213 protein-coding genes, 8 tRNA genes, 1 pseudogene and 1 riboswitch (2 of these 223 cut by a window edge) are annotated in these 229,959 nt (G+C 59.7%); of the genes and pseudogenes, 71 read left to right on the forward strand and 151 right to left on the reverse strand.

Going from position 1 to position 229,959, the window contains the following annotated elements:
* The 5 genes from ACA075_RS21725 to ACA075_RS21745 all read left to right on the forward strand — a co-directional run.
* Positions 1-431, forward strand: the 3' end of a protein-coding gene (locus ACA075_RS21725; RefSeq protein WP_497295277.1) for a TRZ/ATZ family hydrolase. The gene continues 904 nt to the left of window position 1, outside the view; only the last 431 of its 1,335 coding nucleotides appear in the window; its start codon lies beyond the left edge, outside the window; it ends in the stop codon at positions 429-431.
* 58 nt (positions 432-489) lie between these two features.
* Positions 490-1,188 carry a bifunctional 2-polyprenyl-6-hydroxyphenol methylase/3-demethylubiquinol 3-O-methyltransferase UbiG gene (gene ubiG / locus ACA075_RS21730; protein ID WP_010461694.1) on the forward strand — a complete coding sequence of 233 codons (699 nt, stop codon included), beginning with the start codon at positions 490-492 and terminating at the stop codon, positions 1,186-1,188.
* 4 nt (positions 1,189-1,192) lie between these two features.
* Entirely contained in the window at positions 1,193-1,864 is a 672-nt protein-coding gene (gene mupP / locus ACA075_RS21735; protein ID WP_219095357.1) for an N-acetylmuramic acid 6-phosphate phosphatase MupP, read from the forward strand.
* A 177-nt stretch (positions 1,865-2,041) separates the two neighbouring features.
* Entirely contained in the window at positions 2,042-2,782 is a 741-nt protein-coding gene (locus tag ACA075_RS21740; protein ID WP_497295279.1) for a YciK family oxidoreductase, read from the forward strand.
* Between the two features lie 374 nt (positions 2,783-3,156).
* Positions 3,157-4,083 carry a GGDEF domain-containing protein gene (locus ACA075_RS21745; RefSeq protein WP_497295281.1) on the forward strand — a complete coding sequence of 309 codons (927 nt, stop codon included), beginning with the start codon at positions 3,157-3,159 and terminating at the stop codon, positions 4,081-4,083.
* 156 nt (positions 4,084-4,239) lie between these two features.
* Here the strand turns inward: ACA075_RS21745 and ACA075_RS21750 are convergent, their stop codons facing one another.
* The 7 genes from ACA075_RS21750 to ACA075_RS21780 form a co-directional block, all read right to left on the reverse strand.
* Complete coding sequence (locus ACA075_RS21750; protein WP_497295283.1) at positions 4,240-5,001, reverse strand: iron-containing redox enzyme family protein; 762 nt, start codon at positions 4,999-5,001, stop codon at positions 4,240-4,242.
* A gap of 78 nt (positions 5,002-5,079) precedes the next feature.
* Positions 5,080-7,539: an EAL domain-containing protein gene (locus ACA075_RS21755; protein WP_497295284.1), complete on the reverse strand. Its 2,460-nt coding sequence runs from the start codon at positions 7,537-7,539 to the stop codon at positions 5,080-5,082.
* A 135-nt stretch (positions 7,540-7,674) separates the two neighbouring features.
* Positions 7,675-9,492: an ABC transporter ATP-binding protein gene (locus ACA075_RS21760; protein ID WP_497295286.1), complete on the reverse strand. Its 1,818-nt coding sequence runs from the start codon at positions 9,490-9,492 to the stop codon at positions 7,675-7,677.
* Entirely contained in the window at positions 9,485-10,123 is a 639-nt protein-coding gene (locus ACA075_RS21765) for a DsbA family protein (RefSeq protein WP_497295288.1), read from the reverse strand. The genes ACA075_RS21760 and ACA075_RS21765 overlap by 8 nt, the downstream gene beginning before the upstream one ends.
* 3 nt (positions 10,124-10,126) lie before the next feature.
* Positions 10,127-11,068 carry an oxygen-dependent tRNA uridine(34) hydroxylase TrhO gene (gene trhO / locus ACA075_RS21770; protein ID WP_109633750.1) on the reverse strand — a complete coding sequence of 314 codons (942 nt, stop codon included), beginning with the start codon at positions 11,066-11,068 and terminating at the stop codon, positions 10,127-10,129.
* A 294-nt stretch (positions 11,069-11,362) separates the two neighbouring features.
* Entirely contained in the window at positions 11,363-11,662 is a 300-nt protein-coding gene (locus ACA075_RS21775; RefSeq protein WP_052964137.1) for a BolA family protein, read from the reverse strand.
* 12 nt (positions 11,663-11,674) lie between these two features.
* Positions 11,675-12,205 (reverse strand): DUF2059 domain-containing protein, encoded by a 531-nt coding sequence (locus ACA075_RS21780; protein ID WP_219095362.1) that lies wholly within the window; start codon positions 12,203-12,205, stop codon positions 11,675-11,677.
* Between the two features lie 192 nt (positions 12,206-12,397).
* Here ACA075_RS21780 and ACA075_RS21785 point away from each other — a divergent pair, with 192 nt between their 5' ends.
* Positions 12,398-13,792: a class II fumarate hydratase gene (locus tag ACA075_RS21785; protein ID WP_497295291.1), complete on the forward strand. Its 1,395-nt coding sequence runs from the start codon at positions 12,398-12,400 to the stop codon at positions 13,790-13,792.
* A 131-nt stretch (positions 13,793-13,923) separates the two neighbouring features.
* Here the strand turns inward: ACA075_RS21785 and ACA075_RS21790 are convergent, their stop codons facing one another.
* Complete coding sequence (locus ACA075_RS21790; protein WP_497295293.1) at positions 13,924-14,883, reverse strand: DMT family transporter; 960 nt, start codon at positions 14,881-14,883, stop codon at positions 13,924-13,926.
* A 211-nt stretch (positions 14,884-15,094) separates the two neighbouring features.
* Between ACA075_RS21790 and ACA075_RS21795 the strand changes: the two genes are divergently transcribed.
* Positions 15,095-15,289 (forward strand): DUF6316 family protein, encoded by a 195-nt coding sequence (locus tag ACA075_RS21795; protein WP_497295294.1) that lies wholly within the window; start codon positions 15,095-15,097, stop codon positions 15,287-15,289.
* A gap of 122 nt (positions 15,290-15,411) precedes the next feature.
* Here ACA075_RS21795 and ACA075_RS21800 read toward each other — a convergent pair whose 3' ends face one another.
* Positions 15,412-16,596, reverse strand: a complete 1,185-nt coding sequence (locus ACA075_RS21800) for a thiolase family protein (protein ID WP_497295296.1) — start codon at positions 16,594-16,596, stop codon at positions 15,412-15,414.
* Between the two features lie 102 nt (positions 16,597-16,698).
* Positions 16,699-18,222: a polyphosphate:AMP phosphotransferase gene (gene pap, locus ACA075_RS21805; protein WP_497295298.1), complete on the reverse strand. Its 1,524-nt coding sequence runs from the start codon at positions 18,220-18,222 to the stop codon at positions 16,699-16,701.
* 281 nt (positions 18,223-18,503) lie between these two features.
* Here pap and mnmC point away from each other — a divergent pair, with 281 nt between their 5' ends.
* The 5 genes from mnmC (at position 18,504) to ACA075_RS21830 (ending at position 25,925) form a co-directional block, all read left to right on the forward strand.
* The gene (mnmC, locus tag ACA075_RS21810) at positions 18,504-20,483 is read left to right on the forward strand and encodes a bifunctional tRNA (5-methylaminomethyl-2-thiouridine)(34)-methyltransferase MnmC2/FAD-dependent 5-carboxymethylaminomethyl-2-thiouridine(34) oxidoreductase MnmC1 (protein WP_497295299.1); all 1,980 of its coding nucleotides are present in this window, start codon (positions 18,504-18,506) and stop codon (positions 20,481-20,483) included.
* Between the two features lie 199 nt (positions 20,484-20,682).
* Positions 20,683-22,455, forward strand: a complete 1,773-nt coding sequence (locus ACA075_RS21815; protein ID WP_497295301.1) for an N-acetylglutaminylglutamine amidotransferase — start codon at positions 20,683-20,685, stop codon at positions 22,453-22,455.
* Positions 22,456-22,458: 3 nt separating this feature from the next.
* Positions 22,459-24,207, forward strand: a complete 1,749-nt coding sequence (ngg, locus tag ACA075_RS21820; RefSeq protein WP_497295303.1) for an N-acetylglutaminylglutamine synthetase — start codon at positions 22,459-22,461, stop codon at positions 24,205-24,207.
* A 161-nt stretch (positions 24,208-24,368) separates the two neighbouring features.
* Positions 24,369-25,559 (forward strand): osmoprotectant NAGGN system M42 family peptidase, encoded by a 1,191-nt coding sequence (locus tag ACA075_RS21825; RefSeq protein ID WP_497295304.1) that lies wholly within the window; start codon positions 24,369-24,371, stop codon positions 25,557-25,559.
* Between the two features lie 138 nt (positions 25,560-25,697).
* On the forward strand, positions 25,698-25,925 hold the full coding sequence (locus ACA075_RS21830; protein WP_010461751.1) for a YheU family protein: 228 nt from the start codon (positions 25,698-25,700) through the stop codon (positions 25,923-25,925).
* Between the two features lie 5 nt (positions 25,926-25,930).
* On the opposite strand, the gene csrA (ACA075_RS21835) is transcribed toward ACA075_RS21830, so the two are convergent.
* From csrA (ACA075_RS21835) to ACA075_RS21845, 3 genes are all read right to left on the reverse strand, one after another.
* A complete protein-coding gene (csrA, locus tag ACA075_RS21835) occupies positions 25,931-26,116 on the reverse strand; it encodes a carbon storage regulator CsrA (RefSeq protein ID WP_010461752.1) in 186 nt (61 codons plus the stop codon).
* Between the two features lie 145 nt (positions 26,117-26,261).
* Positions 26,262-26,594, reverse strand: coding sequence for a YnfA family protein (locus ACA075_RS21840; RefSeq protein ID WP_403107395.1), 333 nt, complete (start codon positions 26,592-26,594; stop codon positions 26,262-26,264).
* A 64-nt stretch (positions 26,595-26,658) separates the two neighbouring features.
* Positions 26,659-27,474, reverse strand: a complete 816-nt coding sequence (locus ACA075_RS21845; RefSeq protein WP_497295306.1) for an SDR family oxidoreductase — start codon at positions 27,472-27,474, stop codon at positions 26,659-26,661.
* Positions 27,475-27,755: 281 nt separating this feature from the next.
* Between ACA075_RS21845 and ACA075_RS21850 the strand changes: the two genes are divergently transcribed.
* On the forward strand, positions 27,756-27,914 hold the full coding sequence (locus ACA075_RS21850; RefSeq protein ID WP_169858239.1) for a DUF3309 family protein: 159 nt from the start codon (positions 27,756-27,758) through the stop codon (positions 27,912-27,914).
* Between the two features lie 59 nt (positions 27,915-27,973).
* On the opposite strand, the gene ACA075_RS21855 is transcribed toward ACA075_RS21850, so the two are convergent.
* The 10 genes from ACA075_RS21855 to ACA075_RS21900 all read right to left on the reverse strand — a co-directional run bounded on the left by ACA075_RS21855 (position 27,974) and on the right by ACA075_RS21900 (position 37,505).
* The gene (locus tag ACA075_RS21855; RefSeq protein WP_497295308.1) at positions 27,974-30,067 is read right to left on the reverse strand and encodes an LTA synthase family protein; all 2,094 of its coding nucleotides are present in this window, start codon (positions 30,065-30,067) and stop codon (positions 27,974-27,976) included.
* A 377-nt stretch (positions 30,068-30,444) separates the two neighbouring features.
* Positions 30,445-31,050, reverse strand: a complete 606-nt coding sequence (locus ACA075_RS21860; RefSeq protein WP_497295310.1) for an START domain-containing protein — start codon at positions 31,048-31,050, stop codon at positions 30,445-30,447.
* Positions 31,051-31,091: 41 nt separating this feature from the next.
* Entirely contained in the window at positions 31,092-31,346 is a 255-nt protein-coding gene (locus tag ACA075_RS21865) for a YkgJ family cysteine cluster protein (protein ID WP_497295312.1), read from the reverse strand.
* Positions 31,347-31,512: 166 nt separating this feature from the next.
* The gene (locus tag ACA075_RS21870) at positions 31,513-32,004 is read right to left on the reverse strand and encodes a translation initiation factor 2 (protein ID WP_497295313.1); all 492 of its coding nucleotides are present in this window, start codon (positions 32,002-32,004) and stop codon (positions 31,513-31,515) included.
* 89 nt (positions 32,005-32,093) lie between these two features.
* Positions 32,094-33,533, reverse strand: coding sequence for an aminotransferase-like domain-containing protein (locus ACA075_RS21875; protein ID WP_109633782.1), 1,440 nt, complete (start codon positions 33,531-33,533; stop codon positions 32,094-32,096).
* A 201-nt stretch (positions 33,534-33,734) separates the two neighbouring features.
* Positions 33,735-34,547, reverse strand: a complete 813-nt coding sequence (locus ACA075_RS21880) for an OmpA family protein (RefSeq protein ID WP_219095374.1) — start codon at positions 34,545-34,547, stop codon at positions 33,735-33,737.
* Positions 34,544-34,900 carry a DUF4398 domain-containing protein gene (locus ACA075_RS21885; RefSeq protein ID WP_219095375.1) on the reverse strand — a complete coding sequence of 119 codons (357 nt, stop codon included), beginning with the start codon at positions 34,898-34,900 and terminating at the stop codon, positions 34,544-34,546. The genes ACA075_RS21880 and ACA075_RS21885 overlap by 4 nt, the downstream gene beginning before the upstream one ends.
* 9 nt (positions 34,901-34,909) lie before the next feature.
* A complete protein-coding gene (locus tag ACA075_RS21890; protein ID WP_497295314.1) occupies positions 34,910-35,746 on the reverse strand; it encodes a substrate-binding periplasmic protein in 837 nt (278 codons plus the stop codon).
* Positions 35,747-35,825: 79 nt separating this feature from the next.
* Positions 35,826-36,755, reverse strand: a complete 930-nt coding sequence (locus tag ACA075_RS21895) for an electron transfer flavoprotein subunit alpha/FixB family protein (protein ID WP_010461774.1) — start codon at positions 36,753-36,755, stop codon at positions 35,826-35,828.
* The gene (locus tag ACA075_RS21900) at positions 36,756-37,505 is read right to left on the reverse strand and encodes an electron transfer flavoprotein subunit beta/FixA family protein (RefSeq protein WP_010461775.1); all 750 of its coding nucleotides are present in this window, start codon (positions 37,503-37,505) and stop codon (positions 36,756-36,758) included. It abuts the gene before it with no gap.
* Between the two features lie 547 nt (positions 37,506-38,052).
* On the opposite strand from ACA075_RS21900, the gene ACA075_RS21905 reads away from it, so the two are divergent.
* Complete coding sequence (locus tag ACA075_RS21905) at positions 38,053-39,717, forward strand: electron transfer flavoprotein-ubiquinone oxidoreductase (protein WP_219095377.1); 1,665 nt, start codon at positions 38,053-38,055, stop codon at positions 39,715-39,717.
* A 186-nt stretch (positions 39,718-39,903) separates the two neighbouring features.
* Here the strand turns inward: ACA075_RS21905 and ACA075_RS21910 are convergent, their stop codons facing one another.
* Positions 39,904-40,794: an AraC family transcriptional regulator gene (locus tag ACA075_RS21910; protein ID WP_497295315.1), complete on the reverse strand. Its 891-nt coding sequence runs from the start codon at positions 40,792-40,794 to the stop codon at positions 39,904-39,906.
* Positions 40,795-40,984: 190 nt separating this feature from the next.
* On the opposite strand from ACA075_RS21910, the gene ACA075_RS21915 reads away from it, so the two are divergent.
* Positions 40,985-42,037 (forward strand): NAD(P)-dependent alcohol dehydrogenase, encoded by a 1,053-nt coding sequence (locus ACA075_RS21915; protein ID WP_497295317.1) that lies wholly within the window; start codon positions 40,985-40,987, stop codon positions 42,035-42,037.
* Here the strand turns inward: ACA075_RS21915 and ACA075_RS21920 are convergent.
* The 6 genes from ACA075_RS21920 to ACA075_RS21945 form a co-directional block, all read right to left on the reverse strand.
* Positions 42,034-42,837, reverse strand: a complete 804-nt coding sequence (locus tag ACA075_RS21920; protein WP_497295318.1) for an IclR family transcriptional regulator — start codon at positions 42,835-42,837, stop codon at positions 42,034-42,036. The two genes, ACA075_RS21915 and ACA075_RS21920, sit on opposite strands and share 4 nt — an antisense overlap.
* Before the next feature lie 60 nt (positions 42,838-42,897).
* A complete protein-coding gene (locus ACA075_RS21925; protein WP_497295320.1) occupies positions 42,898-44,208 on the reverse strand; it encodes an MFS transporter in 1,311 nt (436 codons plus the stop codon).
* A 197-nt stretch (positions 44,209-44,405) separates the two neighbouring features.
* On the reverse strand, positions 44,406-45,554 hold the full coding sequence (gene dgoD, locus ACA075_RS21930; protein ID WP_008152275.1) for a galactonate dehydratase: 1,149 nt from the start codon (positions 45,552-45,554) through the stop codon (positions 44,406-44,408).
* Between the two features lie 62 nt (positions 45,555-45,616).
* Complete coding sequence (locus tag ACA075_RS21935; protein ID WP_497295321.1) at positions 45,617-46,237, reverse strand: 2-dehydro-3-deoxy-6-phosphogalactonate aldolase; 621 nt, start codon at positions 46,235-46,237, stop codon at positions 45,617-45,619.
* 19 nt (positions 46,238-46,256) lie between these two features.
* Positions 46,257-47,249, reverse strand: a complete 993-nt coding sequence (locus ACA075_RS21940; RefSeq protein ID WP_497295323.1) for a 2-dehydro-3-deoxygalactonokinase — start codon at positions 47,247-47,249, stop codon at positions 46,257-46,259.
* 193 nt (positions 47,250-47,442) lie between these two features.
* Positions 47,443-47,925 (reverse strand): GNAT family N-acetyltransferase, encoded by a 483-nt coding sequence (locus tag ACA075_RS21945; RefSeq protein ID WP_219095383.1) that lies wholly within the window; start codon positions 47,923-47,925, stop codon positions 47,443-47,445.
* A 269-nt stretch (positions 47,926-48,194) separates the two neighbouring features.
* Here ACA075_RS21945 and ACA075_RS21950 point away from each other — a divergent pair, with 269 nt between their 5' ends.
* The 4 genes from ACA075_RS21950 to ACA075_RS21965 all read left to right on the forward strand — a co-directional run bounded on the left by ACA075_RS21950 (position 48,195) and on the right by ACA075_RS21965 (position 50,891).
* Positions 48,195-48,848: an HD domain-containing protein gene (locus tag ACA075_RS21950; RefSeq protein ID WP_497295325.1), complete on the forward strand. Its 654-nt coding sequence runs from the start codon at positions 48,195-48,197 to the stop codon at positions 48,846-48,848.
* Positions 48,849-48,961: 113 nt separating this feature from the next.
* Positions 48,962-50,167, forward strand: a complete 1,206-nt coding sequence (locus ACA075_RS21955; protein WP_497295327.1) for an MFS transporter — start codon at positions 48,962-48,964, stop codon at positions 50,165-50,167.
* Positions 50,168-50,251: 84 nt separating this feature from the next.
* A complete protein-coding gene (locus ACA075_RS21960) occupies positions 50,252-50,590 on the forward strand; it encodes a hypothetical protein (protein WP_497295328.1) in 339 nt (112 codons plus the stop codon).
* Between the two features lie 46 nt (positions 50,591-50,636).
* Positions 50,637-50,891 carry a hypothetical protein gene (locus ACA075_RS21965; protein ID WP_497295330.1) on the forward strand — a complete coding sequence of 85 codons (255 nt, stop codon included), beginning with the start codon at positions 50,637-50,639 and terminating at the stop codon, positions 50,889-50,891.
* Between the two features lie 245 nt (positions 50,892-51,136).
* On the opposite strand, the gene ACA075_RS21970 is transcribed toward ACA075_RS21965, so the two are convergent.
* The 27 genes from ACA075_RS21970 to ACA075_RS22100 form a co-directional block, all read right to left on the reverse strand.
* Positions 51,137-52,066: a PfkB family carbohydrate kinase gene (locus tag ACA075_RS21970; protein WP_497295331.1), complete on the reverse strand. Its 930-nt coding sequence runs from the start codon at positions 52,064-52,066 to the stop codon at positions 51,137-51,139.
* Entirely contained in the window at positions 52,059-53,525 is a 1,467-nt protein-coding gene (locus ACA075_RS21975; protein WP_497295333.1) for a purine-cytosine permease family protein, read from the reverse strand. Before ACA075_RS21975 ends, ACA075_RS21970 begins: the two co-directional genes overlap by 8 nt.
* Positions 53,526-53,748: 223 nt before the next feature.
* A complete protein-coding gene (locus tag ACA075_RS21980) occupies positions 53,749-54,747 on the reverse strand; it encodes an ADP-ribosylglycohydrolase family protein (RefSeq protein ID WP_497295334.1) in 999 nt (332 codons plus the stop codon).
* Positions 54,744-55,457 carry a GntR family transcriptional regulator gene (locus tag ACA075_RS21985; RefSeq protein WP_219095386.1) on the reverse strand — a complete coding sequence of 238 codons (714 nt, stop codon included), beginning with the start codon at positions 55,455-55,457 and terminating at the stop codon, positions 54,744-54,746. Before ACA075_RS21985 ends, ACA075_RS21980 begins: the two co-directional genes overlap by 4 nt.
* 222 nt (positions 55,458-55,679) lie before the next feature.
* Complete coding sequence (araH, locus tag ACA075_RS21990; RefSeq protein ID WP_010461824.1) at positions 55,680-56,648, reverse strand: L-arabinose ABC transporter permease AraH; 969 nt, start codon at positions 56,646-56,648, stop codon at positions 55,680-55,682.
* 9 nt (positions 56,649-56,657) lie between these two features.
* Positions 56,658-58,202, reverse strand: a complete 1,545-nt coding sequence (gene araG, locus ACA075_RS21995) for an L-arabinose ABC transporter ATP-binding protein AraG (protein ID WP_497295336.1) — start codon at positions 58,200-58,202, stop codon at positions 56,658-56,660.
* Between the two features lie 66 nt (positions 58,203-58,268).
* Positions 58,269-59,273 carry a substrate-binding domain-containing protein gene (locus ACA075_RS22000; protein ID WP_219095388.1) on the reverse strand — a complete coding sequence of 335 codons (1,005 nt, stop codon included), beginning with the start codon at positions 59,271-59,273 and terminating at the stop codon, positions 58,269-58,271.
* Between the two features lie 115 nt (positions 59,274-59,388).
* Complete coding sequence (locus ACA075_RS22005) at positions 59,389-60,207, reverse strand: SDR family oxidoreductase (RefSeq protein WP_497295338.1); 819 nt, start codon at positions 60,205-60,207, stop codon at positions 59,389-59,391.
* 197 nt (positions 60,208-60,404) lie between these two features.
* On the reverse strand, positions 60,405-61,280 hold the full coding sequence (locus ACA075_RS22010; RefSeq protein ID WP_497295340.1) for an SMP-30/gluconolactonase/LRE family protein: 876 nt from the start codon (positions 61,278-61,280) through the stop codon (positions 60,405-60,407).
* A gap of 128 nt (positions 61,281-61,408) precedes the next feature.
* Positions 61,409-62,125, reverse strand: coding sequence for a FadR/GntR family transcriptional regulator (locus ACA075_RS22015; RefSeq protein WP_094468493.1), 717 nt, complete (start codon positions 62,123-62,125; stop codon positions 61,409-61,411).
* 209 nt (positions 62,126-62,334) lie between these two features.
* Positions 62,335-62,895, reverse strand: coding sequence for a DUF1285 domain-containing protein (locus tag ACA075_RS22020; RefSeq protein ID WP_497295342.1), 561 nt, complete (start codon positions 62,893-62,895; stop codon positions 62,335-62,337).
* Positions 62,896-62,910: 15 nt separating this feature from the next.
* A complete protein-coding gene (locus tag ACA075_RS22025) occupies positions 62,911-63,516 on the reverse strand; it encodes a DUF4823 domain-containing protein (protein WP_219095392.1) in 606 nt (201 codons plus the stop codon).
* Between the two features lie 168 nt (positions 63,517-63,684).
* A complete protein-coding gene (locus ACA075_RS22030) occupies positions 63,685-64,653 on the reverse strand; it encodes a GTP 3',8-cyclase MoaA (RefSeq protein WP_208669403.1) in 969 nt (322 codons plus the stop codon).
* A 138-nt stretch (positions 64,654-64,791) separates the two neighbouring features.
* Positions 64,792-65,430, reverse strand: a complete 639-nt coding sequence (locus ACA075_RS22035; RefSeq protein ID WP_008152317.1) for a TetR/AcrR family transcriptional regulator — start codon at positions 65,428-65,430, stop codon at positions 64,792-64,794.
* 342 nt (positions 65,431-65,772) lie between these two features.
* Positions 65,773-66,558 carry a TatD family hydrolase gene (locus ACA075_RS22040; protein WP_497295344.1) on the reverse strand — a complete coding sequence of 262 codons (786 nt, stop codon included), beginning with the start codon at positions 66,556-66,558 and terminating at the stop codon, positions 65,773-65,775.
* Positions 66,559-66,572: 14 nt separating this feature from the next.
* Positions 66,573-66,929: a PilZ domain-containing protein gene (locus tag ACA075_RS22045; RefSeq protein ID WP_497295346.1), complete on the reverse strand. Its 357-nt coding sequence runs from the start codon at positions 66,927-66,929 to the stop codon at positions 66,573-66,575.
* 42 nt (positions 66,930-66,971) lie between these two features.
* On the reverse strand, positions 66,972-67,958 hold the full coding sequence (locus tag ACA075_RS22050) for a DNA polymerase III subunit delta' (RefSeq protein WP_497295348.1): 987 nt from the start codon (positions 67,956-67,958) through the stop codon (positions 66,972-66,974).
* A complete protein-coding gene (tmk, locus tag ACA075_RS22055; protein ID WP_497295349.1) occupies positions 67,951-68,583 on the reverse strand; it encodes a dTMP kinase in 633 nt (210 codons plus the stop codon). The genes ACA075_RS22050 and tmk overlap by 8 nt, the downstream gene beginning before the upstream one ends.
* A gap of 19 nt (positions 68,584-68,602) precedes the next feature.
* A complete protein-coding gene (mltG, locus tag ACA075_RS22060) occupies positions 68,603-69,826 on the reverse strand; it encodes an endolytic transglycosylase MltG (RefSeq protein WP_497295351.1) in 1,224 nt (407 codons plus the stop codon).
* A 3-nt stretch (positions 69,827-69,829) separates the two neighbouring features.
* Positions 69,830-70,645, reverse strand: coding sequence for an aminodeoxychorismate lyase (gene pabC, locus ACA075_RS22065; RefSeq protein ID WP_497295352.1), 816 nt, complete (start codon positions 70,643-70,645; stop codon positions 69,830-69,832).
* Positions 70,645-71,889 carry a beta-ketoacyl-ACP synthase II gene (fabF, locus tag ACA075_RS22070; protein ID WP_010461853.1) on the reverse strand — a complete coding sequence of 415 codons (1,245 nt, stop codon included), beginning with the start codon at positions 71,887-71,889 and terminating at the stop codon, positions 70,645-70,647. The genes pabC and fabF overlap by 1 nt, the downstream gene beginning before the upstream one ends.
* A gap of 108 nt (positions 71,890-71,997) precedes the next feature.
* Positions 71,998-72,234, reverse strand: coding sequence for an acyl carrier protein (gene acpP / locus ACA075_RS22075; RefSeq protein WP_003442511.1), 237 nt, complete (start codon positions 72,232-72,234; stop codon positions 71,998-72,000).
* A gap of 191 nt (positions 72,235-72,425) precedes the next feature.
* Positions 72,426-73,169, reverse strand: coding sequence for a 3-oxoacyl-ACP reductase FabG (gene fabG / locus ACA075_RS22080; RefSeq protein WP_109633847.1), 744 nt, complete (start codon positions 73,167-73,169; stop codon positions 72,426-72,428).
* A gap of 16 nt (positions 73,170-73,185) precedes the next feature.
* Entirely contained in the window at positions 73,186-74,124 is a 939-nt protein-coding gene (gene fabD, locus ACA075_RS22085; RefSeq protein WP_497295354.1) for an ACP S-malonyltransferase, read from the reverse strand.
* A gap of 126 nt (positions 74,125-74,250) precedes the next feature.
* On the reverse strand, positions 74,251-75,261 hold the full coding sequence (gene plsX, locus ACA075_RS22090) for a phosphate acyltransferase PlsX (protein ID WP_497295356.1): 1,011 nt from the start codon (positions 75,259-75,261) through the stop codon (positions 74,251-74,253).
* A 4-nt stretch (positions 75,262-75,265) separates the two neighbouring features.
* Entirely contained in the window at positions 75,266-75,448 is a 183-nt protein-coding gene (rpmF, locus tag ACA075_RS22095; protein ID WP_008152339.1) for a 50S ribosomal protein L32, read from the reverse strand.
* Between the two features lie 13 nt (positions 75,449-75,461).
* On the reverse strand, positions 75,462-75,989 hold the full coding sequence (locus ACA075_RS22100; protein WP_004371317.1) for a YceD family protein: 528 nt from the start codon (positions 75,987-75,989) through the stop codon (positions 75,462-75,464).
* Between the two features lie 105 nt (positions 75,990-76,094).
* Here ACA075_RS22100 and ACA075_RS22105 point away from each other — a divergent pair, with 105 nt between their 5' ends.
* On the forward strand, positions 76,095-76,673 hold the full coding sequence (locus ACA075_RS22105; protein WP_497295358.1) for a Maf family protein: 579 nt from the start codon (positions 76,095-76,097) through the stop codon (positions 76,671-76,673).
* A gap of 48 nt (positions 76,674-76,721) precedes the next feature.
* Here the strand turns inward: ACA075_RS22105 and ACA075_RS22110 are convergent, their stop codons facing one another.
* Genes ACA075_RS22110 through rluC form a run of 3 tightly spaced genes read right to left on the reverse strand, consistent with a single transcriptional unit; the run spans position 76,722 to position 79,347 of the window.
* The gene (locus ACA075_RS22110) at positions 76,722-77,711 is read right to left on the reverse strand and encodes a S49 family peptidase (RefSeq protein ID WP_497295359.1); all 990 of its coding nucleotides are present in this window, start codon (positions 77,709-77,711) and stop codon (positions 76,722-76,724) included.
* Between the two features lie 24 nt (positions 77,712-77,735).
* Positions 77,736-78,398, reverse strand: a complete 663-nt coding sequence (locus ACA075_RS22115; protein ID WP_497295361.1) for an HAD-IA family hydrolase — start codon at positions 78,396-78,398, stop codon at positions 77,736-77,738.
* A complete protein-coding gene (gene rluC, locus ACA075_RS22120; RefSeq protein WP_131062732.1) occupies positions 78,385-79,347 on the reverse strand; it encodes a 23S rRNA pseudouridine(955/2504/2580) synthase RluC in 963 nt (320 codons plus the stop codon). The genes ACA075_RS22115 and rluC overlap by 14 nt, the downstream gene beginning before the upstream one ends.
* A 699-nt stretch (positions 79,348-80,046) precedes the next feature.
* On the opposite strand from rluC, the gene rne reads away from it, so the two are divergent.
* Positions 80,047-83,280, forward strand: a complete 3,234-nt coding sequence (rne, locus tag ACA075_RS22125) for a ribonuclease E (protein ID WP_497295363.1) — start codon at positions 80,047-80,049, stop codon at positions 83,278-83,280.
* 183 nt (positions 83,281-83,463) lie between these two features.
* On the opposite strand, the gene ACA075_RS22130 is transcribed toward rne, so the two are convergent.
* The 12 genes from ACA075_RS22130 to ACA075_RS22185 form a co-directional block, all read right to left on the reverse strand.
* On the reverse strand, positions 83,464-84,054 hold the full coding sequence (locus tag ACA075_RS22130; protein ID WP_497295365.1) for a nucleotidyltransferase family protein: 591 nt from the start codon (positions 84,052-84,054) through the stop codon (positions 83,464-83,466).
* Entirely contained in the window at positions 84,051-85,034 is a 984-nt protein-coding gene (locus ACA075_RS22135) for an XdhC family protein (protein WP_497295367.1), read from the reverse strand. Before ACA075_RS22135 ends, ACA075_RS22130 begins: the two co-directional genes overlap by 4 nt.
* Positions 85,034-87,355 (reverse strand): xanthine dehydrogenase family protein molybdopterin-binding subunit, encoded by a 2,322-nt coding sequence (locus tag ACA075_RS22140; protein WP_497295369.1) that lies wholly within the window; start codon positions 87,353-87,355, stop codon positions 85,034-85,036. Before ACA075_RS22140 ends, ACA075_RS22135 begins: the two co-directional genes overlap by 1 nt.
* Entirely contained in the window at positions 87,352-87,822 is a 471-nt protein-coding gene (locus ACA075_RS22145; protein ID WP_497295371.1) for a (2Fe-2S)-binding protein, read from the reverse strand. Before ACA075_RS22145 ends, ACA075_RS22140 begins: the two co-directional genes overlap by 4 nt.
* Before the next feature lie 246 nt (positions 87,823-88,068).
* A complete protein-coding gene (murB, locus tag ACA075_RS22150; RefSeq protein WP_497295373.1) occupies positions 88,069-89,088 on the reverse strand; it encodes a UDP-N-acetylmuramate dehydrogenase in 1,020 nt (339 codons plus the stop codon).
* Positions 89,085-89,549 (reverse strand): low molecular weight protein-tyrosine-phosphatase, encoded by a 465-nt coding sequence (locus tag ACA075_RS22155; protein ID WP_497295375.1) that lies wholly within the window; start codon positions 89,547-89,549, stop codon positions 89,085-89,087. The genes murB and ACA075_RS22155 overlap by 4 nt, the downstream gene beginning before the upstream one ends.
* Positions 89,549-90,313: a 3-deoxy-manno-octulosonate cytidylyltransferase gene (gene kdsB, locus ACA075_RS22160; protein WP_497295377.1), complete on the reverse strand. Its 765-nt coding sequence runs from the start codon at positions 90,311-90,313 to the stop codon at positions 89,549-89,551. The genes ACA075_RS22155 and kdsB overlap by 1 nt, the downstream gene beginning before the upstream one ends.
* Entirely contained in the window at positions 90,310-90,495 is a 186-nt protein-coding gene (locus ACA075_RS22165) for a Trm112 family protein (protein WP_010461887.1), read from the reverse strand. Before ACA075_RS22165 ends, kdsB begins: the two co-directional genes overlap by 4 nt.
* 25 nt (positions 90,496-90,520) lie before the next feature.
* Positions 90,521-91,531 (reverse strand): tetraacyldisaccharide 4'-kinase, encoded by a 1,011-nt coding sequence (gene lpxK, locus ACA075_RS22170; RefSeq protein WP_497295379.1) that lies wholly within the window; start codon positions 91,529-91,531, stop codon positions 90,521-90,523.
* The gene (gene pocB / locus ACA075_RS22175; protein WP_497295381.1) at positions 91,531-91,962 is read right to left on the reverse strand and encodes a flagellar polar localization protein PocB; all 432 of its coding nucleotides are present in this window, start codon (positions 91,960-91,962) and stop codon (positions 91,531-91,533) included. Before pocB ends, lpxK begins: the two co-directional genes overlap by 1 nt.
* Positions 91,959-92,594, reverse strand: coding sequence for a flagellar polar localization protein PocA (gene pocA, locus ACA075_RS22180; RefSeq protein ID WP_162556235.1), 636 nt, complete (start codon positions 92,592-92,594; stop codon positions 91,959-91,961). Before pocA ends, pocB begins: the two co-directional genes overlap by 4 nt.
* 98 nt (positions 92,595-92,692) lie before the next feature.
* Positions 92,693-94,927 carry a DNA internalization-related competence protein ComEC/Rec2 gene (locus ACA075_RS22185; protein WP_497295382.1) on the reverse strand — a complete coding sequence of 745 codons (2,235 nt, stop codon included), beginning with the start codon at positions 94,925-94,927 and terminating at the stop codon, positions 92,693-92,695.
* A 135-nt stretch (positions 94,928-95,062) separates the two neighbouring features.
* Here ACA075_RS22185 and ACA075_RS22190 point away from each other — a divergent pair, with 135 nt between their 5' ends.
* Complete coding sequence (locus ACA075_RS22190) at positions 95,063-95,581, forward strand: DUF2062 domain-containing protein (RefSeq protein ID WP_497295384.1); 519 nt, start codon at positions 95,063-95,065, stop codon at positions 95,579-95,581.
* Between the two features lie 80 nt (positions 95,582-95,661).
* On the opposite strand, the gene ACA075_RS22195 is transcribed toward ACA075_RS22190, so the two are convergent.
* The 4 genes from ACA075_RS22195 to ACA075_RS22210 all read right to left on the reverse strand — a co-directional run bounded on the left by ACA075_RS22195 (position 95,662) and on the right by ACA075_RS22210 (position 98,830).
* Entirely contained in the window at positions 95,662-96,441 is a 780-nt protein-coding gene (locus ACA075_RS22195; RefSeq protein WP_219097124.1) for an ABC transporter permease, read from the reverse strand.
* On the reverse strand, positions 96,438-97,370 hold the full coding sequence (locus ACA075_RS22200; protein WP_497295386.1) for an ABC transporter ATP-binding protein: 933 nt from the start codon (positions 97,368-97,370) through the stop codon (positions 96,438-96,440). Before ACA075_RS22200 ends, ACA075_RS22195 begins: the two co-directional genes overlap by 4 nt.
* 133 nt (positions 97,371-97,503) lie before the next feature.
* Positions 97,504-98,127: a glutathione S-transferase family protein gene (locus tag ACA075_RS22205; protein ID WP_497295387.1), complete on the reverse strand. Its 624-nt coding sequence runs from the start codon at positions 98,125-98,127 to the stop codon at positions 97,504-97,506.
* Between the two features lie 43 nt (positions 98,128-98,170).
* Entirely contained in the window at positions 98,171-98,830 is a 660-nt protein-coding gene (locus ACA075_RS22210; RefSeq protein ID WP_497295388.1) for a transglutaminase-like domain-containing protein, read from the reverse strand.
* Between the two features lie 248 nt (positions 98,831-99,078).
* Here ACA075_RS22210 and ACA075_RS22215 point away from each other — a divergent pair, with 248 nt between their 5' ends.
* On the forward strand, positions 99,079-101,526 hold the full coding sequence (locus ACA075_RS22215; protein WP_497295390.1) for an acyl-CoA dehydrogenase: 2,448 nt from the start codon (positions 99,079-99,081) through the stop codon (positions 101,524-101,526).
* A 65-nt stretch (positions 101,527-101,591) separates the two neighbouring features.
* Positions 101,592-101,999: a PA2817 family protein gene (locus ACA075_RS22220; RefSeq protein ID WP_219097128.1), complete on the forward strand. Its 408-nt coding sequence runs from the start codon at positions 101,592-101,594 to the stop codon at positions 101,997-101,999.
* 86 nt (positions 102,000-102,085) lie between these two features.
* On the opposite strand, the gene ACA075_RS22225 is transcribed toward ACA075_RS22220, so the two are convergent.
* Positions 102,086-103,075 carry a LysR family transcriptional regulator gene (locus ACA075_RS22225; protein ID WP_497295392.1) on the reverse strand — a complete coding sequence of 330 codons (990 nt, stop codon included), beginning with the start codon at positions 103,073-103,075 and terminating at the stop codon, positions 102,086-102,088.
* 90 nt (positions 103,076-103,165) lie between these two features.
* Between ACA075_RS22225 and ACA075_RS22230 the strand changes: the two genes are divergently transcribed.
* The 4 genes from ACA075_RS22230 to ACA075_RS22245 all read left to right on the forward strand — a co-directional run bounded on the left by ACA075_RS22230 (position 103,166) and on the right by ACA075_RS22245 (position 107,233).
* Positions 103,166-103,792, forward strand: coding sequence for an alanyl-tRNA editing protein (locus tag ACA075_RS22230; protein WP_497295394.1), 627 nt, complete (start codon positions 103,166-103,168; stop codon positions 103,790-103,792).
* A gap of 93 nt (positions 103,793-103,885) precedes the next feature.
* The gene (locus tag ACA075_RS22235; RefSeq protein ID WP_497295395.1) at positions 103,886-104,656 is read left to right on the forward strand and encodes a 2OG-Fe(II) oxygenase; all 771 of its coding nucleotides are present in this window, start codon (positions 103,886-103,888) and stop codon (positions 104,654-104,656) included.
* Position 104,657: 1 nt separating this feature from the next.
* A complete protein-coding gene (locus ACA075_RS22240; protein WP_497295396.1) occupies positions 104,658-105,296 on the forward strand; it encodes a LysE family translocator in 639 nt (212 codons plus the stop codon).
* Positions 105,297-105,493: 197 nt separating this feature from the next.
* Positions 105,494-107,233, forward strand: a complete 1,740-nt coding sequence (locus tag ACA075_RS22245) for a dipeptidase (RefSeq protein ID WP_497295398.1) — start codon at positions 105,494-105,496, stop codon at positions 107,231-107,233.
* A 149-nt stretch (positions 107,234-107,382) separates the two neighbouring features.
* Here the strand turns inward: ACA075_RS22245 and ACA075_RS22250 are convergent.
* The 4 genes from ACA075_RS22250 to ACA075_RS22265 all read right to left on the reverse strand — a co-directional run bounded on the left by ACA075_RS22250 (position 107,383) and on the right by ACA075_RS22265 (position 107,796).
* Positions 107,383-107,458 (reverse strand) — tRNA-Gly (locus tag ACA075_RS22250).
* 3 nt (positions 107,459-107,461) lie between these two features.
* Positions 107,462-107,537, reverse strand: a tRNA-Glu gene (locus ACA075_RS22255).
* A 105-nt stretch (positions 107,538-107,642) separates the two neighbouring features.
* Positions 107,643-107,718 (reverse strand) — tRNA-Gly (locus ACA075_RS22260).
* Between the two features lie 2 nt (positions 107,719-107,720).
* Positions 107,721-107,796, reverse strand: a tRNA-Glu gene (locus ACA075_RS22265).
* Positions 107,797-108,174: 378 nt separating this feature from the next.
* Here ACA075_RS22265 and ACA075_RS22270 point away from each other — a divergent pair.
* Positions 108,175-108,945, forward strand: a complete 771-nt coding sequence (locus ACA075_RS22270; protein WP_497295400.1) for a hypothetical protein — start codon at positions 108,175-108,177, stop codon at positions 108,943-108,945.
* A 634-nt stretch (positions 108,946-109,579) separates the two neighbouring features.
* Here the strand turns inward: ACA075_RS22270 and ACA075_RS22275 are convergent.
* The 4 genes and pseudogenes from ACA075_RS22275 to ACA075_RS22290 form a co-directional block, all read right to left on the reverse strand.
* Positions 109,580-110,461 (reverse strand): methyl-accepting chemotaxis protein, encoded by an 882-nt coding sequence (locus ACA075_RS22275; protein WP_370655173.1) that lies wholly within the window; start codon positions 110,459-110,461, stop codon positions 109,580-109,582.
* A pseudogene (locus ACA075_RS22280) lies at positions 110,441-111,544 on the reverse strand (HAMP domain-containing protein); the annotation flags it as partial. The gene ACA075_RS22275 and the pseudogene ACA075_RS22280, both read right to left, overlap by 21 nt.
* Before the next feature lie 108 nt (positions 111,545-111,652).
* On the reverse strand, positions 111,653-113,044 hold the full coding sequence (locus ACA075_RS22285) for an aminotransferase-like domain-containing protein (protein ID WP_497295402.1): 1,392 nt from the start codon (positions 113,042-113,044) through the stop codon (positions 111,653-111,655).
* A 186-nt stretch (positions 113,045-113,230) separates the two neighbouring features.
* Positions 113,231-113,992, reverse strand: a complete 762-nt coding sequence (locus tag ACA075_RS22290; protein ID WP_497295403.1) for an SDR family oxidoreductase — start codon at positions 113,990-113,992, stop codon at positions 113,231-113,233.
* A 236-nt stretch (positions 113,993-114,228) separates the two neighbouring features.
* Here ACA075_RS22290 and ACA075_RS22295 point away from each other — a divergent pair, with 236 nt between their 5' ends.
* Positions 114,229-115,233 (forward strand): NADP-dependent oxidoreductase, encoded by a 1,005-nt coding sequence (locus ACA075_RS22295; protein ID WP_497295404.1) that lies wholly within the window; start codon positions 114,229-114,231, stop codon positions 115,231-115,233.
* Positions 115,234-115,370: 137 nt separating this feature from the next.
* On the opposite strand, the gene pyrF is transcribed toward ACA075_RS22295, so the two are convergent.
* On the reverse strand, positions 115,371-116,069 hold the full coding sequence (gene pyrF / locus ACA075_RS22300) for an orotidine-5'-phosphate decarboxylase (RefSeq protein ID WP_497299311.1): 699 nt from the start codon (positions 116,067-116,069) through the stop codon (positions 115,371-115,373).
* Positions 116,070-116,362: 293 nt separating this feature from the next.
* Between pyrF and ACA075_RS22305 the strand changes: the two genes are divergently transcribed.
* The 3 genes from ACA075_RS22305 (at position 116,363) to xopAW (ending at position 119,168) form a co-directional block, all read left to right on the forward strand.
* Entirely contained in the window at positions 116,363-117,121 is a 759-nt protein-coding gene (locus ACA075_RS22305; RefSeq protein ID WP_497295406.1) for a response regulator, read from the forward strand.
* Positions 117,121-118,170, forward strand: coding sequence for a sensor histidine kinase (locus tag ACA075_RS22310; protein WP_497295408.1), 1,050 nt, complete (start codon positions 117,121-117,123; stop codon positions 118,168-118,170). The genes ACA075_RS22305 and ACA075_RS22310 overlap by 1 nt, the downstream gene beginning before the upstream one ends.
* A 146-nt stretch (positions 118,171-118,316) precedes the next feature.
* Positions 118,317-119,168, forward strand: coding sequence for a XopAW family type III secretion system calcium-binding effector (xopAW, locus tag ACA075_RS22315; RefSeq protein ID WP_497295410.1), 852 nt, complete (start codon positions 118,317-118,319; stop codon positions 119,166-119,168).
* 124 nt (positions 119,169-119,292) lie between these two features.
* Here xopAW and ACA075_RS22320 read toward each other — a convergent pair whose 3' ends face one another.
* The 10 genes from ACA075_RS22320 to ACA075_RS22365 all read right to left on the reverse strand — a co-directional run bounded on the left by ACA075_RS22320 (position 119,293) and on the right by ACA075_RS22365 (position 128,111).
* Positions 119,293-120,348: an AI-2E family transporter gene (locus ACA075_RS22320; RefSeq protein ID WP_497295412.1), complete on the reverse strand. Its 1,056-nt coding sequence runs from the start codon at positions 120,346-120,348 to the stop codon at positions 119,293-119,295.
* A 68-nt stretch (positions 120,349-120,416) separates the two neighbouring features.
* Positions 120,417-121,223: a DUF4892 domain-containing protein gene (locus ACA075_RS22325; protein WP_497295414.1), complete on the reverse strand. Its 807-nt coding sequence runs from the start codon at positions 121,221-121,223 to the stop codon at positions 120,417-120,419.
* Between the two features lie 8 nt (positions 121,224-121,231).
* On the reverse strand, positions 121,232-121,891 hold the full coding sequence (locus ACA075_RS22330; RefSeq protein WP_497295416.1) for a glutathione S-transferase family protein: 660 nt from the start codon (positions 121,889-121,891) through the stop codon (positions 121,232-121,234).
* Between the two features lie 50 nt (positions 121,892-121,941).
* Entirely contained in the window at positions 121,942-122,796 is an 855-nt protein-coding gene (locus tag ACA075_RS22335; RefSeq protein ID WP_010457064.1) for an alpha/beta hydrolase, read from the reverse strand.
* Entirely contained in the window at positions 122,793-123,683 is an 891-nt protein-coding gene (locus ACA075_RS22340) for an alpha/beta fold hydrolase (protein WP_497299312.1), read from the reverse strand. Before ACA075_RS22340 ends, ACA075_RS22335 begins: the two co-directional genes overlap by 4 nt.
* Before the next feature lie 206 nt (positions 123,684-123,889).
* Positions 123,890-124,333, reverse strand: a complete 444-nt coding sequence (locus ACA075_RS22345; RefSeq protein ID WP_094471174.1) for a hotdog fold thioesterase — start codon at positions 124,331-124,333, stop codon at positions 123,890-123,892.
* Between the two features lie 31 nt (positions 124,334-124,364).
* A complete protein-coding gene (locus ACA075_RS22350; protein ID WP_497295417.1) occupies positions 124,365-126,032 on the reverse strand; it encodes an AMP-binding protein in 1,668 nt (555 codons plus the stop codon).
* 224 nt (positions 126,033-126,256) lie between these two features.
* On the reverse strand, positions 126,257-126,709 hold the full coding sequence (gene sixA, locus ACA075_RS22355) for a phosphohistidine phosphatase SixA (RefSeq protein ID WP_497295419.1): 453 nt from the start codon (positions 126,707-126,709) through the stop codon (positions 126,257-126,259).
* The gene (locus ACA075_RS22360; RefSeq protein WP_497295420.1) at positions 126,706-127,053 is read right to left on the reverse strand and encodes a DUF4389 domain-containing protein; all 348 of its coding nucleotides are present in this window, start codon (positions 127,051-127,053) and stop codon (positions 126,706-126,708) included. Before ACA075_RS22360 ends, sixA begins: the two co-directional genes overlap by 4 nt.
* 32 nt (positions 127,054-127,085) lie before the next feature.
* Entirely contained in the window at positions 127,086-128,111 is a 1,026-nt protein-coding gene (locus tag ACA075_RS22365) for an NAD(P)H-dependent glycerol-3-phosphate dehydrogenase (RefSeq protein ID WP_219097142.1), read from the reverse strand.
* A gap of 196 nt (positions 128,112-128,307) precedes the next feature.
* Here ACA075_RS22365 and ACA075_RS22370 point away from each other — a divergent pair, with 196 nt between their 5' ends.
* The 6 genes from ACA075_RS22370 to ACA075_RS22395 all read left to right on the forward strand — a co-directional run bounded on the left by ACA075_RS22370 (position 128,308) and on the right by ACA075_RS22395 (position 135,892).
* Complete coding sequence (locus ACA075_RS22370) at positions 128,308-130,431, forward strand: TonB-dependent receptor plug domain-containing protein (RefSeq protein WP_497295421.1); 2,124 nt, start codon at positions 128,308-128,310, stop codon at positions 130,429-130,431.
* Positions 130,432-131,364, forward strand: a complete 933-nt coding sequence (locus ACA075_RS22375; protein WP_497295423.1) for an ABC transporter substrate-binding protein — start codon at positions 130,432-130,434, stop codon at positions 131,362-131,364.
* Entirely contained in the window at positions 131,361-133,262 is a 1,902-nt protein-coding gene (locus ACA075_RS22380) for an ATP-binding protein (RefSeq protein WP_497295424.1), read from the forward strand. Before ACA075_RS22375 ends, ACA075_RS22380 begins: the two co-directional genes overlap by 4 nt.
* A 248-nt stretch (positions 133,263-133,510) precedes the next feature.
* Complete coding sequence (fabA, locus tag ACA075_RS22385; protein WP_140667384.1) at positions 133,511-134,026, forward strand: 3-hydroxyacyl-[acyl-carrier-protein] dehydratase FabA; 516 nt, start codon at positions 133,511-133,513, stop codon at positions 134,024-134,026.
* An 11-nt stretch (positions 134,027-134,037) separates the two neighbouring features.
* Entirely contained in the window at positions 134,038-135,258 is a 1,221-nt protein-coding gene (gene fabB / locus ACA075_RS22390) for a beta-ketoacyl-ACP synthase I (protein ID WP_497295425.1), read from the forward strand.
* Positions 135,259-135,703: 445 nt separating this feature from the next.
* On the forward strand, positions 135,704-135,892 hold the full coding sequence (locus ACA075_RS22395; protein WP_497295426.1) for a hypothetical protein: 189 nt from the start codon (positions 135,704-135,706) through the stop codon (positions 135,890-135,892).
* A 70-nt stretch (positions 135,893-135,962) separates the two neighbouring features.
* On the opposite strand, the gene ACA075_RS22400 is transcribed toward ACA075_RS22395, so the two are convergent.
* From ACA075_RS22400 to ACA075_RS22430, 7 genes are all read right to left on the reverse strand, one after another.
* On the reverse strand, positions 135,963-136,505 hold the full coding sequence (locus tag ACA075_RS22400; RefSeq protein WP_219097148.1) for a DUF2058 domain-containing protein: 543 nt from the start codon (positions 136,503-136,505) through the stop codon (positions 135,963-135,965).
* A 28-nt stretch (positions 136,506-136,533) separates the two neighbouring features.
* A complete protein-coding gene (gene mazG, locus ACA075_RS22405; protein ID WP_497299313.1) occupies positions 136,534-137,367 on the reverse strand; it encodes a nucleoside triphosphate pyrophosphohydrolase in 834 nt (277 codons plus the stop codon).
* A gap of 121 nt (positions 137,368-137,488) precedes the next feature.
* Positions 137,489-139,732, reverse strand: a complete 2,244-nt coding sequence (relA, locus tag ACA075_RS22410; protein WP_497295428.1) for a GTP diphosphokinase — start codon at positions 139,730-139,732, stop codon at positions 137,489-137,491.
* Between the two features lie 122 nt (positions 139,733-139,854).
* Positions 139,855-141,207 carry a 23S rRNA (uracil(1939)-C(5))-methyltransferase RlmD gene (gene rlmD / locus ACA075_RS22415; protein ID WP_497295430.1) on the reverse strand — a complete coding sequence of 451 codons (1,353 nt, stop codon included), beginning with the start codon at positions 141,205-141,207 and terminating at the stop codon, positions 139,855-139,857.
* Positions 141,207-142,109: a cysteine synthase CysM gene (cysM, locus tag ACA075_RS22420; protein WP_497295432.1), complete on the reverse strand. Its 903-nt coding sequence runs from the start codon at positions 142,107-142,109 to the stop codon at positions 141,207-141,209. The genes rlmD and cysM overlap by 1 nt, the downstream gene beginning before the upstream one ends.
* 454 nt (positions 142,110-142,563) lie before the next feature.
* Positions 142,564-143,988, reverse strand: a complete 1,425-nt coding sequence (locus ACA075_RS22425; protein ID WP_497295434.1) for a sensor histidine kinase — start codon at positions 143,986-143,988, stop codon at positions 142,564-142,566.
* Positions 143,975-144,697 (reverse strand): response regulator transcription factor, encoded by a 723-nt coding sequence (locus tag ACA075_RS22430; protein WP_497295436.1) that lies wholly within the window; start codon positions 144,695-144,697, stop codon positions 143,975-143,977. Before ACA075_RS22430 ends, ACA075_RS22425 begins: the two co-directional genes overlap by 14 nt.
* A gap of 214 nt (positions 144,698-144,911) precedes the next feature.
* On the opposite strand from ACA075_RS22430, the gene ACA075_RS22435 reads away from it, so the two are divergent.
* Positions 144,912-147,665, forward strand: coding sequence for a response regulator (locus ACA075_RS22435; protein WP_497295437.1), 2,754 nt, complete (start codon positions 144,912-144,914; stop codon positions 147,663-147,665).
* Positions 147,666-147,922: 257 nt separating this feature from the next.
* The gene (locus ACA075_RS22440; RefSeq protein ID WP_497295439.1) at positions 147,923-148,912 is read left to right on the forward strand and encodes a 2-hydroxyacid dehydrogenase; all 990 of its coding nucleotides are present in this window, start codon (positions 147,923-147,925) and stop codon (positions 148,910-148,912) included.
* Positions 148,913-148,917: 5 nt separating this feature from the next.
* Here the strand turns inward: ACA075_RS22440 and ACA075_RS22445 are convergent, their stop codons facing one another.
* Positions 148,918-149,319, reverse strand: a complete 402-nt coding sequence (locus ACA075_RS22445; RefSeq protein ID WP_497295440.1) for a hypothetical protein — start codon at positions 149,317-149,319, stop codon at positions 148,918-148,920.
* Positions 149,320-149,453: 134 nt separating this feature from the next.
* Between ACA075_RS22445 and ACA075_RS22450 the strand changes: the two genes are divergently transcribed.
* Both ACA075_RS22450 and ACA075_RS22455 read left to right on the forward strand, forming a co-directional pair.
* Positions 149,454-149,888 carry a hypothetical protein gene (locus ACA075_RS22450; RefSeq protein ID WP_497295442.1) on the forward strand — a complete coding sequence of 145 codons (435 nt, stop codon included), beginning with the start codon at positions 149,454-149,456 and terminating at the stop codon, positions 149,886-149,888.
* A complete protein-coding gene (locus tag ACA075_RS22455; RefSeq protein WP_010457111.1) occupies positions 149,888-150,292 on the forward strand; it encodes an META domain-containing protein in 405 nt (134 codons plus the stop codon). The genes ACA075_RS22450 and ACA075_RS22455 overlap by 1 nt, the downstream gene beginning before the upstream one ends.
* Positions 150,293-150,492: 200 nt before the next feature.
* On the opposite strand, the gene ACA075_RS22460 is transcribed toward ACA075_RS22455, so the two are convergent.
* Complete coding sequence (locus tag ACA075_RS22460; protein ID WP_219097162.1) at positions 150,493-150,960, reverse strand: TlpA disulfide reductase family protein; 468 nt, start codon at positions 150,958-150,960, stop codon at positions 150,493-150,495.
* 114 nt (positions 150,961-151,074) lie between these two features.
* On the opposite strand from ACA075_RS22460, the gene arsC reads away from it, so the two are divergent.
* From arsC to ACA075_RS22475, 3 genes are read left to right on the forward strand one after another with little or no spacing between them, the layout of a single operon-like run.
* Complete coding sequence (gene arsC / locus ACA075_RS22465) at positions 151,075-151,428, forward strand: arsenate reductase (glutaredoxin) (protein WP_497295444.1); 354 nt, start codon at positions 151,075-151,077, stop codon at positions 151,426-151,428.
* Positions 151,425-152,021, forward strand: a complete 597-nt coding sequence (gene wrbA / locus ACA075_RS22470) for an NAD(P)H:quinone oxidoreductase (protein WP_497295446.1) — start codon at positions 151,425-151,427, stop codon at positions 152,019-152,021. Before arsC ends, wrbA begins: the two co-directional genes overlap by 4 nt.
* A gap of 1 nt (position 152,022) precedes the next feature.
* Positions 152,023-152,448, forward strand: a complete 426-nt coding sequence (locus ACA075_RS22475) for a DUF2069 domain-containing protein (RefSeq protein ID WP_497295448.1) — start codon at positions 152,023-152,025, stop codon at positions 152,446-152,448.
* Between the two features lie 116 nt (positions 152,449-152,564).
* Here the strand turns inward: ACA075_RS22475 and ACA075_RS22480 are convergent, their stop codons facing one another.
* A complete protein-coding gene (locus ACA075_RS22480; protein WP_497295449.1) occupies positions 152,565-153,239 on the reverse strand; it encodes a DNA-3-methyladenine glycosylase I in 675 nt (224 codons plus the stop codon).
* A 131-nt stretch (positions 153,240-153,370) separates the two neighbouring features.
* Complete coding sequence (gene ttcA, locus ACA075_RS22485; RefSeq protein ID WP_497295451.1) at positions 153,371-154,195, reverse strand: tRNA 2-thiocytidine(32) synthetase TtcA; 825 nt, start codon at positions 154,193-154,195, stop codon at positions 153,371-153,373.
* 439 nt (positions 154,196-154,634) lie between these two features.
* On the opposite strand from ttcA, the gene ACA075_RS22490 reads away from it, so the two are divergent.
* Together ACA075_RS22490 and ACA075_RS22495 are read left to right on the forward strand one after the other, a co-directional pair.
* Positions 154,635-155,237, forward strand: a complete 603-nt coding sequence (locus ACA075_RS22490; RefSeq protein WP_010457124.1) for a Yip1 family protein — start codon at positions 154,635-154,637, stop codon at positions 155,235-155,237.
* Between the two features lie 149 nt (positions 155,238-155,386).
* The gene (locus ACA075_RS22495; protein ID WP_010457127.1) at positions 155,387-155,881 is read left to right on the forward strand and encodes a SprT family zinc-dependent metalloprotease; all 495 of its coding nucleotides are present in this window, start codon (positions 155,387-155,389) and stop codon (positions 155,879-155,881) included.
* A gap of 120 nt (positions 155,882-156,001) precedes the next feature.
* Here the strand turns inward: ACA075_RS22495 and ACA075_RS22500 are convergent, their stop codons facing one another.
* Complete coding sequence (locus ACA075_RS22500; RefSeq protein ID WP_497295453.1) at positions 156,002-157,183, reverse strand: CaiB/BaiF CoA transferase family protein; 1,182 nt, start codon at positions 157,181-157,183, stop codon at positions 156,002-156,004.
* Between the two features lie 144 nt (positions 157,184-157,327).
* A complete protein-coding gene (locus tag ACA075_RS22505; protein WP_497295455.1) occupies positions 157,328-158,662 on the reverse strand; it encodes a dicarboxylate/amino acid:cation symporter in 1,335 nt (444 codons plus the stop codon).
* Positions 158,663-158,686: 24 nt separating this feature from the next.
* Here ACA075_RS22505 and ACA075_RS22510 point away from each other — a divergent pair, with 24 nt between their 5' ends.
* Together ACA075_RS22510 and ACA075_RS22515 are read left to right on the forward strand one after the other, a co-directional pair.
* Positions 158,687-159,010: a hypothetical protein gene (locus ACA075_RS22510; RefSeq protein WP_497295456.1), complete on the forward strand. Its 324-nt coding sequence runs from the start codon at positions 158,687-158,689 to the stop codon at positions 159,008-159,010.
* On the forward strand, positions 159,003-160,001 hold the full coding sequence (locus ACA075_RS22515; protein WP_219097171.1) for an AraC family transcriptional regulator: 999 nt from the start codon (positions 159,003-159,005) through the stop codon (positions 159,999-160,001). Before ACA075_RS22510 ends, ACA075_RS22515 begins: the two co-directional genes overlap by 8 nt.
* 149 nt (positions 160,002-160,150) lie before the next feature.
* Here ACA075_RS22515 and ACA075_RS22520 read toward each other — a convergent pair whose 3' ends face one another.
* The 4 genes from ACA075_RS22520 to ACA075_RS22535 form a co-directional block, all read right to left on the reverse strand.
* Complete coding sequence (locus ACA075_RS22520) at positions 160,151-160,507, reverse strand: DUF6124 family protein (RefSeq protein WP_497295457.1); 357 nt, start codon at positions 160,505-160,507, stop codon at positions 160,151-160,153.
* Positions 160,508-161,031: 524 nt separating this feature from the next.
* The gene (locus ACA075_RS22525; protein ID WP_497295458.1) at positions 161,032-162,378 is read right to left on the reverse strand and encodes an ATP-binding protein; all 1,347 of its coding nucleotides are present in this window, start codon (positions 162,376-162,378) and stop codon (positions 161,032-161,034) included.
* On the reverse strand, positions 162,375-163,052 hold the full coding sequence (locus ACA075_RS22530) for a response regulator (protein WP_497295459.1): 678 nt from the start codon (positions 163,050-163,052) through the stop codon (positions 162,375-162,377). The genes ACA075_RS22525 and ACA075_RS22530 overlap by 4 nt, the downstream gene beginning before the upstream one ends.
* A gap of 220 nt (positions 163,053-163,272) precedes the next feature.
* On the reverse strand, positions 163,273-163,875 hold the full coding sequence (locus ACA075_RS22535; RefSeq protein ID WP_497295460.1) for a hypothetical protein: 603 nt from the start codon (positions 163,873-163,875) through the stop codon (positions 163,273-163,275).
* Positions 163,876-164,022: 147 nt separating this feature from the next.
* On the opposite strand from ACA075_RS22535, the gene ACA075_RS22540 reads away from it, so the two are divergent.
* Positions 164,023-164,814, forward strand: coding sequence for a dienelactone hydrolase family protein (locus ACA075_RS22540; RefSeq protein WP_497295461.1), 792 nt, complete (start codon positions 164,023-164,025; stop codon positions 164,812-164,814).
* A 188-nt stretch (positions 164,815-165,002) separates the two neighbouring features.
* Positions 165,003-165,728: a 4'-phosphopantetheinyl transferase family protein gene (locus ACA075_RS22545; RefSeq protein WP_497295462.1), complete on the forward strand. Its 726-nt coding sequence runs from the start codon at positions 165,003-165,005 to the stop codon at positions 165,726-165,728.
* A gap of 132 nt (positions 165,729-165,860) precedes the next feature.
* Here the strand turns inward: ACA075_RS22545 and ACA075_RS22550 are convergent, their stop codons facing one another.
* Entirely contained in the window at positions 165,861-167,471 is a 1,611-nt protein-coding gene (locus tag ACA075_RS22550) for an ATP-binding protein (protein WP_497295463.1), read from the reverse strand.
* On the reverse strand, positions 167,468-168,181 hold the full coding sequence (locus ACA075_RS22555; RefSeq protein WP_497295464.1) for a response regulator: 714 nt from the start codon (positions 168,179-168,181) through the stop codon (positions 167,468-167,470). The genes ACA075_RS22550 and ACA075_RS22555 overlap by 4 nt, the downstream gene beginning before the upstream one ends.
* A 733-nt stretch (positions 168,182-168,914) precedes the next feature.
* Here ACA075_RS22555 and ACA075_RS22560 point away from each other — a divergent pair.
* On the forward strand, positions 168,915-171,809 hold the full coding sequence (locus ACA075_RS22560; RefSeq protein WP_497295465.1) for a ribonucleoside-diphosphate reductase subunit alpha: 2,895 nt from the start codon (positions 168,915-168,917) through the stop codon (positions 171,807-171,809).
* Positions 171,810-172,095: 286 nt separating this feature from the next.
* Here ACA075_RS22560 and flgE read toward each other — a convergent pair whose 3' ends face one another.
* From flgE to ACA075_RS22590, 6 genes are all read right to left on the reverse strand, one after another.
* Positions 172,096-173,412: a flagellar hook protein FlgE gene (gene flgE / locus ACA075_RS22565; protein ID WP_219097178.1), complete on the reverse strand. Its 1,317-nt coding sequence runs from the start codon at positions 173,410-173,412 to the stop codon at positions 172,096-172,098.
* A gap of 31 nt (positions 173,413-173,443) precedes the next feature.
* Positions 173,444-174,166 carry a flagellar hook assembly protein FlgD gene (flgD, locus tag ACA075_RS22570; RefSeq protein ID WP_497295466.1) on the reverse strand — a complete coding sequence of 241 codons (723 nt, stop codon included), beginning with the start codon at positions 174,164-174,166 and terminating at the stop codon, positions 173,444-173,446.
* A gap of 15 nt (positions 174,167-174,181) precedes the next feature.
* Positions 174,182-174,625, reverse strand: a complete 444-nt coding sequence (flgC, locus tag ACA075_RS22575) for a flagellar basal body rod protein FlgC (RefSeq protein WP_010457154.1) — start codon at positions 174,623-174,625, stop codon at positions 174,182-174,184.
* A gap of 3 nt (positions 174,626-174,628) precedes the next feature.
* Positions 174,629-175,036 (reverse strand): flagellar basal body rod protein FlgB, encoded by a 408-nt coding sequence (gene flgB / locus ACA075_RS22580; protein WP_010457156.1) that lies wholly within the window; start codon positions 175,034-175,036, stop codon positions 174,629-174,631.
* Positions 175,037-175,455: 419 nt separating this feature from the next.
* Positions 175,456-176,283: a protein-glutamate O-methyltransferase CheR gene (cheR, locus tag ACA075_RS22585; protein WP_010457158.1), complete on the reverse strand. Its 828-nt coding sequence runs from the start codon at positions 176,281-176,283 to the stop codon at positions 175,456-175,458.
* Between the two features lie 46 nt (positions 176,284-176,329).
* Positions 176,330-177,262, reverse strand: coding sequence for a chemotaxis protein CheV (locus ACA075_RS22590; protein ID WP_219097179.1), 933 nt, complete (start codon positions 177,260-177,262; stop codon positions 176,330-176,332).
* 82 nt (positions 177,263-177,344) lie between these two features.
* Here ACA075_RS22590 and flgA point away from each other — a divergent pair, with 82 nt between their 5' ends.
* The 4 genes from flgA to ACA075_RS22610 all read left to right on the forward strand — a co-directional run bounded on the left by flgA (position 177,345) and on the right by ACA075_RS22610 (position 179,953).
* Positions 177,345-178,106, forward strand: coding sequence for a flagellar basal body P-ring formation chaperone FlgA (gene flgA, locus ACA075_RS22595; protein ID WP_497295467.1), 762 nt, complete (start codon positions 177,345-177,347; stop codon positions 178,104-178,106).
* 165 nt (positions 178,107-178,271) lie between these two features.
* Positions 178,272-178,598 carry a flagellar biosynthesis anti-sigma factor FlgM gene (flgM, locus tag ACA075_RS22600; protein WP_109633993.1) on the forward strand — a complete coding sequence of 109 codons (327 nt, stop codon included), beginning with the start codon at positions 178,272-178,274 and terminating at the stop codon, positions 178,596-178,598.
* A 48-nt stretch (positions 178,599-178,646) separates the two neighbouring features.
* Positions 178,647-179,114, forward strand: a complete 468-nt coding sequence (locus ACA075_RS22605) for a flagella synthesis protein FlgN (RefSeq protein WP_094471126.1) — start codon at positions 178,647-178,649, stop codon at positions 179,112-179,114.
* A gap of 92 nt (positions 179,115-179,206) precedes the next feature.
* Positions 179,207-179,953 carry a flagellar brake protein gene (locus ACA075_RS22610; protein WP_497295468.1) on the forward strand — a complete coding sequence of 249 codons (747 nt, stop codon included), beginning with the start codon at positions 179,207-179,209 and terminating at the stop codon, positions 179,951-179,953.
* A 64-nt stretch (positions 179,954-180,017) separates the two neighbouring features.
* Here ACA075_RS22610 and ACA075_RS22615 read toward each other — a convergent pair whose 3' ends face one another.
* From ACA075_RS22615 to ACA075_RS22630, 4 genes are all read right to left on the reverse strand, one after another.
* Positions 180,018-181,388: an MFS transporter gene (locus tag ACA075_RS22615; RefSeq protein WP_497295469.1), complete on the reverse strand. Its 1,371-nt coding sequence runs from the start codon at positions 181,386-181,388 to the stop codon at positions 180,018-180,020.
* Between the two features lie 69 nt (positions 181,389-181,457).
* A complete protein-coding gene (locus ACA075_RS22620) occupies positions 181,458-182,699 on the reverse strand; it encodes a glutamine synthetase family protein (protein WP_497299314.1) in 1,242 nt (413 codons plus the stop codon).
* A gap of 201 nt (positions 182,700-182,900) precedes the next feature.
* On the reverse strand, positions 182,901-183,593 hold the full coding sequence (locus ACA075_RS22625; protein ID WP_094471122.1) for a sensor histidine kinase: 693 nt from the start codon (positions 183,591-183,593) through the stop codon (positions 182,901-182,903).
* The gene (locus ACA075_RS22630; protein WP_403106475.1) at positions 183,590-185,194 is read right to left on the reverse strand and encodes a response regulator; all 1,605 of its coding nucleotides are present in this window, start codon (positions 185,192-185,194) and stop codon (positions 183,590-183,592) included. Before ACA075_RS22630 ends, ACA075_RS22625 begins: the two co-directional genes overlap by 4 nt.
* A 203-nt stretch (positions 185,195-185,397) precedes the next feature.
* Between ACA075_RS22630 and ACA075_RS22635 the strand changes: the two genes are divergently transcribed.
* The gene (locus tag ACA075_RS22635; RefSeq protein ID WP_497295470.1) at positions 185,398-189,546 is read left to right on the forward strand and encodes a CheR family methyltransferase; all 4,149 of its coding nucleotides are present in this window, start codon (positions 185,398-185,400) and stop codon (positions 189,544-189,546) included.
* A gap of 1 nt (position 189,547) precedes the next feature.
* On the opposite strand, the gene ACA075_RS22640 is transcribed toward ACA075_RS22635, so the two are convergent.
* Positions 189,548-190,087, reverse strand: a complete 540-nt coding sequence (locus tag ACA075_RS22640; RefSeq protein ID WP_497295471.1) for a hypothetical protein — start codon at positions 190,085-190,087, stop codon at positions 189,548-189,550.
* A 145-nt stretch (positions 190,088-190,232) separates the two neighbouring features.
* Positions 190,233-190,309, reverse strand: a tRNA-Arg gene (locus tag ACA075_RS22645).
* Between the two features lie 290 nt (positions 190,310-190,599).
* Here ACA075_RS22645 and ACA075_RS22650 point away from each other — a divergent pair.
* Together ACA075_RS22650 and ACA075_RS22655 are read left to right on the forward strand one after the other, a co-directional pair.
* The gene (locus ACA075_RS22650; RefSeq protein ID WP_497295472.1) at positions 190,600-190,836 is read left to right on the forward strand and encodes a hypothetical protein; all 237 of its coding nucleotides are present in this window, start codon (positions 190,600-190,602) and stop codon (positions 190,834-190,836) included.
* A 22-nt stretch (positions 190,837-190,858) separates the two neighbouring features.
* Positions 190,859-191,038 (forward strand): PA3371 family protein, encoded by a 180-nt coding sequence (locus tag ACA075_RS22655; RefSeq protein WP_497295473.1) that lies wholly within the window; start codon positions 190,859-190,861, stop codon positions 191,036-191,038.
* Here the strand turns inward: ACA075_RS22655 and phnN are convergent.
* Positions 191,013-191,585, reverse strand: coding sequence for a phosphonate metabolism protein/1,5-bisphosphokinase (PRPP-forming) PhnN (phnN, locus tag ACA075_RS22660; protein WP_497295474.1), 573 nt, complete (start codon positions 191,583-191,585; stop codon positions 191,013-191,015). The genes ACA075_RS22655 and phnN overlap by 26 nt on opposite strands.
* Before the next feature lie 386 nt (positions 191,586-191,971).
* On the opposite strand from phnN, the gene ACA075_RS22665 reads away from it, so the two are divergent.
* Positions 191,972-192,298, forward strand: coding sequence for an Arc family DNA-binding protein (locus ACA075_RS22665; protein WP_003178899.1), 327 nt, complete (start codon positions 191,972-191,974; stop codon positions 192,296-192,298).
* 102 nt (positions 192,299-192,400) lie between these two features.
* Here the strand turns inward: ACA075_RS22665 and mgtE are convergent, their stop codons facing one another.
* Positions 192,401-193,843 carry a magnesium transporter gene (gene mgtE / locus ACA075_RS22670; RefSeq protein WP_010457218.1) on the reverse strand — a complete coding sequence of 481 codons (1,443 nt, stop codon included), beginning with the start codon at positions 193,841-193,843 and terminating at the stop codon, positions 192,401-192,403.
* 319 nt (positions 193,844-194,162) lie between these two features.
* On the opposite strand from mgtE, the gene ACA075_RS22675 reads away from it, so the two are divergent.
* Positions 194,163-194,681: a cell envelope protein SmpA gene (locus tag ACA075_RS22675; protein ID WP_497295475.1), complete on the forward strand. Its 519-nt coding sequence runs from the start codon at positions 194,163-194,165 to the stop codon at positions 194,679-194,681.
* 19 nt (positions 194,682-194,700) lie between these two features.
* Here the strand turns inward: ACA075_RS22675 and ACA075_RS22680 are convergent.
* The 7 genes from ACA075_RS22680 to ltaE all read right to left on the reverse strand — a co-directional run bounded on the left by ACA075_RS22680 (position 194,701) and on the right by ltaE (position 200,672).
* A tRNA-Arg gene (locus ACA075_RS22680) sits at positions 194,701-194,777 on the reverse strand.
* A gap of 71 nt (positions 194,778-194,848) precedes the next feature.
* Positions 194,849-194,925 (reverse strand) — tRNA-Arg (locus ACA075_RS22685).
* Positions 194,926-195,032: 107 nt separating this feature from the next.
* Positions 195,033-195,123 (reverse strand) — tRNA-Ser (locus tag ACA075_RS22690).
* Between the two features lie 62 nt (positions 195,124-195,185).
* Positions 195,186-195,374, reverse strand: coding sequence for a carbon storage regulator CsrA (gene csrA, locus ACA075_RS22695; protein ID WP_003178872.1), 189 nt, complete (start codon positions 195,372-195,374; stop codon positions 195,186-195,188).
* A 189-nt stretch (positions 195,375-195,563) separates the two neighbouring features.
* The gene (locus ACA075_RS22700) at positions 195,564-196,805 is read right to left on the reverse strand and encodes an aspartate kinase (protein WP_008033100.1); all 1,242 of its coding nucleotides are present in this window, start codon (positions 196,803-196,805) and stop codon (positions 195,564-195,566) included.
* 91 nt (positions 196,806-196,896) lie between these two features.
* Positions 196,897-199,521, reverse strand: a complete 2,625-nt coding sequence (gene alaS / locus ACA075_RS22705; protein WP_497295476.1) for an alanine--tRNA ligase — start codon at positions 199,519-199,521, stop codon at positions 196,897-196,899.
* A gap of 146 nt (positions 199,522-199,667) precedes the next feature.
* Entirely contained in the window at positions 199,668-200,672 is a 1,005-nt protein-coding gene (gene ltaE, locus ACA075_RS22710) for a low-specificity L-threonine aldolase (RefSeq protein WP_497295477.1), read from the reverse strand.
* 197 nt (positions 200,673-200,869) lie between these two features.
* A riboswitch (FMN riboswitch) is annotated at positions 200,870-201,041 on the forward strand.
* 102 nt (positions 201,042-201,143) lie between these two features.
* Between ltaE and ACA075_RS22715 the strand changes: the two genes are divergently transcribed.
* Positions 201,144-201,653 (forward strand): 6,7-dimethyl-8-ribityllumazine synthase, encoded by a 510-nt coding sequence (locus ACA075_RS22715; protein WP_007943897.1) that lies wholly within the window; start codon positions 201,144-201,146, stop codon positions 201,651-201,653.
* 121 nt (positions 201,654-201,774) lie between these two features.
* Here ACA075_RS22715 and astE read toward each other — a convergent pair whose 3' ends face one another.
* The 7 genes from astE to ACA075_RS22750 all read right to left on the reverse strand — a co-directional run bounded on the left by astE (position 201,775) and on the right by ACA075_RS22750 (position 209,643).
* Complete coding sequence (gene astE, locus ACA075_RS22720) at positions 201,775-202,785, reverse strand: succinylglutamate desuccinylase (protein WP_497295478.1); 1,011 nt, start codon at positions 202,783-202,785, stop codon at positions 201,775-201,777.
* A 12-nt stretch (positions 202,786-202,797) separates the two neighbouring features.
* Positions 202,798-203,085: a hypothetical protein gene (locus ACA075_RS22725; protein ID WP_010457234.1), complete on the reverse strand. Its 288-nt coding sequence runs from the start codon at positions 203,083-203,085 to the stop codon at positions 202,798-202,800.
* A gap of 20 nt (positions 203,086-203,105) precedes the next feature.
* The gene (astB, locus tag ACA075_RS22730) at positions 203,106-204,452 is read right to left on the reverse strand and encodes an N-succinylarginine dihydrolase (RefSeq protein ID WP_010457236.1); all 1,347 of its coding nucleotides are present in this window, start codon (positions 204,450-204,452) and stop codon (positions 203,106-203,108) included.
* Positions 204,453-204,613: 161 nt separating this feature from the next.
* Positions 204,614-206,083, reverse strand: a complete 1,470-nt coding sequence (gene astD / locus ACA075_RS22735; RefSeq protein WP_219097192.1) for a succinylglutamate-semialdehyde dehydrogenase — start codon at positions 206,081-206,083, stop codon at positions 204,614-204,616.
* Complete coding sequence (astA, locus tag ACA075_RS22740) at positions 206,080-207,105, reverse strand: arginine N-succinyltransferase (RefSeq protein ID WP_219097186.1); 1,026 nt, start codon at positions 207,103-207,105, stop codon at positions 206,080-206,082. Before astA ends, astD begins: the two co-directional genes overlap by 4 nt.
* A 70-nt stretch (positions 207,106-207,175) precedes the next feature.
* Positions 207,176-208,195: an arginine/ornithine succinyltransferase subunit alpha gene (aruF, locus tag ACA075_RS22745; protein ID WP_497295479.1), complete on the reverse strand. Its 1,020-nt coding sequence runs from the start codon at positions 208,193-208,195 to the stop codon at positions 207,176-207,178.
* 227 nt (positions 208,196-208,422) lie between these two features.
* Complete coding sequence (locus ACA075_RS22750; protein ID WP_497295480.1) at positions 208,423-209,643, reverse strand: aspartate aminotransferase family protein; 1,221 nt, start codon at positions 209,641-209,643, stop codon at positions 208,423-208,425.
* A gap of 286 nt (positions 209,644-209,929) precedes the next feature.
* Between ACA075_RS22750 and ACA075_RS22755 the strand changes: the two genes are divergently transcribed.
* On the forward strand, positions 209,930-214,795 hold the full coding sequence (locus tag ACA075_RS22755; RefSeq protein WP_497295482.1) for a dermonecrotic toxin domain-containing protein: 4,866 nt from the start codon (positions 209,930-209,932) through the stop codon (positions 214,793-214,795).
* 1 nt (position 214,796) lies between these two features.
* On the opposite strand, the gene ACA075_RS22760 is transcribed toward ACA075_RS22755, so the two are convergent.
* The 7 genes from ACA075_RS22760 to acs form a co-directional block, all read right to left on the reverse strand.
* Entirely contained in the window at positions 214,797-215,777 is a 981-nt protein-coding gene (locus tag ACA075_RS22760; RefSeq protein WP_010457247.1) for a GlxA family transcriptional regulator, read from the reverse strand.
* Positions 215,778-216,022: 245 nt separating this feature from the next.
* Positions 216,023-216,787, reverse strand: coding sequence for an ABC transporter ATP-binding protein (locus tag ACA075_RS22765; protein WP_008154324.1), 765 nt, complete (start codon positions 216,785-216,787; stop codon positions 216,023-216,025).
* A gap of 27 nt (positions 216,788-216,814) precedes the next feature.
* A complete protein-coding gene (locus ACA075_RS22770) occupies positions 216,815-217,927 on the reverse strand; it encodes a M14 family metallopeptidase (protein WP_497295484.1) in 1,113 nt (370 codons plus the stop codon).
* Position 217,928: 1 nt separating this feature from the next.
* Complete coding sequence (locus ACA075_RS22775) at positions 217,929-218,627, reverse strand: ABC transporter permease (protein ID WP_219097189.1); 699 nt, start codon at positions 218,625-218,627, stop codon at positions 217,929-217,931.
* On the reverse strand, positions 218,624-219,313 hold the full coding sequence (locus tag ACA075_RS22780; protein WP_010457254.1) for an ABC transporter permease: 690 nt from the start codon (positions 219,311-219,313) through the stop codon (positions 218,624-218,626). The genes ACA075_RS22775 and ACA075_RS22780 overlap by 4 nt, the downstream gene beginning before the upstream one ends.
* A gap of 91 nt (positions 219,314-219,404) precedes the next feature.
* Entirely contained in the window at positions 219,405-220,178 is a 774-nt protein-coding gene (locus ACA075_RS22785; protein ID WP_010457256.1) for an ABC transporter substrate-binding protein, read from the reverse strand.
* A 700-nt stretch (positions 220,179-220,878) separates the two neighbouring features.
* Positions 220,879-222,834: an acetate--CoA ligase gene (acs, locus tag ACA075_RS22790; protein WP_497295487.1), complete on the reverse strand. Its 1,956-nt coding sequence runs from the start codon at positions 222,832-222,834 to the stop codon at positions 220,879-220,881.
* Positions 222,835-223,386: 552 nt separating this feature from the next.
* On the opposite strand from acs, the gene ACA075_RS22795 reads away from it, so the two are divergent.
* The 7 genes from ACA075_RS22795 (at position 223,387) to ACA075_RS22825 (ending at position 229,781) form a co-directional block, all read left to right on the forward strand.
* Complete coding sequence (locus ACA075_RS22795) at positions 223,387-223,650, forward strand: DUF2790 domain-containing protein (protein ID WP_094471096.1); 264 nt, start codon at positions 223,387-223,389, stop codon at positions 223,648-223,650.
* A gap of 190 nt (positions 223,651-223,840) precedes the next feature.
* Entirely contained in the window at positions 223,841-224,155 is a 315-nt protein-coding gene (locus tag ACA075_RS22800; RefSeq protein ID WP_497295489.1) for a hypothetical protein, read from the forward strand.
* 518 nt (positions 224,156-224,673) lie between these two features.
* A complete protein-coding gene (locus ACA075_RS22805; protein WP_084322765.1) occupies positions 224,674-225,924 on the forward strand; it encodes a ribonucleotide-diphosphate reductase subunit beta in 1,251 nt (416 codons plus the stop codon).
* 437 nt (positions 225,925-226,361) lie between these two features.
* Positions 226,362-226,652: a hypothetical protein gene (locus tag ACA075_RS22810; RefSeq protein ID WP_497295491.1), complete on the forward strand. Its 291-nt coding sequence runs from the start codon at positions 226,362-226,364 to the stop codon at positions 226,650-226,652.
* 463 nt (positions 226,653-227,115) lie between these two features.
* Positions 227,116-227,649: a BRO-N domain-containing protein gene (locus tag ACA075_RS22815; RefSeq protein WP_497295492.1), complete on the forward strand. Its 534-nt coding sequence runs from the start codon at positions 227,116-227,118 to the stop codon at positions 227,647-227,649.
* A 110-nt stretch (positions 227,650-227,759) separates the two neighbouring features.
* Positions 227,760-228,473, forward strand: coding sequence for an HNH endonuclease (locus tag ACA075_RS22820; protein ID WP_497295493.1), 714 nt, complete (start codon positions 227,760-227,762; stop codon positions 228,471-228,473).
* A gap of 318 nt (positions 228,474-228,791) precedes the next feature.
* A complete protein-coding gene (locus ACA075_RS22825; RefSeq protein WP_497295495.1) occupies positions 228,792-229,781 on the forward strand; it encodes a hypothetical protein in 990 nt (329 codons plus the stop codon).
* Between the two features lie 6 nt (positions 229,782-229,787).
* On the opposite strand, the gene ACA075_RS22830 is transcribed toward ACA075_RS22825, so the two are convergent.
* On the reverse strand, positions 229,788-229,959 hold the end of the coding sequence (locus ACA075_RS22830) for a sulfite exporter TauE/SafE family protein (protein ID WP_497295496.1). Its footprint extends 644 nt past the window's final position; the window shows 172 of its 816 coding nt (coding positions 645-816); the start codon falls outside the window, past its right edge — the gene reads right to left on this strand; its stop codon occupies positions 229,788-229,790.

Below are 229,959 nucleotides of genomic sequence, written 5' to 3' on the forward strand. Positions count from 1 at the left end.
TCAATGTCGCGATCGGTACCGATGGCGCGGCCAGCAACAACGACCTCGACTTGCTCGGCGAAACCCGTACCGCCGCACTGTTGGCCAAGGCTGTAGCCGGTTCGGCCACCGCGCTGGACGCCCATCGTGCGCTGCGCATGGCCACGCTCAATGGCGCCCGTGCGCTGGGGATCGAGGCTGAAGTCGGCTCGCTGGAAGTCGGCAAAGCCGCGGACATCGTCGCGTTCGACCTGTCGGGCCTGGCGCAGCAACCGGTCTACGATCCGGTCTCGCAGCTTATATATGCCACCGGCCGGGACTGCGTGAAACACCTGTGGGTCGCCGGCAAGCAACTGCTCGACGACCGTCGCCTGACCCGTCTGGACGAAGAACAGCTCTGCGCCACCGCCAAGGCCTGGGGCCAACGCATCAGCGGCCACACCGAACAGTAAGCCCCCCGGACTGAATTCCGGGGCAACAGGATTTTTCAAGTTTTAGAGGACTTAAACCATGAGCAACGTCGACTACGCCGAAATCGCCAAATTCGAAGCCCTGGCCCATCGCTGGTGGGACCGCGAAAGCGAGTTCAAACCGCTGCACGACATCAACCCGCTGCGGGTCAACTGGATTGACGAACGGGTCAACCTGGCCGGCAAGAAAGTCCTCGATGTGGGCTGCGGCGGCGGCATCCTCAGCGAAGCCATGGCTCAGCGCGGCGCCACCGTCATGGGCATCGACATGGGCGAAGCGCCGCTGGCGGTCGCGCAATTGCATCAGCTGGAATCCGGCGTGAGCGTCGAATACCGGCAGATCACCGCCGAAGCGCTGGCCGAGGAAATGCCCGAGCAGTTCGACGTGGTCACCTGCCTGGAAATGCTGGAGCACGTGCCGGATCCGTCCTCGGTGATCCGCGCCTGCTTCAAAATGGTCAAACCGGGCGGCCAGGTGTTCTTCTCCACCATCAACCGCAATCCGAAGGCGTATCTGTTCGCCATCATCGGTGCCGAATACATCATGAAGTTGCTGCCACGGGGCACTCACGACTTCAAGAAATTCATCCGCCCTTCCGAACTGGGTGCCTGGAGCCGCATGGCCGGCCTGACCGTCAAGGACATCATCGGGCTGACGTACAACCCGCTGACCAAGCACTACAAACTGGCGGCCGATGTGGACGTCAACTACATGATCCAGACCCTGCGCGAGGAGTAAGCCGATGCGTATCAGAGCAGTCCTTTTCGACATGGACGGCACGCTGCTCGACACCGCGCCGGACTTCATCGCCATCTGCCAGGCGATGCGCGCCGATCGCGGCTTGCCGCCGGTGAACGACAAGCACATCCGCGATGAGATTTCCGGCGGGGCCAAGGCGATGGTCGCCGTGACCTTCTCCATGGACCCGGAATCCCCGGGCTTTGAAGAGCTGCGCCTGGAGTTCCTCGAACGTTACCTCAAGGATTGCGCGGTTCACAGCAAGTTGTTCGACGGCATGGGCGAACTGCTGGCCGACATTGAGAAGGCCAACCTGATCTGGGGCGTGGTGACCAACAAGCCCGTGCGCTTCGCCGAGCCGATCATGCAACAACTGGGGCTTGCCGAGCGCTCGGCGCTGCTGATCTGCCCGGACCATGTCAAGAACAGCAAGCCGGACCCTGAGCCGTTGATCCTGGCGTGCAAGATGCTCGACCTGGACCCGGCCAGCGTGCTGTTTGTGGGCGATGACCTGCGCGATATCGAGTCCGGTCGCGATGCCGGCACCAAAACGGCTGCCGTGACCTACGGCTACATTCACCCGGACGACAACCCGCGGCATTGGGGGGCGGATGTGGTGGTGGATCATCCGCTGGAGTTGCGCAAGGTTTTGGATAGCGCCCTTTGTAGCTGTTGAGAGCTGGTTCCAGTCTCTGGGGATGTGGTGTGAATGCTGACGCCTTCGCGGGCACGCCCGCTCCCACAGGGTTTTGTTGGTGGATACGAAATGTGTGAACACCTTCAATCCTTGTGGGAGCGGGCTTGCCCGCGAAGGCCGCGCCGCGATCTGTTTTTGTTTTAGTCGAGGTTTTCTATGTTTGATTATTCCGCCCGCCCTGAATTGCTCAAGGACCGGGTCATCCTGGTCACCGGCGCAGGTCGCGGCATTGGCGCTGCAGCGGCGAAAACCTACGCCGCCCATGGTGCAACCGTATTGCTGCTGGGCAAGACCGAAGCCAATCTGACTCAGGTCTATGACGAGATCGAAGCCTCCGGGCACCCACAACCCGCGGTGATCCCGTTCAATCTGGAAACCGCGCTGCCTCATCAGTACGACGAGTTGGCCGCGATGATCGAAACCGAGTTCGGCCACCTCGACGGTTTGCTGCACAACGCATCGATCATTGGTCCGCGTACGCCGATCGAGCAGCTGTCCGGCGAGAACTTCATGCGCGTCATGCAAATCAACGTCAACGCCATGTTCATGCTCACCAGTACCCTACTGCCGCTGCTCAAGCTGTCCCAGGACGCGTCGGTGGTGTTCACCTCCAGCAGCGTCGGTCGCAAGGGCCGTGCGTACTGGGGCGCTTATGGCGTGTCCAAGTTCGCCACCGAAGGCCTGATGCAAACCCTGGCTGACGAAGTCGACACCGTGGCGCCGGTGCGCTCCAACAGCATCAATCCGGGCGCCACCCGCACCAGCATGCGCGCCCAGGCTTACCCGGGTGAAAATCCGCTGAACAACCCGACGCCCGAGGAGATCATGCCGGTCTACCTGTACCTGATGGGTCCGGACAGCACCGGCATCAATGGCCAGGCTTTCAACGCCCAGTAACGACCGCACGTCGCTTTTTGTGGCGCGCCGAATTCCCGGCGCGGCACTTAAAGTGCCTCGTAACTCCAGCGGTTTCAGTCAAATCGCCGTCGCCCTCTCAGCCAAAGATCCTTCAGAAATCTCTCAAAATATTGATTTTGAACGTTTTTTATTAAAAGGAACTCATTGGCATGACTTTCGCTCTAAATTTGCTCAGACACGCCGTGTGAAAGCAATCGGGCAGACGCCTCAGTCGATAGGTTACTAATATTCGGCAAAGCGGACTAAACTTGCGCCAAATGTCCTACGGGACTGATGGACCAGTATGACGCGCAGCCCAAAGCCGCTCTCACCCAGCCTGTAAGACAGCCTTACCGCTTAGGGGCTCACGCCATATGAAATCACCATCCCAGACCAACGCAATTGACTTCGACAGCGCCAAATTGCAACGCCTGGGCTTTGGTCAGCAACCTCCCATTCTGGAGCGGCCATTCAGCCTTGCACAATTGCGCCAGCAACTCGGCCAGCAGCTGCAAACCAGTCTTGAGCCACAACGCATTCTCGGACTTTTCTTCCGCGAGATTCAGCGCCTCGTGCCGCTGGATGCACTGAATTATCAGCACCCGGCCAGTGACTTACGGCTGGAGTTCGGTCAGCGCGGCCATCATTCAGTGTCCTATAGCCTCAGTCATGAAGGCGAGAACCTGGGTGAACTGGTGTTCCGCCGCAATCAGCGATTCAGCGAAAACGAACAAGGCAATCTGGAATCGTTGTTGTCCGCTTTGCTGTTCCCGATGCGTAACGCCCTGCTCTACCGCGCGGCGACGCAAAGTGCATTGCGCGATCCGTTGACCGATACCGGCAACCGCATCGCCATGGACCAGACCTTGCAGCGTGAAATCGAGATGTCGCGGCGCCACTTGATGCCGTTGTCACTGCTGATGCTGGATATCGATCACTTCAAAAACGTGAACGATAATTTCGGCCACAGTGCGGGCGATGACGTACTCAAGGGCGTCGCAGCCTCGATCAAGAACCAGCTGCGCAATGTGGACATGGTGTTCCGGTTTGGTGGCGAAGAGTTCCTGATCCTGCTGTCCAACACCAGCCGTGAAGCCGCCGCCATGGTCGGCGAACGACTGCGGTTTGCGGCGCAGGCGCAGAACTACAAGGCCGATGGCAATCTGGTCGAGCTGACGGTCAGCCTGGGCTGCTCGACCTTGCTGCCCGGCGAGTCTGCCGAGAGCTTGTTGCGCCGGGCCGACAGCGCGTTGTACGTCGCCAAGCGCGAAGGGCGTAACCGTTTGGCCATGGCGGGTTAAAACCCGCAGAAACACCGTAAAACACCTGTGGGAGCGAGCCGGCTCCGGGCGGCGCTCCGACGAAGGCGGGCTAACAGTCAACACCATCGTTGAATGTTAGTCCGCTATCGCGAGCAGGCTCGCTCCCACATTTTTTTGGCTTGTCTTGCCTATGGATCAGCTTTCGGCCAATGCCATGCGCTCACGCGCGACCGGCGCCTTTTCCGAGTGTTCCAACTGCATACAGCGCTCCAGAAACAGGTGCATGTAGTCGTAGCTCTTGCAGACGGCGTCGCGCAATTCCACTTGCAGGGATTTGCTCGGGTTCATGCCCGCCAGCGTGCAGATGATCTCCAGCGCTTCCCAGGGATGAGCATCGTCGTACTGGGCGTGCATCTTCAACCACTTCATGGCCCGCTTGCGATCTTCTTCCGGGAATGCTGCTGCATAGACCCCATTGGAACAGACCAGGGCCGACCACTCCCCGGTCGCGCCTTCAATGGCGTAGTTGGTCGCGGCGATGGCGACGATCAGCGAATCCGCCGAACTGGTGTGCCAGCACCAGTGGCTCAAGGCGTGAAGTTCAGGGGCAACATGTTGCGCCTGCAAGTCTTCCAGGCTGACACCATGGGCCCGACTCCAGTTTACCCAGTAATCGGCATGGTTCAGTTCGACACGAATGTTACGCATCAACCAACGACGCGCCATGTCTTCACCTGGATGGCGGGCAAATCGAGTCTTGGTGAGATTTTGTGCCATGTATAACGCGAACTGTTCAACGACGGGCCAGCCACCAATAAGGTACTGACGCATGGTTTTAGCGCTGAGTTTGTTGTCTCGCATGCGCTGATACAGTTCGTGTTCGACAACCCGGCGCTTACTCTCGCTGCAATCCTTGATGAGCTGTTGCGCCCATACCGGGTAACTTGCGGCTTCCATGAGTGGTCCGGTTCGGTTGAATGTGTCGATCACTGTCGGGCTCCTTTTGATTGTGATTGTTAGGATCAGCAAGAGATTTCAACGGAACGTGCCGGGCGCCTTGAATAACAAAGGTTGAGGCCTGGCAGGACGACTTTGCAAACTATCGCAGGTAAACAGATGCGGGCGTTCAATGACATACCCTTGAGCGAAGTCGACCCCGATCTCCAGCAATGCCTGCTCGATCTGGGGTGTTTCTACAAACTCGGCAATCGTGCGCTTACCCATGACATGGCCAATGTGATTGATCACTTCTACCATGGCGCGGTTAATCGGGTCGTCCAGCATATCCTTTACGAAACTCCCATCGATCTTCAAGAAGTCTACAGGTAAATGTTTCAAGTAGGCGAATGAGGACATCCCGGCGCAGAAGTCATCCAACGAAAAGTGGCAACCTAAACCTTTGAGTTCATTGATAAATCTAATTGCACTTCCCAAATTTGAAATTGCACTGGTTTCTGTAATTTCAAAACAAATCATTTCAGGTGGAATGGACCAAGTAACAAACTGTTCCCTCAGGAAGTCCAGAAACGCGTCATCTCCGATAGTAGTGCCTGACAGATTAATCGCACACATGGCCAAAGGACCTTTGCGCTCTTCGGCAATACATTGGGCAATGATCTTGAAGACGTTCTGCACCACCCAACGATCAAGTGCGGTCATCAGGCCGTAACGTTCGGCAGCCGGAATAAAACTGTCCGGCAATATCATGCGCCCGGCTTCATCATGTAGACGCAACAGGATTTCTATATGCCCACCGCCGCGTTCGGTATGGCCAAGGGGCGCGATTTCCTGGGAATACAGGCAGAAGCGGTCCTCCTCCAGCGCCATGTGCAGACGCTGCACCCATGCCATCTCACCGAAACGCAGGGACAGTTCCGAATCATCGGCGTTATACACCTGAACACGGTTACGGCCCTTTTCCTTGGCCATGTAGCAGGCCATATCAGCGGCACGCAGCGAAGCTTCGAGGGTGGTCGGCGTTTGCGCGATATGCACCATCCCGATGCTCACCGTCGTGACGAATGGCCGGCCTTTCCACACAAAGTGCAGGTTCTGCACGGTATGGCGCAGGCTCTCGGCAATTTTCTCGGCCGCTTCCGGCGGACAGTTTTCCAGCAAAATCCCGAACTCGTCGCCGCCCAGCCGGGCCAGGGTGTCACCTTCGCGCAGGCCCGATTGCAACAGCGCGCAGATATGCCGCAACAGCTCGTCACCCGCGGCATGGCCGCAGGTATCGTTGACCAGTTTGAACTGGTCCAGATCGAGGAACATCAAGGCGTGGCGCCCGGCGTATCGCGTCAGGTTGTGCAGCGCCTGCTCCAGGCGATACTCGAACTCGCGACGATTGGCCAGCCCGGTCAGGGCGTCATGGGTCGCCTGCCAGGACAGGTTGGCGATGTACTGCCGCTCCTGAGTCATGTCATGCAACACCAGCACCGCGCCACTGACCTTGTCGGCGTTGCGGATCGGCGCGCCGACCAGAGTGACCGAGACAGTGCTGCCGTCCAGGCGCTGGATCAGTTTGGAATGCTCGCTGCCGCCGCTGAGCTGACCGCTCAAGATGTGCTCGATCAAGGTAAAACCATCGGCCTGAGCGTTGTCATCCAGCAGATTGAACAAGGCCGCCAGCGGCAAGCCGATGGCCTGCTCGCCTTTCCAGTGAGTCAACGCTTCGGCCGCCGGGTTCATATAGGCGATTGCACCGTCGACATCCGTGGTGATCACCCCGTCGCCAATGGATTGCAGGGTGATCTGCGCCCGGTCTTTCTCCAGCTGCAGGGCCTCGGCAAAGGCATGGCGCTGCTTGAGCAGCTTGTGGGTGCGCATCAAGGCCAATGCAATCAAGCCCAGGGCCGTGGCCAGGTTCGTCACCAACAGCAGGCGCAGAATCAAGCGCGAGCCCTCGCCCAAGGCATCGCTGAAGGCTGTGGCGGCAGGCGTCACACCATCGTTGATTGCAAAAATCTGGTCTTTCCAGCGCTTGATGTCGGCGTCCGACGCCTGATTTTCGGTGATGCGCTGGTGCATCTCTTGCGCGACGTCATCGAGTTGCACCAGGTACGCGTCACCCACCGTCCAGCGGTCGATGGCTTTTTCAAGGTAACTGAAATGCCTGAAATTGAGGTAAAGCCAGATCACGCTGGAGACGTCGTCCGGGTGATTGCCACCCTTGAGGATCGCCACCCGAGCGGCTTCGATATTCGGTGGCTGGTGATCCAGCGCCACGCGCAGCTCATGACCACCCTGCGGCACGGCAATAGCGTTCTGGTACTTGAGAAAAATAGCCCCATCGCGACTGTCCGCGTAGAGATTGAGGTAATAGATGGCGTCTTTCTGGCCCTTCGACCACAGGCTCTCCCCGGCCACATAGCCGCGGACCGCCGAAAGCACATAGAGGCTGACCCCGCCCAACAGCGCTTGAAATAGCACTACGGCAATAAATGGCCAGACGATGCCCAACAACCTGGGGGTTCCGAGAGTCCGCTTTTGCTTCATGAGGTCCCTTGCATTAGCACTGCCAGATCATCATCCAAAGTGATCGCTACAGCTAGACTAGGGTGCGTATTCGATCCCGGCAAGCCAATGGCCATATTTTGCGTACTCTTGCCGTCAACCTGGCGCGAACTGTCACTAATGCTGCTGCAAATGGCCATAAAGCTTGGCGTATAAACCACCTTCGGCAATCAGCTGCTGATGGTCGCCATCCTCGGCAATTTGCCCACCGTCGAACACCAGCACCCGATCGGCCTGTTTCACCGCCGACAACCGATGCGCAATGATCAGCGTGGTGCGGTTGCTCAGGAACTGCGCCAGCGCCTGGTGCAGGTTGTATTCGGTGGCAGCGTCCAGCGCCGAGGTGGCCTCATCGAGGATCACAACCTTGGGTTCAGCCAGCACCATTCGCGCAATCGCCAGCCGTTGCCGCTGGCCACCGGACAACCGCACGCCTGAGCGTCCGACGATGCTGTCCAGACCATCAGGCAACTCTCGAACAGTTTGGTTCAGCTGGGCAATTTCCAGCGCCTGCCAGCAGGCCTCGTCGCTGCGTATACGGCCCATCGTCAGGTTGGCGCGCACGGTGTCGTTGAACAGCGCGGGGTGCTGCAGGACCACGGCGACGTTTTCGCGCACGGTCTCCAGGCCGATCTCTTGCTGTGTCGAGCCACCGAAGCGGATGGTCCCGGCCAGGGGCGTGTACAGCCCCAGCAGCAACTGCACCAGGGTGCTCTTGCCGCCACCGCTGGCACCGACGATCGCCACTTTTTCACCGGGGGCGATGGACAGGTCCATCTGGTTCAACACTAACTCGTCGCCGTATCCGAAACTCAAGCCCTGAACTTCGATGCCCACGGTGTCCCGCCCCTGAAACGGATCGACACCGCCGGGGTACTGCGGCTCATCGGCGCGAGCCAGCAACTCGTTGATCCGCGACAGCGCACCGCCGGCGGCGTAATAGGCGTATTGCAAATTGAGCAGCTGCTCCACCGGACCGATCATGAACCACAGGTAGCTGAACACCGCCAGCATCTGGCCGATGGACAAGTCGGAGAACAACACGGTGAGCATCGCCGCGGCGCGAAAAATGTCGATGCCGAACTGGAACAACAAACCACTGGCGCGGTTCGACGCATCGGTTTTCCACTGCGAGTTCACCGCGTAATCGCGCACTTCCCGGGCCCGCTGCCCCAGGCGCCCAAGGAAAAAGCCCTGACGGTTGCCGGCGCGCACTTCCTGAATCGAGTCGAGGGTTTCGGTCAGGGCCTGGGTGAAACGCGAGGTGCTGTCGTTCTCGAGCTTCTTCAGGTGCTTTACCCGCTTGCCCAGTTGCACCGTGGCGTAGATCACCAGCGGATTGAACAACATGATCAATAGCGCCAGCTTCCAGTGCATCCAGATCAGAATGCTTGCGGTGCCGACCAGCGTCAGCATCGCCACAAGGAATCGACTGAGTGTCTCGCCGACAAATTTGTCGAGCGTGTCCAGGTCCGTGACCAGGTGCGTGGTCACTGTGCCGCTGCCCAGGCTTTCGTATTCGCCCAGGGAAATGCGCTTGAGCCGTTCGATAAGCCGTATGCGGATGCGATACACGATGTCTTTGGCCAGCGCCGCGAACAACTTCGCCTGCACCACGTTGAACAACAAGGCACCGCAGCGCAGCGACAAGGTCACCAGCAGCATCAGGCCGATGTAGCCCGCTGCTTTCTGCCAGCCTTCCGGCAACGCGTGGTTCATGATTTTCAGCGCGGAATCGCCATGTCCCAGCAGCACTTCGTCTACCAGCAATGGCAGCAGCAGAGGAATCGGCACGCTGCACAGGGTGGCCAACACCGCCACGCCATTGGCGATCCACAGGGATTTTTTATGGTGAAGGGCCAAGCGACGGATTTCAGCCCAACTCAGCCGATCGACACGCTTGGGAGCTGGCGTGTCAACGGGCAGGTCATGCACAGGCAGCGCGCTCCAGCCAACGGCCAAGCAATGGCGACAATTCACTCAAGGGTTGATAGCCATTGGTCAGCAGCGCCAGTTGCCCACTACGTTCGGCCAACAGCGTTGGGAATCCGGCGATGCCGAGGTCTTGGACCCAGGTGAAATCGGCAGCGGTGGCGGCGTGCTGATCGGCACGGTCAAACGCGGACGCAAACTCGATGCGCGGCAGGCCGGCTTTCTCGGCCAATTCGACCAGGACACTGGCGTGGGTGACGTCTCGGCCTTCGGCATAGAACGCGTGTTGAATCAGCCCGAGCAGTTTCCACGCGCAATCCGGCGCCAGATATCGTGCAGTCACCAATGCCCGGCATGCAGGTTCGGTGTCGTAGACAAAACCGTCAGGCAACGCCCCTTCCAGCTTGAACGGTTGGCCCGTGGCTTCGGTGACGGCCTGCCAATGCTCAAGGATGTAGCGCCGGGTAGTCGGTTCCAATGCAGAGCCGCTGCCGGTGCGCAAGCCGCCCACCACCAGATGCACGTCCACCCCTGCGGCCTGCGCCTGCTCGACCAGCGCGTTGGCGACGGGCGCAAAGCCCCAGCACCAGGAACACATCGGGTCCATCACATAGAGCAGGCGTTGGGCAGACATGGTTCAAGCCTCTGAAGGAGTTTGCTTGTAGTTGTAGCCGATCGGGTGAGGCAGGTTGCGTGCCTTGGCCAGCTCGATCTGCTTCTGCCGATCAATGGCGCTGCGACGGGTTTTCTCGCTCAGCGTATCCCAGCAATGCGGGCAACTGATGCCGGCCACGTAATGCTCGGACGCACGGTCTTCCACGCTCACCGGGGTACGACAGGCATGACATTGATCGTAGTCGCCTTCGCTGAGGTCATGGCGCACGGTCACGCGGTTGTCGAACACGAAGCAGTCGCCCTGCCATTTGGTTTCTTCCTGCGGCACCTCTTCGAGGTACTTCAGAATGCCGCCCTTGAGGTGATAGACCTCGTCGAAACCCTGGCTGAGCATGTAGCTCGAGGCCTTTTCGCAACGAATGCCACCGGTGCAGAACATCGCGACTTTCTTGTGCACGGCCGGGTCGAAATGGGCTTTGATGTAGTCGGGGAATTCGCGAAAACTCGTGGTTTTCGGGTCGATGGCGCCTTCGAAAGTGCCGATCGAGACCTCGTAATCGTTGCGGGTGTCGATCAACAGCACTTCAGGGTCGCTGATCAGCGCATTCCAGTTCTGTGGATCGACATACGTGCCGACCTTTTTGTTCGGGTCCACGCCTTCGACGCCGAGGGTGACGATTTCTTTCTTGAGTTTGACCTTTGTGCGATAGAACGGCTGGTCGTCGCAGTACGACTCTTTGTGGTCGATGTCGTCCATGCGCGGGTCGTTCTTGAGCCAGGCCATCAGCCCGTCAATGCCTTCGCGGCTGCCGGACACGGTGCCGTTGATGCCTTCTTCGGCGATCAGCAGCGTGCCTTTGATGCCGTTGTCGACCATGGCTTGCAGCAGTGGCTCGCGCAGGGCAACGTAATCTTCCAGAGTGACGAACTTATACAGTGCCGCCACGACAATCTGTTGTGTCATGGGTGTTTCTCCAGGTGGCTACCCTCGCAAAGGGTGAACCGGATTCAAAAAAAAACGCGCCGGGTGAGCGGCGCGTTGCGGATTCTAGCAAAAATGGTGTGGTTTTAGGACTGCGAGTTGCCTTTTTGGCGAGGGAGCTTGCTCCCGCTCGGCTGCGAAGCAGTCGTAATGCTGGCGACTGCACTCTTTCAGACAGAACGCTGTTGCAGGTTTTGGGACTGCTTCGCAATCCAGCGGGAGCAAGCTCCCTCGCCACAACAGCCCATCAGTCCTTCAGCCCTTGAACCCGTCACATCAATGCTTGCTACCGCCAGCACAGGTCGGCGAGGCCGGGGCGGCGTCGATCTGTGCCCATTCTTCAGGCGTGTAGGTATGCAGCGCCAACGCATGGAACTCGCCCATCAGCTCGCCGAGCGTGCCGTAGACTTTCTGGTGACGCTTGACGCGGTTGAGCCCTTCAAACTGCTGGCTGACCACCACTGCCTTGAAGTGGGTCTGCAACCCACGGCTGTGCATGTGGCTTTCATCCAGCACTTGCAGATGCTCGGGCTGTAACAGGCCCAGCGTCGATTCGATGCGTTGTTGCATGGTCATACCGGGCTCCGCTTAAGGCTTTTTCTTGGCAGCAGGAGCAGCAGCGCCGGCTTTAGGATCCAGCTCGTTAGTCATGTCAGCCAGCAGTTTGTTGACCACAGGCACGGCGCTTTCCAGCTTGGCTTGAGTCATCTGGGCCGATTGCTGAGTCAGCTGCGGCATTTTTTCCAGGACTTTCTTGCCCAGTGGCGACTGGTAGAACGCGACCAGGTCTTTCAGCTCGGATTCGCTGAAGTTGGTGGTGTAGAGCTTGACCATGTCCGGCTTGAGCTTGTTCCAGCCAATGGCTTGGTCCAGCGCGGCGTTGGCTTTGGCCTGGTAGGTTTCCAGCAAGGCTTTTTTCGATTCAGGGGCTTTGGTCTGTTCAAAGCGCTGAGCGAACATTTGCTGCACTTGCATGTACACCGGAGTGCCCAATTTGTCAGCGTGCGCCAGGGTCAGGAAAGCTTCGGCACTGGCGTTGTGGCTGGCGGTATCGGCAAAAACAGGGCCGCTGGCGCAAACCAGTGCAACCGCGGTACAGATGGCACGAAGACGAGTCATCGAGTTTCCTTTTCTAGCAGGCGAGGTCATTACCCCAAGGGCGACCATTCTGCACCTAAAAAAGTGTGTCACTCAACCCCAAGCCTTGCAGGGCCTGAATTAGAGGGGTTGAACGGTCAAAATCCAGACTGATGGAACCACGGCCGGCGATCACGGCCTAAACTGCGCTATCGACCTACAGGAGTGTGCAAGATGAGCCGTATCGAAACCGACAGCCTTGGCCAGGTGGAAGTCCCGGATGAGGCCTACTGGGGCGCTCAGACGCAACGCTCGCTGATTAATTTCGCCATTGGCAACGAACGCATGCCGCTGGCCGTGTTGCACGCACTGGCCCAGATCAAGAAAGCCGCGGCGCGGGTCAATGACCGCAACGGCGACCTGCCCGCCGACATCGCCCGCCTGATCGAACAGGCCGCGGACGAAGTGCTCGACGGCAGCCACGACGACCAGTTCCCGCTGGTGGTCTGGCAGACCGGCAGCGGCACCCAGAGCAACATGAACGTCAACGAAGTGATCGCCGGCCGCGCCAACGAACTGGCCGGCAACCCCCGTGGCGGCAAGACCCCCGTTCACCCCAACGATCACGTCAACCGCTCGCAAAGCTCCAACGACTGCTTCCCGACCGCCATGCACATTGCCGCCGCCCAGGCGGTGCAGCAGCATTTGCTGCCGGCGATCAGTGAACTCTCCGGCGGCTTGGCCGAGTTGGCGGCGCGGCACATGAAACTGGTCAAGACCGGCCGTACCCACATGATGGACGCCACGCCGATCACCTTCGGCCAGGAACTCTCGGCGTTCATCGCGCAACTGGATTACGCCGAACGGGCCATCCGCAGCGCGCTGCCGGCGGTGTGTGAGCTGGCGCAGGGCGGCACTGCGGTCGGCACGGGGCTGAACTCGCCCCACGGTTTTGGTGAAGCGATCGCCGCAGAGTTGGCCGCCCTCTCCGGCCTGCCGTTCGTCACCGCGCCGAACAAGTTCGCCGCGCTGGCCGGCCATGAGCCGCTGACCACTCTGTCGGGCGCGCTGAAAACCCTCGCCGTGACCCTGATGAAAATCGCCAACGACTTGCGCCTGCTGGGCTCCGGGCCGCGCGCCGGTTTTGCTGAAGTGAAACTGCCGGCCAACGAACCGGGCAGCTCGATCATGCCGGGCAAGGTCAATCCAACCCAGTGCGAAGCGCTGTCGATGCTGGCTTGCCAGGTCTTGGGCAACGACGTCGCCATTGGTTTTGCGGCGAGTCAGGGGCACTTGCAGCTGAACGTGTTCAAACCGGTGATCATCCACAACCTGCTGCAATCGATCCGCCTATTGGGCGATGGCTGCAGCAACTTCCAGCAGCATTGCATCGCCGGCCTGGAACCGGACGCGGCGAAAATGGCTGAGCACCTGGAGCGTGGATTGATGCTGGTGACCGCGCTGAACCCGCATATCGGCTACGACAAATCGGCGGAGATTGCCAAGAAGGCTTACAGCGAGGGGCTGACCTTGCGAGAGGCGGCTTTGCAGCTGGGGTACCTGACGGATGAACAGTTTGATGCGTGGGTAAGGCCGGAGAATATGTTGGAAGCTGGCGCCAAGGGCTGAATTTTGTAGCGTCTGACAATCAGTCATCGCGAGCAGGCTCGCTCCCACAGGGTTATGTGTCGACCATGATTGTTGTGATCGACACAAAACCTGTGGGAGCGTGGCTTGCCCGCGAAGAACGATGACGCGGTTTAACTGGCCGCCACCCGCACCTTGCGAGCCCTGAGCCCGGCAATCAACGACGGCCCAAGGGCTACCAACGCCGACCCCACCACCACCAACACCGCCCCGCCATACCCTAGGCCATTGATCGTCTCGGCATGCACATATTCCGGCCATGCCCACGCCGCCACGGCCACCGCGCCAAACGTCACCAACGGCGTAATCGCCAACGTCGCACTGACCCGTGAAGCTTCCCAATGGGCCAGCGCTTCGGCAAAGGCGCCATAGGCGATCAAGGTGTTCATGCAGCACGCCAGCAGCAACCAGCCTTGCAACGGGCTCAACTGCAGCGCCTCCAGCGGATGCACCCAAGGCGTCAGCAACAGCGCGCAGAACAGGTAGATCACCATCATCACCTGCAACGAGTTCCACACCGTCAGCAATTGCTTCTGCCCCAGCGCGTAAAACGTCCAGACCGTCGAGGCCAGAAGCACCAGCAACACGCCGGCGGTGTAATCGGTCAGCGAGGTCAACAACTCGGCCAGGCGTTGATTAAAGAACAGCGCGAAACCGATCAGCAGCACCAGCAGACCAATCCCCTGCCCCACGCTGAACCGTTCCTTGAACACAAACAGGCTGGCGATCAGCAACATGATCGGGCCCATCTGCACCACCAGTTGCGCGGTGCCGGGGCTGAGCAGGTTCAGGCCCATCAGGTACAGCACGTAGTTGCCGACCAGGCCGAGCACCGCCATCAACACCAGCCAGCCGCCGCGCGGGCCGAGAACCTTGCGGCTGGGCAGGCGTCTGGTCGCCGCCAGATAGATGAACAGGCAGCCACCGGACACCGTCAGGCGAAACCAGGTCACCGTCACCGGGTCCATCACCAGCAGGACTTGTTTGAGTTTGATCGGCAGGATTCCCCACAGAACCGCGGTCAACAAGGCCAGGAACAGACCGTAAACCCAGCGACCGGATGAAATGTGCATGCGAACCCCAAAGCCAGATGGCAAGAAACACCATTCTAGGCGCAGACCCCGGCCCGACACAGGGACAGTTGGCGACGGGCCGCGAATGAAACTGTGCAGGTCGCATCATTAAATTGGCGATGTGCCGTCGATCAGTTGGTCAGGCGCCGCAAGTGGTTCATGCATAAGCTCATTGGATCCGCCAACCGGAACATCCTTCAGGAGACCCGCCATGTACGGCATGCGCGCCCAGGACACCGCCCCCGCCACGCACTTTCGCTGCGACCGGGTGTGTCGTGTGAATGGGGAACTGTATTTCAGCACCCGGGAAAATACGCTGGAGGGGCCGTTTGATAATCCGCAGGTGGCTGAGCGGGAGATTCAGGCTTATATCGCGCGGATGCAGGTTTTGGGAGCCAGGCGTTAGACCGAGGTGCTGCCATCGCGAGCAGGCTCGCTCCCTCAGGGATCTGGTGTGTGCCATAGATCCAATGTGGGAGCGAGCCTGCTCGCGATAGCGGTTAATCTGGCAACAGAAGTCTTGCGGCCTTAACGCACCGCCTCAAACAACCCCGTCGCACCCATCCCGCCGCCCACGCACATGGTAACCACGCCGTATCGCAAATTACGCCGCTGCAACTCACGCACGATGTGCCCAACCTGACGCGAGCCGGTCATGCCGAACGGGTGGCCGATGGAGATCGAGCCGCCATTGACGTTGTACTTGTCGTTATCGATCTCCAGGCGATTGCGGCTGTAAAGGCACTGCGAAGCAAACGCTTCGTTGAGTTCCCACAGATCAATGTCGGCCACCTGCAGCCCCTTGGCCTTGAGCAATTTCGGCACCGAAAACACCGGACCTATGCCCATCTCGTCAGGTTCGCACCCGGCCACCGCGAAACCGCGGAAGAACGCCTTGGGCTTGAGACCCAGCGCCAGGGCTTTTTCCAGACTCATGACCAGCGTCATCGAAGCGCCATCGGACAGTTGCGACGAGTTACCCGCCGTCACCGAACCGTCTTCGGCAAACACCGGTTTCAACCCGGCCAGGCTTTCCAGCGTGGTGTCCGGGCGGTTGCAATCGTCGCGGTCGACGATCCCGTCGAGGATCTGGATCTGACCGGTGGCCTTGTCTTCAACCCGATACTTCACCGCCATCGGCACGATTTCATCATCGAACAATCCACCAGCCTGAGCCTGAGCCGTGCGCTGCTGACTTTGCAGTGCGTACAGATCCTGCTCCTGTCGACTGACGCTGTAACGGCGCGCGACGATTTCGGCGGTCTGGCCCATCGGGAAATAGATGCCAGGCACCTGCTCTTTCAGCAGCGGGTTGATCAAGTTGTCGGTGTTGACGCTTTTCATGGTCAGACTGATGGATTCGACGCCACCAGCCACGATGATGTCGCTGCAACCCGATGCGATCTGGTTGGCGGCGATGGCGATGGCCTGCAAGCCCGACGAGCAGAAACGATTCAGGGTCATGCCCGCGGTGCCGATGCCCAGACGCGACAACACCGCGACGTTGCGACCGATGTTGAAACCCTGGGCACCTTCGTTGGAGCCCGCACCGACGATGCAATCCTCAACGCTGGCCGGGTCGATGCCGGTGCGCGCCAACAAGGCATCGACACAATGGGCCGCCATGTCGTCCGGGCGGGTCTGGTTGAATTTGCCGCGAAAGGATTTGGCCAGGCCGGTCCGCACGCTGTCGACGATCACCACTTCACGCATGGCATACCTCATTGTTGTTGTCGGTTGAGAGTGGACCGAGCATAAGTCCACCCCATAACCGACCGCGACAATCATTCACCCCGCGTATGCGTAACCATCGGCTCACGACTGGCGTTTTTTGGCCTTCTTGTCGTGCTTGTCGGACTTCTCGAACGCTTCTTCCAACGCCAGGTTGATCGTGCGCAGGACCTTGACCCGGGCCCAGCGCTTGTCATTGGCCTCCACCAGGGTCCACGGCGAGATTTCGGTGCTGGTGCGGTCAACCATGTCGCCGACGGCCGCGCGGTAGGCGTCCCACTTGTCCCGGTTGCGCCAGTCGTCTTCAGTGATCTTGAAACGCTTGAAGGGGATTTCTTCACGCGACTGGAAACGCTCCAACTGTGTTTCCTTGTCGATGGCCAGCCAGAACTTGACCACGATGACGCCCGACTCGGAAATCTGCTCTTCGAAATCATTGATCTCGCTGTAGGCCCGCAGCCAGTCCGCCGGTGGGCAGAAGTTTTCGACGCGCTCCACCAGCACGCGCCCGTACCAGGATCGATCGAACACCGTGAACTTGCCCTTGGCCGGCAGGTGTCGCCAGAAACGCCACAAATACGGTTGCGCCCGTTCTTCCTCGGTGGGCGCGGCAATCGGCACGATGCTGTACTGGCGAGGATCGAGCGCCGCGGCCACTCGCCGGATCGCCCCGCCCTTGCCCGCCGCGTCATTGCCTTCGAACACTGCGATCAAGGCGTGTTGACGCATGCGTTTGTCGCGCATCAGGCCCGAAAATCGTGCCTGCTCGGTAATCAGTTGTTCTTCGTAATCGTCCTTTTCCAGGCGTTGACTCAAGTCGAGGCTGTCGAGCAGGTTGAGCTGATCGACATGGATCGGCAACGGCGCCGCGTTGACCTTGTCGGGATGGACGGTAGGTCGCTTCAAGGCATTTTGCAGGCCTTCGAGCAGGATTTTGCCCACCGCCAGACTTCGATAATGCGCATCCACGCCTTCAATCACATGCCAGGGTGCGTAGTCGCGGCTGGTGCGACGCAACACGCGCTCGCCGTACTTCACGAACTTGTCGTAGGTCCGGGACTGTTGCCAGTCCAGCGGACTGATGCGCCAGCTGTGCAAGGGGTCGTCAGCAAGTGCCTTGAGGCGCGCCTTCATCTGCTTCTTGGAGAGGTGAAACCAGAATTTGAAAATCAGCGCGCCTTCGTCGCAGAGCATTTTTTCAAAGCGCTCGGACTGGTTGATCGCCTGGTCCAGCACCGCGTCCTTGAACACCCCATGGACCCGGCCCTGGAGCATCTGGCTGTACCAGTTGCCGAAGAAAATCCCCATGCGCCCCTTGGCCGGGAGCATCCGCCAGTACCGCCAGGCCGGTGGTCGCGCCAGTTCTTCATCGGTCTGTTGATCAAAAGTGCGGACTTCGATCAGTCGCGGGTCCATCCACTCGTTGAGCAACTTGACCGTCTCGCCCTTGCCCGCGCCTTCGATGCCGTTGATCAGGACGATCACCGGAAAGCGCTTTTGCTGTTGAAGTTCGAATTGAGCTTCGAGCAACGCTTCACGCAGTGCCGGTTCTTCAGCTTCGTAGGTTTCTTTGTCGATGGCGTGACCGATTTCAGCAGATTCGAACATGGACGGCTCCCTTTCCTGATTGCGCAAGACTAGCGGATTGAGTTGTTTTGCGTGGAAGAATCCATTTCTTCACCGCAACCACTGTTCCCTGTAGCAGCTGCCGAGGCACGAGGCTGCGTTGGGCTGCGCAGCGGCCCGCGGCCCTCTAGGGCGGTCCTGCGGACACGCAACGCAGCCTCGTGCCTCGGCAGCTGCTACAGGATTTTCTGCGAGTCGGCGGTCGTGCAAGCATCGCCACGTCGATCAGCTAGAATGGCCGCCTTGCCGTTGCCGAGCCTGCCATGAAACCTGTATTGCCTCACGCCCAACTCGACTGGGACGACCAGGGTCGCCCGTATTCACGGGTGTTCGACGACGTGTATTTTTCGGACAAGTCAGGCCTTGAAGAAACCCGCTATGTATTCCTCGAACAGAACGGTTTGCGTGAACGCTTCGCCGCGTTGCCGGACGGCGGTCGACTGGTCATTGGCGAAACCGGTTTCGGCACCGGACTTAATTTCCTCTGCGCCTGGCAGTTGTTCGAACAGCACGCCGTGGCCGGTGCGCGCCTGCACTTTGTCAGCGTCGAAAAATACCCGCTGAGCCAGCCAGACCTAGAGCGTGCCCTGGCCTTGTGGCCGGAGCTCAAGTCGTTTGCCGATCAATTACTGAAGCAATACGTGGCGATCCATCAAGGCTTCCAGCGCCTGCTTCTGGACAACGGTCGTGTGACCCTGACGTTGCTGATCGGCGATGCGCTGGAGCAATTGCCGCAACTGGACGCGCAGATCGATGCGTGGTTTCTCGACGGTTTTGCCCCGGCGAAAAATCCCGACATGTGGACCGCCGAACTGTTCGCCGAACTGGCGCGCCTGGCCGCGCCCGGCTCGACCCTCAGCACCTTCACCAGCACCGGTTGGGTTCGCCGACTATTGAACGCGGCGGGCTTCAAGATGAAGCGCACGCCCGGCATCGGCCACAAATGGGAAATCTTGCGCGGCGTGTTTCTGGGCTGGCCTGAAGAAGCCCCCGCGCCTGTCATGACGAAACCCTGGTTTGCCCGTCCAACGCCGTTGACCGGCGAACGTCACGCCCTGGTCATTGGCGCAGGCCTGGCCGGTTGCGCCACCGCCGCCAGCCTGGCGGCGCGGGGCTGGCAAGTCAGTTTGCTGGAGCGGCACGATGCGTTGGCACAGGAAGCGTCGGGCAATCCACAGGGCGTGTTGTACCTCAAGCTGTCGGCCCATGGCACGGCCTTGTCACAGTTGATTGTCAGTGGTTTCGGTCACACCCGGCGTTTGCTTGAGCACTTGCACCGAGGCCTCGACTGGGACGATTGCGGCGTGCTGCAACTGGCCTTCAACGCCAAGGAAGCCGAACGTCAGGCACAACTGGCAGCGGCGTTTCCCGAGGATTTGCTGCACACACTCGATCAGGAACACGCGCAGATCCGCGCGGGCATCGCGTTGCAATCGGGTGGCCTGTTTTACCCCGAAGGCGGTTGGGTGCATCCGCCCGCCCTGTGCGCATGGCAAGCGGCGCATCCGAATATCCGACTCCTGCCTCATCACGATGTACTGGAACTGCGCCGTGTGGAGGGGCAATGGCAAGCGTGGGAGGGTCACAAACAGCTGGCCAACGCGCCGGTGGTGGTGCTGGCCGGTGCTGCCGAGATCAAGCGTTTCGACTTCAGCAGCGACTTGCCGCTCAAACGGATTCGCGGACAGATCACCCGCCTGCCCCAAACACCTGCAAGCCAGAGCCTGAGCACCGTGGTGTGCGCCGAAGGGTATGTCGCACCGGCCCGCCTGGGTGAACACACCCTGGGCGCAAGTTTTGATTTCAACAACGACGACCTGACGCCCACCACAGCCGAGCATGCCGGCAACCTGCAAATGCTTGAGGAAATCTCGGTGGACCTGGTCGCCCGACTCGGCGCAGACGCCTTGCAACCCGAGGCACTTGAAGGTCGCGCGGCGTTCCGCTGCACCAGCCCCGATTACCTGCCGATTGTCGGCCCCTTGTCTGACAGCCAGGCCTTCGCCGACGCCTACATCGCCCTGAGCAAGGATGCCCGGCAAACGCCGGACATCCCTTGCCCATGGCTGGACGGCTTGTACGTCAACAGCGGCCACGGTTCACGAGGGCTGATCACCGCGCCGTTGTCAGGCGAGTTGCTGGCCGCCTGGCTCGACAACGAACCGCTGCCATTACCAAGAGCCGTGGCCGAGGCGTGTCATCCGAACCGCTTTGCCTTGCGGCGACTGATCCGGGGTAAATGAATCCGCCTTCTCACTGTTTAAACTATCCCTGTATCGCTTGTGGCCCGGCGTTTTCGGCAGAAGGCGCCTCCCTGCACATTCCCTCTTATTACTTATCGATCTAAAACTCCCACGATCCCACCGGGTCAGTTTCTGAGTACCCGGCATTTTGGCCGAGTATCGATTGACCCTCCCCAACGGAAAAACCGGTAAGGACTTTATGTGCGGATTAGCTGGCGAGTTACGCTTTGATCAACAACCTGCGGACCTTGCAGCCGTTGAACGAATCACCCATCACCTGGCCCCTCGCGGTCCTGACGCGTGGGGCTTTCACAGCCAAGGGCCGATTGCCCTGGGCCATCGTCGCCTGAAAATCATGGACCTGTCGGACGGCTCGGCGCAGCCGATGGTCGACAACCAGTTAGGCTTGTCCCTGGCCTTCAACGGCGCGATCTACAACTTCCCGGAACTGCGCACCGAGCTTGAAAGCCTTGGTTATGCCTTCTATTCCGGCGGTGACACCGAAGTGCTGCTCAAGGGCTATCACGCCTGGGGCGAAGCGCTGCTGCCGAAACTAAATGGCATGTTTGCCTTCGCCATCTGGGAGCGCGACGCCAAGCGCCTGTTTATCGCGCGTGACCGTCTCGGCGTGAAGCCGTTGTACCTGTCGCGTACCGGCCAGCGCCTGCGCTTTGCCTCGGCGTTGCCGGCGCTGCTCAAGGGCGGTGATATCAACCCGATCCTCGACCCGGTGGCGCTCAATCACTACCTGAATTTTCACGCGGTGGTTCCCGCCCCGCGCACCTTGCTGGCCGGTATCGAAAAACTGCCACCCGCGACCTGGATGCGCATCGAAGCAGACGGCACCACCGAGCAGAAAACCTGGTGGACCCTGCCCTACGGCCCACATGCCGACGAGATGAATCTGACGCTCGAAGACTGGCGCGACCGTGTGCTCGACAGCACTCGCGACGCGGTGGCGATCCGTCAACGTGCGGCCGTGGACGTCGGCGTACTGCTTTCGGGCGGTGTCGATTCAAGCATGCTCGTGGGCCTGTTGCGTGAAGTCGGCGTGGAAAACCTGTCGACCTTTTCCATCGGTTTCCAGGATGCCGGCGGCGAACGAGGTGATGAGTTCCAGTATTCGGACTTGATCGCCAAGCACTACAACACTCAGCACCACCAACTGCGCATCGACGAGAAAGAGATCATCGAGCAACTGCCCGCGGCGTTCCGCGCCATGAGCGAGCCGATGGTCAGCCATGACTGCATCGCCTTCTACCTGCTCTCCCGGGAAGTGGCCAAACATTGCAAAGTGGTGCAGAGCGGCCAAGGTGCGGATGAGTTGTTCGCCGGTTATCACTGGTATCCACAAGTTGATGGCGCCGCCGATCCGTATGCTGCCTATCGCGATGCGTTCTTCGACCGCAGCTACGAGGACTACGCCGCCACCGTGCAACCGAAATGGCTGACTGCCAATGACGCTGCCGGTGACTTCGTGAAGGAACATTTCGCACAGCCCGGCGCCGAGGCGGCGGTGGACAAAGCCCTGCGTCTGGACAGCACGGTGATGCTGGTGGACGACCCGGTCAAACGGGTCGACAACATGACCATGGCCTGGGGCCTGGAAGCGCGCACACCGTTTCTCGACTATCGCCTGGTGGAACTGTCGGCCCGGGTGCCGGGCAAATTCAAACTGCCGGACGGCGGCAAACAAGTCTTGAAAGAGGCCGCGCGGCTGGTGATTCCAAGCGAAGTGATTGACCGTAAGAAAGGTTACTTTCCGGTGCCGGGCCTCAAGCATTTGCAGGGCGATACGCTGAACTGGGTGCGCGAACTGCTGCTCGATCCAAGCCAGGATCGCGGCCTGTTCAACCCGGCCATGCTTGACCGTCTGCTGACCGATCCGCAAGGCCAGTTGACCCCGTTGCGCGGCTCCAAGCTGTGGCAATTGGCGGCCCTGAACCTGTGGCTCAGTGAACAAGGAATCTGATCGATGAAACCTCACGCCACGGCGTATAGCCAACGCTTGTTGCGCGGTCAGGCGCCCTCGTACGAACGCTTGCAGGCGCGCCTGGCCGAAGACGGCAGTGAACTGGGCGCGGCGCCGATCGTCGTGCATTGCGGCTGGGGCCGGTTGCTGATCGGCCATACCTTTCCAGATGCGGCGAGCCTGGCCCAGGAGCTGCTCAACGAGCAGACCGGTGAACGCGACATCGCCTTGTACGTCGCCGCGCCCCAGCAAGTATTGGGGCTGGAACCGGCGCAACTGTTCCTTGACCCCTCCGACACCTTGCGTCTGTGGTTCAGCGATTACCGTCAGTCAACCCGGGTATTTCGCGGCTTTCGCATTCGCCGGGCCCAAAGCGAAACAGACTGGCAGGCGATCAATCAGCTGTATCAGGCGCGCGGCATGTTACCGATTGATGCGAATTTGCTGACGCCGCGACATCAGGGCGGCCCGGTGTATTGGCTGGCCGAAGATGAAGACAGCGGCGCGATCATCGGCAGCGTCATGGGCCTCAACCATCACAAGGCGTTCAACGACCCGGAGAACGGCAGCAGCCTGTGGTGCCTGGCGGTCGATCCGCACTGCTCGCGGCCCGGCGTCGGTGAAGTGCTGGTGCGGCATTTGATCGAACACTTCATGAGCCGTGGGCTGAGTTACCTGGATCTCTCGGTGTTGCACAACAATCGACAGGCGAAAAGTCTTTACGCCAAGCTCGGCTTTCGCAACCTGTCGACCTTCGCCATCAAGCGCAAGAACGGCATCAATCAGCCGCTGTTCCTCGGCCCCGGGCCTGAAGCCGAGTTCAACCCGTATGCGCGGATCATTGTCGAGGAAGCCCATCGACGTGGCATCGATGTGCACGTCGATGATGCCGACGCCGGGATGTTCACCCTCAGCCATGGCGGGCGCCGGGTGCGTTGCCGCGAATCCCTGAGCGACCTGACCAGCGCCATCAGCATGAGCCTGTGCCAGGACAAAAGCCTGACGCACAAAGTGCTCAAGGCCGCCGGCTTGAACCTGCCCTCGCAGCAACTGGCCGGCAACGCCGACGACAACCTGGCGTTTCTCGATGAGCACGAGCGAGTGGTCGTGAAGCCTCTGGATGGCGAGCAAGGTCAAGGCGTCGCGGTGGATTTGCGGACGATTGAAGAGGTCCAGCAAGCAATCGAAGCCGCCCGACAGTTCGACAGCCGCGTGCTGCTGGAAAGTTTCCACGAAGGTCTCGATTTGCGGATTGTGGTGATCGGTTTCGAGGTGGTCGCCGCGGCGATTCGCCGGCCTGCCGAGGTGGTGGGCGATGGTCAGCATTCCATCGGTGCGTTGATCGAAGCGCAGAGTCGGCGTCGGCAGGCGGCCACCAGCGGTGAAAGCAAAATCCCGCTGGACCATGAGACCGAGCGCACGTTGCAGGCGGCGGGTTATGACTACAACAGTATTCTGCCGGCCGGTGAGCATCTGTTCGTAAGGCGTACCGCTAATCTCCATACCGGCGGCGTCCTGGAGGATGTCACAGCGATTTTGCATCCGACCCTGGTGGATGCGGCGGTGCGCGCAGCGCGGGCGCTGGATATTCCCATGGTCGGGCTTGACCTGATGGTGCCTGCTGCCGACCAACCGGCGTATGTGTTTATCGAAGCCAACGAACGCGCCGGACTGGCCAACCATGAACCGCAGCCGACGGCCGAGAGGTTTGTGGATTTGTTGTTTCCGCACAGTCAGCCGGCGGTTTCCTAGTCATGTGTCGTCTGGACTGACGCCTTCGCGGGCAAGCCTCGCTCCTACAAAGGAACGCGTATTACCTGTAGGAGCGAAGCTTGCTCGCGAAGGCGTCAGGTCAGGCACCCAACTTTTCCTTCATCGAAACCATCGATGTTCTTTACTCATCAGGAGTTTCCATGACCAGCAAAATCCCCGAACCGGATCTCAACTACCTGCAAAAAGTCCTGCTGGAAATGCTCGCCATTCCCAGCCCGACCGGCTTCACCGACACCATCGTGCGGTACGTTGCCGAACGCCTCGAAGAGCTGGGCATTCCCTTTGAAATGACCCGGCGCGGCACCATCCGCGCCACGCTCAAGGGCAAGAAAAACAGCCCGGACCGTGCGGTCTCCGCTCACCTCGACACCATCGGCGCCGCGGTTCGCGCGGTAAAAGACAATGGTCGCCTGACGCTCGCCCCGGTCGGTTGCTGGTCCAGCCGTTTTGCCGAGGGCAGCCGCGTCAGCCTGTTTACTGACAACGGGGTGATTCGCGGCAGCGTGTTACCGCTGATGGCGTCCGGGCACGCGTTCAACACCGCGGTGGATGAAATGCCGATCAGCTGGGATCACGTCGAATTGCGTCTGGACGCTTACTGCGCCACCCGTGCGGATTGCGATTCACTGGGGATCAGCGTGGGCGATTTCGTCGCCTTCGACCCGCTGCCGGAGTTTACTGAAAGCGGCCACATCAGCGCCCGTCACCTCGACGACAAGGCCGGCGTTGCGGCGCTACTGGCAGCGATGAAAGCGATCGTCGACAGCGGTGAGGAGTTGATGATCGATTGTCATCCGCTGTTCACCATCACCGAGGAAACCGGCAGCGGTGCGGCAGCCGCCTTGCCTTGGGACGTCAGCGAATTCGTCGGCATCGACATCGCACCGGTTGCGCCCGGCCAGCATTCCAGCGAGCACGCGGTGAGCGTGGCGATGCAGGATTCCGGCGGGCCTTACGACTATCACCTGTCGCGGCACTTGCTCAGGCTGGCCAGTGAAAACGAGTTGCCGGTGCGCCGCGACCTGTTTCGCTATTACTTCAGCGATGCGCATTCGGCGGTCACCGCCGGGCACGACATCCGCACCGCCCTGCTCGCCTTCGGCTGCGATGCCACTCACGGTTACGAGCGCACGCACATCGATAGCCTGGCGGCGCTGAGTCGTCTACTCGGCGCCTACATTCTGAGCCCGCCGGTGTTTGCCAGCGATGCGCAGCCGGCGAAGGGCTCGCTGGACCGGTTCAGTCATCAGATCGAGCACGACACGCAGATGGAAAGCGATACGCGGGTGCCGTCGGTGGATAGTCTGGTGGGACAGCGAACAGATAGCTGACCCACGTATTGCGTCGTTTGGGCCATCGCCATCGCGGGATTGCCCGCGATGGCATCAGATCAGGCAACCCATGAGCCCAAGGCTAGCCGCAACCGATCATTCGCCGTAGCATCGCGCCATTGTTTAGCCGAGGTGCCTATGCTGATTCCCTATGACCAACTTGAAGTCGACACCCTGACCCGCCTGATCGAGGACTTCGTGACCCGTGACGGTACGGACAACGGTGACGACACGCCGCTGGAAACCCGCGTATTGCGTGTTCGCCAGGCATTGACCAAGGGCCAGGCGCTGATCGTTTTTGATCCGGACAGCGAGCAATGCCAGTTGATGCTCAAGCACGATGTGCCCAAGCACCTGTTCGACTGAGGCGCTCAGCGTCTTTTGGTTTTCGCCAGTTTGACCTGGATGCGATCGTAGACCTCGGCCCGATGCACATTGACGTTCTGTGGCGCTTCGACACCGAAGCGCACACTGCCTCCGTTGACGGCGATGATGCGCACTGAAATGTTGTCACCGATGGAAATCATCTCGCCCACAACGCGACTGAGTACAAGCATGGCATTCATCCTTCAGGGTTACCGGCCCTTGAAGATGCCCGGCCCGCAGCCGCTCTTCAATGCAACAACGGCAAATCAGTCCCGCCCTACAGCGCAGGAAGATCCCGCCTTACGGAAACGTCTGACAAATCTTTTGAGTGCCGCTTCAGGAAGCAGAGAAACGCGGGCCGAACAGAATCACACTGGCCCCGATCACGCACAGCGCCACGCCCAGCCAGTCCGAGCCCAGGGGGCGAATCCGCTCGACCACCGCCAGCCAACCGATGGACGCGACGATGTAAATGCCTCCATAGGCGGCATAGGCCCGACCGGCGTAAGTCGCCTCGACACGGGTCAGTAACAGCGCGAACAACGTCAGGCTGAGCAGCGCCGGCACCACCCACCAAATGCTCTTACCTTGGCGCAGCCACATCCAGAAGGCGAAGCAGCCGGCGATTTCGAACAGCGCCGCGAGGAAAAACCACAGGTAATTGAGCATGCACGCGTCTCTCAAGGATGACCGGTTGCGGCCACCCTAACGACGGTGTTGCGCACGGGCAAGTTCAGCCTGCGTTTTGTTTGGCCTTGGCGCGCATTTTGTCGGCCATGACGGTCATTTCGTTGTAGAGCAGTTGCGGGTTTTTCTGCTTCAGCGCCCAGGCCATGCGTCCCTGTTCGTGGGGCAGGATCATGAATTCACCGGCGGCGACGTGCTCATAGATATAATCGGCAATGTCGGTCGCGGTGATCGGCGAACTTTCCAGCAATTTGCCGACCTGGGCTTTCATGGCCGGGGTCGGGCCACGGAAAGAATCCAGCAGGTTGGTCTGGAAGAACGACGGACAAACCACGTGCACGCCCACTTCCTGCTGCGCCAGTTCGACCAGCAGGCTTTCGGACAGGGCCACTACACCGGCCTTGGCCACGTTGTAGTTGCTCATGGCCGGACCTTGCATCAGGGCGGCCATGGACGCGATGTTGATGATTTTGCCTTTGCTTTTTTCCAGCAGCGGCAGGAAGGCCTTGCAGCCCTTGACCACGCCCATCAGGTTGATCGCGATCTGCCAGTCCCAATCTTCCAGGGACAGTTCACTGAAGAACCCGCCCGAGGCCACGCCGGCGTTGTTGACGATGACATCGATGCCGCCAAGCTTCTCTTCGCACGCCTGGGCGAATGCGGTCAGCTGGCTGTAATCGCGCACATCGCAACGCTGGATAAAACCGTCGCCACCCGCTTCGCGAACCAGTCTCAGGGTTTCCTGCAGACCGGGCTCGCTGACATCCGACAAGGCCAGCTGCCAGCCTTCACGCGCCCAGCGCAGCGCGATTTCGCGACCCAGGCCTGAGCCCGCGCCAGTGATCATCATGCGATTTTGCATAGCAAACAGCCTTGTTGTTCCGGGGAAGATGCGCTGAGTGTAGCGAAGGGCATTGCGCGACCCACGCTCCATCAGATTGCTGAATGGTCCGAGCAAACCGCGGGAGCGCCGGAATCAACTAACGCCGCCAAAAACGGAATAAGGTTTTCTTCGAAAAACATTAAAAAAACTTTGAATTTTCCGACACACGCGACAGTCGGATTTTGTAAGCAGCTCGGGTTTATTTCAGTCCAGCTGACAGTTAAAAGCTAAAGTCATTCCAGAACACTTCCAACAAGGAAATAGACATGGGCACAATTCTTATCGTAATTCTGATTCTCCTGCTGGTAGGTGGTTTGCCGGTCTTTCCACACTCCAGAAGTTGGGGTTATGGCCCGTCGGGTATCATCGGCGTGGTGTTGGTGGTGCTGTTGATTCTGCTGTTACTTGGCAAGATATAAAGAGTTAACAAGCAAAAAAAAGAGGCCCTCGAGGGCCTCTTTTTTATTGCGCCGAAAACTTAGTCCGGCTTGCCGTCAACCACACCGGCGGTGTTGTCGATCAGGCTCTTGGTCGCCGTTTGCAGGAAGGCTTCAAGCTTGAGCTTAAGCTCAGCGGTACGCGGTGCATCCGGAACGATCTCGGCGTGAGGTGTCGCGCCCAGTTCGTACTGATACATCTTCGGCGCCATTTCCTTTTCCTTCGGCAGCACCAGAATCTGATCAGCCGTGATGATGGCGGTGGTCTGCTCGCTACCCGACGGTTTGATCACGCCGAAACCGGTGTCGCCTTCAGGCAGGTTGAGCAAATCGCGGCCCCAGCACTGATGACGCACTTCGCCACCAATACGGCCCATGATGGTCGGCACGATGTCGATCTGCGTGCCCACGGTATGGTCACGCTCGCCGAACTTTTCCTGGATGCCCGGTGCAATCAGCAGCAGCGGTACGTTGAAGCGGCCAAGGTCCATTTCGGTGATCTGACGCTCGTTGCCAAAACCATGGTCGCCGACGATTACAAACAGGGTTTCCTTGAAATACGGCTCCTTGCGGGCCTTTTCAAAGAACTGGCCCAGCGCCCAGTCCGCGTAACGCATGGCGGTCAAATGCTCGTTCAGGCTACCGCGATCGGTCACGCGCTCAACCGGCAATGGGGTTGGCAACGCGTAAGGCGTGTGGTTGGACAGGGTTTGCAGCAGCGCATAGAACGGCTTGCCGTTTTCCCGCGCCTTGAGCTCTACCAGACCACGGTCGAACATGTCCTGGTCGGACACGCCCCAGGTCGGATCGGAGAACACCGGGTTCACGAAGTCGTTACGACCAATGAAGTTGGTCATGCCCTGGTTGCTGAAGAAACCCGACTGGTTATCCCAGGCAAAGTCGCCGTTGTAGACGTACACGTCGTCATAGTCACGGGCACTGAGCAATTGCGGCAGGCCGGACAACTTGTGGCTGCCTTCCGGCGTCTGCATCAGGTATTCAAAACCCGGCAGATTCGGGAAGCACGCCATGGTGGCGAACATACCCTGGTGGGTATGGGTGCCGTTGGAGAAGAAGCGGTCGAACAGCAGGCCTTCCTTCGACAGTTTGTCGAGGTACGGCGTGATGTTGCCCGGTGCACCCAAGGCGCCCACCGAGTGACCGGCCATGCTTTCCATCAGGATCACGACGACGTTCTTGATCGGCAGGGTCTTGTCGGCTGGTGGCGTGTAGTCGCGGCGCACGGCTGCGGTTTCGGTATCCACCAGTTTGTCGTCCGCCATCACCAGCATGTCACGCACGACTTTCTGCGCTTCAGGCTGTGGCAGGGTGGCCTTCCAGATGTTGTCGCGATCTTCGGACATCCGGCTCTTGGCCGCCGCAATCAGCGACAGCGTGCCGTTGAGGCCCAACTGGTTGGCGAAGTTCGAGTCGGTGGTGTAGACGTCCCCCCAACGCAGCGGCGGGCCTTGACGCAGGGTGCCACGAGCGGCGACCACGCAGACCAGCAGGCAAACCACGAATACGACGCCTCGCGCATACCACGGGGCGATCTGGCGCGTGCCGATGCTGCCGCCACTGAACGGACCGCGAGGACGGGTCGCCCGGTCGGCCCCCTTGAACGCGAGGGTCAGGATCAGCGTGCCGAAAGCCCAGGCCAGCAGGTAGCGAACCACAGGAAAACCGTACCAGAGCATACTCATCACGGTTTTCGGGTCTTCCTTCACGTACTGGAAGACCAGGCCGTTGAGGCGCTGGTGGAATTCACGGTAGAAATCCATCTCCATCAGGCCGAGGAACAGCGCGATGCTCGAGGCGATGGTCAGCCAGAAGCGGAAGAACCCCCGAGCGGCCATGGCCCGGGCGCTGAACAGCGCCAGAACCAGCGGAATGCAGAGGTAGACCACCAGGCGCAGGTCGAAACGCAGACCATTGGCGAACGCCTCGATAAAGGTCGAGGCAGGTGAATCCAGGATCATTTCGCGGTTATAGACCAGCAGCGCAACGCGCAGCAGGCTGAACATGACCATCATGACCAAGGCGCACAGCAGCGTGTAGGCCAGGTGCGATTTGACGGTCGGTTGCAGCAGGCGACTAGAAGCTCGCTGCTGACTCAGGGCGTCCGGGTTTGCCATGTCGTTTTAGGACCCATTGGAAGTTGAAGTTTCAAAAATGAAGCGGCGCCCTGCCCTCTGTTGGCCAGTTCTCGGCCCCGGGGCTTGCGCGGTGCGCAAATGTTGCACGATCAACCGCAGCATTGCCATTGATTAGTGCCCGGTATGCTGACGCGGGCGAATTGTCTTGGAGGCTTTGTGAAAATTTCGTGCAACGTATATCTGGAAACAAAATAAACCTGTGGAAGCGAGCCTGCTCGCGATAGCGGTGGATCAGTCGACACCTATGTCGGATGAGAAACCGCTATCGCGGGCAGGCTCGCTCCCACATGCATAACTGACTAATGCCAAATAAAAAACGCCCCGAAAGGTCGGGGCGTTCATGAAACAGCGCGCAATTACTTCTCTGCGCGTTCCTTCAGGGCTTTGAGCGTGTTGAACGGCGCATCGACCACGAACTTGTTGGCGACCATCGATGGGATGCTGCCGCCTGGCTCAGTGTGCACCTGGTAGGTCACTTCGATCTGGTCACCCTTGGGCACGAACTTCCAGAAGCCGTCGACCTTGGTGACCCGCACGAAACCCTTTTCCTCAGGAATGTACTTCGGCACGCCTTCGAGCTTGCGGGTCAGGCTGCCGTCGGCGCCTTCGGTGGTGGTGATATGCAGCACCGAATCACGCGGCGTCACCGGCCACGGGGTATTGAACTGGGTGTAGGTCCAGCTCTGATCGCCTTCGTGCTTGAGCAGTTTCTGCATTTTGCACTCGTGAATCCAGGCGCAGGCGCCTGCAACGTCTTCCTGCAGCGCGCGCAATTTGGCCATGGTGGTTTTCATCAGGGTCACGCCCTGGTAGGCCTTGTAATCGGAACCGACCACTTCACTCAGGGACACCTTGATGCCGTCTTCATTCTTGGCGACTTTCCAGTCTTCGGCCTGTGCGGCGGTGGTGGCCAGCACCACCGTCAAACCACACAGCACAGCCATACGATGCAGCGAACCCATAGTCTTATTCCTTGTTGTTGAAGTTCCGTTCGTAGAACACATCATGCAGCCGTCATTTGCTCCCACCATCCCAACAACTTGATCGCTTCGTCACTGCTGCTTCCGCAGACTTCGACGTCGGCTTCAAACGCCGAACACACGGCAGGACGTTGTGGATCGCCGAAAATATTGCACAGGTTATCGACAGACAGTTGTACGCAACGTTCGCCAGCGGCCTTGCCATTGGGCATGCCGGGAATCGGTGAACTGATGGAAGGGGCTATGCAACAGGCGCCACAGCCTTCACGGCATTTCATGACGACAAGCTCCTCGCGACGGGCGATGTGTTAATGGACGAGGCACAGAGTAACCGCTAAAACAGTTGTTTTAAATTACCTGGACCGGGGTTTTTGCGCTCAAACGAACGTGACTGACCAGTCTCCGACAAAGCGTCTGGGTCGCGGGTCACGAATTAGCACAGATTTACTGTTTGAACTCGAAATCCAGCGCTGCGCCTTCAACGTCGCGGCGCTCTTCATTGCGCAGTTGCAACTGCATTTCGTTGCTGAGCAGCCGGCCGTTGAGCTGAAATTGACTGTTCTTGTCACCGAACATCTGCGGCAATACGGCGTCGTGTCGTGGCATAGGGACCGTACCGATCGGTTTCAGCTCCTGGACCATGTCTTGAGGCAGGCTCAGATCGAGATTGGCGGAAGGCAACCGGGTTTTCACGACTTCACTGGCCGGTTTCGACTTGGAAGCAATCGGCGGACGCTTTTTCAGCACCGCCGGTTTCTTTTTGGTCGGCGCGGCATTCTTTTTGACCGAGTCGGCTTTCTTGACGGGCGCTGGTTTTTTCGACGCCGTTGCGCTGGCTGCCGGCTTTTCCTGAGTCGAAGCCGCCATGACGCCTTGGGCATTAACGGTCAAGAGGAGGCAGATCGATAGGCAGGCGGCAGGAAAAATCGGTTTCATGGACCCAACGACGCTAACGGCAGAGGGCCATATGCTCGCCTGTTGTACGCAACATGACAAGCACGTGTAGGAAACGACCGGCGTTCTTGTCAGAAACCGCTGGCCGTCTCCTGGCAAAGCTGCGTGGCCAACATCCCCAACGTCATCAATGCGCGCTCCGCTTCACGATTCCAGGGCGTTCCACAGTTCAGGCGAATGCAGTGATTGAACTGCTCGGTGTTACTGAAAATCAGCCCCGGCGCGATACTGATGCCCTGCTGCAACGCACGCACATGCAGCTCCTGAGTGTTGACCCGTCCTGGCAGGCTGACCCACAGAATGAAGCCGCCAGTGGGCCGGGTCATCTGCGTGCCTTCCGGGAAGTACTGCTGCACGGCCAACTGGAAGGCGCTGAGGTTCTTGCGATATTCCTGACGGATGTAGCGCAAGTGACGGTCGTAGCCGCCATTTTCCAGGTACGCGGCGATGCCCATTTGCGTGACGCTGCACGCCGAATGCGTACTGAACGTCTGCAAACGCTGAATCTCTTGCTGATATTTGCCGGCGATCATCCAGCCAATCCGCACGCCCGGAGACAGGGTCTTGGAGAAGCTCGAGCAATAGATCACTCGATCAAGCCGATCGTAGGCCTTGAGCGATTTGGTCCGGCCTTGTTCGAACATCAATTCGCCGTAGATGTCGTCTTCAACGATCTGGATATCGAAATCCGAGGCCAGGCGCAGCAGTTGTTTCTGCCGCTCTTCGGGCATGGTGCCACCCAGTGGATTACTCAGACGCGTGGTCAGCACCAGCGCCTTGATCGACCACTGGTTGGCCGCCAACTGCAGGGCTTCGAGGCTCATGCCGGTCGCCGGGTCGCTCGGGATCTCGATGACTTTGAGACCCAGCAGGTCGGCCAATTGCAGCAAACCATAATAAGTCGGCGATTCGGCGGCGATCAGGTCGCCCGGCCGAGTCAGCACGCGAAGAGACATCTGCAATGCATCGACACAGCCGTGGGTGATCACCACTTCGGACGGATCGACCACCACGCCGGCATCACGCATGCGGATCGCCACCTGTCGGCGCAACGGTTCAAAACCGGGGCTGAACATGTAGCTGAAGGCACGCGGGCTATGGAAACGGGTGACCTTGGCCAATTGCTGGTGCAAGGCGCGGACCGGTAGATAATCGACGCTCGGCACCGCCGCGCCCAAGGGGAAAACGCCCTCGCGGCGGGACTCGACGAGCACTTGCTGGATGATGCTGCTGCGGGTGACCAGACCAGGCCGCTCGACCCGGGCGATGTCCGGCGTGGGCGCCGTCAGGGCCGGCGTCTGGTGCACGTAGTAACCCGACTGCGGCCGGGCGCGGATCAGCCCTTGATCCTCGAGATTGGCATAAGCCTGCAAAACGGTTGCATGGCTGACGTTGAGCTGCGAGCTCATCTTGCGCACCGAAGGCACGCGCTCCCCCGGTTGATAGACGCCACGGCGGATGTCTTCGGCCAGTTGCTGAGCAATACGTTGGTAGAGCAAGAGATTGGTCATGACGCAGCACTCGATTTCACGGGCATTTTATTCTTGTGCGAAACAATACCGGAACAGTTTAGAAGTGTACTGGGACAGTTGCCACAATAGTCGACCGTACAGTGCAGTGTCAGTAAAAACTGTACTGTTTTGAGAGGCAATTGGCAGGCGCAAAAAAACCCGGCACTGTCGGGCAGGCCGGGTTTTCCAGAAACGCAGCCCTTAGCGGGCGGCGCCGAGCTGGCCTTTCTCGTCGGAGAACACAATTTCGACCCGACGGTTCTGCGCGCGACCACGCTCGGAAGCGTTCACATCCACAGGGTATTCATCGCCGTAGCCTTCGACTTTGATACGTTTGTCGTCGATACCAAGATCCATCAGCACGTCCGCCACCGATTGCGCACGGTCACGGGACAGTTTGAGGTTGTCCTGCTTACCGCCGGTGCTGTCGGTGTAGCCCTCGATGCGGACCACGCGTTTGGGATTGAGCTGAAGGAATTGCACGATCTTCAGCACCACGCGGTTCGCCGAATTCTTCAGCTCCGCTTCGCCGGTGTCGAACAGCACATCGCCCAGGGTCATCACCAGACCACGGTCGGTCTGTGTGGTTGCCAAGGCAACGATCTGTTCTTCGAGCCACTTGCCTTGCTGCTGCACGCTGAGCAATTTGGACTCGCGCAGAGCAAGTTGCAGACGCTGACGTTCCAGTTCGAGCTTTGCCGCGCGCTCTTCGTTGAGCACCTGATTAGTGTGCTCGCGGGCGATTTCGCTGTAGCGCTGGCTCAGGTAGGCGTAATGCACCACATCCGAGCCGCTGCCCCAATAACTGGAAAGACGATCAGCACGGGCCAGGGATTCGCCGGCACGAATCACATCCTTGGGCGCGATTCGCAGCACGTTGGAGTCTTCCTTGACCTTCTGGAAGTCAGTCCCGGCCTGCTGCAATGCAGTCTCGCTGTGTTGGCCGGCGCAGCCGTAAAGGCTTGCGCAACCTGCGAGGATCAAGCCGCCGAGTGCTTTGGACTTGAGGCTCATTGGGCATCTCCCAGTTGCTTGCGCAGGCGAGTGATGCGGGTATTGAGTACATTCAGCTGCTCCTCACTCTTGAGGGTCAGCACCTTGGCTTCGGCCAGACGCGCGTCCAGTTCGGCCTGCTCGGCCCGCATGCGCGCATGCCTGTAGGACTGATCGGTCATGTCGCCCTGGGCACGAGAAAACTTGCCTTCGGCCAGTTTGAGTTCCGGCACGTCGGCGGCGGTAGCGCCTACGGCTTTGGCTTGCTCGAGCGCCTGCTCGGTCAGGCGTATTTGTTCATTCGGCGCCGGATCGGCTGCACAACCCGCCAGAGCCAGAACGGCCAGGGCAGCGAAAAGAGGTCGAATACTCACTAAAAATCCCTACTGTTTTGGGGCACTGACGGGCTGTTGCTGCGGTTGTTGCTGCTGCGTTTTCCAACGCTCGATATTGCGTTGTAGCGCGATCTCCGTCAGTCCGGACGCGGGCAATTCTGTCATCTTTTTGGCCAGCTGTCCGCGCAACCACGGATCGTTGCACGCGGAGTTATGGGAAACCGCGAGGAACAGGCCGGGTTTGTCGACCGGTTGGGGACGGGCGATCAGGTCGTTGACCATGCTCAGGGTTTGCGCGGCGGCCATGCCCGAGTAGCGTCCCGCGAGGACAAATTCCACCTCGCCCAGCAGCAATTTCTGAAAGGCCTGGGTCAGGTTCGGAGTACGCACGAGGGTCAATTGCTGCTCGGCGAAAGTGCCGAATGCCTGGGTCATTCGAGACTTTTCCGACACGGCACCTGGATGGCCGTGAAGGTCTTGCGCCTGGTTGTAGACCAATGCCGAGTCTTTTCGGGTCCAGACCAGATAGTCGTTTTCCAGCAACGGCGGATGGATGTAATCCAGGGTGTCCAGCTCGCTGACTGTCAACGGCGCATCGGCCAGCATGTCCATGCGTCCGCTGCGCACTTCGTCCAGGGCCTGGGCGCGCTTGCCGGCATAAAGCAGTTCGATCTTGATGCCCAACTCCCCTGCCACGTGTTGCAACAGGTCAGCACTGGCGCCGATCAGGTGCTTGGGGTTTTGCGGGTCTTGCCACAAGTACGGCGGCGCGTCCGGGCTGCCGGTCACCACCAGGCGTTCGCACTTGCCTGCGGCCACGGCCAGCGCCGGCAGCACCGTCAGCCCCAGCAGTAATGACCAGCCACCCACGCGGCGCAAATCCATGGCGACACTCTCCACTCAAATCTGGAACAAAAAAAAGCCCGACCAAAAGGTCGGGCTCTTTATAAGTCAAGCGACTGGATTAGACCAGCTTCTCAAACTCGGGGATAGCTTCGAACAGGTCTGCCACCAGGCCATAATCGGCCACTTGGAAGATCGGCGCTTCTTCATCCTTGTTGATCGCAACGATCACTTTGGAGTCTTTCATGCCGGCCAGGTGCTGGATCGCGCCGGAGATACCGACGGCGATGTACAGCTGTGGAGCAACGATCTTGCCGGTCTGACCGACCTGCATGTCGTTGGGTACAAAACCTGCGTCGACCGCGGCGCGGGAAGCACCGACGGCAGCGCCAAGCTTGTCGGCCAGGGCGTACAGGTGTTTGAAGTTGTCGCCGTTCTGCATGCCGCGGCCGCCGGAAACGACGATCTTGGCAGCGGTCAGTTCCGGACGATCGGACTTGGCCAGTTCTTCGCCAACGAAGCTGGAAGTGCCAGCGTCGTGGGCAGCAGCAACGGCTTCAACCGACGCCGAACCACCTTCAGCGGCCACCGGGTCGAAACCGGTAGCACGCACGGTGATCACTTTGACCGCAGCGTTCGATTGAACGGTCGCGATAGCGTTACCGGCGTAGATCGGGCGCTTGAACGTGTCAGCGCTTTCGACCGAGATGATCTCGGAGATCTGGTCAACGTCCAGCTGAGCGGCAACGCGCGGCAGGATGTTTTTGCCGTTGGAAGTGGCGGCAGCCAGGATGTGGCTGTAACCAGCGCCCAGTTCGGCTACCAGCGGCGCGACGTTTTCCGGCAGTTGGTGAGCGTAGGCAGCGTTGTCGGCGACCAGCACTTTAGCCACGCCAGCGATTTTCGCAGCGGCTTCAGCCACGGCGCCAACGCCCTGGCCGGCAACCAGAACGTGGATGTCACCGCCGATTTTGGCGGCAGCAGCCACGGTATTCAGCGTGGCCGGGGCCACTACTTTGTTGTCGTGTTCAGCAATAACCAAGATAGTCATTTAGATTACCTTCGCTTCGTTTTTCAGTTTCTCGACCAGTTCAGCCACCGACTTGACCTTGATACCCGCGCTGCGTGCAGCCGGCGCTTCGACTTTCACGGTCTTGTTGGTGGAGGCGGTGGAAACGCCCAAAGCGTCCGGAGTCAGCACTTCGAGAGGCTTCTTCTTGGCTTTCATGATGTTTGGCAGGGACGCGTAGCGCGGCTCGTTCAAACGCAGGTCGGTGGTGACGATGGCCGGCAGTTTCAGGGAAACCGTCTGCGCGCCGCCGTCGATTTCGCGGGTCACGGCAACGGTGTCGCCGGACACTTCGACTTTCGAAGCGAAGGTGCCCTGACCGTAGCCGCTCAATGCAGCGAGCATCTGGCCAGTCTGGTTGTTGTCGCTGTCGATGGCTTGTTTGCCAAGGATCACCAGCTGAGGCTGCTCCTTGTCGACAACGGCTTTCAACAGCTTGGCAACGGCCAGCGACGTCAGGTCTTCGGCGGATTCGACGAGGATGGCGCGGTCAGCACCCAGAGCCAGCGCGGTGCGCAGTTGCTCTTGAGCGGTGGTCGGGCCGATGGAGACGACGACGATTTCAGTCGCAACGCCTTTCTCTTTCAGGCGCACGGCTTCTTCCACTGCGATTTCGCAGAACGGGTTCATCGACATCTTGACGTTGGCGAGGTCGACGCCGGAATTGTCCGCCTTGACGCGAACCTTGACGTTGTAATCCACAACGCGTTTGACAGCTACAAGAACCTTCATGGATTCCTCGTTACTCTCCGGTGAAAAGAAAGTCGCCTAGGCGAACCTGGCGGTTTGATGCTCATCGGCGCAAGGGCACCTCTAAAAACGCTGGCAGGTGTATCGAGTGAACCTTGCTCACGAGGCAGATGACCGTTCGTCAGTGGTGACCGACGAGTCATTCATTATCGCGGCGTGTAAACTGCGCGCCAAATCTGCGCTGCGCATCACCCTGTACTGCCATCGCCCTGTCTTTAGAGGTGCTCTTGAACCCAACAGTCAGCCTACGGCGAGCGCAAAACCGACCGTATCTTGACCGGAACGCCTATTCCGGTCAATACGGCAAAATAGCCGTTCATAAGCCGCGTGACTTTGATTTCTCTGGCTTTGAGCCAATTCAAACAAACGTTTGTATTGGACGCTAGGAGTGGTGTAGATATAATGCGCCACCCAGAGAGAAAGGTGGTCTATCGATTGTCCTGTTCTGCGCATTGCGCAGGAATTCATGGATGCGACACCAAACCTCCAATTAGAAAAAAACTGTTGAGCCTTGAGTAGGAGATAACCTGTGGAACGCGAATACATGGAATTCGACGTGGTCATCGTCGGTGCCGGCCCCGCGGGTCTTTCCGCCGCCTGCCGCTTGAAGCAGAAGGCCGCTGAAGCCGGTAAGGAAATCAGCGTCTGCGTGGTCGAAAAAGGCTCCGAAGTCGGCGCACACATCCTGTCCGGCGCGATCTTCGAACCCCGCGCCCTGAACGAATTGTTCCCGGACTGGAAAGAACTCGGCGCCCCGCTGAACACGCCGGTGACCCGCGATGACATTTTCGTCCTCAAGAACGCCGACAGCGCGCAAAAAATTCCTGACTTCTTTGTGCCCAAGACCATGCACAACGATGGCAACTACATCATCTCCCTGGGCAACCTGTGCCGCTGGCTGGCCCAGCAGGCCGAGAACCTGGGCGTAGAAATCTACCCTGGCTTCGCCGCTCAGGAAGCGCTGTTCGACGAGAACGGCGTGGTTCGCGGGATCATCACCGGTGATCTGGGCGTCGACCGCGAAGGTCATCCGAAAGAAGGCCTGTACACCCCGGGCATGGAACTGCGCGGCAAGTACACGCTGTTCGCCGAAGGCTGCCGTGGCCACATCGGCAAGCAGCTGATCAAGCGCTTCAACCTCGACAGCGAAGCAGACGCCCAGCACTACGGCATCGGCCTGAAAGAAATCTGGGAAGTCGATCCGGCCAAGCATCAGCCAGGCCTGGTGGTCCACACCGCCGGTTGGCCGATGGACATCATGGGCACCGAGAACACCGGAGGCTCGTTCCTCTATCACCTGGAAAACAACCAGGTGGTCGTCGGTCTGATCGTCGATCTCTCTTACAGCAACACTTACCTGTCGCCGTTCGACGAGTTCCAGCGCCTCAAGCATCACCCAGTGCTCAAGCAGTATCTGGAAGGCGGCAAGCGCATCAGCTACGGCGCTCGTGCCATCTGCAAAGGCGGCCTGAACTCGCTGCCGAAGATGGTGTTCAAGGGCGGTGCACTGATCGGTTGCGACCTCGGCACCCTGAACTTCGCCAAGATCAAAGGCAGCCACACTGCGATGAAGTCCGGCATGCTAGCCGCTGAATCCGTGGCCGAGGCGCTGTTCGCCGAGAAGGACGGCACTGAAGAGCTGACCACTTACGTCGACGCCTTCAAGAAGAGTTGGCTCTACGACGAACTGTTCGCCAGCCGCAACTTCGGCCCGGCGATCCACAAATTCGGCGCCATCGTCGGCGGCGGTTTCAACTGGCTCGACCAGAACATCTTCGGCGGCAAACTGCCGTTCACCTTGCACGATAACAAGCCGGACTACGCCTGCCTCAAGCTCGCGGCCGACTGCAAGAAGATCGACTACCCGAAACCCGACGGCAAGATCAGCTTCGACAAACTCAGCTCGGTGTTCATCTCGGGTACCAACCACGAAGAAGAACAGCCTTGCCACTTGAAGCTGACCGACCCGAGCATCCCGATCAGCAAGAACTTGCCGCTGTACGATGAGCCGGCTCAGCGTTACTGCCCGGCCGGCGTGTACGAAGTGGTGACCAAGGAAGACGGCGAGAAGCGCTTCCAGATCAACGCCCAGAACTGCGTTCACTGCAAGACCTGCGACATCAAGGACCCTGCACAGAACATCACGTGGGTGGCGCCGGAAGGTGCTGGCGGACCGACTTACCCGAACATGTAAGCCGAATGCCTGAACATCAAGGCTCCCGGAATGGGGGCCTTTTTGTTGCCCGCGATTTACTCCACACCGCAATCCCCCTGTAGGAGTGAGCCTGCTCGCGATTGCGGTGGGTCATCCAGATTAGATGTCGAATGACACACCGCAATCGCGAGCAGGCTCACTCCTACAGGGGGAACCACTACCCACTCAGGCAACGCGCTCATCCCCGGGATTGCGCTCGAAGTAGCGCTTGTACTCCCGGCTGAACTGCGAGGTGCTCTGATACCCCACCCGATGCGCCACCTGCGCCACGCCCAAACCCTCGGCGAGCAACAACTGCTGCGCCTTGAGCAAGCGCAGACGCTTCAAATACTGCACCGGCGACAACAACGTGCTGCGCTTGAAATGCTCATGAAAGGTCGACGCGCTCATGTTCGCGCAACTGGCCAGGGTTTCCACATTCAACGGCTCGGTGAAATGCCCGTGCAGATGGTTGAGCGAGGCTGCAATCCGGGCGAACTGCCCCTGCTGCTCCACCAGTGCACGCAACACATCGGCTTGCGGACCGCGCAACGCGACAAACAACAACTCCCGCAACCGAGCCTGCCCCATGATCTGGCACTCCAGCGGATCGTGCAGGCAACGCAACAGCCGCTCCACGCAACCGCGCATCGCATCGTCGAGCACCGCCGACGTCATGGACTCCAGTGTTTGTGCAGGCACCGTGCGCCCCGGCACCAGCCCCATGGCCAACACCAACTCACCGAGCAGCACCCGGTCAATGGCAATGGAAACCCCGAGCATCGGCCCGTCCGGCGCGGAAAACGTTTCACACTCAAACGGCACCGGCAAGGCCTGAATCAGGTAGTGCCCGGCGCCGTACTCCAGCGTCCGAGGCCCCAGATACGCCAGTTTGCTGCCTTGGGCGATGATCACCAGGCTCGGTTCGTAAATCTGCGGACCACGGGCCACATCGCAACTGGCCCGTAAAACCTGGACGCCCGGCAACGCCGTAGGGGCGAAACCATCGCGAGTGGTCAGGGGCTCGATCAGCGAAACCAGCGTGGCATTCGCATCAAGATGACGGGTTAACAACATGAGAGTTCTTCACAAAAAAGTCGCGGAAAAAGGGATGAAAGCATCATCGCAGGTCTGATCGCCCATTTGATCAAACGAACGCTGATGCCGGAGGAATAGGCATGACACCCGGAGGAATCGCCATGGCCGATACCCGGCACGGCGCCCAAAATGCGCCGCCTCACTTGTCATTGTTTCTGCGAGGTTCACCATGTACACCGCCATCGGATACGCCGCCCAGTCGGCCACCACTCCCCTCGCCCCCGTGAAATTTGAACGCCGCAGCCCAAGGGCCGACGACGTGGCGATCGATATTCTCTACTGCGGCGTCTGCCATTCCGACATCCATCAGGCCCGCAACGAGTGGGGCATTGCCGTTTACCCGTTGATGCCCGGCCACGAGATCGTAGGCAAAGTTACCGCGATTGGTGCGAACGTCACCCAACATAAAGTCGGCGATCTGGTGGGTGTGGGCTGCATGGTCGATTCGTGCCGCAGCTGCGAAGCCTGCCAGTCCAACCTCGAGCAATACTGCCTCGAAGGTCCGACCATGACTTACGCCACCCCGGACCGGGTCGATGGCAGCAACACCATGGGCGGCTATTCCGACAGCATTGTGGTCAGCGAACACTTCGTCGTGCGCATCCCGGAGAAGCTCGACCTGGCCAGCGCCGCGCCGATCCTCTGTGCCGGCATCACCACTTACTCGCCGCTAAAACACTACGGCGTGAAGGCCGGCGACAAGGTCGGGATTCTCGGCATGGGTGGCCTCGGCCACATGGGCATCAAGTTCGCCAAGGCAATGGGCGCGGAAGTCACGCTGTTCACCCGCTCGGCGAGCAAGGCTGAAGAAGGTCGTCGTCAAGGGGCGGACCACGTGATCGTGTCCACCGATGCCGAACAGATGAAGGCCGCGGCGGGACATTTCGACTTCCTGCTGGACACTATTCCGGTGCAGCACGACCTCAATCCCTACCTCGACACCCTGCGTTTCGACGGCGTGCACATTCTGGTCGGGCTGATCGAACCGGTCGATCCACCGGTCCACGCCGGCAACCTGGTGATGAGCCGTCGCGTGCTGGCCGGCTCGCTGATCGGTGGCATTGCCGAAACCCAGGAAGTGCTGGATTTCTGCGCCGAGCACAACATCACCTGCGACATCGAAATGCTCGACATCCGCCAGATCAACGAGGCTTACGCCCGCATGATCGCCGGTGACGTGAAATACCGCTTCGTCATCGATATGGCGACGTTGAAGCTCTAAACCTTCGCGCCAAGTTCTGCCGAGAGCCGAGCTGTGACCCCTTTGATCAGGGGAATCAGCTCGGCCATTTTTTCCAGCGGCATGTACGGCACAGTGCTGGCGATGCTGATGGCGGCAACGATGCGTTTGCTGGCATCACGGATCGGCGCAGCCACACAGCGGATCGACGGTTCGTTGTCTTCCAGATCGAAGGCATAACCGCCGGCCACGTACTCGATCATGCGCTGCTGAAACTGCGCCCAGGATTGCTCGGGGTGCTGCGGCCAGAACAGATTTTTCCCACCTACTGGCAGGCTGACTTCGTACAGCCGCTGCCATTCTTCCTGCGAGTCATCCAGCATCAAGGCTTTGCCGATCCCGGTGCGCGCCAACGGCATGCGATGGCCGACCCGCGAGCGCATTTCCGGGCCATTGCGCCCCGGATTCTTGTGCAGGTACAGCACCTCGTCGCCTTCACGAATCGCCAGGTGAATGGTGTCGCCGGTCAACGCGGACAACTCGTCCAGATACGGTCCGGCCAGGGTCACGAGCGGCAACTCTTCACGCGCCTGGAAACCCAGCTCGATCAGCTTCGGCCCCAGCAGGTAACCGACTTGCGGCACCACGCGCAGATAACGCTCGTCCACCAGGCAACTGGCCAGACGATGGGTGGTGCTGCGCGTGGTGCCGATCAGCCGGGCGATTTCCTTGAGATCGCGGGCGCCACTGGCCACCGCCTGAACCACTCCCAGACCACGAAGCAGTGTCTGGGTGCCGGTCGGTGCGGCGTCCTTGGCGATTTTTGGGGCGTCTTCCTGCATATTCAGCCTTTACCGTTGAGCGAGTGAACGGGCGGCATTATGGTCGCCCGATGGCTACCACTACAACTTGATACGCTCGACCTTGCCGACCAGCAAGATGTAGGAAAGCGCGCCAATCAATGCAAGAACCGAGATGTAGGTGATCGCCGGAGCAAATGAATCACCGGTCGCCAGGAAACCGATGACAATCGGCGTGGTAATCGCCGACAGGTTGCCGATGAAGTTAAACACCCCACCAGTCAATCCGAGCAACCGTGCCGGGGCGAGGGTTGAGACCAGCGACCAGGTGATCGAAGCCAGCCCGTTACCGAAGAACGCCAACGCCAGGAACGCAATCACCAGCGGTGTCGATTCAACGAAGTTGGCGCCGATGATCGACGTGGAAATCAGCAAGCCGCCAATGATTGGCAATTTGCGCGCGAAGCCCACCGTGTAGCCGCGACGGATCAGGAAATCGGAGAAGAACCCGGAACACAGCACGCCGATAAAGGCGGCGAGAAACGGCAGCGATGCCAACAGGCCGGACTTGATGAAGTCCATGCCGCGGTATTTCACCAGGTAGGTCGGGAACCACGTCAGGAAAAACCACAACGTCGAGTTGAGGCAAAACTGACCGAGGTAGATGCCCCACAATTTGCGTTTGGTCAGGACGATGCCGAGGTCGGTCCAGCTAAATTTCGCCTTGACCTTGGCTTGTTCGGCCTGGATATCCACCAGCCCTCCACCTTCTCGGATCAGCTCGATTTCGGCGTCGTTGGCGCCCTTGAAATCCCGTGGCTCGCGATACACCGCGTACCAGATCACCGCCCAGAGAATACCGACCGCACCGGTGCTGACAAACACCATGTGCCAGCCAAACTCATGCTGCAGCCAGGCGAGCACCGGCGTCAGGAACGCCAGCCCGACGAACTGCCCGGAGGTATAAAAACCGATGGCCGTGGCGCGTTCGCGCTCGGGGAACCAAGTGGTGACCACCCGGCTGTTGATCGGATACGCCGGTGCTTCCAGGGCGCCGACCGCCATGCGCAAGACGAACAGCGCAATGAAACTGCCGGCGAAACCGAGCATCACTGTGGCGATCGACCACAGCAGCAAGGCAATGCTGTAAAGGATGCGCGGCGGCACTCGATCCACCAGCCAGCCACCGGGGATTTGCATGGCAGCATAGGTCCAGCCGAACGCCGAGAAAATCAGCCCGACGTGGATCGGGTCGATACCCAGTTCGGTGGTCAGCGCGGGGGCGGCGATGGATAGGTTGCTGCGGTCCAGGTAGTTGATCACCACGGTGATGAACAGCAGGACCATGATGAAAAATCGCTTGCGACTCGGCGTCACCAACGACGCTTGCCCGGTGAGGGTTTGCGGTTGCATGGGGAGTGCCTCTTCTTATGTTTATTGAGGTCAATGTGAAATCGGGGGTTGCCGCATATCCCCCGTCCATGGAGATCAAACTGTGGGAGCCAGCCTGCTGGCGATAGCGGTGTGTCAGTCACCACAAATGCTGGAGGTGCCGACCAAATCGCCAGCAGGCTGGCTCCCACAGGGATTTGCGGTGGCTCAGGGAGAAATCACCACTCAGCAAAACTGCCATCGGCATGGCGCCAGATCGGGTTGCGCCAGCGGTGGCCGACAGCGGCGCGTTCGATCACGTATTCCTCGTTGATCTCGATGCCCAGGCCCGGGCCGTTCGGGATCTTCACGAAGCCTTTGTCGTAGTCGAACACCCGCGGATCTTTCACGTAATCGAGCAGGTCGTTGCTCTCGTTGTAATGGATACCCAGGCTCTGCTCCTGGATGAACGCGTTGTAGCAAACCGCGTCCAGTTGCAGGCACGCCGCCAGGGCAATCGGGCCCAACGGGCAATGCAGCGCCAGCGCCACGTCGTAGGCTTCAGCCATGTTGGCGATCTTGCGGGTTTCGGTGATGCCACCGGCGTGGGACGCGTCCGGCTGGATGATGTCGACATAACCTTCGCTGAGCACACGCTTGAAATCCCAGCGCGAAAACAAGCGCTCGCCAAGGGCAATCGGGGTGCTGGTCAGCGGTGCCAGTTCCTTCAGCGCTTCGTAGTTTTCGCTGAGCACCGGCTCTTCGATGAACATCAGTTTGTACGGATCGAGTTCCTTCATCAGCACTTTGGCCATGGGCTTGTGCACCCGGCCATGGAAGTCCACACCGATGCCGACATTCGGGCCAACCGCGTCACGCACGGCGGCGACGTTGGCCAAGGCGAGGTCGACTTTCTCGAAGGAATCGAGAAATTGCAGCTCCTCGGTGCCGTTCATTTTCACCGCGGTGAAACCACGCTCGACTGCTTCTTTCGCCGCGCGAGCGGTGTCCGCCGGGCGGTCGCCACCGATCCACGAATACACGCGAATCTTGTCGCGCACCTGGCCGCCCAGCAAGTCGCTGACCGACACACCCAGAGCCTTGCCCTTGATGTCCCACAACGCCTGATCGATACCGGCCAGTGCGCTCATGTGGATCGCGCCGCCCCGGTAGAAGCCGCCACGGTAGAGCACGGTCCAGATGTCTTCGATGTTGCGTGGGTCTTTGCCGATCAGGTAGTCGGACAATTCTTCAACGGCCGCCGCCACGGTGTGAGCGCGGCCTTCGACCACGGGCTCGCCCCAGCCGGTCACGCCTTCGTCGGTTTCAACCTTGAGGAAGCACCAGCGCGGCGGAACGATGAAGGTGGTGAGTTTGGTGATTTTCATCTTGTGCTCTCTTTTTATAAGTACAGCTCTTATAGATGCAGCGCGCTCGGCGCCAAAAAGTCTTAACGCAGAGCGTTCCATGCAGCGACATAGGCCTTGGCGTTTACTGCCACTTCCTCAGGCGTCATGCCCGGTTTGAACAACCCGGAACCGAGGCCGAAGCCTTTGACGCCAGCGTCGATAAACACCTGCATGTTGTCCGGCGTGATCCCGCCGACCGGCGCCAGAATCGTTCCCGCAGGCAATACCGCGAGCCAGGCTTTGACGACTGCCGGCCCCATCTGCTCGGCGGGGAACATCTTCAGCACGTCTGCCCCTTCGGCCAGTGCGGCAAAGGCTTCGGTCGGTGTGGCAACGCCCGGCGACAGAAACAGTCCCGCCGCTTTTGCTGCCCGCAACACCTTGGCATCACTGTGCGGCATGACGATCACCTGACCGCCCGCCGCTTTCACTTGCTCGACCTGTTCCGGTGTCAGCACCGTACCGGCGCCAATCAGGCAATCGGCAGGCAAGGTGTTGCGCAGGATGCGGATACTGTCGTAGGGCTCAGGGGAATTGAGCGGCACTTCGATGACGCGAAATCCAGCGGCATAAAGGACTTCGCCAATGGCGGCCGCTTCTTGCGGGCGCAGGCCTCGCAGGATCGCGATCAGACCGTTTTGCGCCAGTGCTTGCTTGAGCATGTCAGACCTCCAGTCAGGTTTAACGGGATGGGTGTGCGACGATCAGTCCGGCGGCGACCGCCAATTGCCACAACCCGCGTTCGGTGGCTTGTTCGGCCAGGGTCACACGGGCAAAACCGCAGGCGTCGAGGGCCCGGCTGTAGCGGGCACAGAGTTGGGAATTACCAATGAGGATGATTGAAGGCAGGTGAACACTGTTGCGTCGGCTTCGCTGAACGTTGGCCAGCGCCGACAGCTCATGGCCGATCAGCAGGCCGGACAAATAATCCGGTTGGGCCGTGGCGCTGAGCTCACCGGTCAGCCCCAGGCTGCGGGCGCTGAACAACGTCGACAACGGACCGATCTCGCCCTCCGCCGACAGCGCCACTTGCACGCCGCGATCAAACGCCTCGCCATCAAACGACGCGCCCTTTTGCTGGGTGCGCCCGAGAATGCTGTGTTCACTGAGCACGGCGAAGATCTCGCCGGTCATGAAGGTGTCGAAATGCACAATGCAACCGTCGGCCACTTCCACCCATTTCGAATGACTGCCTGGCAGGCCGATCAACAGGTCCGCGCCCTGCTCGACCGGCAGATTCTGCAGGACACCCAGCACCTGGGTTTCTTCGCCGCGCATCACGTTCGGCAAGCGCGAACGCTGGATCACCCCCGGAACGATGTGCACATCAACACCGCGAAGACTGCGAATGGTTTGTAGGGAAGTTCCGAGATTGGCGACGTTTGCCGGCGTGTCGCAGTAAGCCGCTTCGCGCCAGCCCTGGGCACTGCCGACCATGCCACAGGCAATCACCGGCAAATCCGGCTGCGCGTCGAGCCAGTCACCGCACGCTTCATCGAAGGCCAGTTCAAAACCGTCGGCGCATGCCTGGCCGTTGATGATTCGCGGCGTCCGGGGCAGCTGCATGATCCCGGACGACAGCGAACGCTGTTCCAGCACCTGGCCATCCGCGGCGAGTTTGTAAGCACGTAATGAGGTCGTCCCCCAATCGAGCGCGATCAATTGCGCCAGCATCGCTTCACCTGTTTTGTTTATTGGCAGTGAGTGAGCTGGACTATAAACCCGGACGCGGACAAATCTCAATATATAAATAACACTCCCATATATTGGGATGATGACAAAAAAAATATCGCAGGCTCCGACGACTCCTTCCTATCGAGGCAGGAGTCGCCGAAGGACTGCGATACTTAGCAGGCCTTGCTGGAGATCAATTACCCTCGGCAAACTCGCGCAACACCTTCCCATCCATCCGATACCGGACCCATTCTTCCTGCGGCTGCGCCCCCAGCGACTTATAAAATTCGATCGCCGGTTTGTTCCAGTCCAGCACGCTCCACTCGAAGCGCCCGCAGTCATTGGCGCAGGCGATTTTGGCGAGGTGGCGCAGCAAGGTTTTACCGGCGCCGCCACCGCGTTGCTGGGGGGTGATGTAGAGGTCTTCGAGGTACAGGCAATTGCTGCCGAGCCAGGTGGAATAGCTGAAGAAGAACACCGCGAAGCCGATTGGCAAGCCGTCGCGCAGGCAGATCAGGCCGTGGGCGGTGGCACCTTCGCTGAACAGGCTGCGCTCGATGTCGGCGACGCTGGCGATGACTTCGTGACGGGCACGTTCGTAATCGGCCAGTTCAGTGATGAACCCGAGGATTTGCGGTGCATCGCTGGGGGTCGCCGGGCGGATCTCGATCGTCATGGACGGGCCTTTGTCGAAAGTTTAAAACGCCATACTAAGTCGGCGCGCCACGCTCGTCACACTGGAAATGCAAAGCTGATCCATGGAGCATGTGTAGCAGCTGGCGAAGCCTGCGTTCGGCTGCGCAGCAGTCGTTAAATCAGACGGCGCGGTGTTACAGGCAAACCGCGTGTTCAAGTTTGACGACTGCTGCGCAGCCGAACGCAGGCTTCGCCAGCTGCTACAGGGTGCGTTGCTGACAAGAACGTTTTTCACTTAACAGGATGTTTATGAACATTGATGCTTTCGCGCCGCTGCAAATTCTCGCAGCGCAACTGCTACCCCACGCACTGGAACCCTCGGAAGACGGCGCCCACGATTTGTCCCATCTGCAACGGGTGTGGCACAACGTGCGCACGCTTCATGCTGAAGAAGGCGGCGATCTCGAAGTGCTGCTGGCAGCGGTGCTTTTGCATGATTGCGTGGCCGTTGAAAAGAACTCTGCGCTACGCTCACAGGCTTCACGACTGGCAGCCGAGAAAGCATCTGCCGTGCTGACCGACATGGATTGGCCAAGTGCAAAAATCAGCGCAGTCGCCCACGCCATCGAAGCCCACAGCTTTTCCGCCAACATCACCCCGACCTCGCTCGAAGCCAAAATCATGCAGGACGCCGACCGCCTCGACTCCCTCGGCATGCTCGGCGTAGCGCGCACGTTCTATATCGCCGGACGCATGGGCAGCGCGCTGTACGACCCGCAAGACCCGGAAGCGACAGCGCGGGACTACGATGACAAACGTTTTTGCCTCGATCATTTCCAGACCAAGCTGTTGCACTTGGCGGACGGTTTCCAGACGATTACCGGTCAGCGGCTGGCGCGCGTCAGGCATGAGCGCTTGAAGGATTTTATGACGCTGTTCAAGGAAGAAATCGGCATCCCCTGACCGCATTACTCCGGCCCGCGCTAACCCTGGCATCGATAACCTCGGACCTAACAATGTCGAGGTGCATGGTAGATAGAGGGTCAGCGTCTTTTATCGGGTCAAGGAACCGCGTCATGTCTACCGCTACGCCCCACGTCTCAAGCAGATTGTTCGGCCTGTTTTGCCTCGCCAGTTATTTGCTGTCGCTGTCCTACGGCTCGACGTTTCTGTTGTCGCTGTTGATCGGTTCACGGGGCGGTAACGAACACGATGCCGGCAGTGTGATTTCAGCGGCGATGCTCAGTACGTTTGCGGCGGTAATTGTCTCCGGGCACCTGTCGGATTTGCTCGGCGCGGCGCGTTCGATTGCGCTGTTCGGCGTGTTGTTGGTGGCGGCCAGCCTGGGCTTCGCGCTGACGCCGGGGTTCGGCAATCTGTTGCTGTTTTACGGACTGCTGCTGGGGCTGGGCTGGGGGGTGTTTTACACCTTGGGGCCGATAATCGTGGCGAGCCTGGTGATGCCCGCGCAACGCGCGAAATACTTTGCGCTGCTGTCGGGCAGCATGATGACCGGGATCGGCAGCGGGCCGCTGTTGGGCCGCGCGGCCAGTGCCCTCGGTTACCCCGTCACCGCCGCCTTTTACCTCGCCGCGTTGGCCAGCCTGATGGGTGTGTTGCTGTTTTGGCGGCTGCATTCGCAACTGAAAAAAACGCCCTCGCCTGCCGCCGCGGTCGCACGCATTTCCTGGCGTGCGACGACTCAGGTGCTGTCGTCCAGAGCAGTGTTTCCGATCATCATGGTCGGCCTCGGCGGGTGCGTATTCGGCGGCCTGTCGAGCTTTCAAACCAGTTACGCAGCGTCTCGCTCGCTGGACTACTCTCTGTTCTTTTTCGGCTTCATGGGCGCGGCGATCAGCAGCCGGATGTTGATCGCCGGGGTCGTGGTCAAGCGCGATCCGTTGCGCGCTTCGTGCCTGCTGTCGGGCGTGATGATGGGCTCAATTGTGTTGTTCGGCTTCGTGGTCGACAGCGGGGTCAGCTACGTGCTGGCGGCGATGATGCTCGGGGTCGGTTACGGGCTGACGTACTCGGTGATCAATGGCCTGGCGGCGAACGAAACGCCGCACGGCACCACTTCGCAATCGTTGTTGCTGTTCAGCCTGTCGTACTTCATCGGTGTATTCGGCTTTCCGTTGCTGGCCGGGAAGATCATCGTCGAACACGGAATAACGACACTTCTACTCACAGTTCTCGTCGTAGGGCTGTTGAACTGGCTGATCACCGTGGGCCGCCTGATCTGGCGTCGGGTCGACAGCAGCAAATCGTTGCAACAGGCCTGAACCGTTCGTCGTTCATCAGGCACCAATCCAAATCGAGGGCGGACCAACATCAGGTAAGGACTCTAATTGAATGGAGACGACACCATGATCACGTCCCGCTTCACTGCCCTCGCTCTCGCCACGCTGCTGTCCTCTGCCGCTTTCGCGGCGACCACCGCCACCGGCACCGGCCCGACCAACCCGGTCGAAGGTCAAAAAAACCCGACCACCCAAGGCTCGCCCGGCATGAACACCAACGGCACGGGTGTCGACAGCAGCCTGCCTCCGTCCACGGGCACCGACCCACGGATTCAGGGCAACGACGCGGGCCGTCAAGGTGGAATGAACACGCCGGACACCCAGACACCCGATAACGCCGGCGCCGGCATGGGCTCGAAAACCACCACCGGTGGCTCGGGTTCCGAAGGCGGCGCCAGCCAATAGTTCGCCCACGCGAGTTGTACCTATCCACATCCATGAAGAGGTAACCATGAACGTCGATAACAACCTTGAGAAAGAAGTCCTGACCCGTCTGCTGCACGCCCATCCAAATGGCTTGGGCAAGGAGGTCCTGGACAATTACCGGGGGGAGAAAGTCGTGGCCAGTACCCTCGCCACGCTGCAGGATCGCGGGCTGATTCAGCACGGGCATGTGACCTGCAACGAGGCCGGCGAACACTCGCTGCAACTGCCGATCAAACTCAGCGCCGCAGGGGTTGAGGCGGCGCGCAAGCTGGACGTTTAGCCAGATGAATCAGGTCGCAGTCGTGCGCGGCTGCGACCGTTTGAGCGACTCTACAAGTAGCAGGAGAAATTCCATGCCTCGTGGAAGCAAAGACAAATACACCGTCGAGCAGAAGCGCAAGGCTGGATAAATCCAGGATCTCTGGTGAATTTATGGGCCCCTTCGCGGGCAAGCCCGCTCCCACACTGGACTTTCGAACGACACAAATCCCCTGTGGGAGCGAGCCTGCTCGCGATGGCGATAGGTCAGGCGCCTAAAATTTTGCGGATTAACGCATCCACCTCGGCAATCCCAGGCGAAGTCGCCGGCCCCCACCGAGTGACCGCCAGCGCCGCAGCCGCATTCGCCCGCCGCGCCGCTTCACCCGGCGACAACCCTCGCGCCAACCCGGCCAGAAACACCCCGGAATGGGCATCCCCGGCACCATTGCTGTCTATGGCCTCAACCTTGAAACCGGGCACATGTTCTCGGTCACCGCGCTGACTGATCCAGCACCCTTGCGGCCCATCGCGCACCACCATCAGCACCTCGGCCGGCAGGTGATCGGTCAGCCTGTCCAGCGCCTCGGCAATGTCCGACGCCCCGGTAAACCGCAGCGCCTCGACACTGTTGCTGGTCCACAGATCAATGCGCGGCAACAGAGCCTGCATCAATGGCGCGTCCGGCGAGTCCACCAACGGACCGGGATCGAACACCACGCTGATCGCTTCCGGCAAACCCAGCACCCAGTCCACCAGCGCCTGGGCCTTGCCGACATGCAGCAGACTGTAGCCGCTGACGTAAACGTAGTCGCCCGCCACCGCCGGCACGTTTGCCAGGTCCTCGACAGTCAATTCGCCCTCGGCGCCGATGTAGGAAATGAAACTGCGCTCGGCCGAGGCATCGGTCACCGCAACGCACAACCCCGTATCCCGTTCGGCCTTGTGTGCGAGGCCGAGCTGAATGCCTTCGGTCTTCATCGCCTCACGGGCCAGGTCGCCGAAACGACCGGTGCCATGACGACCGAGGTAGACCACCGACAGCCCGTTACGCGCAGCGGCGGCCATCACGTTAAACCCTCCGCCGGCTTCGAAACTGGCGGATTGCGCCAGCACGTCGCCACCCGGTTGAGGCAGTTTATCCACGGCCATGACCAGGTCGATGATGACCTGGCCGGTGTGCAGCAATCTAGGCATGAGCGTTCTCGGTCATTGCGGCACGACGATCCCTGGCCCCACCGAGTACAAAATAAATCCCGCCGGCCACCAGGAACGTCACGATCCAGCCCAGGCCGTTATGGCCCAGCCACGAGTCGGACAGGAAACCGCGGAACCACACGGTTTGTTCGGTGGTGCCAATGGTGGTGAAGCTGAAGCCCAGCACGATCGCCAGCGCCCACGCGCCAAACGCGCGCCATTCGATACCGCCGTTGTACCAATAGGCACTGCTCGGGCTGACGTCCAGCAAATCGTTGGGGCTGTAGTAATGACGGTGAATCAGGTCAACGACGAAGATCCCGACCCACGCCGTGATCGGCACCGCCAGCAGCGAAATGAAGGTAATGAACGGGCCGTAGAAACTGTCGGCGATCAGCATGAAGTAGATCGAACCGGCGAAGATCGCGACGATGTCGACCACCACCGCGTAGACGCGCTTGACCTTCAAGCCGAGGGTCAACGTGGTCAAACCGGCGGAGTACACCGAGAGGTTGTTCGACAGCAGCAGCCCACCAAATGCGGTGATCAGATACGGCACGGCCATCCAGGTCGGCAGCATGTCGCGGATCGCGATGATCGGGTCGGTGGCCGACGCCAAGTCGTTGTTGCCCACCGACAGCAGGCCGCCGAGGGTGATCAACAACACCAGCGGAATCCCCGCACCGAACGCCGCCGACGCGACCAGGCGCACGGCTTTGACGCTGCGGTGCTGATAGCGCGACATGTCGGCGCCGGCGTTGGCCCAACCGATCCCGGTGCCGGCAGCCATAGTGCCGACGCCGATGATCATCGCGCTCAATGGCGCAGGCGTGGCGTTGAATACCGCGGTCCAGTCGATGGTGGCGCAGAGGAAGCCACCAACCAAGATGTTCAGGGCACCGAACACATAAGTCGCCCACTTCTGGATCACCAGCAAAGTAGCGTGACCGAGGCCGGACACCGACAAGGTCAGCAGCACGAAAATCGCGATGAAGACCAGGGTCAACACCGGTGCGCTTTTGGCCTCAACGGGCGAACCGAACAGGATCGAGCACAGCGACAGCAGCACGAAGGCGGCGGTGGTGGTGTTGACGGTTTCCCATCCCAGCCGCGACATCAGCGAGACCAGGGTCGGGCCGATGTTGCCGCGCACTCCGAAAATGGCGCGCGAGAGGGTCAGGCTCGGTGCCCGACCACGACGACCAGCGATGGAGATGATCCCGACCACCGCGAAAGAACCGGCGGCGCCGAGGATCGCAACGATGATCGCCTGCCAGATCGCCAACCCGCGAAACGCCACCAACGTGGCGCCCAGTGGCAGGCCGAGAATGGAAATGTTGGCCGCGAACCAGACCCAGAACAGTTGCAGCGGGTGACCGTTGCACTCCGCTTCCGGCACCGGTTCGATGCCGCGGGTTTCCAGTTGCCCGGCGCTTTGCCCGGCGTTCGATGAACTCATGAAAAATGCTCCTGTTGCCTTTGTTGTGGTTGTGGGCAATGACGGAAGACGAAAACAACAGCCCGGCAGTCCTGGCCAAGTCCGTGCGATCCATTGCGGGGTTATCAATTGAAATAGGCGGTGCGCCCATCGCGAGCAGGCTCGCTCCCACAGGTACGGCGTGTACCTTGCGGCTTGCACTTTCCTTGTGGGAGCGGGCTTGCTCGCGAAGAGGCCAGCGCAGTCAGCGCAATGCTAGAAGCCCTTTTACCAAAGGCTCCAGCGCCAGATCATTAACGGCTTTGACCTGTTCGATCATCGCAACCGGCCAACTCCCAAGCCCCAGACAAGCCCCGAGCATCGCGCCGAGAATCGCCGCGATGGTATCGGTGTCACCGCCCAGGCTCGCGGCCATGCACAGCGCTTCGAAGGCGTTCATTTCACCGACGGCCACTTGTTGCGCCAGGGCAAACGAGACCACCACCGATTCCTGCGAAGCCACCGACGTGCCGATCACGTCATACAGCAAATCCGCCAGCAACGCTTTGTCACTGTCGACGCTGATGGTCCGCGCCCAGCTGATACGCGAGGCAATCCGTCCGCCCGCCACCCAGTGGCCATGGCTTTCAGCTTGTTGGGCGATCTGCTGGCCGAGGTTCAACGCCTCGCCCAGGTCCATGCCGTTGATGCCGGCCGAGACCACCGCCGCCACCGCCGCCGCACTGGAAATTCCCAGCGTGGTGTTGTGGGTGACCTGGCAGGCCTGCACCACGGCGCTTATAAAACGTTCAGGCTGGGCGACATCCGCGGCGATACCGACCGGAGTGATGCGCATCGCCGCGCCGTTGGTGGTGCCGTAGCGCCCCGCTTCTTCCGGCGAGTGGCCGGCGAGGATCATTTCGATTGCGCGTTTGGTCGAAGGGCCGAGCAGGTCTTGCGAACCCTTGGCCTGCATCCCGGCTTCCCATTCGATCAGCCGCTGAGCGAGCACGGCCGGTTCGATCCGGCCCTCACCGTCCACCAACAACTGACCGACAAGAATCGCCTGTTCGGTGTCGTCGGTAATCGAGCCCTTGGGCATGTTGGCGGCGATCGGTTGATCGGGGCCGGCGTCTTGCAGGTCGGTGATCTGGCCGAAGCGCGCCTTGATCTCGGCACGGCTCAGGGATTGCGTCGGCATGCCCAGCGCATCGCCCAAGGCCAGTCCATAGAACGCGCCGAGCGCACGGTCGAGCGCGGTCATTTCGATTCTCCAAATTGCAGGTGCAGGCGAAAGTGCACCGGGTCGAGCAGGCTTTCGACCTGTTCCATGAAACGGTTTTGCCGGTCGTAGGTGGTGCGCAAGGCTTTGAGGAAGACGGTGCCGACCGGACGCCCTAGCAGCTCGGCGTCTTCGGCGTTCAAGGGTTCTGCGCCGATCCATTGATCGCCGCGCTCGCCGATGTAGCCATAGGCGGCCAGGGTGATGGTCAGGGAATTGTCGATCAGACCGACCCGCGGCAGGCTTTCCAGTCCTCCGGTGGCGGGCATCAATGAGCGTTCGAGGGAAACCAGCTTGCCGTCGGTGGAACGGCGGCGCCGGTCGAGGGTGATGAACTGATCGGTGCCGAAGCGCGACATCAGGTCCGGACGCGTGACGGCCTCCAGCCGCAGCACTTCGGTGTTGATCAGCGCCCCGCTGTCGGCCAGCGCTTGCGCCCAGCCACTGCGTTGATCGAGCACCACACCGTCGAAGGTGACGATGGAGCCCACGCCGCTTTGGGTCGCGATGTAGTTGCGTCGTTTCAACTCGGCCAGGGCCTCGCGCAGCGTGCCGCGGCTGACTTTGAATTCTTGAGCCAACTGATGCTCGCCCGGCAACAGAAAGCCGTCCTCCATGAGGCCGCTTTCGATGCGCCGGATGAGTTCGTCGACCACCCGTTGTTTCTTGTCAAATCGTACCTGTCTAATCATGTACAAAGTGATAACCGAAACGGGCTGGCACGAGCAAGGATTATTTAAGGGAGGTGACGGGAGGGTGTGGGTGTTCGCTATAGCGATGTGAATCAGATACACCGCCATCGCGGACAAGCCACGCTCCCACAAGTTTTATGTCGTACCCGGATTATGCGAACGACAAAAAAACTGTGGGAGCGAGGCTTGCCCGCGAAGACGTCAGGCCAAACAGCGCAAATCTCAGCGTTGTTTGAGGCGGTCGATGACGACGGCCAACAGCAAGATCGAACCGCGAATCACGTACTGATAGAAGGTGTCGATGTTCTTCAGGTTCATCGCATTCTCGATAATCGCCAGAATCAACACCCCGGCGATCACATGCCGGATCATGCCGATCCCCCCGCTCAACGACACCCCGCCCAGCACGCACGCCGAAATCACTGTCAGCTCAAACCCCTGGCCAATCATCGGCTGCCCGGAGGTCATGCGCGACGCCAGAATCACCCCGGCCAGCGCACCGATCACACCGTGCACGGCAAAGATAATGATCTTGGTCCGGTCAACGTTCACACCGGCCAGCAATGCCGCTTCCTGGTTGCCGCCGATGGCCATGGTGTTGCGCCCGTAGGTGGTGTAATTCAGCAGCCAGCCGAAAAACAGGAAGCACACGATGGTGATCAGGATCGGCACCGGCACGCCGAACAACTGGCCGTTACCGAAGACGAAAAACGACTCCTGCGACACACCCACCGCTTTGCCATTGGCAAAAATGTAAGCCAGGCCACGAACGATCTGCATGGTCGCCAAGGTGGTGATCAACGCGTTGACCCGCAGCTTGGCGATGACGATGCCGTTGATCAGCCCGACAATCAGCCCCATCACCAGCGCGGCACTCACGCCGAGAAAAACACTGTCGGTGTCGCGCATCACCACCGCCGCGACCACGCCGGCACAGGCAATCACCGACCCCACCGACAAATCGAAATGCCCGGACGCCAGGCAATACAACATGGTGCAGGCGGCGATCCCGGTCGTCGAAATCGCCAGGCCCAGGCCGCGCATGTTCAGCGGCGACAGGAAGTTGTCGATCAGCAGCGTGCACAGCACGAAGATCCCGACGGCCGCCAGCAACATCACCCAGTCATCGAGAAAGCGCCGCAGGTCCAGAGGTTTGCGCGCAGTGGGCAGAGCGTTGTTTTGGATGGTCATAGTCACCTCTCAGTTCGCCACGCCGTCAGCGCGTTGGCGCGGCAAAGCCAGTTGCAGCAGGTTGGATTCATTGGCCTCTGCGCGAGACAACTCGCCGCGCATCGCGCCTTCGCAGAGCACCAGGATGCGGTCGGAAATACCCATCACTTCCATCAGGTCGCTGGACACCACGATCACCGCGATACCGCTGGCGGCCAGGTTATGGATGATCTGGTAGATCTCGGCTTTCGCCCCGATGTCGATGCCGCGAGTGGGTTCATCGAGCAACAGGACTTTCATCGGCATCGACAGCCAGCGGCCGAGAATGGCCTTCTGCTGATTGCCGCCGGACAGGTACATGATTTTCTGCTCGGCGCCGGGCGTCTTCACTTTCAGCGCCTTGATCTGCTTGTCGGCGTTGCCCTTCTCCCACAGGCCGCGCAACAGACAACCGAACGTGGAATGGGCACCGCGCGCGCTGATGTTGATGTTCTCGGCGACGCTGGCCAGCGGCAGGATGCCCTCCTTCTTGCGGTCTTCGGGACACAGCAGAATACCGGCGGCGATGGCATCACGAGGGGAACGCAGTTTCACCTCATGACCGCGAAGCTCCAGGCGCCCTGCGGTGTTACGCGTCAGCCCGCTGAGCATCCGGAACAGCTCGGTACGCCCCGCGCCCACCAGGCCGAACAGCCCGAGAATCTCGCCCTTGTGCACCTCGAAACTCACCGGTTCACGCAGTCCCGGCCCGAGCAAACCGTCAACCTTGAGCGCCACGGCGCCCCGCTGGCGGCTGCGGTAATCGTAGATATCCTGAATGTCGCGACCGACCATGCACGTCACCAGCTGGTCGTGGGTCAGCTCGCTCATGTCCTCGAAGGTGCGCACGTAGCGGCCGTCCTTGAACACCGTGACCGCGTTGCAGATGCGGAACACTTCTTCCATGCGGTGAGAGACGTAGAGCACCACTTTGCCTTCGTCGCGCAGGCGTCCGATGATCGCCATCAAGCGATCGATTTCCCGCGCCGAGAGGCTGCTGGTGGGTTCATCGAAAGCAATCACATGCGCGCCACGGGACAACGCCTTGGCAATCTCCACCAACTGTCGCTGACCGAGGGACAGGCGCCCTACTTTCTCTTGCGGATCGATTTCATCGGCCAGGCCTTTGAGACAGGCCAACGCTTGCTGACGCAGTGCGCCTCGATTAATCAGGCCGAAACTGGCCGGCAGATGACCGAGGAACAGGTTCTCGGCCACGGTCATTTCCGGGACCAGGTGCAGCTCTTGATGGATCACGGCGACGCCACTGCCAATGCTGTCGGCGGTGGACTTGAAGACCATCGTCTGCTCGCCGATCTGCAGGTCGCCGCTGCTCGGCGTGTAAGCACCGCCGAGGATTTTCAGCAGGGTCGATTTGCCGGCGCCGTTCTCGCCCATCAAGGCGTGAACCTGCCCGGGACGCGCGACGAAGCTGATGCCATCCAGCGCCTTCACCCCGGGAAAAGTCTTGCCGATCCCGTTGAAGCGCAGGCTGCCGCCGACGCTGTGCTCATGTGTCTGTAATTGCGCGTGCATAAAACCACCTCATCACACAGATCAGGCGACCCCGTCACCAGGGCCGCCGATGAAATCAACCGGCCCTCAGTTCCACAGGCCGATCTTTTCCAGTTCCTGCTTGAAGTTCTCGCGAGTGATCAGCGTCACGTCATCCATCGCGGTGTACTTCGGTGGTTCTTTGCCGGTGGTGACCCACTCGAACATCATGCTCGCGGTGTTGTAGCCCTCAATGTGCGGGCTTGGCAGCATCGAACCGAAGAAACCGCTGTTGGCTTTCTTCAGCTCGCCAATGGCGTCGGTGCCGTTGATGCCGATGCCGATCACATTGGCCGCGGCGAAACCGGCGCTCTCGGTGGCGCGCACGCCGCCCAGCACGGTGTTGTCGTTCATGCCGCCGATGATCAGGTTTTTCGCTGCGCCCGGCAGTTTCACCAGGGCCGAGTTGGTGGCGTCCATGCTGCCCGGTACGTCGAGGGTTTTCAGGGCCGAGAACAGAATGTGGTCTTTTGGCATCCCGGCATCTTCCAGCGCTTTGACCGAACCGTCGGTGCGCTTCTTGCCGGTGTCGAGCTCATTGAAGGTGTTGATCACCGCATAGGTGTCTTTCCAGTCCCAACCGCGTTTTTTCGCTTCGGTGGCCATCGCTGCGCCCTGCTTCTGGCCAACTTCGAATGCGGCCATGCCGAGGTACGGAACGTCTTCCATGAACTTGCCATTGGCATCGACGAAACGGTCATCGACAGCGATGACTTTCATACCATTGAGCTTGGCCTTGGCCATGATGGCCGGGCCAAGGGAGACGTCCGGCGGGCAGATCACGAAGCCCTTGGCGCCGTTGGCAGCGAGACTGTCGATGGCCGAAAGGGTTTTCTCGCCGTCCGGCACGGCGATCTTAATCACAGTGAAACCCTTGTCTTTCCCGGCCTTTTCGGCGAATGCCCATTCGGTCTGGAACCAGGGCTCTTCCGCCTGCTTGACCAGAAAGCCGATTTTCACTTCCTCGGCCGCCAGCAGCGTGCTGCTCAGGCTGACCGCAGTGACCGCCAAAGCGGCACAGCACAGGGAACGGATCCCACGACGACGATTCATAAGCTGACTCCTTGTTATTTTTTTTGAGCGTTATTTTGAAAGCCGGTACTGCAAATAGTCATATCGTATGATGATTGGATTTCAAACGGAGTTCCGCGTCTGAAAGCCATGTTGCTCAGTCGTGGTACATGACCGAGCGACCACCATCGATGGTGATGCACGAAGCATTGATGAACGGTGCTTCATCGCTGGCCAGGAAGACGGCCGTCATGGCCACTTCCATCGGTTGCCCGATACGACGCGGCGGGTGCAGGTCGAAGGCCCGTTGACGTTCAGCCTGGGGGTCGGCAAAACCGTTCCAGTAATCGACGTTCAATTGGGTTTCGATGTAGCCGGGGGCGATCGCATTCACGCGAACGCCTTTTGGTGCGTATTCAATGCCCAACGCGCGGGTCAGCCCGAGCAAGCCGTGCTTGGCCACCGGGTACGGAAAGCAGCCCGGGATGATGTGGGTGGAATGGGTCGAGGCGATGTTGATGATGCTGCCGATGCCTTGCTCGATCATTTGCGGCAACACCGCTTTGCAGCCGTACCACGCGCCGTCGAGGTCGATGGCGAAGCAGCGATGCCAGTCTTCTTCGGTCATTTCCAGTGGATCACGGAACACGTTGATCCCGGCGCAGTTGACCAATACGTCGATCCTGCCATGACGCTCGACGGCCAACCTGGCCATCGCGTGCAGGTCTTGTTGCCGGGAAACGTCAGCCTTGATCGCCTGAACATCAAAGCCTTTATCCCGCCAGTGGGCTGCGACTTTCTCGACTTTCTCGACCTGGATATCACTGATGATCAGTTTGGCCTGCTGCGACGCGAACGTGGCGACGATGGCCTCGCCGATGCCCTGAGCAGCGCCGGTCAGCAGCACGACCTTGTTCTTCAGGCGCTCGCCTTTGGGCGGCTCGGGCACGGCGGGCAAGGAAAGAGGCTCAGCCATGGATCAAGGCCCCCTTTTGCAGGGACGACAAAAACCGGGCATCTGTCGATGTCCGGTCAAAAGTCTTCTTGGAAAATTGCTGCATCACTTCACCTGTTTTGTTTTTTTAAGTGTGAGTGCGTGTAACTGATGGCCGACTATAAACCCGACCACCAAATAATCTCAATATATAATTTTACATCCCATATTTTGGGATTTTATCCAGCGAAGCGTGTGCAGGGTTTTCCGGGTACATCGACGCGAATCGACAGCAGCGCACCGTCCAGCGGGTGGTTGAGCGGGCTCGCGGCGCTGGTGATGTACAGGGTTTTCAAGTCTTCGCCGCCGAACACGCAACTAGTAGGGCGGCTGACCGGCAATTCGATCACGCGGTCGACATAGCCATCCGGATTCAGCCTGATCAGGCAGCTGCCATCCCATCGGGCGTTCCAGATGAAACCCTCGGCATCCATCGCCGAGCCATCCGGTCCGCCCCGATCATGGGGACCGAACCAGACATACGCCGTGTCCAAGTTGCCATCGGTGTGGACGAAATAGCGGTACAAGGTTTTGTCCATGCTGTCGGCGAAAAACAGCGTGGTCTCGTCCTCGCTCCACAGCAACGTGTTGGGAATGCCCAGCCCGCGAAGCAGCGGCGTGACCCGCGCGTCGCGGTCGATGCGAAACAGGCCGCCGGAGCGACGCACAATGGGCAGGTCTTCGCCGTTCTCGCCGATGTTGTTTTGCATGGTGCCGAGCCAGAGCCGGCCTTGAGCATCGCAGCGGGCCTCGTTGGCGCGATTGCCGGGTTGCGGGTCGGCGACGCAGAGCAAGGTCAGGCGCGGTTCGAGCCCTGGTGAATCAAGGTCCAGCCGATAGACGCCGCTGCTCAACGTCACCAGCGCATCACCGCTTTCGCAGGGGATGAACGCGGACACGTGCTCCGGCATTTCCCAGATCTGCACGTTGGCGCCGATCAGCCGCAGGGCTTGCTTGCCGGCGATGTCCACCCAATACAGCGCCTGGGTCGGCACATCCCAGAACGGGCCTTCGCCAAGTTGTGCACGGTGTCCGGTAACCGCATGCCACGTCATGAAACCTCCTGTTTTTTCTTTTTTTGTGGGAGCGAGCCTGCTCGCGATAGCGGTGGGTCGGGTGACATCTGTATTGGATGTAACTCAGTCATTGCGAGCAGGCTCGCTCCCACATGGGCTCTCTGTGTTTAGCTGGCTTTTTTGTCAGCCATGACTTTTGGGTAAAAGCGCTTGATCGCCAGGTCCGCGTTATCAATCAGGGTCATGCAGGCCCAGACACCCCGCGCGGCATCCCGGGCGGCGATCGCGTCGGCCATGTCTTTGTGAATCGGCAGCGTGCGGCGCAATTCGTCCGGGTCGGCGGCGGACACTTCGAACGACACCGCCAACAGCGCCCCGAGGGCCGGGACCATTTGTTCAATGAACTGGTTGTGGCTGGCGGCAAGTATGCACTCGTGGAAGATCTGGTCGGCGCGGTTGTAATCGACGCCGCTGTCCACCGCCCGTTCCAACGCGTTATAGGCCTGCTGGATCGCATGAACCTGTTCGACCGTCGCGCGTTCGCAGGCCCAGCGAACGGCCATCGGTTCGATGGTGCGGCGCAGATCGAGCAAGTCGTCGACGAAATTTTCCGGCAAGCCACTGCGCGAAAGCCAACCCACGACTTGGGGGTCGAAGAGGTTCCAGCGTCGCACCGGCAACACCCGCGTGCCGACCTTCGGCCCGACTTCGAGCATACCTTTGGCGACCAGTGTTTTGATGGCCTCGCGGATGACCGTGCGACTGACACCCAACTGCTCGCCCAGATCGGCTTCGACCTTAATGGTTTCGCCGGGCTTGACCTGGCCTGCGGCTATCCAGCAACCGAGCCAATCGACGGTCGACGCATGAAAACTGCTGGACATGGGCACCTCGATGCAGGAACGGCACAAAGCCGTTCGCGATGGGGGTCCACGCTAATCATCATACGATTGGGTGTCAATTTGATTTTCCGTGTCCACGCGTAAAACCACTGTGGGAGCGAGCCTGCTCGCGATGACGGACCAACAGGCAACATTGATGTTGAATGTTATGGCCTCATCGCGAGCAGGCTCGCTCCCACATTTTTTAAACGTTAAGGCTCGAGGCCGATGGGGAAGAACTCACCACTGCTCCAAACGCCAAGCCAGCGTTGCCCGTCGATCTCGCGGGTCACGGCCAGTTCTACCAATTGATAGAACACATTGCGATGGATCAGGGCTTCGAGGTTGGTGCGCACATGCACGTAGGGTGCTGGCTCTTGCGTGACCGGGTCGATCACCACGCGGATCGGGTGTTCGGTGCCGGCGTCCGTGGTCTCGTCGACATTGGTGGTGAAGCGCAAGACTTGTGCTTCGCCCTCGCCTTCCACGTCCACTGCAATCGCCACGAACGGCGCATCATCGACCTTGATACCGACCTTCTCGACCGGCGTGATCAGGAAATAATCATCGCCATCTCGACGAATGATGGTGGAGAACAGCTTGACCATCGGCTTACGCCCGATCGGCGTCCCCAGGTAGTACCAGGTGCCGTCGCGAGCGATGCGCATGTCGATGTCGCCACAGAAATCAGGGTTCCATAAATGGACCGGCGGCAAGCCTTTGGTTTTGGGGATTTGCCCCAACAAGTCGTTGGCTTTTTGCGGGCCACTCATGGCGTTCTCCTTGAATTACTGGTCGCTGAGACCAATCAGACTGCGCGCATATTGCTCAAGCGGCGGGCCGATCAAGTCTTGTGGCTTGTTATCGTGGAACGTCAGTAAACCGCCACGACTCTTGATACGTGCAGTATCAATCAAATACTGGGTGCTGGTCTCGATCAACATGATCTGAATCACGCCGCTGTCGATGCCCAGGCGATCCACGTATTCCTGATCGAGCCATTCGTCCGAGTTACCAATTCGGTCATCCGCCTTGGCGAACCGTGTGTAAAGCAGGTAATGGGCACCGGCGGCGCGGGCTTCACCCATGGCCTGATCGAGGCCTTCGGGGGCACGCGCGCGGCGGACCATCGGGAAATATTCGATAAAACCGTTGTAAGCTTCTTCAGCGACCACGTTAGGTCGCGGATAAGCGCTGCCCGGCGGCGCGAAGGCACCTTGGGCGATGTAGATGAACGAGTCCGGCTGAATGCGCAAGTTATTCACCCGACGACTGTCGCTGTGATCCAGCAGCCCTGCATCGCTCATGTGGTAGCGAGTTCCTTCAGCCATATCGCTGACATTCATGCAGCCACCAAGCGCCAAAACGGCCAGCAGCAAAACCAGGCTACGCATCCTACCCTCCAGAGGCCGGTGACGGAAAACCGGCGAATGGCCATTGGATGCAGCTTCCGCGCCAGCTCAAGAGCTTTGTTGTCTGATCGAACGCAATCGCGGGCAAGCCACGCTCCCACAAGGTTTGCGCAAACCCTGTGGGAGCGGGCTTGCCGCGATTGCGTTCGATCAGCCGCCAATAATCTTCATGATGGTCGCGCCGCCGGAGAAGGCCACTTCCTGCTTGTCCCCCAAGGCTTTCACCAAGAGACGCTGCAGCGCCGGCAATGCCTGATGACGCGGCTTGTCCAAAAGGTCGCCGACATAGTGGCGATTGCTCGACGACAAACAGCCATGCAGCCACCCCGTGGACGACAGCCGCAGGCGCGAGCAGGTCCGGCAGAAAGGAACACTTTCATTGGCGATCACGCCGAAGTGCCCCAGCCCCGGTATTTCGTAACGCACCGCAGTGGCATCGACCGGCGCATCGGCCTGCAGATACTCATAACGCTCGCCGATCAGGCTCAGCAACTGCTGAAGGCTGACGAACTGCTGCAGGAAGGCGTTGTTGTCGCTGGCCAAGTGACCCATGCGCATCAGCTCGATGAAGCGCAATTCATAGCCACGCTCCAGGCAGTAATCGAGCAGCGGCATCACCTGATCAAGGTTCTGGCCGCGCAGGGGCACCATGTTGACCTTGATTTTAAGGCCGGCGGCCTTGGCCTGATCCATGCCGTCGAGCACGGTCGCCAGGTCGCCGCCACGGGCAATGCTGCGGAACGCGCTGGCATCCAGGGTATCGAGGGAAACGTTGATGCGACGGATGCCGGCGTCCACCAGCAACGGCAGCTTTTTCGCCAGCAATTGACCATTGGTGGTCAGGCTGATGTCTTCCAGGCCCATCTTGCCGACAGCCGTCATGAAGGCTTCGAGCTTGGGGCTGACCAGCGGCTCGCCACCGGTGATGCGCAAGCGCTCGATGCCCGCTGCTTCGATCAGATACGCCACGCCGCGTGCCATGGCCTCGGCCGACAATTCATCCTGCGCAGCCACCAGCCGCTTGCCGTTGGGCACGCAGTAGGTACACGCGTAATTGCAGGCTGAGGTCAGGCTGATCCGCAAATTGCGGAAACGCCTGCCTTGACGGTCAACGATCATGGAGCACTCCGGCGAAAGGAATTTGAACGCGTAAAACTTGACTCACAAATCAAGTTTTAGCAAGTCCCATGCCTGAGTATATTCCTGAGGTACTGCGCCATATAGCGAAATCATGGCGCAATAAAGCAACTGAATGGTTCAGCTGCTCGGGGTGTCGGTATCGCGCTTGCGCTTGTTGCCCATGCGCACACCGATATCCATCAGGAACTGGAAGAAACCTTCCTGATCTTCCAGCACATTGCTCCAGAACGGCGAGTGATACAGCGCCACGGCACCGTGCACCAGCGCCCAGGACGCGCAGTAATGGAAGTAAGGCGGCACGTCTTCGAGCTTGCCTTCGCTGATCCGGCCCTTGATCAGCAAGGTCAGGCGTTCGAAGTTCGAGGCACGGATCTTGTGCAACTCCTCGACCATCTCCGGCACCTGGTTACCCTTGACCACCTTCTCTTCCAGGCGATCGAACAAGCGATAGCGTTGCGGGTCGCGCATGCGGAATTCGAAATAGGCCCGGGACAGGGCTTCCTTGTCCTTGTCGACATCAGCCGAATGCAACAGCTCGTTCAGATCACGCTCGTAGTCGAGCATCAGGCGCAGATAGATCTCCGCCTTGGATTTGAAATGCTTGTAGATCGTGCCTTTGCCGATACCGACGGCATCAGCAATCATCTCGACGGTGACACTGTCTTCACCTTGGTCGAGGAACAGCTTGAGCGCGGTATCGAGAATTTCTTGCTCGCGGCGACGAAACTCACGGACCTTACGAGGTTCTTTATGCATAAGAAAAGGTCTGTAGGGGTCAAAATTCGAAGCCGCGTATTATGCCTAACTTGCGCCAAAATGCACGGATCATCCGACCATATCTGTGTTTCTTGATGATTTCACACAGGGTCGCCTGTTGATGAGAACACTTCCGAAGCGCCCGTATTCCAAAATTGTTTAAAAACCGCGGCCGGTAAACTGGACTCGGCGCAATACTGATCAATACTTGAACTGTCGACGGGGCATCTCCCCCAAGTGTCGCGTCGATATAGGTACCAACGGACCGCGTGCCTTTGTTTTACTCCTAATGGTCTTAACCCGGATTCACCCCCCAGAACCCGGGTTTTTTTTGCCTGCGATTTAGCCTTTCACATGCGCCAGCGGAAACAGGCGCTTGAAGTTTTCAGTGGTCTGCTCGGCAAATCGCTCATAAGACTCACCACGCAACATTGCCAGAAATTCCGCAACCTCGCGCACGTACTGCGGCAGGTTGGGTTTGCCGCGATAAGGGATCGGAGCCAGGTACGGCGAGTCGGTTTCTACCAGCAATCGATCAGCCGGCACTTTGCTGGCGACGTCACGCAGCGCATCGGCATTGCGAAAAGTGACAATGCCGGACAGGGAAATGTAATAGCCCATGTCCAGCGCAGCCTTGGCCATGTCCCAGTCTTCAGTGAAGCAATGCAGCACGCCCGCCTGAGGCAACGCAGCCTCGCGCAGCAAACTCAACGTATCAGCACGGGCGCCACGGGTGTGGATGATCACCGGTTTGCCTGTTTGCTGAGCGGCCTGCAGGTGCAAGCGAAACGATGCCTGCTGCAACTCTGCCGCTTCTGGCTCGTAGTGATAATCCAGGCCGGTTTCACCGATGGCCACGACACGGGGGTGATTGAGCTCACGAAGCAACCAATCGAGCGCCGGCGCAGCACCCGGCTGTACATCCAGAGGATGCACGCCCACTGAACAGTCGACGTCGTCATAACGTTCGGCCAGGGCTTTGACATCCGCGGCATTTTCGACGCTGACGCCGATACATAAAAAGTGCCCTACCCCGCGCTGCCGGGCCGCATCAAGTGCGGCATCCAGAGAGCCGTCGTGGGCGGCGAGGTCAAGACGATCGAGGTGACAATGGGAATCTACGAGCATAAAAGGGCTGCAACTTACATCGTATGAGTGGGACGGTCGGACTTCAGGGCTCCGGCCAGATGGGTTTCGATTCGACTGCGCGCAGTGTTGTCGCCGTCGTTGAATTGTACGCCGACCCCGGCAGCCCGATTGCCCTGTGCACCTTTGGGGGTAATCCAGGCAACCTTGCCGGCCACCGGAATCTTATCGACCTCGTCCATCAGGTTCAGCAGCATGAACACCTCATCGCCCAACTTGTAGCTCTTGTTGGTCGGGATAAACAGGCCGCCGTTCTTGATGAACGGCATGTAGGCCGCGTAAAGCACGGACTTGTCTTTGATGGTCAGGGACAAAATGCCGTTGCGCGGCCCCGGGTTGACGGCTTCATTCATGCTGACCTCCATTGCTGATGATCAGAGTCTAGGCACAGACGATCACTTCTGGGTAGGCAAGGATGCCCATTGCACCAGCAGCGCCTCCAGCAACAAGGCCGGATTGAGGTTGGCTTTGCTCATGACCTTCTGACGCTGGGCGAGAATCCAGTCCTGGATACTCAAAACCTTATCCTGAGCGGTTTTCTGCGCCAGGTATTGAATGACCTTGCGCATGTCCGCCAATCCCAACCCTGTTTCATCCTGGGTCAACTGATAGCGCAGGATCAGACTCGACCAGTCGCAGAACCAGTCGAACAACAGCAACTGCGGGACGGTTTTCCATTCTTCGGCCAACTGCGTCGGCGATTGCTGCTGCTTGAGCAGCTTCTTCACGCCTTCGACCACCAGCGCTCGCTGTTCGCGCACGCCCTGGGCCTGCAACTTGACCGCCGCCAGCGGAGAGCCGGCCGCTAGGGTCAGCAGTTCGACACGCTCCTCTTCCGAGCTGTCCGGCAGGGCCGTGGCCAGCCAGGCAAGACTCATCGCTTCGCTCGGCAGCGGGCAGGCCTGTTGCACGCAGCGGCTCTTGATGGTCGGCAACAAACGGCTGGTCTGATGGCTGACCAACAGCAAAACGGTGTCGCCGGACGGTTCCTCAAGACTTTTGAGCAAGGCGTTCGCGGCGTTGATGTTCATCGACTCGACCGGCTCGATCAACACCACCTTGCGCCCGCCCATTTGGGCGGTCTGGACCACGAAGCTGACCAGATCCCGCACCTGATCGACTTTGATCGCCTTGTCGGCCTCTTCGGGTTCCAGGATGTAGTTGTCGGGGTGGCTGCCGGCCTTGAGCAGCAGGCAGGATTTGCACTCACCGCAGGCATCCTGCGCGGTCGGACGCTGGCACAGCAAACTGGCCATCAACCGTTCCGCCAGCGCCCGCTTGCCGATCCCGGCCGGGCCATGCAGCAGATAGGCGTGCGCATGTTGCTTGCGACCGGCCAATTGCTGCCAGAGGCTGTCCTGCCACGGATAGGCGTCAGCCACGGGCCAACTCCATCAGGCGTGGCAGCAAGGCGTCCAGCGACTGCTGAACCTGCGCCAGCGGCTGAGCGGCATCGACCCGCACATAACGCGCAGGGTCAGCTTCAGCGCGTTCGAGGAACGCACTGCGCACGGCATCGAAAAAGGTTCGGCCTTCGAGTTCGAAACGATCCAGGCGACCGCGAGCGCTGGCGCGGGCCAGACCCACCTCCACCGGCAGATCAAAGATCAGCGTCAGGTCCGGGCGCAAATCGCCCTGCACAAAGGTTTCCAGGGCCGCGATACGCTCCAGCGACAATCCGCGACCGCCGCCCTGATAGGCGTAGGTCGAATCGGTAAAACGATCACACAAGACCACCGCGCCACGGGCCAGCGCCGGGCGAATCACCTCGGCCAGATGCTGGGCGCGTGCGGCGAACACCAACAGCAGCTCGGTGTCGGGGTTCATGACTTCATCAACCGGCGCCAACAGCACTTCGCGGATCCGCTCGGCCAAGGGCGTACCACCCGGCTCGCGGGTCAACACCACCTCGATACCGGCGGCGCGCAGGCGCTCGGCCAGGTATTCGCGGTTGGTGCTCTTGCCGGCGCCTTCCGGGCCTTCCAGGGTAATAAACAAGCCAGTCACGGGCAGTCCTTAATCAGAGTCATTGCGGGCTTTGCGGAGCCGGTGCGTCCGGCTCGGGCACGGGCTTCGGAGCAGGTACAGCGGAGGGTTCTTGCGGCGCGCCTTGTGGCGCTACTTCTGGCAAAGCGTCGGGATCGGGATTGGGCGAAGCGGCCGGAATCGCCACTTCGGCATCCGGCGTGTCGGCACTCGGGGTTTCTGGCGCGGATACCGGTGCCGGGCTGGACCGGTAATCGGCACGACGCTTGAGCTGGAACTCGCGAACCGCATTATTGTGGGCATCCAGATCATCGGAGAACACGTGGCTGCCATCACCGCGAGCGACGAAGTAGAGGCTGTTGCCCGCCACCGGGTTCAACGCGGCATGGATCGCTTCGCGGCCGACCATGGCAATCGGGGTCGGTGGCAGGCCCGAAATCATGTAGGTGTTGTACGGCGTGGCTTCCTTGAGGTGGGCACGGGTCAACTTGCCGCTGTAGCGATCACCCAGACCGTAGATCACCGTCGGATCGGTCTGCAGCAACATGCCCATCGCCATCCGCCGCACAAACACGCCAGCGATCTGCCCGCGCTCCTGTGGCACACCGGTTTCCTTTTCCACCAGCGAGGCCATGATCAGCGCCTGATAGGGTTCGGTATAGGGCACGTCAGCGGCGCGCTGTTCCCACTCCTTGGCCAGAACTTCATCGAGGCGGTCATAGGATTTTTTCAGCAGTTCGACATCGGTCATGCCGCGCACGAAGCGGTAGGTGTCGGGGAAGAACCGGCCCTCGGGAAAGACCCCGGTGTGGCCCAGTTTGGTCATCACTTCGCTATCGCTCAAACCGGTCAGGGTCTGCTCGAGTTTTTCATCCTTGGCCAATGCCGCCCGGACCTGATGAAAATTCCAGCCTTCAACCAGGGTCAGGCTGTACTGAACGATGTCCCCACGCTTCCACAGGTCGATCAGCCCTTCGACAGTCATGCCAGGCTGCATGCGGTATTCGCCCTTGTGCAAGGGTTGTCCGGCCAGGTTGAAACGCCAATACACACGCAGCCAGAAAGCGTCCTTGATGACACCATCGGCTTCGAGTCGATAGAAAGTGCGGGTTGGCGTAGTGCCTTTAGGCACTTCCAGCAGTTCTTCCTGGGTGATGTTCAGCGGCTGATTTAGCGCCGTATGAATCTTCCAGGCGGAGGCGCCCAGACACAACCCTGCCAGAACCAATCCGGTTTCCAGCAGTAGCAAGAATTTACGTCTCACGTATCAAGCATCCAGTAGCGCACGGGCAATGGTTTGGAGTTTACGGGTGAGCGGCCCAACCGACCAGCTCAGCGCAGCATAGGCGCGCACCGGCCAAACGCCATACACGCTGTTGCAGACAAAGACTTCATCGGCCCATTGCAGCTGATCGAGGCTGATGTCGGTGATTTGCGTGGGGATCCCCAATGACTCGGCTTGAAACAATAATTCGGCGCGCATCACGCCAGCCACGCCGCAGCGCTTCAAGTCAGCCGTGATTAACACGCCATCGCGCACCAGGAAAAGATTACTGAATACGCCTTCGATCACCCGACTCGTCCTGTCGAGCATCAAGCCTTCGGCATGCTCGGCATCCTGCCATTCGGAACGGGCGATGACCTGCTCCAGACGGTTCAGGTGTTTGAGGCCGGCAAGCAGTGGCTGCCTGGACAGTCGTGTCGCACACGGGAACAGGCGAACGCCCTGTTCGCCATGTACGGCCGGATAAGCAGCGGGAGGATTGCCTTGCAGAATGCGTCGGGCCTGAGCCGAGGGGTCGGGAGCGTAGCCGCGCAGACCGTCGCCGCGGGTGATGATGAGCTTGAGCACGCCCTCACCCAGTGCGCGGGCATAGGCCAGCAGCTCACTGCGGATCAGTTCGTGATCAGCATTGATCGCCAGGCGTGAACAACCATCGGCCAGACGCACCAGATGTCGATCCAGCAGCAACGGCTGCCCGCCACGCACGGCAATAGTCTCGAACAGACCATCACCGTAAGCCAGGCCGCGATCTTTCAGCGACAAAGCGTCAGCCGGCTGACCTTCGACCCAGCTGTCCATCAGTCAGCGAACCGGCGGAACACCAGCGAGCCGTTGGTACCGCCAAATCCGAAGGAGTTGGACAGCACCACATCGATATCCATGTTGCGCGCGGTGTGCGGCACGAAATCGAGATCGCAACCTTCGTCCGGCTCATCGAGATTGATGGTCGGTGGCGCCACCTGGCTGTTGATTGCCAGCACGCTGAAGATCGCCTCGACGGCGCCTGCTGCACCCAGCAAGTGACCGGTCATGGACTTGGTCGAACTGACGGCCAGTTTGTAGGCGTGATCGCCGAACACCGATTTGATCGCACAGGCTTCGGCGAGGTCGCCGGCCGAGGTCGAGGTGCCGTGGGCGTTGATGTACTGGACCTGGTCGCCATTGATCTTCGCGTCGCGCAAGGCATTGGTGATGCAACGGGCGGCACCGGCGCCATCGGCCGGAGGCGAAGTCATGTGATAGGCATCGCCACTGGTACCGAAACCGATCAGCTCGGCGTAGATGGTCGCGCCACGTGCCTTGGCATGTTCCAGTTCTTCGAGAACCAGAGCGCCGGCACCGTCGGACAGGACGAAGCCATCACGACCCTTGTCCCATGGACGGCTGGCACGGGTTGGCTCGTCGTTGCGGGTCGACAGCGCACGGGAAGCACCGAAGCCACCCATGCCCAGACCGCAAGCCGCCATCTCGGCGCCGCCGGCAATCATCACGTCGGCTTCGTCGTACATGATGTTGCGGGCTGCCATGCCAATGCAGTGCGTACCGGTCGTACAGGCAGTGGCGATGGCGTAGTTAGGTCCCTGTGCACCCAAGTGGATGGACAGAAAACCGGAAATCATATTGATGATCGAGCCAGGCACGAAAAACGGAGAAATCCGTCGTGGGCCGGAATCATGCAGGGTGCGGCTGGTTTCTTCGATGTTGGTCAGACCGCCAATACCCGACCCCATGGCCACGCCGATGCGTTCACGGTTGGCGTCGGTGACTTCAAGGCCTGCGTTACGTACAGCCTGAAAACCGGCCGCCAGACCGTACTGAATGAACAGGTCGAGCTTGCGTGCTTCCTTGACCGAGAGGTATTCCTCAACATTGAAGCCCTTTACCGAGCCGCCAAAACGGGTGGAATAGGCAGAAAGGTCGGTGTGTTCGATCAGACCAATGCCACTGCGGCCAGCCAGAATGCCCTGCCAACTGCTCGGCACATCCGTGCCCAGTGGCGACAACATACCCATACCGGTGACTACGACGCGTCTACGCGACACAGCACTCTCCTTTTTCAAATGACGACTTTGCATCAGGCCTAAAGAAAAAACCGCACGCCGTGATGGCAGTGCGGTTTTTCCATGACAGCAAGCAACGATTACAAGCTATTAAGCCTGGTGGTTAGTAACGTAATCGATTGCGGCTTGTACAGTAGTGATCTTCTCAGCTTCTTCGTCAGGGATTTCGGTCTCGAATTCCTCTTCCAGAGCCATCACCAGCTCAACGGTGTCAAGGGAGTCGGCACCCAGGTCTTCAACGAAGGAAGCAGTGTTGACCACTTCTTCTTCTTTAACGCCCAGTTGCTCAGCAACGATTTTCTTGACGCGCTCTTCGATGGTGCTCATACCTTGTTTTCACTCCTAATGGACAAATTCAGGCAGCTGGCCAGTGGGTAAGTGTATAGAAAGACTTTTCAGTTTTTCAACTGAAAGCTTCACTCCTCAAACCCGACAGCCCTCTGCCTATAAATAGATTGCAGCTTTATAACGGATTTTAGACAGCTCGTATGACATTTTTTTGAAGCAATCCGTCACATTTAACTCATGTACATCCCGCCGTTCACCGGGATTGTAGCCCCAGTAACGTAAGCCGCACCGTCGGATGCAAGAAAAGCGACCACAGACGCGATCTCTTGAGCTTGCCCCAGACGGCCCAGCGGAATCTGCGTCTGCAAGGCTTCACGCTGCGCCTCGGGCAGTTCGCGGGTCATATCGGTGTCGATGAACCCAGGGGCCACCGAGTTTACCGTAATCGAACGCGAACCGACTTCACGCGCCAGTGCACGGCTGAAACCTTCCAGACCGGCCTTGGCGGCTGCGTAGTTTACTTGGCCTGCGTTGCCCATGGCACCCACAACCGAGCCAATACTGATAATTCGTCCCCAACGGGCTTTGGTCATACCGCGCAAAACGCCCTTGGACAGGCGGAACAGACTGTTCAGGTTGGTATCGACGACGTCATGCCATTCGTCATCTTTCATGCGCATCATCAGATTATCGCGGGTGATGCCGGCATTGTTGACCAGAATCGCCGGCGCTCCGAACTGCGAAGTGATGCTCGCCAGTACAGCGGCAACGGATTCGTCGCTGGTGACGTTGAGTTCCAAGCCAGTGCCTTGAATACCATTTTCTTTCAGGGTTGCAGCGATGCGCTCGGCACCCGATGCAGAGGTAGCAGTGCCAACAACGATGGCGCCCTGACGACCCAGTTCCAGGGCAATAGCCTGGCCGATACCGCGGCTCGCACCGGTGACCAGTGCAACTTTACCTTGCAGACTCATGCAAGTTTCTCCTGATTCAGGCCAGCGCTGCACGGGCAGCAGCGAAAGCGTCTGGGGTATTGAGGTTGGATGTCGATACGCCTTCGGCGCAACGTTTGTTCAGGCCTGCGAGCACTTTGCCAGGGCCGCATTCGACCAGCTGGGTCGCGCCCTTGGCGGCCAGCGCCTGGACCGATTCAACCCAGCGTACAGGCTTGTAGAGCTGCTCAAGCAGATCGCGCTTGAGGGTTTCCAGATCGGCCGGCACAGTAGCGCTGACGTTCTGCACGACAGGAATTTGCGGCGCTTGCCAGTCGATTGCAGCGATCGACTCAGCGAAACGCTCGGCTGCCGGACGCATCAGCTCGCAGTGGGACGGCACGCTGACCGGCAACGGCATGGCACGCTTGGCACCACGGGCCTTGCAGCCTTCTATGGCGCGTTCGACCGCAGCCTTGGCACCGGCGATCACGACCTGGCCCGGGGAGTTGAAGTTGACCGCGCTGACCACTTCGCCTTGCGCCGCTTCGGCACAGGCGGCCAACACGTCAGCATCTTCCAGACCGAGTATTGCGGCCATGCCGCCCTGCCCGGCCGGAACGGCTTCCTGCATCAACTGACCACGGCGCTCCACCAGCTTGACGGCGGCGCCCAGGCTCAGACTGCCTGCCGCGACCAGCGCGCTGTACTCACCCAGGCTGTGACCGGCAACGTAAGCCGGACGCGCGCCGCCTTCAGCCAGCCACAGACGCCACAAGGCGATCGAGGCGGTCAGAATGGCCGGCTGGGTTTTATCGGTTTGATTGAGTTGCTCTTCCGGCCCCTGCTGGGTCAGTGCCCACAGGTCGTAACCCAGAGCATCGGAAGCTTCTTTGAATGTTTCGAGGACAACTGGGTGTTGTGCGCCCAACTCGGCCAGCATGCCGAGGGACTGCGAACCCTGTCCTGGAAAGACGAATGCGAGGGAAGCAGACATGTAACAAGCCCCTAATGATCTTGTCGTCGGAGAATTTGACGTCCCGCTTGGGGGACGCAAGAAACTGACAGTTGGATGGCCAATTGAACTGAGCGGTCACATTTAAGCATTGTCCGACGAAAACGCCTAAAGCAACAAATCCTCCAGACGACCGTGAATGCGTTCCGGAAGGTTTTCCTGGATCTCGATCAGCGCTCGGGAAATGGCACTCTGAAAACCCTGAACCCCGGCCGAACCGTGGCTTTTGACCACAATCCCCTGCAAACCGAGGAAGCTTGCGCCGTTATGTCGCGCAGGCGCCAGATCGGCCTGCAAACGCTTCATCAGCGGCAGCGCCAGAGCGCCGACCATTTTCGAGGCGAGGTTTTTCTTGAACAAGGCTTCGATGCGCCCGGCAATCATGGTCGCCAGGCCTTCGCTGGACTTGAGCAGGATATTGCCGACAAAGCCGTCACACACCACCACGTCCGCCTCGCCACGGTACAAACCGTCACCTTCGACAAAACCGATGTAGTTGATGCCGCGAGCGCTTTGCAACAAGGTCGCCGCCAGCTTGACCTGCTGATTGCCCTTGATGTCTTCGGTGCCGATGTTCAGCAAGGCCACCCGTGGGCGAACAATGCCGAGGGTCTCTGCCGCCACCGAGCCCATCACCGCAAACTGCAATAAATGCTCGGCGCTGCAATCTACGTTGGCGCCGAGGTCGAGCAACTGGCAATAACCCTTCTGCGTCGGAATCGCCGCCACCATCGCCGGCCGATCGATGCCTGGCAACGTCTTGAGCACAAACCGCGACAACGCCATCAGCGCGCCGGTATTGCCGGCACTGACACACGCCTGGACCTTACCATCACGCAACAGTTCAAGCGCCACACGCATCGACGAGTCAGGCTTGCCACGCAAGGCCTGGGCAGGCTTCTCGTCCATGGTGATGACTTCGGACGCTGGAGCAATCGACAGGCGCGAGCGATCCACAGCCGATTGGCCAGAGAGCAATTCTTCAAGAAGGGAGGGTTGACCGACGAGGATCAGGTGCAGCGAGGGCGTAGCAGACAGGCAAGCAAGGCTGGCCTGAACAATGCTGCGGGGACCGAAGTCCCCGCCCATTGCGTCAATCGCGATGACTTGAGCAGACAAGTGATTACTCGTCAGCGCCCTTGTCGATCACTTTACGGCCACGGTATACGCCTTCTGGCGATACGTGGTGACGCAGGTGAATTTCACCGGTGGTTTTTTCTACAGACAGAGTGCTTGCCGTCAGGGCATCGTGCGAACGACGCATGTCACGGGCAGAGCGGGATTTTTTGTTCTGCTGAACAGCCATAATTGATTAACTCCTAAACGTTTGGGTCACGCTTTAACTGCGCCAATACACTGAACGGGTTGGACCGCGTTACCTCGTCCTCGCTCGGTTCGGGCTCATCGAGACCCGCCGGCTGCTGGCATTCTTCCGGATGATGAGCAGGCACAATGGGCAAGGCGAGCAGAAGCTCCTCCTCGATCAGTGACTGCAGATCCAATGGATCTTCGCCCAGTTCCAGCACGTCATAACCTTTCGGCAACGACTGGGTATTCGCACCCTCCTTCACCACAGCATAACTGCATTCGCTATGGATCGGCAGGGTGACCAGCTCAAGACAACGCTGGCAAACCATTTTGACTTCGGTGTCGATAAAACTGTGGATAACCACAGACTTACGTTCATCTCGTTCAAAAACGAATTTAGCCTGCACCGTACCGACAGTATCGGAAAGCGGGTCGCAGAGTCTCTCCAAATCGGCCAGCAGCAGTTCACCTTGAAGGGTGGTGCCACGGTCAGCCAATTTGCGCGGGTCAACGTGAGGTGGAATCGGGTCATTCAACATAGGCGCAGCATTATAGGGATGCACCCAGCCATGTCAAAGGAAATTCAGCCCTGTCCGTCACTTGGAAGCCTCGGTAGAATTCGCGCCTGTCTTCCGGAGATGCGCATGCTGCCTTTATTACTCGCTTCAAGCTCGGTTTATCGCCGGGAATTGCTGGCCCGCTTGCAGTTGCCATTCACCTGCAGTTCGCCGGATATCGATGAAAGCCATCGTCCGGGCGAGTCCGCCATCGAACTGGTAAAACGCCTCGCCGAAGAAAAAGCCCGGGCACTTTCCGGCAGCCACCCCGCTCATCTGATCATCGGCTCCGACCAGGTGGCCGTCCTCGGCGAGCGGATCATCGGCAAACCCCACACCTTCGAGAAAGCCCGCGAACAACTGCTGGCATCGAGCGGTGCCAGCGTGACCTTCCTGACGGGCCTGGCGTTGCTCAACAGCCAGACCGGCGACTGCCAGGTCGATTGCGTGCCTTTCACTGTGCACATGCGCACCCTCGACCCGGCACGCATCGAGCGCTACCTGCACGCCGAACAGCCCTATGACTGCGCTGGCAGCTTCAAGGCCGAAGGCTTGGGGGTGAGCCTGTTTCAAAGCACCGAAGGCCCTGACGCCACCAGTCTGATCGGCCTGCCGCTGATTCGCCTGATCGACATGCTGCTGGCCGAAGGCGTGCAAATACCCTGAACACAAAAAACCGGCCACTGAGGCCGGCTTTCTGGCGCAGTCAAGGAATCAGCGCAACGAAGGCCCCTGGAAGCCCATCCACATCGCCAATTGCTCAGCCACGCTGGCACCGAGCTTTTTCGAGAAGCGATCAAACGGCGATTCCTGAACGGTGAAATCCACCAGTTCCTTCTCGCCAATCACATCACGCGCCACCGAACTGGCATTCCCCAGGCCATCGATCAGACCCAGCGGCAACGCCTGCTCGCCGTTCCAGACCAGCCCGGAGAACAGCTCTGGATGCTCTTTGTCCTTGAGACGGTCGCCACGGCCCTTTTTCACGCTGCTGATGAACTGCTGGTGCGTGGTATCCAGAACGCCCTGCCAGAACTGAGTCTCCTCAGGCTTCTGCGGCTGGAACGGGTCGAGGAACGACTTGTGCTCGCCGGATGTGTAGGTCCGACGCTCGACGCCGAGCTTCTCCATGGTGCCGACAAAACCATAACCGGCCGCCGTCACACCGATGGAGCCGACCAGACTCGCCTTGTCGGCGTAAATCTGATCCGCCGCGCTGGCGATGTAATAAGCACCGGAAGCGCCCAGGTCGGAAATCACCGCGTACACCTTGGTGTCCGGGTGCAAGCCGCGCAAACGCACGATTTCGTCATACACGTAACCCGACTGCACCGGACTGCCGCCCGGGCTGTTGATGCGCAGGATCACGCCCTTGACCTTCTCATCCTCGAAGGCCGCCCGCAGACTGCCAACGATATTGTCGGCGCTGGCCGGCTCCTTGTCGGCGATCATGCCGGTCACGTCGATCAACGCCGTGTAGTGGGAACCGCGGGTCGCGCTTTTTTCCATGTCCATCAGCGGCGTGAACAGAATCAACGCGCCAAACAGGTACACAAAGGTCAGCAACTTGAAGAAAATCCCCCAGCGACGAGACCGGCGCTGCTCCTGGACACTGGCCAGCAGGGTCTTTTCCAGCAGCTTCCAGCTTTTTTCGTCACCGTTCTCTGCGCTCGCCTTGGCGGGCGCTTTCCATTCGTCGGTCATGACATCTACCCCAGCAAAAACCTGTTAAGCCCGCTGACCCAGCCAGGCATGCAATTCTGAAAAACGATCAATGGCCAGTCGCGGCTCGAACAGCTTCAGCGCGTCGATCGATTGCGCACCATAACTGACGGCCACCGAATCCATACCAGCGTTACGCGCCATCTGCAGGTCGAAGGACGAATCACCCACCATCAGCGCCTGTTCCGGACGAACCTCGCAATGCGCGAGAATTTGTTCAAGCATCAGCGGATGGGGCTTGCTGGCGGTTTCATCGGCGGCGCGCGTGATATCGAAATAGTCTTCCCAGCCGTGAGCTTTCAGCACCCGATCCAGCCCGCGACGGGCCTTGCCCGTGGCCACAGCCAGGTGATAACCCTCGGCGCGAAACGCCTCCATCGACTCGACCACGCCTTCGAACAGCGGCGAAGGCACGGCTTCCGCGGCGATGTAGTGATCCGCGTAGTGCTGACGAAACCCTACCAGCTCCGCATCGCCAATGTCCGGGTACAACGTGCGAATAGCCTCAGGCAAGCCCAGACCGATAATGCCTTTGACGGCAAAATCATCGCGCAACTGAAACCCGGATCGTTCGGACGCAACATGCATCGCCTCGACAATCCGACCAATGGAGTCAGCGAGCGTGCCATCCCAATCGAAAATCAGCAGTTTGTAATCAGAGGGGTGCACTCAGGCGCTCCACGGTCTTGGCCCACATTTCGTCCACCGGCGCCTGCAATTTCAGCTCGCCACCATCCGGTAACGGCACAGTCAGCAGGTAGGCGTGCAGAAACAGGCGCTTGCCGCCCAAATCGCGGATTTCCTTGCTGAAACCTTCGTCGCCATACTTGGTGTCGCCAGCGATGCAATGCCCGGCGTGCAAGGTGTGGACGCGAATCTGGTGAGTCCGGCCGGTAATTGGTTTGGCCTCGATCAGGGTGGCAAAGTCGCCGAAGCGGCGCAGGACCTTGAACACGGTCACAGACTCCTTGCCCTCCTCCTCGTCGACCTCGACCATGCGCTCGCCGGAGCGCAGATTGCTCTTGCCCAGCGACGCCCGGACTTGCTTGATCGAGGCTGCCCAATTACCACGGACCAGCGCCATATAGCGTTTATCGACGCCATCGCCGCGCAAGGCGGTGTGCAAGTGGCGCAACATGCTGCGCTTCTTGGCGATCATCAACAGACCGGAGGTATCACGGTCGAGACGGTGAACCAGTTCGAGTTCCTTGCAATCGGGACGCAACTGACGAAAGGCTTCGATCACCCCGTAAGTCAGACCGCTGCCGCCATGAACCGCAATACCGCAGGGCTTGTTGATCACGATCAGCGCTTTGTCCTCGAACACAATCGAGGCTTCGAGGCGTTGCAGCAGGCCTTGAGCCAACGGCACCGGCTCGTCGCGTTCGGGCACGCGAACCGGTGGCACGCGCACGATATCGCCCGCCTGCAGCTTGTATTCGGGCTTGATCCGACCTTTGTTCACTCGCACTTCGCCCTTGCGCAAAATGCGGTAAATCAAGGTCTTGGGCACGCCTTTGAGCCGAGCGAGAAGGAAGTTATCAATACGTTGGCCGGCATATTCCGGCGAGACCTCCAGCAGTTGTACGGCTGGGGTCGAAGGGGCAGTAGTCGTCATGCCGCGGATGATAACAATTTTTTATGGAATTGAAGCACTTAATCATTGCTGCTATAGTCGCGAACGCCGCCAAAAGCGGCCTGGACAGCGGACTAACGGTCAAAAACCGGCCCTGACCAACGCAATTCACCAGGACGCGAGGCCGTCCTACGGGGCTTTCGCTACGTAACGGTGGAGTTTGCAGCTGTAACAAGCGCAGGTGACATGAGGCCTGAATCAAGCCGTAAAGCAGAGTTTTCACTCGCCTTGCGAGCCATATTCATGGCCAGTTCACAAAGTGCAGTCAGCTAAAGACGACCCCGAGCGAACGCTTCGGAAACAACGCCTAAATTAGCCATGATGCGTGACCTCCCCCTTCGGAGCTCACGGTAAATGCCAACCCGCTGCGGATTCTGCGCGCGGCAGCACCCGAATTATCAGGGATACGTGTAGGGTGGAGATGCACAACCGCTGGACTGTGTAGCAATAGGCTTTATCAAGACGCTTCATCTCGTCCACAGCCGCTGGTTGATTCCTCCTCCTGACTGAGTGCTTAAGTAGCCACAGCAAGCAGGACGCGTAAGTCGCGATAACGGCCCAATTGGCCAGACATCGCTGGACACGGGAATGGCCAACCACTCCCGACGCACCTGACACCGACCATGAGAAGTCGTGTGTGCCGAACGCCGTTTCCGGCAGCCCGGAAACCGACGGTACTACATGAAAAGAATGCTGATTAACGCAACTCAACCCGAAGAGTTGCGTGTTGCACTGGTAGATGGCCAACGCCTCTACGACCTGGACATCGAATCCGGTGCACGCGAGCAGAAGAAGGCCAACATCTATAAAGGCCGGATTACTCGCATCGAACCAAGCCTTGAGGCTGCCTTTGTCGATTTCGGCTCCGAGCGCCACGGCTTCCTGCCCCTCAAAGAAATCTCCCGCGAATACTTCAAGAAAGCCCCAGAAGGCCGCGTCAACATCAAGGACGTCCTGAGCGAAGGCCAGGAAGTCATCGTTCAGGTCGAAAAAGAAGAACGTGGCAACAAGGGCGCTGCCCTGACCACCTTCATCAGCCTGGCCGGTCGTTACCTGGTGCTGATGCCGAACAACCCGCGTGCCGGCGGTATCTCCCGTCGCATCGAAGGTGAAGAGCGCAACGAACTGCGTGAAGCCCTGAACGGCCTGGTTGCCCCGGCTGACATGGGTCTGATCGTTCGCACTGCCGGCCTGGGCCGCAGCAGCGAAGAAATGCAGTGGGACCTCGATTACCTGCTGCAACTCTGGACCGCCATCAAAGAAGCCTCGCTGGATCGCTCCGCGCCATTCCTGATCTATCAGGAAAGCAACGTGATCATCCGCGCCATCCGCGATTACCTGCGCCAGGACATCGGCGAAGTGCTGATCGACAGCGTTGAAGCCCAGGACGAAGCCCTGACCTTCATTCGCCAGGTGATGCCGCAGTACGCCAGCAAGATCAAGCTGTACGAAGACAGCGTTCCGCTGTTCAACCGCTTCCAGATCGAAAGCCAGATCGAGACCGCTTTCCAGCGCGTCGTTGAACTGCCTTCCGGCGGCTCCATCGTTATCGATCCGACCGAAGCCCTGGTGTCCATCGACATCAACTCGGCGCGCGCCACCAAAGGCAGCGACATCGAAGAAACCGCCCTGCAGACCAACCTTGAAGCCGCCGAAGAAATCGCCCGTCAGTTGCGCTTGCGCGACATCGGCGGCCTGATCGTCATCGACTTCATCGACATGACCCCTGCCAAGAACCAGCGCGCCGTGGAAGAAAAAGTCCGCGAATGCCTGGAAGCCGACCGCGCTCGCGTGCAAGTCGGTCGCATCTCGCGCTTCGGCCTGCTGGAAATGTCCCGTCAGCGCCTGCGTCCATCCCTGGGCGAAAGCAGCGGCATCGTCTGCCCGCGTTGCAACGGCACCGGCATCATCCGTGACGTTGAATCGCTGTCCCTGGCGATCCTGCGCCTGATCGAAGAAGAAGCCCTGAAAGACCGCACCGCCGAAGTTCGCGCCCAAGTGCCGATTCCGGTCGCAGCCTTCCTGCTCAACGAAAAACGCAACTCGATCACCAAGATCGAACTGCGCACCCGTGCCCGCATCGTCATTCTGCCGAACGATCACCTCGAAACGCCGCACTTCGAAGTTCAGCGTCTGCGCGATGACAGCCCGGAAGCCGCAGTCGGCCAGTCCAGCTACGAAATCGCAGCAGCCGCTGCCGAAGTCGAAGAAGTCCAGCCAGCCGCCGCGACCCGCACCCTGGTTCGTCAGGAAGCTGCGGTCAAGACCGCTCCGGCCCGCGCCAACGCTCCGGTTCCGACCGAAGTCGTCGCTGCCGCACCTGTTGCTGCACCGGCCGCCGCGCCAGAGCCTAGCCTGTTCAAAGGCCTGGTGAAGTCGCTGGTCAGCCTGTTTGCTACCAAGGAAGAGCCTGCTGCTCCGGTTGTGGTTGAGAAACCAACGACCACTGAGCGCCCGGCCCGCAACGAAGAGCGTCGCAACGGTCGTCAGCAGAGCCGCAACCGTAACGGTCGCCGCGATGAAGAGCGCAAGCCTCGTGAGGAACGTGCACCGCGTGAAGAACGCGCACCACGTGAGCCACGCGAAGAGCGTCAACCACGCGAAGCCCGGGAAGAAACCCCGGTAGTCGCCCGCGAAGAACGTGCTCCACGTGAAGAGCGCACACCACGCGCCCCTCGCGAAGAACGTGCACCGCGCGCGCCTCGCGAAGAACGCAAGCCACGTGGCGAGCGTGAGGAACGCGTGCGTGAACTGCGCGAACCTCTGGACGCTACCGCTCCGGCCGATGCTGCGACCGCTGCGACTGCTGAAGAACGTCCGGCTCGCCAGCCACGTGAAGAACGCGCTCCACGCCCACCGCGTGAAGAACGTCAACCACGTGCCGAGCAAGCCGCTGCTGCCGTCGCCGAAGAAGAACTGGTGACCAACGAAGAGCAACTGCAGGAAGACGGTCAGGAAGGCGCCGAAGGCGATCGTCCACGCCGCCGCTCCCGTGGCCAGCGTCGTCGCAGCAATCGTCGCGAGCGTCAACGCGATGCCAACGGCAACGTGATCGAAGGCTCGGAAGAATCCGAATCCGCCGAAGGCAGCGAAGCGGGCGACAGCAACGAAGCGCCAAGCACTTCTGATCTGGCCGCCGGCCTGGCTGTTACCGCAGCCGTTGCCAGCACCGTGATCAGCGCGCCCGCTGAAGCACAAGCCAACGAGCAAGCCGAACGCGCAACGGCCGCCACCCTGGAATCGGCTCCGGTCGAAGCGCCAGTGGTCGAAGCGACGACTCCGGTCGAAGCCACTGCTGCTCCGGAAATCGAAGTGGCACCGGTTCGTGAAGCTGAGCCGGTTGTTGAAGCCGCTCCAGTGGCCGAACCCGTGTTTGCTGCCGAACCAGCGGTCGAAACTTCCAGCGAAACCGTAACCGAAGCTGTCCGCGAAGTTCGTGAAGAACAAACCGCGTTCAACTGGGTTGCCGAGCCGGCAGTTGTTGAAGCGCCTGCACCGGTTGCTGAAGCCGAAGTGGCCGAAGCCATGGCCTCCGAGCCAGTGGTTGTGGCTGCCGAGCCTGCTCCAGTCGTTGAAGCACCGGCTCCGGTTGTTGCCGAAGTGGCTGCACCGGTCGTTGAAGCGGCTCCTGTCAGCGCCCTGACCGAAAATGGCCGTGCGCCGAACGACCCGCGTGAAGTGCGTCGTCGCAAGCGTGAAGCCGAGCGTCTGCAGAAGGAGGCCGAATTGGCTGCCGCTGCTGCTCCGGTTGAAGCGCCTGTCGCTGACGAGCCTGCACCGGTTGCGGCTGAAGTGATCGAAGCGGCACCTGCTGCCGAGTCGGTCATCGAAGAAGCACCGCGCTCCGTACAGGAAGCGGTTGAGCAACACGAACAAGCCCTGGAAAAAGAACACGAGCCTAAACCACTCGTCTGATTCCATCGGCCACTAAAAAGCCCCGCCTGGTGATCCAGGCGGGGCTTTTTTTATGTCCGTGTCTCACCGCGATCAATGTGGGAGCGAGCCTGCTCGCGATGACGGTGGATCAGCCTGTATCACTGTTGAATGTGAAACCGCAATCGCGAGCAGGCTCGCTCCCACATTGGTTCTGTGTCGAGGCTACTGGAAGATCAATTTCTCTGGCACATCCACATCCCACAACACCCCGGCATCATCCACCGCCACTTCAATCACCCGACCCTGCGCAAACAGCGGCTTGGCCCCATGATCACCCGATAACGCCATCAACCCCGGCCCAAAACTGCGACCGAACCCTACCGGATGCCCATACTCACCCGCATGCATCGGCACGCTGACGCAATCGTCCGCCATCCCCGCCACCACCCGCTCAACACTCGACGGCAAGATAAACGGCATATCCCCCAGCACAATCAACCAGCCATTGAGATCTGGACACGCCGCCACCCCAGCCGCAATGCTGTCACCCATCCCGGTCGACTCGATCACTACAATCTCGAAGCCATACGCCTGAGCCATGCGAATCACTTGCGGACGATCTTCGGTAGTCACCAGCACACGCTTCCCAAGACTGGCCGGCAAATTCACCAGCACCTGCTCGATCACCGAATGCACAGCGCCATCGCGACCGGCACAGTCCGCCAGTAACTTATCCTTGTCGTCCCCCGCCACCTGCCTGAAGCGACTGCCCTGCCCCGCCGCCAGCACGATGACGCCGATGGGTTCACTCATACAACCTCCTGCAACGGCTTCTTCTGCTTGAGTTCGACGCCGTTCTTGATCGCCACAATCTCGGCCAGCAGCGACAAGGCGATTTCCGCGGGACTGTGGCTGCCTATGTGCAAGCCGATCGGGCCGTGCAACCGCTCGATGGCCTGTGATGACAAGCCTAGCTGAGCGAGGTTTTCCCGACGTTTCAGGCTGTTGACCCGCGAGCCGAGGGCACCGACATAAAAAGCCCTGGAATCCAGAGCGGTCAGCAGCGCCATATCATCCAGGCGCGGATCATGGGTCAGGGCGACGATGGCCGTGCGTTCGTCGGTCTGGATGTTCAGCACCGCTTCATCCGGCATGCCCGAGACGAAACGGCCGTGCTGCTCTTCCCAACCGTAGACAAACTCACTGCGCGGATCGCAGATCAGCACTTCGAAATCCAGCAGCCGCGCCATCTCGGCGACATACCGGGACAGTTGCCCCGCACCGATCAGCAACAGCCGCCAACGCGGACCGTAGATGGCGCGAAGGGTGTGGCCGTCAAAGCTCAGCACATCGCTTTTGTTCGCCGCCAGCAAAACCACTTCACCGCTCGCAATATCCAGTGAGCGCGCGACGATTTCATGGGCCTCGCAGCGTTCCAGCAACTCGGCGACCCAACCTGGATCGCCGACCCGCTCTTCGGTCAGGCGCAACGTGCCGCCGCACGGCAAACCAAACCGTGCGGCCTCCTCACGGGTGACGCCGTAGGTGATCAACTGCACCGGCGGTCCGTCAGGAGGAATCCGCCCATCGTGCAGCCGGGCAATCAGATCATCCTCGACACACCCACCGGACACCGAGCCGATCACCACGCCATCTTCACGCAACGCCAGCATCGCGCCAGGTGCCCGGGGCGCAGTGCCCCAGGTCTGGACCACGCTGTACAACACCACCCGCTGACCGGCGCGGCGCCATTCCAGCACGCTGCGCAGGACATTCAGATCCGCGCTGTCCATCAGGCCTGCGCCTTCTGCCAACCTTGCAGCTGATAACGAACCGGCAAGTTGCGGATGCGCTGGCCAGTGGCAGCGAAGATCGCGTTGCACAGCGCAGGCGCAATCGGCGGTACGCCTGGCTCACCGACCCCGCCCAACGGCACATTGCCCGGAGGTGTGACCAGATGCACCGCCACTTCCTTCGGCGCCAGTGACATGCGTGCCACTTCGTACATGTGGAAGTTGTCTTGCTGCACCTTGCCGTCCTTGAAGCTGATTTCCCCGACCACCGCATTGCCCAGGCCCATGACGCAGGCGCCTTCGAACTGAGCGCGAATCCGCTCAGGATTGATCTGCGGACCGCAATCCACGGCGATGTCGGCCTTGTGCACGATCAACGTGCCGTCGTCTTTGACTTCGACCTCGATCACTGCCGCCACATAGGTGACGAAGCTGTAATGCACCGCCAGGCCCAGGCCTCGGCCCTTGGGCAACTCACGGCCCCAACCGGCGGCCTTGGCGGCCGTTTCCAGCACGGTACGCATCCGCCCGGTGTCGATCGGATAACGCTCGGGGGATTCGCCGTAGTTCCACTCTTCACTCAAGGTACGCGGATCGATCTGACGATCCGGGCCGAGCAGTTTGATCTGGTACTTGAGTGGATCCTGTTTGGCCTTGTGTGCCAGCTCGTCGACAAAGCTCTGAATCGCAAACCCGTGGGGAATGTTCGACACCGAGCGATACCAGCCAACCCGGGTATGAATCGCCGCTTCCGGGTTTTCCAGGCGCACATTGGGGATCGCGTAGGCCATGTTGGTGAAACCCATGCCCAGCTCGAAAGCGGCTTCGTGGTTCATGCCCGGAGCGAACAGCGCGGTGATGCTCGGGGCCACGGTGCGGTGCAGCCAACCGGAGGGCAGGCCGTCCTTGTCCAGGCTGGCCTTCAGGTATTCGGCCGACACGGTGTGGAAGTAGGAGCAGTGGATGTCGTCTTCACGGGTCCATTGCACCCGCACGGCCTTGCCGGGGAATTCCTTGGCGAGTATCGCCGCTTCGATGATGAAGTCTGGCTTGGACTTGCGACCGAAACCGCCGCCCAGCAAGGTGACATTGAACGTGACGTTATCAAACGGAATGCCAAGGCGTTCGCCGATCCGTTCACGGGTGACTTGCGGCGCCTGACTAGGGCCCCAGGCCTCGCACACACCGTCCTTGAACCGGGCGATGGCGACCATTGGCTCCATCGGCGCCTGCGCCAGGTGCGGCAGGTAATAAGAGGCTTCGAGGGTGCTATTGGCGCCTTTCATGGCGTCGTCTATGTTGCCGGTGTTACGCACCACCTTGCCGGGCTTGAGGGACGCGGCTTCCAGCTCTTTGCGGTAGGCGATCGAGTCATAACTGGCGTTGGGGCCGTCATCCCACTCAATTTTCAGCGCTTCGCGGCCTTTGATCGCGGCCCAAGTATTGCTGGCCACCACGGCCACGCCACCTAGCGGCTGGAACTCGGATGGCAGCGGACGGCCTTCGATCTGAATCACCTTGATCACGCCCGGGACTTTCAGCGCGGCGCTGGAGTCAACGGATTTGACCGTGCCGCCATAGACCGCCGGACGCGCAATCACGGCGTAGAGCATGCCGTCGAAATGCACGTCGGCACCGTAGATGGCGCGGCCATTGACGATGTCGGCACCGTCGATAGCCTTGGTGCCTTCCTTGCCGATGTAGCGAAATTCCGACGGCTGCTTGAGCCGCAGACTGTCACGGGCCGGCACTGCCAGCGCACCCGCCGCGGCGGCCAGGGCGCCATAGCCCAGTTCACGACCGGTCGGTTGGTGCACCACTTTATGCAGTTGCGCATGGCACTCGCTGACCGGCACTTTCCACTGCGCGGCAGCCGCTTGTTCAAGCATGGTCCGCGCGGCCGCGCCGCAACGGCGCATCGGTTCGTACCAGTGGCGCATGCTGCGCGAACCGTCGGTGTCCTGGTTACCGAAGCGAATTTCGTCGCCCGGCGCCTGCTGCACTTTCATCATGGCCCAGTCGGCATCCAGTTCATCGGCGACCACCATGGTCAGGCTGGTGCGCACACCCTGGCCCATTTCCGAACGGTTGCAAACCACCGTCACCATGCCGTCACCGGCAATGCTGATGTAAACCTTGGGATCATCGATCCAGCCATTGGGCATGCCGTCGGCGCCAAATTTTTTCTCTTTTTCTTCGGCGAAAGCGTCTTGCCAACCCCAACTGGCCACCAGCACCAGCGCACTGGTGGCGCCGACACCTTTAAGGAAGCCGCGGCGACTGAGGTTGCTCAACGCAAAATCATTCGGTAACTGGCTCATGCCTTGGCCTCCTTCAGGTGTGTGGATGCCTGGCGGATGGCGGTCTTGATGCGGTTGTAGGTGCCGCAACGGCAAATATTGCCGACCATCGCCTCTTCGATCTGTGCGTCGCTGGGGTTCGGATTGGTCTTGAGCAGCGCAGTCGCCGACATGATCTGCCCGCCCTGGCAGAAACCGCATTGGGCCACAGCAGTGTCCAGCCAGGCTTGCTGCACAACTTGCCCGACCGGGTCAGCGTGCAGGTTATCGATGGTGGTGACGTTCTGGCCGACCACTGAACCGATCGGCGTGATGCAACTGCGCGCCGGAGCGCCTTCGATATGAATGGTGCAGGCGCCACACAGGCCCATGCCACAGCCGAATTTGGTGCCGTTGTAACCGGCCACGTCGCGGATTGCCCAGAGCAGCGGCATATCCTCGGTGACGTCGAGTTGATGGTCTTGACCATTGAGCTTCAGGGTAATCATGGGCACGCCCGCATATTTCTGGTGGTTATGGGGTCGAGCAATCTGCCGCCTAAGGTTGGCGGTTGGCATCACGCAGATCGGCTCAGGCTAATGAGGCTCTCTTACGCGGACGGGAACGTCTGCATCGGGCCTTTGATGGAGCAAATGAATGCATCGTTAGGGGACTAAGTTAACCCAGCATTAACAAAAAAGCCCTGCACAGTTGAAGGTGTGCAGGGCTTTGAGATCAGTCATTAAAGCGTAGCTTCAATACTGATTCGGCTCCATTTCCAGGTCGACGTTGAAACGTTCCAAAATGTCTTTCTGTATGTGCTGCGCCAGGTGCAGCAATTGCAGGCCGGTGGCGCCGCCATAGTTGACCAGAACCAGCGCCTGCAATTTATGCACGCCGGCATCGCCGTCACGAAAGCCTTTCCAGCCGGCCCGCTCGATCAACCATCCGGCCGCCAGTTTCATCTGCCCATCAGGTTGCGCGTAGGCCACCAGGTCCGGGTATTGGCTTTTCAGCTGTGCGACCAGCGCGGCCGGCACCAGAGGGTTCTTGAAGAAGCTGCCGGCATTGCCGAGTACTGCCGGGTCCGGGAGTTTTTCGCTACGAATGCTGCAGATCGCCTGGCTGACGTCGGTGGCAGTCGGCTGATCGATGCCCTGCTCGGTCAGGCGCTGGCGAACCGGGCCGTATTCCAGGTGCAGGTGCGCGGCGCGGTCCAGGGTGAAACGCACGCGCAGGATCAACCAGCGCCCCGGCTGCTGTTTGAACAGGCTGTCACGGTAGGCGAAGTTGCATTCTTCCAGGGTGAAATCCCGCAGCTCGCCGGTCTGGCGATCCAGTGCGGTCAGGCCGGCGAACACGTCCTTGATCTCAACGCCATAGGCACCGATGTTCTGCATCGGCGCCGCACCGACCGTGCCGGGGATCAGGCTGAGGTTCTCCAGGCCCGACAAACCCTGCGCCAGGGTGTGCTGCACGAACGGATGCCAAGGCTCGCCCGCCTCGGCTTCGATCTCGACCTTGCTGCCGTCATCGCTCAGGATCCGAATCCCGCGCGTAGTCATGCGCAGCACCAGCGCCTGGACATCAGCCGTCAGCAGCAAGTTGCTGCCGCCACCGATCACCAGCAACGGCACGTCATGGGCCGACGCATACGCCAGGGCTTCACGCACATCGGCGTCGTTGTGGGCCTCGGCAAACAACCGGGCCTGAACGTCGACACCAAACGTATTGAACGGCTTGAGCGAAACCTGGGGTTGAACCTGCAAACTCATAACCGTCCCTTCAATTCGATCACCAGTTGATCACTGGCGCGCTCGATCAGGTCCAGCACCTGCTCGAAGCCTTGGTCGCCGTCGTAATACGGATCCGGCACTTCATCGAGTTCCGACTGGTAGCGACGCAGGAACAGATCCAGCTCGGCCCTGCCCTTGGCCGGTTGCAGGGCCTTGAGGTGGCGCAGATTGCTGTTGTCCATCGCCAGAATCAGGTCGTAGGCGCAGAAATCGGCACGGGTCACTTGCTGGGCGCGTTGGGCGGACAGGTCGTAACCGCGCAGTTTGGCCGCGGCCTGGCTGCGTTTGTCCGGCGCCTTGCCGACATGCCAGTCACCGGTGCCGGCGGAGGCGACTTCGATGTGATCGGCCAGCCCCGCCTCGCGCAATTTATGCCGCAGCACACCTTCGGCCGTCGGGGAGCGACAGATGTTGCCCAGGCACACGAACAGAACGCGCATCAGGCCTCCAGCAGGCGACGGACGCGCTCGAGGTCTTCGACGGTGTCGACGCCAGTGGGCGGAGCGATCAGCGCATCGGCGACGTGAATCCGCACGCCGTGCCACAGGGCACGCAGCTGTTCCAGGGATTCAGTGTTTTCCAGCCAGCACGGTCCCCAGCTGACAAAGTCATGCAGGAACCCGGCGCGGTAAGCATAAATGCCGATGTGGCGGCGATACGGCACGCCTTCCGGCAGTTGCTCGCGGCTTCTGGCGAATGCGTCACGCGCCCACGGCAATGTGGCGCGACTGAACGTCAGCGCCAGGCCATTGAGGTCGCTGACGACCTTGACCACATTAGGGTTGAAAAGGGTTTCAACGTCTTCAATCGGCTCGGCCAGGGTGGCCATGCGCGCTTCGGTATGGGCGGCCAGGTTGGCGGCGACCTGATCGATCACGCTCGGCGGGATCAACGGTTCGTCACCCTGGACGTTGACCACGATGGCATCGGCAGCCAGGCCCAGTTTCGCGGCGACTTCGGCCAGGCGATCGGTACCGGAATTATGATCTTCGCGAGTCAGCACCACTTCGGCGCCAAACGCCTTGCACGCCTCAACGATGCGCGCGTCGTCAGTGGCGACCACCACACGCTCGGCACTGCTTTTGCTCGCCTGCTCCCAGACGTGCTGGATCATCGGCTTGCCGGCGATCAGCAGCAGCGGTTTGCCCGGCAGACGGGTGGAGGCATAACGCGATGGAATGACAACGGTAAAGGCTGTGGTCATTTATCCAGACGCTCGTCGGTGGTCAGGGTGCGGGCTTCGGTTTCGAGCATCACCGGAATGCCGTCGCGAATAGGGTAAGCCAGGCCGGCGCCCTTGCTGATCAGCTCGGTCTTGTCGGCGCTGAGCTTGAGCGGGCCTTTGGTGACCGGGCAAGCGAGGATATCGAGCAATTTGGTGTCCATGAGCATTCCCTGGATTAGAACGGAGTTAAGGCAGAAGACGAGCCGGCAACAGGCGCATCAGCTGCGTATCGAACCAGGCCACGAAGGCCGGCGATGGCGCAGCATCGACTGCCAGGTACCACCAATCGGCGGCGGCGAAGGCACGGCACTTCACCGCGTCCTTTTCGGTCATCACCAATGGTAATGACGGTGTGAAATTCAAGGCCTGCACGCTGTATTCGGCGTGGTCGGCAAACGCATGCGGCACTGGCTGCCAGTGTAGCGTTTCGAGAGTCGTGAAGAAACGCTGCGGATTGCCGATCCCGGCCACGGCGTGCAACGCTTGGCCTGCGGGGAAGTGGTCGAGGGGACGACGCTCACCGCTGTGCAGGTTGACCAGTTCGGTAGGTTGCAGCTGGAAGGCAAAACCGTCTTCACGGTCCTCGGAGGCACCGTTGTACAACACGGCGTCGACGCTTTGCAGGCGATCAACCGGTTCACGCAATGGACCGGCCGGCAGGCAGCGTTTGTTGCCCAGGCCGCGGGCGGCGTCGATCAACACCAGCTCCAAGTCCCGGGCCAGCCGGTAATGCTGCATGCCGTCATCAGAGAGGATCAGATCCAGTGGCTCACTCGCCAGCAGCGCTTTGACGGCGCTGCTGCGATCCGGGTCGATCATCAACGGCACGCCTGTGCGCTGGACGATCAACAGCGGTTCGTCGCCGGCAATCTCCGCGCTCTGATCGGCCTCGACGCGCCACGGCAATTGCGGCGGTTTGGCGCCGTACCCACGGCTGACCACCCCGACACGCAAACCACTGCGCTGGCAATGCTGGATCATCCACAGAATCAGCGGTGTCTTGCCGGTGCCACCGACGGTGATATTGCCGACCACGATCAGTGGCACGGGCGGCTGATAGATCCCGCCCTCGCCCGCCAGAAAGCGCTTGCGCTTGTTCATGACCACGCGCCGATACAGCCACTCCAGTGGCTGCAACAGCTTCAGGGCCGGATGACCTTGGTACCACGCGGCGAGCAAGCGATCGGACATGGCCATCAGGGCGCGGGCGGTGCCGCTTCGACCGTGGTCATGCGCAAGTGGCTGAAACCCAGCTTGCCGGCGGCGTCCATGGCCGTGATGACCGACTGATGCTGGGTCTTGCCATCCGCGCTGATGGACAGCGGCAGGTTGGTGTCGCCATTGGATTCTTTTTGCAGCGCCTCCATCAGCGTCGCGAGGTCGTTCTTCGGCAATACCTGATTGTTCACCGAGAACGCGCCTTCGGCACTGATGGCAACGTCCAGGTGTTTGACTTGCTGGTCTTCGGCAGGCGAACCGCTGACCGCTTCCGGCAGATCGACGCGCAACTGGGTTTCACGGGTAAACGTGGTGGTGACCACGAAAAACAGCAGCAAGATGAACACCACGTCGATCAGCGACGCGAGGTTGATGTCGACCGTTTCCCGCGGTTTGCGGCGGAATTTCACGCTTTGCCCTCGGCCAGGTCCACATCACGGTCGCCCTGTACCACTTCAACCAGTTTGATCGCTTCCTGCTCCATGCCCACCACCAGCTCATCGATCCGGCGTTGCAGGAATCGGTGAAAGAATACTGCCGGGATACCGACCATCAGGCCGGCGGCCGTGGTGATCAGCGCCTTGGAGATACCACCCGCCAGCACCGCGGCATTGGTGCCCATGCCCGTGCCCATGAACGCGCTGAAAATATCGATCATGCCCAGCACCGTACCCAACAGCCCCAACAACGGGGCCATGGCGGCGATGGTGCCCAGCGCATTGATGTAGCGTTCGAGCTCGTGAATCACCCGCGCGGCGGCTTCTTCGATGCACTCTTTCATGATCTCGCGACCATGTTTGGAGTTGGCAAGGCCCGCTGCCAGGATCTCGCCCAACGGTGAGTTGGCGCGCAGTTCCTTGAGTTTTTCTTTATTGAGCTGCTTGTCCTTGATCCACACCCAGACCTGCCCGAGCAAATGCTCCGGGGTCACACGGCTGGCTCGCAGGGTCCAGAGACGCTCGGCGACGATCGCCATGGCCGCGATGGAACTCAAAATGATCGGCAGCATCATCCAGCCGCCGGATTTGACCAATTCCCACACAGTGACAGTCCCCTCGAAAAAGTGCGCCACTCTAACATAGGGGCCGGATGCACCGAAGACTGTGATGTCGCATCCGGTCGGGCTTTCATAACTCGCGGTTATGGGTCAGACGGTGGCGGATCGCGCCAGAAACGCCGTTCCAGACGCATCGTCCACGGCGGCTTGAAGCGCCCCAGTTGCAGACGAATGGCACCGTGGGTGGCGGAGTCGTAGATCGCCATGCCGCGTTTTTGATAGCGCGCCATGACCGTGGGATGCGGGTGACCAAAGGAATTGCCCTGGCCCCGGGAAATCAGAACAGCCCTGGGTTGCAACGCCGTGAGCAGTGCCATCGAAGAGGAACTGCGGCTGCCGTGGTGCGGCGATTGCAGCCAATCGGTCGGCACGGCCAGCGGGCTGTCGAGCAATGCCCGTTCGGCAGCGGTGTCGATGTCGCCGGTCAACAGCAGTCGCTCGCCATTGGCTTCGACCTGCAGGACACAGGATTTTTGATTGCTGTCGCGGGCGGATGTCCATTGCCAGAGCCGGAAACTCACACCGTCCCAAGTCCATTGCCGGCCGCTTTCGCAGCCCTCGGCGCGCAATTCGGCTGGCAGCGCTTCGGGATCGCCGCTCAGGACCCGCGTCACCGGCAATCCGTTGGCGACCGCGCGTGCACCGCCGGCATGATCGGCGTCGGCGTGACTGATGAGCATCAGGTCGATCCCGGACACGCCCAGTTTGCGCAATGACGGCAGCACCACCCGCTCGCCGAGGTCGACATCACCGAAACGCGGTCCGGTGTCATACAGCAACGTGTGATGGCGGGTGCGCACCAGGATGGCCAGGCCCTGGCCGACGTCCAGCTGCCAGACGTCGGCGACGCCTTCGGAAAGCATTGGACGAGGTGGAAAAGCCAGCAACAGCAGCAGCGGCCAACCCAACGGACGCAACGGCACACCTTTAGGCAGCAATAGAAGAAAGGCCCCCAGCGTACCGAACGCCCAAATCCACACCGGCACCGCGACCGGCACCCAAGCGGGCAATCGCCCGGCCATCAATGCCAGTCCCCTGAACAATAGGTCGAGCAGACCGCCCGCCAGCCACAGCAACCCCTCGCCCATATAAGGGACGGGCAGTACCAACGTCCCGAGCAAGGCTGGCGGCAATACCACCAGACTGATCCAGGGCACCGCCAGCAAATTGGCCACTGGCCCGCTGAGGCTGATCGGCAAGCCGAGTATCAACAGCAATGGGCACAATCCGATCGCAATCAGCCATTGCGCACGGGTCCAGGTTTGCCACCAGCGCCAGGGCCCCAGCCGCCCACCGAAGGTGAAGATCAACACCGCCACTGCGGCGAAGGACAACCAGAACCCCGGTTGCAGGCTCGCCAGCGGGTCGAGCACTAAAACGCCGTTGAGCGCCAGCAACAGTGGCCACCAGGCGCCAAGGTGTCGAAACCGCAGCCGCCACAACAACACCAGACCGATCATCACACAGGCCCGGCGCACCGGCACCTCGAAACCGGCCAGCAACCCGTAACCCAGCGCGGCGGCAAACGCCAGTCCGCAGGCCCATGGCAGCCAGGGCAAACGGCCTGGCCACAGACCATAGCGCGCCAACCCGGCGATCAGCAGATACACCAGTCCCGCCAGCAGTCCGATGTGCTGCCCGGAAATCACCAGCAGATGCACGGTGCCGGTGTCTTGCAGCACTTGCCAGTCCTCGCGACTCAGCCCGCCGCCGTCGCCCAACACCAATGCGGTCAGCGCCCCTGTCCGGCCTTGGGCATCGACGGCCTGCAACCGCTGGCGAATGCTGTCGCGCCAGGCCCATTGGGCGGCGGCCAGCCTCTGGCCATCCTTGACCGTCCCGGTAGCGCCGATGCGTTGTGCCAGCAGCCAGGCGTCGTAGTCAAAGGCATGCGGATTGAGCAGCCCGGCAGGACGCTTCAACTTGACCGCCAGCCGCCACCGTTCGCCGCTGTTGACGGGTGGTCCGTCATACCAGGCGAGGCGCAGATGCCGGGGCAGCCGGGTGCTTCGGGATTGACTGTCGGTCAACTCGAAGCGCACCACCCCTTCGGCGTTCTGCGGCAGGCCCGTCACCCGGCCTTCGACCCAACGAGTCTCGCCATCGAGCGTCAGCGGCAGGCGATCATCCAGCGCCCACTGCGCACTTGCGCACGCCCAACTGAAGCCGAACAGGAAGAACGCCAACGGGTAAGTCCGAAACGGCAGCAGCATCAAACCCACGACCGGCAGCAACATCCATAACCAGACCGGCGGTAAAACCGGTAAAAAACGCAGGGCCAGCAGACCCAACGCCAGCGCCATCATCCCTGTGCGCATACGCCCGTCCTTGAGAGTCCCACCCTAGGCATAGCTGCCCGAACGCACGCGCACGGTTATTAATTGTCACAAAGTCTGAATGGGCGGTTCATAGAATCCAGACATACTTGCCGCCTTAACCGACCGAGAAGCCTTATGCCCCGGCGCTTATTCAAACGTTACATGCCAGACCCGACCAGCATCAGGGAACACAAATCCTTACGCTTTCTCGGCACCCTGCTGCATGACCCGAACCTCTGGCACCTCAACCGTCATTCCGTCGCACGGGCCATGGCAGTGGGTCTGTTCGCGGCCTTCCTGCCCATTCCGTTGCAAATGCTGGTCGCTGCCATTCTGGCGATCATGGTGCGGGGCAACATGCCCATTGCCGTCAGCCTGGTCTGGCTGACCAACCCGATTACCATGCCGGCGGTATTCTTCTGCACCTATCAGACGGGGGCGTGGTTGATGGACGTGCCGGCCAGGCATTTGCCGGACGAGCTGACCTGGGAGTGGATCAGTGGTGAGCTTTCCACCTTGTGGCAGCCGTTTTTGCTGGGTTCAGTGGTGACGGGGCTGGTGCTGGGCGCCCTCGCCTATTGCCTGGTGATGATGTATTGGCGTTGGTGGGTTGGACGGCAGTGGAAGCGGCGCAAGCAACGCCGGATGAAGTAGATGCAAAACGGCCTCCATTTTTGGAGGCCGTTTTTTTTGTGGTGTCTGGGCAGACGCCTTCGCGGACGACGCGGTCTTTCTCAGGTACGCATCCCGCGCCCACTGACCAGCAACCGCGCACAACCGACGTACAACACAACTGTCGCCACCAGCATGAAAGTAATCGCCACGCTGATCTTGATGTCCGAAACGCCGAGAATGCCGTAACGGAAAGCGTTGACCATGTGCAACACCGGGTTGGCCAGGGATACGGTCTGCCAGAACGGGGGCAGCAAGCTGATCGAGTAGAACACCCCGCCCAGGTACGTCAGCGGTGTCAGCACGAAGGTCGGGATGATCGAAATATCATCGAAGTTGCGCGCAAACACGGCGTTGATGAAGCCCAGTAGCGAGAAGATCGTCGCCGTCAGCACCACCACCAGAATGGTGACGCCCAGGTGATGCACCTGCAAATGGGTGAAGAACAGCGACAGCAGGGTCACGATGACGCCGACCATCAACCCACGCAACACGCCGCCCAGGGTGTAGCCGATCAGAATCGTATGGGGTGAAACCGGCGACACCATCAATTCTTCTATGGAGCGCTGGAACTTGCTGCCGAAGAAACTCGACACCACGTTGCCGTAGGAGTTGGTGATCACCGACATCATGATCAGGCCCGGCACGATGTATTCCATATAGGTGAAGCCACCCATATCACCGATCTGCCGACCGATCAGGTTACCGAAGATCACGAAGTACAGGACCATGGTGATGGCCGGCGGCAGCAAGGTCTGCGGCCAGATCCGGGTAAAGCGCTTCACCTCGCGGTAGACGATGGTGTTGAGGGCAACGAGGTTGGGTTGCAGCTCGGAACTCATACCGCCACCTTCGACAGATTTTTCTCCACCAGGGACACGAACAACTCCTCGAGGCGATTGGTTTTGTTACGCAGGCTCAGCACTTCGATGTTCTGCTGCGCCAATTGAGTGAACAGCGCGGTGATGCCCATGGCCTTGTCGACCTGGACTTCGAGGGTATGGCTGTCGAGCAGCTTGGTCGGGTAACCGAGCAACTGCGGCGCGACGTTCAGCGTGTTCTTGAGGTCGAGCAGGAAGGTTTCCACATGCAACTGGCCGAGCAGCTGTTTCATGCTGGTGTTCTCGACAATCGTGCCGTGGTCGATGATGCCGATGTTGCGGCACAACTGCTCAGCCTCTTCCAGGTAGTGGGTGGTGAGGATGATGGTGATGCCTTTCTGGTTCAGCTCGGTGAGGAAGGTCCACATCGAGCGACGCAGTTCGATGTCCACACCCGCGGTCGGCTCATCGAGGATCAGCAGGCGGGGTTCGTGAACCAATGCGCGGGCGATCATCAGGCGACGTTTCATGCCACCGGACAGCGAACGCGACGGCACATCGCGCTTGTCCCACAACCCGAGCTGGGTCAGATACTGTTCGGCGCGTTCCTTGGCGATCTTCGGCGGGATGCCGTAGTAACCGGCCTGGGTCACGACGATGTCGACGGTTTTTTCGAACTGGTTGAAGTTGAATTCCTGGGGCACCACGCCGATGGAGCGCTTGAGCTGCGCAGGATTCTTGTCCAGGTCGTGACCGAAGATATTCACGGTGCCGCTGGTCTTGTTCACCAGGGTCGAGAGAATGCCGATGGTCGTGGATTTGCCGGCACCGTTAGGGCCAAGCAAGGCGAAAAAGTCACCTTCGGCGACGTCCAGATCGATACCACTCAGGGCCTGGAAACCGTTGCCGTAGGTTTTGGTTAGCTGCCGGATGGACAGAGCGGAACTCATATCGGATTTACGCACCAAGAAGGGAAGAAAGGGATAACCATGGGCGGGCGGCGAGCAATGCAACCGCGGCGCACGAGCGCAATGGTGCTTGTCGCCGCCACACAAGTACAGTCAAGTGTGTCGATAGTGAGTATTAAGTCAACGCGGTCATAACGGCTTTTTTATACGCCGGACGCTGTTTCAGTCGTGCATACCAGGCCTCAAGATGCGGCTGCGGTGCGCGCTCGATCGGCATCTCGAACCAGGCATAAATGAAACTGCCGAGGGGGATGTCGCCCATGCCGATCTCATCGCCGGACAGGTATGGTTGGGGCGCCAGCGCCTGATCGGCCATCGTCAGCAGGTCATCGCACTCCTTGATCGCGGCGTTGATGGCGGGCCAGTCCTGCTTGTCTTCAGGTGTACGTAACACGCCCCAGAACACCGTGCGGAACGGGCCGGCAAAACTGGAGGTGGCCCAGTCCATCCACTTATCGGCAGCGGCGCGGGCCTTCAGATCCGTCGGGTACCAGGCCGTGCCATTGGCGTGGCTGGCCATCAGGTAGCGCACGATGGCGTTCGATTCCCAGAGTACGAAGCCGTCGTCTTCAATCACCGGCACCCGGCCATTGGGATTCATCGCACGGTACTCCGGCGTATCGACTACACCAAAGGCCCCGCCCGCATCGATGGCTTCATAGGCCAGGCCCAGCTCCTCGGCGGCCCACAATGGCTTTCTGACATTCGACGAATTTTTCCGACCCCAGATCTTCAGCATGACCGCCTCTTTATGGATGAATGCGCAGGCAGCATACGCCGGATCAGGCGCGGCTCAAATCACTCTGCATGTCACCCAGCAATGCTGGCAAAGTGTCGCTGAACAGATGCGGGTAGCACTTTTCCAGGTGCTCGAAAAAGAACGCTTCAGGCACGTCGGTGAACTGGCCGTGGTCCACCAGATACTCCATCAGCTGCTCGCCGTCGCGGTTGAAGGGATGAAAAACACTGTCGTGGATGCCGTCGAACTCCAGCGGCGCCACATTGAACAGTTCGCAGAGTTTCTGGTTGAAGGCCGGCGTCGCCTTGACCCAGCGACCGTTCAGATACAGCTCCGTATAACCGTGCATGGCGAACACATCGCTCTTGAGCAATTCGAGCAAACGCGGCGTCGACAGGTGATTGCGCACGTCCGCCAGACCGATCCGCGCAGGGATCCCGCAATGTCGGGCTGCTCCGGCCAGAAGCGTGGCCTTGGGCACGCAATAACTCTCTCCGGCTGCCAGTGCATAACTGCCGCACAACGTATCCGGGTCGCGACTGAAGGTGTAGGGGTTGTAACGCACGGCTTCGCGCACCGCGTAATAGAGCTTGATCGCCTGCTCAAGCGGATCGCGACTGGCGCCCCGATGTTTTTCGGCGAACTCCACCACCGAGGGGTGGTCACTATCGATGAAGCGGCCGGGACTCAGATACTCGTGCATGAGAACAATCTCCTGGGGAAGCCACGAGTCTAGCGATACCTTCAGCACAGAGATAACGACGTTTCGGCCAAACATGGGCGCATAGCCGCGTAGGAAACGAACGATTTCCCGGGCGTGTTGCCAACCCAACCTACAAAACGCATCGATGGTTTCCCACGAATTCAATCACCTCGCTCCGACCACCCTGTTTTACGGATGCCGTCTAAGCTCTGAAGGTTGGTTTTGCCCTGGTTCACGGAGGATTAAATATGCTGCTGTTGTGGATACTGGTTCTGGTTGTCGGGATAGCTTATTTAGCCCACCGTCGCATCGCCCCCCTGCCCGCCCTGTGCATCGTCGCTGTCTATATCGTCGCGATGGGTGCCTTCAGCCGCGCGCCAGGCTGGCTGCTGCTGATTTTCTGGGTGTTGATCGCAGCCGTCGCGGCGCCGTTGTTGCTGCCCGACCTGCGTCGCAAATTCTTGAGCGCGCCGCTGTTCAGCTGGTTCCAGAAAACCCTGCCGCCGATGTCGCAAACCGAACGCGATGCGATCGACGCCGGGACCGTGTGGTGGGACGGCGAACTGTTCAGCGGTCGCCCGGACTGGAACAAACTGCTGTCCTATCCAAAAGTGCAATTGAGTGAAGAGGAACAGGCCTTTATCGACGGCCCGACCGAAGAACTCTGCGCCATGGTCACCGACTGGCAGATCGGGCAAGACATGGACCTGCCTCCCGAAGCCTGGACTCACATCAAGGAAAACGGCTTCTTTGCGCTGATCATTCCCAAGGAGTTTGGCGGCAAGGGCTTCTCGGCCTATGCCCACTCTCAGGTGGCGATGAAACTGGCGACCCGCAGTGGCGACCTCGCCTCCACCGTGATGGTCCCTAACTCCCTGGGCCCGGCAGAACTGCTGCTGCATTACGGCACCGACGAACAACGCAACCATTACCTGCCACGGCTGGCCCGGGGCGACGACATCCCGTGCTTCGCACTGACTGGTCCGCTGGCGGGCTCCGACGCCGGTGCCATGCCCGACACCGGGGTGATCTGTAAAGGTGAATGGGAAGGCAAGGAAACCCTCGGTCTGCGCCTCAACTGGGAAAAGCGTTACATCACGCTGGGCCCGGTAGCTACCCTCCTCGGCCTGGCCTTCAAAGCCTATGACCCGGACCATTTGCTAGGTGACAAGGAAGACATGGGCATCAGCCTGGCGCTGATCCCGACCGACACCGCCGGTGTTGAAATCGGTCGCCGTCACCTGCCGCTGGGTGCCGCCTTCATGAATGGCCCGAACTCCGGCAAGGACGTCTTCGTGCCGCTGGACTTCCTCATCGGCGGCCAGGAAATGCTCGGCAAGGGCTGGATGATGCTGATGAACTGCCTGTCGGTCGGGCGTTCGATTTCCCTGCCGGCAGTCGGCACCGGCGCGGCCAAGTTCACCAGTCTGGTAACCGGTCAGTACGCGCAGGTTCGTGAGCAGTTCAACGTTCCACTGTCGGCGTTCGAAGGTATTCAAGAAGCCATGGCGCGTATCGGCGGCAACGCCTGGATGATGGACGCCGCCCGAATGCTGACCGCTAACGCGGTGGACCTGGGCGAGAAACCGTCAGTACTGTCAGCAATTCTCAAGTACCACCTCACCGAACGCGGCCGCGAGTGCATCAGCCACGCCATGGATGTTCACGGCGGCAAGGCGATCATCATGGGGCCGAACAACTACCTCGGCCGCAGTTGGAACGGCGCGCCCATCTTCATCACCGTGGAAGGCGCGAACATTCTCTCGCGCAACCTGATGATCTTCGGTCAGGGCGCCATTCGCTGCCATCCGTTCGTGCTGAAAGAAATGGCCCTCGCTGGCCGTGAAGACAAGGATCAGGCACTCACCGAATTCGATGGCTTGCTGCTCAAGCACATCGGTTTCGCCGTGAGCAACGCCGCCAGCACGCTGGTGTTGAACCTCGGCTTCGGGCATCTGGAACACTCGCCGGGTGACAAGCTCAGTCAGGGTTATTTCCGTGCGCTTAACCGTCAGGCCGCCGCGTTCGCCATGCTCGCCGACCTCAGCATGATGCTGCTGGGCGGTGAACTGAAACGTCGCGAACGCCTGTCGGCGCGTCTTGGGGATGTGCTCAGCAACATGTACCTCGCCTCCGCCGCGCTCAAGCGTTACCACGACCTTGATTCGCCGGAACACATGGCGCCGTTGTTTACCTGGGCCATGGAAGAAAGCCTCGGCCAGTCGGAACGTGCGCTGGATGAACTGCTGAGCAACTTCCCGAACAAGGTGCTCGGTTGCCTGTTGCGGGTGATCGTGTTCCCGTTCGGCCGTCGTCACAAAGGGCCATCGGACAAACTCGGCGCCGAAGTCGCCGCGGTGATTGGCCGCGCCAAGGGCGATCCAACCCTCGAAGAATTGCTCGGTGGTTGCTACCGTCCGCAATCGGCGGACGACGCGGTCGGTGCCCTGCAACATGCCTGCAATCTGTTGAACGCGGCGCAGCCGTTGCAGAAAAAACTGCACGTGGCGCTCAAAAGTGGTCAGGTCAAACCGGCTGCCGGCGAACACGTCATCGATGCAGCGTTGGAGGCTGGGGTGTTGCAAGCGGTGGAAGCGCAGACCCTGCGTGAAGCCGAAATGGCGCGGCGCAAGGTGATCGACGTCGATGATTTCGACAAAGACGAACTGGCGCTGGCCGACGGAAAGGTCCGCTGATCCTGTAAAAAGGGGCGTGGGGGCTTTATACTCCCGCGCCCGTTTTGCTCTTGAGGACTTATCTCGTGTCCAACGTCGTTGCCGATCATCTTGTCTTGCTCGACCACCTGCGCAGCATCCTGGTCGCCGTAGGTGAGGCCGAACAGGTTCCCGAAGAAAGCCATGCCTTGTTCCTGGAGCGCTTCGACGAACTGCGTGCATTGCTGCCGGTCGACCCGATCGAAAGCCAATACCTGGGCCAGGACATTCTGTGCCAGGTGATCACCCGTTATCCGCAAATCGCCCACCTGGTCCCGCGCGACCTGTTGTGGTACTTCGCCGGTGACTGCCTGCATTACATGCCCGATGATGAAATCGAATTGTACCAGGCACTGGAAGAGCGTCGTTTCGAAGCCGAACAGAACGACGAACCCTTCGACTGGAATCAGGAAAAACAGCTGCTGGCGATGTCGAACGACGACAGCAAGCACTGATCCCTGATCTGAAATGCAAAAGGCCCGCATGGTTATTCATGCGGGCCTTTTTTATGGCATTGCCGAGTAATGTGGTGTCTGGGCGTTCAGAGCAACCCATCACTCTCGGGCAACTCATACTCTGCTGCGACCTTACCCAGCTTCCCCGGCTTGCTCAGGGTCGGCTCCTTCTCCAGGCACTCCACCAGATAATCAATAAACACCCGCAATTTCGGCGGCAAATAGCGCGTCGGCGAATGCAGCAACCAAGCGCCGCCGTGGTATGACGCGAGGAACGTCCAGTCCGGCAACACCTGCACAATCAACCCCTGCTCCAGCGCATAACGCGCCGTAAAATACGGCAGGCTGCCAATCCCGATGTGCTGCAACACCGCCCCCAACCGCACCCCGGTGTGATTCGCCGCATACCGACCGCGTACACCGACCGTCACAGCCTTGCTGCCTTTCTTGAATTTCCAGCGCGCATCGCTCGGGGTTTCACCCAGATAGATGCAGCTGTGGTTGAGCAAGTCGTGGGGGTGCGTCGGCGTGCCGTGTTCGGCGAGGTATTGCGGTGTAGCGCAGAGCAAATGGTCGATGGTCAGCAACTGCCGCCCGACCAACCCGGCGGGTGGTCGATCGGTAATGCGAATCGCCAGATCAACGTTGTCGTCGATCAGGTCCACCTGCCGATCTTCAAGCAAAAGCTCTACATCCACTTTGGGATAACGGCGCAGAAATTCCGGCATATGCGGGTGAATCACAAATCGACCGACCGCCTTGGGAACACTGACTCGCACCAATCCTTCCGCTTCATGGGTGAACTGCCCGCTGATTTCCATCACGGACTTGGCCGCACTGACCATTTCCTGGCAGCGTTTGAACACCTCTTCGCCACCGTCGCTCAAGCGCAGCTTGCGTGTGGTTCGCTGCAGCAGACGCGTGGCCAACGCTTTTTCCAGACGCGAAATACTGCGACTCACCGCCGAGGGTGAAGAACCCAACTGGCGAGCCGCTTCGGAAAAGCTGCCAGTCTCGACAACCTTGACGAAGATCGCCATTTCACCCAGCAACGGTAGCGGTAGATTTATGCTCACAGCGCAACAGTCCTTTGATGTTTGAACGGATTATCACGCAATTCCACGCTTCATATAATAAAAAGAGAAACTTTAATGAGGACATGGAATATGACGCTTCGCCTCTTTTTCCATAGTGATGACCTCAAGGCCAATGTGGAAGTCCTGGATTGCACGCCCCAGGAAAACGAGTTTGCGGTGGTGCTGCGCGCGACGTTGTTTCACCCCCAAGGTGGCGGTCAGCCTTGCGATACCGGCTGGATCGGCGAAAGCCAGGTGCTGCGCGTGGTCCAGGACCCGGACCGGATCATTCACTTTGTCGACCAGCCAGTAAAAATCGGCATGACCCAGATCCGGATTGACGAGCAACGCCGCCGGTTCAATTCGCGCATGCATTCGGCCGGCCACCTCATCGGCCATTTTGTCCAGGCACTGGGCTGGATGCCGGTCAAGGCTCATCACTGGCCCGGCGAAGGACGCGTGCAATTCAAACCGGTGGAGTCGGCAAAAGAGGTGGATGCCGAGATGATTCAGCACGCCATCGAGCAATGGGTTGCCCAGGATCTGCCACGTCTGACATCAATGCGCGAAGGCGCCCGGGAAATTGGTTTCGGTGAGCTGCCCGCCTACGGCTGCGGCGGCACCCATGTACGTAGCCTGAAGGATTTGGGCACGGTCACGATCACTTCCCTTTCACTGAAAAAGGGAATGCTGTCAGTCCACTACAGCGTGGATTGAGCTTTCGGGCGATGCCGCCCCCGGCATCGCTTGACGCCCGGGGGAGCCCGCATTCGCGGGTTCTGTTGACTATCTGATAGATGGACCTAAGACATGATGCTTGACGTCGAGCGTCTCGATGAGACGTGCATACAAAAACTGGCCAATGAAGAAGTCCTCGCCATCCGCGTCAAAGGCCTGTTGCCCCAGCCGCTGGCGATTCAGATTGGCGACAAGATCCTCGCCCCGGGTTTCGAAGGCTATATCAATGCGCCGAGCATCGGTCGCATCGGCATGGCGTTTTATGAGGCGGAAAACCAGCCACTGCTGATCGAAGATTATTTCGAGCATGCCTCGCGCAACATCGCGGAGTTGCGCAAACGTTGCGCGCCCTATTCTTCCCCGGTCGACACCCTGCGCTGCATGCTCGATGAGTCCTGGCCGGCGGGTGCGCACCTGGAAAATCTCTACGGCCGCAAGATGTATGTCGGGCTGTCTCGCGTGGTGAAACCAGGGGTGTGCTTCCTGGCCCATCACGACATTTTCGCCAAGGATGCCCCCGACAGTTACCAGGCCAGAAGCCTGGAAGCGCAGTTCGCCTGCAATGTTTACCTGAACATGCCCACTGAGGGTGGCGCCTTGCAGATGTGGGACCACGATATTTCTCCGGATCAATTCGACGAGATGCGTGGCGACAGCTACGGCGTCGACCCGGCCCTGCTCGGAACACCAACCTTGGAGATTCGTCCTGAGCCGGGTGATTTCATCATGTTCAATTCGCGCTGCATGCACTCGGTGACGCCGGGCGTGGCGGATCCGCGATTGAGCCTTTCGTTCTTTGTCGGCTATCGCGGCAATGCTTCACCCCTTACTTTCTGGAGTTGAAATGCTTTCGAATTACCTGGGCGAGTTCCTGGCGCTGGCGACTATTCACTTTCTGGCTGTGGTCGCACCTGGACCGGACTTCGCTGTCACCATCCGTCAAAGTGTGCGTTTCGGCCGGTTGGTCGGGATCTGCACGGCGCTAGGCATCGGTGCGGGAATTTCCGTGCATGTGCTTTACACCCTGCTCGGGGTCGGCGCGTTGATGCACACGACGCCCTGGTTACTGACGGTAGCCAAGGTGGTGGGCGGCGCTTACATCTTGTACCTCGGTGTCAGCCTGCTGCGCAGTAAACCCAAGTCCGCGCTTGAGGGTGACAAAGTCGCCGAAGAGCCGGTCGTCGAGCAAACGCTGCTGAAGGCGTTCACCACCGGTTTTCTGACCAACGCGACCAATCCCAAGGCGACGCTATTTTTCCTGGCGATTTTCACCACGCTCATCAGCGCCACGACACCCTTGAAGATCCAGGCGCTGTATGGGGCCTGGATGTGTTTTGTGAACGCGCTGTGGTTCGTGATCGTCGCGCTGTTCTTTTCCAGCGCCCGGGTGCGATTGTTGTTCATGCGCATGGGGCATTGGTTCGAACGCACCATGGGGGTGATTCTGATCCTGTTCGCCGGGCGTTTGATTCTCTCGATGTGAAAGCGCCTGAAACGCAAAAGACCCGCTCAGTCTGACTGGCGGGCCTTTTTCGTTTCTGCGCCGCTTTTGCATTTCTGTGCGACAGATCCCACATCAGGGACTCCCGTAACACTCCGTTACAGTGTTAGCTTGGAAACGTTTCTGTCTCATCGATCAGAAACTTCTCACCCACTGCCTGCAAAGGAATGCCCACAGCAATGAATTTCTCACTCAAGCACCTGGCTGCGTCAACCCTGATACTGGCCAGCCTGTCGTCGTTCACCCTGACAGCGCAGGCCAACATCACCCCGCAACAGAGTGCGGCGATCCTCAAGACGTTCAGTGACGCATCGGTAACGGATTTCAGGCAATTCCTGGGAGGCCTGGCCAAGAGCGATCTCGGCAAAACCGCGGACCTCGGCCCCGCCATCGGTGCCTTCCTCGACAACAAGACCCTTACGCCAGACCAGCAGAACGAAATCCATCGCCTGCTTGGCCTCTACGCACGGGTGAAATACGGCAGCGCTGCCACTGAGACCCTGCGCGAGCTGGTGGCCATCCCGACCTTCCGCGTCGAGGGCGTTGACCAGCATGACAATCCCGAATTCATCAAGATCGCCGAGAAGATCAAGGGCCTGGCCCAGGCGTTCAACCTGAACTTCCGCAACATCGACAACCGCGTCTATGAAATCTCCCTAGAAGGCAGCAGCGATGAAGTCGTGGGCATTCATGCGCATGCCGACGTAGTGCCGGTGACGCCGGAGAACTGGGTCCTGAAAGACGGCACCAAACTCGATCCGTTCAAAGTCACCCTGATCGGCGACCGCATGTATGGCCGGGGCACCGAGGATGACAAGAACGGTATCGTGGTAGCGCTTTATGCGATGAAGGTCATCAAGGAAGAGAAGCTGCCGCTGGCGCGCAATTTCAAACTGCTGGTCGATACCACCGAAGAAACCACCGGCGACGCCATCCCTTATTACTTCGAACACAACCCGACACCCAACTACAACCTGGCGCTGGATGGCGGGTACCCGGTGGTGATTGCGGAGAAAGGCTATGGCACCGTGATGGCGAACTTTGCCAAGCGCAAGGCCGAGGGCACGGGCGCCGAAATCATCTCGATGACCGGCGGCATGGCCACCAACCAGATTCCGTCGACATCGGTTGTCACCCTTTTGACTGAGAAACCTGCTGAATTGGCTGCCAGCCTGCAGAAGGCCGGCGCCGATTACGCCAAAACCAATGGCGGCAACTTCGATGTCACGGCCAAGGTCGATGGCAAGGACGTGAAGCTGACGGTCACCGGTGTTTCTGCCCACTCCTCCGAGCCCGAGTCCGGCGTCAATCCGGTGGCCAGGATGCTGGAGTTCATCAACAGCCTGGACGGCAAGGTCGCGCTCAAGCACAACCACATCACCGACGCCGCCCGTTATGCTGCGGACAACTGGGGCCTGGATTTCCTGGGTAGCAAATTGGGCGTCGGGTTTTCCGATGCGTTCATGGGGCCGCTGACCGCGTCCCTGACTTACGTCGCCATGGATGACAAAACCTTCAAGCTCGCGGTCAACCTGCGGGTGCCAAAGGGTAAGTCCCCGGAAAACCTCAAGGCCGAAATCGCCGACAAGCTGGGCGCCTGGAGCAAGAAGACCGACGTTGCAGTGGCCTTCGACTACTCGATCGCCGAGCCGATGTACCGCAATCCTGAAGGTGAATGGGTCAAGGCCTTGCTCGCCGTGGCCAGCGAAAACCTTGGCATGGACCACAAGTACGGCACCTCTGCCGGCGCCACCTCGGTCCATGAACTGCCTAATGGCGTGCAATTCGGCCTGGCCCGGCCCGAGCTTAAATACACCGGGCACACCGATAACGAGTTCAAGACCGTCGACCAGTTCCTGCTGGACCTGCAGATCGTGACGGAAATGATGGGACGCATCGGGCAGTTGCCGAAGCTCTGATCGCCTTTCGGACCCGCTGTTATGGCGGGTCCGACGCGTTAGCCGTGTTGATTCCAGCACAAACAGAAAAAGGACCTTGAGGTCCTTTTTTTATGGATGACGCACAAACAAAAACGCCGCTCATTGCTGAGCGGCGCTTTCGTTAAATATGGAGCGGGAAACGAGACTCGAACTCGCGACCCCGACCTTGGCAAGGTCGTGCTCTACCAACTGAGCTATTCCCGCAAATGGCGTCCCCTAGGGGACTCGAACCCCTGTTACCGCCGTGAAAGGGCGGTGTCCTAGGCCACTAGACGAAGGGGACACGCTAACTGAAACACATGGTGTGTATTTCAGTGCCCAAATCCGCATCCTAAGATATCGGTTCTGGTTTCACTCAGCCCTGCCCGAAAGCAACGCTGTTTAAAATTGGAGCGGGAAACGAGACTCGAACTCGCGACCCCGACCTTGGCAAGGTCGTGCTCTACCAACTGAGCTATTCCCGCATTGGCGTCCCCTAGGGGACTCGAACCCCTGTTACCGCCGTGAAAGGGCGGTGTCCTAGGCCACTAGACGAAGGGGACACACGTACAACATTCACTCCCTACCGCGTTTCGCTGTGTGCTTTACGCTGTAAGTGGCGCGCATTCTATGGATGGATTGAGGGGTCGTCAACCCCCAGATATAAATTTATTTAAATCAATGACTTCGCCCCGCTTTCAGGCGCGATTCAGGCTTTTGCGCCTCCTGACCTTTGGCGACTATATTCGGGCAACGACCAAGACGTTATAGTCCGCCGCCGAAGATGATGGCAATCTGAACCATAGTTGCCAGCATTTATATAAGTCGAACCCCGGCCGATACAAAGATAGCCACAACCGATTCAACTCGTCGAGCGGTCCTATGCGCCCAAATGCCAAGCCACTACACTCGATCGCGAACCCTATAAAGAGGTCTTACCGGTGACACCACTCATGATCACCCTGCTAGTCGTAGCCGGGATCGCACTATTGATCGCCATTGGCTACATGAACCATGTGGTGGAAAACAACAAGCTGGAAAAGGCCCGTACCAAGGTTGAACTCAACGACCGCCTGCGTCGCTGCGGCGAAATCACCGAGACATTCCCCGGTCAGCTGATGACACCCGGGCTCAAGCTGCTGCTGACCCGCCTGGAACTCAATGTCTGCAAGCGTTTGCTCAACCTGGAAAAAACCAGTTCCAACCTGAGGGCCCGGATTACCGAACTCGAAGCCCTGGCCGCACAAGGCGAATCGATCCCGGTCAACAATCCGCCGGCACCGATTCAGACCGAAGCCAAGGCCAAGGACGTGCGTTTCCTGCTCGAAGCCCTGCACGGCCAGATCACTCGCGCCGCACAGGACGGCTTCCTGCCAACCAACGAAGCCAAGCGCTGGATCCGCGAAGTTCGCCACATTCTGGTCCTGCTGCACATCGAGTTCTTCAACAACCTCGGCCAACAATGCCTGCAACAAAACCAGCCAGGCCAGGCCCGCCTCGCCTTCGAACGCGGCGTGCAATACCTGCGTAAACAGCAGGAACCGCAGGTCTACGCCGAACAGCTCGAATACCTGGAAAAACTCCTGGCCCGTGCCAACGCCATGGTGATGGACAAAATCGCGGCAGTTGAAAGCGAAGCGAACCAATTGAACGCAGGCCTCAAAGACGTCGAGGCGGATGCGGACTGGAAGAAGAAAGTGATCTACGACTGATCAGAAGAAGCAAAGAAGCCACCGCGAGGTGGCTTTTTTTTGGGGTCGGGTTTGGTGAGTGAGTACTGCCGGGGAGGATTGGTTAGCTGTCAGGCCGCCTTCGCTGGCAGGCCAGCTCCCACAATTGGAGTGGGTGTATCAGCAAAATGCTGGTCGGCTGTCAGGCCGCCATCGCGGGCAAGCCTCGCTCCTACAAGGGCCCAGCGTACACCCGCTTCTCACCACTCATCAGGCCGAGCGTTAGCTCGCCTTCAGCTCTTGATCTTGATCCACCCGCCCCGTCGGGAGGCTGAGTGGAGGTGTTCATCCGGGGAGTGGCGCGCAGCGCCGTTCGACGCAGTCGAACACGCTGCATGTAGGTCGTCGCGAAGCAGACCGGAGGGCAGTGTCCCCGGATGGATACCGGAACGAAGGAACGCCGAGCCCAGGCGAGGGGCCGGACGCTTGGGGCGAGACCTTTTGGTTCCTTTTGGGGCGTTTGCCAAAAGGGACTCGCCGTAAGGGCGAAACCATAAGTCGCCGTTACCGCAGAAATGGATATGTACACCTGAAAGAGATAGGTCGGCTATCAGGCCGCCTTCGCGGGCAAGCCTCGCTCCTACAGTAGATCTGTGCACATACGCAGGGAGACAGATCAGAGCCGGAAATGCCCGACCATCCCCTTCAACTCAACCCCCAACTGCGCCAGCTCAATGCTCGACGCCGCATTCCCCCGCATCGCCAACGAAGACTGATCCGCACTCGCCCGAATACTCGTCACACTGCGATTAATCTCCTCGGCCACCGAACTCTGCTCCTCGGCCGCCGCCGCAATCTGCTGGTTCATCTGCTGAATCAACGACACCGCCGCCGCGATACTTCCCAGCGCACTCTCAGTCTGCAACGCGTCACTCACCGCCAGCTTCACCAGCTCACCACTGTTCTGAATCTGCTGCACCGACGACTGCGCCGCCGAACGCAAGGCGCTCACCAGACGCTCAATCTCCTCGGTCGATTGCTGTGTGCGCTTGGCCAACGCCCGAACCTCATCCGCCACGACCGCAAATCCCCTGCCCTGCTCGCCGGCCCGTGCCGCCTCAATGGCCGCATTGAGCGCCAACAGGTTGGTTTGCTCAGCGACGCTCTTGATCACACTGAGCACCGTGCCGATGTTCTGGATTTCCGCACTCAGGCTTTCGATGCTCGAACTGGCCGACGTCGCCGAGTCCGCCAGCTGTTCGATCCGCGCCATGCTCTGACGCACCACCTGCTGACCACTTTCCACCTTACCGTCTGCCGTTTGCGCAGCCTGAGCAGCTTCCTCCGCGTTACGCGCCACATCGTGCACCGTCGCCGTCATCTGATTCATCGCCGTGGCGACCTGCTCGGTTTCTTCCTTCTGGCTGCTGACCTCCAGATTGGTCTGCTCAGTCACCGCCGACAGCGATTGCGCCGAACTCGCCAACTGCTCGATACCGGCCTGCAAACCGCTGACGATGGTGCTCAGCCCCGCACCCATCTGTTGCATGGCCTGCATCAACTGGCCGATCTCGTCACGGCGCGTCACTTCGACCGTCGCACTCAAATCACCCGCGGCGATCTGCTGCGCGACACGAATCACACTGCGCAGCGGCGCCACGATCAACCGGGTAATCACCCACGCCGCGATCAACCCGACCAGCAACGCCAGGGCCGAGGAACCAATGATCAGCATCGAATTCTTTTTCAGCTCGGACTGCATCGACTGGTCTTCGGCGACATAGGCCTGATCGACCCGTTCCACCACTTGGGCAGCACGCTGGTGCAGTTGCTCATAGACGGTTTTTTCCTGGGCCAACAGGCCGGTGTACTCAGTCAGTTTCTCGCTGAAACTGTTGATGTGGCCCGCCACTTCATTGAGGACAGTCTGATAGCCCTCATCCTTGACCGTGGTTTTCAACTGTTCGGCTTGAACCTGCGCCTGATCGGCCTGCTCGATCTTGCCCTGGCCTGCGCTGTCGTCACCCTTGCGGCTCTGGTCCAGACGCACACGCGCTTCGTTCATTGCCTGCAGCATCAGCCGCGACACCTGGCTGACCTGATTGGCCTGCTCGATGAACTGCCCACCGTCCTTGCCTTCGGACTCCTTCAAGGTATAGGCGCCATCATCGGCAAGTCCGGCTTGCAGGACATCCAGGTTATTGGCCACGCTGGACACCGACCAACTGGCCATTTCCAGGGCCAGGTCCTTGGCCTGACTCAGCGAGACGAATTCGTCGAAGGCCTTGCGATAGGCCAACAGGGACTGCTCGACGTCGTTCATCACCGGCACGTTGGCCGCTGACGCAGCCTTGAGCTGCTTCGCCAGGGCGATCAGGCCATCCACGCCCTGGTGCAGGGCATCGACGGTTTTCGGATTGCCGTGCAAGGCGTATTCCTGCTCAAGCAGTCGCACCTTGAGCAAACCGCTGTTGAGCGACGACATCTGCTTGAGGCCGTCGAAGCGATGACTGATGGTTTGCAGGGACCAAACGCCGATGGCTGCCACCAGGGCCGTCAGCAGCAACACCAAGACAAACCCGACACCCATTTTTTTTGCCATACCGAGGTTGGCAAAACGTCCTTGCACGGCCGAAATCATTGCACTTAGTCCCCTGACATAGTCTGTTGACGCAGATTCGCAATGGGCATGGGCCAGCACAAGTCTCTGGCGTCGGAATAATGGCAAAAAGCTACGCCCACGTCGTTTTCAGAACGTTTTAGGTCGATTCGCAGCGGTTGCCTGAAAAAATGCCCGGGCACGAGGATCACAGGCATAAGCAACGTTGATGCGCTGCCAATCATTCGCCTGGCCGTCAGGACTGAAGGCTGTGGCAGAAGACAGCAGCACACCGAAACGCCGGGCCTGCTTGCGCACCTGAGCGTAGTCGCACATCCCCGATCGAGCCCAGATGAACAGGCCGCCAGCCGGCTTGCCGAAAACCTCCCACTCGGCGTCTTCGAGCACTTGCAAGGCCGCCTCTCTGTCCGTGTTCAAACGCTGGCGCTGACGCTGCACCAGTTTGCGGTACGCGCCGCTGGCCAACAGGCAAGTCAGCACCGACTCGCAGAACCTTGAGGCGCCCATGCTGCTGATCATCTTGACCTCGGCCAATCGCGATATGACCCCTTCACTGGCCACGACAAAGCCGACCCGCAATGAACTGCTGAGGGTTTTTGAGTAGCTGCCGATGTAGATCACGTTGTCATCGCCCCCCAATGCAGCGAGGCGCGTGCCGGGGCCGTAGTGCAAATCCGCATAGACGTCATCTTCAATCACCAACACGCCATGGGTCTTGGTCAATTGCAAAACCTGCTGCGCCACCGCAGGCGTCAGGCAGCTGCCCGTCGGGTTGTGGTAGAAACTATTGATGAATAGCGCGCGGGGCCGGTGCTTTATCAAGAGTGCTTCCAGTTGCGCCGTGTCGGGCCCGCGCGGGGTACGCGGCACCTCGATCATCGTCACGCCGTGCAGCCTGAGCAGGTCAAACAACAGTGGATACCCCGGACTTTCCACCACCACGCAATCACCCGGCTTGAGCAAGGTGCGCACGATCAGGTCGAGCCCCTGACTGGCACCTGCAGTGGTCAGAATACGATTTTCGTCCACTTCGATACCGAGGCGTCCAAGGCGTTTGAGAATTTGCAGACGCAAGGCAGGCAGGCCTCGGGAGGTGCTGTAGTTGAACAATCCGGCCATGTCGGTACGGCTGACCTGACGAATCGCGTAGCTCAGGTCGTCAGTTTCGCGCCAGCTCTCCGGCAACCCGCCACTGCCCAGCTTAAGTTCGCCCGAGAAGCCGCCCTGTTTCAGTTCCGCCCCTTCGAACCAGAGGTAATCCTGTTGCCCTTGGGCGACCAGCGCTGGCGTGGCGACAATGAAACCGGCGCCATGACGCGACGCCAGCACACCTTGAGTCACCAGCCGCTCACAGGCTTCCACGACGCTGGACTGACTGAGCAGATTGACCCGCGCGATGTGCCGCGCAGAAGGTAAACGCGTCCCTGGCTGCGCCTCGCTCTGACGGAGCCAGACGGCCAACGCGTCGACGATTTGCTGTACGACTGGCACCAATGCCTGTCGATCGATTCTCAATTCCATGAGCAAGCAAACTCCTGTCCATTTGCGGGAAACAGTTAATCACAGGTCTGCTGGATCGGATGTGCGACAACGCCGCCAAAACCCTCGGTTCTAACCATTTGAAACACATTGGCCGCCGCCCTTCACGGCACCATGAAAAAGCCCGCACGTATGCGGGCTTATTCCTACGAGGCAGGTCTTGAAGGGTCAGAACGCCGTGACACCACCGTCCACTGCCAGCGAGTGACCGGTGGTAAACGCCGCGCCGTCGCTGCACAGATACAGCACGGCGCTGGCGATTTCCTCGACCTTGCCGATGCGGCCGACCGGGTGCATGGCGCTGGCGAACTCGCCCTTCTTCGGGTCCGCCTCATAGGCACGACGGAACATGTCGGTGTCGATCACCGCCGGACAGACCGCGTTCACGCGAATCTTTTTCTTGGCGTATTCGATCGCCGCCGACTTGGTCAGGCCGATCACCGCGTGTTTCGACGCCGCGTAAATGCTCATCTTCGGCGCCGCACCAAGGCCCGCCACCGAAGCGGTGTTGACGATTGCGCCGCCGCCCTGGGCCAGCAGCAAGGGCAACTGGTACTTCATGCACAGCCAGACGCCTTTGACGTTGACGCCCATGATCGCGTCGAACTCATCAAGGGTGCCTTCAGCCAGTTTGCCTTTCTCGATCTCGATGCCGGCATTGTTGAAGGCGTAGTCCAGACGGCCGTAGGTATTCACCACCTCGTCCATCAGATTTTTTACATCGCTTTCCAGCGTGACGTTGCAACGCACGAAGGTCGCTTCGCCACCCGCTGTACGAATCAGTGCAACAGTGCCTTCGCCCCCGGCCGTGTCCATGTCGGCCACCACCACTTTCAACCCTTCCGCGGCGAATGCCTGGGCGGTCGCGCGGCCAATACCGTTGGCAGCGCCGGTCACCACAGCGACCTGGCCGGAAAACGTCATGCTCATTGTTATGCCCTCAAAGAGAAGAATGCGGGGGATCGCGTATTCCCAGTCTAGCCACAGGGGCGTGTGACACGGCAGCACTATCAGAAGCCCGGTTGAGTGACCATGAGTGGCAGTGATAGAACTGCGGCACTGACTATCACTGCACTGGATCGACGTGCATTCGCCGCATCAGCCAAACTTGCGGCATCGATCATGAAGGTCTATCAACAAAGCTTCATTCATCTTGAGTGCTTGTCATGACTACCCAGACCAATCGCCAGTTCCTGCTCGCCAAACGTCCGGTGGGCGCGGCTACCCGCGAGACCTTTACCTATCAAGAAGTGCCACTCGGCGAACCGGCTGCGGATCAGATCCTGGTCAAAAACGAATACCTGTCCCTGGACCCGGCCATGCGTGGCTGGATGAACGAGGGCAAGTCCTACATTCCGCCGGTCGGTATCGGCGAAGTCATGCGCGCATTGGGTGTAGGCAAAGTCGTTGCCTCGAACAATCCTGGGTTTGCGGTAGGGGATTACGTCAACGGTGCCTTGGGCGTGCAGGATTATTTCCTTGGCGAGCCACGCGGCTTCTATAAAGTCGATCCGAAACTGGCACCGCTGCCCCGTTACCTGTCCGCGCTGGGCATGACCGGGATGACCGCCTACTTCGCACTGCTCGATGTCGGCGCACCGAAGGAAGGTGACACTGTGGTGCTGTCCGGCGCCGCCGGTGCTGTGGGCAGCATTGCCGGGCAGATCGCCAAGATCAAAGGCTGCCGCGTGATCGGCATCGCGGGCGGCGCGGACAAGTGCAAGTTCCTGATCGACGAACTGGGGTTTGACGGCGTCATCGACTACAAGAACGAAGACGTGCATGCCGGCCTGAAGCGTGAGTGTCCAAAAGGTGTCGACGTGTATTTCGATAACGTCGGCGGCGATATTCTCGACGCGGTGCTGGGTCGCCTGGCCATGAAAGCGCGGGTGGTGATTTGTGGCGCCATCAGCCAGTACAACAACAAAGAAGCGGTCAAAGGCCCGGCCAACTACCTGTCGTTGCTGGTCAACCGCGCGCGAATGGAGGGCTTCGTGGTGATGGACTACGCCGCGCAGTTCGCCGCCGCCGGGCAGGAAATGGCCGGCTGGATGGCCAAGGGGCAGCTCAAGAGCAAGGAAGACATTGTTGAAGGGCTGGAGACGTTCCCGGAGACGCTGATGAAGTTGTTCAGCGGTGAAAATTTCGGGAAGTTGGTTCTAAAGGTTTAACCCGACATTTCAATGCGCAACAAACCAATGTGGGAGCGGGCTTGCTCGCGAAGAGGAGTGTCAGTCGACATTGATATTGACTGATACACCGCCTTCGCGAGCAAGCCCGCTCCCACATTTGGATCTTCAGCGTTTGGTCAGGCGAGTTCGGCGACTACGGTAGCCAACGCCTTGGCCGGATCCGCCGCCTGGCTGATTGGACGACCAATCACCAGGTAATCAGAACCGGCATCCAGCGCCTGACGCGGTGTCAGGATACGGCGCTGATCGTCCTGGGCACTGCCCGCCGGGCGAATCCCCGGGGTCACCAGTTGCAGCGACGGGTGCGCCGATTTCAGGGCCTGGGCTTCCAGGGCCGAGCACACCAGACCGTCCATCCCGGCTTTTTCCGCCAACGCGGCCAGACGCAGCACCTGCTCCTGCGGCTCGATGTCCAGGCCGATACCCGCCAGATCTTCACGTTCCATGCTGGTCAGCACGGTCACTCCGATCAACAGCGGTTTGGGGCCGGTACGCTGATCGAGCACTTCACGGCAAGCGGCCATCATGCGCAGACCGCCGGAGCAGTGCACATTGACCATCCACACGCCCATTTCCGCCGCGGCTTTTACCGCCATGGCGGTGGTGTTCGGGATGTCGTGGAACTTGAGGTCCAGGAACACTTCGAAACCCTTGTCACGCAAGGTGCCGACGATTTCCGAGGCGCAGCTGGTGAACAGTTCCTTACCGACTTTGACCCGGCACAGCTTAGGGTCCAACTGGTCGGCCAGCTTCAGTGCGGCGTCACGGGTGGGGAAATCCAGGGCGACGATGATAGGAGTCTGGCAGACGGACATGTGCGGGCTCTCAGGCAGGACGAAATCGGCGCGCATTGTAGCGGAACCAGCGCCACTGCGGGACCCGATGATCGGTAAATCGTCCCGAAGACTCCAGCAAGACTAGCCCCTGCGGTGATTGTGTCGAGTTCGATACACACACGACACGCCCACTACACCCTTCCTCGCTACCCTCGGCAGCCGCAACACGTCCTTACAGCACTTCCCGCCTCCGGGCCGGACGCCTATGCTGGAACCACAACCTCGCAGCCCATCTTTGTGGTTGGCAGCCTACCTGGCAGATGAATGCACCCATGCACAGCACCCCAGCACCTCTGAACGACGATCAAAAAGCACCCGCTGACGACAAACGCTGGAGCATTCGCGCCCTGATCGTCGACGATGACATCCCGATCCGCGAACTGATGATCGACTACCTGGCCCGGTTCAACATTCACGCCAGCGGCGTCACCGACGGCGCCGCCATGCGCCTGGCGCTGCAGGCGGAGCATTTCGACGTGGTGGTGCTCGACCTGATGCTGCCCGGCGAGGACGGGTTGTCGCTGTGCCGCTGGCTGCGCGCCGAATCGGACATTCCGATCCTGATGCTCACCGCACGCTGCGAACCCACCGACCGCATCATCGGCCTGGAACTGGGCGCCGACGACTACATGGCCAAGCCCTTCGAACCACGGGAACTGGTGGCGCGGATTCAAACCATTCTGCGTCGAGTGCGCGACGATCGCACCGAACAGCGTGCGAATATTCGCTTCGACAACTGGCGCCTGAACAGCGTACTACGGCAATTGATCGCTGCCGATGGCCTTGTTGTGCCGCTGTCCAACGCCGAATTCCGCCTGCTGTGGGTGTTCATCGAACGTCCGCGCCGGGTGCTCAGCCGTGAACAACTGCTGGACGCTGCCCGTGGTCGTTCGATCGAAGCGTTTGATCGCAGCATCGACCTGCTGGTCTCGCGCCTGCGCCAGAAGCTCGGCGATGACCCGAAAGCCCCGCAGTTGATCAAGACCGTTCGCGGTGAGGGTTATCTGTTCGACGCAAGAGACATCGGCTGATGCGGGCGCGCTTCGATACGCTGTTCGGCCGCCTGTTTGGCGTGCTGCTGCTGGCGATCATCCTGGCGCACCTTTTGGCGTTTGCCTGGTTTCACCATTACGGTCCTCCCCCGCCTCCACCGCCGCCGGCGTTTTCCGAAGGCATGGACGGACAGCGCCCGCCGATGGACCCGCGTTTCGAAAACCGGCCTCCACGGCCGTGGTTTGGCGGCCCCTTGGTGCCGCTGACGTTCCAGTTTGTCTCGCTGATCATTGCGGCCTGGTACGGCGCCAAACTGCTGACTCGACCGATCCAGCGCTTGAGTGACGCCGCCGCGCGCTTGAGCGAAAACCTCGACAGTCCGCCGCTGGATGAATCCGGCCCACGGGAAGCACGGCAGGCGGCCCACACTTTCAACCTGATGCAGAAACGCATTATCGAGCAGGTGCAGCAGCGCTCAAGGATGCTCGGCGCAGTGTCCCACGACCTGCGCACGCCGCTGTCTCGCCTCAAGCTGCGACTGGAGCAGATCGAGGACGACAAGCTGCAAGGTCAGATGCGCCAGGACCTGGACGACATGATCAGCATGCTCGATGCCACCCTCACCTATTTGCACGAACAGCGCACCAGCGAAGCCGGGCAATGGATGGACGTGCAGGCGCTGGTGGAATCCTTGAGCGAAAACGCCCAGGACCAGGGGGCCGACGTCCAGGCCAGCGGCCACTGCGCGCCGCTGCAAGTGCAGCCGATGGCTTTGCGCTCTTGCATCAATAATCTGCTGGACAACGCCCTGCGCTATGCCGGGCATGCGAGGATCACCCTCGAAGACAACCGTGAGCAACTGGTGATCCGCGTCATCGACCACGGCCCGGGTATTGCGGCGGACAAACGTGAAGCGGTGTTCGAGCCGTTCTTTCGGCTGGAGGGTTCGCGTAATCGCAATTCGGGCGGCGTCGGGCTCGGTATGACCATCGCTCGCGAGGCGGCGGAACGGCTGGGTGGGCAGTTGAGCCTGGTAGAAACACCCGGCGGCGGTCTCACCGCCGTCATCCGCCTGCCCCGCACCTGAGCCATACACAAATCCCTAGGAGTGAGGTCTGGCCTGAGACTTGTGTGTACCACTCGGTACAAACCTCACACACCCACGACATCTTGCCCCTTGACGCTGCATAAGCCGGTGCACCCGCCGGCTTTCCATTCCAGGGAGTGAGTCCAATGATTGGTAGCGTCAGCAACTACACGAGCTATACCAGCACCAGCAGCACCTCAACCAACAACGCCCGCAGCCAGCAATTCCAGAAAGAACTGTTCGCCAAGCTCGACAGCAACAGCGACGGCGCGGTGGATCAGGGCGAACTTGAAAGCGCCCTGTCGCAGAAAACCGACGACGGCCTGCTGGTCAGTTTGAGCAAGCATTTCGGCGATCTGGACAGCGACGACAGCGGCAGCTTGAGCAGCGAGGAAATGGCAGCAATGGCACCGCCGCCGCCACCGCCGCATGACCAGGCGCCCAACACCGAACTGGCCGACGCGCTCATCAGCGCCCTGGACGCCGACGGTGACGGCGCCATCAGCAGCGACGAATTGAGCAACGGTCTGAACAACGCTGGCAGCAGTGCCGACAGTAAAGAAATCTTCTCGGCCCAGGACAAGAACCAGGACGGCACCGTCAGCAAGGACGAACTCGCCGCCAGCCTGACCCCGCCGCCACCGCCACCACAGCAGGTGTCCAGCGAAGAATTGTTCAGCCAGCTGGATACGGACAGCGATGGCAGCGTGACCGCCTCCGAACTGAGCAGCGCGCTGCAGGCTAGCAACAGCACCTCATCGACCAGCACCGACACCACAGCTGCGTTGCTCAAGGTGTTGGACAGTGACAGCAGCGGTGGGGGCAGCAGCGATGAACTGAACGCGGCGCTGCAAGCCGGTCGCGAGAAAGCCCGCGACAGCTCCACCGCTCAATTCAACGTCAATGAAGCACTGAACAAAATGATCGCCAACCTGAGCAAGCAGTATTCGCTCGATAACGTGGCGACTGTGGGCAAATACCTGAACGTCGCGACCTGAGTCAAAAGCTTCGCGGGCAAGCCTCGCGCCTACAGGTTTGATGTTGCACACGGAATAGTGGCCGGCATCTGACCTGTAGGAGCGAGGCTTGCCCGCGAAGAGGCCCTCAGTCCCGCCGAAAATCTTAGGGCCGGCGGTCTTCTACCCGCGCATGACTCTTGCTCCAGTCCGTCAACAGACTGTACGCAACCGCCAGCAACGTCGGCCCGATAAACAAGCCGATAAACCCAAACGCAATCAACCCGCCAAACACGCCGAGCAACACGATCACCAACGGCAGATTCCCGCCCCGGCTGATCAGGTACGGCTTCAGCACGTTGTCGACGCCGCTGATGATGAACGTGCCCCAGCACCCGAGGAACACCGCCATTCCGTACTCGCCTTTCCAGGCCAGCCACGCCGTGGCCGGAATCCACACCAACGGTGGCCCCATCGGAATCAGGCTGAGCATGAACGTCACGATGCCCAGCACCAGCGCCCCGGGCACTCCGGCAATCAGGAACCCGATCAACGCCAGGACCGCCTGCGCCGCCGCTGTACCGATCACCCCGTTCACCACCCGCTGCACCGTCCCGGCCACGAGTTCGATGTAGTACCCGGCGCGATCGCCAATCAGGCGCTCCAGCAGCCCATGGACAAACGCCGCCAGACGCGGCCCGTCGCGATAGAAAAAGAACACGAACACAATGCTCAACGTTAGCTCGAGAATCCCGCCGCCAATCTGCGCACTGCGTGCCAGCAGCCAGTTGCCGACCTGACCCAGGTAAGGTTTGACCGCCACCATCATCGCCGCGCCTTGCTGATCGATGCTGTTCCAGATCACCACCAACCGCTCGCCCACCAAAGGAACGCCGCCCAGCCAGGTCGGTGCTTCGGGCAAACCGTCCATCTGCACATCCTTGATGAACGCCGTGGCATCACGCACGTGATCCGCCAGGTTGAACCCGAGCCAGACCAGTGGCACGGCTACCAGCAACATCCAGCCCAGTGTCAGCACCAGCGCGGCCAGGGATTCCCGGCCATTGAGCCAGCGGGTCAACAACCGCATCAACGGCCAACTGGCGAACGCCAGCACCGCGCCCCAGAACAAGGCCGACCAGAACGGCGCCATCACCCAGAGGCTCGCGCCAAACAGCACCAGGAGCAGGATCTGCACCAACAGCCGATCGTTATTGAGCATGTAGGTTCTCGAAAAAATCAGTCAACAAAGAGCAGGCAAACGCGACAGCCGCGTTTGCCTGATGAAGCTTATCGCAACAGTTCGATGTGCAGGCCAGGGCTTTCGGCGCTGCCGGCTTCCATTCGCGCCGCCCGCACGCCCTGCCCGATCAGCGCCTGGCGCCAGGCTTCGGCATTTGGCCCGGAGACACTGACCCGCAAGGTGGTGTCGAGGTTCAAACCGCGAGAAATCAGGCGCAGCCAGCTGGCATCAGGATCGGCGCTCAACTTGGGGAAATCGAGTTCACCGGTACTTTTCAGCTCTCGCAGCAAGGTCGCCGACGTCGGCAGCAATTCCCCCAGCGGGGCAGCAGCGTCGAACTGCTCGACGTGCAGGTAGGCTTTGCGATTGCCGCGAGTGATGCTGTAAAGCGCCACCAACGTATTGTCCCGGGGTGCCGCGAGACGCAACAACAAGTACGCCTGTTGATCGTCGGCACCGTACAACTTCGCGTTGCCAAAGACATCATTGGCCCAGAGGCTGCTTTCACCGCAATCACGCGCCTGACACCAGAACAGCAAGCCGGCGCCCTGCTCCTGCAACGCTTCACGCGCCGCGGTAAAGGCGTCGGTTGACGAATGTTCCGGCGGCAATTCATAGGTCACCGATGTCGCCGTTCCCCGGGCGCTGACCTGACCATCGAAGCGCAACTGGCCGCTGATCTTACGGATCGAACCCAGCGGATAAATCCGCTCAAGCTCAACGCCGGGGCGATAGTCGACGATCTGCGCATCGGCCATGCGCGGCACGATTGGCAAGTCCTGACTGCCCGGGACATCGGCGGCAAATAACAAGGGACTGAAACAACACAGCGCCAACACACTGAATGAACGCATGGATAGACTCATCGGATCAGCATGGCCTGGGCACCCTTGACGACACTGGCATCATCGATGCGCTCGGGCACCAGCAAACCACGCTGGACCGCCGGACGCGCTTCCATGGTTGCCATCCAGCGCTGCAAGGCCGGCAAGCCGTCAACCTCGACACCGGACCACTCATGGCCACGCACCCATGGATAGGTGGCAATGTCGGCAATGCTGTACTCGCCCGCCAGAAACTCCACGGCTTGCAGGCGTGTATCGAGCACCTCATAGAGGCGCCGTGTCTCATGTTGATAGCGGTCGATGGCGCCCTGGAGTTTTTCCGGAAAGTAGCGGAAAAACACGTTGGCCTGGCCCTGCATAGGCCCGATTCCACCCATCTGGAACATCAGCCATTGCAGGACGACCGAGCGCCCCTTCGGATCCTGGGGCAGCAGTTTGCCGCTCAGCTCAGCGAGGTAAATCAGGATGGCGCCGGATTCGAACACGGCAAAATCGCCGTTGGCGCGGTCGACAATCGCCGGAATACGGCCATTGGGATTGATCTTGAGGAAGTCCGGTGACTTCTGTTCCTTTTTGTCGAAACTCAAGGCGTGCACCGTGTAGGGCAGGCCGAGTTCCTCGAGCACGATAGAGACCTTGTGGCCATTCGGGGTCGCAGCGGTGTAGAGATCTATCATGGTTGTCTCCCATTTCAACCCGCCCAGCCTCGACAGTTGCCCGGCGCAAGTCAAGGAACGGCGAAGAACCGATTGAAACAGTCTGCGACAAGGTCGGCGCCGGGTTCGTCATTCAGATGCAAATGATGGCCGCCAGGCAGCTGTTCACGGCTAAAGGGTAGACGCTCCAGCAACTCGGGATGTTTGGCGAGCATGCCGTCAGCTGCAACCACCAATAACGCAGGACAACTGACCCGCTGGACGAAGGCCATTGCCTGCTCGGTTGTAAGACGCAGCGGCGATGGCAGCGTCAGGCGGTTGTCGGTACGCCAGGTATAACCGCCCGGCACTGGCATGAGTCCGCGTTGGGCCAATAGCTCAGCGGCTTCGCGACTGACCGCCACCAGGCCTTTCATGCGTGCCTCGATGGCACGGTCCAGGGTGTTGTAGACCGGTTTGCGTTTTTCCCGCAGATCCAGTTGCGCTTGCAGGGCCATGCCCATGCGTTCGGCGGCATTTTCGCCTTTGTCTGTAGGAGGAATGATGCCGTCGATCAACGCCAGATGCGTGACGCGCTCCGGCATCGACCCGGCAATAATCAACGAAGCGATCGCGCCCATCGAGTGCCCCATCAGTGCAAAACGCTTCAGGCCCAACTGCTCAGCGACTTGCAACACGTCGTGGGCGTAGTCCCACATCGCGTAACCGGCACCGGTCGGGCGATGCCCGGAGTGACCGTGACCGGCCATGTCCAGGGCGATGATGCGCAGGCCTTTGAGCTTCGGCGCCAGCCGGGCGAAGCTGTTGGCATTGTCCAGCCAGCCGTGCAGGGCGATCACCGGCAGGCCATCTTCGGGACCGAACAGGTGCGCGGCCAGCTCGATGTGCGGCAGGCTCAGGCGAACTTCTTCGACGACGTGGCTCATGCGCAATCCTGCTGGCGACGACCTTCCCAGCGGCTGAACAGGTTTTTCAGCAGCGTGGCGGTGTCTTGCGGACGTTCGAGGGGAAACATGTGGCCACCGGGCATGGTCAGGGACTCACCCAGCGGCATACGCCCGACGGAGCTTGCATGGTGACGCATCACCACCCGGCTCTTGTGCCCGCGAACCACCGCCAGCGGCACTTTCAGCTGCCGTGCCTGGCCTGGACTGGTGTGCGGGACGCCACGGTAGATGCTGATTTCCGTGGCCGGGTCGAAACGCAGGCGCAGCTTGTCGCCGACTTTTTGCAAACCGTGTTGCAGGTAAGCGTCGAAGCATTCCGGATCGAAGCTGCGGAACAGGGTTTTACCAGCGAAATAGAGCCGCGCCGCTTCCAGATCGGTGAACTCTTCCCGGCGTCCCAATGTGCGGCCGGCGGGGGTCAGGCGGTCGATGAAACCGAAACGCTTGGCCGCACGGATCACCCATTGATCGGCACGGGTCAGCACCGGTGAATCGAGCATCACCACACCCCGATACAGTTCAGGGCAACGCAACGCCGCGTGCAGGTGCAGCACGCCGCCGAAGGAATGGCCGACGCCCCAGACCGGTTCCGGTTGCTGTTTGAGGTGATGGATGAGCTCATCCACCAGGTTGCGCCAATTGTCGTCCGCTGGAAAACGCGGATCGTGGGCGTGCTGTTCCAGATGCGTCACCTGATACTCGGGCGCCAGCGCCGCGAACAACTTGCCGTAGGTGCCCGAAGGAAAGCCATTGGCGTGGGCGAAAAATATCTGTTGCGACATACCGGCAAATCCATGAGCGAAAACAAGGGTTGATTGTCCGTAAGACGCGAGGCGGCGGCAATGACTGTAAGTGCCAGGAGTGATGACAGTCCGGTCAGGGGCATGGCGCAAGGTTTAAACCTGCTGAAGATCTATGTAGCAGCTGTCGAGCTCCAGCGAGGCTGCGTTCGGCTGCGAAGCAGTCGTAAACCTTGCGACCGCGATCTTCCTGAAAGTCCGCGGTGAATGGATTTACGACTGCTGCGCAGCCGAACGCAGCCTCGCTGGGGCTCGACAGCTGCTACAGGGGATTAGCGGGCTGGTGGATTCTCGCCCAACGGCACGACCGCCATGGTCAACCGCGACACGCAACTGGCCTTGCCCTCGTCACTGCTCAAACGGATATCCCAGACATGGGTCGTGCGCCCAATGTGAATCGGCTTGGCCACTGCCGTCACCCGCCCGCTGCGCAGTCCGCGCAAGTGATTGGCGTTGATTTCCAGACCCACGCAATAGAATTTGCTGGCATCAATGCACAGGTAACTGGCCATGGAACCGACCGTCTCGGCCAGCACCACCGAGGCGCCGCCGTGCAGCAAACCGTAAGGCTGGTGGGTGCGGTGGTCGATGACCATGCTCGCGGTCAGGGACTCGTCATCAAAGGCTTCGAAGCGAATATCCAGCACTTCGCCGATGGTGTTTTTCTGGATTGCGTTCAACTGCTCGACGTTGGGAATGGTACGCCACAGACTCATCTTGCTTTCCTTTGTTGGTTTTATTTGTGGCTCAATCCTGCCACAGCACCGTCTCGCTGCGCTCGCTCCATTCTTCGAAGCGAGCGCCGTAAGCCGCTTCGATCACGGTGCGCTTGATCTTCAGGGTCGGCGTCAGGAACCCGTTTTCCACGGCCCAACTGTCCTTGACCACCACCAGCCGACGCAAGCGTTCATGTTTGTCGAGCACGCCATTGACCTCCTCCAGCAGTTTTTCCAGGCTTGAATGCAACCCTGCCCGCGCCGTTCCGCCGGCGTCCTGCTGACCGACCGCCGACAGCACGCACAACCCCAGCGGCGCACTCAAGCCATCGCCGACCACGCACACCTGTTCGATCCGCGAATGCACCGCCAGTCGATTTTCGATCGGCGCCGGGGCGACGTATTTGCCTTTGCTGGTCTTGAAGATTTCCTTCAGCCGCCCGGTCAGGCGCAGGTTGCCTTCGCTGTCTTCCTCGCCCTTGTCGCCGGTGCGCAGGAAGCCGTCCTCAGTGATGGTTTCTGCGGTTTTCTCGGGCTCCTTGAAATAGCCAAGCATGGTCGCACCGCTGCGCACCATGACTTCGCCGGAGTCGGCGATCCGCACTTCAACCTCCGGGCAAGGTTTGCCGATCCAGCCGGGTTTGTTCTCGCCGAGCCTGCCGATGTGGGAGTAACCGCAGCTTTCGGTCATGCCGTAGACCTCCAGCACATCCAGCCCCAGCTTGCGGTACCACAGCAACAGGGTCTGCGGCACGGGCGCGGCACCGGACAACGCCACGCGTAACGCATCCAGCCCCAACCCGGCGAGCACTTTGTGCCCGACCCGCTTGCCGATGAAGGGCAGGCCGAGCAGGAAGTCGAGGCGTTTTGCCGGAATCTTGCTGTACACGCCCATCTGGAATTTGGTCCAGATCCGCGGTACGCCGAACAATGCGGTCGGCCGCGCGCGCTGCAGATCCGTGAGGAAGGTGTCGAGGCTTTCGGCAAAGAACACGGTTTGCCCGGTGTAGATCGACGCCAGCTCGACGAACATCCGCTCGGCGACGTGGCACAGCGGCAGGTAGGACAGCAATCGGTCCGACTCGTTGAGGCCAAACAGCTGAGTGCCGCGCGTGGTGGCAAACCCCAGATTGCCGAAGCTGTGCATCACGCCTTTGGGCAGCCCGGTGGTGCCAGAGGTGTAGATGATGGTCGCCAACTGATCGGCGGCGGGTTTGGGGTCGTCCTGGATCGGCGAGCTGCGTTGCAAGTCGGCCCAGCTGAAATCGAAAGTGCCGGGTGGATGCAAGGGCAGGCTGATAGTAGGGAGATCGGGGCTGACCCCACGTGCCATGTTTGGCCAGTCATCGAGCTTGCCGATGAACGCCAGCGCCGCTTCGGAGTGTTTGAGCACTTGCGCCACGGATTCGGCGGTGAGGTTCGGGTACAACGGCACCGAAACGTGCCCGGCCATCCAGATCGCCAGGTCGGCGATGATCCAGTGGGCGCAATTTTTCGAGATCAGGGCAATGTGGCTGCCTTGGGGCAATTCGCGGGCCCGCAGCCAGTGCGCGGCACAGCGAGCCTGGTGGCCGACGTCGGCCCAGGTCAGGGTCTCGACTTGTCCTCCTCCGGTAGGCTGGACCAGAAACCGCTGGCGGGGATGACGGGCTTCACGCTCGTAAAAGACGTCCAGCGGCAAACGAAAAGCAGCAGACATGCGACTCGCTCCTTTATTTTTGGTCTGGAGCAAGCGTAGTCAACCAAGCGGTTGCTTGGTTGACTATTTCACACAAAAAAACAGGACTCCCCCCGCACCTGTGGGAGCCGGGCTTGCCCGCGATGCGCCGGGGTCGCGCTCGACCACCTCGGTTTATCTGTCAGACCGAGTTGATGCCATCGCGGGCAAGCCACGCTCCCACAAGGGACCGGTTCCAACAAATACTAGGGATGTTTGATGCCTTTGAGCTTCATTGCGCCAGCCAGCGGCAAGTCACCTTCGAGTTCTGCAAGGCCGGCGGTTTTCACCGTTTCCGGATCTTGCACATGACCGTTCTGCAGGTAACCCAAGAGGTTACCCACCAGTGGGTTATGACTGACCAGCAGCGCGTGATCGACAGACACCAACTGCTCGGCCACCGCTTGCGGGCGGTTATCGGGGGTCAGCCATTCGACGGTGCGAATATCCGGTTGAAAACCCAGCGCTTCACGCACCAGCTGCGCCGTCTGCTGCGCTCTCAGAAACGGGCTGGCGTAGATGGCCGTAATCGGCTGACCGATCAGTTCGGCAGCGGTGCGCAGCACTTCTTGACGACCGTGGGTGGTCAATGCCCGCTCGGAATCAGGACGACTGCCGTAAGGCTCGGCTTCACCATGGCGCAATACCCAGAGTTTCATAGTTTCGGCTCCTCATCTCGGGCCGGATGTGGCGCTGGCGGCACAACGTGCGGCGCTTCGCCTTCCGGTGTACGCGGCGTCGGCCAGTCGGCAAACGGCCAGGGTTTCTGGTCGCTGTGAAAGGTGCCGAAACGACCGATCTGCGCCAGGAACTGGCTCAGGCTGTCGCCGAAGTTCATCAGGCTGGCGCTCGGGGCGCCATAAATCAAACGATAGATCAGTTGCACCAGCACCACCGCGCCCAGGATGAACTGCGCCACTTGCCAGGCCAGCAAGAAGACGATCATCCATAACACCCGCAGCAGAATGGACTCGTAGGTGGCCTCTGTTTTCGGATCGTTCATGTGCAACTCCCTGCTTTATCTCGAAAGCGTGATCAGTTGAAACCGCTGGTGGATATGAAGTCCACATCGGTTTTGGGTTCGCCGCGCATCAACAGTTCAATCACTTGATTGAGCGTGCGCCCTTCGAACAGGATCGCGTGCAACCCGGCGACCAGCGGCATATAGACGCCCACTTCCTGGGCCTTGGCCTTGAGCACTTTGAGCGTGTTCACGCCTTCGGCGACTTCGCCCAGACGGGTCACCGCATCTTCCAGGCTCAACCCCTGGCCGAGGGCAAACCCGACCTGGTAATTGCGGCTTTTCGGCGACGAACACGTGACGATCAAGTCGCCCACGCCCGCCAACCCCAGGAACGTCATCGGGTTCGCGCCCTGATTCACCGCGAAGCGGGTCATTTCCGCCAACGCCCGGGTGATCAGCATGCTCTTGGTGTTTTCACCCATGCCCAGCGCCACCGCCATGCCGGCGATGATCGCGTACACATTTTTCAGCGCCCCGCCCAACTCCACGCCGAAACGGTCGGCGCTGGCGTACACCCGGAAGGTGCGGCCATGCAGCGCTTCCTGAACCCGCTGGCAGAGTTCTTCGTCTTCGCTGGCGACCACGGTGGCGGTCAGCGCGTGTTCGGCGATTTCACGGGCCAGGTTCGGCCCGGACAGCACGCCGATGCGCGCTTGCGGGGCGATTTCTTCGAGGATCTCGCTCATCAGCTTGAACGTGTGGGCTTCGATGCCTTTGGTCAGGCTGACCAGCAATTTACCGCTCAACCGTTCGGCGTGCGGGACCAATACCGAGCGCAGCGCGCTGGACGGCAGCGCGACGAAGCACAGGTCGCAAGCGTCCAGGGTCGCTTGCAAATCAGTCACCGGTTCTACTTGGGGAAGTATCTTGATGCCTTTGAGGTAACGCGGGTTCTCGCGATTGACCCGCATGGACTCAGCCTGCTCGGGGTCACGCATCCACTGCCGGACCTGATGCCCGTTCTCGGCCAACAGATTAGCCACGGCGGTACCAAAACTTCCGCCTCCCAGGACCGCGATTGGGCGCTGTTCAGTCATATGCAATCCGTTAATCCATACCAGTGGCGATGTCGGCATTATACGGAGCGTCCCAGTGGCGGCCAGCCCCCGTATCAATTACCGGTACTTGTAGGAAGAAGACCAATAAATCCTAGGAAAATGCCGGCATCGTGAATGGAAAAGTCGATCAGCTCGGTTAACATGCGCGCCAACTAATCGTTATCAAGGACGTTTCGTGTCGTTTGGCTCTCCTTCACCCCGCTCGCCGCTGGTTCTGGCCATGCTTTTCAGCTCGCCATTGCTGGCCGACGACTTGTTCCTCGACAACGAACCGCTGCCGCAAGTGCTCACGGCCACCCGCCTGAAGCAGTCGCCGGCCGCTGTCCCGGGAAGCATGACGGTGATTGACAGCGAACTGATCAACGCGAGTGGCGCACGGGACATCAGCGAGTTGCTGCGCCTGGTGCCGGGCATGATGGTCGGCAATATCAGCGGTAATCAGGCGGCGGTGAACTACCACGGCACCAACGCCACGGAAGCGCGGCGCATGCAGGTGCTGATCGACGGCCGTTCGGTGTACCGCGCCGGCTTGGCCACGGTGGACTGGAGTGATATTCCGGTGGCCATGGAAGACATCGAGCGCATCGAAGTTTTCCGCGGCCCCAACACGGTCAGCTATGGCGCCAATGCGCTGATGGCGGTGGTCAACATCATCACGCGCAACCCGGCCGACAGCCACGGCACGCGGATGAAAGTCACCCGTGGCCAGCGCGGCATCGACGACTTTTATGCCAGCCAGGGTGTGGGCTGGGATGGCGGCGACCTGCGCCTGTCGCTGTCCGGCCAGCAGGACGACGGCTTCGACACCGACCGCAACGGAGCCGATTATCGCGACAGTCGCCGCTTGAACCGCTTCAACCTTGCCGTCAGCCAGACACTGAGTGAAAACCAGAGCATCGACTGGCAGTTGAACGCCAAGGACGGAACCAACCAGCGGCCTTATACCTACCGCCCGGTGTTCTCCGGGATTACCGCTGCCGGGAACAATTCCGACGTCGTTGCCAAGGACTACGCCGGTTCGTTGCGCTGGAACCTGGACATCAATCCTGATCACAGCCTTTATATCCAGGGCTCGGCCCAGCACTGGGACCGCCAGCAGACTTGGCGCGCCTGTGATGCGGAGGTTTCGTTCAGTCCGGAACTGACCGAACTCTGGCAGCTCAACCCGAACTACACCGAACGCCTGGCGCGCAACATCGAGCGTTTTACCGGCCCTGGCGCACCGGCCGGCACGGCGGCGGAACAAGCGCTGGGCAATCAAGTGCTGGCGCAATGGCGCAACGGTGCCCGGCAAACCCTCTGTGGCGACATCGACCAGAGCGCCCGGGAATCGCGCTACGACCTCGAACTGCAAGATACCCTCAGCCTGTCCGACAGTCTGCGGCTGGTCAGCGGCATGAACTATCGTTACGACCGGGCAGATTCCGAGACTTACTTCAATGGCACGCTCGACGACACCACCTGGCGGGCATTCGGCCAACTCGAGTGGCGCGCCACCGAGCACTGGTTGCTGCAGGGCGGCGCCATGTTCGAAGACACGCAATTGACCGGCAGCTCGCTGACCCCGCGGGTGGCGGTCAATTACCTGATCAACCCGCGTCATGGCCTGCGCGCCGTGTATTCGGAAGCCATCCGCTCGCCGGACATGTTCGAGAACAACGTCAACTGGAGTTACCAGGTGACCAATCTGCGACCCAGTGCCTACGGCCAGACCAGCGCCCGGTATTTCGTCAAGACTCGCGGCCCCGGCGACCTCGAACAAGAACGCATGCGCTCGCGCGAGCTGGGCTACAACGGCTACTTTGCAGAGCTTGGGCTGACGGTCGATGTGAAGCTGTTTTACGACGAAATCAGCGGCATGATCAGCGAACCCCTGCGTAACAATCAGTACATCGCCAGCAATTCCAACAGCTCGCGCTTCAAGGGCGCGGAAACCCAGCTGGACTGGCGCCTGAGCAGCGCCGACCGGCTGCGCCTGACTTACGCCTACGTCGATGCCGAGGCGAGCAATCCGCAGGATGAGCGACTCACGGCGCGCAACAGCGGTTCCGCCGGCTGGCTGCGCAACTGGGGCCACGGCTGGAACAGTGCCCTCTTCTATTACGGGGACGACGCCCTCAACGGTTACCGCTTCGAACGCGTCGATACGCGCATCGCCAAACGCATCGGTCTGGGCAAGGCCAATCTGGAACTGGCCGGCGTGCTCCAGCAGCGCCTCGACCATCAACCCACCACTTTCGTCGACAACAACTACGATGAGCGTCGGGTGCTCTACTTCAGCGCGGAGCTGACGTTTTAAATGCTGCATCGCCTGTCGCGGAAGTCGCCAACCCTTGGCCGCCTGCTGGCAGGGTTGTGCCTGGTGCTTGCCGGCCCGCTCGGCAGCCTGCCGATTCAGGCCGCCGACATTCTGCTGACCGGCGCCGAAGACAGCCCCGGCGTGCAATCCTTCGCGCAGGCACTGAGCGAACTGCGCCCCACCGATAATGTGCGCTTCCAGCCACTGGCGAGCCTTCCGGCGCCCGGCGAACTGCCGGCGGCCACCCGTTTGATTCTGCTCGATCTGCCGAGCCTCGACTGGCGCCTGCAAGAGGCTCAGGGCCCGTCGACGCTGGTGCTGCGAATCAGCCGCCTGCAAGCCCGGCAACGCTTTGGCACGAATCTGCCGCCGCAGCTCAGCCTGCTATGGAGTGATCCGCCGCTGGATCGGCAACTGCGCCTGACCCGACTTGTCCTGCCCCAGGCACGCCGGGTTGGCGTGCTATACGACAGTCACAGCGAATTCCTCCTGGAAGAACTGCATCGGGCCGCCCAACCCCTGGGGTTTGAACTGGTCACGGAGCGTTGGGACAACACCAATGACAGCCGCCCCTTGCAGTCATTGCTGAAAAACAGCGACGTGCTGCTGGGCCTGGACGATCCCGATTTGTACAACCCGAAAACCGCGAAAAACCTATTGCTGAGCAGCTATGCGCGGCAACTGGCGCTGGTCGGTCCCAACGCAGCCTTCGTCAAGGCCGGCAGCCTGGCCAGCACTTACAGCGATCAAAGTGATTGGCTGGCGGTGCTCGACGAATTGCTCGACCGACCGACGACGAATTGGCCGCGGATGCTCTATCCGCAACACTTTAAAGTCTTGAGTAATCCGCAAGTGGCTCGTTCATTAGGTATTGAACAGATGAATGATGCATCTGTCGCAACACAGTTGGCCGAAGGAGAAAGCCGCCCATGACCTTCCGTCGCGGTTGGGACATCAACACCCGCACGCAGATCATCAGCCTCGGCCCCGCCCTATTGCTGACGTTGCTGCTGATCAGTTTCTTCACCTTCGTGCGGATCCAGGACCTGCGTCAGGAGCTCAACCACACCGGCCAGCTGATCGCCAACCAACTGGCCCCCGCCACGGAATACGGGGTGATCTCGGGCAACAACGAGGTCCTCGAAAGTTTGCTCAAGGCCACGCTGGCCACGCCCAACGTGCGCTTTCTCGAAGTCCAGGACAGCGCCAACCGGATTCTGGTGTACGTCGAGCAACCGTCGGAAACCCATGCCCGCTCGCACCAGGTCGAAGTGTTCCAGGCGCCGGTGCGGCTGCAACGGATCGCGCTGAACAATGATTTTTTCCAGGGCAGCAACGCCGCCAACACGGCCCCGCCTGAGGACTATCTGGGCCGGGTGATCGTCGGCTTGTCCAACGACGCCTTCAGCCAGCGTCAGCAGGAAATCCTGTTCAAGGCCGGGATTCTCGCCTTGTTCGCGCTGCTGTTTACCTTTCTGGTGGCCCGGCGCCTGGCCGGCAGTCTGTCGCAGCCGATCCGCGACATCGGCCACGCCGTGAAGGCGATTCAGGAGGGTGATTACAAAACGCCGCTGCCGATCGTCGATGACACTGAGTTGGGCGCGTTGTCGCAGCACATCAACAACCTCGCGCAGGGCCTCGAGCAGGCCAGCCGTGAGCAGCAGCAGGCCATGGCGCAGTTGATCCAGACCCGCGAAGAAGCGGAAAAGGCCAACAACGCCAAATCCGACTTCCTGGCGATGATGAGCCACGAACTGCGCACGCCGATGAATGGCGTACTGGGCATGCTGCAACTGCTGGAAACCACCGACATGACCGAGGAGCAGATCGAATATGCGGCGCTGGCTTCGGAGTCGACCGAACACCTGCTCAAAGTCATCAACGACATTCTCGACTTCTCGCGCATCGAGCGTTCGGAACTGGAGCTTGAACACATTCCGTTCAACCTCGCGGACCTGATCAGCAGCTGCGCCCAGTCGTTCCAGCACAGCGCGGCGCAACGCGGGCTCGATCTGGCCCTGGCGATTCCCGAGGACATGCGCGCCTTGCAGGTTCAGGGCGACCCGACGCGGATCCGGCAGATTCTGGTCAACCTGGTTGGCAATGCACTGAAGTTCACCGAGCAAGGCCGCGTCAGTATCGAACCGCAATGGCAGTCCCTGGATCACGAACTGCTGTGGTTCACCTGCACCGTGCGCGACAGCGGGATTGGCATCTCGGCCGAAAGCCTGGAATTGATGTTCAATGCGTTCCAGCAGGCCGACAGTTCTATTTCAAGGCGTTACGGCGGCACCGGTTTGGGGTTGCCGATTGCCCGCACCTTGGCCGAACGCATGGGCGGCACCTTGCGCGCCCAGAGCGAAGAAGGCCTGGGCTCGGTGTTCACCCTGGAAATTCCTCTGGCCCTATATAAGCAGACGCTGCCGGAATTGAAGCCACGCACACCGGCTGGCGACGGCCATGGTGAAGGGCGCAATGTGCTGCTGGTGGAGGACAACCCGGTCAACCAGACGGTCATCGAAGCAATGTTGCGCAGTCTGGGCTTTACTGTCAGCGTCGCGATCGATGGCGCGCAGGCGGTGCGAAGTGCCGAGAGCCTGATTTTCGAAGCGATTCTGATGGATTGCCGACTGCCGATCATCGACGGCTATGAAGCGACCCGCCAGATCCGCCTGCTGCCCGGCTGCGCGGACTTGCCGATCATCGCCCTGACCGCCAATGCGTTGCAGGGCGACCGTGAAGCGTGTTTATCGGCAGGAATGAACGATTACCTGGCCAAGCCCTTCAAACGCACTGATCTGCAGCAAATTCTGCAGCGCTGGGTGCAGTAGTGCAGGCCTTTCGACCATCTGTGACTGGCGTGAAAGGCGAAAGTGCGGCAGTCTTAGGCACCCGAACAGGCCCGAAAAGGGGCTTGAATAATAATTTCAGTGCACAAGTGTACATTCATGTCCTTGGTGCTGTGACTTTCACCACAACGCAATAGTCTATGAGTAGGCTGCTGACTCGAGGCATGAACGCCTCGGTCGGCCGGGAAGATTTGCCCCACCCTGCCGCATGGGACTATTGAGGAGCTCGCATGACCCAACAAAACGCCTTTACTCGGGAAGACCTGCTGCGCTGCAGTCGCGGTGAGCTGTTCGGCCCAGGTAACGCACAACTGCCCGCCCCGAACATGTTGATGGTGGATCGCATCACCCATATCAGCGCCGAGGGTGGCAAGTACGGCAAAGGTGAATTGGTCGCCGAGCTGGATATCACTCCGGACCTGTGGTTTTTCGCCTGCCACTTCGAAGGTGATCCGGTGATGCCAGGCTGCCTGGGCCTCGACGCCATGTGGCAACTGGTCGGCTTTTTCCTTGGCTGGCAAGGTCTGCCGGGCCGCGGTCGCGCCCTGGGTTCGGGCGAAGTGAAATTCTTTGGCCAGGTCCTCCCGACCGCCAAGAAAGTCACCTATAACATTCAGATCAAGCGCGTGCTGAAGGGCAAGCTGAACCTGGCCATCGCCGATGGTTCGGTCAGTGTCGACGGCCGCGAAATCTACACCGCCGAAGGCCTCCGGGTCGGCGTGTTCACCTCCACTGAAAACTTCTAAGGGTTATCCGCATGCGCCGCGTCGTTATCACTGGTCTGGGCATCGTTTCGTGCCTGGGCAATGACAAAGAGACCGTCTCCGCTAACCTGCGTGCAAGCCGCCCTGGCATCCGGTTCAACCCGGAATATGCCGAAATGGGTCTGCGTAGCCAGGTTTCCGGCTCCATTGACCTTCCCCTCGAAGAGCTGATCGATCGCAAGATCTATCGCTTCGTCGGCCACGCGGCGGCTTACGCCTACCTGGCCATGAAAGACGCCATCGCAGACTCCGGCCTGACCGATGAGCAAGTCTCCAACCCGCGTACCGGCCTGATCGCCGGTTCCGGTGGCGCCTCCACGCTGAACCAGATGGAAGCGCTGGACATCCTGCGTGAGAAAGGCGTGAAGCGTGTTGGTCCGTACCGTGTAACGCGGACCATGAGCAGCACCGTTTCCGCTTGCCTGGCCACGCCGTTCAAGATCAAGGGCCTGAACTACTCCATCGCGTCTGCCTGCGCCACCAGTGCTCACTGCATCGGTACCGCCATGGAACAGATCCAGATGGGCAAGCAGGACATCGTGTTCGCCGGCGGCGGTGAAGAAGAGCATTGGAGCCAGTCGTTCCTGTTCGACGCCATGGGCGCACTGTCCAGCCAGTACAACGAAACCCCGGAAAAAGCTTCCCGTGCCTACGACGCCAAGCGTGACGGTTTCGTCATCGCCGGCGGTGGCGGCATGGTCGTGGTCGAAGAGCTGGAACACGCTCTGGCCCGCGGCGCGAAGATCTACGCGGAAATCGTTGGCTACGGCGCGACCTCCGACGGCTACGACATGGTCGCCCCAAGCGGCGAAGGCGCCATCCGCTGCATGCAGATGGCCATGTCCACCGTTGATACGCCGATCGACTACCTGAACACCCACGGCACTTCGACTCCGGTCGGCGACGTTGCGGAAATGAAAGGTGTGCGTGAAGTGTTCGGCGACAAGGCCCCGGCCATCAGCTCCACCAAGAGCCTGTCGGGTCACTCCCTGGGCGCCGCCGGCGTTCACGAAGCGATCTACTGCATGCTGATGATGGAGGGCAACTTCATGGCGGGCTCCGCCAACATCGACGAACTGGACCCGGAAGTGGCAGACATGCCGATCCTGACCAAGACGCGCGAAGACGCCACCATCAACACCGTGATGAGCAACAGCTTCGGCTTCGGTGGCACCAACGCCACCCTGGTACTGAAGCGCTGGGCCGGCAAGTAATACCCCGCCGTCTCGCAGCACACAAAAACGCCCCGACTGGTTCGGGGCGTTTTTTTGTGCGCCTTGAAAATGACCTCACCGCCGCTCCCCAGTAGCAGCTGGCGAAGCCTGCGTTCGGCGACGAAGTCGTCGAGAAATCAGCCACCGCGGTGTGTCAGGTAAATCGTATATTCCGAATTTGCGACGACTTCGTCGCCGAACGCAGGCTTCGCCAGCTGCTACAAGTCGTGCGCAGCCTGCGGTTTTGGTTGTCACGAACATGAAGCTTTTGTCATGCAACTCAACGCCCTGCGACCGAATGCCGCGTGTTTGGCGGGCTGCAGGACTTTTGCCGATTTCGCAAAAAGTCGTTACCGAACTCAATCGTTTACTTAGCAGGCTAACCAAACATATAACGGAGTCCTGCACACGCCTTGCTGCAGATAACAGAGATTGGAGCTAGCAGATGACTGTAAAAGTAACTGAACGCGACGATTCACATAAATCCCATGAAGGCATAGCCGCCGGTATCCGTATCTGGGATGTACATCAACAAGACATGCTGGTGGGGATGTTTCATTCCGAAACCGACGCCCACAGCTACAAGGCCGAACTGGAAAAACTGGAGCAGCAACAAGCGCTCCGATCCGCATAAGCAATGACAGCATTGAAAACGACAAACCCCGCCATGAGCGGGGTTTGTCTTTGTTGAAGCCGTTAAAGGCTTACCACATCAGATCATCAGGGATCTGATAGGCCGCGTAGGGATCATCTTCGGCAGCGACTTCTTCAGTCTTGACGTTCAGCTGCACGATGCGTTGAGGATCGCGCTCCTGGATCTTCAGGGCCGCCTCACGCGGGATCACTTCATAGCCGCCGGCATGGTGCACGATCGCCAGGAAGCCATTGCTCAGCTGGTTGCGCATCAGTGTGTTGACGGAGATGCGCTTGACCTTCTTGTCGTCAACGAAGTTGTAGTAGTCCTCGGTGGTCAGCTTCGGCAGGCGCGAGACTTCGATCAACTGCTTGATCTGCGCCGCGCGGGCCTTGGCCTCGACTTTCTCTTGTTGCTGACGGTTCAGCTCCTGGTCGCGCTTGACCTTCTCGGCCTTGGCTTCCTGGGCGGCACGCTGCTGCGAGTCATCGAGTTCAATCTGGCCTTTATGGACCAGGCGTTGCTGCTTCTGCTTCTCTTTGCCGACCTGTTTGGCCTGCTTTTGGTTGACCAGCCCTGCTTTGAGCAACTGGTCGCGAAGGGAAATGCTCATGGTGCTTATTTCTCACTTAGGCCACTGCTCAACCGCAGCTGGGCAAATTCTTTTCCTGACGTTTGGCTTCGCCCCATAAGGCGTCCAACTCTTCGAGGGTGCAATCTTCCATGGGACGGTGGGTATCGTGCAATGCCTGTTCGATAAAACGGAAGCGTCTTTCGAACTTGCTGTTGGCGCCACGCAGTGCAGTTTCCGGATCGACCTTCAAATGACGCGCCAGATTGACCACGGAAAACAGCAAATCACCGACCTCATCGGCAATCGCTGCCGAGTCATTTTCAGCCATCGCTTCGAGCACTTCATCGAGTTCTTCGCGTACCTTGTCCAGCACCGGCAACGCGTCCGGCCAGTCGAAACCGACCTGCCCCGCACGCTTTTGCAACTTCGCTGAGCGGGACAAAGCTGGCAGCGCGGCAGGCACATCGTCGAGCAAGGACAGCTGTTCGGGCGCGGATGATTTCTCGGCGCGTTCTTCAGCCTTGATCTCTTCCCAGCGCTGCTTGACCTGTTCTTCACTCAGACGCGGAACATCCAGCGGCGCGTACAGATCGCCGCTCGGAAACACATGAGGATGACGACGGATCAGCTTGCGGGTGATGCTGTCGATCACACCGGCGAATTCGAAGCGCCCTTCTTCCCGGGCCAGCTGGCTGTAATAAACCACCTGGAACAGCAAATCGCCCAACTCACCCTGCAAGTGATCGAAGTCACCGCGTTCAATCGCGTCAGCGACTTCGTAGGCTTCTTCAAGGGTGTGCGGGACGATGGTGGCGTAGGTTTGCTTGATATCCCACGGACAGCCGAACTGCGGGTCGCGCAGACGGCTCATCAGGTGCAGCAAGTCTTCAAGGCTGTACATCATTTATCTCTCAGCACAAAACTTGTGGGAGCTGGCCTGCCAGCGATGGCTTCACCTCGACTCTACTGAAAGACCGAGGTGCCTGCATCGCTGGCAGGCCAGCTCCCACACGTGGACATCTTCACGGTGTACGGTTACGCCGGGTTTCGATGATGTTCGGCAACTGGGAAATCCGTCCCAGCAACCGCCCCAGCGCATCCAGCCCCGGAATCTCGATGGTCAGGGACATCAGCGCGGTGTTGTCCTCTTTGTTCGAGCGGGTGTTGACCGCCAGCACGTTGATCCGCTCGTTCAGCAGCACCTGCGACACGTCGCGCAGCAAGCCGGAACGGTCGTAGGCGCGGATGATGATGTCCACCGGGTAGGTGAGCACCGGCACCGGGCCCCAGCTGACCTGGATGATCCGCTCTGGCTCGCGTCCGCCCAGTTGCAGCACCGAGGCACAGTCCTGACGGTGAATGCTCACGCCACGGCCCTGGGTGATGTAGCCGACAATGGCATCCCCCGGCAACGGCTGACAGCAACCCGCCATTTGCGTCATCAGGTTGCCGACGCCCTGGATCTGAATGTCGCCGCGCTTGCCCGGTTTGTAGCCGGTGGCTTTGCGCGGGATCAGTTCCAGCTGCTCGTTGCCGCGTTCCGGCTCGACCAGTTGTTGCGCCAGGTTCACCAGTTGCGCCAGGCGCATATCGCCGGCGCCTAACGCGGCGTACATGTCCTCGGCGGTCTTCATGTTGGCCTTGTCGGCCAGCTTGTCGAAGTCCACCGCTGGCAAGCCAAGACGACTGAGTTCACGTTCGAGCAAGGTTTTACCGGCCGCGACGTTCTGATCACGGGCCTGCAACTTGAACCAGTGAACGATCTTCGCCCGCGCCCGCGAGGTGGTGATGTAACCCAGGTTCGGGTTCAGCCAGTCGCGGCTCGGCGTGCCGTGCTTGCTGGTGATGATCTCGACCTGTTCACCGGTTTGCAGGCTGTAGTTGAGCGGTACGATGCGCCCGTTGATCTTCGCGCCACGGCAATTGTGACCGATTTCGGTGTGCACGCGGTAAGCGAAGTCCAGCGGCGTCGCGCCCTTCGGCAAGTCGATGGCATGACCGTCCGGGGTGAAGATGTAGACCCGGTCCGGCTCAATGTCGACCCGCAGTTGTTCGGCCAGGCCGCCGATATCGCCCAGTTCTTCATGCCACTCGAGCACCTGACGCAGCCAGGAGATTTTCTCTTCGTAGTGATTGGAGCCGGACTTGACGTCGGTGCCCTTGTACTTCCAGTGCGCGCATACGCCCAGCTCGGCTTCTTCGTGCATGGCGTGGGTGCGGATCTGCACTTCCAGCACCTTGCCCTCGGGGCCGATCACCGCGGTGTGCAGCGAGCGGTAGCCGTTCTCTTTCGGGTTGGCGATGTAGTCGTCGAATTCCTTCGGGATGTGCCGCCACAACGTGTGGACGATACCCAGCGCGGTGTAGCAGTCGCGCATTTCCGGCACCAGCACGCGTACGGCGCGTACGTCGTAGATCTGGCTGAACTCCAGACCCTTGCGCTGCATTTTGCGCCAGATCGAATAGATGTGTTTGGCCCGGCCGCTGATGTCGGCATCGACGCCGGTGGCCTGCAATTCGTCTTTGAGCTGGGTCATCACGTCGGCGATGAAGCGCTCGCGATCCAGACGCCGCTCGTGGAGCAACTTGGCGATCTGCTTGTACTGATCGGGCTCAAGGTAACGGAAGGACAAATCCTCCAGTTCCCATTTGATATGACCGATACCGAGACGGTGAGCCAGCGGCGCGTAAATGTCGAAGACTTCACGGGCAACGCGATTACGCTTTTCGTCGTCGGCGGTTTTCACCGCACGGATCGCGCAGGTGCGTTCAGCCAGTTTGATCAGCGCGACGCGAACGTCGTCGACCATGGCCACCAGCATTTTGCGCAGGTTTTCGACCTGGCCCTGGGTGCCCAGCACCAGCGATTGACGGGGGCTCAGGCTGGCGCTGATCGCCGCCATGCGCAACACGCCGTCGATGAGTTTGGCGACCACCGGACCGAAGCGCTGGCTGACCGCCGGCAGTTCGATCTGGCCTTCGCGCACGCCGCGGTACAAGACCGCCGCAACCAACGAATCCTGATCCAGTTTGAGGTCGGCGAGAATCTCGGCGATCTCAAGGCCTGTGCGGAAACTCGAGGTCCCTTCGGACCATAGATTCTTCGCCGCATTGGCTTGTTGTTCAGACGTGCGAGCAAACTCGCACGCGTCCTTCAAGGCTTCGCGATCCAGTGCCAGATCGACACTGACCGCATGATCGAGCCAAGCCTCGAGATTGATACTGCCGTCGGTGTTGATCGGCTGGTGTGCTCTCACCTGTACCATCTTGCTTACCTTCCCTACGACGCAGATTCAATGCGTCAAATCGCTGACCTTCATTGCCCGATTGCCCTCACGGGGCTACTGCAAGAGCTGCACGGGCGGCCAGTCGGACCAGACGAGCCATCCTAGCTCGCTTCAAATAACGCCATGGCCTCGACATGTGCCGTCTGAGGAAACATATCGAGAATCCCGGCACGTTTTAACCGGTAGCCCTGCTTGATCAATTCGACCGTATCGCGCGCCAGCGTTGCCGGGTTGCACGATACGTACACCAACCGTTTGGCGCCCAGGGACGCCAGCTTGCGCACGACCTCGAAAGCACCGTCACGCGGTGGGTCCAAGAGTACCGCACAAAAGCCTTCGCGCGCCCATTCGGCATCGGTCAAAGGCTGGGATAAATCGGCCTGAAAAAAATGGGCGTTATGCAGATTATTGCTAGCCGCATTTTCGGCGGCCCGCTCGACCATCGCTTGCACACCTTCGATCGCCACCACTTCGCGAACGGTTTTGGCCAGCGGTAAGGCAAAGTTGCCTAACCCACAGAATAGATCGAGAACCCGCTCTTCCGACGTCGGCTTCAACCAGTCCAGCGCCTGGGCAATCATCGCTTCGTTGACCCCGGCATTGACCTGGATGAAATCACCCGGCCGATACGCCAGGTTCAGATCCCACTGCTCAAGGCGATACCCCAACGACTGATCAGCCTCGACCGGTTGCGGTTCACCTTCTCCGTGCAGCCACAACTGGGCCTCATGGAACGCGCAGAAATCCTTGAGGATCGTCATGTCGGCGTCGGACAACGGCGCCATGTGCCGCAGCAAAACCGCCAATGACGATCCGGCGAACAATTCCACATGGCCGAGTGCCTGAGGTTTGCTCAAGCGTCGAAGCATTTCCGGCAAGCGGGTCATGATCGGCTGCAAGGGCTGGACCAGCACCGGGCATTCGTTGATGGCCACGATGTCCTGACTGCCCGCCGCGCGGAAACCGACTTCGAGTTTTTTCGCCTTCATGTCCCAACGCACCGCCACTCGGGCGCGACGGCGGTAACCGAACTCCGGACCGCTCAACGGCGCTGCCCACTCTTGGGGTTCGACACCGGCAACCTTGGACAGTTGCTCGGCGAGCATGCGCTGTTTCAGGGCGAGTTGTTCGGTGTGCGGCAGATGTTGCACGCTGCAACCGCCGCAACGACCGGCATGCGGACACGGTGCCGGACGACGCAATTCGCTGGCCTGGAACACCCGTTCGGTGCGCGCCTCGACCACTTTGCCGTGGGCGCCCAACACGCGCGCCTCGATTTCTTCACCGGCCAATGCGCCGATGACGAACCAGGTGCGACCTTCGAAAAACGCGATTCCGCGACCGTCATTGGCCAGGCGCTCGATGCTCAAGCGCTGCTTTTTGCCGGTCGGAATTTGCGGGGCCTTGCTGCCACCGGTGGGTTGGAAGCGCAGGCCTCTCTCTTGCTTGGCCATCAGTTGGGCGCGTCGAAAATGCCGGTCGACAAGTAACGGTCGCCACGGTCGCAAATGATCGCGACGATCACCGCGTTTTCAACTTCCTGGGACAGGCGCAGCATGGCTGCCACCGCACCGCCCGAGGACACGCCGCAGAAGATGCCTTCTTCGCGGGCCAGACGACGGGTCACGTCTTCGGCTTCGCTTTGCGCCATGTCGACGATCCGGTCGACGCGCTCGGCCTGGTAGATTTTCGGCAGGTATTCCTGCGGCCAGCGACGGATGCCCGGAATCGCCGAGCCTTCCATCGGTTGCAGGCCGATGATCTGCACGCTATCGCTCTGCTCTTTCAAGTAGCGCGAGACACCCATGATGGTGCCGGTGGTGCCCATCGAACTGACGAAATGAGTGAGGGTGCCCTCGGTCTGGCGCCAGATTTCCGGGCCGGTGGTGGTGTAGTGCGCCTCGGGATTATCGCCGTTGGCGAACTGATCCAGCACCTTGCCACGGCCTTCGGCTTCCATTCGCTGAGCGAGGTCGCGTGCGCCTTCCATGCCTTCTTCCTGGGTGACCAGAATCAACTCCGCGCCATAGGCCGTCATCGCGGCTTTACGTTCGGCGCTGGAGTTGTCGGGCATGATCAGGATCATCTTGTAACCCTTGATCGCGGCAGCCATGGCCAGGGCGATACCGGTGTTACCCGAAGTCGCTTCGATCAGCGTATCGCCGGCGTGGATCTGCCCACGCAATTCAGCGCGGGTAATCATCGACAGCGCCGGCCGGTCCTTGACCGAACCCGCCGGGTTATTCCCCTCGAGCTTGAGCAAAAGGGTATTGCTGGTGACGCCAGGCAGGCGCTGCAAACGGACCAGCGGAGTGTTGCCGACGCAATCGGCGATGGTTGGGTACTGCAAGGTCATGGCGTATTCGCAATCCAGACTGCGGGGGCGCCTATCATACCGGCAAACGTTCGCAGGCCATATCACGCAAAGTGCGGTGCTTATGGCTTATGGGAATAAGGGGCTGTTTCAACGTTAAGCTGTCTGCGCGAAATAGATCTGGGCAGCCGCTCAAAAACTCTGACTGAACAATGGCCGCGCCAAGGGACGGGTTCGTGTCAGCAGCGCTGACACTTTTGCCGACGGGAACATTGCAGCTTTAGCAAGGTTTTTTGCACTGGGAGAGAATGATCAGGTTGTTCGATCAGGAATTGTCGCACCGGTGGTGCGACTTTCACTTCAGCTCTACAGGTCTTATAGATCCGACGATTGTTGGCGCCAGGAAAGCAGTCTCACCAGCGGTGAGACTTTTTCGTGATGGTGACCCGACGGACCTCATCGCGAGCAGGCTCGCTCCCACAGGGATTGGGGTTGATCAGACGATTTGTGGTCGACACACATCCACTGTGGGAGCGAGCTTGCTCGCGATGGCGTCATCACTGACGCCATCCATCTCAGCCACCAACCGAATATTCAGCCGCAACCCCACCCCGGTGTTCTCAGCCCAAAGACACCCGCCCTGACGTTTCACCGCATTCCTCGCAATGCTCAACCCCAACCCGAATCCGCCATCCCCCGGCCGCGAGCCGTCGAGTCGAATGAACGGGCAGAAGATACGCTCCAGATCCGCCTCAGCCACTCCGCCGCCCTCATCCTCCAGCCACAAATGCCAGAAGTCGCCCTCACGTTGCCCGCCGAAACGAACAATGCCGCCACCCGGCGAATGACGAATGGCATTGCGCAGAATGTTCTCCAGCGCCTGCGCCAGGGTGTTGAGATTGCCGCGAACCCAGCACGACGAATCCACCAGGCACTGCAACTGGCTTGCTGGCCAGCCGCTTTCATAGCAGGCGTTTTCCGTGAGCATTTCCCACAGCGCCTGGACCTGGATCGCTTCGTCGGGCAACGGTGTGCGCTCGGTGTCGAGCCAGGCCAGTTGCAGGGTGTCTTCTACCAGCCGCTGCATGCCATCGACTTCTCGACCGATGCGCTCGCGCAATTGCACCAGCCCCTGTTCGCTTTCGCTGGCGACTCGCAAACGGCTCAGCGGAGTGCGCAGTTCGTGGGACAAGTCGCGCAGCAATTGCTGCTGCAGGGCGACGGTACTTTGCAAACGCTCGGACATGTGATCGAACGCCCTGCCCAGTTCGCCAAGTTCATCCGAACGATTGGTGGTGCTGCTCGACAAGCGCACGTTCAACTGGTCGGCACGCCAGGCATTGGCCTGTTCGCGCAATTGGTTCAACGGCACGACCAGCAATCGATAAAGACCGACGCACAATAAAAAGGTGAACAGGCCGGGGATCACGCCGTTGGTGATCACGCGCCAGAACACCCGGTATTGGCCAGGCATGAAGCGCTGGGGCAGTTCGATGACCAGATTGCCAGCGGTCGGATCACCGGGAAATGGCACGCGCAGCCACGGCAGGCGTTTCTTGTGAATGGGCCAATCCAGGCCGCGCAGGAAAGTCAGGTGCTCGATTTCCTTGTCCGTGAGCGGCTGGCTGCTCAGGGATTGCAAATCGCCGCCGATGACGCCAACCCAGCCGGTTTCACGCTGTTTCACACCTTGCAGCCAGGCATCGACGCCCGCGCTCTGCCCTTGGCGCCACGCCTGTTCGGCCTCGGCGGCATACCCCGTCAGCGTGCCTCGGGCCTCGTTCGACAGAAACTGGTTTCGCTGCTCCATGTAGCGACCCCACGACCAGCTCAGCCAGATCATCAGCAGACAGAACGCCATCAGCAGACACGCCAGCTTCCAGAACAGCGAGTGCCGGCCCGGCAGGTCAGACCATTTCATCGCCGGCACTCAACACGTAACCCTTGCCCCAGACAGTACGCACTTCCCGCTCGGTGTAGCCGATGCCTTTGAGTTTGCGGCGGATCTGACTGATGTGCATGTCGAGGCTGCGGTCATGGGCGGCAAAACCGCGTTGCAACACGTGCTGATAAAGGAAAGCTTTGCTCAGCACTTCATCGCCATTGCGATTCAGCGTGTCCAGCAATCGATACTCGCTGCGGGTCAGGCCGGCGGCGTGTTCGCCATAGAAAACCTCACTGAGTTCGTCGTCGAAACGCAGGCTGTCGACCGAGGACGCCGCCACTGCCAGCTCCGGCCGACGGTCGAGTGCCACCCGGCGCAGGATCGCCTCGATGCGCACGCGCAATTCGGCCATGCTGAAGGGTTTGGGCAGGTAATCATCGGCCCCCAGGCGAAAACCGCTGATGCGATCCGCCTCAGCGCCCAGCGCCGACATCAGCACCACCGGGGTCGAATGGCTCTGGCGCAATTGCGTCAGTACGTTCAACCCGTTCAGCCCTGGCAGCAAAATGTCCATCAGCACCACGTCGAAGGGCTGCTCACGCGCAATGTCCAGGCCTTCTTGCCCGTTCTGACACCAGGTCACCTGAAAACCGCAACGGCCCAAATGCTCGTGCACATAAGCGCCGAGCACGAGATCGTCTTCAATGGACAGGATGCGGGGATGGCCAACAGAGATGGGAGTCATGACTATCTGCAAATAATTCTCAGTTGGCGATTATTCAAGATTGCCTGACGATGGGCAACACAAGGTTTGCCCGTGACGCAAAAGTGGCGATCCGGCCGACGAATGACGACATCAATTTTACGAAGATTGCCTGCCTGCAAATCGCTACACTGGCCCGGTGGCGCGTGCCGGACGCACGTGCAGGTCAATCAATAGCTGGATGCAGGAGAGATGCGTGCTCAAGAAACTGGGAATAAAAGGCCGCGTGCTGTTGCTGACCCTGTTGCCGACCAGCCTGATGGCGCTTGTCCTGGGCGGCTATTTCACCTGGATGCAGCAATCCGACCTGCAAACCCAACTGATGCAGCGCGGTGAGATGATCGCCGAACAGCTCGCGCCCTTGGTCGCCCCGGCCATGGGTCACAAAGACAACGAGTTGCTGGAGCGCATCGCCACCCAGTCTCTGGAAACGCCGGACGTACGCGCCGTGACCTTCCTCGCTCCCGACCGCACGCCCGTGGCCCACGCCGGCCCGACCATGCTCAACCCCGCGCCGATGGGCAGCGGCTCGCAGATGCTGCGCCGCAGTGGCAACGATGCGACGCGTTATCTGCTGCCGGTATTCGGCAAGCACCGCAACCTCGCTGGCGACCTGATACCTGATGAAGCCGACCGCCTGCTGGGCTGGGTCGAACTCGAACTGTCCCACAGCGGCATGCTGCTGCGCGGTTACCGCAGCCTGTTCGCCAGCCTGCTGCTGATCGGCGCGGGCCTGGCGGGTGCGGCGCTGCTTGCCTTGCGCATGGGCCGGACCATCAATCGGCCGATCAGCCAGATCAAACTGGCGGTGGCCCAACTCAAGGACGGCCATCTGGAAACCCGCCTGCCGCCCCTCGGCAGTCAGGAACTGGATGAGCTCGCGTCCGGCATCAACCGCATGGCCGGCACGTTGCAAAACGCTCAGGAAGAGTTGCAGAACAGTGTCGACCAGGCCACCGAAGACGTGCGCCAGAACCTGGAGACCATCGAGATCCAGAACATCGAACTGGACCTGGCGCGCAAGGAAGCCCTGGAAGCGAGCCGGATCAAATCCGAGTTCCTGGCCAACATGAGCCATGAAATCCGCACCCCGCTCAATGGCATTCTCGGCTTCACGCACCTGCTGCAAAAAAGCGAACTGACACCACGTCAGCTCGACTATCTGGGCACCATCGAAAAGTCCGCCGACAGCCTGTTGGGGATCATCAACGAGATCCTCGACTTCTCGAAAATCGAGGCCGGCAAACTGGTGCTCGACAATATTCCGTTCAACCTGCGCGACCTGCTGCAAGACACCCTGACCATCCTCGCCCCGGCCGCCCATGCCAAACAGCTTGAGCTGGTGAGTCTGGTTTATCGCGACACGCCGTTGTCGCTGGTGGGCGATCCGCTGCGACTCAAGCAGATCCTCACCAACCTGGTGAGCAACGCGATCAAGTTCACCCGCGAAGGCACCATCGTCGCCCGGGCCATGCTGGAAGAAGAACACGAAGACAGCGTGCAACTGCGCATCAGCATTCAGGACACCGGCATCGGCTTGTCGAACCAGGACGTGCGCGCCCTGTTCCAGGCGTTCAGCCAGGCTGATAACTCGCTGTCCCGCCAGCCTGGGGGCACCGGCCTTGGGCTGGTGATTTCCAAACGCCTGATTGAGCAGATGGGCGGCGAGATCGGTGTCGACAGTACGCCGGGCGAAGGCTCGGAGTTCTGGATCAGTCTCAGTCTACCCAAGACCCGCGACGATGCCGAAGACCTGCCCGGCCCACCGCTGCTCGGGCGCCGCGTGGCGGTGCTGGAAAACCATGAACTGGCCCGTCAGGCCTTGCAGCATCAGCTGGAAGATTGCGGCCTGGTCGTGACGCCGTTCAATACCCTGGAAAGCCTGGCCAATGGCGTGACCGGCGCGCATCAGACCGATCAGGCGATCGATCTGGCGGTGCTCGGCATCACCAGCAACGACATGCCACCGGAGCGCCTCAACCAGCACATCTGGGACCTCGAACACCTGGGCTGCAAAGTGCTGGTGCTGTGCCCGACCACCGAACAGACGCTGTTCCACCTCTCGGTGCCCAACCCGCACAGTCAGCTTCAAGCCAAGCCGGCCTGCACCCGCAAGTTGCGTCGGGCGTTGTCCGATCTGGTCAACCCGCGCCAGCAGCGCAGCGAACCCGGCGAACCGGTATCGAGCCGCGCGCCGAAGGTGCTGTGCGTCGACGACAACCCGGCCAACTTGCTGCTGGTGCAAACCCTGCTCGAAGACATGGGCGCCAAGGTGCTCGCGGTGGAAAGCGGTTACGCGGCAGTCAAAGCAGTGCAAAGCGAGACGTTTGACCTGGTGTTGATGGACGTGCAAATGCCCGGCATGGACGGGCGTCAAAGCACCGAGGCGATTCGTCAGTGGGAAAGCGAGCGGCATTGCACGCCGCTGCCGATCGTCGCCCTCACCGCCCACGCCATGGCCAACGAAAAACGCGCGCTGCTGCAAAGCGGCATGGACGACTACCTGACCAAACCGATCAGCGAGCGGCAACTGGCGCAGGTGGTATTGAAGTGGACCGGCTTGGCGTTGCGCAATCACGGGCCGGAGCGCTCCAGCGACAGCCATGGCGGCACTCATGAACTGCAGGTGCTCGACCACGACGAAGGCTTGCGCCTGGCCGCCGGCAAGGCCGATCTGGCCGCGGACATGCTGGCGATGTTGCTAGCCTCCCTGGAAGCTGATCGCGAAGCGATTCGCCTGGCCCGGGAAACCAATGACAACAACGCCTTGATCGAGCGCGTCCACCGTCTGCACGGCGCGACCCGTTACTGCGGCGTCCCGCAATTGCGTGCTGCCTGCCAGCGCAGCGAAACCCTGCTCAAGCAACAGGACCCCAAAGCCCCCGGCGCCCTGGAAGAACTCGACCGGGCGATCAACCGCCTGGCCGCCCATGCCCGGATAAACGCTTGATGCAGCGCAATGGCGCCGACCAGCATCGGCGCTAAGCTCACCGGACTCTGTTCGGCGAGGCGCGGTTCCACTGTGGGAACAACCTGTGGCGAGGGGGCTTGCCCCCGTTTGAGTGCGTAGCACTCACAAAATCTTTGATACATCAGCGATTTTGGGGCCGCTTCGCGGCCCAACGGGGGCAAGCCCCCTCGCCACAGTCATCCCACAATGGAACGGTGCACCGCCACACAGGACTCGAAAAATATCAGGAGGACCGTATGCGCACGATTCTTTTCAGCAGCCAGACCTACGACCGGGACAGTTTTCTCGGCACCGAGCTGCCCGCCGGTATCGAGTTGCACTTTCAATCGGCGCGGCTGAGCGTCGATACGGTGGCGCTGGCGGAGCATCACAAGGTGGTCTGCGCGTTCATCAATGACGACTTGAGCGCTCCGGTGCTGGAACGCCTGGCAGCGGGCGGCACACGCTTGATTGCCCTGCGCTCGGCCGGTTACAACCATGTCGACCTGGCGGCGGCGAAGCTGTTGGGGCTATCGATTGTGCGGGTTCCGGCCTACTCGCCGCACGCGGTGGCCGAACACGCGGTGGCGCTGATTCTGGCGCTCAACCGGCACCTGCATCGGGCCTACAACCGCACCCGCGAAGGGGATTTCAGCCTGCACGGCCTGACCGGTTTCGACTTGGTAGGCAAGACGGTCGGCGTGGTCGGTACCGGGCAGATCGGCGCGACCTTCGCGAAAATCATGAACGGTTTCGGTTGCCGGTTGTTGGCCTACGACCCCTACCCCAATCCGCAGGTCGAAGCCCTCGGCGCCCGCTACCTGAGCTTGCCGCAATTGCTGGCCGAGTCGCAGATCATCAGCCTGCACTGCCCGCTCAATGAGCAGAGCAAACACTTGATCAACCGTGAATCACTGGCTCACCTGCAGCCCGGCGCGATGTTGATCAACACCGGACGCGGCGGCCTGGTGGACACACCGGCGCTGATTGATGCACTGAAGGACGGCCAATTGGGGTATCTGGGGCTGGATGTCTATGAAGAGGAAGCGCAGCTGTTCTTCGAGGACCGCTCCGACCTGCCGCTGCAGGACGATGTGCTGGCGCGGCTGCTGACTTTTCCGAACGTGATCATCACCGCGCACCAGGCCTTCCTCACCCGCGAAGCCCTGGACGCGATTGCCACGACCACCCTGCAGAACATCGCGGCCTGGGCCGCTGGCGCGCCGCAGAATCAGGTCGAAGGCTGAGCCGATCAGGCCTTGGACAAGAGGATCATCAGGCCCAGCCAGCCGAACCCCAGCAAGCGTTGCCCCAGCGAATGCCCGCGACGCAGCAGGAACCAGACAAAAAACGGCGGCAGAAAGAAAATCATCAGCTTCAGCCACAGTTCCACCGGCCGCACGCCGTTGGAGGCTGGCATCGGTGCCGCCACCTCGGCTTCGACTGCGGCTTTTCGCTTACGTCCGAACGCGGCCGGGGTCACCCTGGCCACTTTCTCATCGACCGGCAAACGCCCGAAAGAAAGGGGTGCCTGTGCGGGCGTTGCCGTCGAAGTGGCCGCTTGCACCGTTCCCGCCGGTGCACCGCAATGAATGCAAGCAGGCGCCGTAGAGCTGATGCTTTGCTTGCACTCATAACATTCGATTAACGCCATGTCCGTTCCTTAGAGATGCAAAAGCGGCAGTGTGCCATGAGTCGGCCGGTCATTTGAACCAGATCGAAGGTCATCTGCCTGCGCCATGCTGCGTGCAGGCCCGTGATAGCATACCGCGCATATTTGGAGGACCCATGGTCGAACACGATTTCCGCTACAGCCTGATGAACCCGCAACACACCCTCACCGAATGCCGCGCCCTTGTGCCAGGGCGTTATCAAGTCACCGGCAACGGCGGCTCGATTCGTAATAACGACGTGCTGGTCGTGACCCTCAAAGGTGCCAAGGACCTGTCCATGCGCCTGACCGTGGAAACGGTTCGCCACTTGATCAATCCGCCCGGCCAATGGGTCGCGGTGGCCAGTGGTCCGGTGTTCGGCGAGTTGGCGATCCACACCTGGAAAGTCAACTGCGACAGCTGCGCCAAAGAGCTGAGCTTTGAGTTTGCGGTCGACGCCAAACTGGGCAACAAGGCTGAAAAACCTGCCGCCACTGCGCGGATTGCCGAGCTGGGCTGGACCACCGTTGACGAGAAGCACCTGTGCCCGAAATGCCAGGAGCCCGCGTGATGAAACGCCTCGCCCTGACCGCCTTGGTCGGTGCCAGCCTGCTGGGCTGCGCCGCCGAGCCGGTGAAATTGCAACAAAACCGCAGCTACATCCTGGAATGGATCGGCGAACGTCCGCTGATGGATTACAGCCACCTGACCATCACCCTCGGTGAAGACGGTCGGGCCTACGGCAATGGCGGCTGCAACCACTGGTTTGCGCCGTACACGCTGGAAGGCGACAAGCTGAGCTTCGGCAAGATCGGCAGCACCCGCAAAATGTGTGCGCCAGCTGTGATGGAGCAAGAAAAGCGCTTCATGCAAGCCCTGGAAAACGTGCAGCGCTGGGACGTTTCGCCGATCGAGCAGATGCGCTTCTGGCCGGCGGAAGGCAAGCCGTTGCGTTGGTGGCTTGAAGAGGGTTGATAACCCTGGCCTGTAGCCAAGTGAATACCTGTGGCGAGGGAGCTTTTGTGGCGAGGGGATTTATCCCCGTTGGACTGCGCAGCGGTCCCTTTTTTGGGGTCGCTGCGCAACCCAACGGGGATAAATCCCCTCGCCACAAAAGCCCCGAACCACAAAGCCCCTCACCATAGAAGCGACCTAGCCACAAGAGCTGTGTCCCGTCACTTGAGCGCTTGCAACGCCTCAAGCTTGGCCATCACCCCCGCCGCGGTCTGCTCGCCCATCAACTGCTCGCGCACCTTGCCCTTGTTATCGATGATGTAGGTCACCGGCAACGCTTCGCTGCGAGGCAACTCGAAAAGATCCGCCGGGTCCGACGCCAGCACGGTGAACTTGATCCCCAGCTTCTCACTGGCGCTTTTCAGCTCTTCCCCCTGCACATTGTCAAAATTGACCCCGAACACACCAATCTTCTTGTCCTTCAGCTGATCGGCCAACCCATTCAACTCCGGGATCTCGGTGCGGCACGGGCCACACCATTCGGCCCAGTAATTGAGCACCACCCATTGGTTGTCCAGACGTTCGGCGGCGACTTTCTGGCCGTTCTGGTCGATACCATAGTCGTTGCCACAGCCCCCCAGCATCAACGCACCGATGATCGCCAATGCTGCTGCCAGTCGTCTTGTCATGTCGTAATCCTTGTTCAAAATTGAATGCGCCTGCGACCCATCGCCTCCCGAGGTTCTGGATTACGCGCTGCACAGTTAGAATAGCCGTCACCTTACGCAAGATGCGACCCGCACATGACCGATCTGACGCTTTATCACAACCCGCGCTGCTCGAAATCCCGCGGTGCGCTCGAACTGCTGGAAGCCCGTAGCCTGACGCCGACCGTGGTCCGCTACCTGGAAACGCCGCTGGACGCCGCGCAAATCCAGAGCCTGCTGACCAAACTGGGCATCAGCGCCCGGCAACTGCTGCGCACCGGTGAGGACGAGTACAAGACTCTCAATCTGGCCGACAGCAGCCTGAGCGAGGCGCAATTGATCGCCGCCATCGCCGCCAACCCGAAACTCATGGAGCGACCGATTCTGGAAGTCGGCGACAAAGCCATCATCGGCCGTCCGCCGGAGAACGTGCTGGAGTTACTGCCGTGAGCGCGCCGTACATTCTGGTTCTGTATTACAGCCGTAGCGGCTCGACCAATGAAATGGCCCGGCAGATTGCCCGTGGTGTCGAGCAGGCCGGGATGGAAGCGCGCCTGCGCACGGTGCCGCCGATTTCCACCGAGTGCGAAGCCGTGTCGCCGGACATCCCCGACGAGGGCGCGCTGTACGCCAGCCTCGACGACTTGAAGAACTGCGCGGGCTTGGCCATGGGCAGTCCGACCCGTTTCGGCAACATGGCCGCGCCGCTCAAGTACTTCCTCGACGGCACCAGCAATCTTTGGCTGACGGGTGCGCTGGTGGGCAAACCGGCCGGAGTGTTCACCTCCACCGCGAGCCTGCACGGCGGTCAGGAAACCACGCTGCTGTCGATGATGTTGCCGTTGCTGCACCACGGCATGCTGATCACAGGCCTGCCGTATAGCGAATCGGCCCTGCTGGAAACCCGTGGCGGCGGCACGCCTTACGGTGCCAGCCATCACGCTGGGGCCGATGGCAAACAGGGTTTGAATGAACACGAAGTGGCGCTGTGCCGAGCCTTGGGCCTGCGCTTGGCGAAGACTGCGCAAAAGCTGGGGAACTGACGTGACGAAAAAGCCGAAGATTCTGCCCTCGATCGAATGGCTCGAACCGCGGGTCCGGGCGATGCGCGCGATCAGCCTGCTGTGCTTTTTCGGGCTGGTGGGGCTGCTGTGCGCCTACTACCTGGTGTTTGCCGACCTGCACGGCGCCCGGCCGTGGGTGATTTTGCTGATTGAACTGGTGCCCCTGCTATTGCTGGCGCCGGGGATGGTCATCGGCAGCGCGCGCGGGCATTCGTGGATGTGTTTTGTGGTGAATCTGTATTTCATCAAGGGCGCACTGGCCGCGTATGACCCCAACCGGCAGCTGTTTGGTTTGCTGGAAATGGGCGCGAGCCTGGCGGTGTTCTGTTCGGCGCTGTTGTATGTGCGGTGGCGGTTTCAGTTGAATCGCAAGTTGGCGGGTGAAGGCGAGATTTCCGTTGCCTGACAGATTGCAATCGCTAGCAGGCTAGCTCCCACAGGGGGTTTGTGAACGACACAATCCAATAATGTGGGAGCGAGCCTGCTGGCGATTGGCCGGGGTCGCGCTCGACCGACTCGGTCTTAATGGTTGACGGTATAGGCCAGCATCATCGAAATCTGGCTCATCGCCCGCCCGCCACTCTGTTCATGCCACTGGTTGAACACATCCTGCACCAACGCCAGGTCTCGCTGGCTGGTCGGCACCTTGTCGACGATCTTCTGCGCGTTCAGCCCCGCGACCACGTCGTAACTCGGTACGAACGTGTCCTTGCCGACCATGCGCAAGAAACGCGGCGCCGACAACCCGCCCAATTGATGGCCGCGTTTTTTCAGGTACGTCCACAGCCCGACGATGTCCGTCACCGGCCAATCGGCGATCAATGCGCCGAAGCTGCCCTTCTCATGCGCCACGTCCAGCACGAACTGCGCATTGCGCGGCACGCTCTTGAGCTTGCCCAGGTGACGGATGATCCGCGCGTCCTGCATCAGACGCTCAAGGTGTTCGGCGCTCATCAGCACCACCTTTTCCGGGTCGAACTTGAAGAACACTTCTTCGAACGACGGCCACTTGGCGTCCACCAGGCTGTGCTTGAGCCCGGCGCGGAACACGCGCAGGGCCATGGTCGAGAGGTAGCGGTCGTCGCTGATCTTGCGCAATTGCGCCGGGGTCTTGGGAACGGGCAGATGGGCTTCCAGTTCAGCTGCTGAACCGAAGCGGTTCAGACAGTATTCGTGCAGCCACTTGTAATCGCGCATGCCCTCTCCTGAGGAGTAAGTGAATAGACCCATGTGGGAGCCAGCCTGCTGGCGATCGCGGTGGGTCAGTCAACAATGAGGTGTCTGACCCACCGCTATCGCCAGCAGGCTGGCTCCCACAGTGATTTTTTTTAGAGGTTGACGACGTTGACGAACCGCGACATGGCGGTTTCATCGATCTTGAGGCTGGTGAAGTCGAACAGGTTGCGGTCCGCCAGTTGCGACGGTTGCACGTTCTGCAAGCTGCGGAAAATGCTTTCGGTACGGCCAGGGGTCTTGCGCTCCCACTCTTGCAGCATGTCCTTGACCACCTGACGCTGAAGGTTTTCCTGAGAACCGCAAAGGTTGCACGGGATGATCGGGAATTGCTTGAAGTCCGAGTAGGCCTGAATGTCTTTCTCGTTGCAGTAGGCCAGCGGCCGGATCACCACGTTGCGGCCGTCGTCGGCGCGCAGCTTTGGCGGCATGGCCTTGAGCGAACCATTGAAGAACATGTTGAGGAAGAACGTCTCGACGATGTCGTCGCGGTGGTGACCAAGGGCCATTTTGGTCGCGCCGATTTCGTCGGCAAAGGTGTAGAGCGTGCCGCGACGCAGGCGCGAGCACAGCGAGCAGGTGGTCTTGCCTTCCGGGATCAGTTCCTTGACCACCGAGTAGGTGTCTTTCTCGACGATGTGGTACTCGATGCCCAGCGCTTTCAGATAGGCCGGCAGCACGTGCTCAGGGAAGCCGGGCTGTTTCTGGTCCATGTTCACGGCCACGATCTCGAACTGGATCGGAGCAACCTTCTGCAAGTGCAAGAGCACGTCGAGCAGGGTGTAGCTGTCCTTGCCACCGGACAGGCAGACCATGACCTTGTCGCCGTCTTCAATCATGTTGAAATCGGCAACAGCCTCACCCGCCTGACGGCGAAGGCGCTTTTGCAGTTTGTTCTGGTTGACCGTAAGAGTGCCCATGACGCGAGATCCGTGAGGTGTGACGAAAGGCCGGCATTTTACGCAAAAACCCTGCGGCGGCGAAGTACCTGGCGACAGCACTTTATCTGAGCTGAGCATACCCCTGTGGCGAGGGAGCTTGCTCCCGCTGGGTCGCGCAGCGGCCCCAAAACCATCCTGCACCATCGTGTCAGTCAAACCCCGTCGGCCGTTTTTGCGACTGCTGCGCAGTCGAGCGGGAGCAAGCTCCCTCGCCACAATGGTTGCGCAAGACCCTACGGCGATTAACAGCAGTGTTTACAGCGCGATTTGCTCTAACGCCCTCGCACCTGTGCCGTTAAGACCTTTCTATACTGCGACATAAGGTCGCATACATATTCAGACCTATTACTTACTTGGCCACTTTGGCCTGTAGGCGCTCCACTGGGGGGCGACGGTAAAAACAAGAGGAGTGACTGGCATGATCCATCACGTAGTGGGGCTCTTCACCCACCCCGACCAGGAATGGAAAGAAATCCGTGGCGACCAAGAGGAAAGCATCAGCCACATGTACCTGACTCACACGCTGATTCTGGCGGCAATTCCCGCTGTGTCGGCGTTTATCGGAACCACTCAGGTCGGTTGGGTCATCGGCAATCGAGCGCCGGTCATGTTGACCCAGGAAAGCGCGCTATGGATGACGATCATGTCGTACCTGGCGATGCTCGGCGGCGTCGCGGTCATGGGCGCATTCATCCACTGGATGGCCCGTACCTATGACGCCAATCCAAGCCTCGCCCGCTGCGTTGCATTTGCGACCTACACCGCGACCCCGCTGTTCATCGGCGGTCTGGCGGCGCTGTACCCACATATGTGGCTGGGGATGATCGTCGGCACAGCGGCCATCTGCTACACGGTGTACTTGCTGTATGTGGGGCTACCCACTTTCATGAACATTCCATCAGACGAGGGCTTCCTGTTTTCCAGTTCGGTACTTGCCGTAGGCCTGGTGGTGCTGGTCGCCATCATGGCGTTTACAGTAATTGTCTGGGGACTCGGCGTGGGGCCGGTCTACACCAATTAGCGACACATCACCCAAAAACAAGATCTGCCAACACAGGCCGCCGCAAGGCGGCCTTCTAATGTATGAGGGGTAACGACCATTCGGCGCCTCGGCGATTCGCAAGGCCCCAGGCTTGCGGCATACTCGACGCCTCTGGAGATCCATCAAGCATGCCCGAGCAACTCAATACCCGCGTCGAAGACTGTTACCAACTGGCCGAATCCTTTTTCAAACGAACTTTCAAACGCCCCGTGGTGAGCCTCAAGCTGCGCGGTCAAAAAGCCGGTGTCGCGCATTTGCATGAGAACCTGCTGCGCTTCAATCCGCAGCTGTACCGGGAAAACACTGAAGACTTCCTCAAGCAGACCGTGGCCCACGAGGTCGCACACTTGATCGCCCATCAACTGTTCGGTGACCGCATTCAGCCGCACGGTGAAGAGTGGCAATTGATCATGCGCGGCGTATACGAGCTGCCGCCCAATCGCTGCCACACCTACGACGTCAAACGCCGCAGCGTGACGCGCTACATCTACAAATGCCCGTGCGTCGACAGCGATTTCCCGTTTTCGGCCCAGCGCCATGGCCTGGTACGGCAAGGGCGGCGGTATTTGTGCCGCAGATGCCGGAGCACGTTGGTGTTCAGTGGCGAGATGCGGGTCGAATAGTCAGATGTGTGGTGATTGTGCCGGCCTCATCGCCAGCAGGCTGGCTCCCACAAGGGATCATCGATACGCCACAGATCCATTGTGGGAGCCAGCCTGCTGGCGATGGCAGCCTGACAGGCACTAGAGAATCACTTTGGCACGCCGCAATTCCTCGATCCGCTCAGCACTCAACCCCAACTCCCCCAACACCTGATCCGTATGCTGCCCCAGCGCCGCACCAATATGCCGCGGCTTCGCCAACCCCTCGGAAAACTTCAACGGGCAGGCCATCTGCGCCTGAGTTGAACCATCCCCCCGCGGCACGTCTGTCACCAACTCCCGCGCCTGCAACTGCGGATGCCGCACCGCCTCGCTCAGGCTCAAAACCGGTTCGACACACGCATCAACCCCGGCAAACAACTCGCACAGCTGCGCAAAGTCATGCTTCTCGAATTCGGCCTTCAACTCATCCTTCAGCGCCTGCTGCTCGGCGGGTTTGGGCGACAGCCCCTTGGCCGCCAGTTCTGGCCGCCCCAGCGCCATACACAGCTGTTGCATGAACGCCGGTTCCAGACTGCCCACCGATAACCAGCGCCCGTCCCGGGAACGGTAATAGTCGTAGAAGCTGCCGCCATTGAGCATCTGGTCCTCTCTGCCCGGCTCGACGCCACAGGCCAGGTACCCGGCGCCGGCCATGGCGTTGAGGCTGAAGGCGCAGTCGGTCATGCTGACATCCAGATGCTGGCCCACCCCGCTTTGCTGGCGAGCGATCACCGCCGCCAGCAACCCGATGACGCCGTGCAGCGAGCCCCCGGCGATATCCGCCACCTGCATGCCCAACGGCAGCGGGCCGCTTTCGGTGCGGCCGGTGTAGCTGGCCAGCCCCGCCAGCGCCAGGTAGTTGATGTCATGGCCGGCGCGGTCCTTGTAGGGGCCGGTCTGGCCGTAACCGGTAATCGACACGTAGATCAGTCGAGGATTGATCGCCTTCAACGCTTCATAACCCAGGCCCAGGCGTTCCATCACGCCGGGACGGAACTGTTCCAGCACGATGTCGTGGTCCGCCAGCAATTGCTTGATCACCTCCAGCGCCTCGGGCTGCTTGAGGTCCAGCGCCAGGCTGCGCTTGTTGCGATTGAGGTAGGCGTGGCTGGCCGATACCCCGTGATCGTGCGGCGGCAACACCCGCAGCAAATCCATGCGGGTCGGCGATTCGATGCGCAAGACTTGCGCGCCCATGTCCGCCAGCAACAACGAGGCAAACGGCCCCGGCAGCAGTGTCGAGAAATCCAGAACCTTGAGTGATGCCAGTGGACCGGGCATGAGCGACCTCCGTGAACGATGTCTTGAGCCTAGGCAGCCGATGGCATTGCAGCAATCACCTGAAGTGTCAGTAGCTGTGACCGTTACGCTCAAATCCCGGGCATGAAAAAACCCGCCGAAGCGGGTTTTTCATTTCAGCGAGTCTTACTTGACGTTGCTAGGGGTTGGGCCTTCGGCCACACCCAGGTCGTCTTCTTCACGCTCGTCGGAGATACCGCGACCGCCCGAGGCCAGCTCGGCTTGCAGCACGTCGGTGTCCAGCTCCTTGACCCACTTGGCCACAACGATGGTGGCAACGGCGTTGCCGACCAGGTTGGTCAGGGCACGGGCTTCGGACATGAAGCGGTCGATACCGAGGATCAGCGCCAGGCCGGCAACCGGCAGGTGGCCAACGGCGGACAAGGTAGCCGCCAACACGATGAAGCCACTACCGGTCACACCGGCGGCACCTTTGGAGGACAGCAGCAGCACCACCAGCAGGGTGATCTGGTGGGTAATGTCCATGTGAGTGTCAGTTGCCTGGGCAATGAACACGGCCGCCATGGTCAGGTAGATCGCAGTACCGTCGAGGTTGAACGAGTAACCGGTCGGGATCACCAGACCCACCACGGATTTCTTCGCGCCCAGACGCTCCATCTTGATCAGCATGCGTGGCAGTACCGATTCCGAGGAAGAAGTCCCCAGCACGATCAGCAGTTCTTCACGGATGTAGCGAATCATTTTCAGGACGCTGAAGCCGTGAGCGCGAGCGATACCGCCCAGCACCACCAGGACGAACAGCAGGCACGTGATGTAGAAGCAGGCCATCAATTGACCCAGTTGCACCAGCGAACCGACACCGTAGGCACCGATGGTGAACGCCATGGCACCGAAGGCACCGATGGGCGCGAGCTTCATGATCATGTTGATGATGTTGAACATCACGTGGGCGAAGCGATCGATGAAATCCAGGATCGGCTTGCCGTAGGCACCCAGGCGATGCAGGGCGAAACCGAAGATCACCGAGAACATCAGCACTTGCAGGATATCGCCCGTGGCGAACGCACCAACGATGGTGGACGGGATCACGTTCAGCAGGAAGCCGACGACGCTTTGATCAGCACCGGCCGCTACATATTGAGCGACTTTGGAGGCATCCAGCGTGGTCACGTCGATGTGCATGCCGTTGCCCGGCTGGACGATGTTGACTACCAACAGACCGACCAGCAAAGCGATGGTCGAAACGATTTCGAAGTAGAGCAGCGCGTAACCGCCGGTCTTGCCGACCGACTTCATGTTCTGCATGCCCGCGATACCGCTGACGACGGTGCAGAAAATGATGGGGGCGATGATCATTTTGATCAGTTTGATGAACCCGTCACCCAGCGGCTTGAGGGCCACACCGGTCTGCGGGTAGAAGTGACCGAGCAGGATGCCGATGGCAATAGCAACGATCACCTGGAAATACAGGGATTTGTACAGTGGCTGACGAGTCGTCATTGCAAAGTTCCTCAAGAGTGCCGCGTGACAACATCCATCTGTTGCCCAAGACACTTCAATTGCGAACCCTCCTGCACTGGAGGGATTTGTTTTGTCGAGCTGCGCAGCGGCAGGCATCTGCTCGTTGTATCGCAAGGCTCGTGCCACCTTCGTCAAAAAGCCTGCAAGCCTTTTGACATCAAGGGTTACAGGTTCAACCTTGTCACCGACCGGTTACAACAATGTGGCGGATTTCCGCCCATCGACCAGACCTCGTCCTACAATTTGGCGGATATCCGCCTGTTCATCATCAGGGCTGGCGACTACCATCCGTCGTTCAATGGGACGGAACTGCCCTGCCATGCGTGAACGCACCATCGCCAGTCATTTCGCCCGTGCCGTCCTCGGCGGCGCGCGCCGGTTGGGTTATGACTATTCAAATCTGCTGCAACAACTCGGCATCAGCCCCGAGTTGCTGGATGAACCGCGGGCGCGGATTGCGCCAGAGCAGTTCACGCGATTGATCCAGGGGTTGTGGCTGGCCCTCGACGACGAGTACCTCGGTTTCGGGCCGACGCCGAGTAAAACCGGCACCTTCGCGATGATGTGCCACGCCGTGATCCACTGCCGCAACCTCGAAAAAGCTCTGCATCGCGGCTTATTGTTTTATAGCCTATTCCCCGAGGGTCCGCGCCTCACCCTGACCCGCGAAGACGAAATGATCCGCCTGAGCCTCGATGACTCGAAGTTCCAGGACCCGGACCATTTCCTCACCGAAAGCCAATTGATGGTGTGGCATCGCCTCGGCAGCTGGCTGATCGGCCAGCGCATTCGGCTGGAGCAGGCGACGTTCAGTTACCCAAGGCCCGAGCACGGCGCCGAATACGACTTGCTGTTCCCCTGCCCCATGGTGTTTTCCACCGCGCAGAGCAGCCTGCTGTTCCACAGCCGCTACTTGCACATGCCGTTGTTGCAGGACGAACGCACCCTCAAGCATTTCCTCCAACATTCCCCCGCCGACCTGCTGTCGCGCCCGGATGATGGCGACAGTTTGAGCAGTCAGCTGCGCCGCTTGCTCAGCCGCGACAGTGCACGCTGGCCGGACCTGGAAGCAGTGGCCGCGCACCTGCACATCAGCCCCCAGACATTACGCCGGCACTTGCGGGAAGAAGGGTCGAGTTTTCAGGAATTGAAGGATCAGTTGCGGCGGGACATTGCGATTTATCATCTGGGGCGAGCGGATTTGTCGTTGCAGCAGATTGCCGAGCAGCTAGGGTTTTCCGAGCCTTCGGCGTTTCACCGGGCATTCAAGAAGTGGACCGGGTTGACGCCGGGCGCCTATCGCGCGCAAGAGAACTGATTTTTGGGTTGAGTTGACTGGCCCCATCGCGAGCAGGCTCGCTCCCACAAGGGATCTTCGGTAACCACAGTATTTGTGGATACCCGAGATCAAATGTGGGAGCGAGCCTGCTCGCGATGAACGATGACGCGGTCTACCTGACCGAACGACTAAGGCGGATCAAGCCTGTCCAGCATCCGATTCACCGCCAGCTCACCCAACATGACGGAGTGTTGGATGCCGAGCAGGGTGTGACGCTGCGGGCCGTCCAGCTGTCCCGCGAAATCACTCAACATCACACTCGCTGACGCCAACGTCTCACAGGCGTTGACCAGCAGGGTTTCGTCATCGGTATCTGGGGCCACGAAGTAAATCGTGCTGGGTTTGCGCGGCGTGTCTTTGGGGATGACCGGTTTGAGGTAGTAATCGAGGGCGCGGTCGGCGGCTTCGTTGAGTTTTTTGGAATCGATGGATTCGTAGGGGGAAACGTCGTCGGCTTCTGGTGGGTTGGGCGTAATTTTAAACATGTGAGGCTCCGTGATTGGTTGAGCCACCACGACTTATCGCTAAACAAGTAAAGGTGGCGGCTGTACGCAGGTTAGCGATCCGGGACACAGAAACCCCGGGTAGACCTCGAAGGTCTCCCACGCACAGCCACCATTACGCGAATTGCAGGCACTGAAAACTGCAATCAACTCTTGGGCGCTTTTGCGTCTGTGATGGGATCGGATCGCTAAACCCGATCGCTGATTCGTCAGCGACCCGCAAACGATAGAACCCAGTCCCCAGGCGCACAAGCCGGCGGATTCTGGCGTAGTCGTAGGCAGCGGCGCAAGGATGTGTAGCCTGAGTGAGTGTCTGGAGATGTCTTTTAAACAGCGCTGTTTATTGGCCTCACCAGCCCATTTTGTATGTGAATGGACTGGCATCATCGCGGACAAGCCCGCTCCCACAGGTTTCGGTTTTGAACACAAAATTTGTGGACGACATAGCCCACTGTGGGAGCGGGCTTGCCCGCGATGAGGCCCGAAAGAACGCCAATAGATTCAGATCAAACCACCGGAAAATGGATCCGGAACGCCGCCCCGCCCATCGGCGAATCTCCCAGCGTCAGCTTCGCGCTGTAGCTCTCGATAATGTCCTTGACCACCGCCAACCCGATCCCCTGCCCCGGGTGCTGGCGATCCAGGCGTTCGCCCCTTTGCAGAATCCGCGCGCGCTGATCCGGCGGTACGCCCGGCCCGTCATCTTCAACGCATAACTCAACCCCGGCGAGGGTTTCGCGCACGCTGATGCGCACTTCGCTCAGGCACAAGCGATAGGCGTTTTCCAGCAGGTTGCCCATCATTTCCAGCAAGGCGCCCTGTTCGATCGGCACATAACACTGATCCGGCAAATCGAAAGCAACGCGCACGCGTTTGTCGCGGTAGACCTTGTCCAGCGTGTCGCACAGGCTTTGCAGCACCGGTTGCAGACGCACCTGGTGGCGTACCAGGCCGCTTTTGCGCAGGCTGGCGCGTTGCAGTTGATAGCCGATCTGCTGGCTCATGCGTTCGATCTGGGTTTGCAACACCCAGGCCTGATCGCGGTTTTCCGGGCGCAGGGCCATGTCTTCGCTGACGCCTTGCAGTACGGTCAGCGGGGTTTTCAGGCTGTGGGCCAGGTCGTCGAGGGAGTCGCGGTAGCGGCTGCGCTGTTCGCGCTCGCTGTGCAGCAAGCGGTTAAGGGAGCCGGTCAGGCGCAGCAGTTCGCGCGGGTGTTGTTCGCTGAGGCTTTCGCGGGCGCCGCTTTCGATTTCGTCGAGTTCCTGACTGAGCCGGCGCAAGGCCTGCAAGCCCCAGGTCAGACCGATCCATAGCAGCGCCAGCAACACCAGCAACGCGGCGCCGAAACCGAGGTAGAGGTTTTCGCGCAAGCCTTCGAGGGTCACTTCGTATTCGCGCACCGGTTGCAGGGCGACGATGCTGAACGCCGCGCTTTTACCGCTGAGCAGTTTGACTTCGACGTCGTAGACGAAGAATTCCTGACCGTCGGCCTCGCTAATGCGCGCGAACTCATTGCCGCGTCCGTCGTAACGCGGTTTGTAGTTGATCTTCTCTTCGCCGGTGGCCTTCGAGCGCCAGACCAAATGACCTTCACGGTCATAGATGTAGCCGAGCAGGCGGCTGTCAGTCAGGTTGAAGCGCTCATCGGGCAACTGCGCCGGCATCTGCAGGGCGTTGTTTTCCACCCGCGCGGCGGAAATCAACGTGTTTACGTCCGAGGCCAGGCGTTGCTCGATGGAATCCTGCAACGCCAGGCTGAACGCGCCCTGCATCGCCGGCAGCAACGCCAGCATGAACAGCACCGCCAGGGTGGTGGCGGCAAGCATCAAGCGGACACGAAGAGAACGAATCAACTGCAGCGCTCATTGAACAGGTAGCCGAGGCCACGCACGGTGTCGATCGGTTTAAAACCGGCCGGGCCTTCGAGTTTGCGGCGCAGACGGCCAACCAGCACTTCGATGACGTTCGGATCGCGCTCGTCGTCGTCCGGGTACAGCTGCTCCATCAAGCGGTCCTTGGCCACCACTTGCTGGTGATGCCGCATCAGGTACTCGAGGATTCGGTACTCGTAGGCGGTCAGCGCCAGCGGTTGTTCATCCAGGGACGCCTGTTTGCGATTGAGGTCCAGCAGCAGCGGCCCGGCGACGATGGTCGACTGGGTGAAACCGCTGGAGCGGCGCAGCAAGGCATTCAGGCGCGCGTCGAGTTCTTCGAACTGGAACGGCTTGACCACGTAATCGTCGGCGCCGGCGGCGAGGCCTTCGACCTTGTCCTGCCAGTTGCCGCGCGCGGTGAGAATCAGGATCGGGAAGGTTTTGCCGCGCGAGCGCAGATGACGGATCAGGTCGAGCCCGCTCATGCCCGGCAGGCCGAGGTCGATCACCGCCAAGTCGTGGTTGAACTGCTCGGCCTGGTACAGCGCCTCCTCGGCGTTGGCCACGGACTCGACCACGTGGCCGCTGTCCGTCAGGCGGGTTTGCAGGTGATGGCGCAACAGCGCTTCATCTTCGACGACCAGCAGTTTCATAACGCTCTCCTAGACAAATCGTTATCTCCAGCAGCACAGTTCTCAGTCACACCGCAGAACCCTGTGGGAGCGGCGGTGCGGCGATCCGACTTGCCCGCGATAGCGATCTGGCTGACACATTAATAGTGAATGTGCCGCCGCTATCGCGGGCAAGTCGGATCGCCGCACCGCCGCCCCCACAGGGATTGCGTTTAACTGACCGGCATCGCGCATCTCTTTATCAGAAAGCGTAGTTCGCCGACAGGTAGGTCTGGGCGCTGCTGGTCAGGTCCAGCGAACCCTGTTTATTGCCACCGCGCTCGCTCATCTCGGTGCTGGCGTTGCTGCGCAGGTAACGGTAACCCATCTCGACCGAGGTGTTTTGCGACACTTGCTGCAACACGCCAACCTGGCCGCCAATGGCGTAACCAATGTTGCTGTCGCGGCTGAAACCTGGGGACTCCTGGGTCATTTTGGTCAGACCGGCCGTTGCACCGCCGAACAATTTGGTGCTGGCGCCCACCGGGTAGAACAGATCGTAGCTGCCCAACAGGTTTTCCTGACGCAGTTTAATGCCATTGTGCGAGCCCGACACGTTGTCGTAAGTGGCGTAGTAGCGGCCCTGGTCGTTTTGCTGGCCCAGACGCACACCCCAGGTGGTGTCCTTGCCGATCACGCCGTCAGCGTTCGGGCTGTTGAGGTTGTCGTTCAGGGCGTGGGACTTTTTGACCTTGTCGCTGGTCTGTCCAAGAGTAAGGCTGGCGAAATTATCGTCGGAAGCGAACGCCGCAGTGCTCGCGCCCATGACGGTGAAAGCCAGAAGCAGTTTTTTGAAGTGAGTCATTGGGGAATTTCCTCATGCGCTATTTGCTTTTTGGGTACGGGGCAAGGTTACGCACCCACCCCTGAACTCCCCCTGAACGCACTCTGAACCTAAGCTGAATCAACTCCACCCGACTGTTTTGATGACTTTTATGCAGGAGATCCGACCATGCGCGCTTTCCTCGCCCTCGTATTACTGGCCTTGAGCGGGCTCGGCCACGCCGCGATCAAGACCCAGGAAATCCCCTATCAGAGCCCCGACGGCACAAAGCTGATCGGCTATTACGCTTACGACGATGCTATTAAAGGCCAACGTCCGGGCGTGGTGGTGGTGCATGAATGGTGGGGCCTCAACGACTACACCAAGCGCCGCGCCCGTGATTTGGCCGGCCTGGGTTACAGCGCGCTGGCCATTGATATGTATGGCGATGGCAAGAACACTGAACATCCGAAGGACGCCATGGCCTTCATGCAAGCGGCGTTGAGAGACAGTGCGGCGTCCAGCGCTCGCTTCCAGGCCGGGCTCGATTTGCTGAAGAAACAGCCACAGACCAATCCGGATAAAGTCGCCGCCATCGGTTACTGCTTCGGTGGTGCCGTGGTGCTCAGTGCAGCGCGTCAAGGCGTACCGCTGGCGGGCGTGGTGAGTTTCCACGGCGCGCTGGCGACCACAACGCCTGCAACGCCGGGCAGCGTGAAAGCGAAAATCCTGGTGGAGCATGGCGCTCTGGACAGCATGGTCACGGCGGATAACGTCGCGGCTTTCAAGGCTGAGATGGACAAGGCCGGGGCCGACTATCAATTCGTCAGCCTTGAGGGCGCCAAGCACGGGTTCAGCAATCCAGACGCGGATCGGTTGGGCCATGGCGACCATGGTGGGCCGGATATCGGGTACAGCAAGGCGGCGGATGAAAAATCCTGGGCGGATATGCAGGCGTTTTTCAAGAAGATTTTTGGTTGATCCCTGTGGCGAGGGGGCTTGCCCCCGTTGGGTGGCGAAGCCGCCCCAAACCCTGCAATCGCGTTTCGTCAGATACACCGCGTTCGCTGGGTTTACGACTGCTGCGCAGCCGAACGGGGGCAAGCCCCCTCACCACAAAAAACCACTGCTACTACCCAGCCACAAGGCAACCCGGCAAAATGCCCGACATGAACTCCACCCCCGCCCTACCCGCCTGCTGCACCCCGCTCGATGCCCATTGGCCGCTGCCGTTTGTGCTGCCTGACACGGTGCTGTTGAGTACGCACTTCGATACCTCGCAACTGGCCAGCGATGATTTCCGGCGCAGCGCCATCGAGCCACCGGCGAGCATCCAGCGCTCGGTCGCCAAGCGTCAGGCCGAGTTTCTGGCCGGTCGGGTCTGCGCCCGAGCGGCGTTGCAGCGGCTGGAAGGGCTGAGTTTCAGCCCGGCCATCGGTGAAGACCGGGCGCCGGTGTGGCCTGCGCATATCAGCGGCTCAATTACCCACAGCACCGGCCGGGCCGCGGCGATTGTCGCGAACAAGACCCACTGGCGTGGATTGGGGATGGACCTGGAAAACCTGCTCAACCCTGAACGGGCCGAGCGCCTGGCCGGGGAAATCCTCACCCCGCCGGAGTTGCAGCGCATGGCCGCAGGTCATCGTGACCAGTTAGCGATGCTGGTCACGCTGACGTTTTCGGTGAAGGAGAGTCTGTTCAAGGCGCTGTATCCGATTGTTCGGCAGCGGTTTTATTTTGAACATGCCGAGGTGCTGGAATGGACCGAGGCGGGTGAAGTGCGGCTGCGTTTGCTGACGGACCTGTCCAGCGAATGGCGCAATGGTACGGAGCTGGATGCGCAGTTTGGGGTGGTGGATGGACAGTTGTTGAGTCTGGTCAGTATCAAGGCCTGAGATCTTTAGTGCCGGGTCGGGCCTCTACGCGGGCAAGCCTCGCTCCTACGGGGGCCTACGCGAACGCTGTAGGAGCGAGCGGTGCGGCGATCCGACTTGCCCGCGAAGGCGATGGAACATTCACCACACCTCTCAGCGCTTCTCCTGATTCCTCGGCCAACTCAGACTGAAACACGCCCCGCCCAGACTCTTGCTCTTGCTGATCAACGCCCGCCCGTCATGCCAATGGATGATCCGTCGCACGATGGAAAGTCCCAAGCCATGCCCACCCGAGGCCCGGGTGCGGCTGTCATCAAGGCGCAGGAACGGCGTGAAGATTTTCTCCCACGCCGACTCTGGCACACCCGGCCCGTCGTCTTCGATGTCTACCCGGCAACGCTGCTGCCCCACCTGATAGCTGACGGTCACCCGCGACGAAGCATGGCGCATGGCGTTGCTCACCAGGTTCTGGATCGCCCGGTGTAAATAGCGCGGCTCGGCCTCGACCCAGGCATCGTCGCAATCGGCGGCGGACAAACACAACCCGCGCAGCACGGTGACGTCGGCGCGTAACGGCGCCAATTCCTCGATCACTTGATTGATCAACGCATCCAGATCGATCCGCTGGAAATTCAGCGCTGGCGAGCCCTGCTCCAAACGCGCGTAGGTCAGCATTTCGTCCACCAGCTTGTCGAGGTCCTCGATGTCGTGATCCATGCCTTCGCGGTATTTCTCCAGAGCCTGTGGCGTGGTGGCCGAGCCGATCATCTCCAGGCCAAAACGCAGGCGCGCCACCGGGGTGCGCAATTCGTGAGACACCGCGCGCACCAGTTCACGCTGGATCGCCAGCAACTGTTGCAAGTGCTCGGCCATGCCGTTGAACGCCGAGGCCAGTCGCCCCACCGAGTCCGCGCCGCGCGCCGGCACGCGGGTTTCCAGGCTGCCCTTGGCAATGCGCGTGGCAGCAGCTTCGAGGCCACGCAAGCGGCGCTCAAGTTGGCGCACCAATAAATAGACGATCAAACCGATCAGGCTCAAACCAAGGGCCGCAATCAGCACCAGCCATTCCGGCGGATAAGGATTCATCTGGTACAGCGGGCCGATTTCCAGGACCCACGGCGTGCCGACCATGCCGGCAAACACCCGGATCGAGTCACCGCCCTTGCCCAATGCCATCACCGTGTCGCCTTCGGAGATCCGGCGGCTCTGGTCTTCGTCCATGTCTGCCTGGTCGACGGTGACCAGGCGCAAGTCGAAACCGAAGCCCTTTTCTTGTTTCAATTGCGCCAGGCGCTTGGGCTGTTCCGCCACCGGCACGCGCACCAGTTCGTCGGCCAGCAGGTAAATAGTCGCTCGCGCCAGTTGCTCGCTGATCTGCTGGACTTCACCCGTCAGAACCAACTGTTCCTTGTCGCTGACCAGTCGATACACCTTCGCCGCATGCGGGCCGGTCTGTTCCACCAGGGCCTGGCCGCGCAGCACGCGGGTGCGTTGCGTCAGGTCGAGGTCGGTCTGGGCAAAGGTCTTCAGCGCCAACGGAATCCCGAGCAAACGCTCCCACACCAGCAAGGCGCGGTGGCGTTCGGTTTCGTTCATCGGGCTCAGATTGTCGGCCATCAACGAAAAGGTGCCGTGGGCCAGGCGTTCGCGGTATTGCTCGCTGCGCACCTGATTGAGCAGGTGCAAGGCCAGTACGCCGAGCACCGCGACCAGAATCAACGCCGCGCACATGCCGCCGTAGATACGCAGGAAGATCGAGTTCACGGGGTGCAGGCTTCCGGGACGAACAGATACCCTTTGCTGCGGATGGTTTTAATGAGTCGCGGATGCTCCGGGTCGTCGCCTATTTTCGGGCGGATGCGCGAGATGCGCACGTCGATGGAGCGATCCTGGCCGTCATAGCCGATGCCGCGCAGGGCGGTGAAAATCTCTTCCCGGGACAGGATGCGCCCGGCGTTGGCCACCAGCAGCCACAGCAGATCGAATTCGGCGCTGGTCAGTTCGATGCCGCTGTCATTTAGCCAGGCCTCGCGCAAGGCGTTGTCCACCACCAGCGGGCCGAATTGCAGACGCCGTTGTTTTTCCGGGGCCACTTCAGGGGCTTCACTGCGGCGCAACAGCGCCTGGATGCGCGCCAGCAGCAGACGCGGGCGCACCGGTTTGCACACGTAATCGTCGGCGCCCAGGTCCAGACCAAGAATTTGATCGGTATCGTCGGTGCGGGCGGTGAGCATCAGGATCGGACCGTCATACTTGTCGCGGACCTTGCGGCAGATGCTCAGGCCATCTTCGCCCGGCAGCATCAGGTCGAGGATCACCAGGTCCGGCTTTTCATTGATGATGCGGGCCGCGGCCAGGGCACCATTGCCCTCGATCGATACGCGCAGGCCATTGGCTTCCAGGTAATCGCGGGTCAGTTCGGCCAGACGCTGGTCGTCCTCCACAATCAATACCTGCCAGGCTTCTTGCTCCACGGTGACCTCTGCTTGCCAACAACACTTATAAGGAAGGATCCGCCCGTCTTTTTGTAATGATTGGGGAGGATAAGAATGCGTACACACTGGCCGATTGTATAAACGCCGAACGCCGAGAACACAAGCCGGCAAATGCGTTCGGACAACCCGGATTTTTGTGATAGGGTTCGCGCCCTTAAAAATCCGAATGACTGTTTTCAGTCGCTGAAAACCAGTGAAAAACGGTCCGCTCCAGCTAGGTCGCGGCCTACACGCCTGTTCCCTGTTTCACACACAATTTACGCACAGGTTTATCCACAGGTAGTACGTTGCAACACCCTCCAAAACGCATTATCTTGTAGCCCGGCGCAAAAAAAACCCTACATGTAGGGTTTTTGCTTAAATAGCCCAACCACATTTCAGACCAGAAACTCAAGCGCTTTATTGCTGATTCCGGTTGAACCAAGCGTGTTTTTGAAAGCCCAAACCGCACCTGCGGATGGCACCGTTTTTTGAGGCCAGAACAGCCGGAACGGTACGGGTGTTGCAGTCATTACTGTCACCCTGAATGGAATCCGGTTTCGAGCCCTGGCTCGCGACCAAAGACTTCGGCAAGGAAGCGGCATCATTAGCCTTTTCCTACTGTCCCGAAGTTGTTATGCCCGACGCCCCGTCGGTTGTAGTGCTTCAGGACAGAACGGTGGGCACCATGAAGGTGCTCAAACAAACATAGAGAATGTGGAGACACTCCCCCATGCAAACCGACACAACTCGCGAGAACCCGCAGGGCACCTTGCCGCAGGCCGCTGATTCGACTTCGGATCTGTCCGCCACCGCGCCTGGCCAACTGCGCGTGATCAAGCGTAACGGCACTGTCGTTCCTTATACCGATGACAAGATCACCGTCGCGATCACCAAAGCGTTTCTCGCAGTTGAGGGCGGCACCGCTGCCGCTTCGTCGCGAATCCATGACACCGTTGCCCGTCTGACCGAACAAGTCACCGCGACCTTCAAGCGTCGCATGCCTTCGGGCGGCACCATCCACATCGAAGAAATCCAGGACCAGGTCGAACTGGCCCTGATGCGTGCCGGCGAGCAGAAAGTGGCCCGCGACTACGTGATCTACCGTGACGGTCGTTCGAAAGAACGCGCTGCCCACGCCCCGGCCGAAGAAGCCGTCAACGCTCATCCGTCGATCCGCATCACCCGCGCCGATGGCACCTTTGCTCCTCTGGACATGGGCCGCCTGAACACCATCGTTACCGAAGCGTGCGAAGGCCTTGCAGAAGTCGACGGCGACCTGATCCAGCGCGAAACCCTGAAAAACCTGTACGACGGCGTGGCCCTGACCGACGTCAACACCGCACTGGTGATGACCGCCCGTACCCTGGTCGAGCGTGAGCCGAACTACTCGTTCGTGACCGCCCGCCTGCTGATGGACACCCTGCGTGCCGAAGGCCTGAGCTTCCTTGAAGTCGCCGAAAGCGCGACCCACCACGAGATGGTCGACCTGTACGCCAAGGCCCTGCCTTCGTACATCGCCAAGGGTATCGAATTCGAATTGCTGAACCCGGTCCTGGCCACCTTTGACCTGGAAAAACTCGGCAAGGCGATCAACCACGAGCGCGATCAGCAGTTCACCTACCTGGGCCTGCAAACCCTGTACGACCGGTACTTCATCCACAAGGACGGTATCCGCTTCGAACTGCCGCAGATCTTCTTCATGCGCGTGGCCATGGGCCTGGCGATCGAAGAGAAGAACAAGGAAGACCGTGCGATCGAGTTCTACAACCTGTTGTCGTCCTTCGACTACATGTCGTCGACTCCGACCCTGTTCAACGCCGGTACCCTGCGTCCACAGCTGTCCAGCTGCTACCTGACCACCGTGCCGGATGACCTGTCGGGCATCTACCACGCGATCCACGACAACGCCATGTTGTCGAAATTCGCCGGCGGCCTGGGCAACGACTGGACCCCTGTTCGTGCATTGGGCTCGTACATCAAGGGCACCAACGGCAAATCCCAGGGCGTCGTACCGTTCCTGAAAGTGGTGAACGACACCGCCGTAGCCGTCAACCAGGGTGGCAAGCGCAAAGGCGCTGTCTGTGCCTACCTGGAAACCTGGCACATGGACATCGAAGAGTTCATCGAACTCCGTAAGAACACCGGTGATGATCGCCGTCGTACCCACGACATGAACACCGCCAACTGGATCCCTGACCTGTTCATGAAGCGCGTCTTCGATGACGGCCCGTGGACCCTGTTCTCGCCGTCCGAAGTTCCAGACCTGCATGACCTGACCGGCAAGGCCTTCGAAGAGCGTTACGAGTACTACGAAGCGCTGTCCCAGTACCCAGGCAAGATCAAGCTGTTCAAGACCATCCAGGCCAAAGACCTGTGGCGCAAAATGCTGTCCATGCTGTTTGAAACCGGCCACCCATGGCTGACCTTCAAAGACCCGTGCAACCTGCGCAGCCCGCAGCAGCACGTGGGCGTGGTCCATAGCTCGAACCTGTGCACCGAGATCACCTTGAACACCAACAAGGACGAGATCGCCGTTTGCAACCTGGGCTCGATCAACCTGCCGAACCACATCGTCAACGGCAAGCTGGACACCGCCAAGCTGGAACGCACCGTGAACACCGCCGTTCGCATGCTCGATAACGTAATCGACATCAACTACTACTCGGTGCCACAAGCGAAGAACTCCAACTTCAAGCACCGTCCGGTCGGCCTGGGCATCATGGGCTTCCAGGACGCTTTGTACCTGCAGCACATTCCTTACGGTTCCGACGCGGCCGTCGAGTTCGCCGACAAGTCGATGGAAGCGGTCAGCTACTACGCGATCCAGGCTTCCTGCGACCTGGCCGATGAGCGCGGCGCCTACGAGACGTTCCAGGGTTCGCTGTGGTCCAAAGGCATCCTGCCGCTGGATTCGCAACAGATCCTGATCGAGCAACGTGGCCAGAAGTACATCGACGTTGACCTGAACGAATCCCTGGACTGGGCACCGGTTCGCGCCCGTGTACAGAAAGGCATTCGTAACTCCAACATCATGGCCATCGCACCGACCGCGACCATCGCCAACATCACTGGCGTCTCGCAGTCGATCGAACCGACCTACCAGAACCTCTACGTGAAATCGAACCTGTCGGGCGAATTCACCGTGATCAACCCGTACCTGGTTCGCGACCTGAAGGCTCGCGGTCTGTGGGACTCGGTCATGATCAACGACCTGAAGTACTACGACGGTTCGGTGCAACAGATCGAGCGCATCCCGCAAGAACTCAAAGAGCTCTACGCGACCGCGTTCGAAGTGGACACCAAGTGGATCGTTGACGCGGCAAGCCGTCGTCAGAAGTGGATCGACCAGGCTCAGTCGCTGAACCTTTACATCGCCGGCGCTTCGGGCAAGAAGCTGGACGTGACCTACCGCATGGCCTGGTACCGTGGTCTGAAAACCACTTACTACCTCCGTGCCCTGGCCGCGACCAGCACCGAGAAGTCGACCATCAACACCGGCAAGCTGAACGCTGTTTCCAGCGGCGGCAACCACGGTGAAGATTCGGTCCTGGCAGCACCTGCCGGCCCTGCTCCAGTGCCGAAGGCTTGCGCCATCGACGAGCCGGATTGCGAAGCTTGCCAATAAGCTGAGCCAGTGAGCGCTGAAAGGCGCTTACCTGGATAACCCCCGATCAGTCCTCTGGATTGGTCGGGGGTTTTCTTTTGCCTGTAGGAAAGTGGTAGCCGGGCTGACGCCATCGCGAGCAGGCTCGCTCTTACATTGGATAGATGCCGCACTGAAGATCCTTTGTAGGAGTGAGCCTGCTCGCGATGAGACCAGCACTGATAACCAAGATATCTACGCCAGGGACAAATCCCGGCCATAAAAAAACCCCTCTTTCGAGGGGTTCTTTATTCAGCGCGAACCAGCATCAGGTCATCTGAATGATGGTCTGCATGATGGTGCTCTGGGTGGAGATGGTCTTGGCGTTCGCCTGGTAGTTGCTCTGCGCCTTGATCAAATCAACCAGTTCGTTGGTCAGGTTGACGTTGGACTCTTCCAGGGAGTTGGACACCACCGCACCCAGCGTTCCGGTTTTCGGTGCATCGACACCCGCCACACCCGAAGCGAAGGTTTCTTTCCAGCGGGTACCGCCGATTGGCTGCAAGCCTTGCTCGTTGGCGAAGCTGGCGACCGCTACCTGGCCGATAGCCTTGGTTTGCTGGTTGCTGAAGTTGGCGGTCATGACACCGCTTTCGTCGATGGTCAGGCTGGCAATCTGGCCGGTGGCATAACCGTCCTGGTACTGCGCAGTACGGGCGGTTGGCGAAGCGTAGGAGGTGGTTTTGGTCATGTCGAACGCAATACCGCCGGCGGCTGCGTCCGAGCCGTTCAGGGCCCAGGTTGGCGGGTTGGAATTTGGGTTAACCAACACGCCCGGCTTCCAGCCTGTCATGGTCAGGGTGTTGCCGACTTTAGTCCAGCCTGCACCGGCCGTCAGCGTCTTGATGCTGCCATCAGGGTTGAAGGTGATGTCGGCAGTGATTGGCACCTGAGGAACTGCAGTCGGGTCCGTTGGGCTACGACCGTCCATGTAGGTGTAAACGGTCCAGGAGTTGGATGCCGCATTTTTTACGTAGTACTGATCCATCCTGTGCTCGTTACCTTGGGTGTCGTACACAGGGGTGGAAATGGTTTTGTTGTAGCTATTGGTGTCTTTGACGTTGAACGGCGTCACTGTCGGCAGTGGGTCCGACGAGTTCAGGTTCAGCGTCTGATCGATACGGGTCGTGGCATGTGGCGCCAGGCTTGAGGTGTCGATTTTCAGGTCGGTCAGCACACCGTTGATGATCTTGCCGTTGGCATCAACACCATAACCCTGCAGGCGGTTACCGTTGTTGTCGACCACGTAGTTTTCGGCGTCAGTCTTGAACGCGCCGGCACGGGTGTAGCTCAGGGAGCCGTTGTCGCTGAGGATGAAGAAACCGTTGCCCTGGATACCCATGTCCAACACGTTACCGGTGTTGTTCACGTCGCCCTGGCCGAACTGCTGGGAAACGTTGGCCAGACGCACGCCGTTGCCGATGGTCTTGCTGCCGGTACCCAGGCGCGTGGCCGAGTACACGTCTTCGAATTCTGCACGGGACGATTTGAAACCGGTGGTCGCGACGTTGGCGATGTTGTTGCCGGTCACGTCCAGTTGTTTGTTGGCTGCATAGAGACCGCTAAGGCCGATATTGAAAGACATATTCCACTCCTTTGTGCCGTGTTAGTCGGCTCTATATACCAATGGTTTGTACTTTGGACAGGGCAACACTGCCCAGGCCTGCCAGGTTCAGCATCAACTCACCGCCGGTCTGGCTGATGGTCACACTGTTGACGGTTGCCGGCAGGTAAGTCACCAGCGAGGTCGCCTTGCTGTCGTAAGTCGCGGTGGCGGCAAATTTGTACTTGCCAGCCTTGGCCACTTCGCCTGCATCGTTCTTGCCGTCCCAGATGAAGCTGGCGTTGCCGGCCTTCTGGCTGCCCAGGTCGATGGTGCGAATCAATTTGCCATCAGCGTCGGTGATCTTGATCGTCACCGGATCCACCGATGCCGGAACCACGGCCGTGCCGTTGAAGCTCTTGGAGGTATCGACGACCGCTGTGTCGGTCTGCGCGACCACCGAGCGGCCCACCAGCGAAGACGCTTGCAGCGCTTGCGACGAGTTGTAGTTGCCGGCAATGCCGCTGACCGTATCGTTCAGCGTGGTGATGCCTTCCAGGCTACTGAACTGAGCCAGCTGAGCGACGAAGTCACCGTTGTCCTGGGGCTCGAGCGGGTTCTGGTTTTTCAGCTGGGTGACCAGCAATTGCAGGAACGCATCCTTGCCCAACGCCTTCTTGCCGGTGGCGCTGTTGGTCGCCGAGGTCAGGCCGTCGGCGCTGGTGTTGGTCTTGACCGAAGAATTGGCCAAGACATCCTTGATGTTCACGCCGCTGGTGGTATCGGTAACACTCATCTGAGTCGCCCCTTATCACTGACCGAGGGTCAGGACCTTCTGCATCATGGTTTTGGCGGTGTTCATCATTTCGGCGTTGGTCTGGAACGAGCGACTGGCGGAAATCATGTCGGCCATTTCTTCGACGACGTTGACGTTCGGGTAGTAGACGTAGCCCTTGGCATCGGCGGCCGGATGATTCGGCTCGTAACGCGCATCAAGGTTGCTCTGGTCTTCGACCACGCCCAGCACTTGCACGCCTTGACCGGCGGCGTCCTGGTTCTGGAACAGCGAATCGCTGCCGCCGCTCTGGCCGCCCTGGAACATGGTGGCGAACACCGGGTGACGGGCGCGATAGGTCTGGTCGATGCTCGACGAGACGGTTTCGGCGTTGGCGATGTTCGAGGCCACGGTGTTCAAGCGCGTGGTCTGCGCACTCATGCCGCTACCGGCAATGTTGAAAACACTGGATAGAGACATGAATTACTCTCCGCGCAGGGCTGACATCAGCCCTTTGAATTTGCTGTTGAGCAGGGTGAAGCTGGCCTGGAAGCCGACGGCGTTTTCCGCGTAGTTCGACTGTTCCAGTTGGGCGTCCACGGTGTTCTGGTCGATCGACGGCTGCATGGGCGTGCGATACATCAGCGACTCGTCGCCATTGCCCAGGCCTTCGGCCTCGATATGGCGGTTGTTGGTCATGTTCAAGGCAAACGTGCCACCCTTGGTTTTCTCGTTCTGTGCGGCGAGCACTTTGGAGAACTCCAGATCCCGAGCCTTGTAGTTCGGGGTGTCGGCGTTGGCGATGTTGTTGGCCAGGACCTCGGCACGCTGCGCGCGGAAGCCCAGGGCTTGTTCGTGGATACCGAGCGCTTTATCGAAGCTGATGCTCATGTCGGGAAACCTTCGGGTGACCTGATTTTTCGTATCAGAGACATAGCAAGCGGCGTGCCAATTCAAAAAAGCCCGGAAACCGGGGCTTTGCCGGCAGTGGCAAGGCGGCAATGCCAGAAAAGCGGCAACCGATTTCCGCCGCCTGCCGCTTTTCTGCCGCTTATCACCCTACAAAGAACAGCACCGGCCTCCTGTAGGAGTGAGCCCTGTGGCGAGGGGGCTTGCCCCCGTTCGGCTGCGAAGCAGTCGTAAATGCGATTTAACTTTGAAATGCCGGGGCCGCTTCGCGACACAACGGGGGCAAGCCCCCTCGCCACAGGGCTCACTCCCACAGGGTTCTAGTGGTGGGTTCGGGAAATCATCCGGCAAAAAAAACGGGAGTCCCTGAGGACTCCCGTTTTTTTAATGCTGCCAACGAATCACTTCGCCTGGTAAATGATCCCCGGGCTGCACTGGACCATCTGGTAATGATCCGGCAAACCGTTCAGCGCTTCGGAGGCGCCGAGGAACAGATAACCGCCCGGCTTGAGCGTGCTGTGAATGCGCAACAGGATGTCTTTCTTCACCTCGGCGGAGAAGTAGATCAGCACGTTGCGGCAGAACACGATGTCGAACTTGCCCAAGGCTGCGTAGCTGTCCAGCAGGTTGAACGAGCGAAATTCCACGCGGCTCTTGATCGGTGCCTTGATGGCCCAGCGTCCCGGCCCTTTGGGGTCGAAGTAACGCTGAAGGCGCTCGGGCGACAGGCCACGGCCGATGGCCAGGCTGTCGTACTCGCCGGTCTTGCAGTTGGTCAGCATGGTGCCGGACAAGTCGGTCGCGACGATTTGCGCGCCCATCTTCAACTGGCCCATGTTGACGCGCTCGAACTCATCGATGGACATCGACAGCGAATACGGTTCCTGACCCGACGAGCACGCCGCCGACCAGATCCGCAGGCGCTGGCCGGGGGCCGCCTTGATCGCTTCGGGCAACACCTTGTTCTTCAAGACTTCAAACGGATAGGTGTCACGAAACCACAGGGTTTCGTTGGTGGTCATGGCATCCACCACCATCTCGCGCAAACCGCTGCGCGGCTGGGTCTGGATGCGCTGAACCAGCTCACCCAGGGACTTGATGCCTTGCTGCTCCATCAGTTTGTTGAGACGGCTCGAGACCAGGTACTGCTTGTTTTCACCGAGCAAAATGCCACAGGCTTTTTCCAGGAATACCCGGAACTGTTCGAAATCCAAATTACCCGTAGACAAAGATGCCGCCTCTTAAATCGTGTTAACCACCAGGGGCAGAAGGCCCCTAGCTGATATCTGCTGCTTTGATCCGGTCGACTACCCGGGATGCCAGGTCATCAGGACGGAATTTGGCAAGGAAGTCATCCGCGCCGACCTTCTTGACCATTGCCTGATTGAATACACCCGACAACGAAGTATGCAGGATGATATGAAGCTTTTGCATGCGCGGGTCGTTGCGGATCTCGGCCGTCAGGGTGTACCCGTCCATTTCCGGCATCTCGATGTCGGAAATCATCATCAGGAACTCTTCTTCCGGCTTCTTGCCCTCATCAACCAGCTTGCGCAAGTAATCCAGCGCTTGCCGGCCGTCGTTCAATGCCACCACTTCGACGCCGACCGTTTGCAGGCAACGAGTCACCTGCTTGCGCGCCACCGACGAGTCATCGACCGTCAATACCCGCAAGGACAGCGCCTTGTGCTGGGTTTCGACATCCACCACGCCGACCGAAATCGCTTCCGGTGTCGGCGCCACTTCCGCCAGCACTTTCTCGACGTCGATGATTTCGACTAACTGATTGTCGACCCGAGTCACAGCTGTCAGGTAATGATCGCGTCCCGTGCCCTTGGGTGGCGGATGAATCTCCTCCCAGTTCATGTTGACGATGCGCTCCACCGAGCGCACCAGGAAACCCTGGGTCTTGGTGTTGTACTCCGTGATGATCACGAACGGGTTGCTTTGATCTTTAAGTGCGCCGGAGCCGGTCGCCATTGCCAGATCAAGAATCGGAATGGTCGCCCCCCGGATACTTGCCACACCGCACACGACAGGACTGGACTTGGGCATCAGGGTCAGTTTGGGGCATTGCAGCACTTCCCGAACCTTGAACACGTTGATCCCATACAGCTGCTGGCCGTCGAGACGGAACAACAACAGCTCAAGGCGATTTTGCCCAACCAATTGCGTGCGCTGGTTTACTGCATCCATTACACCAGCCATGCACAGACTCCTACACCAACGCTTAAGTGTGTTGCGACGCACGTTCATTGCTAAACGGCACGGCGCTTGCTTTTTAACTCTTATGAACACAGAACCGACATTTTTCCGACGCCTGACATCAATGACCCGCAAATTGCTTTGCGCGATGTCGGCCGTTTGCCTGTTCAACGCTGGCAGCCCTGCCCTTGCTGACGCGGTTACCTTGCCTGACATGCTTATCGGCGTCACTCAGGGCTTTCTTGAATTCACCGTAGAAGACTATTTGGCCACCAGTCAAACGGAAGGACGCTACGAAATCGAGGTCAACCAGCTCGATCCGCGACTGCGCATGCCCATGTGCGACAAGGAATTGACAGCCACCCTGGAGAGCCCAGCGACCCCGATTGGGCGGGTCACGGTCAAGGTCCGCTGCGACAGCACATCCCCCTGGACAGTCTTCGTACCCGCTCAAGTCCGCCTGTTTCGGGACGTTGTCACCACCACCCGACCGCTCAAACGCGCCGGGGTCATCGAGCCCGGCGACGTCATGTTGCGCGAGCGGGACATCAGCCTGATCAACCAGGGTTATTTCACCTCCCTGGAACAAGCCGTAGGACAGAAACTTACCCGACCAACGGTCGCCAATCAGGTCCTGACGCTGGTCCATCTCGAACAGGCGGAAGTCATCAGCAAGGGCGACCAAGTGGTGATTACCGCCCGCAGTGGTACGCTCAGCGTGCGTATGCCAGGCGAAGCCCTGTCCAACGGCGGCCTGCGTGAACAGATTCGTGTGAAAAACCTCAACTCCCAACGGGTCATCAAGGCGCAAGTCACCGCGCCGGGCCAGGTGGAAGTGGCCATGTAGTACGATCTGCTGGTGAAAGATGGCGCGCCGCCCGGCGGTTCCCTAAACTGTGCCGCAGGCAGGACAAGCGCTGGCGCATGCAAGCTCATTGATAAATGGGCCTAAAGTTTTCGCAGGGAGAGCCGAAAACATGGCAAGCGTCCAAATACCCAGAGGTTTTTTATCATGGTCATCGATTTCAGCCGTTTGAACAGCTCCTCGTCACTTACCGGTAGTACGCGTACCAGCACCGCGAAGGAAACCGCCGAAACCGGCAAATCCGCGCCGCTGAATACCCCGGCCGAACAGGCCAGTACCGCCAAAAGCGGGGAATCGGTACACCTCAGCAATGAGGCTCAACAGTTGCAGAAGGTCACTGACAAGCTGCGCGATCAGCCTGCCGTCGATAACGCCCGCGTGGCCGAGTTGAAAGCAGCGATTGCCGATGGCAGCTATAAAGTCGACAGCAACCGTGTAGCCAGCAAACTGCTCAACTTCGAAGCCCAGCGCTAGGCCACGGCCTGCGCCAGGCTTTTGGACGCTTAAACCCCAAGGCCAGCCATGCACGACACTAATTTACTGCAACTGATCACCGACGACTTTGCTCCAGCGCAATACTTGCTGGAGTTACTGCAAACCGAGTCCCTCGCCTTGCACGGTCGCGACATGCCGCTGCTCGAAGATATTCTGGCGCAGAAACAGGCAATGATCATTCTGCTTGAACAGCATGGCCGCAAGCGCAGTGAAATCCTCGCCAGCCTGAATCTGCCGACCGATCGCAGTGGCCTGGAGCAACTTGCCAGCCAGTCGAGCATCGGCGATCAATTGCTGGAACAGAGCGAGAAACTGACCGATCTGCTGGCTCAATGCCAGGCGGCCAACGTCAACAATGGCCAGTCGATCCTGGTCCAGCAGGCCGCCACGGCCAATCAGCTGAAAATCCTCACCGGCGGCGAACCGCCAGCGCTTTACGATGCCCGCGGATCAACCTCCATGCTAGCGAAGCCGCGCCCGCTTAGTCAGGCTTGAGCCTGTTAATGAGCACGCTCTATCAAGACGCCTCACATGCTGGCAGTATGCTAGCAAGTCGCAGTCATATTTTGTCTGGAGAATGATGAACCGTGTTCAATGCCTTAAACGCGGAAGATGCTCCGCAGCCACCCAAGGTGCTATCCACGCCGATGGAGATCGCCGGTAACCTGCGGCAGCTGCAAGAAAGCCATGACCCGCTGATCATCACGTTCCACGAACGCAGCCAGCGCTTCCAGAGCTATCTGGTGGACGTCGACCGTGACGGCAACCGCATTGCCCTGGACGAAATGGTGCCTCGCGATGGCGAACGCTATCTGCTGGCAGGCGAATCATTTCGGGTTGAAGGCTTCCACGAGGGCGTGCGCATTGCGTGGGAAAGCAACGGCACGCTGACCATCGATGAGTCCGGTGGCGGTCGCTGCTACCGCGGCACTCTTCCCGATGAAGTGGTCTACCACCAGCGCCGCAATGCCTTCCGGGCTGCGCTGAAGCTGGCGCAACTGGTCGATGTCGAACTGGGCGGTGAAAAGCTCAAGTTCCCGATCAGAGGCAAGCTGCTCGACATCTCTGCCACGGGCTGCAAGCTGCGCTTTGAAGGTGACATCACCCCCCGGCTGCAACTGGGTCAGGTCTACGACCGCTTTATTGCCGACCTGCCCTTCGGCAGCATGACCGCGCCGGTGGAACTGCGGTACCTGCACTTCGAAGAAAGAATCTCCACCACCTTCGCCGGCATCCGCTTCCACAACATGAGCGGACTGGTGCAGCGCCAGGTTGAACGATTCGTCTATCAGCTTCAGCGTGAAGCGCGCCGCTTCGACAAAGACGACATGTAATACGGCGCTTCAACAAAAAACGGGCAGTCCCTTGCGGTGACTGCCCGTTTTTTTATGCGCCGGTTTAAGGCCGGGCCTCGGTAAAGCTTTGCTCGCGACCCGTGTCCGGGTCTTCTGGTGGTGGATCGATCTCGGGATCCGGCTCTGGTTCAGGCGCAGGTTCTGGGCTGATCGGGTTTTGCATCTGATCCTGCACCACCTGCTCATCAACCCGCGGGTCAAGGCACGCCACCAGTGGCGAACTCGACATGCTGTCCGGCATGGCCACGTGATGCAGCGGTGCATCTTCGACCTGATGCAGGTTGGTGACCGCTTTCGGGCGGATCCGCCACACCAGCACCAACGCGAAGAAGCTGAAGAAGGCATACAGCATGTGGCTGCCAAACAGCTTCATCAGGACCCCGGCCACCAACGGCCCGATACTGGCGCCCACGCCGTAAGTCACCAGCAACATCGCAGTCAGGGACACGCGACGATCACCTTCGACGTGGTCATTGGAGAAGGCCACCGCCAGCGGATACAGGCAGAACATCACCAGCGAGCAGAAGAACCCGGCGACAAACAGAACCTCCAGCGGGACCTGCTGCATGATCGCCAGCGGCAACGCGGTCAGGGCCAGGACCACCGCAAAACAGCGGATCAACAACGCCCGGTCATAACGGTCGGACAGCCAGCCCAATGGCCACTGCACCAACAGCCCGGCAAAAATGCAGCTACCCATGAATAGACCGACCTGCTCCGTCGACAACCCTTGCTGCGAGGCATACAACGGCGCCAGACCGTAGAAGGAGCCAATAATCAGCCCTGCTCCCAGCACCGTACTCAACGACTGCGGCACCCGCTTGATGAAGAACCGCGGCTCCATCGGCGCCGGATGCAGCGGCGCCGGGTGAATCCGCCGGGTCAGGGCCACCGGCACCAGGCACAGCGCGAAACACAAGGCGACCAGCATCAGCAGTTCCAGGCCCAGGGCCGGGTGCATGACCAGAATCAGCTGACCGAGCACCAGCCCCAGGTAGGAAGCGATCATGTAGCCGCTGAACACCGTGCCGCGCTGGGACGCTTCGGCCTGCTCATTGAGCCAGCTTTCGATCACCATGTACTGGCACATCATGCCGAGGCCGACGATCACCCGCAGGAATATCCACGCCGGCAGCCAGTCGATCAGGCCGTGACCGAGCACCGCCGCGCCGACAATCCCGGCGCACGCTGAATAGGCGCGAATGTGCCCGACCCGGGCGATCAGTCGGTGACCGATCTTGCCGCCCAGCACCAGGCCGAAATAGTTGGCCGCCATCAACGCACCGACCCACAAGCTGTCGACGTTATCCGCCGCCAGGCGCAGGCCCAGGTACGTACTCAGCAAGCCTGAGCCGATCAACATCATCAGCGAGGCAAAATATAGCGCTCGAAAAGGTTTCCAGATTTGGCGCATCGGCGTTCCGAGCGGCTCCTTGCGGTAAGAACGGGCTATCCGAAAAGATAGCCCGAAGACGACAGGTCGTCAGGCCTGGGCGGCCAGGACACGGCGCTCCCAGGGCGTAATTTCATCAAAGAAGCTAGTCAACTCCAAGGTCTTCGAAGCGACGTAGCCTTCGATGAACTCCTCGCCGAACAGTTCCTTCGCCAATTGGCTACGTTTCAGACGCTCAAGAGCGGCATGCAAGGTACACGGCAATGAAAGATTATCCGGCACCTCGAACTCACCCTGGATCGCCGCGCTTGGCTCCAGTTCGTTTTCAATGCCATACAAACCGGCGGCGAGACTCGCGGCGATCGCCAGATACGGATTCGCATCGGCCCCCGGCAAGCGGTTCTCGACCCGACGAGCGGCCGGCGAACTGGCAGGAATGCGCAATCCCGCGGCACGATTGTCGTGGGACCAGCAGGCATTGTTGGGCGAAGCAAACGGATGGCACAAGCGCTGATAGGAATTCACGTTAGGCGCGAACAGCGCGGTGAAATCCGCCATACCGGCCTGCTGCCCCCCAATGAAATGCCGGAAGGTCGCCGTCGGCTGACCGGCCTTGTCGCTGAACACATTCCGTCCGCTGCCGATCTCGACGATGCTCTGGTGAATGTGCATCGAACTGCCCGGCGTGTGCGCCAGCGGCTTGGCCATGCACACCACGGTCAGGCCGTGCTTGAGCGCGACTTCTTTGAGCAGGTGTTTGAATAGGAATGTCTGGTCGGCCAGCAGCAACGGATCACCGTGCAGCAAGTTGATCTCGAACTGGCTGACGCCCATCTCGTGCATGAAGGTGTCACGCGGCAAGCCCAGGGCCGCCATGCAGGCATAGACTTCACTGAAGAACGGCCGCAGACCGTTATTTGAACTGACACTGAACGCCGAATGCCCCTCCTCGCGACGACCGTCCAGGCCCAGCGGCGGCTGGAACGGTTGCGTCGGGTCGGGATTGGGCGCGAACACGAAGAATTCCAGCTCGGTCGCCACCACCGGCACCAGGCCCAGCGCCGCGTAACGGGCGATGACCGCTTTGAGTTGGCCACGGGTCGACAGCTTCGAGCTTTCGCCGGTCAGTTCATCGGCGTCGCAAATGGCCAGTGCCCGGGGTTGCTGGCTCCAGGGCAGGCGGTGGATGTGCGCCGGGTCAGGCACCAGCGCCAGGTCGCCATCATCGCTGCCGTAAAAACGTGCTGGCGGATATCCGCCCATGATGCATTGCAGCAGCACACCCCGCGCCATCTGCAAACGCCGTCCTTCGAGAAACCCCTCGGCGGTCATTACCTTGCCACGGGGCACGCCGTTCAAATCCGGCGTGACACATTCAATCTCATCAATGCCCGTCAATCGCTGTGCGAGTGAACGCTGGCCATCGGTTGTCATGACGCAATCCTTTGTAATTGTGCGAGCCGCGAACGGCGACCCGTACAAAATAGGCTCCGCCTGTTCGGAATATCAAGCAGCGCCACACAAAAAGAAACGTCACGGCAAATAGAGGCTGAATACCCCGCCGCCCAACGGGCCGCCGTTGCTGATCCGGGTGCGCCCACCCACGCCATTGCGCTGGTGCAGCGCGGCAATCCGCCCGGCGAAGTACAGGCCCAGGCCGGTGCTGCTACTGCTGTAGTTGATGCCCTGCACATAGTCCGCTTGAAGCTCGATCATCTCGGCTGGATAGCCGTCGCCATCATCGTTGACGGTCAGCACCAATTCGCCGGCCTCATCGACGACGCTGATCAGCAACGATTGGCGGGCGTAACGAATGGCGTTGTTGATGCAGTTGGCCAGCACCGAGGCCACCAGCTCCCGGTCGAAGAAACCCAGGGGGCTCAACGGGTCGACTTCATAGGTCGCGACGATGCCGCGACTGGCGAACACCTCTTGATGGCAAGCCAGTTGCGCTTCGAGGAAATCATCCAGCTCATGGTACGCCGGCTGCAATGGCAGTTGATTGACGCCCAGCTTGTACAGACCCAGCAACTGCACGAGCATGCCGTTGAGGTGCGCGAATTCGTACTCGATGACGCCCTGCTCCGGGCTGTGCCGCTCGGGATCGGGCAGGCGGGCCAGCCATTGGCTATGGGCCTGCATCAACATGGCCAACGAGTTCTTCATGTCGTGCACGGTGGAGGCAATCACCGTCGAAAAATCCAGTGCAGAGTTGTCTTGGCTCATCCGCTGAACGCCTTGATTTTCAGTTTCTGGTAGCGCGGATACCGCGCGTCGGTGTCGGGCATCATGCCGACCAGTTTCAGGCAGGCCCGGCATTCATCGAGCTCGGCCGACGGCACGCTGGTGTCCGTGCCGTGCAGCAGCGACTGCGCCATGTTCAGCGCGATACTGATGTTCTTCGGTTGCATATGCAGGGCCTTGCGAAACACCGCCCGGGCTTCCGCCAGGTTGCCGGTCTTGTACACCTGCACGCCTTGACGGTTGAGTTCGGAAGCCGCATTGCTCTGACTGAGAATCGTCGGGTCATCGGTCAGTTTGGCGATCCCTTGCATCACCACCGGATCGTCACCATAAATTTCCGCACAGTTTTTCAACATCGACGCGCCGGCGCTCGCCTGGCCGAGCATTTGCAGCTGCTTGGCCACCAGCAGCGCCGCTTCGGCGCTCATGAACTGCTCCATGCCATCGAGGCGCATCATCGCCTGCTCGGTGAGCTTCTCGGCGGTTTCGGCGTCGTTGAGCAACAGGCTGGTGGCTTTCATCAGGCGCGCACGGATCTGCAAGCCAGGATCAGAAGGATTTTCCTTGGCCACCAGACTGAGGGTCGTGTTGATCTCCAGTCGGGTGCGGGTATCCAGGCCTTTCTCGCTACCTTTGCTGATCAAGGCGTGGGCCAGGCCCAGGTTGCTTTCGGCATCCTTGAAGCGTGACTGCGCGCCTTGGGACACGGCCTGACGATAAGCCTTGGAGGCCGTGTCGAAATCTTCGTTGGCCATCGCCAGTTTGCCCAGCAGCGCTTGCCGGCGCACCGCCAGCGGCGACAGGCGAATGGCTTCTTCCAATACTTTCTGCGCGCCCTTGGTATCCCCTTCGACCACCAACACGTCGGCCATGCCGTCATACAGCGCCGGCATCATCGGAAACACTTTCAGGGCTTTTTCGTAGATGCCTTTGGCCTGGCTGACCTGGCCGCGCTTGAACAGCAACTTGCCCAACCCGGCAAACGCCCACGGTAACGGGCGATCGGCAATGATGCTGTCGTAGAGGCGCTCCAGCGCCTCGTTCTGATTCAGGTCGCGCAAGGCGTCCGCGCGGTAACGCAGGCACAGCGGCGAATAACGGATGTCCTTCTTGCACAGCTCGATACAGGCGTTGAGCACTTCGAGCGGTTTGCCACGATCGAGCGCTTGCAGGATCGGCTTGAGCAGGTTCTTGCGCTGTTCCAGACGCTCCAGGCGCTGGGCCAGGCCGGAACGGTTGAATGGCTTGGTCAGATAAGCGTCAGGTTCGTGTTCCAGCGCACTGAGCACCATAGCCTGGCTGGTTTCGGCAGTGACCATGACGAACACGCTTTCATGGCTGATCAGCTTCTCGATCATCAAGTCTTCGAGGACTTGCTGGCCGTTCTTCTTGCCGTCGCCGAGGTGGAAATCCTGCAGGATGAAATCGTAGGCCTTCTGCGAACACATACGCAGCGCCTGCTCCCCGGTGTCCGCAGTGTCGACGTCCTTGACCCCCAGTTCACGCAGCATGGACCTGACGGAACTGCGGAAATCCGAGAAATCATCGACGATCAGAAAACTCTTTTGGTGATACGACAGCATCGAAGATTTCCAGGCAATTTGAGAAGAAGACCATGACCGTTCGGGTTATCGGCCAGGAGTGCCGTTCCCTTGAGAACTCCTGCCAATCAAGTGTCTCTAAATATTTGAAGGTGTTATTGAAAAACGGGCTTATCCTGCTTTATTGACGCGTTTTTATAACCGCAGATCTCGATAAACCGTAGTCGCCGGCAAAGGCAGAAGAAATGACCAGCACACCCCAGCACTCGGCCACAGATCCTGAGCGCAAGGCCCTGAGCCCCAGCTCCCTGGACTTTCCGGTTGTCGGCATTGGCGCGTCGGCGGGTGGGCTGCAAGCCATCAAATTGTTTTTCGAGAACATGCCGCACGACAACGGCATGGCCTTCGTGATCATTCTTCACCTGTCGCCCGATCACCAGAGCATCGCAGACAAGATCATCCAGGAATCGACCCGGATGCCGGTCCTGCAAGTCACCGAGACCGTGCCGATCGAGAAAAACCACGTCTACGTCATCTCTCCGGCTCAGCGGCTGACCATGAATGACGGCGCGCTTGAGGTCAGCAGCAACGACCCGCGCGAAGTGCGACACGCCTCGATCGATCTGTTCTTCCGCGACCTGGCCGAAGTCCACCGCGAGCGCGCCTTCTGCCTGGTGCTGTCGGGCAGTGGCTCCGATGGCGCGGTCGGGCTGTCGCGCATCAAGGAACACGGTGGCATCACCATGGCCCAGGCGCCGGAAGATGCCGAGTTCGACGGCATGCCTCGCGCCGCCATCGAGACCGGCAATGTCGATCTGGTGTTGCCGGTGGTGGAAATGCCGCAAAAACTGCTGGAGCTGTGGCACAACTCGCAGGAAATCAGCCTGCCCACCGCAAACGATCCGGAACTGCAAGTCTTCGCCTCCGTGTCCGAGCGTGACGCGGTGCTCGCCGAACAGATGTTGCACGATATTCTGATCCAGTTGCGCACCGGCACCGGCCATGACTTCAAACACTACAAACACGCGACCGTGTTGCGGCGGATAGAGCGTCGGATGCAGGTCACGACCCAGCCAGACCTGGGGGCCTATTTCCGCTATCTGCAAAGTAATCCCGAAGAAACCAAGGCCCTGCTCGGTGACATGTTGATTGGCGTGACCAACTTCTTCCGCGATCGCGAGGCTTTCGAAGCCCTGGAACGGGACGTGCTGCCGCAACTGGTCAGTGCCGCCGTGTCAGCGCAGCCCGAAAAAGAAGAAATCCGCGTCTGGTCGGCCGGCTGCTCCACGGGCGAGGAAGCCTACAGCCTGGCGATGCTGCTCAACGATCAACTGCAACTGGACGCCAGCAAAGCCTCGCTGCAACTCTTCGCCACCGACATCGACGAGCGTGCCATCAGCATCGGCCGAGCCGGTCTGTACCCGCAAGCGATCGTGACCGATGTACCGCCGACGCGCCTGCGGCATTACTTCATCAAGGAAGACGACCACTACCGGATTCGCAAGGAGATTCGCGAGAAGGTCCTGTTTGCCAAACACAGCCTGTTGTCCGACCCGCCCTTCTCGCAAATCGACCTGATCGTCTGTCGCAACCTGTTGATCTATCTGGATCGCGAAGTGCAGCGTGAAATCCTGCAGATGTTCCACTTTGCACTACGCCCGGGCGGTTTTCTGTTCCTGGGTTCTTCCGAGAGCGCGGACGCTTGCCACGAGCTGTTCGCCCCGGTGGACAAGCGCAACCGGATCTTCCGCGCCAAGACCGGCACCGCCAATAGCCGACGCACTCCGACCATGCCGCGTGGCGGTTACGTGCGCACCGACGTTTCCCGTGAGGCACCGCAAAGCGCGGTGCAGCGCAAGTTGTCCTTTGGCGATATTCATCAGCGCGCCCTCGAACGCGCCGCACCACCGAGCATGATTGTCGATGCCAACGCCGACATCCTGCACATGAGCGAAAGCGCCGGGCGTTTCCTGCGCCATGTGGGCGGTGAGTTGTCGCGCAATCTGCTGACACTGATCCTTCCGGAATTGCGCCTGGAAATCCGTACCACACTGTTTCAGGTCCAGCAGAGCGGTTTGGTAGTGAAATCCCGCGCGGTGTCGATCACCCGCGACACTCGGCGCTACAAGGTCGACCTGATGGCGCAGCCTTATAAGGACGAAGCGTCGGACGGTGAATTCGTCCTGGTGATTTTCGAAGAGGCCGAAGTCGATCCTTCCGAACAGGCCACCACCACCCTGCTGCAAACCGAAAGCCAGGTGCTGTCCAACCTTGAACGCGAACTGCAACGCACCAAGTTGCACTTGCAGGACACCATTGAACAATCGGAAGTCTCCAGCGAAGAGCTCAAGGCTTCCAACGAAGAAATGCAGGCGATCAACGAAGAACTGCGCTCGGCCACCGAAGAGCTGGAGACCAGCAAGGAAGAACTGCAGTCGATCAACGAAGAGTTGCTGACGGTCAACTACGAGCTGAAAACCAAAGTTGAAGAAACCGACAAGATCAACGACTACCTGACCAACCTGATTGCCTCCACCGACATCGCCACGGTGTTCGTCGACCGCAGCATGCGCATCAAATGGTTCACCCCGCGCGCCACGGACATCTTCAGCATGTTGCCGGTAGATACCGGGCGCTCCTTGCTCGACATCACCCACCGTCTGCACTACGACGACCTGGCCCGTGATGCAGCGCTGGTCTTCGAGTCATTGAACATGATCGAGCACGAAGTCAGCAGCACCGACAAACGCTGGTACATAGCCCGCCTGCTGCCCTACCGCTCCAGCGAAGACCACATCGATGGCACGGTGCTGACCTTCATCGACATCACCAAGCGCCGCGCCGCCGAAGAAGACCTGCGCCTGGGCGAAGAACGCATGCGCCTGGTGGCTGAAAGCACCCGCGATTACGCGATCATCACCCTTGATGAGCAAGGGGTGATCACCAGCTGGAACAAAGGCGCCGAGCTGATTTTCGGTTACAGCAAGTCCGAAGCCGAAGGGGCGTACTACGACTTTATTTTCTCTGACGCAGACCGCGCCTCCGGGGAGCCTGAAAACGAACTGCTGGCGGTTCGCACTCATGGCCGCTGCGATGACGAACGCTGGCACCTGCGCAAGGATGGCAGCCGGTTTTTCTGCAGCGGCGAGATGACCCTGCTCAGCGGCGGCAACCTGCAGGGCTACGTTAAAATCGCCCGGGACCTGACCGGGCACAAACGTCAACACGAAGAGCAAAGCCTGGCGCTGGCCGAGACCCGCAACACTAACTACCTCAAGGACGAGTTCTTCGCGGTCATGTCCCATGAGCTCAAGCACCCGCTGAACCTGATCCAGCTCAACGCGGAACTGCTGCGGCGCCTGCCGGCGACCAAGACGCTGGCGCCCGCCGCCAAGGCCGTCAACACGATCTGCGATGCGGTCAACAGCCAGGCCCGGATCATCGATGATCTGCTGGATGTCGCGCGGGTCCGTACTGGCAAGCTCAGACTGCAACCGGTTACCGTGGACCTGGTCAGCGTGCTGCGCGATATCCACAGCGTCGTCCTCAACGAGCGGCACGAAACCACGGTCGAGTTGCATGTGCCTTCGCAGCCTTTGATGGTGCATGCCGATCCGACACGCCTGGAACAGATCATCTGGAACCTGGTGAACAACGCACTGAAATTCACCCCACCCACTGGGCTGGTGCAACTGGTCGCCAGCCAGGATGGCAACAGAGTGCGACTGGACATCATAGATAACGGCACCGGGATCGCCGCCGAGAACCTTGAGCACGTGTTCGATCTGTTCGGGCAGGCAGAGAAACAACATGCCACGCATAACCGTGAAGGGCTGGGGATTGGCCTGTCGCTGGTCCGCCAACTGACAGAAGCGCAACGGGGCTCGGTTAAAGTGAGCTCACCCGGATTGGGCGCAGGGTGCACGTTCAGTGTCTACTTGCCGATGGCCAAGACTGAACATGACGCTCAAACCGCTACGCAGGTCGAAGGTGCCGGACGGCTGAGCGGTTTGACCATCCTGCTGGTCGACGACTCTGCCGAAGTACTGGAAACCTTGAAGTTGCTGCTGGAAATGGAGGACGCGCAAGTGATTGCCTTCGACCGTCCGGTGGCCGCTCTGGACGCCGCAAAAGGCACGCACTTCGACCTCATCATTTCGGACTTGGGCATGCCGGTCATGAACGGTCACGAGCTGATGAGCGCCTTGCGGCAACTCCCGCTGCTCAGGGATGTGCCGGCCATTGCGCTGACAGGCTACGGTGCCCACAGCGATATTCAGAAATCCCGGCAATCGGGCTTCGACCAGCACATCGGCAAACCGGTGTCCTACGATGACTTGATCGAGACCATCGAAGAACTGCGGCGCTCGTCGAGCCTGTCGATCGGCAAATGACTCAGCACAGATAGGCGCGTTGCACACTGATGCGCCGATCAATCGCCTGCCGCAGGCGCTCTTTGTGGTCCGCCCACACCCCGGGGTCGACTTTGGTTGCGCGCATCAGCTCAAGCATCGCGGCTTTGGCTGCCAGGTACTCCGACCAGGCGTCTTCGGAGCGGATTTTCAAACGCTCACGTTCGGTCATTTCCATGCGCCGCAGCGCCAGCGTCGGTTCATCGGTGATCACTGGTGTTAACGTGAACTGCACCCGGTGTGGCGCGACAAACGCCTGAGTGTCCGCAACCAATTCTCTCGCCCGCTGAGCGCCCCACTTCAATGCGATGCAGTAATACTCACCCACCGTCCTGTCGTGAAATTCCTCGCAAATTGCCCAGCCACTGTCGGCATAAATACCGATAAACACCTGGGTCATGCCCTCTTGGCCGATCCGCGCCTGCACCTCGACCTGCACACCATCGCTGAGCACTTCTTCATGGGTGTGGAGCGGTAGCCGGGTGTTGGTCCATAACCAGAAATGTGCGCCTCTGTGTCGCATGGCTTCGCTCCCTGAGTGGTACGAGGAGTAAGGCACAGCAATGACGGACTTGCCATGTAGGTCGTCGGGTTGACCGGGCACAAAAAAGCCCCGCTGGAGGATTTCTCCGGCGGGGCTTTGTCACAGCGCGATGCTGAAAATCAGATGGTGTCCCAGGGCAGGTTCGAACTGCCAACCTTCCCCTTAGGAGGGGGATGCTCTATCCAATTGAGCTACTGAGACACAGATCGCCCGCAAGGAATGCGGTGCGAGGGACGGCGTGCATGTTAACGGGCAGGCCTGCTTTTGTCATGTCGTCCGTAGGGCTTTTTAAGTGTAGGCAGCAGCCCTTTGTCATCGTGGCCTAATTTACCGTGCAAATTGCATCCTCTCAAAATGCCATCATTGCAATTTGCAACGACCGCCTCTTTGAGCAATAAGTTAATTCTTTGTTTTTAAAGGATTTAATAGCCGTTAGACTCTTGGCACGCGGGCTGCTTCAGCTGTTCTTACGAACAACCGAGGTCAGCCTCATGAACAGCGTCCTTTTACTCTCGAATGCAATCGCCCTTACCGTCTTGCTGGGTGTCCACTTTGCCCCCGAGGAGAACGGCGCTGTGCAGGTTGCGCAACGGATGCCCCATTACCTCCAGCTGCAAAAAGCCCCGCAATTGGCGGTCATGAACGATCAGCGCGGCTTTGTTGGCAAGGATGTGAGCCAGCACACTTACCCGCTGGTGTCGCAGTCTTCGGAACGCTTGGTATTTTGAATCACCCTATCAGGAGCACAGCATGTCCAAATCAGCCGCAGGATGTTTGATCCTCGCCTTACTGAGCGGCGTTCTTCATTTGTCATGGGTTCCGGATGCGCTCGCCACCCTGCCCCTGGTTGCCTGCGGTGTATTCGGCGCATTGTTCGTGCTCGCGCTGATTGTCGGACGCAAGATCAAGTTCGATCCGGTTTTGCGCTGACGTTCAGCAATTTCAGAAGATTGGCGACGGTGTCCGTAAGCTCCCCAGAGTTGTCGAGTCGATAGATCTGCGTGTCACCGAGAGAATCCTCCGCCGCAAACAGCCCGTTGCGGCGCAATCTCGCTTCAATTTCCTCAGTACTCTCACGACCACGCCTCATCAGGCGCTCGCGCAACACCTCATCCTTGACCGTCAACAGCACCGGCAGCAGCGTGGGATAGCGTTGTAGCGCTTCGGCCAGGTGGCCGCGAGAGCCGTTGACCAACACAAGACAGCCGTCCCTCAGCCAATGGTCGATCTGGACCGGAATGCCGTAATCCAGGCCATTGGCGTGCCAAGACAGCGCGAAGTCACCGTTGGCGCGGCGTTGCGCGAACGCCTTGCGAGAGATTCCGATGGCGTCTTCGCCTACGGATTCAGCCGAACGCGTAATGACCCGACGTACAACTTCGCCATTTATCGAGCGTATAGGTCGCCGAGCCGCTTCGATGAGGCTGTCCTTGCCGGATCCGGAAGGCCCCATCAAGTAAATCAACCTGCCATCCATCCTGAATCATCCCCCTTTGCGGGTCTGCCACTAGTAAATCGGCCATTTGCCACTATCCTGTATAAGGCAAGGACCAAGGATCGAATCCGCGTAGCATGCACCTTCAGGCGTCTTCGGGCATCACCTGACGGGGCAAAGGACGCGGTCTGCGATACGGGCATGGGCCAAAGTTTTCTAACCAGTCCACATTTTTGATAAGGATGCTGGCATAACGCCTTTACCCAGCTCAATATTTGTCACAGAATTGACGCCAATGATCTGGCTGCTTTGAGGCATGATGCGAGCCTCTATCAATTCAGGTTGAACATTTGGCCAGAGAGCTTGTCCTATCAGACATCCTGCGGCCAATCCCGAGAACCGCTCCCCTGAACTAACCGGTTAAATATATGCGCCCATTGAAACAGGCAATTTATTCCAGCCGTACGGCTGACAAGTTCGTCGTACGTCTGCCAGACGGAATGCGTGAACGCATTGCCGAGGTGGCTCGCAATCATCATCGCAGCATGAACTCCGAAATCATTGCGCGCCTTGAGCAGAGTCTTATTCAGGAAGGTGCACTGGGCGAAGAATTGAGCATGCGCCTGGACAGCCCGGAGCTGTCATTGCACGAACGCGAACTGCTGCAACGCTTCCGCCAACTCTCCCACCGTCAGCAAAATGCTCTTGTTTCGCTGATTGCCCATGACGCCGAAATGGCCGCAGACGCATCCTGATTCGACCCGAAAGCCCAAGCCAGCATAATAGCTGGCTTTTTTTTGCCTGAAATTCGGCGATAAAAAACCCGCCGATTGGGCGGGTTTCTTAAAGCAGGCAAGTCAAAGCAGGAAAATAGTCGCCAGCCCGAGGAAGATGAAAAACCCGCCGCTGTCAGTCATGGCGGTAATCATCACGCTCGCACCCATCGCAGGGTCGCGCCCAAGCCGCGCCAGGGTCATCGGGATCAAGACCCCCATCAACGCCGCCAGCAACAAGTTAAGCGTCATGGCGGCGGTCATCACCACGCCGAGGGACCAACTGCCATAAAGTAGATAGGCCACGACGCCAATCACGCCACCCCAGACCAGGCCATTGATCAAACCGACGGCCAGCTCCTTGCGCATCAATCGCGAGGTATTGCCGGTGCTCACCTGGTCCAGTGCCATGGCTCGAACGATCATGGTGATGGTCTGGTTGCCCGAGTTGCCACCGATACCAGCCACAATCGGCATCAATGCCGCCAGCGCCACCAGTTTTTCAATGGAGCCTTCGAACAGGCCGATCACCCGGGATGCGATAAACGCGGTGATCAGATTGACCGCCAGCCAAGCCCAACGGTTACGCAGGGATTTCCAGACGGAGGCGAAGATATCTTCTTCTTCGCGCAGACCCGCCATGTTGAGCACTTCGTTTTCGCTCTCTTCACGGATCAGGTCGACCATTTCATCGATGGTCAGACGGCCAATCAGCTTGCCGTTCTTGTCGACCACAGGCGCCGAGATCAAGTCGTAACGTTCGAACGCCTGAGCGGCGTCGTAAGCGTCCTCGTCCGGGTGAAAACTCACCGGGTCGCTGGCCATGACTTCCGACACCTGTTTTTCCGGATCATTGACCAGCAAACGCTTGATCGGCAGCACGCCCTTGAGCACGCCATCGTAGTCGACCACAAACAGTTTGTCGGTGTGGCCCGGCAGCTCCTTGAGACGCCGCAGGTAACGCAGAACGACTTCGAGGCTGACATCCTCACGGATGGTCACCATCTCGAAGTCCATCAGCGCACCGACTTGCTCCTCGTCATAGGACAACGCGGAGCGGACGCGCTCACGCTGTTGACCATCGAGGGTTTCCATCAACTCGTGGACGACGTCTCGCGGCAGCTCGGAAGCCAGGTCAGCAAGTTCGTCGGCGTCCATGTCCTTGGCCGCAGCCAGGAGTTCGTGATCGTCCATGTCGGCGATCAGGGTTTCACGAACCGAGTCGGATACTTCGAGGAGAATGTCGCCGTCGCGATCAGCCTTGACCAATTGCCAGAGCGTCAGACGATCGTCCAGCGGCAAGGCTTCAAGGATGTAGGCAACGTCGGCGGAGTGCAGATCATCAAGCTTGCGTTGCAGCTCGACGAGGTTTTGCCGGTGAACCAGGTTCTCGACCCGGTCGTGATGCGGACCTTCCTGGCGATGAGTCAGGTCTTCGACCACCCGCTGGCGCTGCAGCAGCTCAACGACTTGAGCGAGGCGGTCTTGCAAGCTTTCCTGCGTTTTCTTTACTTCAACTTCAGACATAGGCGAACTCCACTCCCAGCAGCGGGGCACGCCGGAAGGATCAATCAGTCAATTCATGATTGGAAAAACGGGATACTGAGTAACTACTGGGTAAGTCCATGGAGGTATTCCACAAGCCCCGGCGGGGCTGACGGGCGCAATGATACACCGCCCGACGGTTTTAAACGTTAAAAAATCATGGCTGAAACAAGCGGTTGCAAGACAAAGCTGAGTGCAGTCCTGATCTCTCCAACTGCGACGACTCATTCTGAAAAGAAAACACACCCTCATCGAAAAATGTAGCGGCTACCCTGACATGGACCGTCATGGAGGACGTTTGATGCCATCGATTACCGTTTATTTTTTACTGCTTGCCCTGCTCTGCCTTTCGCCCCGGTTGCAGGCAACCACCCTTCACCGTTGCGAAGCACCCGACGGTCGCCTCACCTTCACGACTTTGAGTTGCGCGGACGGTGAAAGCCTCTCTCTGCAGGATGTGCGCACTTTCACGCCCGGCAACGCCATAGCGCTCATGCCCGAGGCTGGCACTCGGGAAACACCCACGATGAAAATCAGAAGGAAGGAGCCAACCGTTGTCGGCCAATCTGAGGACAAGTGCGGAAACCTGATATCCGCCAAGGAACGGCGCGAAGCAATCATCCATCAACGGATAGTCGCCGGCATGACACAACAGGACGTCGAGAGCGCCCTGGGCAAGCCGGACAAGATCAGTATCAGGAATTCCGCAACGAGCTACCGCTACGACATCAAGCGAGGCCGCAGTGCAAACGTCGAGTTCGATGAGAAAGGATGCACCAAGGGAAAAGCCAAATCCTGGACGGCAAAAAGCCCGCGTTAAACGCGGGCTTTTTGGTGTTTGGTGCACTCGACAGGATTCGAACCTGTGACCGCTCGGTTCGTAGCCGAGTACTCTATCCAGCTGAGCTACGAGTGCATTTGTGTTTTTATACCAGATCACAACTGGTTGGAGCCAAGTCATTCGCATTGCTGCAAACAACTCTTAAATGGTGCACTCGACAGGATTCGAACCTGTGACCGCTCGGTTCGTAGCCGAGTACTCTATCCAGCTGAGCTACGAGTGCATTTGTTGCCGCGCATTATAGGCCGTCTAATCTCTATGTAAAGCACTTTTTCTAGTAATTTCAAACACTTACCGAAAAAGCCAGATTACAACGTACTACGCAAATAATGGCGGAGAACGGGGGATTCGAACCCCCGACACCCTTTTGAGGTGTACTCCCTTAGCAGGGGAGCGCCTTCGGCCACTCGGCCAGCTCTCCGCAACACGGGGCGTATATTAACCAGCTTCTTCCCCGTTTGCAAACATAAAAAACGATAAAAATTAATGGCTTGGTTCGTCGTCCTTCTCTTTCTTGATCCGCAAGTAGATTTCCTCACGGTGAACCGCAACCTCTTTGGGTGCGTTAACGCCAATACGCACTTGATTTCCTTTGACGCCGAGCACGGTCACGGTGATTTCGCCATCACCAATAATCAGGCTTTCTGCGCACCGACGAGTCAGAATCAGCATACCTTTCTCCTCACGCATTTCATTTCAGGGACAACAGTCTGCAAAAAAAAGGCACTCGACCTACAACCGGAAACGATCGCAGCCCTACATGCCTGAGTATTGACCAGCGCGAGCAAAAGAACAGTTCTTGGGTCGCGCTATTCAAAAAAGACAAAGGGCGCGGTCAGACCGCGCCCTTTGGCAAACGCATCACTCGCCCGTTCGGGCCGGTGCGTCCAGTTCGAAAGCCGTGTGCAGAGCGCGCACAGCCAATTCCAGATACTTCTCTTCGATCACAACGGAGACTTTGATTTCCGACGTCGAGATCATCTGGATGTTGATGCTTTCTTTCGCCAGGGATTCGAACATGCGGCTGGCCACGCCTGCGTGAGAACGCATGCCGACGCCGACGATCGAGACCTTGGCGATCTTGATGTCACCAACCACTTCACGGGCACCGATCTCGCGAGCGGTGTTTTCCAGCACGGTTTGTGCGGCCTGGAAGTCATTGCGGTGCACGGTGAAGGTGAAGTCGGTGGTGTTATCGTGCGCAACGTTCTGCACGATCATGTCGACTTCGATATTCGCGGCACTGATCGGACCGAGAATCTTGAATGCAACGCCCGGGGTGTCTGGCACGCCACGGATGGTCAGCTTGGCTTCATCGCGGTTGAAAGCGATGCCGGAAATGATCGGCTGCTCCATGGTTTCCTCTTCATCAATAGTAATGAGGGTGCCCGGACCCTCCTTGAAGCTGTGCAGTACGCGCAGCGGAACGTTGTACTTGCCGGCGAATTCCACCGCACGGATCTGCAACACCTTGGAACCGAGGCTGGCCATTTCCAGCATCTCTTCGAAGGTAATCTTGTCCAGGCGCTGGGCCACGGAAACCACACGCGGGTCGGTGGTATAGACACCATCGACATCGGTGTAGATCTGGCATTCGTCAGCCTTCAAGGCTGCCGCCAGCGCCACGCCGGTGGTGTCGGAACCGCCACGACCGAGGGTGGTGATGTTGCCGTGCTCGTCGACGCCCTGGAAACCGGCGACAACCACCACACGACCTGCCTTCAGATCACCGCGAATCTTCTGGTCATCAATCTGCAAGATACGCGCTTTATTGTGCGCGCTGTCCGTCAGAATCCGCACCTGGTTGCCGGTGTAAGACACCGCAGGCACGCCGCGCTTGATCAGCGCCATGGCCAACAGTGCAATCGTCACCTGCTCGCCCGTGGAGACGATCACATCCAGCTCACGCGGAACCGGTTGGCCATCACCACTGATTTGCTTGGCCAGATCGATCAGACGGTTGGTTTCGCCGCTCATGGCCGACAGGACAACCACCAGGTCATCGCCGGCATCGCGGAATTTCTTAACCTTGTCGGCGACCTGCTCGATTCTCTCGACAGTGCCGACCGAGGTGCCTCCAAATTTCTGTACGATCAAAGCCATTTCAAAGCCGCCTCTGCCCATGAAGGGCGCCCAAATAATCACTCAAACAGCGTTCCGGCCCGCCACTAGACTGCAGGCCGGACACCCTGCCTTATAAACCCTGCTCTACAAATGGAACAGTCAGGGCCAGTGCCGCGTCCAGTGCGCCAGCGTCAGTACCACCGCCTTGCGCCATGTCTGGACGACCACCGCCCTTCCCGCCCACTGCCGCAGCGGCTTGCTTCATCAAATCACCGGCTTTGAGTTGGCCAGTCAGGTCTTTGGTTACGCCTGCAACCAGAACGACCTTTTCCTCATGGACACTGCCGAGCAGGATCACTGCGCGGCCGAGTTTGTTTTTCAGCTGATCGACAAGCGCCAGTAGCGCCTTGGCGTCCTGACCGTCCAAACGCACGGCCAGCACTTTCACGCCTTTGACGTCCAGGGCAGAAGCCGACAGATCGTCGCCCGCCGCGCTGGCCGCCTTGGCCTGCAACTGCTCGAGTTGCTTCTCCAGCAGACGGTTGCGCTCCAGCACAGCCGACAGCTTGTCGATCAGGTTGTCGCGGCTGCCCTTGACCAGGCTGGCCGCTTCCTTGAGTTGTTCTTCTGCAGCGTTCAAGTAAGCCAGTGCCGCAGCACCGGTGACTGCCTCGATACGACGCACGCCCGAAGCAACACCGCCTTCGCTGATGATTTTCAGCAGGCCGATGTCGCCGGTACGGTTGGCGTGGATGCCACCGCACAGCTCGACGGAGAAATCACCGCCCATGCTCAGCACGCGCACGTTGTCGCCGTACTTCTCGCCAAACAGCGCCATGGCGCCTTTTTTCTTGGCGGTCTCGATGTCGGTTTCTTCGGTTTCAACGGCGGAGTTCTTGCGAATCTCGGCGTTGACGATGTCTTCCAGAGCCTTCAGTTGCTCAGGCTTGATGGCTTCGAAGTGGCTGAAGTCAAAGCGCAGGCGCTGACTGTCGACCAACGAGCCTTTCTGCTGAACGTGATCGCCCAGCACTTTGCGCAACGCCGCATGCAGCAAGTGAGTGGCCGAGTGGTTCAGCGAAGTGGCGTGACGCACGTCGGCTTCAACGTGGGTTTCCACCGGTGCGCCAACGATCAGGCTACCCGATGCCAGCACACCGTGGTGCAGGAACGCGCCGCCGGTCTTGGTGGTGTCGCGCACATCAAAGCGGCTGCTGCCCGCCTGAATGTAACCGCAGTCGCCGATCTGGCCGCCGGACTCAGCGTAAAACGGGGTCTGGTTCAGCACGACCACGCCTTCCTGCCCTTCACTCAAGACGTCCACGGACTGGCCATCTTTATAGAGAGCGACGACTTTCGCCGAACCGCTGGTGGCTTTGTAACCGGTGAATTCGGTGGCCACATCAACCTTGACCAGGCTGTTGTAGTCCATGCCGAAGGAACTGGCGGAACGGGCACGGACGCGCTGGGCTTCCATTTCGCGTTCGAAGCCTTCTTCGTCGATGGTCAAGCTGCGCTCGCGAGCGATGTCGCCCGTCAGGTCCATCGGGAAGCCGTAGGTGTCGTAGAGCTTGAACACCACGTCGCCCGGCACCACGTCACCTTTGAGTTCGGCCAGATCCTGCTCGAGGATTTTCAGGCCCTGCTCCAGGGTCTTGGCGAACTGCTCTTCTTCGGCTTTCAGTACGCGTTCGATGTGCGCCTGTTGGGCTTTCAGCTCAGGGAAGGCTTCACCCATCTCGGCAACCAGCGCCGCAACGATCTGGTAGAAAAAGCTGCCCTTGGCGCCCAGTTTGTTGCCGTGACGGCAGGCGCGACGGATGATCCGGCGCAGCACATAACCACGGCCTTCGTTGGACGGCAGCACGCCGTCGGCAATCAGGAAACCGCACGAACGAATGTGGTCAGCCACGACTTTCAGGGAAGCCTGAGCGTCGTTGGTGCAGCCGATAGCCTTGGCGGATGCGCTCAGCAGGCTCTGGAACAGGTCGATTTCATAGTTCGAGTGAACGTGCTGCAGCACGGCACTGATCCGCTCCAGGCCCATGCCGGTGTCGACCGACGGTGCTGGCAGCGGGTGCAACACGCCATCGGCGGTGCGGTTGAACTGCATGAACACGTTGTTCCAGATCTCGATGTAACGGTCGCCGTCCTCTTCCGGCGAGCCGGGCGGGCCGCCCCAGATGTCGGCGCCGTGATCGTAGAAAATCTCGGTGCACGGACCGCACGGGCCGGTATCGCCCATGGTCCAGAAGTTATCGGAAGCGTATGGCGCGCCTTTGTTGTCGCCGATGCGGACCATGCGCTCGGCCGGAACGCCGATTTCCTTGGTCCAGATGTCGTAGGCCTCGTCATCGCTGGCGTAGACAGTGACCCAGAGCTTTTCCTTCGGCAGGTTCAGCCACTGCTCGGAGGTCAGGAAGTTCCAGGCGTAGGTGATCGCGTCGCGCTTGAAGTAATCACCGAAGCTGAAGTTACCCAGCATTTCAAAGAAGGTGTGGTGACGGGCGGTATAACCGACGTTTTCCAGGTCGTTGTGCTTGCCGCCGGCGCGCACGCATTTCTGGCTGGAGACGGCGCGGGTGTACGCGCGCTTTTCCTGGCCCAGGAAGCAGTCCTTGAACTGGTTCATCCCCGCGTTAGTGAACAGCAGGGTTGGGTCGTTGCCCGGAATCAAAGAGCTGGAGGCTACACGGGTGTGGCCTTGCTCTTCGAAGAAGCGAAGGAAGGCTTCACGGATTTCTGCGCTTTTCATTAGGTTCTTCCACGGAGGCTGCGGCCAAAGGCCTGTGCGAAACGTCAACAGACGAAGCGACGGCAAAGGGCCGCATTATATCGGCCCAGCGCGCGGGGTACAGCGTGTTTATACGATAGAAACGGTCAATTGGACCGCCAAGTCGATCAGTTGCGAGAAAAGTCGACGAATGTCGCCACAACTTGCTCGATTTGAGCGCGACTGACGTCCATGTGCGTGACCATTCGCAGGCGTCCGGCAGCGCTCAGCTTAATGCCACGCTGGGCCGCGAAGGCCTTGATCGCCTCGGCCTTGTCGCCCATGTTCACGTAAACCATGTTGGTCTGCACCGGTTCGACTTCGTAACCAACCTTTTGCAGTTCGTCAGCCAGAAATTGCGCATTGGCGTGATCGTCGGCCAGACGCTGAACGTTGTTGTCCAGTGCGTAGAGCCCCGCCGCCGCCAGAAGACCGGCCTGGCGCATGCCACCACCGACCATTTTGCGCAGGCGACGCGCCTTGCCGATCAACTCCGCCGAGCCGCACAACACCGAACCGATCGGCGCGCCCAGGCCTTTGGACAGACAGACCGAGACCGAATCGAAGTGCTGTGTGATCTCGCGGGCATCAACACCCAACTTGACGGCCGCGTTGTAGAGGCGAGCGCCGTCCAGGTGCAGCTGTAACCCATGTTCACGAGTAAAACTGCGTGCCCGGGCGAGATACTCCAGCGGCAGGACTTTGCCCTGCATGGTGTTTTCCAGCGCCAACAACCGCGTGCGGGCGAAATGGAAGTCGTCCGGTTTGATTGCGGCGGCGACATGCGTCAGATCCAGCGAGCCGTCGGCCTGCACTTCCAGCGGCTGCGGCTGGATCGAGCCGAGCACCGCCGCGCCGCCACCTTCGTACTTATACGTGTGCGCCTGCTGGCCGACGATGTACTCGTCACCCCGTTCGCAATGAGCCATCAGGCCCAGCAAGTTGCTCATGGTGCCCGTCGGCACGAACAACGCAGCGGAAAAACCCAACCGTTTTGCCAATTCCGCTTCCAGACGATTGACCGTCGGATCTTCGCCATAGACGTCGTCACCGGTGGCCGCAGTGGCCATCGCGTCGAGCATCCCGGCGGTCGGTTGGGTGACGGTGTCGCTGCGTAGATCGATAACGCTCATGAATCGGGCCTCGGTAAGCAGGGGAAAATCCCTTTCAGGTAGGAATTACTGCGGTCATGACAACGATTAATCAACCCCACGTGAATGAAAAGACCCGTCAAGCGAGCGAAAAAGTCGATAGCAATCATCAGATAGCAGCAATGCACGGCTCGGAAATATGTGTTAAAAACGCTTCGCCGCCAAACAATCTGGCGGCAAAACGTTCTCAGGGCGGGGTGCAACTCCCCACCGGCGGTAATTGTGCGCAATGTGCATAGCCCGCGAGCGCTTGGTGACAGACACGGTTTCGGCGGTGTCTGGCGGCAAGGTCAGCAGACCCGGTGTGATCCCGGGGCCGACGGTCATAGTCCGGATGAAGAGAGAACGGGATTGGCGCCAAAGGGCCGTCCGCGGGCATTCGTGCGAGCGTGCGTACCCTTAAATCCCATTCGATTCATATGCCCTGTTTTTTACATAAACAGGAGTCAGAACATGCAACCCACCGCAATCGATAGCAAAAGCAAAAACCATCAGGGCGAGCGCGTTGCGTTCATCCAGGCCTGCTGGCACAAGGAAATTGTCGACCAGAGCCGTAAAGGCTTCGTTGCCGAAATGATTGCTCAGGGTTATCAGGAATCGGAGATCGATTTCTTCGAAGTCGGCGGCGCCTTTGAAATTCCACTGCACGCCAAGCTGCTGGCCAAGTCCGGCCGTTATGCCGGCATCGTCGCGGCAGGCCTGGTGGTCGACGGCGGCATCTACCGTCACGAATTCGTCGCCCAGTCGGTGATCAGCGGCCTGATGCAGGTTCAGCTGGAGACCGAAGTGCCGGTGTTCTCGGTGGTTTTAACCCCGCACCACTTCCATGCCGGCGAAGAGCATCAGAAGTTCTTCTTCGAGCATTTCGTGCATAAAGGCCAGGAAGCGGCGAAGACCTGTGCGGATACGCTGCACAAGATGCGTGCGTTGCGTCGCAGTGAGCCACGCGCGGTAGCCGTCTAAACACCGGACATAACTGTGGGAGCTAGCCTGCTGGCGATAGCGGAGTATCAGTCGACAACTAGGGTGACTGACACATTGCAATCGCTAGCAGGCTAGCTCCCACATTGGTTTTGCGGTGAATTCAGGCGAGGTTTTCGTCGGTAGTCGGCACGATCAGGATGCCGGCACGCAGGCCGTTCTTGACCTTGGGGTTCGGGAAAATAATCCGGGCGCCCTTCTCTTCGATGATCCAGCGGGTCTGGGCGATGTCCTCGGCCAGCACGTAACCCACGTCCAATTCCGAAAAGTTCTCGATGTCCGCCGGCAGGTTCAGGCGGAAGCTATCGCTGTGCTTGATGATTTCGCGCGCCACGCTGAACAACTGCAAACCGTCCAGGCCTTCGTCGGTCACCGAAGGCTCGTTGCCTTCGATGATCTGCTGGAGGCGGGTCTCAAGCAGCGAGACGTTCACTCCGTCGTTCTGCCCAAACGGCCGCGCCTTGCCCAGTTCAAGGGTAAAAGACTCGGCACCGAGTTTGTCGTAGGTGTAGGAGCTGAACACGATCGACGGCTTGTTTTGCAGCAGCACCGCTTCCATACCGGCAGCACGCAAACGGGCCAGCTCGAGGCGTGAATGCTGGCGCCCTTCTTTCCAGGGATACAACGCGAACTGCTCGATTTTCGAGCCACGAATCGCGGTGTGCAGGTCGTAATGCAGACGGCTACGGTCCGGCAGGCTGAAAAAACTCGCCGCCAGCCGCTCCAGTTCACAGGCGCGCAGGGCTTCGGAGCCGCTGGTTTGTTCGTGACGGCCGTTGAACAGCCGATTGACGTCCTGCTCGATGAAGCGATCGCCTTTGCGAATTGCTTCCGGGTTGCCGAACAGGAACAGAATACGTGCGCGCGGTTTCAAGTCGCCGCGGGCGATGTCATGCAACAGGCGATCGAGCAGCTCGATCGGCGCTGTTTCGTTGCCATGGATGCCTGCCGACAGGAGCAGGTCCAGGCCATTGTCGCGAGCTTCAGGCGGCCGGACTTCCAGCGCGCCTTCGCTCAACCAGCGCATGCGCACGCCTTCGACAGTCAGTTGAGTCTTCTCCGCCGGTTCGCGGCCGGCGAGGGTCAGTTCAAGCAGTTTGCCGAGGGCGAGCATAGAGCGGTTTCCTTAGTGGTCGTGTGCGCAATCCGGGCCGTGCACGTGGTCTTCGTCGCCGACTTCAGCCGGTTCCATTTCCAGTTGCAGACTTACCAGATTAGTCGCCAATGGGCGCAGCAGCAGGTTTGCGTATTCAGCGTCACCTTCTTCAACGTCCACGCCGATCAGCAGTTGGCCGCGGCCGTCCTGCTGGATCCACAGCTCTTTGCCTTGCCACAGGACCGCGACGCGGGTGCAGGAAGTTTCCAGTTGCGTGCCGTCGGTGTCTTCAAGGATCAGCTGCAGGGTATCGCTCATGTTTTTTACGCTCTCGACGTTCAATTGATCTGGAAAGGATAAACCGCGCCCAGTTTAAGGATTTGCGTCAGTTCATCCAGTGCCGTCCGGCACTCAAGCAGCAATTGCGGGTCCGCCAGGTCGGTTTCGGCCATGCGGTCGCGGTAGTGCTTGTCGACCCATTCGGTCAACGTGCCGTACAACGGTGCCGTCATGATAACCCCTGGGTTGACCGCCGCCAGTTCGGTTTCATTCAGTGCGACACGTAACCGCAGGCAAGCCGGGCCACCGCCGTTCTGCATACTTTGTTTCAGATCGAAAACCTTCACTTCGCGGATCAGGCCGCCGGAGCTGGTCAAACCTTGCAGGTATTGCCAGACGCGTTCGTTGCCACGGCATTCTTCCGGCACGATCAACAGCATCGAACCGTCGGGACGAGTCAGCAGTTGGCTATTGAACAGGTAGGAGCGGACGGCGTCTTCGACGGTGACGGCTGAACGCGGTACGCAGATTGACTGGAATTTCCCACCGACTTTTGCGAGTTTGCCCTGCAATTCAGCGAGCATCTGCTCGGTGTCGAGGAACGCGTCCTCGTGATAGAACAGCACCTCGCCGTTACCCACCGCAATCACGTCGTTGTGGAACACGCCCTGATCGATCACCGAAGGGTTCTGCTGGGCGTAGACCACGCCGTCATCGCTCAAGCCGTGCAGGCGAGCAACGGCTTGCGAGGCTTCGAGGGTCTGGCGCGCCGGGTACTTCTGGGGTGCCGGGTAGCGGGTGTCGAACGCACTGCGACCGAACACGAAGAACTCGACGCCGGCTTCACCGTATTCACGGCAGAAACGGGTGTGGTTCGCCGCGCCTTCGTCGCCGAACTGCGCCACCGCCGGCAAGGCGGCGTGGTGAGCGAAGTGCTTCTGATCAGCGAACATCGCGCCCAGCACGCGGCTGGTGGTCGGGTGTTCGATGCTGCGGTGGTATTTGCAGTTGAGGTTGGCGGCGGTGAAATGCACGCGACCGTCGGCGGTGTCGGCACTCGGGCTGACCGTGGCGGCGTTGGCCACCCACATGCTCGACGCCGAGCAACTGGCGACCAGCAATGGCATCGCGTCTTTAGCTGCTTTCTCGATCACTTGAGCGTCGGTGCCGCTGAAGCCCAGGCGGCGCAGGGCGGCTACGTCTGGACGTTCCTGGGGTGCCAGAACGCCTTGCTGAAAGCCCATTTCCATCAGCGCTTTCATTTTCGCCAGGCCTTGCAGCGCAGCTTCCTTCGGGTTCGAAGACTGCTGGCTGTTGCTCTGGGACGCGACGTTGCCGTAGGACAAACCGCCGTAGTTATGGGTCGGCCCCACTAGACCGTCAAAGTTGACTTCATAGGATTTCATCAGCGAGGCTCCACGAGAATCTGTTGTTATGGCTTCAGTAACTATTCAGTAAGGCCGCGTCGCGGCCATCGCCAGCAGGCTGGCTCCCACAGTGATTGGGTCGTACACAAAATGTGTGGACACCACCGAACCTGTGGGAGCCAGCCTGCTGGCGATGGGCATCACGCCATCTTCACGCCAGGCGTAAGCGATGCAGGCAACACCAGGCTCGGGGTTTCGAGCGACGCCACCGGGTACGCGCAGTAATCTGCGGCGTAGTAGGCGCTGGCGCGGTGGTTGCCCGAGGCGCCGACACCGCCGAATGGCGCGCTGCTCGCGGCGCCGGTCAGCTGCTTGTTCCAGTTGACGATACCGGCACGGCTTTCCAGCCAGAACTGCTGATAACGCGCTTCGGAATCCGACAGCAAGCCAGCCGCGAGGCCATAGTCCGTGTCGTTGGCTTCAGCAATCGCCGCTTCAAAATCAGCGTAGCGGATCACTTGCAGCAGCGGGCCGAACAGCTCCTCGTCAGGACGATCGGCGACAGCCGTCACGTCCAGGATGCCCGGTGTCAGCAACGCGGCTTGCGCCTGAGGTTGAGTCATTTCCAGGAGTGCCACGGCGCCATTGGCCAGCAGGTGTTCTTGCGCATCCATCAGCGCTTTCGCAGCACCGAGGGAAATCACCGACCCCATGAACGGTGCCGGTTGCTGATCAAACGCACCGACTTCAATCGTCGAGCTGACCGCCACCAGACGCGCCAGCAAGGTATCGCCCCAGGCGCCCTGCGGCACCAGCAAGCGACGGGCACAGGTGCAACGTTGGCCGGCGGAAATGAATGCCGACTGGATGATGGTGTAAACGGCAGCATCGAGGTCCGCAACCTGATCCACCACCAGCGGGTTGTTACCGCCCATCTCCAACGCGAGGATCTTGTCCGGACGACCGGCGAATTGCTGGTGCAGGTGATTGCCGGTGCGGCTCGAACCGGTGAAGAACAAGCCGTCGATGCCCGGATTTGCCGCCAGGGCGATACCGGTTTCGCGAGCGCCTTGCAGCAGGTTCAGCACGCCTGCCGGCAGGCCTGCTTCGATCCAGCATTTAACCGTCAGCTCGGCGACTTTCGGGGTCAGTTCGCTGGGTTTGAACAGCACGCTGTTACCCGCCAGCAGCGCCGGAACGATGTGCCCATTCGGCAAGTGGCCCGGGAAGTTGTAAGGCCCGAACACCGCCACCACGCCGTGTGGCTTGTGGCGCAGCACGGCGGTGGCGTCGCCCAGCGGGCCGCTCTTCTCGCCGGTACGCTCGCGGTAGCTCTGCACCGAGATCGCAATCTTGTTGACCATGCTGGTCACTTCGGTCGCCGATTCCCACAACGGTTTACCGGTTTCCTCACCAATGGTGCGGGCCAGTTCGTCAGCGTGGTTTTTCAGCGCGGCGGCAAAGGCTTCAAGCACGGTAATGCGCTCGTCCAGGGTGCGACGGGCCCAGCCCGGAAACGCCTGACGAGCAGCCTGCACGGCCGACTCAACCTGAGCGGCGGTCGCGCCCTCGCCGGTCCACAGCACTTGCTGGGTCACCGGGTTCAGCGACTGGAAAGCTTCGCCCTGACCGGCCAGCCATTCACCTGCGATGTATAGCGAATTCATTATTTCGACTCCCTGGCAGCAGACAACGGAACGGCGCGCACTTGATCGCCGGCGTTGAGTTGAAGACGTTTGGCGGTCAGCGGATCGACGACCAACGTACCGGCGGCGAAACGTGCTGGCGCGGCAGTGATCCGGCAGTCTTCGCGCTTGCGGTTGTGAATCAGGAACGGTGTAGCGTCATCACCTGGTGTGCCGATGGCCAACACCAGTGCCTGGCTGTCGCGCACTGCGCGGATCTTGCCGGTTTCGCACTCGACCGCAGGGCCGGCGTCGAAGATGTCGACGTAGCCTTGGTAGCTGAAACCTTCGCTCTTGAGCATGGCCAGCGCCGGCTCGGTGTCCGGGTGAACCTGACCGATGACGTTGCGCGCGTCTGGCGACAGGAAGCAGGTGTACAGCGGGAATTTCGGCATCAATTCGGCGATGAACGCCTTGTTGCCCACGCCGGTCAGGTAATCGGCCTGGCTGAATTCCATCTTGAAGAAGTGACGGCCCAGGCTCTCCCAGAATGGCGAGCGCCCGGCTTCGTCGGACACGCCGCGCATCTCGGCAATGATCTTGTTGCCAAACAGCTGCGAGAACTCGGCGATGAACAGCATCCGCGCCTTGGCCAGCATGCGGCCGTTGAGGCCCGTGCGGTAATCGGCGTGGAGGAACAGCGAGCACAATTCAGAGTTGCCGGTCAGGTCGTTGGCCAGGAACAGCGTCGGAATCTCGCGGTAGATGTTCAGCTCTTGCGAGGCGCTGACCGTCAGGCCGACCCGGAAGTTGTACCAGGGCTCACGCAGGCCGACAGCGCCGGCGATGGCGGAAATGCCCACCACGCGGCCGTCGTCGTCTTCGAGCACGAACAGGTAGTCTGCATCGCCCCGCCCGGCTTCACCGCGAAAGGTCTTCTCGGCCCAGCCGACCCGATGGGCCAGACGTTCTTCGTTGGCCGGCAAGGTGGTCAGGCCGGTGCCGGTGCTGCGGGCCAGGTCGATCAGAGCGGGTAAATCGCTGCTGCGTACAGGACGAACGATCATGCTATCTCCTCAAACGGGCCGCTTGCGCCACCCGCGAAACTTCGCTGCTTTCTAAACACTCAAGCAGTCGTTAAACCGCCACCAGGCGCACGCTCGCACCTTCACCGACGCCCAGGGCTTCGGCCGCTTCCAGATCCAGGGTCACGGGTTTGCCCGGCGCGTAATCGAGTTCGAGCAATACCGCGCGGTAATCCTGCAACTGGGCGTTGGCCACCAGGTACTGACGTCCGACGCCTTTGACCGCCTCGCCAATTTTCACCGGTACCACACGGCTCTGGGCAATCGAACGAATCCCGGAAACGCGGGCATGTAACGTCGGGCCGCCGTCGAAAATGTCGATGTAGTGATCGGTCTCGAAGCCTTCGCGCATCAGGATGTCGAAGGTGATCTGTGCGCGTGGGTGCACCTGGCCCATTGCTTCTTGAGCGGTGTCCGGCAGCAAAGGCACGTAGATCGGGTAATGCGGCATCAGCTCGGCGAGGAAGGTCCGGCTCTTCAGACCGCACAGACGCTCGGCTGCGGCGTAATTGAGGTCGAAGAAGTTGCGACCGATCGCGTCCCAGAACGGTGAATCGCCATTTTCGTCGCTGTAACCGACGATCTCGGTCACCACGGAATCGGCAAAACGCTCCGGATGGCTGGCGACGAACAGCAGACGACCACGGGAATTGAGCTCGGCCCACGGCGAACCCACCAGCTCGCGCTGCACGTAGAAACTGGTAAGCAAGCTGTTGCCGGTCAGGTCATGGCACTGCGAGAGCACGTGAATCTTGTTATGAATCTTCAGCTCGCGGGAGGCGTGCACGAAGGTTTCATTACGGAAGCTGTAGAACGGCTCGGAGTAACCGGCGGAGGCAACGATTGCAGAGCAACCGACCAATTTTCCGGTCACCGAGTCTTCGAGGACGAAGAAATAGCTTTCTTCACCGTTGAAGCTGACTTCAGCGGAAAACGAGGCTTCGCTTGCGGCGATCTTGTCGCTCAGGCGTTCAACGTCATCCGGCAAGGAAGTGACACCAATCGGGCTGTCCGCAGCCAGACGCTGTACCTCGCCCAGATCAGCCATTTGCGCGGGGCGCATCACCAGCATGGTGTCACTCCTTAATCTCAGAACTTACAGAAGAAAAAATCCCGGGCCACCCTGAAACAACTCAGAGTCAACTGTGGGAGCTAGCCTGCTAGCGATATCGTCCTGTCAGGCAACAATGATGTTGGCTATCAGGCCCTCATCGCTAGCAGGCTAGCTCCCACACTTTTGATCCAGCCCGAAACAAAAATTTGGATCGACGCCTGAAATGCCAGGCGCCGAAGGGTCTATCAGGCTTGCGTCAGCTTGGCCACGGCGCGTTCGAAGCGGTCCAGGCCCTCGTCGATATCGGCGTCTTCAACCACCAGGCTTGGCGCGAAACGCACCACGTCCGGGCCGGCTTGCAGAATCATCAGGCCTTCACGTTCGGCGGCGTTGAAGATGTCTTTGGCCTTGCCTTTCCAGGCATCGCTCAGCACGCAACCAATCAACAGGCCCATACCGCGGACCTTGGTGAAGATGGCGTATTTCTCGCCGATCTGCTCCAGGCGCGCCTTGAACTTGTTGTGCTTGGCCTTTACGCCGGCCAGCACTTCAGGGGTGTTGACCACGTCGATCACCGCTTCCGCGACCGCGCACGCCAGCGGGTTGCCGCCGTAAGTAGTGCCGTGAGTGCCAACGACCAGGTGTTTGGCCAGGTCTTCGGTGGTCAGCATCGCCGCGATCGGGAAACCACCGCCCAGGCTCTTGGCGCTGGTCAGGATGTCCGGGACCACGCCGTAATGCTGATAGGCGAACAGATGGCCGGTACGACCCATGCCAGTCTGCACTTCGTCGAAGATCAGCAGCGCGTTGTGCGCGGTGCACAGATCACGGGCGCCTTGCAGGTACTCAAGTTCAGCCGGGATCACACCGCTCTCGCCCTGGATCGGCTCCAGGACCACGGCGCAGGTCTTGTCGGAAATGGCGGCTTTCAAAGCGGCCAGATCGTTGTACGGCACGTGGGTGATACCGGTGATCTTCGGACCGAAGCCATCGGAATACTTCGACTGGCCACCGACGTTCACGGTGAACAGAGTACGGCCGTGGAAGCTGTTGAGCGCGGCGATGATTTCGTACTTCTCGCTGCCGAACCGATCAAAACCGACGCGACGGGCCAGCTTGAAAGCGGCCTCGTTGGCTTCGGCGCCGGAGTTGCAGAAGAAAGCACGCTCGGCAAAGGTGGCGTTGATCAGCTTATGCGCCAGGCGCAAGGCCGGCTCATTGGTGAACACGTTGGACACGTGCCACAGCTTGTTCGCCTGCTCGGTCAAGGCACCGACCAGCGCCGGGTGCGCATGGCCCAATACGTTAACGGCAATCCCGCCGGCGAAGTCGATCAGCTCGCGGCCAGACTGGTCCCAGACACGGGAACCGGCACCACGCACAGGAATGAATGCGGCAGGCGCGTAGTTGGGAACCATTACCTGGTCGAAATCGGCGCGTTCTACCGCAGCGTGCTCAACGGACATCGGAGTCTCCTGAAGAGGAACACTCGCCGGAAACTGGCGAGCGATGGGGGGATTGTAAGGACAGTTTTAAGCCCGGCCTTGCCGCCAAGCGACAACTTCTTATAGCGCAAACCCCGGTTTTTCCCGGGTTTACGGCAATGCGACATATAGGGTCGCAAAGGCGCAGTTTAAACTGCCGGCACAGGTTAAAGGCAGGCTTGTCGAGTGGTGCGGTAAATATGTACCGCACCAGACCCGTCATCGTCTGTTTTGCTGGCGACTCATCCAAACGCTAAGGGAATAGCGCATGAGTCGACACGAAAACGATCGCCCCTCTAATGCCACCGGCAATGAATTCGCCACGCAGCCGGACGATCACTACCATCACCTGTTCAACAATCTGCCGACCTGGGTATTGGAAGCATCGGCCACCACACGCGACGCCCTCAAAACCGCCTCGCTTGCCACGCCGTACTGGCACGCCACAGCGACATCCCTCCAACACCAGTCGCTGAAAAGGCTCAGCCAGGAACACTGGACCCAGCGAAATCGCCTGGACTCAACGCTGTCGAAACTGCAAAGCGCACGCGCCTTCGCCGAACCTCTCCTAAGCGAAGCCTTGAACAGCCGATTTGATCTGGAACTGGACGTCAACACCACTTTCCTGCGCCTGTACATCCCGCAAACCGTGCCCTGGTTCGGAATCAAGACGGGCGCCGCACGCACCTGGACCGTGTCGCTGCTCGACGCCGTCCTGCATAACTTTCAGGAATCGGAAATGGCGGCTGAGGCTTACGAGCCCGCCTCGACATTCATTACCGAACCATCGCCCGCAGGGCAGTTCGATACGCTGCCCGCGGTCAAACAGAAACTGACCGTCGCAGCCTTTGTGCGGCTGTGCCGGGAACTGGACATCGGCGCCCGGTACAACAAGTACCTCAAAGACAACCTGGGGCTGACCAACCCGGTGGCTGGCGCGGTGTTGAAAGCGAAGGTGATCAGCTCGCACAAAACGGCACTCAAAGCGGCGCTGCAAATGGCCCATATCCGCAAGGACATTCCAGATGACGCCTATCACTCGATCCTGCGTCTTGTGGAAGGACGTTCCGGGGCGCGCCTTAATGGCCAACCGCTGTACGGCCATGACCTGACTATCATGTCTTCCTCCCTGACCGGGATTGTCATTTTCGCGCCGAGCCTGGAGCGCGCCCGTAAGGGAACACGGATCATTGCCTACATTCCCGACGATCCAGAGCATCCACTCAAGGAATACCCGAACACTCTGGCGTTCATGACCGAACTGACCCGCAAGCTGCGCGCCCCGGCCTACCAGGCGTTCTTCAGCCGCTTTGTCGAGCACAAGGAAAGGGGCCATTTTTTTGCTGATCTCAACCTTCGTCTGCAGCGCGTGACCTGGCATCAGCACACGCGTGGCGACCCACTGCCGAGCTGGCGTGAAACGCCCATCGACAGGCCCAACCTGCGGTTTTCGATGACGCCGTTCAACGCTGACCTGTGGAATCATCTCTATCAGCGACAACTGAACAAAATCCTCAACGATGCCAGCACGCTGGCCGTCTCCACCGCCTCTGCCGACCGAAACGCACGATGGGCATCGTGGGACGCCTTCAGCAAAGTGGCATCGATACTCCTTGAAATCGCGACGTTCGTGGCATTGCCGTTCGTCCCGCTTCTCGGCGAAGTGATGCTGGGTTACATGGCCTACCAGTTACTCGATGAAACGTTCGAAGGCATTGTGGAGTTGGCCGAAGGCCTGAAAAAAGAGGCCGTCGGGCATCTGATCGCACTCGCTGAAACAGTGGTTGAGGTGGGCACATTCGCGGTGGGGGGTGCGATCGCTGCCGGCGCCTTCAGCCGTTTGCTTTCACGCGAAACGGTCACGTTGGTCGACTCGCTGAAACCCGTCACAACGCCGAAAGGAAAAATCCGCTACTGGAAGCCGGATCTGACCCCTTACGAACACGCACAGAGCCTGCCCGAAGGCGCAAAACCCGATCAGCTTGGACTCTATCGCCATGGGACAAAGACGCTGCTGCCCCTGGAAGGAAAACTGTATGCCGTGAAACCCGACGGCACATCCGGCGCGTTTCAGATCGAGCACCCAACCCGCGCCGATGCTTATCAGCCTTCTTTACTGCACAACAACCACGGCGCCTGGCACACCGAGCTGGAGCAACCGCTGGAGTGGGATCGGGAAACGGTCATGCGTCGTCTCGGCCAGGATGTCGAGTCGTTCAGCAACGCCGAGCGCGAGCAGGTCCTGCGGGTCAGCGGTTTTCACGACAACGCCGTGCGCGAGATGCATGCCGAACATTACCGTCCGCCTTCGCTGCTGACCGACACGATCAAGCGCTTCAAGATCAACCAGGACATCGACACCTTTATCGAGCAGATCGGCAGTGAGCAACCCGAGCACTATCGAAAAGCCGACGTGACCCTGCAACATCAACTGCTGAGCGGCTACGACGCCTGGCCTGTCGACACGCCGATGCCGACCCCGCAAGCCCAAACATCAGCCTTCAGACAGCGGACCGCCGAACTCGCCCGCAATTTCCGCAAATCGCTGTTCGATCTACGCTATCGCGCACTGGAAAAAACCGATGACCTGCACGTCCAGCGGCTGCTCGATGACGTAAAGGGACTACCCACCGATATCGCCGAGGAACTGGTGAGCAATGCGTCCGGCACCGAACTGAAACAGTTGCACTCCGGCCGCACACCCCAGCGACACAAGGATGCTGCGCTCAAAGCCATGGAAGCCGTGCGCGCGAGCCGGGCCAGTGAAGGCTTTTATTCCGAAGCGCTGGACACCACCGACACCCACCGACTGGCCTTGCAAAGCCTGAACTCACTGCCCGATTTGCCAGCCGAGTTGCGTATCGAAGTGCGGGACTACTCGGCCGAGGGGACGTTGCGCGACAGCATTGGCCAGGCCGATGCGCCCATTCAAAAAACACTGGTTCGTGCTGAAGACGGGACTTACCAGGTTCACCAAGACGATGGTTCGACGCCGGGTGATTTTTATCAGGCCCTGTTCCAGGCACTGCCGGATGCGCAACGCAACAAGCTGAACCCTTCGATCGCAGACGCCCGGGCACTTAAACAGCGCATCGCCGAACACGCGCTGGAGCAACCGGGTTTACGCAGGCTGTTCGCCAAAAATCCCCATCGAAAACCGTTCTATGACCCGACCACCATGCGCCTGCCCGGTGGTGCCGAGGGCTACAGTCGAATCAACCGCGAGACACCGACGCTCAACGACCGGGTTCGCGAGGTTTACCCCAACCTGCCTCCGGAAGAAATGCAGTCCATTGTTCAGGGACTGCAACTTCATCCCGATGGCGCTCGCGTGGAACTTTCACGTTTGAGGAGGGAATTGGCCCGACTGCATCAGGACCTGCGCGTCTGGGTCAGTGACTCACCCACTGCCCATCCTGAAACCGGGCGCCCGCTCAGCGAGCTGGAGCAACACGCCGAGCGAAACAATCGCCGTTTGCTGGCCCAGGAAATCCAGCGCAGCTGGCGGCGACAGTCCGACCGGGATTTCGACACACCGGAGGGGGTGACCCAATATGTGCTCAGGTTTGCAGAGCCGATCCTCGGTGACTTGCCGTCACTGAATGCCGACTTCAGCCATGTATCGCTGCTGTCCCTGGAAGGTACCCGCAGCGCGCAAGGCATTCCCGTGTTTCTACAGGGTTTCAGCGGGCTGCGCCGCCTGGAGTTGCGCCGCTTTTCCCTGGCCACCCTCCCCGACCCCATCAGTCGAATGCCAGACCTTCACGCCTTGGTGTTAAGCGATTGCGGCATCACGGTCGACGCCGCCGCTTGGTCGAAACTGACGTCATTGAACAAACTGGCCATGCTGGACCTGTACAAAAATACGTTTGAAACCCTGCCGCGTATCGACACGATGATCGAGCTGGAGCACCTGGACCTGAGCGATACCCGCCTGACAGGGATTCCGGCCAGCCTTCTACAACACCCGAAGCTTGAAACCCTCTTGTTGATGAACAACCGCATCAGCGAGTTGCCTGCCGGGTTATTCGAGAGTTCGCTGTACGACAAGCGCGGCCTGCACCTCACACACAACCCGCTTTCGAACAGCGCCCGAGAATTGATCAAACAACACCACTTCGAGACCGCCTACGACATGGGTGTCTTTGCCCCCGAGGCCGATGTTGATCGGGTCAAGGCGCTGTACCCCAGCATGGAAGTCGAGCAGGCAAGCGAGTTCGTCTACGAATTGCCGGGAAGCCTGGAGGATGGCCGCACCTATCTGACGCGCCTTGAAGAAGAGCTCACCCAACTGAAAAATGATTTGTCTGCCTGGACTGCCGATGTTCCGGACCGGCACCCCGTGACAGGCGAAGCGTTCAGCGCCGACCAACTCGCTGCCGAGCACGCCAACCGAGACGAATTCAAGCAGGCACTTGAGAAGTGTTGGCAGCGTGAGTCTGAACTGGATGATTTCAACGACACACTTGAGCCGACGTTCGAACTCAGGGTTCGTCCGGTCATCAATGGAGAACTGCCGACCCTGAGTGCAGACTTCAGCCATGTTTCCGCGCTGGAGGTGCACAGTGCCCAGGGCGCTACACGACTGGGGCGTTTCCTCGAATCCTTTGCCAACCTCAAGAGCCTGAGGCTGCGCGAGTGTGACCTCGGTGACATTCCCGATTCGGTCTTCAATATGGGGCGACTGCGCACGCTGTCGCTTCCCGATTGCCGGGTCAGCTTGTCGGCAGAGACGGCAAGTGCATTGGCGGGAATGGAGCAGCTGGATTACCTCGACCTGGGCTTCAACCCGCTGGGGCGCACGCCGGATCTAAGCCAAATGCCCGAACTGTCGACCGTGCTGCTCAACGACGCCGGCATCACTGAAATACCCGATGGCCTGCTTCATCTGACGGATCTGGACTGGGTCGACCTGAGCATGAATGCGATTACCGAGGTGCCGAGCGACCTGCTGGAATTGCCAGTGGAGGTGGCTGAAAACATCACCTTGAGAGGCAATCCGTTTTCGGAGGAAAGCCTTGCGCGACTGGTCCGCTACTTTGAACTGACCCGTGCGGATTTTGGCGTGGACGAGGTCATCAACCGAGGTGAAATGCAGGTGTCCACCTCAGAGGGTTCCGAGATCGACGAGTAAATCAGCCGCGCTCGGACGGCACCGACGACAACTCGAATGGACTGCTGCTGCGCCGCTGGTTGCGATCTTCCCGCGGCGTGGCGCCGAAGAAGTTGCGATAGGCGCTGGAGAAGTGCGGCCCCGAAGAGAAGCCACACGACAGGCCGATCTGGATGATCGACTTGCTGGTTTGCATCAACATCTGCCGGGCCTTGTTCAGGCGCAGTTCCAGGTAGTACTGGCTCGGCACGCGGTTGAGGTATTGCTTGAAGATCCGCTCCAGCTGTCGACGGGACACGCACACGTGTTGGGCGATTTCGTCGGTGGTCAGCGGTTCTTCGATGTTGGCTTCCATCAGCAACACCGCCTGGGTGAGCTTCGGATGACTGGAACCGAGGCGGTTCTGCAGTGGAATGCGCTGGCGTTCACCGCCCTCGCGGATACGCTCGACCACCAGTTCTTCGGAGACAGCACCTGCCAGTTCGGCGCCGTGATCACGAGCCAACACCGCCAGCAACAGATCGAGAACCGACAGGCCGCCACACGCGGTCAATCGATCGCGATCCCAATCGAACAGGTGGCTGGTGGCGATGACTTTGGGGAAACGTTCGGCGAAATCGTCCTGCCAGCGCCAATGCACGGCAGCGCGATAACCGTCGAGCAAACCCAATTGCGCCAATGGGTAGACACCGGCGGACAAACCGCCGATCACGCAACCGGCGCGCACCAGTTGTTTCAGCGAACTGCTGAGCGCCGGCGCGAGGGTGGTCGGCGGCTCATCGGCGAGCAGAAACAGTTTCTGGAAGTTTTCGAGCTTGCCGGCCCACGGCTCACCCGGCAATTGCCAGGCGCCTTCGGTCGGTGGCTCGGCCTGCAAAAACGACAATTCGTAGACAACATCCGGATGCACACGCTGGGCAACACGCAAGGCCTCCTCAGCCAGCGCAAGCGTCAGTGCTTTAGTGCTGGGCCAAATCAGGAAACCAATTCGATGGGCAGTCATGGAGGGCAATCCGAAACGAAAACAGTGATGAAGGCATGGGCCAATGCTAGCCCGTAAATGAACGCATATCTCAAAACCGATGGAGATCAAACTGTGAGAGCTGGCCTGCCAGCGATGGCGGCGTGTCTGTGCCAGAGATGCAAACTGGCCCAGAGCTATCGCTGGCAGGCCAGCTCCCACAGTAATCGGGGTCAGCTTCTAGGTTGCGAAGCATGCACTATCCCGGTGCGCAACGGGAGTTCGGTTTACTTCAAGCTGCCCGAGAGGAATTGTTGCAGACGTTCAGACTGTGGATTGACCAGCACTTCACGCGGGTTGCCGCTTTCTTCAACGACGCCTTTGTGCAGGAACACCAGCTGGTTCGACACTTCACGGGCGAAGCCCATTTCGTGCGTCACCACGACCATGGTCCGGCCTTCCAGCGCCAGGGCCTGCATCACCTTCAGTACGTCGCCAACCAGTTCCGGGTCGAGGGCCGACGTCGGTTCGTCGAACAGCATCACCTCAGGCTCCATCGCCAACGCACGGGCAATCGCCACGCGCTGCTGCTCGCCGCCGGACATGTGGCCCGGGTAAGCGTCTTTACGATGGGCCACGCCCACCTTGTTCAGGTAGTGCTCGGCTTTTTCACGAGCCTCGGCCTTGGACATGCCCAGCACGTGAACCGGCGCTTCCATGATGTTTTCCAGCGCGGTCATGTGCGACCACAGGTTGAAATGCTGGAACACCATCGACAGGCGCGAACGCATGCGTTGCAGCTGTTTCGGGTCGGCCGCCTTCAGTGCGCCGTCCTTGTTGGCTACCAGTTTCAGCTCTTCGTTGTTGAGCAGAATCTTGCCCGCGTGCGGCTGCTCGAGCAGGTTAATGCAGCGCAGGAAAGTACTTTTGCCGGAGCCACTGGAGCCGATGATGCTGATCACATCGCCAGCCGCCGCTTTCAGGGACACGCCCTTGAGCACTTCGTGACTGCCATAGCGTTTATGCAGGTCTTGGACTTCAAGTTTGTACATGCGGTCGGTTCTCACAAAAACAGTCAGTCAGTCGTTGAGCAAGCGCCCGTGACGCAGCGCTTCGCGCCCCGCCACCTTGGCCAGCCAGAAACCGGGTTGGGCATAACGCAGCCGTTCAATGGCAAACAGCACCCCGGACGTACCAGCACACACCGTGCTGACCCGATCCGCTAACGGATCGATCACTTCGAAAATCTCGTCGCCGGCTTCGATCCACTCACCGGGTTTACGCAAAAAGCTGATCACGCCCGGATGCGGCGCGAACAGCAATTCGGTGCCTTCGAACGGCATGCCTTCGCACGCCTCTTGCGCAGGCTTGGGCCATTCGCCGCTGATCAAGCCTTGCTCGGCGAGGAACGCCAGAATGCCTTCGGCGTAAGCCTCGGCGTCCGCGCGACCGGTGTCGGCCTGACCACCCAGTTCAATGGTAGTCGCCAGGCACGCCAGTGGAATCTGCGCATCAGGAAACTGACGCGACAAACGCAGCCACGGCAGCGAGCACGCCTCGTCAAAGGAACTGCCGCCGGAATCTTCCGCCAGCAGCCCCACTTTCACATTCAGGTGCGCGGCCAGCGAACGCCATTGCGGCCAGTGTTGCGGCAAGGCGTACATGTGCAGCGCCGCTTCGGCATCGCAATGCAAATCCAGCACGACATCAGCGGTGCAAGCGTGGCTGAGCAAGATGCGCTGCATGCCTTGCAACTGGCTCGTGGCCGGCGGCAACGCGGCCAGCGCATCGCTCATGGCCTGACGGATCAAGCGGATATTGGCGTGAGGATCATCGCCCAGGCGCCCTTCAAGCTCAGCGGCCACTGGCGCGCTCAGCTCGACGAAATCCCGGTTGAAGTTCTTGCCACTGCCCGCTTCGAAACGACCTTGATGGCTGCCTTGGAGCAATTGACCGAGGCCCAGTGGATTGGCCACCGGCACCAGTTCGATCACGCCGTTGAGCAAGCCTTGGGCTTCGAGTTTGGCCAGGCGCTTTTTCAGCTCCCAGGCCGTCCGCATTCCCGGCAATTCATCGGCGTGGAGGCTGGCCTGGATGTAGGCCTTGCGCTCGCCACTACCAAAGCGGAACACCGAAATCTGGCGTTCGCTGCCCAGATGGTTCCACGGCAATGAATGATCGATGCGTTCCATATCAGTGCTTCCGCGGGGCCAGATAGCCCAGCCAGCGGCGCTCGGCCAGTTTGAACAGCTTCACCAGAATGAAGGTCAGGCACAGGTAGAACACGCCGGCCGTGATGTACGCCTCGAACGGCAAGTAGAACTGGGCGTTGACCGTGCGCGCGGCACCGGTGATGTCGATCAGGGTCACGATGGACGCCAGACTGGTGGTCTGCAACATCATGATCACTTCGTTGCTGTACTGCGGCAGCGCCCGGCGCAGGGCCGATGGCAGCAGGATGCGCTTGTACATCTTGTAGCGCGACATGCCCATGGCCTTGGCCGCTTCGATCTCGCCGTTCGGCGTGGCGCGCAGGCTGCCGGCGATGATTTCAGCGGTGTAGGCGCTGGTGTTGATCGCAAAGGCCAGGCACGCACAGAACGTCGCGCTGGACAGCCACGGCCACAAGAAGCTTTCACGTACCGCTTCGAACTGCGCCAGACCGTAGTAGATCAAGAACAGCTGCACCAGCATCGGCGTGCCGCGGATCACGTAGGTGTAAAGCCAGGCCGTCATGTTGACGACGGCATTCTTGGAGACGCGCATCAAGCCCAGCGGCAAAGCGCACAGCAAGCCGAAAAACAGCGACAGCGCGAGCAATTTGAGGGTGGTCAACAGGCCGCCGAAGTACAGCGGCAAGGCCTCCCAAATGACGTTGTAGTCGAAGATCATAGATCAGCCGCCCTTACGCCTACCGAGTAGCGCTTCTCAAGGTGACGCAATGCCAGCAACGAGACACTGGTAATCACCAGGTACATCGCCGCCACTGCGAGGAAGAAGGTAAAAGGCTCGCGGGTGGCGTCTGCCGCCTGCTTGGCCTTGAACATCATGTCTTGCAGACCCACCACCGAAATCAGCGCAGTGGCCTTGGTCAGTACCAGCCAGTTGTTGGTGAAGCCCGGAATCGCCAGACGGATCATCTGCGGCACCAATACCCGGAAGAACACCTGGAAACTGCTCATGCCGTAGGCCATGCCGGCTTCGGCTTGCCCCTTGGGGATCGCCATGAAGGCGCCGCGGAAGGTTTCCGACAGGTACGCACCGAAGATGAAGCCCAGGGTGCCGATACCGGCGGCCAGCGGGTTCAGGTCGATGTAGTCGTCAAAGCCGAGCATCGGCGCGACGCGGTTGAGCAGGTCCTGACCACCGTAGAAAATCAGCAGGATCAGTACCAGATCGGGAATACCGCGGATCACCGTGGAATACAGGTCGCCCAGCCAGGCCAGCCAGCGAACCGGCGACAGACGCAATGCAACGCCGATCAGGCCCAGAAAGATGGCCAGGACCATGGAGGACAAGGCGAGCTGAAGCGTCAGCCATGCGCCATCGAGGATGACAGCCCCGTAGCCTTTCAACATGATTCAGGTCCTCGAATGTTGGGATGAAAAAATGGCGCAAACCTCAGAGATCCTGTTGCTTGCGCCATTTCGGACTTGTCGCCGGGACGTGTTACTTGCCGTAGATGTCGAAGGCGAAGTATTTGTCCTGGATTTGCTTGTACTTGCCGTTCTCGCGAATGGCAGCGATCGCGGTGTTGATCTTGTCTTTCAGCGCGTCGCCCTTGCGAACCGCGATACCCACGCCGTCGCCGAAGTATTTGACGTCGGTGAAGGCCGGGCCAACGAAGGCGAAACCTTTGCCGGCGTCGGTTTTCAGGAAACCGTCATCCAGCAGCGTAGCGTCTGCCACGGTGCCGTCGAGGCGACCAGCAGCCACGTCGAGGTAGATTTCGTTCTGCGAACCGTAAGGCTTGATCTCGGCACCCAGCGGGGCCAGGACTTCACGGGCGAAACGCTCGTGGATCGAACCACGTTGCACGCCAATATTCTTGCCCTTCAGCTCGGTCAGGCCTTCGCTGACTTGAGTGCCGGCCTTCATGACCAGGCGCGCCGGGGTGTTGTAGTACTTGTTGGTGAAGTCCACGGATTTCTTGCGGTCTTCAGTGATCGACATGGACGACAGGATCGCGTCGATCTTGCGCACTTTGAGCGCCGGGATCAGACCGTCGAACTCTTGCTCGACCCACGTGCACTTGACCTTCATCTCTTCGCACAGGGCATTGCCGATGTCGTAGTCGAAACCAACGATGCTGCCGTCCGGCGCTTTGGACGCGAACGGAGGGTAAGCCGCTTCGATACCGATTTTCAGAGGTTTTTCATCAGCGAAAGTCGGCAGGGACAGCACGGACAGTGCCAGGGCGCCAAGCAGCACGAGTTTCTTCATCTTGGGACTCCATCGGTAAAGGGCTAAAACGGCAGAGTGAGCGACAGCCCAATATGCGAATGAGTGGAACCGGAAAGCGATGCTGCGTCGTAGGAATCACGCGCTTTTTTCAACGCGAGCCACAACGAGCGAGTGATCGGCATTCTAACGACAGGCCCGAAGCCGATATTTCTTCAATGCGACAACTAATTACAGATGCACTGAGAAAGCCGTTTGAGCGCGTTGACAGCCCTGCAAATTCATGCAAGAGCAAAAGACAGTGAACCGATCACTGCTGCAAATTGCGGGCCTATTATTGGCAAACCCTTCTAATCCGGCAAGCGCAGCGTTGTGTCTTATTTTTTGAATGGGCTGGAGAGGCCCGAGAGTGGGGGCTGGCGTTTCCCAATGCCCCGTCTCGGAGCGCGCGGTTACACATTCAGTTACTTGAAGGGTGGCGGGTAACAGTGGGAAAGCGCCTACAAGTGAAGCCGATAATTATTGGGCGTTGTTTATTGAGTGCCTGACAGATCGCCATCGCTAGCAGGCTAGCTCCCACAGAGGGAACTGCGCTCGGTTCAAATTGTGAATCCACTGGAGATCCTTGTGGGAGCTAGCCTGCTAGCGATGAGGCCCGGCCGGCCAACACAAAAACCCAGACAGCAAAAAGCCCCACCAGGCTCAACACCGGGCGGGGCTTCGATGACTCAGGAACGCCAGGTTAAGCGACGTTCATGATCTTGTGCTCATCAATCAAATGCTGCACCACACCCGGATCCGCCAAGGTGGAGATATCACCCAACCCATCGTATTCGGCGGTCGCAATCTTGCGCAGAATCCGGCGCATGATCTTGCCCGAACGGGTTTTCGGCAGCCCCGGTGCCCACTGGATCACGTCCGGCGAAGCAATCGGGCCGATCTCTTTACGCACCCAGTTCTTCAGCTCAAGGCGCAGTTGCTCGCTCGGCTCTTCGCCACCGATCAACGTGACGTAGACATAAATGCCCTGGCCCTTGATGTCGTGCGGCACACCGACCACGGCAGCTTCGGCAACTTTCGGGTGAGCAACCATCGCGCTTTCGATCTCGGCGGTGCCCATGCGGTGGCCGGACACGTTGAGCACGTCGTCCACGCGCCCGGTGATCCAGTAGTAACCGTCTTCATCGCGACGTGCGCCGTCACCGGTGAAATACATGCCACGGAAGGTCTTGAAGTAGGTGTCGACGAAGCGGTCATGGTCGCCGTACAGCGTGCGCGCCTGGCCTGGCCACGAATCGAGAATCACCAGGTTGCCCTCGGCCACGCCTTCGATGATGTTGCCCAGGTTGTCGACCAACGCTGGCACCACACCGAAGAACGGACGTGCCGCCGAACCCGGCTTGAGGGCGTGAGCGCCCGGCAGCGGGCTCATCATGTTGCCGCCGGTTTCGGTCTGCCACCAGGTGTCGACGATCGGGCAACGGGACTTGCCCACATTCTTGTAGTACCAGTCCCAGGCTTCCGGGTTGATCGGCTCACCCACCGAACCGAGCAGGCGCAAACTGCTGCCATCAGCACCTTCAACAGCGGCTTGACCCGACGCCATCATCGCGCGGATCGCGGTGGGCGCGGTGTAGAGGATGTTGACCTTGTGCTTGTCGACGATCTTCGCCACCCGGGTGATGTCCGGATAGTTCGGCACGCCTTCGAACAGCAGCGTGGTCGCGCCATTGGCCAATGGGCCGTAGACGATATAGCTGTGGCCGGTGACCCAGCCGACGTCGGCGGTGCACCAGTAGATTTCGCCCGGGCGGTAGTCGAACACGCGCTCGTGGGTCATGGCGGCGTACAGCAGGTAACCGCTGGTGGTGTGCTGAACGCCCTTGGGCTTACCGGTGGAACCGGAGGTGTAAAGGATGAACAGCGCTTCTTCGGCGCCCATCTCTTTCGGCGCGCAGACACTGCCCGCCACTTTCATCAGGTCTTCGTACCAGATGTCGCGGTGCTGGTTCCACTTGATGTTGCCACCGGTGCGTTTGCACACGATGACCTTCTGGATGCTGCTGGTTTCCGGATTGGTCAGCGCGTCGTCGACGTTGGTCTTGAGCGGGATTTTCTTGCCGGCACGAATGCCTTCGTCAGCGGTTATCACCACTTTGGATTTGCAGTCGATGATGCGACCGGCCAGGGCTTCCGGCGAGAAACCACCGAACACCACCGAGTGAATCGCGCCGATCCGGGTGCAGGCCAGCATGGCGACCACGGCTTCGGGGATCATCGGCATATAGATAGTCACCACGTCGCCGCGGTGTACATCCTGGCCGCGCAAGGCGTTGGCGAACTTGCAGACTTGTTCGTGCAGCTCGCGGTAGGTGATGTTGCGACTTTCGGCAGGGTCATCCCCTTCCCAAATGATCGCGACTTGATCGCCGCGCTCGGCCAGATGACGGTCGAGGCAGTTGTAGGAAACGTTCAGCGTGCCGTCGGCGAACCATTTGATGTCGACATGGTGATCGTCGAAGGAGGTCTGCTTCACCGTGGTGAAAGGCTTGATCCAGTCGAGGCGCTTGGCTTGCTCGCGCCAGAAGCCGTCCGGGTTGACGACCGACTGCTGGTACATGGCTTTGTAGGTTGCCTCGTCAGTCAGCGTATTGGCCAGAACCTCGGGACGAACGGGATACAGAGAAGCCGCACTCATCTTTCTTACCTCGGTGGAATAGTTGTTTTTGTATGACCCCAGTTGTAGCCGGGCCGGGCCTATAGAACCATTCGACGATGGTAGTAACAAGCCCCTACAAAATGTCTTGAATATCCCGCGAGCCCAACTTCCCCGCGTCTTCCAGGTAATTCCAGAGCCCAGCCATAAACCGACTTGTAGCAGCTGGCGAAGCCTGCGTTCGGCTGCGCAGCAGTCGTAAAATCAGAAATTGCGATATGTCAGGAAAAAAGCGTTTAGCAGGATTTACGACTGCTGCGCAGCCGAACGCAGGCTTCGCCAGCTGCTACAGGCCGTGCGTCGCTAGCTGCTTCTCTCAAGGATTGTTACGAAATCTGTCAAAGGTGTTTATCAAAACCCCACCTATATGAATGCACCCCCCACGCCTAAAATCCGCCTCGCCAACAAGGCAACGTGATTAACCAAGTTGCAGCCCCCACGAAGGCCGTTAATCCAAGACTCTTTAATCAAGCTCCACACGCAACCCCAAAAAGGTTGCGTGACCCCATTCGACCTCTAAAAGGTAAATCTGAAATGAAAGCTTTATTAGTTCTGGCCCTCAGCAGCCTGTGCGCAACCGCCATGGCAGACGAGGTCCCGACTGATGTCGCACAGCAAAAACCAGCCATCGAGGAATACACTTACTCGACTCACCTGGACGTCGCCAAAGTTATCTCCATGAGTGAAGTCCCTAATGTGTGCGAAGTTGTTCCGGTGAAAATGGAATACGACGACTCCCAAGGTCAACGCCACATCCTGCGCTACAGCATCATGGGTAACGGCTGCACCAACGGCTGATCCACCCACCGACCTCTTAACGGTTCGACCCATCCGCCCCGCTCTTTCAAGGCAGATGCAGCGCCGAACCGCATATATCGATTTAAACGATTAATTTGAGCATTTATTTGCTCTTTTTAATCAAAATAGTTGGCGTAGCATTCATTCCATACCCAAGGCACAAAACGCCAACGAACCTGGAGCCACTACCATGAAAACCAAACTGATCCTCGCCCTGACCCTCTCCGTCCTGGCTGCCAACACCTTCGCTGCTGACGGTTTCGACCGCACGGGCTCGGCTGCCTACACCACACAAGCGGCTGTCGCTTCTGACGGCTACGACCATACCGGTTCGGCTTCCTTCGCCGCCGATGGTGCTGATCACGTCGGTGCCAGCAAGCTGGCTTCGGATGGCTTTGATCACACAAGCGCCGCCAAAGTCGCCGCTGACGGCTTCGATCACACCGGTTCGGCCAAAGTCGCTGCCGATGGCGCCGATCACGTCGGTGCAGCACGCCTGAGCTGATCATCCAGCGTGACTTTACAGCCCGGCTTCGGTCGGGCTTAGTTGTGTCTTGAACCACCGAAAACCGATTCAAAACACAACATGTAGTGAAAAACCGCTTTTTCTGCCTATTTTTTGAACAAAAAAGTAGTGCTTCAAAATTTAAGAAAAAAAATCTTCACCCGCGATCTCCAGCCAAAGCCCTGTAAACCCTCGCTCCGACCGAAAAACCCGCCTTCTCGACCTCTCCATGCGCGGATTCGCCCCACCACGACCGTAAAAATTTCCCTATAATGCCGGCTTAAACGGGCCTGCAATATTCCCTTACAGGGACGAAAAGCCAGTCTGAAGCCCACGCCGAAGTCCTTACCGATTTCTGCGCCCCTCAGAGGCTCTCGGAACCCCGTACAAAATTATGTTTATTTGCCTGCGTGTACCGCTGCAAAAAACGCTATCCAACGCGGCCAGTACGGCCGTGTGAAAAACAACCAATCAGTTTTCACACGGGCATCTGGCCCTCACGCAGGAGACGACACGTCATGCTGAGCTGGGACGAATTCGACAAAGAAGACAGCGGCGAGACCGTGGTAAAAGGCGCCAACGCCGGCCACGCGACTGAAGCCAACATGGACCGACTCGACACCGCTGGTGGTGTCGCCGCTCAAGAAGCTCGCGCCGTTACCGCGACCGACTCTGCCGCTATCGCCCGTGCCAAAGCAGCCCTGGACAACCTCGACATCGCCGAAGGCCTCGCCGAACTCGAAGGCGCCTCCGCCCGTGTCGCCGTCGACGAAAAGCGCATGATCAACTGCCGCGCCGACCTCAACCAACTCGTACCGTTCAAGTACGACTGGGCCTGGCAGAAATACCTGGACGGCTGCGCAAACCACTGGATGCCGCAAGAAGTCAACATGACCGCCGACATCGCCCTCTGGAAAGACCCGGAAGGCCTGACCGACGACGAGCGCCGCATCGTGATGCGCAACCTCGGCTTCTTCTCCACCGCCGACTCCCTGGTTGCCAACAACCTGGTCCTGGCCGTGTACCGCCTGATCACCAACCCTGAATGCCGCCAGTACATCCTGCGCCAGGCGTTCGAAGAGGCGATCCACACCCACGCCTACCAGTACTGCATCGAATCGTTGGCCATGGATGAAGGCGAGATCTTCAACATGTACCACGAGATCCCATCGGTCGCGAAAAAAGCCACCTGGGGCCTCAAATACACCCGCTCGATCTCCGATCCGAAGTTCGAAACCGGCACCGTCGAAACCGACAAAGAGCTGCTGCGCAACCTGATCGCATACTACTGCGTTCTGGAAGGCATCTTCTTCTACTGCGGCTTCACCCAAATCCTCTCCATGGGCCGCCGCAACAAAATGACCGGCGTCGCCGAGCAGTTCCAATACATCCTGCGCGACGAATCCATGCACCTGAACTTCGGCATCGACGTGATCAACCAGATCAAAATCGAAAACCCGCACTTGTGGGATGCCGAGATGAAGGAAGAAGCCTCGCAGATGATTCTGCAGGGCACTCAGCTGGAGATCGAATACGCTCGCGACACCATGCCTCGCGGGGTGTTGGGGATGAATGCGGCGATGATGGAGGACTACCTCAAGTTCATCGCTAACCGTCGTCTGTCGCAGATTGGGTTGAAGGAAGAGTATCCAGGGACGACTAACCCGTTCCCTTGGATGAGCGAGATTATGGACTTGAAGAAAGAGAAGAATTTCTTTGAGACGAGAGTTATTGAGTATCAGACTGGTGGGGCGCTTAGCTGGGATTGATTTATATGGCCCTGCTGCTCCAATGACAGCAGGGCCATAAAAACGTCAAAAAACTGTAATTCAGAAGGCAGAAACAAGAAACCCGCAGCAATCGCGCCAACGATTGCTGCGGGTCTTGACCGCACCATTGAACAGAAGCCCGAGGGTGCGGGCCGTGACTGAAGGAACTCAAATCACGATGCATTAGGAAAATGCGCGACGTGATTATAGACATCTTTCGGACGGTTACAACGGCCTCGCGTCGGAGAATTCGTTATGAACGGATATCCGGTAGCACCGCCAGGATACAGAGCTGTTTTCTGTATGAGCTTTAAGCACTGGCGTAGCGGAAAAGACGTCTTTCGCAAAGACGGGCGTCCTTTCTGCTTCTTTGTAAAAGCCTAACCGTGCGGGACAGGCAACTGTCCCGCTCTATAATCACACTCTGAGAAATTGATATGAAGCAGACAATTATTGATGCCATCAGTAACTTTCAAGTTTTGACATTCATATACAGCGGCATTCCTCGTGTCGTTGAGCCTCATGCCTTTGGCATCTCCCGCACTGGAAAAGAAGTACTTCGTTGCTTTCAAACACACGGAGGTCATGTGACTTCCGGTCACAAGTGGGTTCTCTGCGATATGAGAAAAATCTCTGATTTAAAGGTCTCTGGGACTCGTTTCCAAACTCCTCGATCAGGTTATAACCGAGGAGATCCAGATATGATTAGTATTTTTGCCCAACTTTGAAAGCCGGATTGTATTAGCCGCGCTCAGCGCGGCTATTCATTTGGAGTTCTACTAAAATAGGGTCGAAATGGAGTCGTTCAAGCTTTAAGCAAAATCTGCTCACAGGTTCCGACTGCTCCTCGACTTGACCCAGCATTTCCAACCACCTACCCTCCCTCCTCCGGCGCCTAAGAAACGCCTCAAGTAGCGGCCTGACCGCTCCCGAAAGATGCGGCTTTTTTGTGCCTACGGGTTTCTCGTGGGCGTGAAAAAACCTCTGCTATGCCGGGAGTGGGCTAATACAAGACCCGTAAGGGAAATATGTCCGGCCTTCTACTTGGGGTTTCTTAACTCCCGGCGCCTTAGCCCTAAGAAAGCTATCAAGTAGAGGTAATGGATATGCCTAAGCGTTTTCCCTTCCTATTGAAGGAAATGACCTACATCTGCACCGCAGACAATTTGCTTCCGTTCCAGGAGGCCGATCATGTCTGATCCATACATCCCCACCGTCTTCATTCGCCAAAACCTCGAACTTCACGCCCTCCTTCTGGAAAACCAACCCTGGTTCTGCGCCCGCGATCTAGGTCGCTTGATGGGTATCCATCTGAACGATCGAGTGGTCAGCAAACTGGATGAAGATCAGCGGCACACATTGCTAATCGACTACCACGGACAGCCAGAAAAGCGACTGATGCTCAGCGAGTCCGGCGTCTATGCGCTGCTGGTCTATCACTACGCACCGGGGAATCGGTTGTTGCGAGAGTGGCTAACTCATCAAGTGGTGCCAGCCTTGCGTGATGCGGGGCAGTCGAAGAATACGGATCGGCCAATGCTCAGCTTGTTGGATTGGCCAGAGATGTCGTTGAGTCTGCTGCATTGGCAGGATGATGGCTGGATTCGGCTGCGGGACATGCCATACCTGTTGCTCAATCGCACGCGGCGGCGGGTACCGGTGGTTAAGCCTTGGTCGCGGAAGGTGTTGGAGGCGTTTCAGTCTTCAAAACATTCGGTTGGCTAGCCTTTGTAGGATCAACTGAAAGAAGCGTCGGTCTTTTCTGTAGGAATTTTCGTAGACAGTCGTAATGGCCACTCAGTATCGTCCGAGGGTTTTCAGCCCTCGGCGATTTTATGGACACGGAAAAGAGCAACAGCGATTGGACTGACATTGAGATTCAGGCTGCGGTAGACGCCTATCTCAGCATGTTGTCCCGCGAGCAGAGTGGTCAGAAAGTCGTTAAGACTGAGGAGAACCGCATCCTGCGTGAGGGAGCCTTAGCCGGTCGGACCAAAGGGTCGGTTGAGTTTCGGATGCAGAACATCTCTACCGTGCTGGAGGAGTTGGGTCGAGATCGCATTGCGGGCTACAAACCCGCCAAGAATGTCGGCGCGAATGTGGCGCGAAGCATTCGAAAAGCGCTCAACGCTCCAAGTACGTTGACCCCTGAGGATTTTGCCCCAACGGCGGACGAGGCAACGCTGGAACAGCGATCTGCCAAACTTGAAAAACAACCGATTAAAGACGTGCCGAAAGGGATTGAGAGACCAGAACAGACTCAGTCCAGCGGAAAGTCTTTTGTTCGCGATCCCTGGGTGAGAGCTTGGGTTCGCCAGCAGGCTAACGGTAGATGCGAAGGTTGTGGCGAACCTGCTCCGTTTGAAAAGGATGGCAGGCCGTTTCTTGAGGTCCATCACGTTAAGCATTTAGCGCAGGAAGGTTCGGATCGTCCGAGCAATGCTGTCGCGCTGTGTCCGAATTGTCATCGACGTTGTCACCATTCCGGTGACCGGGATGAGTTCACTGCTTCGCTTTACAAGAAGGTGGAGCGGCTGGAAGCCGAGTAAATGAGCCAAACGAAATCTGTGGCGAGGGGGTTTACCCCCGTTCGGCTGCGGAGCAGTCGCCAAGCGAATAGCTCTTTATTTCTGACATACCGCGTCTGCTGGTTTTGGGGCCGCTTCGCGACCCAACGAGGGTAAACCCCCTCGCCACAGGTTCGCGCCTGGCTTGGTTACTGTGGTGATGTTGGGAATCGCGAGCAGGCTCGCTCTCACAGGTTTGGTGGGTTGCCGCAGATTTTGCGCTGTATTGAAAACAGTCAGTGCAACCCGCCCCGCCTCCCGCTATTAATACCCTTCCCCACTCAAGGACCCGAGCCCTCCATGAAATTCGATCTCGCCTACTGCCTCAGCCTCGACGACAAGCTGTCGATCTATGACGTGCGCGATTTGAATTTCGACGAAACCATGGAGTTCGATTCCGCCAAGGAGCACTTCCAATGCCCCAATGACGCATGCAGGGCGGCGTTCGATGCGGCGAATGTGTTGACGACGTTCAACGCCAAAAACGTGAATTACGTACGCACCCCGCATTTCAAGAACACGCCCAGCACCCGGCATGCGGCGGATTGTCCTTATGCCAGTCTCAAGGCGTCGGCGTCAGGTGTGGACGCAGAGGGTGCGGAAACGGATGACAGTCGCGAGGAGCATTTCCCGTCGGAGTTGTTGCTGACTCGGCGTGAGTATGTGCGTAAGCCGTCGAACGCGGCGGTGGCGGCGGATGTGGTGCGGGACGATCCGAAGCCAACCACTGTGGCTAGCAACACAGAACACCCGAGCCATGAAGCTGCGCCGGACAAGACCAGTGTCTTCGCCCATCCGGTGGAGTGCTTCGTGTCGAACTTCGAGGACAAGGACCTGCTCAAGCGCATGCCGCTGAAGATTGGCGAGCACACGGCGCCTTATGGGTCGTTCTTCAAGAGGATCGAATACCTGACGGACAACAAGGGGCTGATTTACTGGGGCAAGATCAAGGAGATCAAGGATTACACCCAGAGCTTTCGCATCGATTTTGAACAGAAGGTCTGGTTCAAGCAGGCGGATGAGGCGAAGAAGAAGCCGTATTCGGTCAACGTTTACCTGAGCAAGAAGCTGATCGAGAACTACCGCAAGCGCAAAGCGTTTCTGGAAGAGATCAAACATGCCATCGACAGCGAGGCGGAGTTGTATTGCTTCTTTTATGGCGTGACGCCGGAGTTGAAGCAGGTGCCGAGCAAGAAAAACCCCGAGCAGACGTTCGGGGTGTTCAGTGCGAATATCGAGAACCTGGATCACTTCATTATTCGGGAAGCGCCGGGGTTGGAGGCGAAGTGACGGCGTTCAATTCAGGCACATGCTGACCATCACCAACACCAGCAAACCCACATACACCCGCGCATGCACCCGATCCGGTATCCGCCCGATCCAAGGCGTGGCCAATCGAATCCCCACCAACGATCCCATCGTCAACACCGCAAACGCCAGCAGATCCACATACCCGATAAACCAAGCT

It is taken from the genome of Pseudomonas sp. LBUM1663 (genome assembly GCF_059695905.1).

Bases quoted from the DNA above. Each gene is read 5' to 3' on its own strand.
- ubiG (WP_010461694.1), top strand. From the start codon at position 490: ATGAGCAACGTCGACTACGCCGAAATCGCCAAATTCGAAGCCCTGGCC.
- mupP (WP_219095357.1), top strand. From the start codon at position 1,193: ATGCGTATCAGAGCAGTCCTTTTCGACATGGACGGCACGCTGCTCGAC.
- ACA075_RS21740 (WP_497295279.1), top strand. From the start codon at position 2,042: ATGTTTGATTATTCCGCCCGCCCTGAATTGCTCAAGGACCGGGTCATC.
- ACA075_RS21745 (WP_497295281.1), top strand. From the start codon at position 3,157: ATGAAATCACCATCCCAGACCAACGCAATTGACTTCGACAGCGCCAAA.
- ACA075_RS21750 (WP_497295283.1), bottom strand. From the start codon at position 5,001: ATGGAAGCCGCAAGTTACCCGGTATGGGCGCAACAGCTCATCAAGGAT.
- ACA075_RS21755 (WP_497295284.1), bottom strand. From the start codon at position 7,539: ATGAAGCAAAAGCGGACTCTCGGAACCCCCAGGTTGTTGGGCATCGTC.
- ACA075_RS21765 (WP_497295288.1), bottom strand. From the start codon at position 10,123: ATGTCTGCCCAACGCCTGCTCTATGTGATGGACCCGATGTGTTCCTGG.
- trhO (WP_109633750.1), bottom strand. From the start codon at position 11,068: ATGACACAACAGATTGTCGTGGCGGCACTGTATAAGTTCGTCACTCTG.
- ACA075_RS21775 (WP_052964137.1), bottom strand. From the start codon at position 11,662: ATGACCATGCAACAACGCATCGAATCGACGCTGGGCCTGTTACAGCCC.
- ACA075_RS21780 (WP_219095362.1), bottom strand. From the start codon at position 12,205: ATGACTCGTCTTCGTGCCATCTGTACCGCGGTTGCACTGGTTTGCGCC.
- ACA075_RS21785 (WP_497295291.1), top strand. From the start codon at position 12,398: ATGAGCCGTATCGAAACCGACAGCCTTGGCCAGGTGGAAGTCCCGGAT.
- ACA075_RS21790 (WP_497295293.1), bottom strand. From the start codon at position 14,883: ATGCACATTTCATCCGGTCGCTGGGTTTACGGTCTGTTCCTGGCCTTG.
- ACA075_RS21795 (WP_497295294.1), top strand. From the start codon at position 15,095: ATGTACGGCATGCGCGCCCAGGACACCGCCCCCGCCACGCACTTTCGC.
- ACA075_RS21800 (WP_497295296.1), bottom strand. From the start codon at position 16,596: ATGCGTGAAGTGGTGATCGTCGACAGCGTGCGGACCGGCCTGGCCAAA.
- pap (WP_497295298.1), bottom strand. From the start codon at position 18,222: ATGTTCGAATCTGCTGAAATCGGTCACGCCATCGACAAAGAAACCTAC.
- mnmC (WP_497295299.1), top strand. From the start codon at position 18,504: ATGAAACCTGTATTGCCTCACGCCCAACTCGACTGGGACGACCAGGGT.
- ACA075_RS21815 (WP_497295301.1), top strand. From the start codon at position 20,683: ATGTGCGGATTAGCTGGCGAGTTACGCTTTGATCAACAACCTGCGGAC.
- ngg (WP_497295303.1), top strand. From the start codon at position 22,459: ATGAAACCTCACGCCACGGCGTATAGCCAACGCTTGTTGCGCGGTCAG.
- ACA075_RS21825 (WP_497295304.1), top strand. From the start codon at position 24,369: ATGACCAGCAAAATCCCCGAACCGGATCTCAACTACCTGCAAAAAGTC.
- ACA075_RS21830 (WP_010461751.1), top strand. From the start codon at position 25,698: ATGCTGATTCCCTATGACCAACTTGAAGTCGACACCCTGACCCGCCTG.
- csrA (WP_010461752.1), bottom strand. From the start codon at position 26,116: ATGCTTGTACTCAGTCGCGTTGTGGGCGAGATGATTTCCATCGGTGAC.
- ACA075_RS21840 (WP_403107395.1), bottom strand. From the start codon at position 26,594: ATGCTCAATTACCTGTGGTTTTTCCTCGCGGCGCTGTTCGAAATCGCC.
- ACA075_RS21845 (WP_497295306.1), bottom strand. From the start codon at position 27,474: ATGCAAAATCGCATGATGATCACTGGCGCGGGCTCAGGCCTGGGTCGC.
- ACA075_RS21855 (WP_497295308.1), bottom strand. From the start codon at position 30,067: ATGGCAAACCCGGACGCCCTGAGTCAGCAGCGAGCTTCTAGTCGCCTG.
- ACA075_RS21860 (WP_497295310.1), bottom strand. From the start codon at position 31,050: ATGGGTTCGCTGCATCGTATGGCTGTGCTGTGTGGTTTGACGGTGGTG.
- ACA075_RS21865 (WP_497295312.1), bottom strand. From the start codon at position 31,346: ATGAAATGCCGTGAAGGCTGTGGCGCCTGTTGCATAGCCCCTTCCATC.
- ACA075_RS21870 (WP_497295313.1), bottom strand. From the start codon at position 32,004: ATGAAACCGATTTTTCCTGCCGCCTGCCTATCGATCTGCCTCCTCTTG.
- ACA075_RS21875 (WP_109633782.1), bottom strand. From the start codon at position 33,533: ATGACCAATCTCTTGCTCTACCAACGTATTGCTCAGCAACTGGCCGAA.
- ACA075_RS21880 (WP_219095374.1), bottom strand. From the start codon at position 34,547: ATGAGCCTCAAGTCCAAAGCACTCGGCGGCTTGATCCTCGCAGGTTGC.
- ACA075_RS21890 (WP_497295314.1), bottom strand. From the start codon at position 35,746: ATGGATTTGCGCCGCGTGGGTGGCTGGTCATTACTGCTGGGGCTGACG.
- ACA075_RS21895 (WP_010461774.1), bottom strand. From the start codon at position 36,755: ATGACTATCTTGGTTATTGCTGAACACGACAACAAAGTAGTGGCCCCG.
- ACA075_RS21900 (WP_010461775.1), bottom strand. From the start codon at position 37,505: ATGAAGGTTCTTGTAGCTGTCAAACGCGTTGTGGATTACAACGTCAAG.
- ACA075_RS21910 (WP_497295315.1), bottom strand. From the start codon at position 40,794: ATGTTGTTAACCCGTCATCTTGATGCGAATGCCACGCTGGTTTCGCTG.
- ACA075_RS21915 (WP_497295317.1), top strand. From the start codon at position 40,985: ATGTACACCGCCATCGGATACGCCGCCCAGTCGGCCACCACTCCCCTC.
- ACA075_RS21920 (WP_497295318.1), bottom strand. From the start codon at position 42,837: ATGCAGGAAGACGCCCCAAAAATCGCCAAGGACGCCGCACCGACCGGC.
- ACA075_RS21925 (WP_497295320.1), bottom strand. From the start codon at position 44,208: ATGCAACCGCAAACCCTCACCGGGCAAGCGTCGTTGGTGACGCCGAGT.
- dgoD (WP_008152275.1), bottom strand. From the start codon at position 45,554: ATGAAAATCACCAAACTCACCACCTTCATCGTTCCGCCGCGCTGGTGC.
- ACA075_RS21935 (WP_497295321.1), bottom strand. From the start codon at position 46,237: ATGCTCAAGCAAGCACTGGCGCAAAACGGTCTGATCGCGATCCTGCGA.
- ACA075_RS21940 (WP_497295323.1), bottom strand. From the start codon at position 47,249: ATGCTGGCGCAATTGATCGCGCTCGATTGGGGGACGACCTCATTACGT.
- ACA075_RS21945 (WP_219095383.1), bottom strand. From the start codon at position 47,925: ATGACGATCGAGATCCGCCCGGCGACCCCCAGCGATGCACCGCAAATC.
- ACA075_RS21950 (WP_497295325.1), top strand. From the start codon at position 48,195: ATGAACATTGATGCTTTCGCGCCGCTGCAAATTCTCGCAGCGCAACTG.
- ACA075_RS21955 (WP_497295327.1), top strand. From the start codon at position 48,962: ATGTCTACCGCTACGCCCCACGTCTCAAGCAGATTGTTCGGCCTGTTT.
- ACA075_RS21960 (WP_497295328.1), top strand. From the start codon at position 50,252: ATGATCACGTCCCGCTTCACTGCCCTCGCTCTCGCCACGCTGCTGTCC.
- ACA075_RS21965 (WP_497295330.1), top strand. From the start codon at position 50,637: ATGAACGTCGATAACAACCTTGAGAAAGAAGTCCTGACCCGTCTGCTG.
- ACA075_RS21970 (WP_497295331.1), bottom strand. From the start codon at position 52,066: ATGCCTAGATTGCTGCACACCGGCCAGGTCATCATCGACCTGGTCATG.
- ACA075_RS21975 (WP_497295333.1), bottom strand. From the start codon at position 53,525: ATGAGTTCATCGAACGCCGGGCAAAGCGCCGGGCAACTGGAAACCCGC.
- ACA075_RS21980 (WP_497295334.1), bottom strand. From the start codon at position 54,747: ATGACCGCGCTCGACCGTGCGCTCGGCGCGTTCTATGGACTGGCCTTG.
- ACA075_RS21985 (WP_219095386.1), bottom strand. From the start codon at position 55,457: ATGATTAGACAGGTACGATTTGACAAGAAACAACGGGTGGTCGACGAA.
- araH (WP_010461824.1), bottom strand. From the start codon at position 56,648: ATGACCATCCAAAACAACGCTCTGCCCACTGCGCGCAAACCTCTGGAC.
- araG (WP_497295336.1), bottom strand. From the start codon at position 58,202: ATGCACGCGCAATTACAGACACATGAGCACAGCGTCGGCGGCAGCCTG.
- ACA075_RS22000 (WP_219095388.1), bottom strand. From the start codon at position 59,273: ATGAATCGTCGTCGTGGGATCCGTTCCCTGTGCTGTGCCGCTTTGGCG.
- ACA075_RS22005 (WP_497295338.1), bottom strand. From the start codon at position 60,207: ATGGCTGAGCCTCTTTCCTTGCCCGCCGTGCCCGAGCCGCCCAAAGGC.
- ACA075_RS22010 (WP_497295340.1), bottom strand. From the start codon at position 61,280: ATGACGTGGCATGCGGTTACCGGACACCGTGCACAACTTGGCGAAGGC.
- ACA075_RS22015 (WP_094468493.1), bottom strand. From the start codon at position 62,125: ATGTCCAGCAGTTTTCATGCGTCGACCGTCGATTGGCTCGGTTGCTGG.
- ACA075_RS22020 (WP_497295342.1), bottom strand. From the start codon at position 62,895: ATGAGTGGCCCGCAAAAAGCCAACGACTTGTTGGGGCAAATCCCCAAA.
- ACA075_RS22025 (WP_219095392.1), bottom strand. From the start codon at position 63,516: ATGCGTAGCCTGGTTTTGCTGCTGGCCGTTTTGGCGCTTGGTGGCTGC.
- ACA075_RS22030 (WP_208669403.1), bottom strand. From the start codon at position 64,653: ATGATCGTTGACCGTCAAGGCAGGCGTTTCCGCAATTTGCGGATCAGC.
- ACA075_RS22035 (WP_008152317.1), bottom strand. From the start codon at position 65,430: ATGCATAAAGAACCTCGTAAGGTCCGTGAGTTTCGTCGCCGCGAGCAA.
- ACA075_RS22040 (WP_497295344.1), bottom strand. From the start codon at position 66,558: ATGCTCGTAGATTCCCATTGTCACCTCGATCGTCTTGACCTCGCCGCC.
- ACA075_RS22045 (WP_497295346.1), bottom strand. From the start codon at position 66,929: ATGAATGAAGCCGTCAACCCGGGGCCGCGCAACGGCATTTTGTCCCTG.
- pabC (WP_497295352.1), bottom strand. From the start codon at position 70,645: ATGGACAGCTGGGTCGAAGGTCAGCCGGCTGACGCTTTGTCGCTGAAA.
- acpP (WP_003442511.1), bottom strand. From the start codon at position 72,234: ATGAGCACCATCGAAGAGCGCGTCAAGAAAATCGTTGCTGAGCAACTG.
- fabG (WP_109633847.1), bottom strand. From the start codon at position 73,169: ATGAGTCTGCAAGGTAAAGTTGCACTGGTCACCGGTGCGAGCCGCGGT.
- fabD (WP_497295354.1), bottom strand. From the start codon at position 74,124: ATGTCTGCTTCCCTCGCATTCGTCTTTCCAGGACAGGGTTCGCAGTCC.
- rpmF (WP_008152339.1), bottom strand. From the start codon at position 75,448: ATGGCTGTTCAGCAGAACAAAAAATCCCGCTCTGCCCGTGACATGCGT.
- ACA075_RS22100 (WP_004371317.1), bottom strand. From the start codon at position 75,989: ATGTTGAATGACCCGATTCCACCTCACGTTGACCCGCGCAAATTGGCT.
- ACA075_RS22105 (WP_497295358.1), top strand. From the start codon at position 76,095: ATGCTGCCTTTATTACTCGCTTCAAGCTCGGTTTATCGCCGGGAATTG.
- ACA075_RS22110 (WP_497295359.1), bottom strand. From the start codon at position 77,711: ATGACCGACGAATGGAAAGCGCCCGCCAAGGCGAGCGCAGAGAACGGT.
- rluC (WP_131062732.1), bottom strand. From the start codon at position 79,347: ATGACGACTACTGCCCCTTCGACCCCAGCCGTACAACTGCTGGAGGTC.
- rne (WP_497295363.1), top strand. From the start codon at position 80,047: ATGAAAAGAATGCTGATTAACGCAACTCAACCCGAAGAGTTGCGTGTT.
- ACA075_RS22130 (WP_497295365.1), bottom strand. From the start codon at position 84,054: ATGAGTGAACCCATCGGCGTCATCGTGCTGGCGGCGGGGCAGGGCAGT.
- ACA075_RS22135 (WP_497295367.1), bottom strand. From the start codon at position 85,034: ATGGACAGCGCGGATCTGAATGTCCTGCGCAGCGTGCTGGAATGGCGC.
- ACA075_RS22140 (WP_497295369.1), bottom strand. From the start codon at position 87,355: ATGAGCCAGTTACCGAATGATTTTGCGTTGAGCAACCTCAGTCGCCGC.
- ACA075_RS22145 (WP_497295371.1), bottom strand. From the start codon at position 87,822: ATGATTACCCTGAAGCTCAATGGTCAAGACCATCAACTCGACGTCACC.
- murB (WP_497295373.1), bottom strand. From the start codon at position 89,088: ATGAGTTTGCAGGTTCAACCCCAGGTTTCGCTCAAGCCGTTCAATACG.
- ACA075_RS22155 (WP_497295375.1), bottom strand. From the start codon at position 89,549: ATGCGCGTTCTGTTCGTGTGCCTGGGCAACATCTGTCGCTCCCCGACG.
- kdsB (WP_497295377.1), bottom strand. From the start codon at position 90,313: ATGACCACAGCCTTTACCGTTGTCATTCCATCGCGTTATGCCTCCACC.
- ACA075_RS22165 (WP_010461887.1), bottom strand. From the start codon at position 90,495: ATGGACACCAAATTGCTCGATATCCTCGCTTGCCCGGTCACCAAAGGC.
- lpxK (WP_497295379.1), bottom strand. From the start codon at position 91,531: ATGGCCATGTCCGATCGCTTGCTCGCCGCGTGGTACCAAGGTCATCCG.
- ACA075_RS22185 (WP_497295382.1), bottom strand. From the start codon at position 94,927: ATGCGCACAGGGATGATGGCGCTGGCGTTGGGTCTGCTGGCCCTGCGT.
- ACA075_RS22190 (WP_497295384.1), top strand. From the start codon at position 95,063: ATGCCCCGGCGCTTATTCAAACGTTACATGCCAGACCCGACCAGCATC.
- ACA075_RS22195 (WP_219097124.1), bottom strand. From the start codon at position 96,441: ATGAGTTCCGAGCTGCAACCCAACCTCGTTGCCCTCAACACCATCGTC.
- ACA075_RS22200 (WP_497295386.1), bottom strand. From the start codon at position 97,370: ATGAGTTCCGCTCTGTCCATCCGGCAGCTAACCAAAACCTACGGCAAC.
- ACA075_RS22205 (WP_497295387.1), bottom strand. From the start codon at position 98,127: ATGCTGAAGATCTGGGGTCGGAAAAATTCGTCGAATGTCAGAAAGCCA.
- ACA075_RS22210 (WP_497295388.1), bottom strand. From the start codon at position 98,830: ATGCACGAGTATCTGAGTCCCGGCCGCTTCATCGATAGTGACCACCCC.
- ACA075_RS22215 (WP_497295390.1), top strand. From the start codon at position 99,079: ATGCTGCTGTTGTGGATACTGGTTCTGGTTGTCGGGATAGCTTATTTA.
- ACA075_RS22230 (WP_497295394.1), top strand. From the start codon at position 103,166: ATGACGCTTCGCCTCTTTTTCCATAGTGATGACCTCAAGGCCAATGTG.
- ACA075_RS22235 (WP_497295395.1), top strand. From the start codon at position 103,886: ATGATGCTTGACGTCGAGCGTCTCGATGAGACGTGCATACAAAAACTG.
- ACA075_RS22240 (WP_497295396.1), top strand. From the start codon at position 104,658: ATGCTTTCGAATTACCTGGGCGAGTTCCTGGCGCTGGCGACTATTCAC.
- ACA075_RS22245 (WP_497295398.1), top strand. From the start codon at position 105,494: ATGAATTTCTCACTCAAGCACCTGGCTGCGTCAACCCTGATACTGGCC.
- ACA075_RS22275 (WP_370655173.1), bottom strand. From the start codon at position 110,461: ATGCAGGCCATGCAACAGATGGGTGCGGGGCTGAGCACCATCGTCAGC.
- ACA075_RS22285 (WP_497295402.1), bottom strand. From the start codon at position 113,044: ATGGAATTGAGAATCGATCGACAGGCATTGGTGCCAGTCGTACAGCAA.
- ACA075_RS22290 (WP_497295403.1), bottom strand. From the start codon at position 113,992: ATGAGCATGACGTTTTCCGGCCAGGTCGCTGTGGTGACCGGCGCTGCC.
- ACA075_RS22295 (WP_497295404.1), top strand. From the start codon at position 114,229: ATGACTACCCAGACCAATCGCCAGTTCCTGCTCGCCAAACGTCCGGTG.
- pyrF (WP_497299311.1), bottom strand. From the start codon at position 116,069: ATGTCCGTCTGCCAGACTCCTATCATCGTCGCCCTGGATTTCCCCACC.
- ACA075_RS22305 (WP_497295406.1), top strand. From the start codon at position 116,363: ATGCACAGCACCCCAGCACCTCTGAACGACGATCAAAAAGCACCCGCT.
- ACA075_RS22310 (WP_497295408.1), top strand. From the start codon at position 117,121: ATGCGGGCGCGCTTCGATACGCTGTTCGGCCGCCTGTTTGGCGTGCTG.
- xopAW (WP_497295410.1), top strand. From the start codon at position 118,317: ATGATTGGTAGCGTCAGCAACTACACGAGCTATACCAGCACCAGCAGC.
- ACA075_RS22320 (WP_497295412.1), bottom strand. From the start codon at position 120,348: ATGCTCAATAACGATCGGCTGTTGGTGCAGATCCTGCTCCTGGTGCTG.
- ACA075_RS22325 (WP_497295414.1), bottom strand. From the start codon at position 121,223: ATGCGTTCATTCAGTGTGTTGGCGCTGTGTTGTTTCAGTCCCTTGTTA.
- ACA075_RS22330 (WP_497295416.1), bottom strand. From the start codon at position 121,891: ATGATAGATCTCTACACCGCTGCGACCCCGAATGGCCACAAGGTCTCT.
- ACA075_RS22335 (WP_010457064.1), bottom strand. From the start codon at position 122,796: ATGAGCCACGTCGTCGAAGAAGTTCGCCTGAGCCTGCCGCACATCGAG.
- ACA075_RS22345 (WP_094471174.1), bottom strand. From the start codon at position 124,333: ATGAGTCTGTGGCGTACCATTCCCAACGTCGAGCAGTTGAACGCAATC.
- ACA075_RS22350 (WP_497295417.1), bottom strand. From the start codon at position 126,032: ATGTCTGCTGCTTTTCGTTTGCCGCTGGACGTCTTTTACGAGCGTGAA.
- sixA (WP_497295419.1), bottom strand. From the start codon at position 126,709: ATGAAACTCTGGGTATTGCGCCATGGTGAAGCCGAGCCTTACGGCAGT.
- ACA075_RS22360 (WP_497295420.1), bottom strand. From the start codon at position 127,053: ATGAACGATCCGAAAACAGAGGCCACCTACGAGTCCATTCTGCTGCGG.
- ACA075_RS22365 (WP_219097142.1), bottom strand. From the start codon at position 128,111: ATGACTGAACAGCGCCCAATCGCGGTCCTGGGAGGCGGAAGTTTTGGT.
- ACA075_RS22375 (WP_497295423.1), top strand. From the start codon at position 130,432: ATGCTGCATCGCCTGTCGCGGAAGTCGCCAACCCTTGGCCGCCTGCTG.
- ACA075_RS22380 (WP_497295424.1), top strand. From the start codon at position 131,361: ATGACCTTCCGTCGCGGTTGGGACATCAACACCCGCACGCAGATCATC.
- fabA (WP_140667384.1), top strand. From the start codon at position 133,511: ATGACCCAACAAAACGCCTTTACTCGGGAAGACCTGCTGCGCTGCAGT.
- fabB (WP_497295425.1), top strand. From the start codon at position 134,038: ATGCGCCGCGTCGTTATCACTGGTCTGGGCATCGTTTCGTGCCTGGGC.
- ACA075_RS22395 (WP_497295426.1), top strand. From the start codon at position 135,704: ATGACTGTAAAAGTAACTGAACGCGACGATTCACATAAATCCCATGAA.
- ACA075_RS22400 (WP_219097148.1), bottom strand. From the start codon at position 136,505: ATGAGCATTTCCCTTCGCGACCAGTTGCTCAAAGCAGGGCTGGTCAAC.
- mazG (WP_497299313.1), bottom strand. From the start codon at position 137,367: ATGTACAGCCTTGAAGACTTGCTGCACCTGATGAGCCGTCTGCGCGAC.
- relA (WP_497295428.1), bottom strand. From the start codon at position 139,732: ATGGTACAGGTGAGAGCACACCAGCCGATCAACACCGACGGCAGTATC.
- rlmD (WP_497295430.1), bottom strand. From the start codon at position 141,207: ATGGCCAAGCAAGAGAGAGGCCTGCGCTTCCAACCCACCGGTGGCAGC.
- cysM (WP_497295432.1), bottom strand. From the start codon at position 142,109: ATGACCTTGCAGTACCCAACCATCGCCGATTGCGTCGGCAACACTCCG.
- ACA075_RS22425 (WP_497295434.1), bottom strand. From the start codon at position 143,988: ATGAAATGGTCTGACCTGCCGGGCCGGCACTCGCTGTTCTGGAAGCTG.
- ACA075_RS22430 (WP_497295436.1), bottom strand. From the start codon at position 144,697: ATGACTCCCATCTCTGTTGGCCATCCCCGCATCCTGTCCATTGAAGAC.
- ACA075_RS22440 (WP_497295439.1), top strand. From the start codon at position 147,923: ATGCGCACGATTCTTTTCAGCAGCCAGACCTACGACCGGGACAGTTTT.
- ACA075_RS22445 (WP_497295440.1), bottom strand. From the start codon at position 149,319: ATGGCGTTAATCGAATGTTATGAGTGCAAGCAAAGCATCAGCTCTACG.
- ACA075_RS22450 (WP_497295442.1), top strand. From the start codon at position 149,454: ATGGTCGAACACGATTTCCGCTACAGCCTGATGAACCCGCAACACACC.
- ACA075_RS22455 (WP_010457111.1), top strand. From the start codon at position 149,888: ATGAAACGCCTCGCCCTGACCGCCTTGGTCGGTGCCAGCCTGCTGGGC.
- ACA075_RS22460 (WP_219097162.1), bottom strand. From the start codon at position 150,960: ATGACAAGACGACTGGCAGCAGCATTGGCGATCATCGGTGCGTTGATG.
- arsC (WP_497295444.1), top strand. From the start codon at position 151,075: ATGACCGATCTGACGCTTTATCACAACCCGCGCTGCTCGAAATCCCGC.
- ACA075_RS22480 (WP_497295449.1), bottom strand. From the start codon at position 153,239: ATGCGCGATTACAAGTGGCTGCACGAATACTGTCTGAACCGCTTCGGT.
- ttcA (WP_497295451.1), bottom strand. From the start codon at position 154,195: ATGGGCACTCTTACGGTCAACCAGAACAAACTGCAAAAGCGCCTTCGC.
- ACA075_RS22490 (WP_010457124.1), top strand. From the start codon at position 154,635: ATGATCCATCACGTAGTGGGGCTCTTCACCCACCCCGACCAGGAATGG.
- ACA075_RS22495 (WP_010457127.1), top strand. From the start codon at position 155,387: ATGCCCGAGCAACTCAATACCCGCGTCGAAGACTGTTACCAACTGGCC.
- ACA075_RS22500 (WP_497295453.1), bottom strand. From the start codon at position 157,183: ATGCCCGGTCCACTGGCATCACTCAAGGTTCTGGATTTCTCGACACTG.
- ACA075_RS22505 (WP_497295455.1), bottom strand. From the start codon at position 158,662: ATGACGACTCGTCAGCCACTGTACAAATCCCTGTATTTCCAGGTGATC.
- ACA075_RS22515 (WP_219097171.1), top strand. From the start codon at position 159,003: ATGCGTGAACGCACCATCGCCAGTCATTTCGCCCGTGCCGTCCTCGGC.
- ACA075_RS22520 (WP_497295457.1), bottom strand. From the start codon at position 160,507: ATGTTTAAAATTACGCCCAACCCACCAGAAGCCGACGACGTTTCCCCC.
- ACA075_RS22530 (WP_497295459.1), bottom strand. From the start codon at position 163,052: ATGAAACTGCTGGTCGTCGAAGATGAAGCGCTGTTGCGCCATCACCTG.
- ACA075_RS22535 (WP_497295460.1), bottom strand. From the start codon at position 163,875: ATGACTCACTTCAAAAAACTGCTTCTGGCTTTCACCGTCATGGGCGCG.
- ACA075_RS22540 (WP_497295461.1), top strand. From the start codon at position 164,023: ATGCGCGCTTTCCTCGCCCTCGTATTACTGGCCTTGAGCGGGCTCGGC.
- ACA075_RS22545 (WP_497295462.1), top strand. From the start codon at position 165,003: ATGAACTCCACCCCCGCCCTACCCGCCTGCTGCACCCCGCTCGATGCC.
- ACA075_RS22560 (WP_497295465.1), top strand. From the start codon at position 168,915: ATGCAAACCGACACAACTCGCGAGAACCCGCAGGGCACCTTGCCGCAG.
- flgE (WP_219097178.1), bottom strand. From the start codon at position 173,412: ATGTCTTTCAATATCGGCCTTAGCGGTCTCTATGCAGCCAACAAACAA.
- flgD (WP_497295466.1), bottom strand. From the start codon at position 174,166: ATGAGTGTTACCGATACCACCAGCGGCGTGAACATCAAGGATGTCTTG.
- flgC (WP_010457154.1), bottom strand. From the start codon at position 174,625: ATGTCTCTATCCAGTGTTTTCAACATTGCCGGTAGCGGCATGAGTGCG.
- flgB (WP_010457156.1), bottom strand. From the start codon at position 175,036: ATGAGCATCAGCTTCGATAAAGCGCTCGGTATCCACGAACAAGCCCTG.
- ACA075_RS22590 (WP_219097179.1), bottom strand. From the start codon at position 177,262: ATGGCTGGTGTAATGGATGCAGTAAACCAGCGCACGCAATTGGTTGGG.
- flgA (WP_497295467.1), top strand. From the start codon at position 177,345: ATGAACACAGAACCGACATTTTTCCGACGCCTGACATCAATGACCCGC.
- flgM (WP_109633993.1), top strand. From the start codon at position 178,272: ATGGTCATCGATTTCAGCCGTTTGAACAGCTCCTCGTCACTTACCGGT.
- ACA075_RS22605 (WP_094471126.1), top strand. From the start codon at position 178,647: ATGCACGACACTAATTTACTGCAACTGATCACCGACGACTTTGCTCCA.
- ACA075_RS22615 (WP_497295469.1), bottom strand. From the start codon at position 181,388: ATGCGCCAAATCTGGAAACCTTTTCGAGCGCTATATTTTGCCTCGCTG.
- ACA075_RS22620 (WP_497299314.1), bottom strand. From the start codon at position 182,699: ATGACCGCCGAGGGGTTTCTCGAAGGACGGCGTTTGCAGATGGCGCGG.
- ACA075_RS22625 (WP_094471122.1), bottom strand. From the start codon at position 183,593: ATGAGCCAAGACAACTCTGCACTGGATTTTTCGACGGTGATTGCCTCC.
- ACA075_RS22630 (WP_403106475.1), bottom strand. From the start codon at position 185,194: ATGCTGTCGTATCACCAAAAGAGTTTTCTGATCGTCGATGATTTCTCG.
- ACA075_RS22635 (WP_497295470.1), top strand. From the start codon at position 185,398: ATGACCAGCACACCCCAGCACTCGGCCACAGATCCTGAGCGCAAGGCC.
- ACA075_RS22640 (WP_497295471.1), bottom strand. From the start codon at position 190,087: ATGCGACACAGAGGCGCACATTTCTGGTTATGGACCAACACCCGGCTA.
- ACA075_RS22650 (WP_497295472.1), top strand. From the start codon at position 190,600: ATGAACAGCGTCCTTTTACTCTCGAATGCAATCGCCCTTACCGTCTTG.
- ACA075_RS22655 (WP_497295473.1), top strand. From the start codon at position 190,859: ATGTCCAAATCAGCCGCAGGATGTTTGATCCTCGCCTTACTGAGCGGC.
- phnN (WP_497295474.1), bottom strand. From the start codon at position 191,585: ATGGATGGCAGGTTGATTTACTTGATGGGGCCTTCCGGATCCGGCAAG.
- ACA075_RS22665 (WP_003178899.1), top strand. From the start codon at position 191,972: ATGCGCCCATTGAAACAGGCAATTTATTCCAGCCGTACGGCTGACAAG.
- mgtE (WP_010457218.1), bottom strand. From the start codon at position 193,843: ATGTCTGAAGTTGAAGTAAAGAAAACGCAGGAAAGCTTGCAAGACCGC.
- ACA075_RS22675 (WP_497295475.1), top strand. From the start codon at position 194,163: ATGCCATCGATTACCGTTTATTTTTTACTGCTTGCCCTGCTCTGCCTT.
- csrA (WP_003178872.1), bottom strand. From the start codon at position 195,374: ATGCTGATTCTGACTCGTCGGTGCGCAGAAAGCCTGATTATTGGTGAT.
- ACA075_RS22700 (WP_008033100.1), bottom strand. From the start codon at position 196,805: ATGGCTTTGATCGTACAGAAATTTGGAGGCACCTCGGTCGGCACTGTC.
- alaS (WP_497295476.1), bottom strand. From the start codon at position 199,521: ATGAAAAGCGCAGAAATCCGTGAAGCCTTCCTTCGCTTCTTCGAAGAG.
- ltaE (WP_497295477.1), bottom strand. From the start codon at position 200,672: ATGAGCGTTATCGATCTACGCAGCGACACCGTCACCCAACCGACCGCC.
- ACA075_RS22715 (WP_007943897.1), top strand. From the start codon at position 201,144: ATGCAACCCACCGCAATCGATAGCAAAAGCAAAAACCATCAGGGCGAG.
- astE (WP_497295478.1), bottom strand. From the start codon at position 202,785: ATGCTCGCCCTCGGCAAACTGCTTGAACTGACCCTCGCCGGCCGCGAA.
- ACA075_RS22725 (WP_010457234.1), bottom strand. From the start codon at position 203,085: ATGAGCGATACCCTGCAGCTGATCCTTGAAGACACCGACGGCACGCAA.
- astB (WP_010457236.1), bottom strand. From the start codon at position 204,452: ATGAAATCCTATGAAGTCAACTTTGACGGTCTAGTGGGGCCGACCCAT.
- astA (WP_219097186.1), bottom strand. From the start codon at position 207,105: ATGATCGTTCGTCCTGTACGCAGCAGCGATTTACCCGCTCTGATCGAC.
- aruF (WP_497295479.1), bottom strand. From the start codon at position 208,195: ATGCTGGTGATGCGCCCCGCGCAAATGGCTGATCTGGGCGAGGTACAG.
- ACA075_RS22750 (WP_497295480.1), bottom strand. From the start codon at position 209,643: ATGTCCGTTGAGCACGCTGCGGTAGAACGCGCCGATTTCGACCAGGTA.
- ACA075_RS22755 (WP_497295482.1), top strand. From the start codon at position 209,930: ATGAGTCGACACGAAAACGATCGCCCCTCTAATGCCACCGGCAATGAA.
- ACA075_RS22760 (WP_010457247.1), bottom strand. From the start codon at position 215,777: ATGACTGCCCATCGAATTGGTTTCCTGATTTGGCCCAGCACTAAAGCA.
- ACA075_RS22765 (WP_008154324.1), bottom strand. From the start codon at position 216,787: ATGTACAAACTTGAAGTCCAAGACCTGCATAAACGCTATGGCAGTCAC.
- ACA075_RS22770 (WP_497295484.1), bottom strand. From the start codon at position 217,927: ATGGAACGCATCGATCATTCATTGCCGTGGAACCATCTGGGCAGCGAA.
- ACA075_RS22775 (WP_219097189.1), bottom strand. From the start codon at position 218,627: ATGATCTTCGACTACAACGTCATTTGGGAGGCCTTGCCGCTGTACTTC.
- ACA075_RS22780 (WP_010457254.1), bottom strand. From the start codon at position 219,313: ATGTTGAAAGGCTACGGGGCTGTCATCCTCGATGGCGCATGGCTGACG.
- ACA075_RS22785 (WP_010457256.1), bottom strand. From the start codon at position 220,178: ATGAAGAAACTCGTGCTGCTTGGCGCCCTGGCACTGTCCGTGCTGTCC.
- acs (WP_497295487.1), bottom strand. From the start codon at position 222,834: ATGAGTGCGGCTTCTCTGTATCCCGTTCGTCCCGAGGTTCTGGCCAAT.
- ACA075_RS22795 (WP_094471096.1), top strand. From the start codon at position 223,387: ATGAAAGCTTTATTAGTTCTGGCCCTCAGCAGCCTGTGCGCAACCGCC.
- ACA075_RS22800 (WP_497295489.1), top strand. From the start codon at position 223,841: ATGAAAACCAAACTGATCCTCGCCCTGACCCTCTCCGTCCTGGCTGCC.
- ACA075_RS22805 (WP_084322765.1), top strand. From the start codon at position 224,674: ATGCTGAGCTGGGACGAATTCGACAAAGAAGACAGCGGCGAGACCGTG.
- ACA075_RS22810 (WP_497295491.1), top strand. From the start codon at position 226,362: ATGAAGCAGACAATTATTGATGCCATCAGTAACTTTCAAGTTTTGACA.
- ACA075_RS22815 (WP_497295492.1), top strand. From the start codon at position 227,116: ATGTCTGATCCATACATCCCCACCGTCTTCATTCGCCAAAACCTCGAA.
- ACA075_RS22820 (WP_497295493.1), top strand. From the start codon at position 227,760: ATGGACACGGAAAAGAGCAACAGCGATTGGACTGACATTGAGATTCAG.
- ACA075_RS22825 (WP_497295495.1), top strand. From the start codon at position 228,792: ATGAAATTCGATCTCGCCTACTGCCTCAGCCTCGACGACAAGCTGTCG.